199 protein-coding genes and 17 pseudogenes (1 of these 216 cut by a window edge) are annotated in these 230,686 nt (G+C 64.4%); 112 read left to right on the top strand and 104 right to left on the bottom strand.

Annotation, left to right across the window (positions count from 1 at the left end):
* The 7 genes from QFZ69_RS15945 to QFZ69_RS15975 form a co-directional block, all read right to left on the bottom strand.
* Window positions 1-44: the beginning of a hypothetical protein gene (locus QFZ69_RS15945; RefSeq protein ID WP_307000259.1), read on the bottom strand. It extends 871 nt beyond the left edge of the window; 44 of the gene's 915 nt are visible here — the first part of the coding sequence; it begins with the start codon at window positions 42-44; its stop codon lies beyond the left edge, outside the window.
* 1,104 nt (window positions 45-1,148) lie between these two features.
* Window positions 1,149-1,826 (bottom strand): hypothetical protein, encoded by a 678-nt coding sequence (locus QFZ69_RS15950; RefSeq protein ID WP_306912803.1) that lies wholly within the window; start codon window positions 1,824-1,826, stop codon window positions 1,149-1,151.
* A 251-nt stretch (window positions 1,827-2,077) separates the two neighbouring features.
* Window positions 2,078-4,219, bottom strand: a complete 2,142-nt coding sequence (locus tag QFZ69_RS15955; protein ID WP_306912804.1) for an AAA family ATPase — start codon at window positions 4,217-4,219, stop codon at window positions 2,078-2,080.
* Entirely contained in the window at window positions 4,206-4,772 is a 567-nt protein-coding gene (locus QFZ69_RS15960; RefSeq protein WP_306912805.1) for a hypothetical protein, read from the bottom strand. The genes QFZ69_RS15955 and QFZ69_RS15960 overlap by 14 nt, the downstream gene beginning before the upstream one ends.
* Window positions 4,769-6,106, bottom strand: coding sequence for an SIR2 family protein (locus QFZ69_RS15965; protein WP_306912806.1), 1,338 nt, complete (start codon window positions 6,104-6,106; stop codon window positions 4,769-4,771). The genes QFZ69_RS15960 and QFZ69_RS15965 overlap by 4 nt, the downstream gene beginning before the upstream one ends.
* 258 nt (window positions 6,107-6,364) lie before the next feature.
* Complete coding sequence (locus QFZ69_RS15970; protein WP_306912807.1) at window positions 6,365-7,666, bottom strand: hypothetical protein; 1,302 nt, start codon at window positions 7,664-7,666, stop codon at window positions 6,365-6,367.
* A 409-nt stretch (window positions 7,667-8,075) separates the two neighbouring features.
* Window positions 8,076-8,363, bottom strand: coding sequence for a hypothetical protein (locus QFZ69_RS15975; RefSeq protein WP_306912808.1), 288 nt, complete (start codon window positions 8,361-8,363; stop codon window positions 8,076-8,078).
* 278 nt (window positions 8,364-8,641) lie between these two features.
* Between QFZ69_RS15975 and QFZ69_RS15980 the strand changes: the two genes are divergently transcribed.
* From QFZ69_RS15980 to QFZ69_RS16005, 6 genes are all read left to right on the top strand, one after another.
* Window positions 8,642-9,595 carry a lipid kinase gene (locus QFZ69_RS15980; RefSeq protein WP_306912809.1) on the top strand — a complete coding sequence of 318 codons (954 nt, stop codon included), beginning with the start codon at window positions 8,642-8,644 and terminating at the stop codon, window positions 9,593-9,595.
* A 130-nt stretch (window positions 9,596-9,725) separates the two neighbouring features.
* Window positions 9,726-10,763, top strand: a complete 1,038-nt coding sequence (locus tag QFZ69_RS15985) for a LacI family DNA-binding transcriptional regulator (protein ID WP_306912810.1) — start codon at window positions 9,726-9,728, stop codon at window positions 10,761-10,763.
* A 119-nt stretch (window positions 10,764-10,882) separates the two neighbouring features.
* The gene (locus tag QFZ69_RS15990) at window positions 10,883-12,202 is read left to right on the top strand and encodes an ABC transporter substrate-binding protein (protein WP_307000262.1); all 1,320 of its coding nucleotides are present in this window, start codon (window positions 10,883-10,885) and stop codon (window positions 12,200-12,202) included.
* A gap of 93 nt (window positions 12,203-12,295) precedes the next feature.
* Window positions 12,296-13,327, top strand: a complete 1,032-nt coding sequence (locus tag QFZ69_RS15995; RefSeq protein WP_306912812.1) for a carbohydrate ABC transporter permease — start codon at window positions 12,296-12,298, stop codon at window positions 13,325-13,327.
* Complete coding sequence (locus tag QFZ69_RS16000) at window positions 13,324-14,250, top strand: carbohydrate ABC transporter permease (RefSeq protein ID WP_306912813.1); 927 nt, start codon at window positions 13,324-13,326, stop codon at window positions 14,248-14,250. The genes QFZ69_RS15995 and QFZ69_RS16000 overlap by 4 nt, the downstream gene beginning before the upstream one ends.
* A complete protein-coding gene (locus QFZ69_RS16005; RefSeq protein ID WP_306912814.1) occupies window positions 14,247-15,914 on the top strand; it encodes an alpha-amylase family glycosyl hydrolase in 1,668 nt (555 codons plus the stop codon). The genes QFZ69_RS16000 and QFZ69_RS16005 overlap by 4 nt, the downstream gene beginning before the upstream one ends.
* A gap of 553 nt (window positions 15,915-16,467) precedes the next feature.
* Here the strand turns inward: QFZ69_RS16005 and QFZ69_RS16010 are convergent.
* Complete coding sequence (locus QFZ69_RS16010; RefSeq protein ID WP_306912815.1) at window positions 16,468-17,880, bottom strand: amino acid permease; 1,413 nt, start codon at window positions 17,878-17,880, stop codon at window positions 16,468-16,470.
* Window positions 17,881-17,923: 43 nt separating this feature from the next.
* A pseudogene (hisC, locus tag QFZ69_RS16015) lies at window positions 17,924-19,034 on the bottom strand (histidinol-phosphate transaminase).
* A gap of 93 nt (window positions 19,035-19,127) precedes the next feature.
* Between hisC and QFZ69_RS16020 the strand changes: the two are divergent.
* Window positions 19,128-19,244 (top strand): annotated as a pseudogene (locus tag QFZ69_RS16020) (Lrp/AsnC family transcriptional regulator); the annotation flags it as partial.
* Window positions 19,245-19,300: 56 nt separating this feature from the next.
* Window positions 19,301-20,194: a thiamine pyrophosphate-dependent enzyme gene (locus tag QFZ69_RS16025; RefSeq protein WP_307000264.1), complete on the top strand. Its 894-nt coding sequence runs from the start codon at window positions 19,301-19,303 to the stop codon at window positions 20,192-20,194.
* A 169-nt stretch (window positions 20,195-20,363) separates the two neighbouring features.
* On the opposite strand, the gene QFZ69_RS16030 is transcribed toward QFZ69_RS16025, so the two are convergent.
* Window positions 20,364-22,184, bottom strand: a complete 1,821-nt coding sequence (locus QFZ69_RS16030) for a calcineurin-like phosphoesterase family protein (RefSeq protein WP_307000266.1) — start codon at window positions 22,182-22,184, stop codon at window positions 20,364-20,366.
* A gap of 306 nt (window positions 22,185-22,490) precedes the next feature.
* On the opposite strand from QFZ69_RS16030, the gene QFZ69_RS16035 reads away from it, so the two are divergent.
* Window positions 22,491-23,447 (top strand): lipid kinase, encoded by a 957-nt coding sequence (locus tag QFZ69_RS16035; protein WP_306912819.1) that lies wholly within the window; start codon window positions 22,491-22,493, stop codon window positions 23,445-23,447.
* A gap of 23 nt (window positions 23,448-23,470) precedes the next feature.
* Here the strand turns inward: QFZ69_RS16035 and QFZ69_RS16040 are convergent, their stop codons facing one another.
* The 4 genes from QFZ69_RS16040 to QFZ69_RS16055 form a co-directional block, all read right to left on the bottom strand.
* Entirely contained in the window at window positions 23,471-23,731 is a 261-nt protein-coding gene (locus tag QFZ69_RS16040; RefSeq protein WP_306912820.1) for a hypothetical protein, read from the bottom strand.
* 448 nt (window positions 23,732-24,179) lie between these two features.
* Window positions 24,180-24,959: a carbon-nitrogen hydrolase family protein gene (locus QFZ69_RS16045; protein WP_306912821.1), complete on the bottom strand. Its 780-nt coding sequence runs from the start codon at window positions 24,957-24,959 to the stop codon at window positions 24,180-24,182.
* A 51-nt stretch (window positions 24,960-25,010) separates the two neighbouring features.
* Window positions 25,011-26,363, bottom strand: a complete 1,353-nt coding sequence (locus tag QFZ69_RS16050) for an APC family permease (protein WP_306912822.1) — start codon at window positions 26,361-26,363, stop codon at window positions 25,011-25,013.
* Between the two features lie 10 nt (window positions 26,364-26,373).
* Window positions 26,374-27,252, bottom strand: a complete 879-nt coding sequence (locus QFZ69_RS16055) for a carbon-nitrogen hydrolase family protein (RefSeq protein ID WP_306912823.1) — start codon at window positions 27,250-27,252, stop codon at window positions 26,374-26,376.
* A 94-nt stretch (window positions 27,253-27,346) separates the two neighbouring features.
* Between QFZ69_RS16055 and QFZ69_RS16060 the strand changes: the two genes are divergently transcribed.
* The 3 genes from QFZ69_RS16060 to QFZ69_RS16070 all read left to right on the top strand — a co-directional run bounded on the left by QFZ69_RS16060 (window position 27,347) and on the right by QFZ69_RS16070 (window position 29,038).
* Entirely contained in the window at window positions 27,347-28,111 is a 765-nt protein-coding gene (locus QFZ69_RS16060; RefSeq protein ID WP_306912824.1) for a FadR/GntR family transcriptional regulator, read from the top strand.
* Between the two features lie 148 nt (window positions 28,112-28,259).
* Complete coding sequence (locus tag QFZ69_RS16065) at window positions 28,260-28,487, top strand: hypothetical protein (RefSeq protein ID WP_306912825.1); 228 nt, start codon at window positions 28,260-28,262, stop codon at window positions 28,485-28,487.
* 149 nt (window positions 28,488-28,636) lie between these two features.
* Window positions 28,637-29,038: a hypothetical protein gene (locus QFZ69_RS16070; protein WP_307000268.1), complete on the top strand. Its 402-nt coding sequence runs from the start codon at window positions 28,637-28,639 to the stop codon at window positions 29,036-29,038.
* A 103-nt stretch (window positions 29,039-29,141) separates the two neighbouring features.
* On the opposite strand, the gene QFZ69_RS16075 is transcribed toward QFZ69_RS16070, so the two are convergent.
* A complete protein-coding gene (locus QFZ69_RS16075; RefSeq protein ID WP_307000272.1) occupies window positions 29,142-30,221 on the bottom strand; it encodes a class I SAM-dependent methyltransferase in 1,080 nt (359 codons plus the stop codon).
* A 496-nt stretch (window positions 30,222-30,717) separates the two neighbouring features.
* Here QFZ69_RS16075 and QFZ69_RS16080 point away from each other — a divergent pair.
* From QFZ69_RS16080 to QFZ69_RS16130, 10 genes and pseudogenes are all read left to right on the top strand, one after another.
* Window positions 30,718-30,819 (top strand): annotated as a pseudogene (locus tag QFZ69_RS16080) (ArsR family transcriptional regulator); the annotation flags it as partial.
* Window positions 30,820-31,028: 209 nt separating this feature from the next.
* Window positions 31,029-31,922, top strand: coding sequence for a potassium channel family protein (locus QFZ69_RS16085; RefSeq protein ID WP_306912828.1), 894 nt, complete (start codon window positions 31,029-31,031; stop codon window positions 31,920-31,922).
* Window positions 31,923-31,988: 66 nt separating this feature from the next.
* Window positions 31,989-32,738 carry a metalloregulator ArsR/SmtB family transcription factor gene (locus tag QFZ69_RS16090; protein WP_306912829.1) on the top strand — a complete coding sequence of 250 codons (750 nt, stop codon included), beginning with the start codon at window positions 31,989-31,991 and terminating at the stop codon, window positions 32,736-32,738.
* Window positions 32,739-32,901: 163 nt separating this feature from the next.
* Window positions 32,902-33,759, top strand: a complete 858-nt coding sequence (locus tag QFZ69_RS16095; RefSeq protein ID WP_306912830.1) for a PhzF family phenazine biosynthesis protein — start codon at window positions 32,902-32,904, stop codon at window positions 33,757-33,759.
* A gap of 84 nt (window positions 33,760-33,843) precedes the next feature.
* Window positions 33,844-34,326, top strand: a pseudogene (locus QFZ69_RS16100) (hypothetical protein); the annotation flags it as partial.
* A 177-nt stretch (window positions 34,327-34,503) separates the two neighbouring features.
* The gene (locus QFZ69_RS16110; RefSeq protein ID WP_306912831.1) at window positions 34,504-35,043 is read left to right on the top strand and encodes a dihydrofolate reductase family protein; all 540 of its coding nucleotides are present in this window, start codon (window positions 34,504-34,506) and stop codon (window positions 35,041-35,043) included.
* Between the two features lie 628 nt (window positions 35,044-35,671).
* A complete protein-coding gene (locus QFZ69_RS16115; protein WP_306912832.1) occupies window positions 35,672-36,124 on the top strand; it encodes an SRPBCC domain-containing protein in 453 nt (150 codons plus the stop codon).
* A 115-nt stretch (window positions 36,125-36,239) separates the two neighbouring features.
* Window positions 36,240-36,467 (top strand): annotated as a pseudogene (locus QFZ69_RS16120) (alpha-amylase); the annotation flags it as partial.
* A gap of 173 nt (window positions 36,468-36,640) precedes the next feature.
* Window positions 36,641-36,697, top strand: a pseudogene (locus QFZ69_RS16125) (hypothetical protein); the annotation flags it as partial.
* A 197-nt stretch (window positions 36,698-36,894) separates the two neighbouring features.
* Window positions 36,895-37,224: a hypothetical protein gene (locus QFZ69_RS16130; RefSeq protein ID WP_306912833.1), complete on the top strand. Its 330-nt coding sequence runs from the start codon at window positions 36,895-36,897 to the stop codon at window positions 37,222-37,224.
* 491 nt (window positions 37,225-37,715) lie between these two features.
* On the opposite strand, the gene QFZ69_RS16135 is transcribed toward QFZ69_RS16130, so the two are convergent.
* The gene (locus QFZ69_RS16135) at window positions 37,716-38,027 is read right to left on the bottom strand and encodes a hypothetical protein (RefSeq protein ID WP_306912835.1); all 312 of its coding nucleotides are present in this window, start codon (window positions 38,025-38,027) and stop codon (window positions 37,716-37,718) included.
* Window positions 38,028-38,266: 239 nt separating this feature from the next.
* Here QFZ69_RS16135 and QFZ69_RS16140 point away from each other — a divergent pair.
* The 6 genes and pseudogenes from QFZ69_RS16140 to QFZ69_RS16165 all read left to right on the top strand — a co-directional run.
* Window positions 38,267-38,407, top strand: a pseudogene (locus QFZ69_RS16140) (histidine phosphatase family protein); the annotation flags it as partial.
* A gap of 249 nt (window positions 38,408-38,656) precedes the next feature.
* Complete coding sequence (locus QFZ69_RS16145) at window positions 38,657-40,042, top strand: MFS transporter (RefSeq protein WP_306912836.1); 1,386 nt, start codon at window positions 38,657-38,659, stop codon at window positions 40,040-40,042.
* 44 nt (window positions 40,043-40,086) lie between these two features.
* Window positions 40,087-40,788, top strand: a complete 702-nt coding sequence (locus QFZ69_RS16150) for a FadR/GntR family transcriptional regulator (protein ID WP_306912837.1) — start codon at window positions 40,087-40,089, stop codon at window positions 40,786-40,788.
* 57 nt (window positions 40,789-40,845) lie between these two features.
* The gene (locus tag QFZ69_RS16155; RefSeq protein ID WP_306912838.1) at window positions 40,846-42,006 is read left to right on the top strand and encodes an acetamidase/formamidase family protein; all 1,161 of its coding nucleotides are present in this window, start codon (window positions 40,846-40,848) and stop codon (window positions 42,004-42,006) included.
* On the top strand, window positions 42,003-43,256 hold the full coding sequence (locus QFZ69_RS16160) for an amidase (RefSeq protein WP_307000275.1): 1,254 nt from the start codon (window positions 42,003-42,005) through the stop codon (window positions 43,254-43,256). Before QFZ69_RS16155 ends, QFZ69_RS16160 begins: the two co-directional genes overlap by 4 nt.
* On the top strand, window positions 43,241-43,993 hold the full coding sequence (locus QFZ69_RS16165) for a YoaK family protein (protein WP_307000277.1): 753 nt from the start codon (window positions 43,241-43,243) through the stop codon (window positions 43,991-43,993). The genes QFZ69_RS16160 and QFZ69_RS16165 overlap by 16 nt, the downstream gene beginning before the upstream one ends.
* A 66-nt stretch (window positions 43,994-44,059) precedes the next feature.
* Here QFZ69_RS16165 and QFZ69_RS16170 read toward each other — a convergent pair whose 3' ends face one another.
* Genes QFZ69_RS16170 through QFZ69_RS16195 form a run of 6 tightly spaced genes read right to left on the bottom strand, consistent with a single transcriptional unit; the run spans window position 44,060 to window position 52,111 of the window.
* Window positions 44,060-44,776 carry a TetR/AcrR family transcriptional regulator gene (locus tag QFZ69_RS16170; protein WP_306912839.1) on the bottom strand — a complete coding sequence of 239 codons (717 nt, stop codon included), beginning with the start codon at window positions 44,774-44,776 and terminating at the stop codon, window positions 44,060-44,062.
* A complete protein-coding gene (locus QFZ69_RS16175) occupies window positions 44,733-46,760 on the bottom strand; it encodes a CocE/NonD family hydrolase (protein WP_306912840.1) in 2,028 nt (675 codons plus the stop codon). The genes QFZ69_RS16170 and QFZ69_RS16175 overlap by 44 nt, the downstream gene beginning before the upstream one ends.
* Window positions 46,754-48,691, bottom strand: a complete 1,938-nt coding sequence (locus QFZ69_RS16180) for an ABC transporter ATP-binding protein (RefSeq protein WP_306912841.1) — start codon at window positions 48,689-48,691, stop codon at window positions 46,754-46,756. Before QFZ69_RS16180 ends, QFZ69_RS16175 begins: the two co-directional genes overlap by 7 nt.
* Window positions 48,691-49,581, bottom strand: a complete 891-nt coding sequence (locus QFZ69_RS16185; protein WP_306912842.1) for an ABC transporter permease — start codon at window positions 49,579-49,581, stop codon at window positions 48,691-48,693. The genes QFZ69_RS16180 and QFZ69_RS16185 overlap by 1 nt, the downstream gene beginning before the upstream one ends.
* The gene (locus QFZ69_RS16190; protein WP_306912843.1) at window positions 49,578-50,534 is read right to left on the bottom strand and encodes an ABC transporter permease; all 957 of its coding nucleotides are present in this window, start codon (window positions 50,532-50,534) and stop codon (window positions 49,578-49,580) included. The genes QFZ69_RS16185 and QFZ69_RS16190 overlap by 4 nt, the downstream gene beginning before the upstream one ends.
* Window positions 50,534-52,111, bottom strand: coding sequence for an ABC transporter substrate-binding protein (locus tag QFZ69_RS16195; protein WP_306912844.1), 1,578 nt, complete (start codon window positions 52,109-52,111; stop codon window positions 50,534-50,536). Before QFZ69_RS16195 ends, QFZ69_RS16190 begins: the two co-directional genes overlap by 1 nt.
* A gap of 173 nt (window positions 52,112-52,284) precedes the next feature.
* On the opposite strand from QFZ69_RS16195, the gene QFZ69_RS16200 reads away from it, so the two are divergent.
* Complete coding sequence (locus QFZ69_RS16200; RefSeq protein ID WP_306912845.1) at window positions 52,285-53,145, top strand: DMT family transporter; 861 nt, start codon at window positions 52,285-52,287, stop codon at window positions 53,143-53,145.
* Complete coding sequence (locus QFZ69_RS16205; RefSeq protein WP_306912846.1) at window positions 53,142-53,687, top strand: hypothetical protein; 546 nt, start codon at window positions 53,142-53,144, stop codon at window positions 53,685-53,687. The genes QFZ69_RS16200 and QFZ69_RS16205 overlap by 4 nt, the downstream gene beginning before the upstream one ends.
* 125 nt (window positions 53,688-53,812) lie before the next feature.
* Here the strand turns inward: QFZ69_RS16205 and QFZ69_RS16210 are convergent, their stop codons facing one another.
* The 3 genes from QFZ69_RS16210 to pdxA form a co-directional block, all read right to left on the bottom strand.
* On the bottom strand, window positions 53,813-54,193 hold the full coding sequence (locus tag QFZ69_RS16210) for a VOC family protein (protein WP_306912847.1): 381 nt from the start codon (window positions 54,191-54,193) through the stop codon (window positions 53,813-53,815).
* Window positions 54,194-54,397: 204 nt separating this feature from the next.
* Window positions 54,398-55,345, bottom strand: coding sequence for a 2-hydroxyacid dehydrogenase (locus tag QFZ69_RS16215; protein WP_306912848.1), 948 nt, complete (start codon window positions 55,343-55,345; stop codon window positions 54,398-54,400).
* Window positions 55,346-55,451: 106 nt separating this feature from the next.
* Window positions 55,452-57,899 carry a 4-hydroxythreonine-4-phosphate dehydrogenase PdxA gene (gene pdxA, locus QFZ69_RS16220; protein WP_306912849.1) on the bottom strand — a complete coding sequence of 816 codons (2,448 nt, stop codon included), beginning with the start codon at window positions 57,897-57,899 and terminating at the stop codon, window positions 55,452-55,454.
* Window positions 57,900-58,125: 226 nt separating this feature from the next.
* Between pdxA and QFZ69_RS16225 the strand changes: the two genes are divergently transcribed.
* The 13 genes from QFZ69_RS16225 to QFZ69_RS16280 all read left to right on the top strand — a co-directional run bounded on the left by QFZ69_RS16225 (window position 58,126) and on the right by QFZ69_RS16280 (window position 70,620).
* Window positions 58,126-59,700, top strand: a complete 1,575-nt coding sequence (locus QFZ69_RS16225; protein ID WP_306912850.1) for an ABC transporter substrate-binding protein — start codon at window positions 58,126-58,128, stop codon at window positions 59,698-59,700.
* Window positions 59,701-59,703: 3 nt separating this feature from the next.
* Window positions 59,704-60,639, top strand: coding sequence for an ABC transporter permease (locus QFZ69_RS16230; RefSeq protein ID WP_306912851.1), 936 nt, complete (start codon window positions 59,704-59,706; stop codon window positions 60,637-60,639).
* On the top strand, window positions 60,636-61,574 hold the full coding sequence (locus QFZ69_RS16235; protein WP_306912852.1) for an ABC transporter permease: 939 nt from the start codon (window positions 60,636-60,638) through the stop codon (window positions 61,572-61,574). The genes QFZ69_RS16230 and QFZ69_RS16235 overlap by 4 nt, the downstream gene beginning before the upstream one ends.
* Window position 61,575: 1 nt before the next feature.
* Window positions 61,576-62,448, top strand: coding sequence for an ABC transporter ATP-binding protein (locus QFZ69_RS16240; protein ID WP_306912853.1), 873 nt, complete (start codon window positions 61,576-61,578; stop codon window positions 62,446-62,448).
* Window positions 62,441-63,265: an ATP-binding cassette domain-containing protein gene (locus QFZ69_RS16245; RefSeq protein WP_306912854.1), complete on the top strand. Its 825-nt coding sequence runs from the start codon at window positions 62,441-62,443 to the stop codon at window positions 63,263-63,265. The genes QFZ69_RS16240 and QFZ69_RS16245 overlap by 8 nt, the downstream gene beginning before the upstream one ends.
* A 55-nt stretch (window positions 63,266-63,320) precedes the next feature.
* Entirely contained in the window at window positions 63,321-64,310 is a 990-nt protein-coding gene (locus QFZ69_RS16250; protein WP_306912855.1) for an aldo/keto reductase, read from the top strand.
* 38 nt (window positions 64,311-64,348) lie between these two features.
* The gene (locus QFZ69_RS16255) at window positions 64,349-65,125 is read left to right on the top strand and encodes an HpcH/HpaI aldolase/citrate lyase family protein (protein WP_306912856.1); all 777 of its coding nucleotides are present in this window, start codon (window positions 64,349-64,351) and stop codon (window positions 65,123-65,125) included.
* Between the two features lie 3 nt (window positions 65,126-65,128).
* On the top strand, window positions 65,129-66,448 hold the full coding sequence (locus tag QFZ69_RS16260) for an exo-alpha-sialidase (RefSeq protein ID WP_306912857.1): 1,320 nt from the start codon (window positions 65,129-65,131) through the stop codon (window positions 66,446-66,448).
* Window positions 66,438-67,118: an SDR family NAD(P)-dependent oxidoreductase gene (locus QFZ69_RS16265; RefSeq protein ID WP_306912858.1), complete on the top strand. Its 681-nt coding sequence runs from the start codon at window positions 66,438-66,440 to the stop codon at window positions 67,116-67,118. The genes QFZ69_RS16260 and QFZ69_RS16265 overlap by 11 nt, the downstream gene beginning before the upstream one ends.
* A gap of 129 nt (window positions 67,119-67,247) precedes the next feature.
* Entirely contained in the window at window positions 67,248-68,033 is a 786-nt protein-coding gene (locus QFZ69_RS16270) for a DeoR/GlpR family DNA-binding transcription regulator (protein ID WP_306912859.1), read from the top strand.
* 222 nt (window positions 68,034-68,255) lie between these two features.
* Window positions 68,256-69,338 carry a glycerophosphodiester phosphodiesterase family protein gene (locus tag QFZ69_RS16275; protein WP_306912860.1) on the top strand — a complete coding sequence of 361 codons (1,083 nt, stop codon included), beginning with the start codon at window positions 68,256-68,258 and terminating at the stop codon, window positions 69,336-69,338.
* A 288-nt stretch (window positions 69,339-69,626) separates the two neighbouring features.
* Entirely contained in the window at window positions 69,627-70,301 is a 675-nt protein-coding gene (locus QFZ69_RS23375) for a sigma-70 family RNA polymerase sigma factor (RefSeq protein ID WP_373461908.1), read from the top strand.
* Window positions 70,243-70,620 (top strand): sigma factor-like helix-turn-helix DNA-binding protein, encoded by a 378-nt coding sequence (locus tag QFZ69_RS16280; RefSeq protein ID WP_306912861.1) that lies wholly within the window; start codon window positions 70,243-70,245, stop codon window positions 70,618-70,620. The genes QFZ69_RS23375 and QFZ69_RS16280 overlap by 59 nt, the downstream gene beginning before the upstream one ends.
* Before the next feature lie 356 nt (window positions 70,621-70,976).
* Here the strand turns inward: QFZ69_RS16280 and QFZ69_RS16285 are convergent, their stop codons facing one another.
* A complete protein-coding gene (locus QFZ69_RS16285) occupies window positions 70,977-72,008 on the bottom strand; it encodes a Gfo/Idh/MocA family protein (protein WP_306912862.1) in 1,032 nt (343 codons plus the stop codon).
* A 179-nt stretch (window positions 72,009-72,187) separates the two neighbouring features.
* On the opposite strand from QFZ69_RS16285, the pseudogene QFZ69_RS16290 reads away from it, so the two are divergent.
* A pseudogene (locus tag QFZ69_RS16290) lies at window positions 72,188-73,440 on the top strand (IS701 family transposase).
* Between the two features lie 264 nt (window positions 73,441-73,704).
* Here the strand turns inward: QFZ69_RS16290 and QFZ69_RS16295 are convergent.
* The 4 genes from QFZ69_RS16295 to QFZ69_RS16310 form a co-directional block, all read right to left on the bottom strand.
* Window positions 73,705-74,550: a carbohydrate ABC transporter permease gene (locus QFZ69_RS16295; protein ID WP_306912863.1), complete on the bottom strand. Its 846-nt coding sequence runs from the start codon at window positions 74,548-74,550 to the stop codon at window positions 73,705-73,707.
* Between the two features lie 2 nt (window positions 74,551-74,552).
* Window positions 74,553-75,500 carry a carbohydrate ABC transporter permease gene (locus QFZ69_RS16300; protein ID WP_307000279.1) on the bottom strand — a complete coding sequence of 316 codons (948 nt, stop codon included), beginning with the start codon at window positions 75,498-75,500 and terminating at the stop codon, window positions 74,553-74,555.
* A gap of 126 nt (window positions 75,501-75,626) precedes the next feature.
* On the bottom strand, window positions 75,627-76,892 hold the full coding sequence (locus QFZ69_RS16305; RefSeq protein ID WP_306912865.1) for an ABC transporter substrate-binding protein: 1,266 nt from the start codon (window positions 76,890-76,892) through the stop codon (window positions 75,627-75,629).
* A gap of 815 nt (window positions 76,893-77,707) precedes the next feature.
* Entirely contained in the window at window positions 77,708-78,991 is a 1,284-nt protein-coding gene (locus tag QFZ69_RS16310; protein ID WP_306912866.1) for an ROK family protein, read from the bottom strand.
* Window positions 78,992-79,110: 119 nt separating this feature from the next.
* Here QFZ69_RS16310 and QFZ69_RS16315 point away from each other — a divergent pair, with 119 nt between their 5' ends.
* Window positions 79,111-80,148 carry an SIS domain-containing protein gene (locus QFZ69_RS16315; RefSeq protein ID WP_306912867.1) on the top strand — a complete coding sequence of 346 codons (1,038 nt, stop codon included), beginning with the start codon at window positions 79,111-79,113 and terminating at the stop codon, window positions 80,146-80,148.
* 44 nt (window positions 80,149-80,192) lie between these two features.
* Window positions 80,193-81,092, top strand: a complete 900-nt coding sequence (locus QFZ69_RS16320; protein WP_306919478.1) for an N-acetylglucosamine kinase — start codon at window positions 80,193-80,195, stop codon at window positions 81,090-81,092.
* 646 nt (window positions 81,093-81,738) lie between these two features.
* On the opposite strand, the gene QFZ69_RS16325 is transcribed toward QFZ69_RS16320, so the two are convergent.
* Entirely contained in the window at window positions 81,739-84,234 is a 2,496-nt protein-coding gene (locus tag QFZ69_RS16325; protein WP_306912868.1) for an alpha-L-arabinofuranosidase C-terminal domain-containing protein, read from the bottom strand.
* Window positions 84,235-84,559: 325 nt separating this feature from the next.
* Between QFZ69_RS16325 and QFZ69_RS16330 the strand changes: the two genes are divergently transcribed.
* The 6 genes and pseudogenes from QFZ69_RS16330 to QFZ69_RS23380 form a co-directional block, all read left to right on the top strand.
* Window positions 84,560-85,543: an ABC transporter substrate-binding protein gene (locus QFZ69_RS16330; protein WP_306912869.1), complete on the top strand. Its 984-nt coding sequence runs from the start codon at window positions 84,560-84,562 to the stop codon at window positions 85,541-85,543.
* An 80-nt stretch (window positions 85,544-85,623) separates the two neighbouring features.
* Window positions 85,624-87,150, top strand: a complete 1,527-nt coding sequence (locus tag QFZ69_RS16335) for a sugar ABC transporter ATP-binding protein (RefSeq protein ID WP_306912870.1) — start codon at window positions 85,624-85,626, stop codon at window positions 87,148-87,150.
* A complete protein-coding gene (locus QFZ69_RS16340) occupies window positions 87,147-88,178 on the top strand; it encodes an ABC transporter permease (protein ID WP_306912871.1) in 1,032 nt (343 codons plus the stop codon). The genes QFZ69_RS16335 and QFZ69_RS16340 overlap by 4 nt, the downstream gene beginning before the upstream one ends.
* The gene (gene yjfF, locus QFZ69_RS16345) at window positions 88,178-89,194 is read left to right on the top strand and encodes a galactofuranose ABC transporter, permease protein YjfF (RefSeq protein ID WP_306912872.1); all 1,017 of its coding nucleotides are present in this window, start codon (window positions 88,178-88,180) and stop codon (window positions 89,192-89,194) included. The genes QFZ69_RS16340 and yjfF overlap by 1 nt, the downstream gene beginning before the upstream one ends.
* A 105-nt stretch (window positions 89,195-89,299) precedes the next feature.
* Complete coding sequence (locus QFZ69_RS16350) at window positions 89,300-90,751, top strand: family 43 glycosylhydrolase (RefSeq protein WP_373461709.1); 1,452 nt, start codon at window positions 89,300-89,302, stop codon at window positions 90,749-90,751.
* Window positions 90,752-90,872, top strand: a pseudogene (locus QFZ69_RS23380) (IS3 family transposase); the annotation flags it as partial.
* Window positions 90,873-90,914: 42 nt separating this feature from the next.
* Here the strand turns inward: QFZ69_RS23380 and QFZ69_RS16355 are convergent.
* Together QFZ69_RS16355 and QFZ69_RS16360 are read right to left on the bottom strand one after the other, a co-directional pair.
* The gene (locus QFZ69_RS16355; RefSeq protein WP_307000281.1) at window positions 90,915-91,058 is read right to left on the bottom strand and encodes a hypothetical protein; all 144 of its coding nucleotides are present in this window, start codon (window positions 91,056-91,058) and stop codon (window positions 90,915-90,917) included.
* Window positions 91,059-91,268: 210 nt separating this feature from the next.
* Entirely contained in the window at window positions 91,269-91,499 is a 231-nt protein-coding gene (locus QFZ69_RS16360) for a helix-turn-helix domain-containing protein (protein ID WP_306912874.1), read from the bottom strand.
* An 8-nt stretch (window positions 91,500-91,507) separates the two neighbouring features.
* Between QFZ69_RS16360 and QFZ69_RS16365 the strand changes: the two genes are divergently transcribed.
* Window positions 91,508-92,377, top strand: coding sequence for an ROK family protein (locus tag QFZ69_RS16365; RefSeq protein ID WP_306912875.1), 870 nt, complete (start codon window positions 91,508-91,510; stop codon window positions 92,375-92,377).
* Between the two features lie 655 nt (window positions 92,378-93,032).
* Here QFZ69_RS16365 and QFZ69_RS16370 read toward each other — a convergent pair.
* Window positions 93,033-94,514, bottom strand: a pseudogene (locus QFZ69_RS16370) (amidohydrolase).
* Between QFZ69_RS16370 and QFZ69_RS16375 the strand changes: the two are divergent.
* Window positions 94,500-94,733 carry a hypothetical protein gene (locus QFZ69_RS16375; protein ID WP_306919722.1) on the top strand — a complete coding sequence of 78 codons (234 nt, stop codon included), beginning with the start codon at window positions 94,500-94,502 and terminating at the stop codon, window positions 94,731-94,733. The pseudogene QFZ69_RS16370 and the gene QFZ69_RS16375 sit on opposite strands and share 15 nt — an antisense overlap.
* Here the strand turns inward: QFZ69_RS16375 and QFZ69_RS16380 are convergent.
* The 5 genes from QFZ69_RS16380 to QFZ69_RS16400 all read right to left on the bottom strand — a co-directional run bounded on the left by QFZ69_RS16380 (window position 94,685) and on the right by QFZ69_RS16400 (window position 100,970).
* Window positions 94,685-96,094: a cytosine permease gene (locus QFZ69_RS16380; RefSeq protein WP_306912876.1), complete on the bottom strand. Its 1,410-nt coding sequence runs from the start codon at window positions 96,092-96,094 to the stop codon at window positions 94,685-94,687. The two genes, QFZ69_RS16375 and QFZ69_RS16380, sit on opposite strands and share 49 nt — an antisense overlap.
* Window positions 96,095-96,629: 535 nt before the next feature.
* On the bottom strand, window positions 96,630-96,842 hold the full coding sequence (locus QFZ69_RS16385; RefSeq protein WP_306912877.1) for a hypothetical protein: 213 nt from the start codon (window positions 96,840-96,842) through the stop codon (window positions 96,630-96,632).
* A gap of 156 nt (window positions 96,843-96,998) precedes the next feature.
* Complete coding sequence (locus QFZ69_RS16390; RefSeq protein WP_306912878.1) at window positions 96,999-98,486, bottom strand: aldehyde dehydrogenase; 1,488 nt, start codon at window positions 98,484-98,486, stop codon at window positions 96,999-97,001.
* Window positions 98,487-98,724: 238 nt separating this feature from the next.
* Window positions 98,725-100,263, bottom strand: coding sequence for an APC family permease (locus tag QFZ69_RS16395; RefSeq protein ID WP_306912879.1), 1,539 nt, complete (start codon window positions 100,261-100,263; stop codon window positions 98,725-98,727).
* Between the two features lie 236 nt (window positions 100,264-100,499).
* Window positions 100,500-100,970, bottom strand: a complete 471-nt coding sequence (locus QFZ69_RS16400) for a hypothetical protein (RefSeq protein ID WP_306912880.1) — start codon at window positions 100,968-100,970, stop codon at window positions 100,500-100,502.
* Between the two features lie 120 nt (window positions 100,971-101,090).
* Between QFZ69_RS16400 and QFZ69_RS16405 the strand changes: the two genes are divergently transcribed.
* Complete coding sequence (locus QFZ69_RS16405; protein WP_306912881.1) at window positions 101,091-103,085, top strand: primary-amine oxidase; 1,995 nt, start codon at window positions 101,091-101,093, stop codon at window positions 103,083-103,085.
* A gap of 87 nt (window positions 103,086-103,172) precedes the next feature.
* Window positions 103,173-103,790 (top strand): TetR/AcrR family transcriptional regulator, encoded by a 618-nt coding sequence (locus QFZ69_RS16410; RefSeq protein ID WP_306912882.1) that lies wholly within the window; start codon window positions 103,173-103,175, stop codon window positions 103,788-103,790.
* Window positions 103,791-104,202: 412 nt separating this feature from the next.
* On the opposite strand, the gene QFZ69_RS16415 is transcribed toward QFZ69_RS16410, so the two are convergent.
* The 8 genes and pseudogenes from QFZ69_RS16415 to QFZ69_RS16450 all read right to left on the bottom strand — a co-directional run bounded on the left by QFZ69_RS16415 (window position 104,203) and on the right by QFZ69_RS16450 (window position 112,439).
* Window positions 104,203-105,387: a DDE-type integrase/transposase/recombinase gene (locus QFZ69_RS16415; RefSeq protein WP_306912883.1), complete on the bottom strand. Its 1,185-nt coding sequence runs from the start codon at window positions 105,385-105,387 to the stop codon at window positions 104,203-104,205.
* 490 nt (window positions 105,388-105,877) lie between these two features.
* Window positions 105,878-106,291: pseudogene (locus QFZ69_RS16420) on the bottom strand (RidA family protein).
* The gene (locus QFZ69_RS16425) at window positions 106,291-107,568 is read right to left on the bottom strand and encodes an NAD(P)/FAD-dependent oxidoreductase (protein WP_306912884.1); all 1,278 of its coding nucleotides are present in this window, start codon (window positions 107,566-107,568) and stop codon (window positions 106,291-106,293) included. Before QFZ69_RS16425 ends, QFZ69_RS16420 begins: the two are co-directional and overlap by 1 nt.
* A gap of 741 nt (window positions 107,569-108,309) precedes the next feature.
* Window positions 108,310-108,594: a hypothetical protein gene (locus QFZ69_RS16430; protein WP_306912885.1), complete on the bottom strand. Its 285-nt coding sequence runs from the start codon at window positions 108,592-108,594 to the stop codon at window positions 108,310-108,312.
* Window positions 108,595-108,734: 140 nt separating this feature from the next.
* Window positions 108,735-110,153: an aspartate ammonia-lyase gene (locus QFZ69_RS16435; protein ID WP_306912886.1), complete on the bottom strand. Its 1,419-nt coding sequence runs from the start codon at window positions 110,151-110,153 to the stop codon at window positions 108,735-108,737.
* A gap of 36 nt (window positions 110,154-110,189) precedes the next feature.
* A complete protein-coding gene (locus QFZ69_RS16440; protein WP_306912887.1) occupies window positions 110,190-111,356 on the bottom strand; it encodes a M20 family metallopeptidase in 1,167 nt (388 codons plus the stop codon).
* Window positions 111,346-112,017 carry a DUF1028 domain-containing protein gene (locus tag QFZ69_RS16445; RefSeq protein ID WP_306912888.1) on the bottom strand — a complete coding sequence of 224 codons (672 nt, stop codon included), beginning with the start codon at window positions 112,015-112,017 and terminating at the stop codon, window positions 111,346-111,348. Before QFZ69_RS16445 ends, QFZ69_RS16440 begins: the two co-directional genes overlap by 11 nt.
* Window positions 112,014-112,439, bottom strand: a complete 426-nt coding sequence (locus QFZ69_RS16450) for a RidA family protein (protein ID WP_306912889.1) — start codon at window positions 112,437-112,439, stop codon at window positions 112,014-112,016. The genes QFZ69_RS16445 and QFZ69_RS16450 overlap by 4 nt, the downstream gene beginning before the upstream one ends.
* Window positions 112,440-112,681: 242 nt before the next feature.
* Between QFZ69_RS16450 and QFZ69_RS16455 the strand changes: the two genes are divergently transcribed.
* From QFZ69_RS16455 to QFZ69_RS16465, 3 genes are all read left to right on the top strand, one after another.
* Entirely contained in the window at window positions 112,682-113,503 is an 822-nt protein-coding gene (locus QFZ69_RS16455; protein WP_307000283.1) for a LysR substrate-binding domain-containing protein, read from the top strand.
* 213 nt (window positions 113,504-113,716) lie between these two features.
* A complete protein-coding gene (locus QFZ69_RS16460; protein ID WP_306912891.1) occupies window positions 113,717-114,808 on the top strand; it encodes an FUSC family protein in 1,092 nt (363 codons plus the stop codon).
* Window positions 114,809-115,079: 271 nt separating this feature from the next.
* Window positions 115,080-116,333 (top strand): IS701 family transposase, encoded by a 1,254-nt coding sequence (locus tag QFZ69_RS16465; RefSeq protein WP_306912892.1) that lies wholly within the window; start codon window positions 115,080-115,082, stop codon window positions 116,331-116,333.
* 424 nt (window positions 116,334-116,757) lie between these two features.
* Here the strand turns inward: QFZ69_RS16465 and QFZ69_RS16470 are convergent.
* Window positions 116,758-117,344: pseudogene (locus QFZ69_RS16470) on the bottom strand (transposase); the annotation flags it as partial.
* 148 nt (window positions 117,345-117,492) lie between these two features.
* Here QFZ69_RS16470 and QFZ69_RS16475 point away from each other — a divergent pair.
* The 4 genes from QFZ69_RS16475 (at window position 117,493) to QFZ69_RS16490 (ending at window position 121,983) form a co-directional block, all read left to right on the top strand.
* Window positions 117,493-118,746: an IS701 family transposase gene (locus tag QFZ69_RS16475; protein ID WP_306912892.1), complete on the top strand. Its 1,254-nt coding sequence runs from the start codon at window positions 117,493-117,495 to the stop codon at window positions 118,744-118,746.
* A 674-nt stretch (window positions 118,747-119,420) separates the two neighbouring features.
* Complete coding sequence (locus QFZ69_RS16480; protein ID WP_306912893.1) at window positions 119,421-120,038, top strand: hypothetical protein; 618 nt, start codon at window positions 119,421-119,423, stop codon at window positions 120,036-120,038.
* Window positions 120,035-120,241, top strand: coding sequence for a hypothetical protein (locus QFZ69_RS16485; RefSeq protein WP_306912894.1), 207 nt, complete (start codon window positions 120,035-120,037; stop codon window positions 120,239-120,241). Before QFZ69_RS16480 ends, QFZ69_RS16485 begins: the two co-directional genes overlap by 4 nt.
* 155 nt (window positions 120,242-120,396) lie before the next feature.
* Window positions 120,397-121,983 (top strand): serine hydrolase, encoded by a 1,587-nt coding sequence (locus QFZ69_RS16490; protein ID WP_307000284.1) that lies wholly within the window; start codon window positions 120,397-120,399, stop codon window positions 121,981-121,983.
* Between the two features lie 80 nt (window positions 121,984-122,063).
* On the opposite strand, the gene QFZ69_RS16495 is transcribed toward QFZ69_RS16490, so the two are convergent.
* Entirely contained in the window at window positions 122,064-122,720 is a 657-nt protein-coding gene (locus QFZ69_RS16495; protein ID WP_306912897.1) for a TetR/AcrR family transcriptional regulator, read from the bottom strand.
* Between the two features lie 58 nt (window positions 122,721-122,778).
* Here QFZ69_RS16495 and QFZ69_RS16500 point away from each other — a divergent pair, with 58 nt between their 5' ends.
* From QFZ69_RS16500 to QFZ69_RS16510, 3 genes are read left to right on the top strand one after another with little or no spacing between them, the layout of a single operon-like run.
* Complete coding sequence (locus QFZ69_RS16500) at window positions 122,779-123,471, top strand: hypothetical protein (RefSeq protein WP_306912898.1); 693 nt, start codon at window positions 122,779-122,781, stop codon at window positions 123,469-123,471.
* A 14-nt stretch (window positions 123,472-123,485) separates the two neighbouring features.
* Window positions 123,486-124,472, top strand: coding sequence for an NINE protein (locus QFZ69_RS16505; RefSeq protein WP_306912899.1), 987 nt, complete (start codon window positions 123,486-123,488; stop codon window positions 124,470-124,472).
* A gap of 29 nt (window positions 124,473-124,501) precedes the next feature.
* Window positions 124,502-125,593, top strand: a complete 1,092-nt coding sequence (locus QFZ69_RS16510; RefSeq protein WP_306912900.1) for an IS630 family transposase — start codon at window positions 124,502-124,504, stop codon at window positions 125,591-125,593.
* 263 nt (window positions 125,594-125,856) lie between these two features.
* Here QFZ69_RS16510 and QFZ69_RS16515 read toward each other — a convergent pair whose 3' ends face one another.
* Complete coding sequence (locus tag QFZ69_RS16515) at window positions 125,857-126,588, bottom strand: TetR/AcrR family transcriptional regulator (RefSeq protein ID WP_306912901.1); 732 nt, start codon at window positions 126,586-126,588, stop codon at window positions 125,857-125,859.
* A gap of 118 nt (window positions 126,589-126,706) precedes the next feature.
* Here QFZ69_RS16515 and QFZ69_RS16520 point away from each other — a divergent pair, with 118 nt between their 5' ends.
* A complete protein-coding gene (locus tag QFZ69_RS16520) occupies window positions 126,707-127,438 on the top strand; it encodes a DUF4386 domain-containing protein (protein ID WP_306912902.1) in 732 nt (243 codons plus the stop codon).
* Window positions 127,435-128,508 carry an NAD(P)-dependent alcohol dehydrogenase gene (locus QFZ69_RS16525; RefSeq protein WP_306912903.1) on the top strand — a complete coding sequence of 358 codons (1,074 nt, stop codon included), beginning with the start codon at window positions 127,435-127,437 and terminating at the stop codon, window positions 128,506-128,508. Before QFZ69_RS16520 ends, QFZ69_RS16525 begins: the two co-directional genes overlap by 4 nt.
* Here QFZ69_RS16525 and QFZ69_RS16530 read toward each other — a convergent pair.
* Window positions 128,505-129,113: a hypothetical protein gene (locus QFZ69_RS16530; protein ID WP_306912904.1), complete on the bottom strand. Its 609-nt coding sequence runs from the start codon at window positions 129,111-129,113 to the stop codon at window positions 128,505-128,507. The two genes, QFZ69_RS16525 and QFZ69_RS16530, sit on opposite strands and share 4 nt — an antisense overlap.
* 184 nt (window positions 129,114-129,297) lie before the next feature.
* On the opposite strand from QFZ69_RS16530, the gene QFZ69_RS16535 reads away from it, so the two are divergent.
* Window positions 129,298-129,783 carry a hypothetical protein gene (locus QFZ69_RS16535; protein ID WP_306912905.1) on the top strand — a complete coding sequence of 162 codons (486 nt, stop codon included), beginning with the start codon at window positions 129,298-129,300 and terminating at the stop codon, window positions 129,781-129,783.
* A 46-nt stretch (window positions 129,784-129,829) separates the two neighbouring features.
* Window positions 129,830-130,420 carry a cupin domain-containing protein gene (locus QFZ69_RS16540; RefSeq protein ID WP_307000287.1) on the top strand — a complete coding sequence of 197 codons (591 nt, stop codon included), beginning with the start codon at window positions 129,830-129,832 and terminating at the stop codon, window positions 130,418-130,420.
* 217 nt (window positions 130,421-130,637) lie between these two features.
* On the opposite strand, the gene QFZ69_RS16545 is transcribed toward QFZ69_RS16540, so the two are convergent.
* A complete protein-coding gene (locus QFZ69_RS16545) occupies window positions 130,638-131,567 on the bottom strand; it encodes a helix-turn-helix transcriptional regulator (protein WP_306912907.1) in 930 nt (309 codons plus the stop codon).
* 126 nt (window positions 131,568-131,693) lie between these two features.
* Between QFZ69_RS16545 and QFZ69_RS16550 the strand changes: the two genes are divergently transcribed.
* Window positions 131,694-132,551 carry an SDR family oxidoreductase gene (locus QFZ69_RS16550; protein WP_306912908.1) on the top strand — a complete coding sequence of 286 codons (858 nt, stop codon included), beginning with the start codon at window positions 131,694-131,696 and terminating at the stop codon, window positions 132,549-132,551.
* 281 nt (window positions 132,552-132,832) lie between these two features.
* Window positions 132,833-133,218, top strand: a pseudogene (locus QFZ69_RS16555) (SDR family NAD(P)-dependent oxidoreductase); the annotation flags it as partial.
* 20 nt (window positions 133,219-133,238) lie between these two features.
* On the opposite strand, the gene QFZ69_RS16560 reads toward QFZ69_RS16555, so the two are convergent.
* Window positions 133,239-133,472: a hypothetical protein gene (locus tag QFZ69_RS16560; protein WP_307000498.1), complete on the bottom strand. Its 234-nt coding sequence runs from the start codon at window positions 133,470-133,472 to the stop codon at window positions 133,239-133,241.
* 233 nt (window positions 133,473-133,705) lie between these two features.
* Here QFZ69_RS16560 and QFZ69_RS16565 point away from each other — a divergent pair, with 233 nt between their 5' ends.
* The gene (locus QFZ69_RS16565) at window positions 133,706-134,731 is read left to right on the top strand and encodes an aldo/keto reductase (RefSeq protein ID WP_306912909.1); all 1,026 of its coding nucleotides are present in this window, start codon (window positions 133,706-133,708) and stop codon (window positions 134,729-134,731) included.
* 1,113 nt (window positions 134,732-135,844) lie between these two features.
* Here QFZ69_RS16565 and QFZ69_RS16570 read toward each other — a convergent pair.
* The 4 genes from QFZ69_RS16570 to QFZ69_RS16585 are packed head-to-tail and all read right to left on the bottom strand — an operon-like array spanning window position 135,845 to window position 140,557.
* Window positions 135,845-136,888 carry an alcohol dehydrogenase catalytic domain-containing protein gene (locus QFZ69_RS16570; RefSeq protein WP_306912910.1) on the bottom strand — a complete coding sequence of 348 codons (1,044 nt, stop codon included), beginning with the start codon at window positions 136,886-136,888 and terminating at the stop codon, window positions 135,845-135,847.
* A 55-nt stretch (window positions 136,889-136,943) separates the two neighbouring features.
* Window positions 136,944-138,242 (bottom strand): four-carbon acid sugar kinase family protein, encoded by a 1,299-nt coding sequence (locus QFZ69_RS16575; RefSeq protein WP_306912911.1) that lies wholly within the window; start codon window positions 138,240-138,242, stop codon window positions 136,944-136,946.
* A 1-nt stretch (window position 138,243) separates the two neighbouring features.
* Complete coding sequence (locus tag QFZ69_RS16580; protein WP_306919479.1) at window positions 138,244-139,509, bottom strand: RuBisCO large subunit C-terminal-like domain-containing protein; 1,266 nt, start codon at window positions 139,507-139,509, stop codon at window positions 138,244-138,246.
* 37 nt (window positions 139,510-139,546) lie between these two features.
* A complete protein-coding gene (locus QFZ69_RS16585; protein ID WP_306912912.1) occupies window positions 139,547-140,557 on the bottom strand; it encodes a 2-keto-3-deoxygluconate permease in 1,011 nt (336 codons plus the stop codon).
* A 152-nt stretch (window positions 140,558-140,709) separates the two neighbouring features.
* Here QFZ69_RS16585 and QFZ69_RS16590 point away from each other — a divergent pair, with 152 nt between their 5' ends.
* Complete coding sequence (locus QFZ69_RS16590) at window positions 140,710-141,570, top strand: GntR family transcriptional regulator (protein WP_306912913.1); 861 nt, start codon at window positions 140,710-140,712, stop codon at window positions 141,568-141,570.
* 102 nt (window positions 141,571-141,672) lie between these two features.
* Here the strand turns inward: QFZ69_RS16590 and QFZ69_RS16595 are convergent, their stop codons facing one another.
* From QFZ69_RS16595 to QFZ69_RS16630, 8 genes and pseudogenes are all read right to left on the bottom strand, one after another.
* Window positions 141,673-142,896 (bottom strand): IS110 family transposase, encoded by a 1,224-nt coding sequence (locus QFZ69_RS16595; protein WP_306912914.1) that lies wholly within the window; start codon window positions 142,894-142,896, stop codon window positions 141,673-141,675.
* A gap of 284 nt (window positions 142,897-143,180) precedes the next feature.
* Window positions 143,181-144,440, bottom strand: a complete 1,260-nt coding sequence (locus QFZ69_RS16600; RefSeq protein ID WP_306919480.1) for an IS256 family transposase — start codon at window positions 144,438-144,440, stop codon at window positions 143,181-143,183.
* A gap of 129 nt (window positions 144,441-144,569) precedes the next feature.
* Window positions 144,570-145,377: pseudogene (locus QFZ69_RS23385) on the bottom strand (AAA family ATPase).
* Window positions 145,374-145,889, bottom strand: a complete 516-nt coding sequence (locus QFZ69_RS16610) for a Mu transposase C-terminal domain-containing protein (protein WP_306912915.1) — start codon at window positions 145,887-145,889, stop codon at window positions 145,374-145,376. Before QFZ69_RS16610 ends, QFZ69_RS23385 begins: the two are co-directional and overlap by 4 nt.
* Before the next feature lie 38 nt (window positions 145,890-145,927).
* Entirely contained in the window at window positions 145,928-146,359 is a 432-nt protein-coding gene (locus QFZ69_RS16615; RefSeq protein WP_306919481.1) for a DDE-type integrase/transposase/recombinase, read from the bottom strand.
* Between the two features lie 386 nt (window positions 146,360-146,745).
* Window positions 146,746-147,288, bottom strand: coding sequence for a recombinase family protein (locus tag QFZ69_RS16620; RefSeq protein ID WP_306912916.1), 543 nt, complete (start codon window positions 147,286-147,288; stop codon window positions 146,746-146,748).
* An 85-nt stretch (window positions 147,289-147,373) separates the two neighbouring features.
* The gene (locus QFZ69_RS16625) at window positions 147,374-147,907 is read right to left on the bottom strand and encodes a GNAT family N-acetyltransferase (RefSeq protein ID WP_306912917.1); all 534 of its coding nucleotides are present in this window, start codon (window positions 147,905-147,907) and stop codon (window positions 147,374-147,376) included.
* 101 nt (window positions 147,908-148,008) lie between these two features.
* Complete coding sequence (locus QFZ69_RS16630) at window positions 148,009-148,485, bottom strand: helix-turn-helix domain-containing protein (protein WP_306912918.1); 477 nt, start codon at window positions 148,483-148,485, stop codon at window positions 148,009-148,011.
* A gap of 127 nt (window positions 148,486-148,612) precedes the next feature.
* Here QFZ69_RS16630 and QFZ69_RS16635 point away from each other — a divergent pair, with 127 nt between their 5' ends.
* The 4 genes from QFZ69_RS16635 (at window position 148,613) to QFZ69_RS16650 (ending at window position 151,778) form a co-directional block, all read left to right on the top strand.
* Complete coding sequence (locus QFZ69_RS16635) at window positions 148,613-149,329, top strand: SDR family oxidoreductase (RefSeq protein WP_306912919.1); 717 nt, start codon at window positions 148,613-148,615, stop codon at window positions 149,327-149,329.
* Between the two features lie 47 nt (window positions 149,330-149,376).
* Entirely contained in the window at window positions 149,377-149,901 is a 525-nt protein-coding gene (locus QFZ69_RS16640; protein ID WP_306912920.1) for a PaaI family thioesterase, read from the top strand.
* 74 nt (window positions 149,902-149,975) lie between these two features.
* A complete protein-coding gene (locus tag QFZ69_RS16645; protein ID WP_306912921.1) occupies window positions 149,976-150,896 on the top strand; it encodes a TDT family transporter in 921 nt (306 codons plus the stop codon).
* 285 nt (window positions 150,897-151,181) lie between these two features.
* Window positions 151,182-151,778 (top strand): recombinase family protein, encoded by a 597-nt coding sequence (locus tag QFZ69_RS16650; protein WP_306912922.1) that lies wholly within the window; start codon window positions 151,182-151,184, stop codon window positions 151,776-151,778.
* 262 nt (window positions 151,779-152,040) lie between these two features.
* On the opposite strand, the gene QFZ69_RS16655 is transcribed toward QFZ69_RS16650, so the two are convergent.
* Entirely contained in the window at window positions 152,041-153,354 is a 1,314-nt protein-coding gene (locus tag QFZ69_RS16655; protein ID WP_306912923.1) for an Nramp family divalent metal transporter, read from the bottom strand.
* Between the two features lie 115 nt (window positions 153,355-153,469).
* Window positions 153,470-154,405: a dihydrodipicolinate synthase family protein gene (locus QFZ69_RS16660; RefSeq protein WP_306912924.1), complete on the bottom strand. Its 936-nt coding sequence runs from the start codon at window positions 154,403-154,405 to the stop codon at window positions 153,470-153,472.
* A 163-nt stretch (window positions 154,406-154,568) separates the two neighbouring features.
* On the opposite strand from QFZ69_RS16660, the gene QFZ69_RS16665 reads away from it, so the two are divergent.
* A complete protein-coding gene (locus tag QFZ69_RS16665; protein ID WP_306912925.1) occupies window positions 154,569-155,606 on the top strand; it encodes a LacI family DNA-binding transcriptional regulator in 1,038 nt (345 codons plus the stop codon).
* 891 nt (window positions 155,607-156,497) lie between these two features.
* On the opposite strand, the gene QFZ69_RS16670 is transcribed toward QFZ69_RS16665, so the two are convergent.
* Both QFZ69_RS16670 and QFZ69_RS16675 read right to left on the bottom strand, forming a co-directional pair.
* Entirely contained in the window at window positions 156,498-156,911 is a 414-nt protein-coding gene (locus tag QFZ69_RS16670) for an ester cyclase (RefSeq protein WP_306912926.1), read from the bottom strand.
* A 231-nt stretch (window positions 156,912-157,142) separates the two neighbouring features.
* Complete coding sequence (locus tag QFZ69_RS16675; protein ID WP_306912927.1) at window positions 157,143-157,472, bottom strand: DUF1326 domain-containing protein; 330 nt, start codon at window positions 157,470-157,472, stop codon at window positions 157,143-157,145.
* Between the two features lie 318 nt (window positions 157,473-157,790).
* Here QFZ69_RS16675 and QFZ69_RS16680 point away from each other — a divergent pair, with 318 nt between their 5' ends.
* On the top strand, window positions 157,791-158,081 hold the full coding sequence (locus tag QFZ69_RS16680; protein ID WP_306912928.1) for an antibiotic biosynthesis monooxygenase: 291 nt from the start codon (window positions 157,791-157,793) through the stop codon (window positions 158,079-158,081).
* Window positions 158,082-158,126: 45 nt separating this feature from the next.
* Here QFZ69_RS16680 and QFZ69_RS16685 read toward each other — a convergent pair whose 3' ends face one another.
* The 5 genes from QFZ69_RS16685 to QFZ69_RS16705 all read right to left on the bottom strand — a co-directional run bounded on the left by QFZ69_RS16685 (window position 158,127) and on the right by QFZ69_RS16705 (window position 163,604).
* Window positions 158,127-159,488, bottom strand: coding sequence for an MFS transporter (locus tag QFZ69_RS16685; protein WP_306912929.1), 1,362 nt, complete (start codon window positions 159,486-159,488; stop codon window positions 158,127-158,129).
* A gap of 79 nt (window positions 159,489-159,567) precedes the next feature.
* Entirely contained in the window at window positions 159,568-160,320 is a 753-nt protein-coding gene (locus tag QFZ69_RS16690) for an amino acid ABC transporter ATP-binding protein (protein WP_373463162.1), read from the bottom strand.
* A gap of 11 nt (window positions 160,321-160,331) precedes the next feature.
* Complete coding sequence (locus QFZ69_RS16695; protein WP_306912931.1) at window positions 160,332-161,345, bottom strand: amino acid ABC transporter permease; 1,014 nt, start codon at window positions 161,343-161,345, stop codon at window positions 160,332-160,334.
* A 6-nt stretch (window positions 161,346-161,351) separates the two neighbouring features.
* Window positions 161,352-162,254 carry an ABC transporter substrate-binding protein gene (locus tag QFZ69_RS16700; RefSeq protein WP_306912932.1) on the bottom strand — a complete coding sequence of 301 codons (903 nt, stop codon included), beginning with the start codon at window positions 162,252-162,254 and terminating at the stop codon, window positions 161,352-161,354.
* A 78-nt stretch (window positions 162,255-162,332) separates the two neighbouring features.
* Entirely contained in the window at window positions 162,333-163,604 is a 1,272-nt protein-coding gene (locus QFZ69_RS16705; protein ID WP_306912933.1) for an alpha-hydroxy acid oxidase, read from the bottom strand.
* Between the two features lie 226 nt (window positions 163,605-163,830).
* Between QFZ69_RS16705 and QFZ69_RS16710 the strand changes: the two genes are divergently transcribed.
* Window positions 163,831-165,369 carry a CdaR family transcriptional regulator gene (locus QFZ69_RS16710; protein WP_306912934.1) on the top strand — a complete coding sequence of 513 codons (1,539 nt, stop codon included), beginning with the start codon at window positions 163,831-163,833 and terminating at the stop codon, window positions 165,367-165,369.
* Window positions 165,370-165,421: 52 nt separating this feature from the next.
* On the opposite strand, the gene QFZ69_RS16715 is transcribed toward QFZ69_RS16710, so the two are convergent.
* Window positions 165,422-165,757 carry a cupin domain-containing protein gene (locus QFZ69_RS16715; protein WP_306912935.1) on the bottom strand — a complete coding sequence of 112 codons (336 nt, stop codon included), beginning with the start codon at window positions 165,755-165,757 and terminating at the stop codon, window positions 165,422-165,424.
* A gap of 149 nt (window positions 165,758-165,906) precedes the next feature.
* On the opposite strand from QFZ69_RS16715, the gene QFZ69_RS16720 reads away from it, so the two are divergent.
* On the top strand, window positions 165,907-167,697 hold the full coding sequence (locus QFZ69_RS16720; protein WP_306912936.1) for an ATP-dependent DNA helicase RecQ: 1,791 nt from the start codon (window positions 165,907-165,909) through the stop codon (window positions 167,695-167,697).
* A 16-nt stretch (window positions 167,698-167,713) separates the two neighbouring features.
* Here QFZ69_RS16720 and QFZ69_RS16725 read toward each other — a convergent pair whose 3' ends face one another.
* A complete protein-coding gene (locus tag QFZ69_RS16725) occupies window positions 167,714-168,019 on the bottom strand; it encodes an acylphosphatase (protein ID WP_306912937.1) in 306 nt (101 codons plus the stop codon).
* A gap of 169 nt (window positions 168,020-168,188) precedes the next feature.
* Here QFZ69_RS16725 and QFZ69_RS16730 point away from each other — a divergent pair, with 169 nt between their 5' ends.
* The 5 genes from QFZ69_RS16730 to QFZ69_RS16750 all read left to right on the top strand — a co-directional run bounded on the left by QFZ69_RS16730 (window position 168,189) and on the right by QFZ69_RS16750 (window position 173,424).
* Complete coding sequence (locus tag QFZ69_RS16730) at window positions 168,189-168,452, top strand: YegP family protein (RefSeq protein WP_306912938.1); 264 nt, start codon at window positions 168,189-168,191, stop codon at window positions 168,450-168,452.
* 28 nt (window positions 168,453-168,480) lie between these two features.
* Window positions 168,481-169,449: an ABC transporter ATP-binding protein gene (locus QFZ69_RS16735; protein ID WP_306912939.1), complete on the top strand. Its 969-nt coding sequence runs from the start codon at window positions 168,481-168,483 to the stop codon at window positions 169,447-169,449.
* Between the two features lie 54 nt (window positions 169,450-169,503).
* The gene (locus QFZ69_RS16740; RefSeq protein ID WP_306912940.1) at window positions 169,504-170,715 is read left to right on the top strand and encodes an ABC transporter permease; all 1,212 of its coding nucleotides are present in this window, start codon (window positions 169,504-169,506) and stop codon (window positions 170,713-170,715) included.
* Between the two features lie 462 nt (window positions 170,716-171,177).
* Window positions 171,178-172,908, top strand: coding sequence for a triacylglycerol lipase (locus QFZ69_RS16745; RefSeq protein WP_306912941.1), 1,731 nt, complete (start codon window positions 171,178-171,180; stop codon window positions 172,906-172,908).
* Between the two features lie 63 nt (window positions 172,909-172,971).
* Window positions 172,972-173,424 carry a hypothetical protein gene (locus tag QFZ69_RS16750; protein WP_306912942.1) on the top strand — a complete coding sequence of 151 codons (453 nt, stop codon included), beginning with the start codon at window positions 172,972-172,974 and terminating at the stop codon, window positions 173,422-173,424.
* Window positions 173,425-173,631: 207 nt separating this feature from the next.
* Here QFZ69_RS16750 and QFZ69_RS16755 read toward each other — a convergent pair.
* Both QFZ69_RS16755 and QFZ69_RS16760 read right to left on the bottom strand, forming a co-directional pair.
* Window positions 173,632-175,220: pseudogene (locus QFZ69_RS16755) on the bottom strand (IS1634 family transposase).
* Window positions 175,221-175,318: 98 nt separating this feature from the next.
* Window positions 175,319-175,714 carry a hypothetical protein gene (locus QFZ69_RS16760; protein ID WP_306912944.1) on the bottom strand — a complete coding sequence of 132 codons (396 nt, stop codon included), beginning with the start codon at window positions 175,712-175,714 and terminating at the stop codon, window positions 175,319-175,321.
* Between the two features lie 144 nt (window positions 175,715-175,858).
* Here QFZ69_RS16760 and QFZ69_RS16765 point away from each other — a divergent pair, with 144 nt between their 5' ends.
* Window positions 175,859-176,440, top strand: a complete 582-nt coding sequence (locus QFZ69_RS16765; RefSeq protein WP_306912945.1) for a PadR family transcriptional regulator — start codon at window positions 175,859-175,861, stop codon at window positions 176,438-176,440.
* A gap of 13 nt (window positions 176,441-176,453) precedes the next feature.
* Here QFZ69_RS16765 and QFZ69_RS16770 read toward each other — a convergent pair whose 3' ends face one another.
* Window positions 176,454-176,837, bottom strand: coding sequence for a hypothetical protein (locus QFZ69_RS16770; RefSeq protein WP_307000289.1), 384 nt, complete (start codon window positions 176,835-176,837; stop codon window positions 176,454-176,456).
* 92 nt (window positions 176,838-176,929) lie between these two features.
* Complete coding sequence (locus tag QFZ69_RS16775; RefSeq protein ID WP_307000291.1) at window positions 176,930-177,346, bottom strand: ester cyclase; 417 nt, start codon at window positions 177,344-177,346, stop codon at window positions 176,930-176,932.
* A gap of 240 nt (window positions 177,347-177,586) precedes the next feature.
* Between QFZ69_RS16775 and QFZ69_RS16780 the strand changes: the two genes are divergently transcribed.
* The gene (locus QFZ69_RS16780; RefSeq protein ID WP_306912948.1) at window positions 177,587-177,727 is read left to right on the top strand and encodes a hypothetical protein; all 141 of its coding nucleotides are present in this window, start codon (window positions 177,587-177,589) and stop codon (window positions 177,725-177,727) included.
* Here QFZ69_RS16780 and QFZ69_RS16785 read toward each other — a convergent pair.
* Complete coding sequence (locus QFZ69_RS16785) at window positions 177,699-178,427, bottom strand: hypothetical protein (RefSeq protein ID WP_306912949.1); 729 nt, start codon at window positions 178,425-178,427, stop codon at window positions 177,699-177,701. The genes QFZ69_RS16780 and QFZ69_RS16785 overlap by 29 nt on opposite strands.
* A 52-nt stretch (window positions 178,428-178,479) precedes the next feature.
* Window positions 178,480-178,986: a hypothetical protein gene (locus QFZ69_RS16790; protein WP_306912950.1), complete on the bottom strand. Its 507-nt coding sequence runs from the start codon at window positions 178,984-178,986 to the stop codon at window positions 178,480-178,482.
* Window positions 178,987-179,407: 421 nt separating this feature from the next.
* Between QFZ69_RS16790 and QFZ69_RS16795 the strand changes: the two genes are divergently transcribed.
* Window positions 179,408-180,661, top strand: coding sequence for a mechanosensitive ion channel family protein (locus tag QFZ69_RS16795; RefSeq protein ID WP_306912951.1), 1,254 nt, complete (start codon window positions 179,408-179,410; stop codon window positions 180,659-180,661).
* Window positions 180,662-180,765: 104 nt separating this feature from the next.
* The gene (locus tag QFZ69_RS16800) at window positions 180,766-182,583 is read left to right on the top strand and encodes an alpha-glucosidase (RefSeq protein WP_306912952.1); all 1,818 of its coding nucleotides are present in this window, start codon (window positions 180,766-180,768) and stop codon (window positions 182,581-182,583) included.
* Between the two features lie 427 nt (window positions 182,584-183,010).
* Here the strand turns inward: QFZ69_RS16800 and QFZ69_RS16805 are convergent, their stop codons facing one another.
* Window positions 183,011-183,907, bottom strand: a complete 897-nt coding sequence (locus QFZ69_RS16805) for a glycosidase (RefSeq protein WP_306912953.1) — start codon at window positions 183,905-183,907, stop codon at window positions 183,011-183,013.
* Between the two features lie 16 nt (window positions 183,908-183,923).
* Window positions 183,924-184,283, bottom strand: a complete 360-nt coding sequence (locus tag QFZ69_RS16810) for a transporter associated domain-containing protein (protein ID WP_306912954.1) — start codon at window positions 184,281-184,283, stop codon at window positions 183,924-183,926.
* Between QFZ69_RS16810 and QFZ69_RS16815 the strand changes: the two genes are divergently transcribed.
* Complete coding sequence (locus tag QFZ69_RS16815; protein ID WP_306912955.1) at window positions 184,282-184,572, top strand: hypothetical protein; 291 nt, start codon at window positions 184,282-184,284, stop codon at window positions 184,570-184,572. The genes QFZ69_RS16810 and QFZ69_RS16815 overlap by 2 nt on opposite strands.
* Window positions 184,573-184,628: 56 nt before the next feature.
* On the opposite strand, the gene QFZ69_RS16820 is transcribed toward QFZ69_RS16815, so the two are convergent.
* Window positions 184,629-185,294 (bottom strand): metalloregulator ArsR/SmtB family transcription factor, encoded by a 666-nt coding sequence (locus tag QFZ69_RS16820; RefSeq protein ID WP_306912956.1) that lies wholly within the window; start codon window positions 185,292-185,294, stop codon window positions 184,629-184,631.
* 86 nt (window positions 185,295-185,380) lie between these two features.
* On the opposite strand from QFZ69_RS16820, the gene QFZ69_RS16825 reads away from it, so the two are divergent.
* From QFZ69_RS16825 to QFZ69_RS16840, 4 genes are read left to right on the top strand one after another with little or no spacing between them, the layout of a single operon-like run.
* Window positions 185,381-185,599 (top strand): hypothetical protein, encoded by a 219-nt coding sequence (locus tag QFZ69_RS16825; RefSeq protein ID WP_306912957.1) that lies wholly within the window; start codon window positions 185,381-185,383, stop codon window positions 185,597-185,599.
* Between the two features lies 1 nt (window position 185,600).
* Window positions 185,601-186,077 (top strand): hypothetical protein, encoded by a 477-nt coding sequence (locus tag QFZ69_RS16830; protein ID WP_306912958.1) that lies wholly within the window; start codon window positions 185,601-185,603, stop codon window positions 186,075-186,077.
* A complete protein-coding gene (locus tag QFZ69_RS16835) occupies window positions 186,074-187,957 on the top strand; it encodes a glycoside hydrolase family 15 protein (protein ID WP_306912959.1) in 1,884 nt (627 codons plus the stop codon). Before QFZ69_RS16830 ends, QFZ69_RS16835 begins: the two co-directional genes overlap by 4 nt.
* Before the next feature lie 3 nt (window positions 187,958-187,960).
* A complete protein-coding gene (locus tag QFZ69_RS16840) occupies window positions 187,961-188,428 on the top strand; it encodes a DUF488 domain-containing protein (RefSeq protein ID WP_306912960.1) in 468 nt (155 codons plus the stop codon).
* 115 nt (window positions 188,429-188,543) lie between these two features.
* Here the strand turns inward: QFZ69_RS16840 and QFZ69_RS16845 are convergent, their stop codons facing one another.
* Window positions 188,544-189,635 carry an adenosine deaminase gene (locus QFZ69_RS16845; RefSeq protein WP_306912961.1) on the bottom strand — a complete coding sequence of 364 codons (1,092 nt, stop codon included), beginning with the start codon at window positions 189,633-189,635 and terminating at the stop codon, window positions 188,544-188,546.
* A 402-nt stretch (window positions 189,636-190,037) separates the two neighbouring features.
* Here QFZ69_RS16845 and QFZ69_RS16850 point away from each other — a divergent pair, with 402 nt between their 5' ends.
* Window positions 190,038-190,712 (top strand): transglycosylase family protein, encoded by a 675-nt coding sequence (locus QFZ69_RS16850; RefSeq protein ID WP_307000293.1) that lies wholly within the window; start codon window positions 190,038-190,040, stop codon window positions 190,710-190,712.
* A gap of 195 nt (window positions 190,713-190,907) precedes the next feature.
* Here the strand turns inward: QFZ69_RS16850 and QFZ69_RS16855 are convergent, their stop codons facing one another.
* A complete protein-coding gene (locus QFZ69_RS16855) occupies window positions 190,908-191,480 on the bottom strand; it encodes a hypothetical protein (protein ID WP_306912963.1) in 573 nt (190 codons plus the stop codon).
* Between the two features lie 145 nt (window positions 191,481-191,625).
* On the opposite strand from QFZ69_RS16855, the pseudogene QFZ69_RS16860 reads away from it, so the two are divergent.
* The 12 genes and pseudogenes from QFZ69_RS16860 to QFZ69_RS16915 all read left to right on the top strand — a co-directional run bounded on the left by QFZ69_RS16860 (window position 191,626) and on the right by QFZ69_RS16915 (window position 204,272).
* Window positions 191,626-192,526: pseudogene (locus QFZ69_RS16860) on the top strand (MSMEG_6728 family protein).
* Window positions 192,527-192,614: 88 nt separating this feature from the next.
* Window positions 192,615-193,535 carry an NAD-dependent epimerase/dehydratase family protein gene (locus QFZ69_RS16865; RefSeq protein WP_306912965.1) on the top strand — a complete coding sequence of 307 codons (921 nt, stop codon included), beginning with the start codon at window positions 192,615-192,617 and terminating at the stop codon, window positions 193,533-193,535.
* Between the two features lie 38 nt (window positions 193,536-193,573).
* On the top strand, window positions 193,574-193,963 hold the full coding sequence (locus QFZ69_RS16870; protein ID WP_306912966.1) for a DUF1622 domain-containing protein: 390 nt from the start codon (window positions 193,574-193,576) through the stop codon (window positions 193,961-193,963).
* A gap of 41 nt (window positions 193,964-194,004) precedes the next feature.
* A complete protein-coding gene (locus tag QFZ69_RS16875; protein ID WP_306912967.1) occupies window positions 194,005-194,874 on the top strand; it encodes a YqjF family protein in 870 nt (289 codons plus the stop codon).
* A gap of 713 nt (window positions 194,875-195,587) precedes the next feature.
* Window positions 195,588-196,598, top strand: a complete 1,011-nt coding sequence (locus QFZ69_RS16880) for a LacI family DNA-binding transcriptional regulator (protein ID WP_306912968.1) — start codon at window positions 195,588-195,590, stop codon at window positions 196,596-196,598.
* Window positions 196,595-197,569 carry a sugar ABC transporter permease gene (locus QFZ69_RS16885; RefSeq protein WP_306912969.1) on the top strand — a complete coding sequence of 325 codons (975 nt, stop codon included), beginning with the start codon at window positions 196,595-196,597 and terminating at the stop codon, window positions 197,567-197,569. The genes QFZ69_RS16880 and QFZ69_RS16885 overlap by 4 nt, the downstream gene beginning before the upstream one ends.
* Window positions 197,570-197,576: 7 nt before the next feature.
* Window positions 197,577-198,536: a carbohydrate ABC transporter permease gene (locus QFZ69_RS16890; protein WP_306912970.1), complete on the top strand. Its 960-nt coding sequence runs from the start codon at window positions 197,577-197,579 to the stop codon at window positions 198,534-198,536.
* A 64-nt stretch (window positions 198,537-198,600) separates the two neighbouring features.
* Complete coding sequence (locus QFZ69_RS16895) at window positions 198,601-200,214, top strand: ABC transporter substrate-binding protein (protein WP_307000295.1); 1,614 nt, start codon at window positions 198,601-198,603, stop codon at window positions 200,212-200,214.
* Window positions 200,215-200,327: 113 nt separating this feature from the next.
* Complete coding sequence (locus QFZ69_RS16900; protein ID WP_307000297.1) at window positions 200,328-201,836, top strand: glycoside hydrolase family 32 protein; 1,509 nt, start codon at window positions 200,328-200,330, stop codon at window positions 201,834-201,836.
* Window positions 201,837-201,965: 129 nt separating this feature from the next.
* Window positions 201,966-202,901 carry a carbohydrate kinase gene (locus tag QFZ69_RS16905; protein WP_306912973.1) on the top strand — a complete coding sequence of 312 codons (936 nt, stop codon included), beginning with the start codon at window positions 201,966-201,968 and terminating at the stop codon, window positions 202,899-202,901.
* 191 nt (window positions 202,902-203,092) lie between these two features.
* Window positions 203,093-203,224: an aldo/keto reductase gene (locus QFZ69_RS16910; protein ID WP_306912974.1), complete on the top strand. Its 132-nt coding sequence runs from the start codon at window positions 203,093-203,095 to the stop codon at window positions 203,222-203,224.
* Between the two features lie 292 nt (window positions 203,225-203,516).
* Window positions 203,517-204,272 (top strand): SDR family NAD(P)-dependent oxidoreductase, encoded by a 756-nt coding sequence (locus QFZ69_RS16915; protein WP_306912976.1) that lies wholly within the window; start codon window positions 203,517-203,519, stop codon window positions 204,270-204,272.
* Between the two features lie 268 nt (window positions 204,273-204,540).
* On the opposite strand, the pseudogene QFZ69_RS16920 reads toward QFZ69_RS16915, so the two are convergent.
* Window positions 204,541-207,043: pseudogene (locus tag QFZ69_RS16920) on the bottom strand (Tex family protein).
* A gap of 157 nt (window positions 207,044-207,200) precedes the next feature.
* On the opposite strand from QFZ69_RS16920, the gene QFZ69_RS16925 reads away from it, so the two are divergent.
* Window positions 207,201-210,848, top strand: a complete 3,648-nt coding sequence (locus tag QFZ69_RS16925) for a bifunctional RecB family nuclease/DEAD/DEAH box helicase (protein WP_306912978.1) — start codon at window positions 207,201-207,203, stop codon at window positions 210,846-210,848.
* Between the two features lie 568 nt (window positions 210,849-211,416).
* On the opposite strand, the gene QFZ69_RS16930 is transcribed toward QFZ69_RS16925, so the two are convergent.
* From QFZ69_RS16930 to QFZ69_RS16995, 14 genes are all read right to left on the bottom strand, one after another.
* On the bottom strand, window positions 211,417-212,232 hold the full coding sequence (locus QFZ69_RS16930) for a triose-phosphate isomerase family protein (RefSeq protein ID WP_306912979.1): 816 nt from the start codon (window positions 212,230-212,232) through the stop codon (window positions 211,417-211,419).
* Window positions 212,233-212,278: 46 nt separating this feature from the next.
* Window positions 212,279-213,628: an MFS transporter gene (locus tag QFZ69_RS16935; protein ID WP_306912980.1), complete on the bottom strand. Its 1,350-nt coding sequence runs from the start codon at window positions 213,626-213,628 to the stop codon at window positions 212,279-212,281.
* A 119-nt stretch (window positions 213,629-213,747) separates the two neighbouring features.
* The gene (locus QFZ69_RS16940; RefSeq protein ID WP_306912981.1) at window positions 213,748-213,873 is read right to left on the bottom strand and encodes a hypothetical protein; all 126 of its coding nucleotides are present in this window, start codon (window positions 213,871-213,873) and stop codon (window positions 213,748-213,750) included.
* Between the two features lie 12 nt (window positions 213,874-213,885).
* Window positions 213,886-214,653, bottom strand: a complete 768-nt coding sequence (locus QFZ69_RS16945) for an SDR family NAD(P)-dependent oxidoreductase (protein WP_306912982.1) — start codon at window positions 214,651-214,653, stop codon at window positions 213,886-213,888.
* A gap of 38 nt (window positions 214,654-214,691) precedes the next feature.
* Window positions 214,692-215,678 (bottom strand): 3-hydroxyacyl-CoA dehydrogenase family protein, encoded by a 987-nt coding sequence (locus QFZ69_RS16950; protein ID WP_306912983.1) that lies wholly within the window; start codon window positions 215,676-215,678, stop codon window positions 214,692-214,694.
* 2 nt (window positions 215,679-215,680) lie between these two features.
* Window positions 215,681-216,163, bottom strand: coding sequence for a ribose-5-phosphate isomerase (locus QFZ69_RS16955; RefSeq protein WP_306912985.1), 483 nt, complete (start codon window positions 216,161-216,163; stop codon window positions 215,681-215,683).
* On the bottom strand, window positions 216,160-217,947 hold the full coding sequence (gene dhaL, locus QFZ69_RS16960; protein ID WP_307000299.1) for a dihydroxyacetone kinase subunit DhaL: 1,788 nt from the start codon (window positions 217,945-217,947) through the stop codon (window positions 216,160-216,162). The genes QFZ69_RS16955 and dhaL overlap by 4 nt, the downstream gene beginning before the upstream one ends.
* 123 nt (window positions 217,948-218,070) lie before the next feature.
* Window positions 218,071-219,075, bottom strand: coding sequence for a sugar phosphate isomerase/epimerase (locus QFZ69_RS16965; protein ID WP_306912986.1), 1,005 nt, complete (start codon window positions 219,073-219,075; stop codon window positions 218,071-218,073).
* A 5-nt stretch (window positions 219,076-219,080) separates the two neighbouring features.
* Window positions 219,081-220,241, bottom strand: a complete 1,161-nt coding sequence (locus tag QFZ69_RS16970; protein WP_306912988.1) for a 2-hydroxyacid dehydrogenase — start codon at window positions 220,239-220,241, stop codon at window positions 219,081-219,083.
* Entirely contained in the window at window positions 220,238-221,575 is a 1,338-nt protein-coding gene (locus tag QFZ69_RS16975; RefSeq protein ID WP_306912989.1) for an MFS transporter, read from the bottom strand. The genes QFZ69_RS16970 and QFZ69_RS16975 overlap by 4 nt, the downstream gene beginning before the upstream one ends.
* Window positions 221,576-221,714: 139 nt before the next feature.
* Entirely contained in the window at window positions 221,715-222,425 is a 711-nt protein-coding gene (locus QFZ69_RS16980) for a GntR family transcriptional regulator (protein ID WP_306912990.1), read from the bottom strand.
* A 236-nt stretch (window positions 222,426-222,661) separates the two neighbouring features.
* Window positions 222,662-223,732 (bottom strand): alkene reductase, encoded by a 1,071-nt coding sequence (locus tag QFZ69_RS16985; protein WP_306912993.1) that lies wholly within the window; start codon window positions 223,730-223,732, stop codon window positions 222,662-222,664.
* An 82-nt stretch (window positions 223,733-223,814) separates the two neighbouring features.
* Window positions 223,815-224,870, bottom strand: a complete 1,056-nt coding sequence (locus tag QFZ69_RS16990) for a 2,3-butanediol dehydrogenase (protein ID WP_306912995.1) — start codon at window positions 224,868-224,870, stop codon at window positions 223,815-223,817.
* A 132-nt stretch (window positions 224,871-225,002) separates the two neighbouring features.
* Window positions 225,003-226,793 carry an NAD(P)/FAD-dependent oxidoreductase gene (locus tag QFZ69_RS16995; protein ID WP_306912997.1) on the bottom strand — a complete coding sequence of 597 codons (1,791 nt, stop codon included), beginning with the start codon at window positions 226,791-226,793 and terminating at the stop codon, window positions 225,003-225,005.
* 205 nt (window positions 226,794-226,998) lie between these two features.
* Here QFZ69_RS16995 and QFZ69_RS17000 point away from each other — a divergent pair, with 205 nt between their 5' ends.
* Complete coding sequence (locus QFZ69_RS17000; RefSeq protein ID WP_373461909.1) at window positions 226,999-228,336, top strand: GAF domain-containing protein; 1,338 nt, start codon at window positions 226,999-227,001, stop codon at window positions 228,334-228,336.
* 28 nt (window positions 228,337-228,364) lie between these two features.
* On the opposite strand, the gene QFZ69_RS17005 is transcribed toward QFZ69_RS17000, so the two are convergent.
* Window positions 228,365-229,141 carry a hypothetical protein gene (locus tag QFZ69_RS17005; RefSeq protein ID WP_306913002.1) on the bottom strand — a complete coding sequence of 259 codons (777 nt, stop codon included), beginning with the start codon at window positions 229,139-229,141 and terminating at the stop codon, window positions 228,365-228,367.
* Window positions 229,142-229,308: 167 nt separating this feature from the next.
* Window positions 229,309-229,965, bottom strand: a complete 657-nt coding sequence (locus QFZ69_RS23390) for a DUF6318 family protein (protein WP_373461713.1) — start codon at window positions 229,963-229,965, stop codon at window positions 229,309-229,311.
* Between the two features lie 220 nt (window positions 229,966-230,185).
* Here QFZ69_RS23390 and QFZ69_RS17015 point away from each other — a divergent pair, with 220 nt between their 5' ends.
* On the top strand, window positions 230,186-230,626 hold the full coding sequence (locus QFZ69_RS17015; protein WP_306913005.1) for a very short patch repair endonuclease: 441 nt from the start codon (window positions 230,186-230,188) through the stop codon (window positions 230,624-230,626).
* Window positions 230,627-230,686: the final 60 nt, after the last annotated feature.

The raw sequence follows: 230,686 nt of genomic DNA on the forward strand, positions 1-230,686 counted from the left end.
CACCTGGCGAGATACTCAATGTTCTGTTCTTCACGTAAATCCATTTAGACGGCCCCAGCCTCGTTCGCCATATGACTTCGAACCGAAAGGATACCGCGAAATCCAAAGCACCAGACGCTGGATTCGATAGTGTCGCCAACGCGGCTTGGCAGCCGAACGCAGGGCGGTACTGGCCCCAATTCGTTCTCCAAGATATTGATGGCCCGTCGGTGCCCCACTGGTCTTGGATCCTCGCGGTGATGAGTCATTCCACCGGCGAGAAAACTGTCGATGAGGCCAACTTGGTGGAAGTAGCCAGTCGGGCCTGGCGCTGATCTTCGCCTACTGCCTGGCGCCGTTCTACTGGATGCTGGTCTCCAGCCTTCGCCGCACCGCCGACATCTTCGACATCTTCGACAACACCCTGCTGCCGGCGCCGTTCTCGCTGGAACTACGCCAAGGTGTTCGACGGCTCCACGATGTTCGGCCAGGCCCTGCTGAACTCCCTGATCGTCGCCGGCACCACCACCACGTTTCGCCGGCCAGCAGCCACTGCGTGGAGTCAATCTGCCAGCATCCGTTGGGTTCCGGATAGACGAATTTGTTAGGCGCTGCGGTGTTTTTTCCTCGGTTCCGGGACCACGACTCCGGCCCGGGTAAAGATCCGGGCCAAGGTGGCACGTGATGGAGGCGGGACCCCCCTGGCGTCGCAGTTTGGCCGCGACGCTCAGGGGTCCGTGGTCATAGCCGAGGCTCCTTAGCGACTCCCGGGTCGCGAGAGCCAGCTGCGCCAATGAGGCATCGATCTGTGCCGGGCTGGCCGCTGGCCTGATAGAGGCCGTTTCCATGGCTTTGACCGGCCCCACGGCGGCTGCTGCGGCCCGAAGCTTGTAAAACCAGGCCCGGGACACCTTATGACGCCGGCAGTGCTGTTTAACCGCACCCCTCTCGGCGTCGTCAGGCCATGTCGCCACCAAGTGCCGGATCTTGATATCGGGGTGCATTTTTGCTCATGAACCGAGCAAAACCGGTCCGAGTGTCCACGATGTCTTGAGACAGAAACGTCCATTAAGTCATGAGACTCCACAGCTACCAAAACCAGCTCAGAAGGACCAAAGGTGATAGCGCAACGGGACCACGTCGCCGCGACTTGAAACACATGCATTTTGTCAGGCCAGCAACTTGAGGGGAGGACGTCGCTCTGCGGAGAGCCCGGATCGTTCGGGCTCAGGCCAATGGGGGAAGTCGTCAGGTTCTCCCCCGAAGGCGAGGACGGTCTGAGCGGCAAGGTCGCAGCATGCCTGAATAAAGCCCTCAGCCCCCATGAGGCGCATCGAGTGCTTCCCGCTGACAAGAGGCCAAAGCGCGCCAGAGTCGTTCGACACCAACTGCGGGTCTCCGCCGTGGCTCAGGATGTTGCGGAGATTCTTCATGTCAGCGAGGTACACCTGCAGCTCCTGCGTCCCGCTATAGACCCTCCATCTGGACCGATTCCCAGCCGCGCCGGGAGTTCTCGTGCGAACGCCCCAATCCTTTGTGAAAAGCCGGACGCCTGCCTGCTGCCCCGCTTGCCGGAGTCTGTCTGGATTCAACGGCAAGTGCCTCGTCTGCGAAGGGTCAAACGAGAGCGAGTCATTGAAGAAAGCTTCGATGGCCGCATACGTCATCGTGAAAATTCCGAAACGAAGCGCGTACTGCTTCGATGAGCGTCCGAGCGGTTCCCCGTCCTTCCCCTTCAGCTTTTCGATGTCGCGGTGAAGGCTCACGAGCAGAGAAGGGTTGACGAGACCTTCCGCGAGAGAGTTCGCGGCTTGGATGACGGCCGGTAGGTGAGAATGTGCAGGCATGTGTCGGATCGTATGCATGTTTTGCCTGCAGGTGCACGATGTAAGCCGCGGCCCGCGATAGGCGTGTCTTCCGCATGAGACTGACAATGAGAGCAGGAACAGCTGTAAGCAAGCACGAAATTGCCGCCATGCCGCCCCAGGAAGTCGCGGCCAAATTAGGGGAAATTGTTGACGCAGACGTGCTGCCGCAAACGAAGGTGTACCGCGCATCTCTACCCCTCCGGGTAGCGGCGGCTGTCAGGATGCGCCCCTCAGATGGCTCGACGGAGCAACCGAACCGGGTCCTCAAGTATCTGTCCATCGACGTCGCGCTCATCGACGGTGGGGCCGCTGCGATCCCACCCCGTAAACCTGATGATCTTCGTTCGGGCTCCTTCGGCACGGGGCGCCAGCTTTCGTTCGAGTAACCCTGAAAGCCGCCGCTCATGTGTAGACACTATGAGCTGTCGGCGCACTCTGAGGTGCCGACACAGGTCAGCAAACCCGAGCACATTCACGTCATCCATCGACTGCACTGGGTCATCCAGCAGTAGGAATGGCAGTCCTGTGCCCTCCATCGACAGGCTCATCGCGATGAAGTACGACAGGGCGACAATGTTTGCTTGCGAGGTCGAAAAGATCAAGAGAGGGTCGGCCGAGATGCCCGCCACGTGATCAACGACCAGGGGACTCGTAGTCCCCCTGCGATAGTAAGTGTCCAGTTCGAACTCAACAGTCTTGAATGCAGGATGGGGGTCGAGACGGTGGAATATGTCCGCGACCAACGGTTGGATCGAACGCAGCCGTCTTTCAGTGACTTCCACTCGGGCCTCAAGCGTCTTTGCGGCGAGTACTCGGAGCCTCTTGGCACGAGCAGTTTCCGTGGCCAGCTGCGCCTCTGCAGTGGAAACCGCCGCCTCCAAACTCATGCGTTCTGCATCGGCACGCTCTCTTGCGCTTTGGTCGCTCTGACGATCGAAGGCCTCCAAGAAGTCAAGCAGGATCCGACGTGCGCCACGCAAATACTCCGCTACTGAAACAGCGACTGAACCAAAAGATTCCGCGGTGAATTGATCAAGCCTCACGAGAGAAATGTCCGAAGCGAGAGCGGCGACGGCGTTGGCAGCTGCCCTATCTGCGGCTCTGTATATCCGCCAGCGCTCCGCTTGCTGCTCCGTTTCGGTCAGCGCTTCCGAAGCCTCGGAGGCTGCAGTTGCTGCCTCCGAGAAGTCGTTGGCCCGCTCGACGAATTCGTTTTCCAACTCGAGCAGGGTTCCGCCTGAACGCGCCCGCAGAATCAGTTCACGTTCCACATGCTCACGGTCGATGCCCTGGCGACAGACTGGGCAGTTATCCGACAGCATCGGTACGGCAAGCGCTGCCAACTTAGCCACATCAGCAGCCGTCAGCCTCGCAGCGTTCAGCTGTGATTGCGCCGCCGCTCGTGAGGCTTCGGCCGCGGCTTTGGTCGCCTTCGCCTGTTCGACATCAGCACGGAGAGCATCGATCTCGTCAGTGCCAGGAGCCTCCCCCAAGCCTTCGCGCAGCTCAGACGCACGGCGAACGAGAGCGTAAGCAGCATCCACAAGTTCAACCGCACGGCCGAACGCCCTCGCTGTGACACTAACATCATTCGGCAGTTCTAGATTCAGGTCAGCCTCACTGAAGAGCACACCTTCGGGCGTTGCACGTAGCTTCTCAAGAACTTCGTTGCGCACGGCTTCTATTTGGGGGCGACTGGCCAACCGCGCTTGAGCTGTCTCGAGTCGGTCCTGAGATTGGTTCAGGGCAACGGAGAGCCGGGAGAGCTCACTCCGGACGAGCTCCACACGGTCGGAAGCTTGCGTCACGACATTCTTCGTCGCGTCCTCAAAGACCTCCAGGGCGCCAAGACCGAGCACTGTACTGAGCTGCCGGTACCGCTCAGTCGGCTTGGCTTCCAGCACGCTCCGCAGCACGTCTTGCTGCATCAGACCGGAAGTGGTTAGCGCCGAATGTAATGATAGTTCGTTACGGGGCAATAGGATTCGCCGCAGCTCCACCTCGGCTTCTTCGCCAAATAGCGAGGCTTCGCCCAGTCGGCTAAGTTCGAGGGTGCTTCCGCCTTGATCGCCCGTACGTCGCACGGTCGCGTGCCCTGTCGGCAGACTAAGGTCAATCTCGACCGAAGCCTTTCGCCCTATGCGATATTGATTGACGACATGCTCCACGTTGCGCCGCGAGCGAAGTGCTTCAAGTCGTTCGATTCTGCCGAGCAAAACCCACTGCAATGCGTCGAAGAAGCTAGTCTTGCCAGTGCCGTTCGGGCCGGTGACGACAACTGCTGATGCTGAGAGATCGAACTCTCGGGCATCACGAAAACCGCGAAACGCTTCAATTCGCAATCGGTCAATGCTGGGATTAAAGGACGTCATCAAGAGGTGCTCCCTGTCTGAAAGCGGTAACAGCACGCCCCGCAAGCTCCTCGGCAACACCGTTTGCGATGAGTGCGTGTAGAAGCAAATCGAGTGCGTCCACATGTGCGACCGGGGTTGTAGGGGTCATCGGCACAATGAAAGGCGCTAAAGCATGTCTCACCGCTTGTGGCGTCGGGTCGACCCCGGTGTGCGCTATGCGACGCACACGTGACGTGTCGTGATTTATGGCGTAGAGGTCACGAGTGACGGCGTCATCCTCAGCGGACTTCTCCTGCGTGAGCAAGACGAGGTACGTATCCCATTTTTTCGCCCCAAGTGAGACAGACTCGATGCGTTGTGAGAGAGCCTCGAGGACAACGGGCTCAGCCAGTACCAGGTTGCTTATGGTGTTCATTGCGACCACCGCAACAATTGAGTAGCGGTTCTCCGCAAGGATGAACTCAATATTTTCTGCCATAGTCTCAACCTGAAACCCCTGCTCGGACAACACAGTTTTGGTGAGACTGAGCAGTTCGTCGTCGGACCGCCAAGTCAATGGTGTGGTCTTCACGCCGCGATCACGTCATCGGCATGTGTAATGTCTGGCACCAACGCAAATGGCCCAGCTACGATGTCCAGCTCATCCGACTCACCCATGATGTTGTTGGGTAGGGAACGGAACTTCGAGATTGGCCCCACACCGCCAGCCACGACGAAACGCGGATGAGGTTCACCCCTATATGCATGGGCGTGCAATCGATATTCCGCGGTCTCGAGGAGATGCCGCGGCGACGCCGTCTGCGTCGCAACAAGTACCTCAATAGGGCCATCATCGGTTTCGAATACGAGATTCTGGCCGAGCCGCGCCGAGTTCCCCGCCAAACGCCCCAAAGCGATAAGAACCTTCGCGAGCTCGGGACTCTTGAGGACGGCTTCACCTGCCCGAGGATTTATGTCGACCTCACGCGCCCATTTGAGCACCGTCAACGAGTCAGACATATACAGCCCTTCCGTTGCCTTATCCAGGTCCGCCGTTAGCCCTTCGTCGGATGATAGGGCCGCAATATGCTCACTAAGTCGCCCCGTGATGTATGCCGAAGCCACCTGCTCCATAAACACATCGGCCGTCACCGGGATCTTATGATCATCTAGAAGATTCGGTGCGACGGACTTCCACTGGGAGTTCTCCCAGCCGGACTCGATGTCTGGCGTAACAACGCGAATATTTTCGACCGTGCCGACTTCGTAAACCGCTTCCTCGATGCGCTGCTTCACGTAGCCTGCGACGTCCCCGATGCCAACAAACACCACAACTGCGCTACCGAGCCGGGCGTGCGTCTGCTCGCGCACCCAAGGAGGAGGGTTTTTCAAATGATCGCTCGTCACGAGCAACGAATTCGGCTGTGAGGCGCAGCCGTGAATCTTTAGAACCGAGGGTGGAACGACATCACTAAGGTCACGCCTGCTGATGACGGTTTGCAGACGTTCCTCCCCAGCTCCCCGCTCGATGCAGTTATCCCAATTTGTCGTTAAGACATCAATCGCTCCTTCGAGCATCAGATGTGCCATGACGCGATGAGCGTATCCGGGTTTAGCAGACTTGAAGTTTGCAGCATTGGCAGATGTTTGACGCAAGGCGTTTTCGCCGTCGGGAAGAGCCGCTATCGCATCTGCAACGGCAACAAGGTCACCCGGGAGTACGCCGTCAAGAACTGGGAACGCAAGCTTGAGCTGTGTGTGGATTTTTTTTGCGAGAGCCGGTCCCGTCGGGAGATTGGTTGGCTGGGACAGGCTGATCCCTGCCCCGGCGTAAATGACGATCTTGCCACCTGACAAGGCTTTCGCGGCGAGCGCAACTGCATACGGCGGTAAAGTGGCTGAAACCGAAGACGGGGAATGTGGCATGCCCGCAAGTCTAATGGCAACGCCTAGCAGCAAACCGGGAGGTGCGCGCGCCTGCTCGCGTCTCTGCACTTACATGTCCAACTGACGCCTAGGATACGAACGAAACTATATGGCGAACGGACTGCCCATCTTCTGTTGACTCTCGCCAAAACGAGGCAGGGGCACCCGCCCAAGGTTTACGGCTACTTCTTGCCTTGGCCGGCAGACGTTATTCGTGACGGAACTCCACGCCGTTCCGCAGTTGACTAACCTCCGGGGTTACTTCTCGACCACTTCCTCGCTGCCGGTCCCAGACCCGCCCGCCGTCTGTTCGCCGCGCTTTTTCCGTTTGAACAGCCCTGCGACGCTCCCTCCGACCGAGCCCGCCGTACCGGCAATGGCGCCACCGACGCCCTTGACCGCGGTGAGGGCCTGGGGCTCATCCGGGATCCCGTCCCCGTCGATGTCCACGCTCCGGAACGCACGCGATACCGTGTCGGCTGCGGTTGCTACCCCGGCGCCCACTGCCACAGCGCTCGTTGCGACGCCGCCTCCGAGTGTGCCGGCAGTACCCGCGATCCAGTTTCCCGTCACCTTTGCTGCGTCCTCCATGGCAGCGAGAGCTCGGTTCTGGTCGACGTCGCGGTCTTCTGCGTCAGCCTCGACAGGAACGGCAAGATGTTCGGGGAACATGTCTGGGGCATCGGCGAACGCTGCCCGGGCTGCGATGACGACGTCGCGACCGAACACGAAGCGCGTGACTCCTCCCGCCAAGGCTCCAACTCCGTATTCAATCGTTGCCTGCTGCTTTCCACTCAAATTTTCGCGCACGGCGTCCAGCTGACCCGTCTCCATGGTCCGAACCAAACTCTGCGCGGCGCCTCCAGGGAGAGTGTCCGCGAGCGTGTTCGCCCAGTGCGACCAGTCTGTGCGACCAGCAGCGATCCTATTGCCAACACCGACGACGCCGTCAGCGCACGCACTCGATAGGTCCGTCGCCATCGTTGCGATTTGCTTCTGGCTCACGCGTTCGTTCGAGAGTCCGTAGACAAGGGCGAGAGCCTGGTCATTGTCGAGTTCCATTCCGTGAATATCGGCAACAGCGAGCGCGAAAACGGCGGTGATCTCGAACTGCAGCTGCTCATCGCCTGCGGGAAGGAGAGCAGCGGCTCGCTGTGCACCGTTTTTCGCAGTACCCAGCGCCATGTTCTTTGCGGCCTGTTTCGCAGCGCTCTTTGCGGCAAGTTTGACGGCTTCCTTGCCAGTCTTCTTGGCGGCCTGTTGTCCCGCACTCTTCATGCCGGCTGCTGCCGCCCCGACTCCAGGAATCATCGCGACACCAATATCAGCCGCGATCGCGCCGGCGCTGATGAGGGCACCAGCGGTGGTGATCGAGGTTCCGTAGTGACGCTCCAACATCTGGATCACCTCAGCGGGCGTTGCGCCCGGATGCCGCCGGCGGAGCCTCATGACGTACTTGCGGGCGATCAAGTGACGAGCGCTGACCGCCTTCGCAATGTCACGCGTAGCGTCCTCGCCGACGAGCTCCGCCTCCAGCGTGATGCTCTCGATATTGGTCATCGCTTACTCCTCTGTGGTTGCACCCCTCCGGGAGGTGTGAACGCGACTGATAGGTGAGAATCCGCCAGTGCCGCCCTGGATCTATGGCGATTGTATTCATGGATCCAGACCTGATGGGTCGCGGCGCGTTCAAACTCCTCGACTAAGTGACTCCCGCCTCCCAAACGAAGACCGGCCCTGACCCTAACAAAGTAGGCGGCCCGTCGTCTTGCGGCTGAGGTCTTCACCAATCCGCGCGGCACGTGGCCCTCAGTCCCGACAGGATCGATGCCGGCGCCAGGGGAACCTTCGTGGCCTACTGCGTGCTGCCCGGCTGGCGCGAAAAAGGAGGCCGACGACGACACCCAGTGTCGCCGTCGGCCTCCTTTTATGCCCCCGCGGTGGTGCTATCCCCGCAGGGCGCCGGACCCTAGGCCGCCGTCGGAAGCGTTACGTAGTTGCCCTCGATGGCGCCGGCGGCAACAACGGGGGTGCCGTCTACTGTGACATAGCTGCCACGGGTGACGGGGGTCAGATTTCGTGCGCCAGCGACGGTGACATAGCTGCCCTCGAGGCCGACGCGGACGAGGCCGGCGGGGAGAGTCACGTAGCTGCCGCCGCGCACTGCGGTGTCAGCGACACTGGTCCTGGTACCGGCCTTGAAGGTGGCTTCGGTGGTGGATGAGGAGGTTGCGGGGCGTTCGGTCAGCAAAGTCATGGGTTCTCCGTGGGGTTTCGGGATGAGGGACGTACAGGTCCTTGTGCCGCTCAAGCAGGAGGGCGGTTGCGCGTTGTGTCGCTTGCCCCGCTGGCCCGGGTGTCTTCACCGGTGCGGTACTCAAGGGCTACGTCGGCCTGCACCTAACTTTACCGGCTTATCGTGAGTTACTCATAATAAGGTGGGAAGGCTCACGTTTTACGCAAGGCATCTACGGACTACTCCGAATGGCGCCGGCGCCATAGAAACGCACAGGTCCGTCACCTAACATGGCCCAAATGAAGGCAGCCCGAGACGCCCGCTCTGCCGCCGTTGTGATCAACGCCGGATCACGCCGAGGGGCGGCACACGAACTTGCGGTGGACACGATGCGAAAGGCAGGCGTGCCGATCTCCTCCGTGCACCCCGTGCTGTCCGGGGGCGAGCTGGCCGGGACGCTTGATCGGGTGCTTGCGGACGGGCACGACCTGGTGGTTGTCGGCGGCGGCGACGGGACGGTGTCTTATGCTGCCGGCCGGGTTGCCGGCACCAACGTTGTGCTCGGTGTTCTTCCGCTGGGCACCGCCAACGACTTCGCCCGCACGCTGGAGATTCCGAACAATCTTCTGGACGCCTGCGCCGCCGTCGCGGAGGGGAAGGTGGTGGACATCGACCTCGGCCGGGCCAACGCTGAGCCATTCCTCAACGTCGCGTCCGTGGGCCTTTCCGTGGCTGTGACTGAGGCCCTCAGCCCCCGCCTGAAGCGGTACATCGGGCCATTGGCGTACAGCATCGCCACGCTTCTGGCTTATACCCGGCACAAGCCGTTCGGGGCCCGCCTCGAGTTCCCGGAGGGGGACCACGAGCCGCTGGAGCTCGAGGACCTGCTTCAGGTGGCGGTCGGCAACGGCCGCCACTACGGCGGCGGCAATACGGTCTCCCCCACCGCCGGGATCGATGACCACATCCTTGACATCTACGCCATCCTGGCCGGCCCGCTCCGGGAGCACGTGAGCATCGCACGGTTGCTCAAGGACGGAAGCTTCATCGAACACGACCGGGTGTACCACCTGACCAGCCGGCATGTGCGGCTGGTCACCGAGCCACCGCTGCCGGTGAACCTCGATGGCGAGATCGCGACCACCATGCCCACCGACTTCACCGTCCAGCGCAACGCCGTCCACGTGGTGGTGCCCCAGAGCAGCACCAGCGCATTGTTCGACGGACCGGGCGCCGCGACCTGGCCGTCCTGAGCGCGTTGTTTCCTAAACAGTCACGCCTCCGGCACGACTCCCCTTAGTGTTGGTGCAGCAGCTCACGAAACCGATTACGTAAACCGCTTGCGTAACACGGCCCGGCAGACACCCTCAGGGAGGAGGAACAGTGGTCACCATCCGCGATGTCGCCAAGCACGCCGGCGTCTCACCCGCCACCGTCTCCCGGGTTGTCAACGGGCTCGTGGGCTACTCCGACGAAACCCGCGAACGTGTCGAAACCGCGGTGAAAAGCCTCAGCTACGAGACGGACTACCTCGCCCGCGGCCTCAAGACCCGGCAAACGTCCGTGATCGGGCTCCTCGCCCCGATGGTCTCAGATGCCCTCGCCTCGCAGGTCATGCAGGGTGTGGAGGAGGAGGCCCAGGAACGTGGCTACGCTGTGATGCTCGGCCGCACCGGCGCCAAGTCCACCTACATCGCCGGCTACCTGCGGACCCTGCGCACTTACCGGGCCGCCGGCGTCATTCTCATCTCCTCGGTGATCACGCCCGAGACGCGGCAACTGCTGGGGCCCAACGTCCCGATCATCTCCGTCGCCATCAGCGACAAGTCCGGCTCCCCCAGCGTGGCCATCGACGACGAGCAGGCAGCCTACGACGCGACCCGTCACCTGCTGCGGCTCGGGCACCGGCGCATCGGTCTCCTGGCCGGTGATCCGGCGTCGATCTACGTCGCCCAGCCCCGGAAACGCGGCTACCTCCGCGCCATAAGCGAAGCCAACTGCACTCCCGTGACAGCGACCGGCAGCTTCTTCTACGAAAGCGGCGCCGCCGGCGTTGACGAACTGCTGCAGAAGGAACCCGGCCTCACCGCGATCTTCGCGATGAGCGATGAGATGGGCGCCGCCGTCGTCAATGAACTGCAGCGCCGCGGCCTCCGGGTGCCGGAAGACGTCTCCGTCCTGGGCTTCGACAACACTTCCACCTCGCTGCACGTGAACCCGCCGCTGAGCACCATGGCGCAGCCGCTCGAGGAAATGGGGCGGATGGCCGTTAAAAAACTGCTCCGCTCCCGCGACCTGGGGCCGAAGATCATGCCGCACCGGCTGATCGAGCGCGGCTCCACCGCGCCGCCCAGTTCAGCAGTGCCCAGTGCGGCGCCGGCGAACGCAGCCCAACCCGGAGATCCAGTCCTGGTCAGCTAGCCCCACAAACCACCCATTACCGGCGGCAGCCGGCACTCTCCCTGTGCCACAAACCGGCCAGCCGCCGAAGTTCCGCATGCACCAAACCACCCGCACCCCCCAAACACAAGGAGCAACACATGAGGCAGCGCCGCCGCACCTGGCAGACTCTACTCGCCACCACCGCATCCCTGACCGTCGCCGCCGTCGCCCTCACCGGCTGCGGCGGGACCGCCACGGAAGCGAAGAGCACTCCGAAGGCCGCCGCCGCGTCCTTCGAGGGCAAGGGCCCCATCAACTACGTCTCCAACCGCGACGCCTCAGGTGCCGCGAACAAGAGCATCGAGGAATGGAACGCCGCCCACCCGGAGGAGAAGGTCACGTTCATCGAACTGCCGGACTCCGCGGACCAGCAGCGCCAGCAGCTCATCCAGAACGCGCAGATCAAGTCGGACACCTTCAGCGTGCTGAACCTGGACGTCGTCTGGACCTCCGAGTTCGCCGCCAACAAGTGGATCCTGCCGCTGCCCGAGGACGCCGTCCCCACCGACAAGATGATTCCCGCTACGGTCAACGCCGCGACGTACCGGGACTCCCTGGTCGGCGCCCCGTACTACACCGACGGCGCCCTGTTCTACTTCCGCTCCGACCTGCTCAAGGCCGCCGGCATCGCCGCCCCACCGAAGACCTGGGACGAGATGAAGACCGCCTGCAAGGCCATCCTGGCCCTCCCGGAAGCGGCCGGCATGTCCTGCTACACCGGCCAGTTCGACAAGAACGAGGCCCTTACGGTCAACTTCTCCGAGGCCGTCGCCTCCGCCGGCGGCACCGTGGTGGACGCCGACGGCAAGCCCACCGTCGACACCGCCGAAGCGAAGAAGGGCCTGAACCTGCTGGTGGACGGCTTCAAGGAAGGCCTCTTCCCCTCCGACGCCATCACCTACCTCGAAGAGCAGGGCCGCCGCGCGTTCCAGGACGGCAAGCTGGTCTTCATGCGCAACTGGCCCTTCCTGCACGCCTCCCTGAGCGCCACGGACGGCTCCAGCAAGGTGGCCGGCAAGTTCGACATCACCTCCATCCCCGGCACCGACGGCCCCGGCGTCTCCACCCTCGGCGGCCGCAGCCTCGCCATCTCGCCGTTCACCCCGAACAAGGCCACGGCACTGGAGTTCGTCAAGTTCTTCACCAGCGAGGAGCAGGCCCAGAAGCGCCTCGCGCTCAGCTCCCGCGCCCCGGTGTACGCCACCCTGTTCGCAGACCCCGCCGTCGTCGCCAAGCGCCCGTTCTTCCCCACCCTGCTGACCTCGCTGAACAACGCCCAGCCGCGGCCCAAGGTGGTCCAGTACGGCGCCACCACCAAGGCCATCCAGGAAGAGGCCTACGCGGCCATCACCGGAACCAAGGACACGGACACGGCCCTGAACGACATGCAGGCCAAGCTCACCGAGCTGACCAAATAGTCCGGCAGTAATTCAGCAGTTCAGACCACACGCCTGGCCGGCCGGTCCACCCCGGCCGGCCAGGCACGCTGCAACTCCAGTTAGGTACCCAGCATGACGACGACCACCGCCCCGCCCGCCGGCGCGCAGACCGGCACGCCCCAACCGGGCAGCCCGCGCAGACGCGGCAAACGCTCCCCCGGCGAAGGCCGCATGGCCGCGATGCTGCTCTCCCCCACCATCCTGGTGCTGGCCCTGGTGATTGTGTACCCGCTGCTGTCCGCGGTGCACCAGTCCCTGTTCCGCGCCGAATCCGGCGTGGACGCGGACGGCTTCGTCTCCGACGTGGAATCCTTCGTGGGCCTGGCCAACTATGCCGACCTCTTCGTCGGCGAATCCGGCCGGCGCTTCCTCAACGCCTTCGCCAACACCACCTTCTTCACCGTCACCACGGTGTTCCTCGAGACCGTCCTGGGCCTCTGCCTGGCCCTCGCCATGAACCGCGCCTTCCGCGGCCGGTCCTTCCTGCGCGCCAGCATCCTGGTCCCGTGGGCCGTCCCCACCGCCGTCTCCGGCCTGCTGTGGCGCTGGATCTTCCAGTCCGACGGCATCGCCAACACCCTGCTCGGCAGCGAGATCCTCTGGACCGCCGAGGGCAACGCCTCCAAGGTCGCCGTCATCATCGCCGAAGTCTGGAAGACCGCGCCGTTCATCGGCCTGCTGGTCCTCGCCGGCATGCAGATCATCCCCGGCGAAGTCTACGAGGCCGCCAAAATCGACGGCGCCGGCTGGTGGCGCCAGCTCGGCTCCATCACCCTCCCGCTGGTCAAGCCCACCCTGCTGGTCGCCGTGCTGTTCCGCATGCTCGACGCGCTGCGCATGTTCGACCTGCCCTTCGTGCTGGTCGGCCCCGGCAAGGAATCCGTGGAGACCCTCTCCATGCTGGCCTGGGACGAATCCAACCAGCTCCGCTACGGCTCCGCCTCCGCGTTCGCCGTCATGCTCTTCCTGTACGTCGCCGTCGTCGCGATCGTGTTCGTGAAGGTCCTCGGCGCCGACGTCACCGGCGCCAAAGAACTGAAGCTGCTCTCAAAGAAGTCCCGCACCAAGGCAACCCGCACCCAGAAGGCCGAGGCCACCCGATGACCATCTCCGACCTCCGCAAGGCCGCCGCCGATTCCGGCGCAACCGAGGCGACGGCCGCCGTCGTCGACAGCTCCTCGAAAGCAGGCCGGCCCAAAGCCAAGCGCACCTGGCGGTCCTACGCGGTCTACGCCGGCCTGGCGCTGATCTTCGGCTACTGCCTGGCCCCGTTCTACTGGATGCTGGTCTCCAGCCTCCGCCGCACCGCCGACATCTTCGACAACACCCTGCTGCCGGCGCCGTTCTCGCTGGAGAACTACGCCAAGGTGTTCGACGGCTCCACCATGTTCGGCCAGGCGCTGCTGAACTCCCTGATCGTCGCCGGCACCACCACGGTGTTCGCCCTGGTCCTCGGTGTCTTCGCCGCCTACGCGATCTCCCGGCTGAACTTCCGCTTCAAGTCGGTGATCCTCGGCGTCATCATCGCGACGTCGATGTTCCCCGGCATCTCCGTCGTCGTGCCGCTGCTGCGCCTCTTCACGGACATCGGCTGGATCAACACCTACCAGGCCATGATCGTGCCGAACCTGTCCTTCGCGATCCCGCTCGCGGTCTGGAACCTCACCACCTTCATGAAGGCCCTGCCGTTCGACCTCGAAGAAGCCGCCATGATCGACGGCTGCACCAAATGGCAGGCGTTCCGGCGGGTCCTGCTTCCGCTCGCGGCGCCGGGAGTCTTCACCACCGCGATCCTGACCTTCATCCACAGCTGGAACGAATTCATCATCGCGCTGTCCATGATCAACGATCCGAAGATCCAGACCGCCACGGTCGCGATCTCCAAGTTCACCGGCGCCACCGAATTCCAGGCGCCCTTCGGCGAACAGATGGCCGCCGGCGTGCTCGTCACCGTACCGTTGGTCATTATGGTGCTGATCTTCCAGCGGCGGATCGTCGAAGGCCTCACCGCGGGCGCCAGCAAATGAGCGGGCACCCGCCCGTCAGCCTGGTCGAGGAAACCACCCTCACCCCCGCGGCGAACTGGTGGCAGTCCGCCGTCATCTACGAGGTCTACCCGCGCTCCTTCGCCGACGGCGACGGCGACGGCGTGGGCGACCTCGCCGGGCTGATCGCCCGGCTGCCGTACATCGCCGCCCTCGGCGTCGACGGCATCTGGATGACCCCATTCCAGCCCTCCCCGCAGCTGGACCAGGGCTACGACGTCACCGACTACTGCGGCGTCGACCCGCTGTTCGGCACCATCGAACAGTTCGATACTTTGCTGGAGCTGGCCCACTCCCTGGGCCTGCGGATCCTGCTCGACGTCGTCCCCAACCACTGCTCCTCCGAGCACCCCCTGTTCCAGGCGGCCCTCGCGGCCGGGCCGGGCTCGCCGGAGCGGGACATGTTCCACTTCGCTCCGGGCCGGGTTCCGGCGTCCGACGACGGCGGCTTGGTTGCCGCTGCTGCCGGCGGCGTTCCACCGAACAACTGGCAGAGCGTCTTCGGCGGCCGCGCCTGGAGCCGCGCCCACCCGGAGTCCGAGAAGGACTCGGACTGGTACCTGCACCTCTTCTCCGCCGGGCAGCCGGACTGGAACTGGCGCAATCCCGCCGTCGGCGACTACTTCGACGGCGTGCTGCGCTTCTGGTTCGACAAGGGCGTGGACGGGCTCCGGATCGACGTCGCGCATGCCCTGTTCAAGGCCGAGGGCCTGCCGGACTCGCCGTCCATGGGCGGGGTGGTGGACGGGCTGCGGTCCAACCCGCAGGTCTCGGACCAGGAGGAAGTCCATGAGGTCTACCGCCGCTGGCGCACCCTGGCCGAGAAGTACCAGCCGCACCGCCTGCTGGTGGGCGAGGTCAACCTGGAACCGGCCCGCGCCGCCCGGTACACCCGCGCCGATGAGATGCAGCAGGCCTTCGCGTTCGCCTTCGTGAAGCTCGGATGGGACCCCGCAGCCTGGGCCGCCGTCGGCAACGACCTCGAAACCGCCCGGCAGCTGCACGGCGCCACCCCCACCTGGGCGCTGGAAAACCACGACATCGTCCGCTCCGTCACCCGCTTCGGCGGCGGCTCGATTGGGAGCGCCCGCTCGCGGGCGGCACTCGTGGCGTTGCTGGGCCTGCCGGGACCGGCTTATATCTACCAGGGCCAGGAGCTCGGGCTGCCCGAGGTCGACGTCCCGCTCGAGGCCCGGGTGGATCCCATGTGGGCCCGCGGCGGTGTCTGCCGCGACGGCGCCCGGGTTCCGCTGCCCTGGACCGCGGACGACGCGCTGAACCACGGCTTCTCGCTGTCCGAGCCGGCTGCCGAACCATGGCTCCCGCAGCCCGCGGGCTGGGGCACGCACGCAATCGAGCTGCAGCAGCAGGACCCGGAGTCCACGCTGGCGTTGGCCACGTCGGCGCTGGAGTTGCGCCGGCTGCTCTGGAAGAACGAAGTCTTCGGCCCGAACGACGGCGGCACCTGGCGCGTCGAACCGGGCAATCTGCTGATTTGCGAACGGAGCGAGGACTTCTTCGTCGCCGTCGCGATGGGAACCGAGCCGGTGCAGCTGCCAGCCGGGACGGTGCTGCTCAGCGCCGCGTCCTTGACTCAGGACCGCAGGCTCCAACCGAACAACGCCGCGTGGGTGCTGCGCGACTGAGGCTCCCACCGCAGTGCCGTCCGCATCTCCTCGTGGACTCGATCTCCGACCGTAATCCAGCGGCTATCAAGGGCGTGACGCAGAGGCTTCCAGGAATGCCCGGACTGTAAACGTCGCGGCGACAGGCCATTCCGATCTGGCCCACATTTCAAGAGGGAATTAGTTTGAAACTCACCACAACTTTGGCCAGCGGCGCGCTACTGGGCTTGGCCCTTTCGAGCTGCGCGGGGTCACCGCAGGCAGTTCCCACCGTCACGCATACCGTGGCTGAGACGGCCACGGCAACAGTGACCGTGACGGCAACCGCTCGACGATGAGCTATCGGTTCTGGGCTTCAGAATGTCGTTTACAACTCTGACACTGGCAAGACCGTGTTATTGCTCAGCAACTGGACAGTCACAGGTATTGATAACGCCGGTGTGGAACAAGCCGTCGATAAGGCAGTCGTGGTTCACGTAACGAAGTAGGTTCTGCAGCGCGAAAGGCGCGCCCGGCCAGACCGGACGCGCCCTCAGTTCGCACGGACCCCACGAAAGGGTTCATGGCGATTGAGTCAGTCGATGAGCACCGGGAGCTTGGCGCGATCCGATGCGTCAACACGAACCGCAACCTTGCCGGAACGGTGGTGAAGCCAGTTCGCCACCGCCAAAAGCGCCACGAGTGCGAAGGTGCTCAGCAGCTGGGGGCGCGAATCCTCGCCGATGAAGCCCACCGTGAAGATCGCCGCGAGGATGAGCAGGCCAAAGCCCGTGAGCCACGGGAACCCGGCCATCCGCAGGGGAAGCTCCGTTCCCTCACGGTCGGCGCGGAGGCGCAGCGCGAGCTGGGCGAGGAGCGCGGACGTCCACACCAGCAGGCAGGTCGAGCCGACGATGTTGAGCAGGACGGGAAGGACCTTCTCGGGGAAGGCCAACTCCAGCACCACCGTGACAATGCCGAAGGCAACGCTGGCGAGGACTGCGACCACCGGGACCCGGGCCTTGGACACGGAAGCGAGCAGGCGCGGTGCTTCACCGCGCTCGGCGAGGGAGTAGGCCATCCGGGAGGCGCCATAGAGGTTGGCGTTGAGGGCGGAGAGCAGCGCTGCAACGGCCACCAGGGTGATGGCGGTGGCCGCGCCGGGCATGCCGGCGGCCTCCAACACCGCGGCGAACGGGCTCTTCAGCCCCGCCGAACCCACGGGAACCACCGCAGCGATAACGAAGATCGCACCGATGTAGAAGACCAGGATGCGCCACAGCACCGTCCGGACTGCTGTCCGCACACTGCGGGCCGGCTCCGCGGTCTCAGCTGCCGCCACGGACACGATCTCGGTGCCGCCGAACGCGAACGCCACCACGAACAGTGCCGTGGCGATCCCGGCGAAGCCGTCGGGCGCGAATCCGGCGCCGGTGAAGTTGGACAGGCCCGGCGACTGGACGCCCGGCAGCCAGCCGAAGAGCAGGGCAGCGCCCACAAGGAGGAACCCGACGATTGCTGCCACCTTGAGCAGGGCGAACCAGAACTCGAACTCGCCGAAGTTCTTCACACTGGTGAGGTTGACGGCGGTGAGCACCACGATGAACACGAAGGCCATCAGCCACACCGGCAGGGCCGGGAAGATGGTGGACAGCAGGCCTGCCGCACCGAGCGCTTCCGCGGCGATGACAACCACGAGCTGCAGCCACCACAGCCAGCCCACGGTGGCACCGGCCACCGGCCCGTAGGCCTTGGCGGTATAGACGGAGAAGGCGCCGCTGTCCGGGTTGGCGGCGGCCATCTCACCGAGGGCCCACATCACCAGGATGATGAGCGTGCCGGCCACGAGGTAGGAGATAAGCACGGCCGGGCCGGCAGCCTGGATGCCGGCGCCGGAGCCGATGAACAGGCCCGCGCCGATGGCGCTTCCGAGCCCCATCATCGTGAGCTGGCGGGGTTTGAGTGCCGCGCCCAGTGCGCGGCCAGACGTCTTTGTCTGTTGTTCCATGGGGAGTCCTCTGGTTGTTGGTGGAACGGATGGGGGTTTCAGGTCAGTCGATTGTCGAGGCCGCGTGGGCTTCCAAAATCCGGAGCACGCGATCGTTGGAGGCAGGGGCAGCAACGGTGATCCGCACTCCGTCCCCCTGGTACGCCCGGACCAGGATGCCTGCACGGTCAAACGCGTCCACCAGCCTCGCCTGGAGGCTGTCATCCGCACGGATCCACAGGAAATTGCCCTGGCTCGGCTGCAGTTTCCAGCCCTGGGCTTCCAGCTGCGCATCCATCCGAGCGCCCTCCTGTTTGACGGCGGCCACCCGCGCTTCCATCTCCTCCCCGGCGTCCAGCGACGCGATGGCCGCCGTTCTGGGCCAGCGCGCTCACGGAGAAGGGAAGGGCGGTCCGGCGCAGTCCCTCAGCGATGGCCGGCGCCGCCACGGCGTAGCCCACGCGCAGGCCGGCGAGTCCGTAGGCCTTCGAGAAGGTGCGCAGGATGCAGACATTCGGGTATTGGCGGTAGAGCGCCAGGGAATCGGGGCCGTTGCCCGCTTCGGCGTATTCCACGTAGGCCTCGTCGATCACCACCAGGATGTCGGAGCGGACGGACTGCAGGAAGGCCTCGATCCGTTCGTGGCTGATCGGCACGCCGGTGGGATTGTTGGGGGTGCAGAGCAGGATGACCTTCGTGCGGTCAGTGACGGCCGCGGCCATGGCATCGAGGTCGTGGCCCTCAGCGGCATCCAGCGGAATGCGGACCGGCCGGGCGCCTGCCAACTCAACCAGGATGGGGTAGGCCTCGAAGGATCGCCACGCGAAGATCACGTCATCCCCGGCGTTGCACAGGCCGGTGATGATCTGCTGGAGGACGCCGACGCTGCCGGGTCCCACCGCGACCTCTCCGGCCGTGACGCCGAGGTGGCGGGCAAGCCGTTCGCGGAGTTCGACGGCGGCACTGTCCGGGTAGCGGTTCATCGTACCGGCCGCCGCGGCCACAGCGGCGGCGGCAGCGGGCAGTGGCTCGTAGTGGCTTTCGTTGCTGGCGAGGGCCGCGATGTTCAGGCCGGCGCTGCGCCGGCCCGGGACGTAGGGCGGAAGTCCGGCCACCGCGCTACGAAGGGTGGGAAGCGCGGTGTCCGGTGCGGTCAGGATCTGATCACTGGTCATGAGGAACGATCATGATTGTGACCCGGCCCACAATGCAAGATACCCTCAACCCACTGGGACTTCTGCTCAACTTCTACTGTCTGTGGTGAAAATATGACCATCCCGAACCCCCGCACCCTCGATTCGCTCGACGGCAGGATCATCCTTGCCCTCGACAAGGATCCCGAAGCCAGCGCCCTGGCACTCTCGCGCACGCTCGGCGTCGCGCGGGCGAGGGGTACCTTGGCGTCGCCGGCGGCTTCGGCACGGACACCGCGGCCGGGCTCATGGGTGAGGCCGATGTGGTCCTCGTGGCCGGGGCCAGCCTGAGCCCCTTCACCATGCGGTTCGGGCACCTGCTCGGCCCGGACAGCACCGTCATCCAGATCGATGCCGCCCTGCAGCCAACGCACCCCCGGGTGGATACGTTCCTCAGCGCGGACGTGAAGTCTGCTGCGGGACAGATCCTCCGGATGCTGGATGGCGGAACTTCAGGGGAAGCCTGGCGCGCGGAAGCCCGCAAACGCCTGGCCGAAGGGCCCGCCCACCACGCAGGCTCCGTGGAGACCCCGGACGGCCGGCTGGACCCGCGCTCCCTTGCCACGGCACTGGATGCCATGCTGCCGGAGCGCCGCACGGTGGTCCAGGACGGAGGGCACTTCATGGGCTGGGCACCGATGTATTGGCGCATCCCGCGGCCCCAGGACCTGGTCATGGTGGGGACCGCGTACCAAACCATCGGGCTCGGCCTTGCCAGCGCCGTCGGGGCAGCCCGCGCAGTGGAGGACAGCCGCACCCTGGTGCTGGCCTCCGGGGACGGCGGCTTCCTGATGGGCCTGTCCGACCTCGAATCGCTCATCGCTGCGGCGAGCAGCGCCGTCGTCGTCATCTACAACGACGCCGCCTACGGAGCCGAAATCCATCAGTACGGTTCCCGGGGACTGACCGAAAAGCCGATGTTGATCCCCGAGGTGGACTTCAGCGGCGTCGCCCGGGCGCTCGGTGCCGAATCTGCGATTATCCGCTCGCTGGCGGACCTTGACGCGCTCACGGACTGGATCGACGCCGGCGCCAACGGAACCTTCGTGGCCGACTGCCGGATCACGTCGAGCGTCCGGGCCCCGTGGATGAGCGAGTGGATGCAGGCCTCGCAGGCCGCGAAGGCGGCGGTGGCAGGCTAATTACTCCGCCGGCGCGTTCGATCTGATCCTGCATCGCTGCGCCGATCGAATTTAAGCTGTCCGGCTTCTTCATCGTCGCTCCGGACGTGGGGAAGCCCCGGCATGTTCATCATGCCGGGGCTTCCATACCGCTTCCTGCCGGAACTACACGTGGGCCGTGATCCTATTGCTATCCGGCGACCTGGAAGGTCAGGGTCTGCGTGAAGGGGCGGCCGTAAACATCGGTGGAGGTGACCGTGGCGGTGTGCTCGCCGGCGGCCAGGTCGGCGGGCAGCTGCAGCCGCCACAGGTGCATCATGCGGTCGGCCAGGCTTCCGCCGTTGACCAACTGCTCCTGAACCGCCACCGGATCGGAGTATTCGGCGCCGACCAACTGGCCTTCGCCCTGCATCTGCTGGGTGCGGACAGCCTCAACTGCCTGGCCGCCGTCGATCTGCACCTTCACCGTGGACCCGGTGCTGCCCATCCAGAAGTTGGTGGTCAGCCAGGTGGTGTTGGCCAGGTCATCCCGGGAGACTGTCAGCGGGTCGGCAAATTCGGGGGCGCTGCCCTTGGTACCGAGGTTCTGGGCGTACCACTCGCGGTAGCGCGGCGTGTTCACTCCCAGGGACATCTGCAGTGAGTCTTCTTCGCCGCGGACGGTGAATCGCTCCTGGAACTCCGTGTTCTTGATGTCCAGGGTCAGCACGCCCGGCAGGCCGCCGTCGCGCTGGTAAGCGAGCGGGTAGCCTTCGGAGGTCTGGCGTCCGGAGTACCAGTCGCCGGAGATCGCGCCGGCGGTGATGTGGGTGAAGGGGAGGGCATCGATACCGAACAGCTCGGACCAGCCCTCCAGGGAGTCGCCTTCGCGGAGGTTCTCGATGCTGTGGGTGTGTCCGCCCAGAGCGACGACCTCGCGGCCTTCAAGGATCTTGTAGATCTCCTTGACCTGCTCCACCTGGTGCTTGCTGCTGCCTTGGTCGGCGTAGTCGAGCAGCGGGATGTGTGCTGCCAGGACGATCAGCTGGTTCTTCGGGACCTGGGCGATGTCATTGCGCAGCCATTCGAGCTGCTGCTCGTCCAGCGAACCGGTGTAGTCGCCCTTGGCGGCCGGAAGCTTGGTGGGGAATTCCACGGTGTTCAGGGCTACGACGTGCGCCTTGCCGGCATCGTAGGAGTAGTACTCCGGGCCAAGGTTGGCCTTGAAAGTGTCGAATGTGTGCTCGCTGCTGGTTGCATCGAAGTCAAGGTCGTGGTTGCCGGGGAGGAAGCGGGCCGGGCCGTTCAGCATGCCAGCCAGTTCCCGGGTCTGCGGGTACAGCGAGAGGTCATCTCCGACGACATCGCCGATGAACAAGGCGCCGCAGCCTGCATAATCCGTGCGTGCGGCCAAGTCAGCGAAGGCGCCGGTGCGGGCGTATTCCACTTCATCCTGGTCGTACGTCTGGACGTCTCCGCCGATAACGCAGTGCTGTTCAGGCGACTCGGTCAGGCTGCTCTTGGCCAGCGGGAAGTTCACCTGATCCGGCAGTGCGCCGGTCGGGTCGATGCCTCCGAACTTCAGTTCCGGGGAACCCTGGGGCAGGTGGTGGTAGAAGAACTGGGCCACGTTGTCCTCGTCCACCGGGACCTGGTAGCCGCGGGGCTGGGTCACGGACACGGTCATGTTGTCGAACGCCGGCAGCTCGTAGCGGCCCTGGCCGTCAGTCTTCGTAACGTCACGCCCGTTGGATACGGCCACCCCGGCCAGACCGCGCTCGTTTCCGTCCTGCACGGAGTCCTGGTCCTCGTCCACAAAGGCGATTCCGTCGATCAGCTGCTGGTCTTCGTCAGGTCCTTCGATCACGTTAACGCTTCCGCGGTAGGCCGAGGCAGCCCAGTCTGTGGACTCGGCGGCGTTGCCGGCAGAAGGGTTCAGAAGGGACGCGGCGGCAATGACGGCCAGGGTGCTGGCTGTCAAGGTCAAAGGCCGGGCGGGGTACAACTTGGACGGTTTGGCAATCAGATACACGAAGATCCTCCGGTCGAGTGAATGCTGCCGGCCATTTCAGCCGGTGCGTCCACCCTCACAGGAGCGGGTGAACGGTTACCCACGGGTAAACCACGGGAAGTGGACGTGCACGTAACCACTCGTCGGCACCCTGGCCGGCTCCTCCTGGGTCCTCGCGCTGCTGCCGGCCGAACTGCTGATGGAGCACCGGTTTGTCCTCGAGGAAGAAGCCGCTCTCGCGCGGCTGTTTCCGCAGGCCTGCCCGGACTACGCGGAACTGCACCGCGGCCTAGAGGAATTCACAGGTCCACCACCTAACATGTCCACATGAAGGCTGCCCGGGACGCCCGCTCTGCCGCCGTTGTGATCAACGCCGGATCACGCCGAGGGGCGGCACACGAACTTGCGGTTGACACGATGCAAAAGGCAGGCGTGCCGATCTCCGCCGTGCACCACGTGCTGTCGGGGGCAGACCTGGCCGCATCGCTTGACCGAGTGGTTGCGGACGGGCACGACCTGGTGGTTGTCGGCGGCGGTGACGGGACAGTGACCTACGCCGCCGGCCGGATTGCCGGCACCCACGTTATGCTCGGCGTTCTTCCACTGGGCACCGCCAACGACTTCGCCCGCACCCTGGAGATACCGAATAATCTTGCCGAGGCGTGTGCCACCGTCGCGGAAGGGAAGGTGGTGGACATCGACCTCGGCAGGGCCAACGGTCAGCCGTTCCTCAACGTCGCGTCCCTGGGCCTGTCAGTGGCTGTTACCGAAGCTCTCAACCCCCGCCTGAAGCGGCTTCTCGGGCCGCTGGCATACGGCATTGCCACCCTGCGCGCTTACGCCGGGCACAAGGCGTTCGGGGCCCGGCTCGAGTTCCCCGAGGGGGACCACGAGCCGATGGAGTTCGACAACCTGCTTCAGGTGGCCGTCGGCAATGGCCGGCATTACGGCGGCGGCAACACGGTCTCCCCGACCGCAGGGATCGACGATCACACTCTCGACATCTACGCCATCCTGGCGGGGCCGCTCCGGGAGCACGTGAGTATCGCCCGGCTGCTCAAGGACGGAAGCTTCATCGAACACGACCGGGTGTACCACCTAACCAGCCGACGCGTCCGGCTGGTCACCGATCACCCGCTGCCGGTGAACCTCGACGGCGAGATCGCGACCACCACGCCGGCCGACTTCACCGTCCAGCGCAACGCCGTCCATGTCGTAGTACCTCAGAGCAGCAACAGCGCATTGTTCGACGGACCGGGCGCCGCGAACTGGCCGCCGTCGTAATTCCCGACGGCGGAAGCTTGTGTCTATTGGGGAACAAGCCGCCACAGGGACGTGACCTCGGCCGCGCGCGCCTCGAACAAAGGATCGTCGCGGTCCGATGCCTTCGGATGCGTTGGCTTGGTGTCGAGCCGTTCCATCACCTTCAGCCCAGCCGCCTTGATGGCGGTCAGCAGATCCTCACGCGACCGCAGGCCAAGGTGCTCGGCCAGGTCGGAGAGGACAAGCCAGCCCTCACCGCCCGGCTCCAGATGGTCGGAGAGTTCGTTCAGGAAGCGGAACAGCATCCTGCTCCCGGGGTCGTAGACCGCGCTGTCCAGGGTGGAATGCGGCGTGGCCGGAATCCAGGGCGGGTTGCACACGACGAGCGGTGCCCGTCCGGGCGGGAACATGTCGGTCAGGACGGCCTCAGCACGGTCCTGGACACCGAGGTTCCGGAAATTCTCACCGGCGCAGGCGGCTTGCCCGTCAACGCCATCACAGACACGCTGAAGCGCAGCGGGACGGATCTTGCGGCCCTCACTTCAGCGTCCGACGTCGTGGTTGTCTGCTACACGCTCGTCCGGCTCGACTCCGATGCCTACGCCGCCCGACCACCAGCGGCATTTGCAGTGCGAACGGCAGAAGGTTCCGGGACCCGGGAGGACATGGACAAAAACCGCTTGGTGCCCTCGCAGTATCAGCACGCACCTTCGGGTCGTTCTGAATGTCCTTAGCTTGGGCGCCCAGTCAGCCCTACAGCCGGCGCTGCCGGAACATCGGGAACGCCTCCCGCACCCGAGCCACCGTCTCGAGTGAGACATCCACCGACCGCACGCCGGGTTCAAGACCAAGATCAGCTTCAATGACCCCCATGGGATCTACCAGGATGCTGCGGCCCACCGAGACCGGCGGCGCCTGGCACACCCCTGCTACATACACGCTGTTCTCGATGGCGCGCGCCGTATTGAGCGCCAGCCACTGCTCGGTCTTGTGGGTGCCCGGCACCCACGACGAGCAGACCAGCAGGACCTGTGCGCCGGCGTCGGCCAGTTGCCTGGCCAGCTCCGGGAACCGCAGGTCGTAGCAGGTCATCAGGCCGAAGCGCGCTCCCCCGGACTCGAACATCACCGGGCTGGTGGACGGACCCGGTTTGATGAACGTCGATTCCCCGAAGCCCTGGGCGTCGAAGAGGTGGATCTTCCGGTAGAAGGCCAGCCGGTTTCCGTCTGGCCCGAAAGCCACCAGGGTGTTGTAGGCCTTCCCCGGTTCCTCCGAGGTTTCCACTACGCCCGCCACCAGCGCGATTCGGTGGCGGCGGGCGGTGCGGGCGAGTTCCCGGCAGATGGGACCGTCCAGCGGCTCGGCCACCTCGGGGAACGAGGCGTCCACGGTCTTTTTCTCGTAGGTGGCGTATTCCGGGAAGGCGACCAGTGTGGCGCCGTCGAGCGCGGCCTCGGCGGCGAACCGGTCGATTGCGGCAAGGTTGGCCTGGATGTCGGTGCCTGACTCCAGCTGCCCGAGCGCTATCCTCACGGTTGTTCCTTCCTTGGGTCAGGCGGCGGTCCGGGTCAGGCGGCGTCCGGGTCAGGCGGCCGCTTCGACCGTCGCCTTCTCCGTGGCCGTCATTTCCGGCGGTGCCGCTTTGAAGCCGCGGGTGATCAGGGCCAGGACCACCACGCCCAGCACCAGCCAGGACACTCCCAGCGTAATGGCGTTGCCGTCCAGCTGGGAGAGCAGGTAGGCGCAGACGACGGCACCGACCACCGGCGCCACCACGTAGGACACGGGGTTCAGCAGGTTCCCGCTACGGCGCTGGCGCAGGTAGTGGAACACCACGGAGGCGTTGACCAGGGTGAAGGCGGTGAAGGCACCGAAGTTGATGAACGAGGTGGACGTGGCAACGTCGAGGAAGATCGCGATCAGGCCAACGATGCCCGTGATGACCAGGTTCACCACCGGGGTGTGGAACTTCGCGCTGAGCCCGCCGAAGACCGCCTTGGGCAGAACGGAGTCGCGGCCCATCGCGTACAGCAGGCGTGAGGCGCTGGCCTGTGCCGCGAGGCCGGACGCGAACTGCGCCACCACCAGGCCGGCCAGGAACACCGCGCCGAACAGCTGGCCGCCGATCTGCAGGGCGATGGAGCTGGCCGCGGAGGCCGAGTCCTCGAACACCCCGCCGGGGTGGACCAGCTGGGTCACGTAGGACACCGTCACGAAGATGCCGCCGCCGATCAGGGCGATGAGCATGATGGCGCGGGGCATGTTCTTGCGCGGTTCAATGGTCTCCTCGGTGAGCGTGGTGACGGCGTCGAACCCCAGGAACGAGTACGCGGCGATGGCGGCGCCGGCGGAGATGGTGGCGAAGCTGGAGGTGTCGTTGAAGAACGGCTGGGTGCTGGCCAGGCCGCCGGCGCCCGAGGTGGACACCACGTTGCCGATGGAGAGCGCCACGAAGAACACGATGACCAGCAGCTGGAACGCCATCAGCACGAAGTTGGCCTTGTCCGCCACCTTGATGCCCAGGATGTTCAGCAGCGTGGTGATGACGATGAAGCCCACGATCCAGAGCCCGATGGGGATAGCGGGGAACTGCGCGCTGAGGTAGGAGCCGCCGATGAGCCAGATGACCATGGGCAGGAAGAGGTAATCCAGCAGGATGGCCCAGCCCACCAGGAAGCCCACCCGGGAATCGATGGAGCGGCGCACGTACGTGTAGGCGGAACCGGCCACGGGGTAGGCGATGGCCATCCGGCCGTAGCTGTGCGCCGTGAACAGCATGGCGATCAGGGCCACCAGGTAGGCGGCCGGCGATGCCCCGCCGGTGGCTTCGGCGATGATGCCGAAGATCCCCAGGACGATCAGCGGTGTCAGGTACGCGAGGCCGAACAGGACCAGGGAGGGCAGCTTCAGCGTGCGGGTAAGGGTGGGTGTTGTCACGAGTGTTTCCTTAGGCGTTGAAGGACTGGGGAGCCCATGTGGCCGGGGTGATCCGGCCCTGGTAAACGGGCAGTTCGACGGCGTCTTCGCCGTCGCGGAACTGGGACCAGGGGCGGTTGAGGTTTTCGGTGCCGTGGGTGCGGACGTGCCCGACGGCGGCAAGGTCCAGTTCCGCGGTGAGCAGCACCGGGGCGTCGTCGGGGGCCTCGGCGAGGGTGTTGCCCTCCGGGTCCACGATGATGCTCTGGCCTTTGCCGGTGGGACCGGCGCAGTTGACGCTGACCACGAAGACCTGGTTCACGATCGCGTTGGCCTTGGCGAGCACCAGTTCCTGCCGGCGGTCCGGTGTCGTGGTTTTGACGACGTTGAGGATCACCTCGGCGCCCATCCAGGCGAGCTGGCGGGAGACCTCGGGGAACCACGCGTCGTAGCAGATGTTCAGGCCCACCCTGCCGACGCCGGCCAGGTCCACGGTGGTGAATCGGTCGCCGGGGTCGTAGGGCTCGAACGGGCGCCAGGGGAAGACCTTCCGGTAATAGCCGGCAAGCTCTCCCTCCGGGGACAGGACCAGCTGGGTGTTGAACAGCTGCCCTTCCGGACCGCGCTCGCAGACGCTGCCCGGGACCAGCCAGATGCCCAGGTCCGCGGCGAGCTGCCGGAGTTCCTTGACCCGGGGACCGTCCAGCGGTTCGGCGGAGGCCTGCAGCACTTCCGTGCGCTGCCGGTCGGGGTTGGAATCCCCGAACAGGTGCAGCTCCGGAAAGACCACCAGCCTGCTGTGGGGCTGGACGGCGAGGGCGGCCGTGACCTCGTCCGCGAAGCCGGAAACGGGTTCGCCGATGAGCCGGGGCCGGGCCTGGGCCGCGATAAGGGGAAGGGTGCGTTGCATCGTGTTCTCCACGTTGGGGATGTGATCTGCACTATATTAGATCAGAATGATCCAATTATGGGAAGGGGCGGGGTTGGGCCGTAAAGTAGCGGTTATGACCCGTCAGTTGGAGGACAGCGCCGACCCCTCGCCCATCGGCGCCGGCAGGCTGGCCGGAATCGACCGCCGAAGCGCGATCGACGCCGTCCGCCTGCGGATCGGGATGGCGATATCGCTGGGCCTGCTGAAACCCGGTGAACGTCTGCCCGACCAGGAGGACGTGGCCCTGGGCCTGTCGGTCAGCCCGATCACCGCCCGCCGCGCGCTGGCGAGCCTGGCGGACCAGGGCGTGGTGGTCCGCCGCCGCGGCCGGGGCGGCGGAACGTTCGTGGCCGACGAGCCCCCGCGGAGCGTGCTGGCCGAACTCTCGGCGTCGCCGGCCGAGTCCCGGGCCGTAAACCGGCTGGTGGACCGGAGGCTGCTCTTCGAATGCGCCGTGACGCACTACGCGGTGCTCAACGCCACGGCTGAACAGCTGGATGAGCTCGACCGGCTGACCCGGGACATGGCCGAATCCACGGACTGGTCCGACTACCATCAGGCGGACGAGCAGTTCCATCAGCTGGTGGGCACCGCGTCGGGGCTGGGTACTGCGGTGGCGGCGTACCACGAGGCGCTGGCCGAGCTCTATGCCTACTTCATCCCCTACCCGATCGAGCTGCTGCACAAATCCAACTGCGACCACGTCGCTCTGGTGGCAGCCCTGCGTGCCGGCGAGGGCAACGAAGCAGTGGAGATCTCCCGCAAGCACGTGGACGTCCTGCACCGGACGATGTTCATGGGCCTGGCGGACGGCGGAGCCGGTTCCTCGCCTGCTTAAAACACATCGGAAGATCCTGCGCCAGACTCGGTGCCCAAGCCAAGCGGCAGGCTCTACCCCCGCACCTTGCCGCACCCTCCAGGACCGGCCGCGCCGCCCACCACCGGTGCCCCAGGCTCAGACCCGCCACCGGGAACGGGGACACGCGATGTCTACACTCGCACACGGCCGGGAAGCCTACGCCGAACGGCGCTGGCCGGACACCGTAGGGCAGTACACCGCTGCCGACCACGACGCCGAACTGCCGGCCAGCGATCTGGAACCTGTCGTCCAAGACGTCCAGGGGGACGATGTGAACGTTTTGTTTGGCCCTCTGGGTGGAAGGCGCGGTGTGATGCCGGGCTCCGCGGATGGAGAGCGAGTCGGTCGCCGATAGGCACCGGGCCCAGTCTTCCGAACTGTCGGAAATGGGCACCGGAACGACGTCGACTCGAACGGTCTGCGGCCCTACGCTTGGAGCGTCACGTCAGTCGCCGTGGCATTCGTTCCGGTCCATGCACCGATCCAATTGGCAAGGAGATCATGATGCACGGAGAGCAAATCGGGGAACTCAAGGGACAAACCATCAGCACACGGGTTCTGGAAGACATTGGTCTCGGTCCGCGCACCGAAGTGACCGACCATCAGGTCGGCACGCTCTGTGGTGTCCAAGTTGACGTCACGGTCACCTACGTCGGCACGATTCGTCCCAGCGGCACGGTCGCCGGCCCCGGAAACGGTTTTGTAGTCACCGCAAGCGGGCAGACCGCGACCTTCACCGGCAAAGGCGTCGGTAGATTCACCGGTCCGGGCCAACTTGCCTGGCGGGGTGCGTTGTTCTACGAAACCACCTCGGACGAGTTGAGTAGCCTCAACGGGATCGCGGTCTTGTTCGAGTACCAGGTGGCCGACGGCAAGTCCGAAGGCCGCCTGTTCGAGTGGAAGTAGCGCTGCAAACTCGGAAATCGACGCAGATGAGGCCCGGATTCCAGCGGCGGAGCAGCTGGCCCGCCTGGGGACAGCGCCTCGGCGTTCCGACGGCGAAGAGCGGCTACTGCAGGGGAACAAGCCGCCACAGGGACGTGACCTCGGCCGCGCGCGCCTCGAACAAAGGATCGCCGCGGTCCGATGCCTTCGGATGCGTTGGCTTGGTGTCGAGCCGTTCCACCACCTTCAGCCCAGCCGCCTTGATGGCGGTCAGCAGATCCTCACGCGACCGCAGGCCAAGGTGCTCGGCCAGGTCGGAGAGGACAAGCCAGCCCTCACCGCCCGGCTCCAGATGGTCGGAGAGTTCGTTCAGGAAGCGGAACAGCATCCTGCTCCCGGGGTCGTAGACCGCGCTGTCCAGGGTGGAATGCGGCGTGGCCGGAATCCAGGGCGGGTTGCACACGACGAGCGGTGCCCGTCCGGGCGGGAACATGTCGGTCAGGACGGCCTCAGCACGGTCCTGGACACCGAGGTTCCGGAAATTCTCACCGGCGCAGGCGATTGCACGCGGTTCAATGTCCGTCGCTACCACGCGGTGGACGCCACGGCGCGCGAGGACCGCAGCGAGCACCCCGGTGCCGGTTCCGACGTCGAACGCCAGCGAGTCAGAGGGCAGTGCAGCGGCGGCCACGAGATCCACATACTCACTCCGGGTGGGGAAGAACGTGCCATAGTGCGGGTGGATGCGGCCCTGCAGGGCATCGACGTAGACGCCATTCCGTCGCCACTCATGGGCACCAATTGCCCCGACAAGCTCATGCAAGGACACAACGGAAGATTCGCCGATATCACCGTACGCCTCAGCGGCGGCCTCCCGGATATCCGGTGCGCGGCGCAGCGGCACCACCGGACCCGGATCAAGAGGAATCAGCAGCAGGCCGAGAATGCGTGCACGATGCGAGCGGGACTGGCGATGCCGATAGAACTCATCGGCCGGAGTTCCTGCAATCTTTTTCTTTCCGGCGCCTACCCGCCGGTCCAAGGCGTTGAGGATCTGCCGCGCGTTGTGGAAGTCACCGTGCCAGAGCATCGCGATCCCCTGTGACGCCATCCGGTTCGCATCATCGGCCGTGAGAGAGTCGGAGACCACTTCGACGCGCGTCGGCGCCGGCCTGCCGTTCGCCGACCGCCATCGCGCGGTCATGCTGCCGCCAGCCTCGACCCAGGTCACGACGGCGCGCTCATCCACCGAAGCTGTGCGCGAAGGCTTGGGGACCGATGTCGGGATTCCCACGTGAGCTGGCGTGTCGGTACTGATAAAGAGATCCATTCCAAGAGTCCGGGGGCCGATCAGAGACTGCCGATTGCGGCGGCGATTCACGACGTCCAAGGCTACGGCCCAAGATTCCGGACCGTCATCCGGCCGCGAACCGAGCTTGGTCAATGACCGCTGGAGCCATTCAACCCACATAGTCAGGATACAGGGGTGCCGTAGCCGCCACCCGCCGATATGGGCTTGCAAAACCTCCAGACCATCGCTGACCTGCCACGCCAAAAAACAGCATCGGCCCACCGGACCGGGCCGAAAGCGCAAGCCACCCCTTCCTGGTGGTCGCCCCTACCTCCGTGTTGCCCAACCGGGCCGCGGAAATCGGACCCTTCGCCCTCGGCTTGCCCGTCAACGCCATCACAGACACGCTGAGCAGCTCTACGGCGGCTGGCACATGATCCTTTCCGGGCTGAAGACTCGGCTGGAGACCGGCGAACTCCTCACCACGCCCGGCTCACTGATGTACACCTGACGCAACCAACGCACCCAACCCGGGCGCGCCGCCGTCGTACTCTCCTATGCCCGGCAACGGATGCGTTGTGTTCCGCCCCGCTTCGCCTGCTCCTCAGGATGCGGGGGGACGTTGCCCGTCGAATGGATCATCGGTGAAAGGGCATCGGCGTCAACCTGTCCCGTGATGTCCATCGCGGCTTCGAAACAGTGCCGCCCATAAGATGAGGCATGGACTTCGAGGGTATGCTCTGGACGGTTTTGGGTGCCGGGCTGGTTCTGCTGATGCTCGTTGACGTCTTTCGTACGCTCCTTTACCCGCACGGTTCTGGTCCTGTAGGCCGGGCGATCATGCGCGGATTCTGGCTGGTGTCGAGAAGACTGCGGGGCCGGGGCACCTTCATCGCAGCACCTTTGGCCATGGCTGCTGTCATTGGCACCTGGGCAGGCCTGGCGGCCATCGGCTGGGCCCTGCTCTATCTGCCCCATCTGCCGGCCGGTTTTGTTCACGGAGCCGGGGTTCCACAGCGAGGCGACTTTGCCGAAGCGCTCTACATCTCCCTTGTCACTCTTTCCACTGTGGGTTTCGGCGAAATCGTGCCGGCGCATCCGCTGCTCAGGCTGGTGGTGGCCCTCCAGGCCGTCACCGGTTTCGGGTTGCTGACGGCAACGGTCACTTGGATCCTGCAGACGTACCCGGCCCTGAACCGCCGCCGCGCCCTTGCCCACCAGCTGAACCTGTTCAGGGAAGCTGCAGGTCCGGCGGGCGTATTATCGCTGGACGCCAGGCATGCTGCCGGACTGTTGGAATCAATGGCCGGAAACGTGGCTTCGGTGAGCATAGATCTGCTTGCGTTCCACGAAACCTACTACTTCCGTGAAGTCGAGCAGCGCGGCTCCTTGCCGGCCACGGTGGCCTACGCCCAGGAGCTGGCATCCCAGGCCCAGCGCAGCGAGAGCCCTGAACTCCAGTTCGCCGGACGGATGCTCCACGCGGCGCTGGACGCACTCGCGGAGGTTCTTCGCGGCAAATTCGGCCACTCAGGGACCACTTCTTCCGATGTGTTCGACAGCTACGAGCTGCACCACCGACACCTGCGGCGGGGGGAACCGGACACGAACTAGCGTCACGGCGCATGCTCCCTGAGAAGCCCCTAGACATGTGACCAATTAGTCACCTATCCTAGAACCGTGGACGCCGTATTCAAGGCTCTGGCCGACCCCACCCGCCGCGATCTCCTGGATGAGCTCTTCCGGGAGGACGGGCAGACCCTGCACGCGCTCGAGGCCCGTTTCGACATGACCCGTTACGGCGTGATGAAGCACCTCAAGCAGCTGGAGGAAGCCGGCCTGGTGGTCACCCGCCGTCGGGGCCGCGAGAAGCTCCATTTCCTGAATCCGGTGCCCATCCGCCTGGTCCACGACCGCTGGGTGAGCAAATATGCCGAACCATGGGCCGCTGGCCTCAGCGACCTCAAAACCAGATTGGAAAGTTCCATGGAAAAGATCTTCGAAATCTATATCAAGACCACTCCTGAGCAGCTCTGGGAGGCCATCACAAACGGCGAAATCCGCAGCAAGTACCAGTTCGGGTCCATGGTCACCTCGGACTGGACGCCGGGGTCCCGGTTCGAGATGGCGCCCAAGGGCGGGGAACCCCTGGGCGAGGGCGAGAACCTGGAGGTGGACCCCCCCCGCCGGCTCGTCCAGAGCATGCGCGCGCTCTGGGGCGAGGACGTCAAGGCCGAAGGCACGTCCCGGGTTACCTGGGAGATCGAACCGGTGGGCGATTCCTGCCGCCTGACCGTCACCCACGACCAGCTCCGCGAAGGCGCCAACGAACAGCTCTACGGCGGCTGGCCGATGATCCTCTCCGGCCTGAAGACCTGGCTGGAAACCGGCGAGCTCCTCACTACGCCCGGCTCCTTCATGTACACCTAAGGCGGCCGGCAAGCGCAAGCCGGGCGCCGCCGTCGCACTCCCCCGCCCAGCCTGCTTCCTCCGGTCCACTACCTCTGGCGCCCACCGGGTGCCCGTCCAGGTGCCGGAGCAGGGCTTCGCATGGCGGCCTCCGCCATCTGGACCACTGTGCGACGATGTCGGAATGGAACCGACCTCGGAAGTACTGCGTTATGCCGCCTTTACCACCACCCCCGACGGGGGAAATCCGGCGGGGGTTGTCCTGGACGCAACCCGGCTCGACGACACCCGGATGCAGGCCATCGCGGCCGACGTCGGATATGCGGAAACGGTCTTTGTCACCGAGGCGGCGGTTGACCGGGACTCCCGCCGAAACCGTGTGCGGTACTTCTCCCCGATCGCCGAGGTGCCGTTTTGCGGCCATGCCACGATTGCTTTGGCCGTCGCGCTGTCAGGGCGTGATGGTACGGGGACTTTTATCTTCGACACGGCGGTAGGACCTGTCGTGATCGAGACCGCAGGACAGGGCGCAGCGGTGACGGCACGCTTCACGAGCGTGGAGCCGCGAGTGGCCGAGTTCCCCGACGGTGTTCTGAGCACCCTGCTCGGGTTGCTCGGCGTGGGCCGGGGCGAACTGCACCCTGCGTACCCTCCGATGATCGCTTTTGCCGGAAACTGGCACCCCATTCTTGTCTTCGCAGAACGGAGGACCTTTGACTCGTTCGTTTTCGACCCGGATCCCATGCGCAGCCTGATGGATGCCCAGAACTGGGCCGGCACCGTCACGACGCTCTGCGAGATTGGACCGGGCGAGTTCGACTCGCGCAACCTCTTCCCGGTGGGCACCATCACTGAAGATCCGGCGACAGGCTCGGCAGCCGCTGCCTTCGGCGGATACCTCCGCTTGCTTTCACTCGTGGAGCCGCCAAGCCGCGTGGTGGTGCACCAAGGCAGCCATGTCGGCCGCGCGAGCGTGCTCACTGTCGACATTCCTGCGTCCGGCGGGATTATCGTGAGCGGTGAAGCCGTCGAGATTACTTGAATCGTACGAGCCTTTTTTGCGTGCGGTGAGCCGACACTGCGAACTCTCTGCCAGGGTGCGGGAAGGGGCGAGCGACGCTAGGATTCCCGCATCGCGTTCATCTTCCTCGGCGCGGGCCTGATAAACAGCTTTGCCTGGGTGTTCTACATCTTCGGATTGATCCTGCTGATCACCGCCGGCCACCTGCTCACACCGGATTCCCACGATCACCGCCACGGCTTTCTCGCTCATGGGCCTGCGGCAGCTGTTCTTCGGCATCGACGGGCTGCTGGACCGTCTCGTCTACCTCTCCCGCGGCCTCGCCGCCAACCTTGGCTTCATCGACGTCAAGCTCTTCCTGCACGCCCTCCGCGAGAACACCTGCCGTTCATCAACGACGGCGAACACGTCAACGTCGTTGAGGTCAGCACCGCTCTCTCAGTTGGCGTGATCCTCGGCGTCCTGGCCGTCACCGTGCTGCGAACGAATCTTCGACAAAATGATCAGCGAAGAGGAGTAGCTGAGGAAGCTCCCGGAGAAATACAGCGGCTCATCCGCAAGGCACACGCCGAGCACTACGAAGACCTCCACCGTGAGGAGCAGCGCTAAGGGCCCCTGGGCACTGCTGACTGGGCACCCACCACGCCAAAATAGGTTATCCAAGGCCGTGTAGACCGCGCACAATGTCGTGAAGTACTGGATCGAGTCCCGCTCCGCACGTCGCAGCGCGGCAGACCAACCGTCACCAACCTGAGGGAGATCTTCATGGGCAAGCTCACCGTCACCGCTTTTACCACTCTGGACAACGTCGCCGAGGAGCCCCATCTCTGGTCGGGCGAGTTCTTCAGCGACGCCACCGGCGCGTTCAACGACGAAGTGCTGGCCGAGGCGGACTCGATGCTGCTCGGTCGGGTCACGTACGAGGGCTTCGCCGCTGCCTGGCCGTCGCGATCGGGCGACTTCACCTCCGACAAGTTCAACGCCATGCCCAAGTATGTTGTGTCAACGACCCTGGAACGCGCCGACTGGAACAACAGCACGATTATTGCCGACGACGTACCCGGCCGGGTCCGTGCCCTTCGCGAGCGGGAGAACGTGATTGTTTGGGGGAGCCCGACGCTCGTCAAAACGCTCATGGAGGAGAACCTCGTCGACGAGTACGTTCTGTTGGTCTCGCCCATCGTGCTCGGGCACGGCAAGAAGATGCTCCCGGAGGACCGAACCCAGCACACGCTGCGGATCGTCGAACCGCGGCTCCTCGAAGGCGGGATGCTGGCACTACGGATGACACCGGCGGTGGCCTGAGGAGCGCCTCTAATAGCCGTCGGCAGCGTCAGCAGTGGCCGACTCAGCGGTGGACGCGGTAGCGGATGTGTGTGGCCTCCGGGGTATCGATCACGCGAACAATCTCCAGCTCAACGCGACGGCTACAGCTCGAACAGCCGGCGGCCACCACTGAACAGCACCGGGATCTGGCGAATCTGTAGCCCGTCCAACACACCGGCCTCGAGCGCCCGCTGCGACGTGTACGCGGCAGGCACCAGCATGTTCCGGCACCCGGCACCCGGCGGCCTTCACCTGAACCATCGCGCTGTCGATCCCGACTTTCACCTACGTCACCAACGGATAGTTCGCCACCGAGGGATCCGGCGGACGGTGGCTGAGCATGAAAATCGGGACACCGCAGAGATCACCTTTCCAGTGATCGGCCTGCTCCGCGGTACGCCGACCCGCCAGCACCGCACCGGGCGCGAGCATCTCGTCGAACAACTCCCCTGGCCGACCCGGACGGCCGGAACTACTCCTCCGTCGTCCCACCGTACTCTCCCGCCAGGCTATGACTAAAAGCAAAGCTGCTGACGCTCGCGACGTGACAGACGGCTGCCAGCCCAATCCGCTTCCGTCAGCGTCCGCAGGATGACAGAGTTGAACGATGAACGAGGAAACTAACGGGCTGGTCCTAAACCTCGACTGCACGCTCGATGCTCCCCCGGAAGAAGTCTTCAGGATGCTGACGGAATCGACCGAACTGGTGAAGTGGTGGGGTCCGCACGGCTTCACCATCCCTGCAGCCGAACTGAACCTCACGGAAGGCGGCCGCTACGGATTCCGCATGACGCCACCGGACGGCGAACCGTTCCACCTCTCAGGGGAGTTCCTGGAGATCGATCCTCCATGGCGCCTGGTCTACACATTCCGCTGGGAGGAACCGACACCAGACGACCGGGAAACCGTCGTAGACCTCTCACTCGGGAGTACCGGCGAAGCCACGCGCCTGGTGCTCTCACAGGGACCGTTCCTGACGGAAGAGCGGCTGGCCCTGCACCGCAACGGGTGGACCGAGTCGTTAGAAAAATTGCAGACGGTATTAGATAGTCGCACCTGAAATCGCGCGGCCCGCGCGCCGATATCGTGTTGCGGGACATGTTCCACTTCGTGCCTGGCCGGGTTCTGGAGTCCGGACGACGGCGGACCTGCTGCGCTTCTGGTTCGACAAGGGCGTGGACGGCCTGCGGATCGACGTCGCGCATGCGCTGTTCAAGGCCGAGGGCCTGCCGGACGCGCCCTCGATGGGCGGGGTGGTGGACGGGCTGCGGTCCAACCCGCAGGTCTCGGACCAGGAGGAAGTCCACGAGGTCTACCGCCGCTGGCGCACCCTCGCCGAGAAGTACCAGCCGCACCGCCTGCTGGTGGGCGAGGTCAACCTGGAACCGGCCCGCGCCGCACGGTACACCAGGGTCGATGAGATGCAGCAGGCATTCGCGTTCGCTTTCGTGAAGCTTGGCTGGGACCCCGCGGGCTGGGCAGCGATCGGGAACGACCTCGAAACCGCGCGCATGCTCCACGGCGCCACCCCCACCTGGCACTGGAAAACCACGACATCGTCCGCTCCGTCACCCGCATCGGCGGCGGCGAACTCGGCAGCGCCCGGGCCCGGGCCGCGCTCGTGGTGTTGCTGGGCCTGCCCGGCCCGGCGTACATCTATCAGGGCCAGGAACTTGGACTGCCCGAGGTCGACGTCCCGCTCGAAGCCCGGGTGGATCCCATGTGGGCCCGCGGCGGCGTTTGCCGCGACGGCGCCCGCGTACCGCTGCCCTGGACCGAGGATCTGGCGATGAACTATGGCTTCTCGCTTGCTGAGCCGTCGGCCTCGCCGTGGCTGCCGCAGCCCGAGGACTGGGGCACGCACGCGATCGAGTTGCAGCAGCAGGACCCGGAGTCCACGCTGCGGCTGGTTACCGCGGCACTGGAGATGCGCCGTCTGCTTGGAAAAACGAGGTCTTCGGCCCCAACGACGGCGGCACCTGGCGGGTCGAGCCTGGCAACCTGCTGATCTGTGAGCGGGGCGCGGACTTCTTCGTCGCCGTTGCGATGGGAACGGAGCCGATGCAACTTCCGGTCGGATCGGTGCAGCTCAGCGCCCCACCGCTGGCCGAGGACGGCTGGCTGCAGCCGAACAACGCGGTGTGGGTGCTTCGGGACTAACGCCTATCCGTTTAGGGCCGCCCGCGTTCCAGACGAACCCCGTTGCGCTATCAGTTGTAGCTGCTCTCAGGTCCTGAGAACGACCAAAGGTGATAGCGCAACGGGAACGTGGACGCCCATTTTTGCGTTTCCGCCGTAGCTTCTTGCCGGGCGGCAACTGTGGCTCCAAGCGCTAGGGCAACCTACAGTCTCTCGGTGACGCAGGCAGAACACGACACCACAGGGGACATTCTGGAGAACTGCCCCGACACGGCCGTGCCGGCCAACCAGCCCGAGCCGCTGCCGGATCCGATTCCTGAGCCGGAGCCCACGCCACCGCCCGCACCCGTGGTGCCTGCGTCGGCCCCCGCTCCGGCTCCGCCCGCTCCGGGTTAGGCAAACTGCACCGCAATCCACCGCGACGGCGGCACCCGGCTAAACGGAGGATCGCTTGCGTGTACCGGTGACTAAGCGATCAGCCACGGCAGTTCCCTCTAAATGTCTCTGACGCCCTACAGCGGAGCGTCAGAGAAGAACAGGTCAACCGGGGCCGCGTTCCCTGCCCTGCAGACGATCACCGTCTGCCCACTGTCGTCAACTTCTCGCGCCAACCGAATCATGTCCGTCATCGGACGATTGCAGAACTCAGAGGCAATTTTCGCCGCAGATCCTATGGATTCGAGTGGGGCGTTCTTACCAAAACCGACATAGATGCGGCCGGGATCGCCACTGGGTGCCGCACTGGCCGGTGAGGCACTCACGGCGGGCAGCAACAGCGACGCTCCTAGTGCCGCCACCGCGCCGGTCTTCTTCCAGGTTTTCACATTCTCATTCCTTTCCGATGTGGGTGAATTGATGTACGGGAAATCTAGACCCACGTGCGCGGGTTATCAATGGTTGTTTTTCTCGCCCTCACAGTGCTCAGATTCCGTGTCTTCCGATGTGTTCCACAGCTACGAGCTGCACCACCGACATCTTCGGCGTCGGGAACCGGACACGGAATAGGATTCCTGCGCATGCGTGAAATGAAATCGCAAGACAGGCGACCAATCAGTCACCTATTCTGGGCCTGGGCCGCGCGATTGGCCGCACGCTGCAGAGCATCGACAACGCCGTGCTGAACCTTGCCCACCACCACGCGGTCGACGGCTGGCAGCTCGAATATCTCAACGGCGAACCCTTGACCGCGGCCACCGTCGGCTGACCGCGCACCGCCTAACCGGCCGCCAGCCTCCGACGTCACACGCGCGTTGCCCGCAACAAATCCGACTCAAAGTTGGTCCGAAAAGTCAGTCAAAAAACATCCATGTGAACAGCATATTAAAGCCCGTTTCGGGCCCGTAAAAGTCTCCTAACCAGCGGAAAATCAAGGGTTTTTCGCTCCAGTGGCCCCCTAGCTTGGTACCTGGTCCTACCAATGGACCAATCAGCCAAGAGCCTTCAGGAGCATCCCTTGAACGTTTCCACCGCAGCAAAACCGGCGAGCGCCGAGTCCCTGCCGCCCGGCATCGAACTGTCCGGCACCACCTCGTCCAGCACCGAAACGCCCGCCCTCCCGCCGGCGTCCCGCCGCCGCTTCCTCCCCGTCAGCGGAAAGCGCCCCGGGCCCGTCGCCGTCACCCTGCTGTTCTCCCTCGGCTGGGTCTTCATGTACGCGGACCGCAACATCCTCTCCCCGGTCATGAGCGTCATCCAGGAGCAGTGGGGCCTCAACAGGGGCCAGCTCGGACTGATGTCCACGGTCTTCTTCATCACCTACGCGCTCATGCAGATCCCCACCGGCTACCTCGCGGACAGGATCGGCCGGGTCAAGGTGGTGGTTGCCGGATACGTCGTGTTCGGCATCGGCACCATCCTCAGCGGCTTCGCCCCCGGCTTTATGATCTTCCTCCTGATGCGCGCCTTCACCGGAATCGGCGAGGGAACCTTCTACAGCCCGGTCTACGGCATTTCCTCCAGCTACATCTCCGACAAATGGCGCGGCGTCTCCGCGGCCCTGATCAACAGCGGCATGGCCGTCGGCATTTCCCTCGGCTTCATCGGCTCGAGCTACTTCACCTTCACGCTGGGCCTGGAATGGCACGTCACCTTCCTGATCTTCGGCGCCGCCACCCTGGTGGTGGCCTTCCTGATCAACTACTTCCTCGCCCCCATCGACGCCGAACACAAGGCCAAGGCGGCGGCCGACGCTGAAGCCCGGCTCGGGAGCGACGCCCCGGCGGTCAAGGAATCCAGCAAGGCGCTCTTCACGCGCAACCACATCCTGACCTACGTCCTGATCTTCTGCTCCCTCTACGGCTTCTTCTCGATGCTGACCTGGCTGCCCACCTACCTGCAGCAGGCCCGCGACGTTGCACCGTCCCAGACCGGCATCATCGCCTCGCTCGTCCCCTGGGCCTCCATCCCCGGCGCCATCCTGCTGAGCATGCTGGCCCGCCGGCTGCGCAACACCCGCCCGCTGATCGTCCTGCTCGCCGTGCTCGGCGGACTCTGCCAGGTCCTCGTCCCGCTGACCGGCGACTACTCCCTCATGATCGTGGGCCTGGTGGTCTACGGACTGGTCGGCAAGCTCGCCCTCGACCCCATCCTGATCGCCTTCCTGGCCGAGAACACGCCGCGCTCCATGTACTCCCGGGCCTACGGCTACTTCAACTTCGCCGGCATGCTCTCCTCCATCTTCGCCCCGTACATCACCGGGGCCCTGGCGGACGCCACCGGAGCCCTCGAAGCAGGCTTCTACCTCTCCGCGGTGCTGCTCCTGATCGGCGCCATCGCGTTCTGCTTCACGAAGCCGGCCGCCGTCGCCGCACCGGAACCGGCCCTCCGGCCCGTCGGCTAGCGTCCAGCAAGCACACCCTAGTTCCACCGCAGAAAGGCCCTCCAGTGACCCCGCATGCAGACCCGCGTTCCGCCCTCCGCTCCGCTGCGCCGATGAGCGCGGAGGTCGCCGCTTACATCGAGCGTGAAATCGCCTCCCGCGGCCTCCAGCCCGGCGACAAGCTCCCCACCGAGCGGGAGCTCGCCGCGCAACTGTCTGTATCGCGGGGCACTGTACGGGCCGCCCTGCAGGACCTCGCCGCCAAGCACCTGCTGGAACGGACCCCGGGCCGCGGCACCGTCGTGGCCGAGCCGCCGGCCGGGGTGAGCGAACTTTACGCCCGCCTCGCCGGCGTCGGCCAGGCCCAGCAGGACGTGGCCGAGCTCCGCGGCTCCATGGAACCGCTGGTGGCCGAGCTCGCCGCCCTGCGGTCCAGCGCCGCGGACCTCATCCAGCTCCAGGACGTGCTCAACGGCTCCAACGAGCACCTCTCCCCCGAGGAAGCGCTGCGCCTGGACATCCAGTTCCACACGCTCCTGGCCCAGGCCGCGCGGAACCAGCTCATGGCCACGGTGCTGACCATGACCAGCTCCTGGACCTCCGAGGTCCGGCTGCGCTCCCACGCCACCATCGAAGGGCGCCGGACGTCGATCGAGGGCCACCGCCACATCCTCGAAGCCATCCAGACCAGGGACGCCACCGGCGCCGGTATCGCCATGCGCGACCACCTCGCGGACGTCGCCCTCCTCATCAGCGGCCACCACTAACCGCAAAAACAGCCGAACCAAAGACGCCACACCGATCCCCCCGACCGGAGAACCACCGTGACCACCTCACTCATTTCGCCCCCGACGGCAGCCCACCCCGGCACAGCCACAGCCACAGCCACAGCCACCAAACAGGCCGCCGCCGCCCTGCAGCCGTGGCAGGGGGTCCAGGACGGAAAGCACTACCTGCCGTCGTCCGTCGAGAACGTCCTGTGGGGCGCACTCCCCTGCGCCGGCGACCGCCCCGTCCTCAGCATCGACTCCGGCACCGACGTCACCATCGACACCATCAGCCACGAAGGCATTTTGGAAGACCAGGGCCGGGACCCGCTCGCCTTCTTTGCCTCACACGGCGTCGAGGACCGGCAGGTCCTCGACGACGCCATCGCCCTTGCGGCGTCGGACGTCCAGCGTCTCCCCGGCGGCCTCGGCCCCCACGTGGTCACCGGCCCCATCGCGGTCCGGGGCGCCCGGCCCGGCGACCTCCTCAAGATCACCGTCCTGGAAACCACCCCGCGCGTGCCCTACGGCGTGATCTCTAGCCGGCACGGCCGGGGCGCGCTCAACGGGGAATTCCCGCTCGGCCCTGACACCTACAGCGCCTTCGCCACCGTCAAGGACACGGCGGACGGCAGGGCGTCGGGCTGGCTGCCGCTGCGACCCGGCGCGGAACCGTCCGTGCACTTCCCGCTCAACCCGTTCCTGGGCATCATGGGCGTCGCCGTGGACGGTGCACAGCGTCCGCATTCGGTCCCGCCTGGACGCCACGGCGGGAACATCGACATCAACCTCCTCACCGCCGGCAGCTCCCTGTACCTGCCCGTCCAGGTCGCGGACGCCCTCGCTTATGTGGGCGATCCGCACTTTGCGCAGGGCGACGGCGAAGTCTCCCTGACCGCGATGGAGGCCTCCCTCCGGGTGAAGCTGCGCTTCGACGTCGTGCCGCAGGACGAGGCGGTACGAAACTTCGGCGTCCTGGCCGGCCCGCTGGCCCAGACCCCGGAGTTCCTGGTTCCCACGGGGATGGACGAAGACCTCGACACGGCCGTGCAGAACTGCGTGCGCGCCGCCGTCGGCCTGTTGCAGGCCCGGTACGGGATGGATCCCAGCCTCGCCTACGCCTATCTCAGCGCCGCCACAGACTTCAACATCTCACAGGTGGTGGACCTCGTGAAGGGCGTGCACGCCCGCATCCGGGTCGAGGACTTCCTCCGGTGACGGCACCAGCAACCGCCCCCTCTCCCAGCATCCCGTCCGACGGGCGGGTCTGGCGCACCGCAGGCGACCCCCTGCTTCCTCCCGCCGGAACCGGACCGCTGATTGGCTTGTCCGTCGCGGTGAAGGACCTCTTCGCGGTGGAAGGGTTCGCGATCGGGGCCGGAAACCCGGAATGGCTCGCCGAGCGCTCCCCGGAAACGGCGACGGCGCCCGCCGTCGCCGCGCTGCTTGCGGCGGGTGCCTCGGTCGCCGGGATCGCCCGCACCGACGAATTCGCCTACAGCCTGGCCGGCACGAATGCGCACTACGGCACCCCGCCCAACCCCACGGCGCCCGGCCGGATCAGCGGCGGCTCCTCGTCCGGCTCGGCGAGCGCCGTCTCCCTGGGCCAGGCGTCAATTGGCCTGGGCACGGACACGGGCGGGTCCATCCGGGTGCCGTCGGCCTATCAGGGCCTCTACGGGATCCGCACCACCCACGGCGCAGTGGCCACTAAGGGACTCCTGCCCCTGGCGCCCTCGTTCGACACCGTCGGCTGGATGGCCCGCGACGCCGCAACACTGGCCGCCGTCGGACACGTCCTGGTGCCGCCGGCCGCCCCGGAGTGGCCGCCGGACGAAGCGGTGGTTTCGCCCGAGCTGATCGCGCTGGCCGAACCCGACGTAGGCCACGCCGTCCAGCAGTTCCTCGCAGACTGGGCCGGAACTCCGGAACTGCCGGCCCTGGAGTCCGCCGGCCTCAGGACGGCCGAGCTGCCCGGCTGGCTCGCGGCGTTCCAGACCGTGCAGGGCTACGAGGCCTGGCAGCAGCACGGCGGCTGGATCAGCCGGCACTGGGAATCCCTCGGCGCGGACGTCGCCGCCCGATTCCGCACGGCCTCGACCATAGAGCCGGGCCAGGCCGAGGGCGCCCGGGACGTGCTCCGGGCCGCCCGGCAGCACATTCGCTCCGTGGTTGGCGGCGGGATGCTGATCCTGCCGTCGGCGTCGTCCGTGGCGCCGCTCCTCCGCGAAGCAGCCCTCGGAGGGGACGCGATCGAACGCGTCCGCCGCGCCACCATGCAGCTGACCTGTGTGGCGGGGATCGCCGGGCTGCCGGCAGTCAACGTACCCCTCTCCACCGCCGACGGACTGCCCTGCGGCGTAAGCGTGATCGGCCCGGCGCACCGCGACGCCGACCTCCTCGCCTTCGCCGTGCGCCTCGGAACCTCCCTCCTGCACCGAAAGAACACACCATGCCCAACCGCCTGACCTCCGCCGATCCCGCCCGCCTGCACCTGATCCTGATGCTGGTCCTGACGTTTTCCACCGGGGTCATCGACGCGGTGGGTTACCTGGGGCTGGACCGCGTGTTCACCGGCAACATGACCGGCAACGTCGTCATCCTCGGGATGGCCCTCGTGGGCGCCGACCAACTGCCGGTCCTGGGACCGTCCATTGCCCTGGCCGGGTTCATCGTCGGCGCCGTTATCGCCGGCCGCGTCCTCAAGCCGGAAACGGCGGGCTGGAGCAAGCGGACCACGGCCCTGCTCAACGCCGTCGGGGTGGCGATGGCCGCCGTGGCAGCCGTGCTGTTCGTGCATGCCCCGCAGGCCGAAGACCCGGTCACGCTGGGCGTGACCGGCGCGATGGCGACGGCGATGGGCGTCCAGGCCGCCACTGCCCGGCACCTCAGCATCAAGGACGTCACCACGGTGGTGGTGACGTCGACCCTCACCGGACTCGCCGCCGACTCACGCCTCGGCGGCGGAACCGGCGTGCACTGGGGAAGGCGGCTCGGCGCCGTCCTCCTGATCCTGGCCGGCGCCGCCGCAGGCGCCGCACTCCTCCACGTTCACGCCGGCCTCGGCGTCCTGCTGACGGCCGTGCTCACCGTCGCGGTTGCGGTCACGGGCGGGGTGGCCCGGGCCCGAAGGCAGCGCAGGACCAACGCCGCCGCCGAGCCTGCGGCACCCGTGGATTCCCCGGCGTCGTTGGCCCGACGCTAGATGGTCACGGCATGGGTGCAAGCGGCCGGGAGGTCGGCCGCCTACTGTCATCATCCGCACCGCAGGTCAGGAAATCCGCAATTCCCGCTTGACGAACTTCACCAATAGCTCACGGGCCATATCCACGGGGATGACGGATCCGCGGGAGTAACACTGCACCGCCAGCCCGTCCACCATGGCGGCGGTTTCAATGGCAAAACCGCGGGGATCAGCGCAGTGAAACGACCCTTCGCTAACTCCGCGCTCGGTCACGTCCTGAAGGGCGTCACGCCAAGCCGTGTAGTGCGCGTTCATCCATTCGCCATACTGTTCGTCCCGGGCTGCCGCTGACCAGAAGTCGAGCCAAATCAGCCAGTGCCGACGGGAGTTGGCGTCAGACCCGAACATTCCTTCCAGGAAATACAGGAGCTCCTTCCCGGGGTCGCCGGAGCCCTTGGCGCTTTGCTGCAATGGAACGTAGAAATCGGCTGTTTCCGCCTTCACCACTTCCATGAGCACTTCGTCCAACCCCTTGAAGTGATAGGAAATTGTGCCGGGGGAAACGCCGCAGGCCTTGGAGATATCCCGGATCAGCACATTGAACAATCCCTTGTCCGCTATGAGGTCGCGGGCGGCGTCCACCACCAGTTGCCGGCGGACCTCGGTGGGGTGACGCTGACGCTCCCCCGCTGTCTTGGCGCGCGGACGATCGAGGTGATCCTGTGCGGCGGCCATCTCGTTGTGCTCGCTCTCCCCTAATTTACGCAGACGTCCGGTCAATGTGTTTCTCAAAGGTTCTTTCAAAGAATAGGTCCTCGCCCTTAAAGGTACGCACCGTATTGCGCAGCACATAGTGCTCCGACGAGGCCGTGACGGTCGCATGGGTTTCTATCCGAACAGCCCAGTCATCCTTGTGCAAGCTGATTTTCCATTGCGATTCAGCTTTGGCGCTCAACGGGTCGTTGCCCGAAATAAAATAGGATTCCAGGGCGTCTTCACCGAAATGCAGTCCATCCGGATAGATCCGGTTCCCGCCGTAATTCGGATCCACCGTGAGGGTCCAGCTTTCCGACTGCGGCTCGTATCGGACTTCACGTTCGGGCCGGGCCGGCAGCGGCGGCCCGGCATCGATCCGCAGCGCGGGCGCTTGTTCCGCCTCCTCAAAGCGGATGTCAGCCGCTCCGATTGCCGACGGATCAAGTTCATCCAGGGTCAATTCGCTGGCAGCAGCATCTATGGTCACAGCGCCCTGATCCCCGTGCGGCCAGATCCAGGGCCAGTAGGTGGTGGACAGCGCGAGCCGCAGCTTGTGCCCCGCCGGTACCTGCCATGACATGGCGACAAGCTGGATCTCCGCATCCACGAACTCGCCGGGCACCAGCGCGTCCGCCCGGTCCATCCCGTGGCGGCGGGCGAGGTTGATGGCTCCGCGGGTAATCAGGGTAGAGGACCCGTCCGGAGCGACATCGCAGAGCCGCGCGATGACGTTTCCCCGCGCTGTGGTGCTGGCAACACGCAATCGCAGGCGCGCGAAGCCGAGCAGGTTGATGTCCTTGCCCAGGACGCCCGTCTCGAAGACCACCGATCGTCCGTCTTCCGAGCGCTGGTCCGGCGGGAGATCGGAAGCATTGCCGAACGGGAACCACCGGGCGGCGTCCACGCCGTTGTGCTGGGGGGTGTCCACCACCGCGTGCTGATGGTGGTCCATTGCAAGGCTGCGCATGTCGGTGGCCAGGTTAAAGGTGGAGCGTCCGACGGCGGCCGAGGGCCAGCCTTCGAGGCCCACCCAGGAGCCGGGGCGTTCCGGGTAGTTTGTGGCCGGCCGGACTGACTCCTGGTGATAGGCACGCAGGGCAGGTTCATCCATGATCTTGGTGTCGATGCCCTTGAGCCAGTAATCCCACCAGCGCAGCGTTTCCTGCAGGAAGCCGATGGTGGGCCCGGGCGTGCGGGCGATGTCGGGATACTGGTGCGACCATGGCCCAATCAGTCCCTGCACGGGCGATCCGAGGTTTTCCAGGAGCCGGAACACCGTGTTCCGGTAGGGATCCGCCCAGCCTCCTACGGCCATCACCGCCGCGGTGATTTTGGAGTAGTCCTCGTTGACAGAGCCGTGACGCCAGTAATCGTCCCGTTCCTGATGGTCCATCCAGATTTCGGAGAACGGTTGGAGGGCTTCCAGCCTCTCCTTCCACATGACCTCCCAGTTCTCCCCGACCCGCCACGGCGCGGGCGGCCGGCACTGGAAGGCCAGCATCGTGCCCGCCCACGAGGTCATGTCGATGCCGAGCATGGCACCGCCGAAGTAGTGGACGTCGTCCGCGTACCGGTCGTCGCTGGAACAGACAGTGACAATCGCCTTCAGCGCTTCAGGCTGCTCGGCAGCCAGCTGGAGTGAATTGAAGCCGCCCCAGGAGATGCCGAACATTCCGACCTTCCCGGTGCACCACGGCTGGGCAGCCAGCCACTCGATGACCTCGACGCCGTCGGCCTGTTCCTGTTCGTGGTATTCATCGAGCATCACTCCTTCCGAGTCGCCGCATCCGCGCATGTCGACGCGCACCGACGCGTAACCGTGGCCGGCGTACCAAGGGTGCCGCTGGGCGTCGCGGGGCGCCGTCCAGTCGCCTCTGCGGTACGGAAGGTATTCCAGCAGCGCCGGCACCGGCTCCGCCGCGGCGTTGTCCGGCAACCAGATGGTCGCGGCCAGTCTGGTGCCGTCTTTCATGGGGATGACAACGTTCTCCATCACGCTGACGGTGTGGGGAAAGTCGGTGCGAATCAGCATGTCCGGTGTCCTTCCAGTGTTGGTGCAGCTGCGCCAGCGAGTTCGGCCACGTCGGCGTGGCATTGGATATTGTGGCTGGCACTGACGGCGATGGTGGGCGGGGCGACGGTGTGGCAAACGTCCCGGACCAGGGGGCAGCGGCTGGCGAAGGGACAGCCGTGCTCGGGCGGGGCGGCGGGAATCTCGTCTTTCACGGCCTTCGTCTTGGCCTCGTGGTCATCCCCGAGCTCAATGACGGAGTCCAGCAGCAGCCTGGTGTAGGGATGGGAAACGGCCGCGAAAATCTCCTCCACCGTCCCTTCCTCCACAACCCGGCCCAGGTAGAGCACCACGACCCGATCGGCGATTGCGCGCACGACAGCCAGGTCGTGGGTGATGAACAGAAAGCCGAGGGACTTCTCCCGGCTTAAGTCATCCATCAGCCGCAGGATCGAGGACTGCACCGAGACGTCAAGCGCGGAGACCACCTCATCCGCCAGCACCAGCGCAGGCGCTGCCGCCACGGCCCGGGCTATGCCCACCCGCTGGCGCTGTCCGCCAGAGAGCTGGCCGGGAAGGCGCTGCGCAAAACTGTCCGGCAGCTCCACGTCCGCCAGGGATTGCTGAACGCTGGCGTTCTTCACGCCGAACAGATTGATGGGCCGCTGGATAGCGGTCCGGACAGTCTGGCGCGGGTTCAGGGACGTATCGGCGTTCTGGAAAATCAGCTGGATTGCCTGCCTGAGGTCCTTGGGCCGGCCGGACACCGTCTTGGCCAGATCGCCGCCACTTGCACCACCACCTGCAAGAGTGATCCGGCCTCCGGCGGTTTTCTGCAGCCCGGCGATCGCATTGGCGATGGATGATTTGCCCGAGCCGGATTCGCCCACCAAGGCGACCACTTCGCCGGCATTGACAGTGAAACTGACGTCTTTCACGGTGGCCCCGGTGCCGGGCACGTGCTTGCGGCGGTAGTCGATGCTCAATGACTCCACTGTCAGCACGGGCTGCGCCGTCTGGGGCGCGGTCCGCCGGTACACCTCCTGGCCCTGTACCGGGTCCAGGCCGGCGTCGATCGCGTCCTGGTCCATGCTCGGCGGGATGCCAGGGACGTCTATCCGCGGCACGCTTGCCAGGAGCCCGCGGGTGTAGGGGTGCCGGGGATTTGCCAGCACCTCCCGGGTGGCACCGGCTTCCACGATTTCGCCGCGCCGCAAGACGGCAACGTCGGTGCACATTTTGTCGATGACACCCAGGTCGTGACTGACCAGCACCATGGACATGCCCAGTGAAACCTGCAACTCCGCGAGCAGGTCCAGGATGGCCGCCTGCGTCACGACGTCCAAGCCGGTGGTGGGCTCGTCCAGCACCAGGAGGGTGGGGTCGGCTGCCAGCGCGACGGCGATCCCGATGCGCTGCTGCTGTCCGCCGGAAAACTGGTGGGGGTAGCGGCCAAGGGCCTGGGCGGGATCGGGCAGGCGTACCAGGCGCAGTAGTTCTTCGGCCCGGTGGCGCTGGGCGGCCTTGTTCCCTTTAAGCGAATGCAGCGACTCCGCGATTTGCTCCTGGATTTTCATGGTCGGCGTCAGCGCGCTGCCCGCGTTTTGCGGGACCAGCGCCACTTCGCTGATCCGGAACCGGCGCAGTTCCTTCGGCCGGAGGGCGAAAACGTCCTGACCGGAAACGCTGGCGGTTCCGGTGGCAACGAAAGAGCCGACGCGCAGGGATCCCAGCAGGGCGCCGGCGAGCGTGGACTTTCCGGAGCCGGATTCACCCACCAGGCCCAGGACACGTCCCCGGCCCAGCGCGAGGTTAATGTCCTTGAGGACGGAAACCTCGCGGTTGCCGGTCCGGTAGGAAATGCCGAGGTTTTGGATCTGCACCACGTGGTTCGCATCGACGCTTTGGGCGGATCCGCTCCGGGTCTCGGAGGTTATGGTCTCTGGTGTCATCAGCCCAGCACTTCTTTCATACGGTCAACACCGAGGCTCTTGGCGAGCCCGTCGGCTGCGAGGTTGAGGCCGACGATCAAGGTGGCCAGCGCCACGATCGGGGACAGGGTGGCGAGCGGCACGACGGACATCAGGTTTCGGTTTTCCGCCACCATCAGGCCCCAGTCAGGCGTGGGCGGACTGGCTCCGAAGCCCAAAAAGGACAGCGAGCTGATCAGCAGCACCACCCAGGAAGCGCGCATGGCGAACTCCACCAGAATGATGTCCAGTACATTCGGGAAAACCTCGCGGGCAAGGACGGAGAACATCCCCTCGCCGCGGGCTTTGGCGGCGGTGATGTAATCCTTCGGGAGCACATCCATGACCGCTGCCCGGACTATGCGTGTCACGCCGCCGGTGTAGACGACCACCACCGCCAGGATGATCACCCATGGACCGGTCCCGAAGATGGTCACCACCACGAGCATGGACAAGATGGCCGGGACGGCCAGCACGGAGTCCAGCACCCGGGTGATGACGTCGTCCACGATGCCGCCGCGGTAGGCGGCGATGCCCGCGATGACGGATCCCAGCAGCACCGTCAGGGCGGTGGCCGAGAAACTGATGGCCAGCGCGTACTGGCCACCGAACAGCGTCCGTGTGAGCGTGTCCCTGCCGAGTGCATCCGTGCCAAGCAGGTGCGCGCCCGAACTCTCCTGAAGCGCGCCCATCGCGTCCGTGGCTATGGGGTCGTATGACGTCAGCAGCGGTGCGAACAGCGCAAGCAGGATGTTCAGGATCACCAGCGCGAAGCCGAAGGTTGCAGAGCGTGACTTCAGGATGGACCGGACCACCCGGGAAAGGTTTCCGGGCGCCGTAAAGGCGGGGGCCGCCGTCGTCGTGGCACTCATCTGGCGCTCCTCGGGTAACGCAGTCGTGGATTGAGCAGGAACGCCGCAAGGTCCGCCAGCAGATTGCACACCACATAGGTCAGTGCGCTCATTACCGTGATCAACAGGATGGCGGGGAGATCGCGCGTCTGGACGGAGCGGATCATCAAGGTGCCGATGCCCGGGTAATTAAAGATGCTCTCCACCACCACGACGCCGCCCACCAACCAGGCGACGTTCATTGCGATGACGTTCAGCGTGGGGAGCATCGCACTGGGAAGGATGTGCCGGAACACAATCCGCGGCGTGGAGTTCCCCTTCAGGATGGCGGCGCGGACGAACTCGCTGTCCATCACATCAATCACGGAGGTCCGCATCATGCGGATGATGTAGGCCGCCAGGACGCAGATCAGCGCGGCCGCGGGCAGCCACACGGACGGCAGGATCTCGGCAAGCGAGGCATTCTGACCGGCTATCACGACAGCTGGAAAGATCGGGATGTAGATGGAGAACAGCAAAACGAGCACCGTCGCCACCACAAACTCCGGGACGCTCATCCCGACGAGCGCCAACGTGGAAATCGAGATGTCGGGCCAGCGGTCGCGGGTCAGTCCGGCCACCAGTCCCAAGACCAGGGAAAGCAGGATGCCGATCACGATGGTGATGCCGGCCAGTACCGATGTGTTCACAAGCGCGGAGCCTACTTCTGCCCCCACACTGCCGCCACTTACCAGGGACGTCCCGAAGTTGCCCTGCAGTGCGTTGCCCAGCCAGCTGAGGAACCGTGAAACGGGAGGCTCGTCGAGCCCCAGCTGCTGGCGCATCGTGGCAACTGCCGCGGGTGTGGCGTTCTGCCCCAGCAGCTGGCTGGCCGCGTCTCCCGGCAAAGACTGGATGGCGCTGAAGACCAGCACCGTCGCCAGTAGCACCGTGAAGACGGACCAGCCGATCCGCTTTGCGAAAAACGTCAGCATTAGGCCTGCAGCCCGATGTTGATGTAGTCGAACTCGAAGCCGTGCTCGCTGTAGTTGACTACCTTTTTGCTCAGCCCGGTGATCCGGTCGGAGAAGAACGGAGTCAGCGACCCGCCGTCGTCGATCAGGATCTTCTGGGCATCCTGGTAGAGCGTCTTGCGCTTGCCGGCGTCAACCGTAGCGCGGGCTGCGTCCAGGGTCTGGTCGAACAGTGCGTTGGAGTACGCCGTCTCGTTGTAGGAGGAGCCGGTGCGGAAGATCTGGTTCAGCAGCTGGTCGATCGGACGGCCCGTGTACCAGTAGGTGGTCATCAGCGGCTTCTTCATCCAGACATCCGTGAAGTAGGAATCCGCGGGTGAGTTGGTCACCGTCAGGTTGATATTGGCGGACTTCATGGAACTCTGCAGGGCCAGCGCGAGCGGGGACAGGACCGGATCGTAGCTGGACGTGTAGACGGGAACCTCAAAGGTGTCGAACCCTTTGGCCTTGAGCAGGGACTTCGACCTGTCCGGGTCATAGCCCAGGCCGTAGTCGAGGTAGTACGCCTCGCTGGGCGGCACGGGGTTGTTGTGCGCGATGGTTCCGTTGCCCTGCACCGCCAGCTTGAAGACCTCTTCAGGGTTGTAGGCGTGGGCGAAGGCACGACGGATGTCCGCGTCCTTGAATTGCTCGCTGGTGTTCAGCATGGGAACCGGGTACCACTGGGCGTTTTTGACGCTGGACACCGTGGCCACGGACGAGGCGGAAACCGTCTTGGCGGTGGCGAAGTCCAGGTTCGTCTGGGCGATGAGGTCCACCTGTCCGGCCAGCAGGGCGTTCACCCGCGCCTGCGTATCAGCAATGCTGGAGAACTCGATGGCGTCCAGCTTGGGCTTGTCGCCGAAGTAGTTCTCGTTTCGCACAACCGAACCGGGTCCTGCCGCCGTGAAGCTCTTCAGCTTGAACGGCCCGGTGCCGATGCCGCTGGCGCCGATGCTGGCGGCGGAGCCGGCGGGGATGATGTAGCAGTTGTAGCCGGTCAGGAGGCTGGCGAATTCCGCGTTCGGGGACTTCAGCGCAAAGACCACCGTGTTGGCGTCCGGGGCGGTGATGGAATTGCCGTCAACGAAGGGCGACAGCACTCCTGCCTGGGGCGACTTGGTGGCCGGATCCAGAATGTGCTGGATGGAGTAGATGACGTCCTGGGCAGTGAACGGCTTACCGTCATGCCAGGTCACACCCTTCCGCAGCACGAACGTCCAGCTCAGCGCATCCGCCGAAAGGCTCCACGAATCCGCCAGATCCTTGACGATCTCGCCGGTGGGCGACAGTTTGACCAGGCGGCTGTAGAGGGCGCCCAGGTATTCGTAGGCGGACAGGGAGCTGGCCGGGTCCAGCGTTTCGGCCTTCGACGCCGGCGGCCGGGCAACGCGCAGCGTCCCGCCCTGGCGGGCCGTTCCGGTCGCTGCACCGGCGGCCGACGGCGACGGGCTGACCCCGCAGGCGGCGAGCACTGCGGGGGCCAACAGAAGGGCCGAACCGGCGAGAAGGGTGCGCCGGGAAAGCTGCCCCGAGGATGCTTTGATCCTTGAATCCATTGTGCTGAATCCTTTACATTTTTGCTTTCGTGAACGAGCTAATTCATGTACTGTACGAATAAATCGTCATGGAGAGCAATAGTTCGGCGATAAATTAACAGCCCAGAAACAAAGGGCGATTCCGACCGAAAGGCCCTGCATTGACGGGTTGGTACCGAAGACCAGATGTGCTGATGGTCGTTACGTCCGCGCCCACCTATGTGGCGACGCGGGAAGCTCTCAAGGTACTTTCTCCCCAGGACCTGACTCCGGTCCGATTCCTGGTGTCCGCCGGCATAGTGGGCGCGTTCCTGCTGATGCGGGGGCAGCGGTTGGCACTGACGCGCGCCGACGTGCCCCGCATGCTGCTCACCGGGATCCTTGGCTATGCCGGCTACGGCTTCCTGCTCAATCTGGGCCAGGCCACCGTGCCTGCCGGCACCACGAGTTTGCTCTTGAACATATCTCCGGTTTTCGCATTTCTGCTCAGCTACCTGGTGCTTAGGGAACGGACCACACGGCTTGGCTACGTTGGCATCGTGATAGCTGTGCTGGGCGTTGCCATGATTACCCTCGGGGACAGCAACGCTGTCGGATTCAACCCTGACGCGATGTACATTGTGGCCGCCGCTTTGGTGCTGTCCGTCTTCCTCATAGTCCAGCAACCGCTGTTCAAACGCATACCCCCAGTGGAGGTGGTGTTCTGGGGCAGCGTCATCGGCGGTGCGGCGACCTTGCCTACCGCAACATTCACGGCTGATCCGGAGGCTTTCACCCCGATGTTCTGGACCGCTCTCGTCGTCCTGGCCGGAATAAGCACGGCCGTGGCCTACGCCTTCTGGAACGTCGCATTGGCCCGCACCAGCGTCGCGGAAGGAGGCGCACTGCTATACGTCGTGCCTGTGCTTTCCTTGCTTCTGGGCTGGGGCTTGCTCGCGGAAGTGCCCACTGCCGCCTCGCTCGTGGGTGGGGCCGCGGCACTCACGGGCGTAGTGCTGCTCTCCCGGGCGACTCCCCCAGCATCCCAAATGAAAGAACTGAGGTCGGTCCCATGACGCCGGAACAGAAGAAGCCTGCGTCCGGAGAGCGCACTCACCACACCGCTTTAGAACCTGTTTCCGAGAGCATCATCGAGTTCACCGTTCCCCGGCAGGCGGCCCTGGCCATGGAGTCCGTGGCCAACACGGCACTACGCCTGGTTGGTGGGCGGCTCGTCACCGTCTCGATGTGGCGCCCAGCCAGGCAAGATCTCGTACGCGTTTACTCCAACATGCCCCGGATCTACCGGCCGGGCGGCGTTTCAACAGTGTTGGGGGCAGAGTGGACACGACGGTGCGTAGGACAACTGGAATCCTTCCTTGCGGAAGATGAGCATGCCATCAATTCCGACGCCTTCGAACACCAGGACACCTTAGGCGCGCTTCAGTTGGGGGCCGCAGTAAATGCCGTCGTAGCCAAAGATGGCGCTTTCCTCGGGTGCCTGAACCTGCTGGGGAGCCGCGGCTCGTACACCGAGCAGAGCGTTCGCGACGCCGACACCCTGACCGTCCAGTTGGCCGAGGTACTGGCGCAGCTCGGAAGTTCCACGACTGGCTAGGACGTCCGGCCGTACGGTATCCATTCTGTAACCGGCTCCCGCTGTAAAGGCGGGGGCCGGTTCCCTTCGGCTTCGTTGCCGGCGGAAGCGATGCTTTGCGTCGCTGATCGGTGCCGGCATCCGGCCTACGCGCGCTGGGAGATGTTGAGAATGTTGCCCTCGCTGTCCAGGAACCAGGCAGCCTTCCCCCAATCATTGGTGGCAACGCCATTCTCAGTCTTCAGGCCGGGAAAATCGTACTCTTCAAAGACGACGCCGCGGCCTCGCAGTTCCTCCATCTCGCGTTCGAGGTTGTCAGTTTCCCAGCCCATCTGGGTATTCTTCGCTGTCCCTGCGTTCTCTGTCTGGTAAACGAGAAAGCCCGTTCCGTTGCCGCAGCGGTACAGCAGGCTGTCTTCCTCCAGCGAATCAGAGGATTCGATTCCCAGCTTGTCCCGGTAGTAATCCTTCGCCCTATTGATGTCCTTTGCCGGGAGGACAGCCAGAATGTTTAGATCCTTGAGCATTTTGGGTTCCTTCTGCGCGTTGATGTGTCACAGCGACGCACGGTGCTCCCCCCTGTTTCGGTTCCCGGATATGTCCTCGTCCGGGGCCGTGACCGCCCGTTGCGCCGAGTGCCGGGCAGCCACCTGGAACACTTCAACGCCGTGCCAGCCATCGCCGGCGTGAGGGTCCCCGAAGCTTATGTGGCCATTATGGCCCTTTTCGCACTAAGGTCCAGCGACTCCGCCCAGCACCACGTTCATGGGTTCCTGCCCGGACTGCAGCAACCGGATTTGCTTCCGGATGAGCCGCGCCATCCGCGGCAGCATGGCCGAGCTCGCCCCGCCTACGTGCGGCGTGATCAGGACGCCCGGCACGGTCCACAGGGGGTGGTCGCGCGGCAGCGGCTCCGGGTCCGTCACGTCCAGAGCGGCCCGGAGCCTGCCGGTTGAGGTCTCGCGCAGCAGCGCCTCGGTATCGGCCACGGGCCCGCGGGCCACGTTCACCAGCAACGCCCCGTCCGGCATCGCCGCGAGGAACCGGTCATCCACGAGCTGCCGGGTCTGCTCGCTCAGGGGAACACTGACCACAACAATGTCATGCAGGGGCAGCTGGTCGAACAGGGAATCAATGCCGTAAATCCTGCCCTGCCCGTCTTCGCGGGCGCGGCTGGCCAGCCGCGTTACCTCAGTCTCGAACGGCAGCAGCCTGGCCTCAACCGCCTTCCCCACTCCCCCGTACCCCACCAGGAGCACGCGCCGGTCGGCCAGGCTGGGACGCTGCTTGCTATCCCAGGCCCCGGTCGCCTGGTTCCGCACAAAATCCGGGATCCCCCGCTGGCTGGCGATCATCATGCCCACCGCAAGTTCCGCCGTCGACGTTTCATGGACGCCGGCCGCGTTGGCAAACAGGCAACTCGGGGGCAGTACCGCCGCCACGCCGTCGTACCCGATCGATTGGCTCTGAACCAGCCCGACGTCCACAGAATGCAGCGCCGTCAGCGCCGCCGGCGTGCCCATGTAGGGCGGCACCACAAGATCAAACTGCCCGGCCGGCGCCGGACCCGTAAAGTCCCAGAGGAGAACCTCGACGCCGTCGGACGGCTCAAGTGCCTCCATCAGCCTCTGGTCAGGCAGGCTGACTCGTAGTTTTCGTGACGGGGCTGAACCGGGCATGCGCGCATCCTTCTCTCGATTCCACTGTCGCACCACCAGTCTGGCCTATCTGCCTCTGACGGCCTCAATATGATTGCGGAGACTCGGAAAAGGGACCGTCGGCTCTCTACTTCTGCAGCGCCGGGCTCGGCGACATCTCGGCGGCTTGGCGCAGTGCTTCGATCATGCTGCGCACGTCCACGATGCCCTTGCCCGCGATGTCGAAGGCCGTGCCGTGGTCCACGGAGGTGCGGATCACGGGCAGGCCCACGGTGATGTTGACGCCGGCTTCGATGCCCAGGACCTTGACCGGGCCGTGGCCCTGGTCGTGGTACATCGCCACGATCAGGTCGTAGTCGCCGCGGCCGGCCAGGAAGAAGGCGGTGTCGGCCGGGAGCGGGCCGATGGCGTTGATCCCGTCGGCCTGCAGCTTCTCGATGGCCGGGGTGATCTTTTCCGCTTCCTCGCCGTAGCCGAACAGGCCGTTCTCCCCCGCATGAGGGTTGATCGCGCAAACGCCGATCTTGGGGTTGGCGATGCCGGCACGCTGCATCGCGCTGTGGCCGCGGCGGACGGTGCGCTCCACCAGGCCGGGCTCGATCTTGTTGACCGCGTCGATCAGCCCGATATGCGTGGTGACATGGATGACCTTGACCTTGGGCGTGGACAGCATCATCGACACTTCCTCGATCCCCATGAAGTGCGCCAGCAGCTCGGTGTGGCCCGGGTAGATGTGCCCGGCCTTGTGCAGCGCGGCCTTGTTCAGCGGGGCCGTGCAGATCCCCTGCACCTGGCCGCTCATGCCGAGCTCGCAGGCGATGCGGATGTAGTGGTATGCGGCGTTGCCCGCCACCGCGGACTCCACACCCCAGGGCAGGTCATGCGGCAGCAGCTTCGGATCAATGACATTGATCCGAACCGGTTCGAAGACGGCCTCGGCAACGTCCTGGATCTCCACAATCTCGGCCTTCACGCCGAGAGCCTTCGCACCCAGTTCCAGCCGATACAGGTCCCCGATGACCACCGGGCGGCAGTCCCGGTAGGCGTTCTCGGCCAGCAGCGCGCCCACAGTCACTTCGGGGCCGACGCCGGCGCCGTCGCCCATGGTGACCGCGATGAAGGGTCGGGTGTCCTGTTGGGTCGCGTTCAACGCTGAATTCATAGCTTCTCCAGATGGATCGGAAGGGTCGAGTGGTTTTTGTTTGGTCAGGCCGGCCGGATCGGTCGTCCGGCGGCCCTGGATGGAGGAATAGAGCTGCAGCAGGGCCTGGTCATCGCCGAAGCTGCCGGGCTTGGTGCCGACCAGCCTGCCGTCGTCGGCGAGGCTGGTCACGGCCCCGTGCTGGACGGCTTCCAGCGGCTCCAGGGTCCGGATGCCGAGGGTGTCCAGGACCTCGCGGGCGGTCTCGCCGCCCGTCAGGATGAGGTCGGGAAGAATCGGTGTGCCGGACGTCGCGGGTTCCAGCGCCTCAGAGACGAAGCGCGCCAGGTTCCGGACGATCTCGCCGGCTTGGCGGGGATCCACTTGCTCGGCGGTGACCGTCAGGGCCACCGGATCGCCGGCGGCCAACGCCTCCCGCACGGCGTGGAGTTTCGAGTCCGCCGTGTGCCGACGCAGCTCATCCGGGGTGAGCCCGACCAGCCGGAAGCCTCCGGCCTGGAGCTCCCGCAGTTGCCTTCGGGCAGCCGCAGAGGCGGAGCCGACGACGGCGAGCGCCGGCCGCGCGCCCCCGCTTCCACTGAAGCTTGAGGTGCTCGGGTCCGGCACGGGGGCCTGCGTGTTGTGCGCAGGCTCGACGGTTTCGGTATCCCCCGCGGACCCTACTCCAGACCGCACCGACCGGGCGAGGACATCGGCGATGCCGCCCGTCCCCACCAGGACAATCCGCCGGCCGCCGGCGGCAAAGACCAACCGGGCGAGGGCTTCGACAACGGCTTCCAGGTCCGCCTCGGTTTCGCCGTCCGCTATCACCGTGGTGGGGACGCCACGGGAGAACAGTTGGCTGAGCCTGGCGGCCAGGTCGTCGGATCGTACCGCGGCCAGATCCAGCGTTTGCAACCCGGCTGGGGCGGCATCGCCGACAGCACCGCCGGCAGCCAACTCGCCGCCCGAGAGGCCCAGCGCCGACAGGTGCGACGGCGGCGTATCCGCCTCCGCTTTCCAGAGCGCAGTTTCGGCCAGAGGAACCCCATCCGCATAGGGCCGTCCGTCCACTACGGTGCGGCGCAACTGGGGCAGTGCGCCCGCAACCAGGACGTGGTAGCCGAGGCCTGCCAGGGCACCGACTTCGGCGCCGACGTTGCCCCGCCAGAGCGAGTCGATCTTCTTGAACAGCACCTGCGAGCCGGCCACTGCCTGACCAGCAAACGCCCGCGCCACCGCGGTAGCGGCGTCCTCCGGGGCAGATGAGCGCGAGTGGGTATCAACGACAACTACGTCGGAGACGGGGGAAATCCCAGCTTCCACGAAAGAAGGTTCCAGCAGGATCCGCGTGCTGAGCCCGTGCTGGGCGAAGCACTGCGCCACTTCGGCGGCACCGGAAAAATCGTCGGCCTGTATGAGGACTGCTGCCATGTCTGCCTCCTCCCTGGTTGTGTCGCTAGATGAGCTGATAAGTGAGCTGGTAACGCCAGCCGCCAACGAGCCGATATCCGGGCCGATGGTGTTCCCATGATGACACAACTGCGCGGATCGCGCTAGAGCTATTGCGCAAAACGCGCAATCATGGCAAAGTGATCCAGGTAACACGGCGCAAGGCCATCCGGCCGCCAGCCGTCCCTTTCTACCCGAGAGGTCAACGATGACCGTTCTTCCTCAAGGAAGTGAGATTTCCCGCCGCCGCCTCCTGCAGTTCGGCGCACTGGGCGGGTTTCTCCTGGGCACAGGCAGTGTCGCCGGATGTGCCGGCCCCACCGGCCTGCCGGGCCCCAGCACCCTGACCCTGGCACTGAACAGGTCCCTGGTCAGCCTGGACAACAAACTCAACCAGTTCGACGCCGCCGTTACCGTGCAGCGCGCCGTCCGGCAGGGCCTTACCGCGATCGGCCCTGAAACGAAGCCCATCCTGGTCCTGGCCGAGAGCTTCGAGATGACCTCGCCCACGCAGTGGACGGTGCGGCTCCGCGAAGGCGTCAAGTACTCCGACGGCACGCCGCTCCAGATCGAGGACGTCGCCACGGCCCTCAAGATGTACCAGCAGGTCCAGGGCTCCTTCGTGGCCGGTTTCTTCCCCGAGTTCCCGACCGTGGTGCCCGTTGATGACCGCACGTTCCGGATGGAATCCAAGAACCCCATCCCCATCCTGGACTCGCTCATGAGCATGATCCTGATCAGCCCGGCCGCCAAGAACAAGCCGGAAGAGCTGCAGGAAGGCGTGGGCACCGGCCCGTACGTCGTCACCAGGTTCAACCGCGGCGCCGGCACGTACAGCCTGCAGCGCAACGAGAACTACTGGGGCGAGGCTCCCAAGGTGGACCAGGTCGAGGTTCGGTTCCTCCCCGAAGAGTCCAGCCGCGTCATCGCACTGCGCAGCGGCGAGGTGGACGTCATTGACTCCATCACGCCCGACTCGCGCGAACAGCTCGCCGGACTGCCCGGCGTCGTACTAAAAGAGGCGTCCAGCCTCCGGCTGAACCAGATCTTCTACAACTTCCGCAAGCCGGCCGGCCATCCGCTGGCCGACCCCCGGGTCCGTGAAGCCCTCAGCTGGGCCGTCAACGGCGAGGCCCTGGTCCGGGACGTACTGGTGGACTCGGTCAGTGAGGCCGAGGGCGTGGTGCCCTCCAGCCTGACCGGTTTCGCCAAGACCGGCGCCTACAACTACGACCCGGAGAAGGCCAAGGCAACCCTGCAGAGCCTCGGCGCCACCAACCTGAACCTGAAGATCATCTGGGAAACCGGCGAATTCGCGTCCGACACCTCCGTCATGGAGGCCCTCGCGGAGATGTTCGGCAACATCGGCGTCAAGACCCAGCTCCAGCAGTTCGAACCCGGCGGCAACATCCTCGCCTGGCGCCAGGGCAAGGAAGGCGACTGGGACCTGCTGGGCAACGGCTTCAGCAGCCCCACCGGCCTGGCCATCACCATGATGCAGGGCATGTACGCCGGCACCGCGGAGAAGGAAAAGACCCGCGACACCTACCAGGGCTACGTGGTCCCCGACGTGCAGGCGAAGGTCCAGGCGGCCTCCTCCGAAGTGGATCCGGTGCGCCGGCAGGAACTCCTCGCCGTCGCGCAGAAGGCCATCTGGGACACCTGGCCCTGTGCCTGGGCCTTCGTCCCCAAGTCCGTGCTGGCGCACCGGGACCGGGTCGGCAGCCTGGACCTGGCACCCACGAACTCCTACCCGCTTGTTGACGTCCGGCTGGAGGCCTGAGTCATGACCAACTACATTCTCAAACGGCTGGGCCAAGGCCTGCTAACGGTGTTCCTCACCGTTTCCACCGTCTTCATCCTGATCCGGCTGGCCCCGGGCGACCCGGCCGTGTCCTTCGCCGGGCCGCTGGCCACCACCGAACAGCTCGCCAGGGTCCGGGAGCAGTTCGGCCTGGACCGCCCGGTGCTGGAGCAGTACTGGATCTTCCTGCAGCAGCTCTTCACCGGAAACCTCGGCAGCTCGTACTCCTTCCAGGCCCCGGCGCTGCAGGTGGTGGCGGAACGCATGCCGTACACCCTCACCCTGGCCGCCGCCTCGATCCTGCTCACCGCCGTGGTGGCCATCCCGCTCGGCGTCTGGATGTCACGGCGCGCGGACACCCGGCGGGAATTCGGCGTCAACGTCCTGACCATCGCCGGGCAGTCCATGCCGGACTTCTGGACCGGCATCATGCTGCTCACCGCGTTCGCCGTGCTGGTGCCGATCTTCCCCGCCTCCGGCTTTGCAACCTGGGGCGGCCTGGTCCTGCCCACGCTCACCATCGCCATCCTCCAGATCGCCCTGATCTCGCGGATGGTGCGGCGGGAAATGACCACCAACTTCGCGGCGCCCTACCTGACCGTGGCCCGGTCCCGGGGCGTCCGGAACTCCGTCCTTACCTGGCGCTACGCCATGGGCAACTCCGCGATCCCGGTCTTCACCGCCCTCGGAACCCGCTTCGCCGCCATGCTCAACGGCGTAGTGGTGGTGGAAGTGGTGTTCGCCTGGCCCGGCGTCGGCTCGCTGATCGTCCGTGCCCTCGAAACCCGCGACTACCCCCTGATCCAGGCCACGGTCCTCCTCACCGCACTGCTCGCCGTCGGGGTCCAGCTGCTGATCGACCTCGCCTACCCGCTTCTTGATCCCCGAGTTCGTCTTGGAAAGGCGGCAACATCATGAGCCTCGACACCGCAACCCCCGCCGCCGATCTGCCCGAGGGCGGGGCGTCCGAGCGGAAGCCCTCGCCCAGTGCCGTCACCCGGGAACTGATCGCCAAAGCCGGCGCCACCCGCCGCCGTAATTCAGCCAAATGGAAAATGCGCATCGGCGCGGTCTGCACCCTGCTGGTCATCATCCCCATCCTGCTCGCGCAGCTGCTGCCGCTGCCGGACGCCAACACCCAGGACCTCTCCGCCCGCCGGCTTCCGCCGCTGACGGACGGGCACCTGTTCGGCACCGACCAGCTGGGCCGCGACCTGCTCTCCCGGGTGCTGCACGGCGGCCAGGTTTCGCTGACCATCGGCATCCTGGCCGTGGTGGTCTCCGGCGCGATCGGGATTATCCTCGGCGCCGCCGCCGGCTACTTCGGCGGCTGGGTGGACACGGTGGTCTCCCGGGTCCTGGAAGCCCAGATGTCCCTCCCGCTGCTGATGATGCTGCTGCTGGTGGTGGCCCTGTTCGGCCCCTCGATCCCCGTCATCACCTTCGTGATCGCCATCGCCCAATGGCCCGAAGTGGCCAGGCTCACCCGGTCCATGGTGCTGGTGGAACGCGAGAAGCCCTACGTCGCGGCGGCCCGGATCCTGGGCCTGCACCGCGTCCAGATCCTGATCCAGCACATCATCCCCAACGTCATCAAGCAGGCCACGCTGGTAGTGCTGCTCCTCCTGGCCCAGGCTGTGCTGCTGGAAAGCGCGCTCAGCTTCCTCGGCGCCGGCCCGCAGCGGCCGTTCGCTACCTGGGGCCGCATCATCTCCGACGGCCAGGACTACATCACCACCTCCTGGTGGATGGTGACCCTGCCCGGCCTGGTGATCGTCCTCATGGTGGTAGGCGTCAACCTGCTGGGCGACGGCCTCCGCGACCGTCCCCGCCGCAAGAAGAAGGGTGCCTGACATGAAGGCAGCACATGCAGAACAGCCGCTCCTGGACGTCCGCGACTTCCAGGTGGAGCTGATCACCGACGGCGGCATCATCCGCGCCGTGGATTCGGTCAGCTTCAGCATCTACCGGGGCGAGACCGTCACCATCATCGGTGAGTCCGGTTCCGGCAAATCAACGACGGCGATGGGCCTGCTGCGCCTGCTGCCGGACGACCTCGCCGTGATCTCCGGTACGGTCCTGATCGACGGCATGGACGTCACCGAGGACGCCAAGGCGATCGAGAAGGTCCGCGGCAAGACGCTCGCCCTGATCCCGCAGGATCCGATGACCGCCCTCAGCCCGGTCCACTCGATTGGCAGCCAGCTGTTCGAGGCCATCCGGATTGCCGGGGCCGCCTCCAGCAAGGACACGGACGCCGTCCGCAAACGCGCCATCCGGCTGCTGGAACAGGTCCACATCCCCACTCCGGACGCACAGCTCAAGAAGTACCCGCACCAGCTCTCCGGCGGCATGCTCCAGCGCGTCCTGATCGCCATCGCCCTCGCCAGCGAACCGCAGCTGCTGGTTGCGGACGAGCCCACCTCGGCCCTGGACGTCACCGTGCAGGCCGGCATCCTGGACCTGCTGCTCGAGCTGCAGGAACAACGCGGCATCGGCATCCTGATGATCACGCACGACCTCGGCGTGGCCCGGCTGATCTCGGACCGGATCCACGTCATGAAGGACGGCGCGTTCGTCGAATCCGGCGCCGTCCAGCAGATCGTGGAACACCCCGCCACCGAGTACACCCGCAGCCTGCTGGCCGCCGTGCCGGTCCTGGGCCCGTGGGACGAAACCCCGGCGGCAGACACCGCCCTGACCAGCACCGGAGCCAACCATGACTAAGCCGTTCCTGTCCGTCGAGAACCTCGTGGTGGACTACCACGTCCCCGGCGGGACCTTCCGGGCCGTGGACGATGTGTCCTTCTCGGTCGAGAAGGGCAAGACCGTCGCCGTCGTCGGCGAATCCGGCTGCGGCAAGTCCACCATCGCCAAGGCGCTGATGCGGCTGGTCAAGCCGGCCAGCGGCCGGATCGAACTGGACGGAACCGACCTGGCGCCGCTCAGCGAAGCCAAGCTGCGGCCCTTGCGCTCCAAGTTCCAGATGGTCTTCCAGGACCCCTACGGTTCACTCGACCCGCACCTCACGGCCCAGGAAATCGTGGCGGAGCCGCTGAAGCTCCAAGGCGTCCGGTCACGGGCCGAGCGGGAGAAGGCCGCGGCGAAGCTGATCGATCAGGTGGGCCTGCCGCTAAATTCCCTGGACAAGCACCCGGCGGAATTCTCCGGCGGCCAGCGGCAGCGGATCGGGATCGCCCGGGCGCTGGCGTCCAAGCCGGAACTGCTGGTCTGCGACGAGGCCACCAGCGCCCTCGACGTCTCGGTGCAGGCCCAGGTGCTCCGCCTGCTGAAGTCCATCCAGGACGAAACCGGCATCACCTACGTCTTTATCTCGCACAACCTTGGCGTGGTGCAGGAGATCAGCGATACCGTCATGGTGATGCGCAGCGGCAAGCTCGTGGAGGCCGGAACCACGGCCTCGGTCCTGACCACGCCGAAGGAGGACTACACCCGCAAGCTCCGCCGGGCAGCCCTGGATCCGGCCTCGATGCGCGGGCTCAAGCCGCGGCACCTGGTCTCGTCGCTGGCGCTGAAGTCCTGAGCCCGCTCCCCGCACTTTCGCTATTATCCGCAACCTAACCTCGAGGAATCAACGCATGAGCAAGCAGCCCGAAGGCACACCAGTGGACGGCCTGAAGCTTCCGATCTCCCGACTCGTCCTGGGCACCATGACGTTCGGCGACACCGCCGATGAAGCCACCGCCGGACGCATGGTGGACGAGGCGCTGGCCGCCGGCATCACCACCATCGACACCGCCAACGCCTACGTCGGCGGCGCGACCGAGGAGATGCTGTCCCGCGTCCTCAAGGACCGCCGGGCCGACGTCGTCCTCGCCTCCAAGGCCGGCATGCCGCATGCAGACCACGGCCAGCATGCACCGCTGTCCCGGGAAGGCCTGCGCAACAGTGTGGAGGGCAGCCTCCGCCGGCTGGGCGTGGACAGCATCGACCTGTTCTACCTGCACCAGCCGGACCGGGTCACACCCTTGGAGGAGACCCTGAGCACGGTGGCCGAGCTCGCGGCCGAGGGGAAGATCGGCGCCCTCGGCGTGTCCAACTTCGCGGCCTGGCAGATCGCCGACGTGATCCACGTGGCCCGCGAGGTCGGCGCCCCGCGGCCGGTGGTGGCGCAGCAGCTCTACAACCTGGTGGCCCGCCGGGTGGAGGAGGAATACCTCGAATTCGCCGCCACGCACCAGGTCCACACCATGGTCTACAACCCGCTCGGCGGCGGGCTGCTGACCGGCAAGCACAGCTTCGAGGACAAGCCTTCCGAGGGCCGTTTCGGCGATTCCAAACTCGCCGCCATGTACACCCAGCGGTACTGGGACAAGCAGCTCTTCGAGGCCGTGACCGACCTCGCCGAGATCGCCGCCGAGGCCGGGATCACCCTCGCGGAGCTCTCCCTGCGCTGGCTGGCCTACCGCGACGGCGTCGGCTCCATGCTCCTCGGCGGGTCCAAGGTGGAGCAGCTGCAGGCCAACATCGCGGCCGTGGCCAAGGGCCCGCTGCCGGCCGACGTCACTGCGGCCTGCGACGCCGTCGGCGCCGGGCTCCGCGGCCCGATGCCCGCCTACAACCGCTGACCACGACACCCCTCCCGAACTGAAGGCAGAGAAACAACATGACATCGGAACTCGCTACCGAATTCGCCCGCAAAGTCCGCGCCCGTGAACAGGCCGTCGGCTACTGGGCCGTCCTGGACGCGCCCGTCGCCACCGAACGCATCAGCCGGCTCGGTTACGACTACGTGGCACTGGACGCGCAGCACGGACTGCTCGGCTACTCCGGCGTGCTGAACGGGCTGATGGCCATCGACGCCGGGCACACCGCCGTCGGCATGGTGCGGGTGGAGGACAACAACCTCACCGCCATCGGCAAAGCGCTCGACGCCGGCGCCGTCGGCGTGATTGTGCCGCTGGTCAACACCGCCGAGGACGCCGCCAAAGCCGTCGCGGCGGCCAAGTACCCGCCGATGGGCGGCCGGTCCTACGGACCGATGCGCTCGGCCCTGCGGATCGGCCCCATTCCGGCCGACGCCAACGCCGCCACCCTGGTGTTCGCCATGATCGAAACCCCGGACGGGCTCGCCAACGTGAAGGAAATCTGTGCGACGCCGGGACTGGACGGCATTTACGTCGGGCCGTCCGACCTGGCTCTGGCCGTCGGCGCCGCCTTCCCCGGCGATCCCGCGATCGAAGCGGAGTTCAACGCCGCGCTGGAATCCGTCGCGGAAGCGGCCGCGTCCGCAGGCATCGCCGCCGGCATCCACACGGCCGCCGGCGACATCGCCGCCCTCCGGCTGCGGCAGGGCTACACCTTCACCACCATCGCGTCCGACCTGACCCACCTGGAGCTGGCCGCCAAGGCCCACCTGGCCGCCGCAACCAAAAAGGACTGAACCGTGCCCGGAACCCACAACACTGACTCCCTCAGCAGCGCCGCCGGCTCGAGCGCGGACTACAGCACCATCACGCCCGACGGCGAGGTCAAGGAAGCAGGCGGCAGCCTCTACGCGTACCTGCCCGCCCCCACCGTGCAGAGCCACGCCGCGAACCTCCTGACCCTCCCGGACGGCCGGCTCGGCTGCGTCTGGTTCGGCGGCACGCAGGAAGGCGTGCCGGACATCTCGATCTGGTTCTCCACCCTGGAACCTGGCAGTCACCGTTGGTCGCCCGCGGAACAGCTCACCGACGACTCCACCCGCTCGGAACAGAACCCCATCCTCTTCACCACCCCGGGCAACGAACTCTGGCTGCTGTACACCGCCCAGAAAGCGGGCAACCAGGACACCGCCGAGGTCCGCCGCCGCATCTCCCGGGACAGCGGAAAAACCTGGGGCCCGGTGGAGACCCTGTTCCCCGCCAACGACACCGGCGGCGTGTTCGTCCGGCAACTGCCCGTCGTGCTGCGGTCCGGCCGCTGGATCATCCCGATCTTCCGCTGCATCACCACGCCCGGCGAGAAGTGGGTCGGCAACAGCGACGACAGCGCCGTGATGATCTCGGACGACGGCGGCGCCAGCTGGACGGAGCATGTCCTCCCGGGCAGCCTGGGCTGCGTGCACATGAACATCCAGCCGGTGGCCGACGGCTCCCTGCTGGCCCTGTTCCGGAGCCGCTGGGCCGACTCGATCTACGAATCCCGCTCCACCGACGACGGCAGCACCTGGAGCGAACCCGTTCCGACCGAACTGCCGAACAACAACTCCTCGATCCAGTTCACCGCGCTCGCGGACGGCCGGCTGGCCCTGGTCTACAACCACAGCCGCGCCGAGGCGTCGACCGAGCGGCGGCTCTCGCTCTACGACGAGATCGACGACGACGGCCTCGCCGCCGAACAGGGACAGCTTCCGGAGCCGGCGGCTGAGCCGGCGTCTGGCGGGTCTGGCGGGTCTGGCGAAAGCCGGGGTGCCTTCTGGGGCACGCCGCGGTCCCCCATGACGCTGGCGATCTCCGAGGACTCGGGCCGCAGCTGGCCGATCCGGCGGAACCTCGACGTGGGCGACGGCTACTGCCTGTCCAACAACTCCCGCGACGGCTTGAACCGCGAATACTCCTACCCGTCCATCCACCAGGGCCCGGACGGTGCGCTGAACATCGCGTACACCTACTTCCGCCAGGCCATCAAGTACGTCCGCGTGGATCCCCAATGGGCCTACGAAGGCAGCAGCACGCCGGGTGAAGCCCAGGCCGGAACCGACAGAGCCGGCAGTGACCGCTGAACCGCATGCCCTCGTCACCGGCTGCAGCTCGGGAATCGGGAAGTCCATTACGGCCCGGCTGCTGGCCGACGGCTGGCAGGTGACCGGCCTCAGCCGTACTGAGCCCTCCTTCGGGGCGGGCTTCCGGTGGCGGCACGCGGACCTCTCGGACCCGGAGTCCCTGGCGTCCAGCGTCGAGGACCTGGACCCGGTGAACGCGTTCGTCCACGCTGCCGGGTTCCAGCGGACCGCCATGCTGGGCGAGATGGAGGCTGACGCCCTGGCCGGCATGTTCACCGTTCACGTGGCGGCCGCCAGTAACCTGGCGAACGCGTTGGTTCCCCGGATGCCCGACGGCGGCCGCGTGCTCCTAGTCGGCAGCCGCACGTCCACCGGCTCCCCCGGCAAGAGCCAGTACGCGGCGACCAAGGCGGCGTTGCTTGGCCTGGGCCGCAGCTGGGCCCAGGAGCTGGCGCCACGCGGCATCACGGTGAACGTGCTCTCGCCCGGGCCGACGGACACGCCGATGCTGGCCGACCCCGGCAGGTCCGCCACACCGCCGAAGCTGCCCGCCCTTGGCCAGCTCGTGGACCCTGAGGATGTGGCTGCGCTCGCCGGGTTCCTGCTGGGACGCCACGGGAAGTCCATCACCGGGCAGAATTACGTCATCTGCGGCGGCGCGTCGCTGTGAACGGATCATCACTAGGAGCGGACCGCGCCCGTGAACCGGATTCGCGGTGAGGCCGAATAGCATGAGGACAGCCACCAACCGCTGGGTAGCGCCACGGGTGCAGCAGCAGCCGCCGAAGGAGAGCCAACCATGACCACCGCCAAAGCCCGGCGCGAAGAGATCTACCACCTCGCCGTGACCACAGGTCTGGCGTCCGTGGAGGAACTGTCGCGGCACTTCCGGGTGACGGCCTCCACGATCCGTCGGGACCTCGCGCAGCTCAACGAACAGGGGAAGCTCGCCCGGACCTACGGTGGCGCGGTGGCGTTGGGGGCACATCCGGAACCGTCGCTGCGCCAGCGCACCGGCGAGGCGTTTGAGCAGAAACAGGCTATCGCTGCCTGGGCGGCGTCCGAGGTGCAGGAGGGCGAGAACATCCTGCTCGACGGCGGTTCAACGGTGGGTGCCATGGCGCACGCCCTGCGCGGCCGGGAGAACCTCTCCGTCACCACTCCGGGCATCAACACGCTCCAGGAACTCGCTGACTCTCCGGGCATCCAGGTCGACTGCCTGGGCGGACGGCTCCGCGGCGTCAGCCAGACTTTTGTTGGGCCGCTCGCCGAGGCGTCCCTGGAGCGAATGAGTTTCGACCGGGTGTTCCTGGGCGCGGACGCGGTCACGGTGGAGGACGGCCTGTGCGAGGCCGACCAGGTCCAGACCCGGCTGAAAGAGCTGATGGCGCGGCGAGGCAACACGGTGTACGTCCTCGCGGATTCCACCAAGCTCGGCAAGCGGCCGTTCCACGCCTGGGTTCAGCTTCCCGCCCCCTGGATCCTCGTCACCGACGACCAGGCGGATCCGGAACAGGTGGAACTGTTTCGAAACGCCGGCGTCACGGTTCAGCTCGTGGACGCCACTCCCGCGCGGGCCGCCTGACGTACTGCTGATCTGTCTCAGGTTCTGACGGGCTCATCCGGCTGATAGCAAAAGGGCTCTTCCCCGGGAGGAAGGGCGCCTCGCTTGATCGTCCCCCGGGCGAGGTTTCCTTGTGTTAACCCGAGGTCCAGCTCCCCGAACACGGCAGTCCACCTGGCCTCCCTACGGTGGTCGAGTCGCCGGCGCAGCGCCGGTAACCGTCATCCAGGAGGAACCATTCCCATGCGCACACCCCTGACTGCCGCGGCCGCCGCCGTGCTCATCGCCGTTTTGGCGAGTCCCGCCGTCGCCGCTTCCAACCCTGAAGCTGGCCCCGCTCCGTCGTCGAACGCTTCCGCAACTGCTGCCGTAGAGGCAACAGCCAGCATCAAGACCAACGAGAGCAACGGCTCCTTTGACCTGCAGTCCCACCGCGGCGGCCGCGGCGAATGGACCGAGGAATCCCTGGCCGCCTTCGCCCATTCGCTGAAGCTTGGGGTGACCACGTTGGAGCTGGACACCCACCTGACGTCCGACGGCAAGGTCATCGTCTGGCACGACGACACGATCCAGGCGGACAAGTGCCGCGACACCGCGCCGGCGGTTCCCGGCGACCCCGGCTTCCCGTATGTCGGTGACCGGGTCGCCGAGCTGTCGCTCGCGCAGATCAAGACGCTGGACTGCGGGTTCACCCAGCTAAGCGGGTACCCGGAGCAGGACGTGATCGAGGGCAACCGGATCGCCGAGCTCAAGGACGTCTTCCAGCTGGTGCACGACGCCGATGCCAAGAAGGTCCGCTTCAACATCGAGACCAAGGTGGAAAACGGCCGGTCCGGCGGCGAGGGCATGGTCGCGCTGACCAAGGCCGTGGTCACGGAAATCTACACCGCCGGTATGGCCGGGCGCAGCACCGTGCAGTCGTTCGACTGGTCCTCGCTGAACCTGACCAAGACGATCGCGCCTGAACTTCCCCTCGCCGCCCTCTCCAGCGGCGACGCGTGGCTCGAGGTCGGCAAGCCCGGCGCGAGCCCCAACCTCGGCGGCATCGACATCGACACCTACGGCGGATCCCTCGCCAAGGCCGCGGCAGCCCAGGGTTACGACATCATCTCCCCCGCCTTCCGCTCCGTCACCCCCGGCATGATCACCGACGCCCACGCGCTCGGCCTGCCGGTCATCCCCTGGACCGTCAACACCACGGGGGACATGGAGCTGCTGATGGACCTCGGCGTGGACGGCATCATCACCGACTACCCCACCCGCCTGCACACCTTAATGGAAGAGCGCGGACTGAAGCTCCCCAAGGCCTACCCGTCTAAGGGCTAGAAGCACGACGACGGGGGCGGCCACTCAGTTGCCGCCCCCGTTTGCGTGGAAGCGGATCCCAGGCTGATCGGAATATCGTGGGACCTCCCGCGTCCGTTCCTGGCGCAGGGGATCTCCGGATATTGTCGCACCGGCCCAGTAGTCTGCGTTCACGAGCTTGACGAGTCCAGCGGGGGCTGAAATGACGGACCTGATCCACGAAGCAAACGACAGGACGGCCCCGGGCCTGCGGCGGCTTCCTCGGTCCCTGAATCGTTCGAGCGGGACGACGCCGACCGGCCGGAACTACTGGCAGATAGCGAGGGGGTCACCGACGACGCTGTCGCTGACTACCTGCGCCGGCTGCGCCAATACGACTTGCTCACGGCGGAGCAGGAAGTAGAGCTGGCGCAAGAGATCGAGGCAGGACTTTTCGCGGAACAACTACTGACGGACGGAACATCGCGGCCCGGACGGGACGTAAGGGAGCTTCAAACCATCGTTCTTCTGGGCAAGAGGGCCGCCGACGCGCTGCTCCACGCCAACCTTCGGTTAGTAGTGTGGATTGCCATGCACTACACCCACAGGGGCCTCGACTTTCTGGACTTGGTCCAGGAAGGGAACCTGGTCCTGTACACGGCCGTCTTCAAGTTCGACTTCACCAGGGGTTTCAAATTCTCCACCTACGCCACGGACTGCATTCGGCGCGGCCTCATCCGGGCGCTGGCTGATCAAGCCCGTCTTATCCGACTGCCGGTAAACGTCGTCGAGCAGGTCCAGAAACTCCGGTCAGCACAACGGAGGGCCACGATGGCGGGGGCCGTTTGCAGCAAGGAAGATCTTGGTCGGCTGACGGACAAGTCGATCGAAAAGGTTGAATATCTACTGACGTTGGACCAGCCGATTTATTCGTTGGACAGCCAAAGTGCCCGACGGCAACGGCGGAACCGCAGCGCTGGCCGAACAACTGTTGGACCCTGCTGATCTCGACGCGGCTGATCCGCTCTTCCTTCAACAGCTGAAGGAGCGGGTACATGCCGTAATCGACACGCTCGACGAGCAGGAGGCAGCGGTCATTGCGATGCGCTTCGGGATGACGGGCGAGGAAAAAACCCTGGAAGCGGTCGGGAAAGCGTACGGCATGACCCGCGAACACATCCGCCAGATCGAGGTCACGGCCATGACGAAGCTCAAACACCCGTCCCGGTCCGACCGCCTGCGGCAGTATCGGTTTGACGGCGCTAACTCGTCCGGCGAGGACGGCTGGCTGCCGAACAACGCCGCCTGCGTGCTGCGCGACTAAGACTCCGCAGACAAGAGGGCTGTCCGCGTTTGTCCCCCGACCTCGCCCGCGCGGACCGGGAACACGCCGCGCTGGCCGGAGCGCCGGTGACCGTCGCCGTCGGACCGGCGGCCGGGGCCTCACCGATGCCGACCAGGACGGGCTGGCATTGTTGGAGGTGAACGGCGCCAGTTGCTGTGCAACGACGGCGCGGATGCGCTGGGCCTCCCGTGTGCGGCCGGCCTGCTCGTGCATCTCGTACACGGCGAAGCTGGGCTGTCCGGGTCAACTCAGCAGCGGTGGCCACACCTTCTTGTCGATGCCGGCAATAGCACCGTATTCCATCGTGTTCGCCCGCACAGCGAGGGGTTCGCCGCTCACGGTCGGGATGAAGCGTCTTCTCTTTCGAAGGAGTAGCGCAGGCCAATCTGGTCCCGCCACTGATCGAGCACGCGAAGATTAGCTAGGGAGTCGGCCATGTTCATCCGGTCCACCTGGCCGTCACCGGCGATGGCAATAGCGAGGGCGTCGGCTTCGGCCGCATACGCTGCCCCTGCGCCACACACGATCGTCTCAGAAGGCTCGCCTGCCTTCGATACCGTGATCGTCGGGTGGTCTTCCGGCTCTACGACCCACGGCGTGTGCAACTGGATGCTTCCGCGAGCACCATATATAAGGAGACGTTCTTCATTACCTAGAACAATGCCTGCCCGCACGTTCGCGGTTATTCCAGACTCGAAGCACAGGCTGGCGGTCGACCATTCGTCGACGTTACCCGCAATGTGGCCTTGAGCTGTCACCGAAACTGGTTCACTTGGTTTGTTGAGCGCGGCCGACACGATAAGGCGAGCCATGGAGACGGGGTATCCACCGACGTCGAGTATGCCGCCGCCGGCTCTCGCCTCGTCAAACAGCCAACTATCCCTATTCTTGCCCACGAACGCGAAGCTGGCATCGATATGTTGTATTGCGCCTATCGCACCGCTGCTCAGAAGCTCAAGGAGCGTGTCAATTTGCGGGTGGAAACGGTACATGTAGCCCTCAAGCATGACTACGCCGTTGCGCAGTGCAGCCTCGGCGACGGCCATGGCAGAGCCGTGATTGACGGCTATGGGCTTTTCGCACAGCACGTGTTTTCCCGCATTCGCCGCCTTGATGGCCAGTTCGGCGTGCAGGGTGTGTGGCGTGGCGATGTATACGGCTTCGACAGTCGAGTCCGCGAGAAGTTCCTCGAAGCTCGAGTGGGCACGACTGGCGCCAAATTCTTCCGCGAAGGCGGCGGCCCTCCCTATATCTCGCCCGGCGACGGCGGTCAGGACGCCGGTGCTGCTGAGCGGAAGTTGTGCTGCGAAGCGGCGGGCGATCTTACCTGGACCGAGAATTCCCCAGTTGATTTTGCTCGTACTCATTCGGTTCCTCCGTAGATTCTTCATCGTTACGTTTCTCTATGAAGTAGTCATTGCCCTGTCCGGTACGGCACCTGTCACATCACTTTGAATAAGTTCGCCGGGTCCTAGTAGTACTTTGTTAGGTCTTCGGTGAGGGGCTTTTAATCGCTGGCCTGAGCTGTTAATTTCGTTTCGTGGGCATGGAAGAGGCAGGACTGCGGGTCGAGCTGGAGGATTACGTCGGGCAGGTGTTCGCGTCGTTGGGCCGGAAGGACCAGCGGGCGAAGGGCCGGCTGTATCTGCAGGGGTTGATGCTGGAGGGGCGGCGCAAGTCGATGCAGCCGATGGCGGAGCGCCTGGATGTGGACCACCAGCAGCTGCAGCAGTTCGTTACGTCCTCGCCGTGGGAGGTGGAGCCGGTCCGCCGCCGCCTGGCAGCCCTGGCCGATGAGGCTATCGTGCCGGAGGCGTGGGTGATTGACGATACCGGGTTCAAGAAGGACGGGGCCGCCTCGGCGTGCGTGGCGCGCCAGTACTCGGGCACGCTGGGCAAGATCGGCAACTGCCAGGTTGCCTCCACCGTGCACATGGTCACCGACCATGCCTCGGCCCCGTGAACTGGCGCCTGTTCGTGCCCGAGGCCTGGGATGACGCCTGTGCGGACACCAACGAGCACGCCGAAGCCGTCGCCGCCCGCCGGATCAAGGCGAAGATCCCCGAATACGTACGGCACCGGCCCAAGTGGGAACTCGCGCTGGAGATGATCGATGAACTCGCCCATTGGGGGCGCAGATGCCCGGTCGCGGTTGCCGACGCCGGGTACGGGGACAACGCGCTGTTCCGGCTTGAGCTGACCCGGCGGTCCATTCCGTGGGTGATGGCGGTCAAGGCATCCACCAGCGCCTACCCGGCCAATGCCGTTCCCGAACTCGCCGAACGCTCCGGCCCCAGGGGCAGGCCCAGTGTGCCCCGCTACCGACAGGACCCGGCCAGCCTGGCCGAACTCGCGGTGGCCGCCGGAAGGGGACAACTACGCAGGATCACCTGGCGGCACGGCACCAAGAACACCGGCACCAACAGGACCGCGGCCATGAAATCCCGCTTCCTGGCCCTGCGCGTCAGACCTGCCAGCCGGCACATCGCCCCCGGCGAAGACGGATCGTTGCCCGAGGCCTGGCTGATCGCCGAATGGCCACCCGGCGCCAAGGAGCCCACCGACTACTGGCTCTCCGACCTGCCCGCCGACACACCAACCAGGACCTTGGTCAGGCTGGCGAAAATCCGGTGGCGCATTGAACACGACTACCGCGAACTGAAAACCGGCCTCGGCCTTTCCCACTTCGAAGGACGATCCTTCCCGGGCTTCCACCACCACGTCACCCTCGTGTCCGCAGCACACCTGTTCATCACCAAAAAACGCCTTGCCACCCCAAAAGCAGCAGGGGCAGCCTGAGCCTGTACGGGGTCCTCAAGGAACTCCAACGGATCCTCATCCGACAGCTCAGACGCTGCCCCTACTGCCAACACGCCCCACCAACCTAACAAAGTACTACTAGATCAGTTCGAACAGTGCCTGGCTGGGTCAGGACCAGGGCCACGATGGCAATAAGGATCATAACCGCGAACACACCGGCCCTGCGGGGCCCCGATCTAAAGCCAGCGGCGCCAACCCTCCCTAGGGCCGGCGCCGCCGTACTGCGATGTTTTTGGTCTTGAATTAGCCCTTTACGCCGGACATGGCTACTCCCTTGATGACGTGGCGCTGGAAGAGGATGTAGACCAGCAGCGGGGGGATCATCGCGATGAGCATGGCTGCAAAACGCACGCGTGGATCTACGTAGAAGTTCGGGTTGAACATGTTCGCAATCGCGACGCTCAACGCCTGCACGTCCTGGCCCGTTACCAGCGAGGGCCACAGGAACGCACCCCACACGCTTAGGGCGAGCAGAACAGTGGCTGTGATCAGACCGTTCCTCAGCATCGGGACGACGATAAGGAAGAAGATACGGAAGTGACCGGCCCCGTCGACCTGTGCCGCTTCGATGAATGATCGTGGTAGATCTTCCATGAACTGCATGAGGATGAATACCGAAAGCGGGGACACCATGAGAGGTAGGGCTACGCCAAGATATGAGTCGGCCAGCCCCATATTGAAAACCTGTCGATAGAGCGGCACGACGTACAGAACGAGCGGAAGCATCATTGAGCCCATGAGGATGGCGAACAGGAACTTTTTGCCGGGGAACTCAAAGAAGGTGAATTCGTAGGCCGCCAGGGAACTGGTGAGGGCCATTCCCGCGATTGCGATCAGTGTGAAGATCAGCGTATCGCGCAGGGTGGTGCCCAGGTCGAGTGCTGTGAACGCCTCGACTACCTTGGACCACCCGTTGTTGAGGTCGTCAGGTACGAGCACGGTGCTCATGTTCGTCGAATCTGAGGAGAACGTGGCGCTAAGGATCATCCACAGCGGGTAGAGGCTGGCCAGTAGCCAGATGAGCGCAAGTCCGGCCATGAGGATGACGCTTGCACGCGATCTCTTCTTGCCAACAACACGTGATCGCATGATCACACCTTCTTCCGGCGCAGCTTGAACATTATGAAGGTCACAGCGACGATGATCACCATAAGGATCACGCCTTCGGCGGCCGCCCGGCCAAGGGCGGCTTCGCCGCCTATTCGCACGTTACGGACCATCTCCATGACGGGGAACAGCATGACCTGGTTTGGACCACCGACCGAGTTTGGATCGGAACCGCTGGTCAGAATTTGCGGGATGTCGTATACCTGCAGGGCGCTGATAAGCGAGTAAGTGATGACGAAGAAAATGATGGGCTCCATCATCGGGATGGTGATGTGCTTCATCTTCTGGAACACGTTCGCGCCGTCCAGGTCCGCAGCCTCGTAAAGGTCCTCCGAAATCTCCTGCATGCCAGTGCTGAAAATGACGAAGTTGAATCCGACTGAGTGCCACACGTCGATGAAGATGATCAGTGCGATCGCCCATCCGGCTGTGTTGACCCAGTTGACATCCACTCCGATTCCCAGCTTGGCGAGGCTGGATGCCACCAGCCCGTTGTCCGAGTCCATCAACCACAGCCAAATGCCCACGCAGAGGAACAAGGGAATCGCGGTGGGCACGAAGAACCCGCTGCGCAGAAACGACTGGAACCGCCTGGGCAGGTTGTGAACGATGAGTGCCAAACCCAGTGAGACGGCAAGGCCAATGGCAACGGTGATGGGCACGTAGATAGCCAGGTTGAGGAGTGACTTGAGGAATCGGGTTGACCCCAGCCCTTCACCGCTCAGGATGTAAATGTAGTTTTCCAGGCCCACGAAATGGACGGTGCTCCGGCTCGACACGGACCAGTCCGTGAAGCTCATGGCCAGGCCGTAGACCATGGGTGCGCCAACGAAGACGATGAGCAGGAGGAAGAACGGAGCGAGTCCTATGTAAATGGGGAGGCTCCGGGCAATGCGGGTTTTCAAAGGGAGACGACGATTAGGTGTCGGCACATTGCGACTCCTCTGCGTCGCCCGATCTATAGTCGGCTTCAACTCCGTACTCACGGGAGCACCTTTCTTTCCTGCAGTCGTGGAACCTGTGCCCGGAGTCGCCTCCGGGCACAGGTTCCGTCGGGGTTACTCGCCGGCCTCAGCGTAAAGGCTATTAATTCCCTTGATGAATTCCTCGGCGGTCTGCTTGGGCGTGAGCGTTCCGGCACCCAGCTGCGCCACAGAGTCGGTCATGGCGCTGGGCCAAAACACGCCCGAGTTCATGAAGTCCATCTGCGGCATGCCGCCTTTGAGGCCCTCGGAGGACACTTTCGCCATCGCTGAGGAGCCGACAACGGCCGGATCGTCCATGACGTCCTGCCGCAGCGTGGGGCGCCCGGTCTTGAGAGTCCATTGCTTCTGTACGTCGTACGACCCGAGCTTCTTCAGCCATTCCGCAACCAGTTCGTTGCGGGCTTCGTCCTTACTCTCGACGCCGTAGAAGAAGTCCCATCCCTGGAGCCCGCCGGTCCTGCCGCCGGCCTCATGGGGAGGCGTGAGGACGAAGTCGTACTCGGCGCCACTCTGCTTTATAGCTGGTTCACTCCAGGGACCACCAATCATGTACCCGAGCTTGTTCGACTTGAAAGCTTCCATGGTGCTGTCGGCCTTGTAGATCATCGACTGGTTGCCGAACTGGTTTATGGCATTGACGCTCTCGAAAGTGCGCTCCAGCTCCTCGGGCTTGATGGTCGTCTTCCCGTCCTTGACGCCCTCAGTGATGTTGTCGGCATCGGCGGCCATGATCGCTCCCGGCCCGAAGTAGTCGTCTTTCGTCCAGGAATGCGTAGCTGCCACTCCTGATGCCTGCACCTTTGCAAGCTGGTCGAGGAACGCCTGCTGGGTCGGGATACCCTCCGCAGGGTCTACGCCGGCATTCTTGAGCACGGTGAGGTTTCGGTAGATGACTGGGGTGTAGCTGATGAACGGAACCGCCCAGACGCCGTCGTCCTGGGAAACGGCATCCAATGCCTTCGGGTAAAAGCCCTTCGCGTAGTTCTCGTCAAAGACCGGCTTTAGATCGAGAAGTCCAACGGCATCACGGTACTTCCTACCATCACGGGCGCTGGCACTGAAAGCATCGGGCAGCCCGACGCCGGACATCAGGCCCGAAAGAAGGTCTGCGTCGTTCTTCGGCACCAGCGTGACGGAACCGACGTTGGCGTGTTCCTGCTTGAACTCGTCAACAAATTTGTTCATGAGAGCACCGGCTTCACCTTGGGTGAAATCCGAGTACACCCAGAAGGTGAGATCTTGTTTCTTACTGGCATCGGATGTCTCGCTAGAGCCGCATCCCGTCAGAAGTCCAGCCGCGACGGCCAACGCCGCCACCGCGCCGAGTACTTTCCTCATCAAAGCTCCTTATTTTTTGAACTGCGGTCCCAGTTCGTGGGTTCTGGTTCTCCAACCGGGGGATTCACGTCGAAAGCGCTCGGTGTGAGGGCAGTCACTGCCGGTCGGTGTTAGTTAACCAGATAACCTTACTAATGGCCCAGCGTCAACCCCGTGGAGCGAAAACACTATGCCTGGTCCCCGGGTTCGTAACTGATACGGTCCGCCGGATCCGCGGGAGGCATGCCCCGGCCCGATCCTTACGGCGTTTTCCTGAACAGCGCGGGGACCCGGCCGAGCCCATCCGCTCGGCCCAACACGGTCGTCGGTGCCGTGGGTTCTCCTTCAGCAGGGTCCTGATCGCCAGCGCCACCTTCTTGATCCCGGAATCCTGCGGCGAACGCACGTAGTGGGCGGGCCTCGGCACTGGCCGCTTTCGCGACGATGTTCCGGGAAATGCCCAGCCGCGCCGATATCGACGCAAGCAGCCCACTTGGTTCCAGGTCGAGGTGGATGAATAAACCTGGAACAGGTGGCTCGGTTTTCAACCGTCCCCGAGACAATCAGACCGTGACCAGCTGATACGGCCGCCAGGCCAAAGCAGAAGGTGGCGCAAAAATGCGTCACCTTGAGACCGGCAACCTCAATCTTGAGCTCCGGAAGTGTCTGCGTCTCTTCCTTCACGGCATGACCTGAGCCTGGAGTGCAGGGCGGCCTCTCCTCACGGGGTGTCAGTGCATGGCCGGGCACCTTGACGACGTAACGTGCTCCTACTCCCCCAATGGCTGATTTCTGTTCCCCTTCCGGAGGGCATAAGCAAGCTCACCGCCGCTTATCTAGACTGCAGTCAGTCCCCGTGCCTTGGGTGACTCGGCGACGGCCGTTGCTGCGCTAGAAGATGCGTGTTGGGCAAAAATCACGGTTGTCCGGTTATCGAGGCGTCGTTTGTAGTTGGGTCCCAAGAGTTTTGAAAGAGCATGGTCAAGTGTGAGCACGACCGCGCCTTCGACTGTGGCATCCTCCCCCAACGCCCCGGCAGTAACCTGCACCTCAGGTTTGACCTTCTGAACCACCGCTCGGACTCCTTCCAGGAGGTGCGGGTTTTGCCCGACCCCGCCTCCCAAAACGATGAGGGCTGGATCGAGTACGGCGGTCAGGGCCAGAGCCAGTTGGCCAATGTCCCGTGAGTGCTGAGCCAAGGCTGCTGTGGCAGCGGGCACGCCTTTGGTTGCGTACGCGAACAGATCGGCCACCGTAGCTGGCGCCGGCCCATATTTGCTGTCCCAAGTAGAGGTCCACCGGTGGAGAAACTGGTTCGCGCCAAGGTAGTGCTCGAGTGCAAAGCGATCCGCGGTTTCCGGTTTCGCGGGCCATCCGGTCGGAAGAGCTGAAACCTCCCCCGCTCCCCCTCGTGCTCCGCGAACGACCCTGCGGTCCGCAACGATTCCCGAACCTATTCGAACCCCTACCTGAAGGAACACGAAATCATCGACAGCTTGAGCACTCCCGAGCTCCATTTCTGCAAGGGCTGCACAGTTAACGTTGTTCTCGAGCAGCACCGGGACGCCCTCACCCAAATGGAGGGCTGCAAGGATTTCTGCCAGCGCGGGCCTGCCGACGGTCCCGCTTTCGGAGTCCTCATTGAGGTATTGAGGAATGACCCGGGGCAAGGCGGCCCCTACGGCACGCAGGGGACCGGCCACCGGAGTTAACTCTTGAATCGTTTCGGTCACCAAGCTGCTGACCAAGTCCAGGATCTGTTTGTTGCGGTTGCCCGACGCGCCGTCGAAACTCTCGCTCATGCTCTTCAATTGCCGGCCGTCCAGGCCTCTTGCAAGCACTTTGACCCGGGTAGAGCCTATGTCAAGGCCGAGCAGCCATCCCGCCGTTGCTGCGACCGCATAGACCGTTGCAGAACGACCCAGCGAGCCCTGTCGTGCCCGGACTGGAGCTATCAGCCCAGCTTCCTCCAGGGCGCTAACGGCCAGGCTTACCGTCGGTTTGGACACGTCCAGGGAAGCACTGATATCAGGACGTGTGCACTCCCCCTTGGCGTGGACAACCGATAGCACGTTGCGTTCGGTGTCAGTGAGGTCAATCTCGATGGGCGAAGCGGTCATACGAGCTCCTATGGTTTCTTTTTATTAATTTACCTTCCAAAATACTCCTCGGGGTTGACCAGCACGAGTTAGTAAGGTTATCTGGTTAACTAATCGTCCCGCTCAAGAAAGAAGATCACGTGACAACCACTACCCGACCATGGCTCAAGTTCGACGAGGGCATCGCCGCACAATCGGCAGGACTCACAGAGTCCGTTCGGCAAGTTCGCGAGTGGCTGGCTACAGGCGCAGCTGAACCGATGAAGGGAAAAAGCCTTCTTTTCGCCGGTATCGGGGCAAGTTATGCGGCCGCCGCAACCCCTGTGTACTTCCTGCGCCAAGCCGGCATTGCTGCCTTTCGCTCAGCATGCGCCGACGTCCCCGATGAGGGCACTTCCCTCGCAGATATCTACGTGGGGATTTCGCAGGGCGGCCGCAGCAGGGAAACCATTCAAGCACTGCTGACCGTGCCGCGGGAACGCCGCATGGCTGTAGTAAACAACTCGGACTCCCCCCTGGCAAGTGAGGCCGGGATGGTTCTTGGTGTCGGAGACTTGCTTGACAGCCGCATGTCCTCGATTGGCTTTACGGCGACCGTTGCTGCGCTGGGCCTGGTGGCCGAGTGGATCACGACCGGAACGACGGACGCGGGATGGGACAATATTGGGCCATTGACGGACAAGGTCATGGCCGACAACGATGAGGTCCTTCGGCTCTTTGCCGCCGAAATTGCAGACCGGGGAACTGTGGATGTCGTTGCCGCAGCCCCAAACCTTACCTCGGCCGAACAAGGAGCGCTCTTGTTCCGCGAGGGCCCCTTCGTTCCCTCTATGGCCATGGATACCAGATCGTATCTGCACGGACCGATGGACTGCGCCGGGCCCCAGACGGCGCATGTACTGATCGGCCGCGCCAGGGAAGGTCTGCTGGCTGACCAGCTTTCGGAAAAGATGGTACCGATCCTGCTGATCACCGACGAGGACGTGGCAGCCTCCGCGACCATTATCCGCATTCCGCAGCTCAGTGCCGTGCAGCGCGCTGTTCTGGAAGTGGCGTTGATGCAACGCCTCGTTCAGCACACCGCTGACGCCTTCGGGCGGAACATCGAAGACCGGGCGTTCACGCGATACGACACAAAGGTGGACAGCGTGCGACAGGTCATTGACGGGACGTTGTGACCACCTCTGTTGTAGGAATCGATGTCGGTGGCTCAAAGACGGCGGTGCGAGTCGCCGACGCCGGTTCCGGAATTCTTTCAGCTGACGTAACGGTGCCGACGCAGTCGTGGAGAGGTGAAAGCTTCGCGACGAAAGCACGCGTGCTTCTGAACCTGGTGGACCGACACGTTCACAGTGATGACATTGCGGCCCTCGCTGTCGGAGCCCATGGATGCGACACCCAGGAACAGTGCGATGCCCTCCAAAAGGCCATTGCCGAGACGGTGTCCTATCCGGTCCGCGTCGTTAACGATGCACATCTGCTTTCCTATGCAGCGGGCCACCCGGAGGCTATTGGAGTTATTTCCGGTACAGGATCTATAGCAGTAGGCACTACCTCTGACGGGCAAGGAATCTCAGCCGGCGGATGGGGCTGGCTGGTGGGCGACGACGGTGGTGCGACCGGCCTGGTCAGAGAAGCAGTCCGCGCAGCTCTCATCGCATCAGACTGCGGCCACCGGGACCCTATATTGGAATCCGCGCTGACAGCTGCAGCCGGAGTTACCCGCATCGGAGAAGTCAGCATGAAGCTCATGCTTGAACGACCCGAACAATGGGCGCTCCTCGCACCTGCTGTATTTGCCGCCTCAGCTACAGGTTCGTCCGTTGCCAGATGGGTGATCAACGCAGCCGCGGGCTCCCTGAGTGACCTCGTAGCTTCCGTCGCAAACCGCGGCGCAGCCGCGGACCAGATCGTCCTCGGCGGTTCCGTCATCGCTTCCCAACCGGAATTCGCCGCCAAAGTCCGCTCACTGCTGGCCACCTCCCAGCCGCACGCCGCGACAGTCGTGTTGGATCAACCTCCGGTTGCCGGGGCCCTGGTGATCGCCCGTACGCTTCACAAGGACGGAGAGAATGAAACCGGGATTGCCGCGGCGGAGCGGACATCGGGCAGATTGGTGTAGTTGAGGCAGCCGACCGGTTCGGCGGCGTGGATCCATCAGCACCACGCCGCCGAAGCTACAACGGCCCGTGCCATCCACCGCCTACTCACCGCTCAGCAGCTTCTTGAGGATTAGGGGCTGATTCAGCGTTGGTCCCAACGATCGCTTTTCCTAGTCAACGTCATGGGAGACGGCAGGACCGGCCCTCCTGCCACAATCCAATGAGATCAACCGATAGCGCACGTCAGTGCGTCCTCTTCGGCCCGCAGGCTGAGGGAGCAGTGCCACACTGCAGGCGAGTCTAGCTGTCCGGCTGACCGTCACCGGCGGTTTGGGGCAGCATCAGTAGGTCGCAGAGCTTCGAATGCGTGCTCGTCGGGCAGAGCCCCCTCATCCTCCGGGAGCGGCTCGAGCGCGGTGAGCGCCGCGCCGATCTAAGATCCCATCAGCATGGTTCCGGCAGTCTCGGCGGTCACCTCGTCGAAGATCGGGAGCCAGACGCGCGGGCCACAAGAAGCAGCTTCCAGAGCATGGGGCCCAAAGGTCTGTTCTCGCAAAATGATCGGAAAGGTCAGTTTCCGTCCGGGGGCTGGAGTTCACCGCAGTGACGGAAGACGCCCGGCTGATGGATTCAGCCGAGCCTCCCGTGGTGTGTGATTAGAGTCTTCTACTTTCTGGTGTCCGCCAGTCGGATGAAGGTCACCGATTGTGGCTCAAATGCGTAGGTGAATCCGGCTCCCGCGCCGCTGAAGGTACTCGACGCCGGAGCCATGTTCTGCCCGTCGGCGGTCTGGGTCAGGGTAGTGACCGCCGCGGTGCCGCGGATGTTTCCTGCTCCGGTCACGTTGATGTCCACCAGAGTCTTTTGGGCCGAGGTGTTGACCACCTTCACGATGGTGTCACCGGATGCTTCGTCCTTGGTGGCCACCGAGTAGACGGGGTCGGCCTGCCTATCGTCAACCGTGCCCCACAGAACGTTGTCCAGGTAAAGGTTGGCGGTGCGACCACTGACCTCGACACGGATGTCGTATTCCCGGCCCGTCTCGATCACGGTGTTCTTCTCGATCATGGTCGATTTGCCGCCGTTGACCGCCTTCTCCACAACGGACTTTGAGTTGTTCCAGCCGCCCAGGTTCCACCAGAAGTAATTTCCGGTGTCCTTGACCCCAAAGGAGACCAGGAACCCTTCCGATCCGGCCAGCTTGGTGGCCTTGGTGCTGAGCGTGTAGTTGCTCCAGTCGGTGCTGCCGGCGGTCACCATCGTGTCCTGGGCGGTGGTGCTGGACTGCACGTAGCCGCCGTCCTGGATTGACCACGAGCCGGTGCCGTTCCCGGTCCAGGCTGCCGCCGTTCCGGAGAAGTCGTCGCTGAAGAGTGCGGTGCCGTCCGCACCGGTGACCTTCACGTCGTCGTAGCGGGCGGACGTGGCCCAGGTGGACAGTCCGATCTTCCCGGAAATCGGCACCACGGTAGAGGTCGGATTGTCCTGCGTGCTGGGAACCACCCGGCTACCAACGTTGTTCATGAACAGCTTCTGGACCTCGTAGTTGGGGGTGGTCCGGACGGAGGTGCCGTTGAAGAACATCATGTCCGGGCTCCACTGGGTGTTGGCATCGTTGGCAATCAGCGGTGCGTAGGAGGCCATCTTGACCACGTCGGCGTTCCGCTCCAGGCCGGTCATGTAGGAGGCTTCCGCCAGTGCGTTCTCGGGCTTGTTCCCGCGGGAGGCGTACTCGCCCAGGAAAACCTTGTAGCTGTTGCGGTCATAGGAGTCGTAGCGGTGGTTGTTGTTGAGGAACCAGGAGGGATCGTTGTAATAGTGCTCATCAACGAAGTCCACGCCCGTCTCCGCGTTGAACCTGGAGAGTTCCTCAAATTCCGGGCCCTGGCTGAACGGGCCGGTGTTGCCGATGATCTGGATCTCCGGATGCTTCGCACGGACGGCGTTGTAGAACTGGGTGAAGTATTCCTTGAACTCCGGCTTGTACTCCTCATTGCCCAGGCCAATCCGGTCCAGGTTATAGGGTTCCGGGTGGCCGTATGCGATGCGTTTGGCACCCCACTCCGTGCCGGCGTCGCCGTTTGCGAACTCGATCAGGTCCAGGGTGTCCTGGATGTAGCGGTCCAGGGTTGCCTGGTCCGGCGCCCGTTTGGTGTCGCCGCAGCCGGTCACGCCCACCGGCACCACGGGCACGGGGACGGCGCCCAGGTCCTCGGCCCACTGGAAGTACTCCATGTAGCCAAGGCCGTAGGTCTGGTTGTAGCCCCAGAAGTTCCGGTTGGCGGGGCGCTGCTCCACCGGCCCTATGGTCTCCTTCCACTGATAGGTGCGCGAACGCGTGTAGTTCGGGGCCGAGTAGGTGTCGTAACTTCCCGTGTTGACGATGCAGCCGCCGGGGAACCGCAGGAAGCCTGGGTTCAGGTCATCAATCTTCTCTGCCAGATCCTTGCGGAGACCGTTCTGCCTGCCATTCCAGGTATCCTTCGGAAACAGCGACACCATGTCCAGACGGACAGTTCCGGTGCCCTGGACCAGGGTGGCGAGCCGGCCTGCACCGGTGGAGGACTTGGGCGACAGGGTCACCTGGTACTTGGTCCACTGATCGCCCTTGACCTTGATGGTGGCGAGGTCCAGCCTGGTTCCTTCCGGCGTCTCCAGCGTCACGGCAAGGGTTGAGCCGGAGGGGTTCGAAGTACGTGCCCACACGGAGTAGTTGTATTTCTTGTGGGCTTCGAGCTTCTGCCCGGCGTTCCAGCCGCTGTTGCGCACCCCAACGCCCGCACCGCTTCCGGAGCCGGCAGCCGTCGCGTCAATTTGGAGGTAGTTCCGGTTGTTCTCGTTCAGCCGGTTGCCGTCATCGGCCACCGCAACCGTTCCGTCGCTGCCCCGCTTCAGCGTTTCCCACGCCGTCATGGGAGTGAAGGCTGCGTTGTCCCCGGAGTTGAATTCAAAGGACCGGTTCTGGACAAGCTCAGCGTAGATGCCACCGTCGGCACCCTGGTTGATGTCCTCGTAGAAGGCGCCATACATGGTGGAGTCGATCGCCGGCCCGGACGCGCCGGCGTCGATGGTGATGGTCCGGTTCGCATCGGGTTCGGCGTAGGCACCGGCCACCGGGGACAGGGACAGCAGCGCGGCGGCGAGGGACCCGGCCAGCAGCATGCAGCAGGTCCGTCTAACGGGGATTGTCGGTTTTGAGGGCATGGAAGGAACGGCCTTTCTCCATTGAACGGTTAGCGGGCCAACAGATGTTAACGCTAACAAAAAGTCGACCGTGCTCGAGTATTGGCCATCTTCCCGCTTCTGTAAAGAGCAACCGCAAACATCCTCAGGATCCCTGCCGATCCCAAAAGAATGTGACCGCAGACGCTTGACGGCAGAATTGTTAGCGTTCACAATAAGCAGCAGAGAGCATCAGCTCACTTGCAGCAATGGCGGTGTTTGCAGTCTCCCGCCTGCCTGTAACTAAAGCTTCCGGGAGGATGTTGTGTTTAAGAAATCCCTGATTGCGGTGGCCGCCGCGTCACTGCTTGCCCTCACTGCCTGCGGAGGGACCGCTGGTGCCGGCAGTACAGTCAGCGGCTCCGGCAGCGACAAGATCACCATGGGCTTCGCCCAGGTCGGCGCCGAAAGCGGATGGCGCACTGCCAACACCAAATCGATCCAGGACTCCGCCAAAGCTGCCGGAGTCGATCTGAAATTCTCCGACGCCCAGCAGAAGCAGGAGAACCAGATCAAGGCCATCCGCTCCTATATCCAGCAGAAGGTGGACGTCATCGCATTCTCCCCCGTGGTGGAGTCCGGCTGGGACACGGTGCTGAAGGAAGCCAAGAATGCCAACATTCCGGTCATCCTGACCGACCGTGCGGTGGATTCCCCGGACAAGACGCTGTACAAGACCTTCCTCGGATCCGACTTCGTTGAGGAGGGCAAGAAGGCCGGAGAGTGGCTGGTGGAGGACTCCAAGTCCGCGACCGACACTGTCAACATCGTCGAGATCCAGGGCACCACCGGCTCCGCGCCGGCGAACGACCGCAAGGAAGGGTTCGCGGAAGCCATCAAGACTGACCCCAAGCTGAAAGTCATCGCCTCCCAGAGCGGCGACTTCACCCGCAGCGGCGGCAAGCAGGTCATGGAGGCCTTCCTCAAGAACAACGCCGACATCGACGTCGTCTTCGCCCACAACGACGACGAGGGCCTGGGTGCCATCGAGGCCATCGAAGCCGCCGGAAAGGTCCCGGGCAAGGACATCAAGATCATCACGATCGACGCCGTGAAGGACGGCATGACCGCGCTCAGCAACGGCAAGATCAACTACATCGTTGAGTGCAGCCCCATGCTGGGCGACCAGCTGATGGACCTGGCTAAGAAGGTCCTGGCCGGCGAGAGCGTGCCCGAGCGCGTCGTCACCGAGGAGACCACCTTCACGCAGGAGCAGGCCAAGCAGGTTCTGGCCAGCCGCCCCTACTGACGCAGCGGCGCCCCTGAACGTCCGTGCGGCGGCGGATGACCGCCGCCGCACGGGACACCAAGAACAGAAAAGACACAAGGATGAACGAGATTGTTCCGGTCGTCGAGATGACCGGCATAGCTATTGGGTTCCCTGGAGTTAAGGCCCTCGACGGCGTCGATTTCCGCCTCTTCCAGGGCGAAGTCCACGCCCTGATGGGCGAGAACGGTGCCGGTAAATCAACGCTCATCAAGGCCCTGACCGGCGTCTACACCATCGATTCGGGCACCATCACCGTGCTCGGCGCAACGAAACGATTCGCATCCCCGGGAGAGTCCCAGGCAGCCGGCATCAGCACCGTCTACCAGGAAGTCAATCTCTGCCCCAATCTCACCGTCGAGGAAAACGTCCTGCTGGGCCGTGAGCCACGCCGCCGCGGATCCATCGACTGGAAGCGCGTACGCACCCGGACCCGGGAGGTGCTGGCCGAGCTGCAGCTGGAGCACATTGATCCTGGCTCCTTGCTGTCCACACACTCGATCGCGGTCCAGCAGCTGATCGCCATCGCCCGCTCGGTGGAGATCAACGCCAAGGTCCTGATCCTGGACGAACCGACGTCGAGCCTGGACGCAGACGAGGTCAGCCAGCTTTTCCGCGTCATCAGGGATCTCCGCAACCGCGGCGTCGCCATCCTGTTCGTCTCACACTTCCTGGAGCAGGTCTACGAGATCTCCGACCGCATGACGGTCCTGCGCAACGGCAAACTCGTGGGCGAGTACCTGACCCGGGACCTGTCCCGGATGAACCTCATCTCCAAGATGATCGGCAAGGACCTGGAAGCCCTCGCCGAACTCGACCAGTCACCGACCCGGACGGCTACCAACGCCCACGACGGCGGGACGCCGTTCCTTGAAGCCCGTGGCCTGGGGCGGAAAGGCTCCGTTTCCAACGTGGACCTGTCCATCCAGCCCGGCGAGGTGGTTGGCCTGGCGGGCCTGCTCGGAGCCGGCCGGACCGAGATTGCCCGGCTCTTCTTCGGAGCAGACAAAGCCGACTCAGGCTCCATCAAAATCAAGGGTGCGCTCCAGAGAATCCGGTCACCCCGCACGGCGATCGACAAGCGCATCGGATTCTGTTCAGAGGACCGCAAAGAGGAAGGCCTGATCGGCGACCTCACCGTCCGCGACAACCTGGTGCTGGCCATGCAGGCCACCAAGGGCTGGGTCCGCCGGATTCCCCGGAAGGTCCAGGACGAGCTGGTGGACGAGTACATCAAGGCCCTGGACATCCGGCCCGCCAACCCCGACGCCCTCATCCGGAACCTCAGCGGCGGGAACCAGCAAAAAGTCCTCCTGGCCCGCTGGCTGGTAACCCGCCCCGAACTCCTGATCCTCGACGAGCCCACCCGCGGCATCGACATCGGAGCCAAAACCCAGATCCAGAAACTGGTCAGCCAACTGGCCGCCGACGGCATGTCCATCCTCTTCATCTCCTCCGAGCTGGAGGAAGTCCTACGGGTGAGCGACCGCATCGCCGTCATCAAGGACAGGGCGATGCTCGCCGAAATCACTAACGACGGCGTCTCCGTGGAAGACGTCATGACGGTCATCGCCGGAGGTACCAAGTGAAAGACCTTTTCAAACACCGCCTGGCATGGCCGGTGATGGCCCTGGCCGCACTTCTGCTGCTCAACCAGGTGTTCCGGCCCGACTTCCTGAGCCTGCGCATGCAGGACGGCCACCTCTACGGCAGCCTGATCGACATCATGCGCAACGGCGCCCCCACCATCCTCATTGCCCTTGGCATGACCCTGGTCATCGCCACCCGCGGCATCGACCTGTCGGTCGGAGCCGTAGTGGCGATCGCCGGCGCCGCCTCGTGCGCCTACATCGCGGCTTCCCCGGACCCCGGCTCCCCGGTAACGGCCGCCGTCGCCATGCTGATCGCCGTCTTCGCCGGACTGGCGCTGGGCGCCTGGAACGGTTTCCTGGTATCCACCATCGGAGTGCAGCCGATCATCGCCACCCTGGTACTGATGACTGCCGGCCGCGGCATCGCCCAGCTGATCACCGGCGGCCAGATCGTCTCCGTATCCAACGACCACTACAAGGCCATCGGCGCCGGCTACTTCTTCACCCTTCCGATCTCCATCCTGATCACCGCTGCCGTGTTTGTCCTCGCCGCGGTCCTCACCCGGCGCACGGCGTTGGGAACACTGATCGAAGCCGTAGGCATCAACCCCGTCGCCAGCCGCCTGGCCGGGCTGCGCTCACGGAACATCATCTGGACCGTCTACATCTTCAGCGCCGTGTGCGCCGCCGTCGCGGGCCTCATGATCAGCTCCAACGTCACCGCGGCCGACGCCAATAATGCCGGGCTCTACATCGAAATGGACGCGATCCTCGCCGTGGTAATCGGCGGCACCTCGCTGGCAGGCGGGCGGTACACCCTGGTGGGAACCGTCGTCGGCGCCTTCATCATCCAGACGCTGACCACCACCGTCTACACGCTGGGGATCCCTCCCGAAGTGACCCTGGTGTTCAAAGCGCTGGTGGTCCTCACCGTGTGCCTGCTGCAGGCGCCGAAGGCACGGAACCTGCTCCGCAGCCTCAAGGCAGCACCCAAGCCCGCCGCAAAGGAAAAGGTGGCCGTCTGATGTCCACGCTGTCTACGCTGTCGCAACCATCCGTCAAGAAGCCGAAGCCGGCGCGCAACCGCCTGCGCGGAGGCGCCCGCTACGCACCAACCCTGTCCACGGTGGGACTGTTCCTCGCCATGTTCGCCGTGGGTGCCGCGATGTACCCGAGCTTCCTCTCCGGCCAGGTCTTCCTGAACCTCTTTATCGACAATACGTTCCTGATAGTGCTGGCTGTGGGCATGACTTTTGTAATCCTCACCGGCGGCATCGATCTGTCCGTGGGGGCCGTCGTCGCGCTGTCCATGATGGTGAGCGCCACGCTCCTGCAGCAAGGCTGGAACGCAGGGGCCGTCATTGTCCTGGTCCTGATGATCGGCGGAGGGCTGGGGCTCCTGATGGGGCTGATCATCCAGTACTTCGACATCCAGCCGTTCATCGTGACACTGGCCGGCATGTTCCTGGCCCGCGGGCTCTGCTACGTCATCAGCCTCGATTCCATTCCGGTCACCGAGGGGTTCTTCACCGGCATGGCGCAAGCGCAGATACCGCTCCCCGGAGACCTTTTTGTCTCCCCGGGCGTGCTCCTGGCCCTCGCAATCGTCGCCATCGCGTTCTTCGTCCTGCACCACACCCGCTTTGGCCGGACCGTCTACGCCATCGGCGGCAACGAACACTCGGCCATGCTGATGGGCCTGGCGGTAACCCGCACCAAGGTCCTGGTCTACGCACTGAGCGGCCTCTGCTCCGCCATCGCGGGCATCCTGTTCTCCTTCTACAGCCTTTCCGGCTACAGCCTGGCGGCACAGGGCATGGAACTGGACGCCATCGCTGCTGTGGTCATCGGCGGCACCCTGCTTACCGGCGGCACAGGCTACGTCCTGGGATCCGTCGTCGGCGTTCTGGTGCTGGGGATTGTCCAGACGTTCATCGCCTACGACGGCACCCTCAGCTCGTGGTGGACCAAGATCGTCATTGGCGGCCTGCTCCTTGTCTTCATCCTCCTGCAGCGGCTCTTCGCGAGGAAGACCGGCTGACTGTTCCGCCTTGCCCGTTCCGCCTTTTCCGCCCGTTCCACCCCTCCCCCCTTCCGCACGCCCGCACACCCGCACACCCGCACACGTCAAAAGGACCTTGCCAGCATGAATGATTCCGTCAACTGCCAGTTGTCCCGCCGGTCCTTCCTCGGCTCCGGAACCGCAGCGGCCGCTGCCCTGGCCGTCGGGGCCGCCGGAGGCGGAGCCCTGCTTGGGGCGCCCGCTGCCGCCGCCGCCAACACGGTGCCCCTCATCAATCCGGTGGTCCCGCAGCGGGCAGACCCATGGCTGATGAAACACACGGACGGCAGGTACTACTTCACCGCCTCCGTACCCGAGTACAACCGCCTCATTGTGCGCTCTTCCCCCACGATTGCGGGACTGGGCAGCGCGCCTGAATCGGTCGTCTGGACGCGGCCCGCCACCGGAACCATGGGCGGGCACATCTGGGCTCCTGAACTGCACCACTTCGACGGCCAATGGCACATTTACTTCGCCGCCGGAGACAGCGTGGACGTCTTCCGGGTGCGGATCTACGTGATCTCCACCGAGGACGCCGATCCTACTACAGCGGTCTGGGGACCGCCGATCCGGGTGTACACCCATGCGGACACCTTTGCCCTGGATGCCACCACTTTCGAGCACTCGGGCACGCGTTACCTGCTGTGGGCCCAAGGCGACGCCGGCGTGAACTCCAGCCTCTTCATCGCGTCCATGTCGTCACCGTCAACGCTTTCCAGCACCCCGGTCCGCATTGCGGTTCCCACGCTGGAGTGGGAGACCCGGGGGTACAAGGTGAACGAAGGTCCCGCTGTGATCAAGCGGAACGGCCGGATTTTTGTCACCTTCTCCGCCAGCGCCACTGACGCCAACTACTGCATGGGCCTGCTGGCGGCCGATGCCACCGCGGATCTGCTGAGCCCGGATTCCTGGGTGAAGACCCCCACGCCCGTGTTTGTCACCAACGAAGGCTCGAAGCAATATGGGCCCGGCCACAACTCCTTCACCGTGGACGAGGCCGGCAACGACATGCTGGTTTACCACGCCAGGTCCTACCGGGAAATCGCCGGCGATCCGCTCTACGATCCCAACCGCCACGCTCGGGTCCAGCGGATGTACTGGAACCCAGACGGAACACCGGACTTCGGCGTTCCGGTAGGCGACGGCGAGCTCCCCGTACGCCTGGAGCCCGCCTCAGCCACCGGCAGCTTCCTGGCCCACGACGGAACGGTGATCACCGCTGCCACCTCTCCCGCCCTCGGCGCATCCCAGTTCCGCATCGCATCCGGATACGCCAAGAAGAACTCCGTGGTCATCGAGCCCGTCCTGGCCAAAGACCACTACCTCCGGGCGCAGGGGTCCACGGTGAACATCGCGGCCACGGAAGGGTCCTCCTCTGCCTTCCTCAAACGGAGCGGCCTCTCGGACGCTGCCGGAGCCTCCTTCGAGTCAGTCGACCAGCCAGGCTCCTACCTGGTGCTCCGCCACGGCGTACTCGCTTTGGCCAAGGTTGCCAAGGGCGAACGGCCAGCGGCCACGTTCTTCCTGGGTTCCTGAACGGGACAGACCCTTCATGAGGTCTGCCGTCATCTCGAGATCGCCGGCTCGACGTGGCATCGCTGGCCCGCCCAGTACGGCCGGATGAAGCTCCAACGCGAGACGGTTGAAGGGGCTCGACCACGGAGAACGCCCGGCGGTTTTGGTGCGCTGTCAGCAGCGTTCAGTCACTTGATTCCGTTGTCGTGTTGATGCTGGCCGTGGCGGGGGCCGCCTCGGCCAGCGGATAGCCGAGAGCAGCGCTGAGCGCATTGGCAACGTGCACGGCCGGGTCCTCGCAGGGGCCGTCGGTGCGTCCATCGGCCACGGTCGCCGCGTCGGCGGGACATTCGCCTAACTTGATGTCGCTGTTGAAAGAGCGGGTTCCACGCCCAGGCATTGGATTCTTCGACCTCGGCACCTACCATGTCTGCGGCTACCTTCCCGTCGTGCCCGGCGGCGGTTTCGGGGTGGCCAGTGATGGCGGACGGGCTTTACACAGCAATCCGAATCACGTCCACTCAAGTCCCGCGGAGACCTAATGGTCCTGATCTGCCAATTGAACTTTTGATAGAGCTCTGCTGACGCTCATCCGTCCAACCCCCAAGGCTTGGGCAATTTCTGTGATGGGTGCGTTGTCCGCGTACATGGTGCGGGCAGCCTTGATCTTGGCTTCGGTCATTGTGGCGGGGTCGTCCACCGACGCGGCCGCGTGCCCTTGCTGCATCGAGGCCAGCACGGGTCCGTTCGAGCATTCTGCTTCGTTCATGCTCAGCGATGGGCACCGGCAACGAGATAGTGGACCGACGCACGGTGCCCACCCCAGAAACATCCGTTGAGGGTTCCGCCGCCGAATTTCTCGCCGCCCACATTGCCCAGGTAACCCGGGGGCGCGAAATCGCGGCCACCGGAATTTGTGCCAGCGGCCCGGTGGACCCGGACGGAGTTATCCGCAACCCTGATACGCTGCCGGCATTCACCGGACTGCCCATTGTCGCCGACCTTCTTGATGCTTTCGGTGTACCGGTCGTCACCGACAATGACGCCGTATGTGCTGCTCTCGCCGAGCAGCGCATTGGCGCCGCCCAAGGGGCATCCAGCCTGCTGCACATCACACTCGGCACCGGAATCGGCGCCTGCCTCCTGACACATGGGATGCCGCTGCGCGGCGGCGACGGCATGCACCCCGAAAGCGGACACATCTCCGTCCGCATCCCCACCCCGCCCTGCTATTGCGGACGCGAAGCTTGTTGGGAACAAGCCGCTTCGCGGCAGGCACTTCAGCGGACGGCAGCGTCACTGCTCGGAAAGGACCCGACAGACCAGGCCGCCATTGCCGAACTGGCAGCACTCGCCGATAACGGAGAGGCGCCAGCAGCCGGAGTCTTCCATGACTTCGGCCTCGCCGTCGCCGACGGCCTCAGCACGCTACTTGCCGTCTACAGGCCGCAAGCCGTGGTCCTGGGCGGCAGCGGCGCCGACCACTTCCGCATCTACAAGGCCACCGTTACCCAGGCACTCAGTCGGCTCGGGGACTGGATACCAAAAGACACTCTCGCGAAAACGAAGCTCGACGACTACGGCGGAGCAACCGGAGCAGCGTTTCTCGCCCTGACTGCTGTCGATCCCCGCAAGGACGGATCCTGAAAACCAAGGAAGGAAAAAGCACTACGCGGAACAGACGCTGAACGTGGGAGCCCGCAGCAGGTATCGACAATGGTGCTCTCCTTCACGTAGGAGGGATCTGTGCTTGGGACTTCGGCGCCATAATTTCCTCGAGGTGTTATACCCGATCACGGCGCGTCCTGCGGAACCCCTCCTGAGCGCTTGCTCCGCAAGGGGCTGCTGGACGACGCCGGCCCGCTCGTCCTGGCTGCCCGGGCCTTCGCGGCGGCAAGCTGATCGGTGGCTTCTGAGCAACTGACCGCGGTCACGGCCGCTGGAAGAGTCTGGCGCGTTATGAGTACGACTTCGGCGACAGCTGGCTCACCTTCTCGAGCTGGTTTTCCGCCGGCCCTCGGACTCGGCAGATCCGACCGCGCGGCAGATCGAAGGCGCCGGCGCGCTCCACTGGAAGATTCCGGAGGCTTCACTGGGTTCCAGGAGATTCTGGAAGCCCAGGCCGACCCGTCCCGCCCTGATCACCCCGACACGCCACGTGGGTGGCCGCGATGACCGGCACGAACGAGCCTTTTGACCCTGTGCGGAGTCGCCAGCGACCACCGCATGAAGCGCACAATGGTACTGCTCCAAGATCAGATCGAAAGGCCTGGGCATTGGTACCCAGAACTTGCAAGCGTTACTAGACCCGCGCTGCTATCTCGGAGCTCGCGTAAACCGTCTCCCCACCGAGTAGGGTCCGTGCCACCCGCACCCGATCAAAGCTTTCGGAACCCTCGATCGGCCCTGTGAGAATCACTAGGTCCGCCAGCTTTCCAACTTGAAGACTCCCGATCTCGTTCGCGATGCCCGAGGCCTCGGCCGACCCGAGCGTGTACGCACGGATACCGTCGTCGATACTCAGCCGCTCCTCCGGCTGCGCGGGTGTGCGCGATTCAGCGTTCAGCGCGTGCAGGTCCGCGGTTGGGGCTGTGCGCGTACAAGCCGTGTGCAGTCCCCACAGAGGGTCCGGACTGGTTACTGGCCAATCGCTGCCCATCGCGAGGTGTGCTCCGGCGTTGCGGAGGGACCCGAAGGGAAAGTGATGGCGCGCTCGGCCTTCCCCAATAAGCGGGAACTTCCGCTCGAGAATTTATTGGTCATTCCTTGCCCACAGCGGTTGCAGATTGGCCGTAACGTCCAACTCGGCAAATCGACCGAAGTCGGCAGGGTTGACGACGTCGAGGTGAGCTATCTGGTGCCCTTGACCTGGGCCGTTCCGGCGCCGGGCGTGGGCGACCGCATCTAGGCACTCGCGTACAGCACGATCTCCGACGCCATGGAAGTGGATGCTTAGTCCGGCCGCATCGAGCTCCGCTGTGATACCCGCGAGATGCTCAGGGCTGATGACTGAATCGCCTCGGGCTTCGGGGTGCACTCCTGTGTAGGGCTCGATGAGTGCGGCGGTGCAGTTCTCGCAGATGCCGTCCTGCATGATCTTCACGCTGCGAATCTCGAAGCCGGCCTCAGCGGCGGCCCGAATCTTTTCGAGCATCTCGGGGATGTAATCGGATCCCGCCGCCGGAGGCCACCACATGGAACCCGTCACCCTAGCCCGCAGCGAATCGTCTGCGATGGTCTCGATATACGCCGGAAGGGAGTCCGGCAGGGTCAGGTAGGCGCCGAGGATCGCGTCATGCCACGCCGTGATGCCAAGGGAGAACAGGTGCTGCTGGGCCGTCAGCAGCCCTCGGCGGAGATCCTCGGGGCGGTGCGGAGGGACGAGCCGGGACACGAGCTCACCGGCGGCGTCCATGAGGACGCCAGTTGCCTCGCCATGCTCGTCACGGACGATTCGGCCTGCAGTCGGATCAGGTGTTTCCCTGGTGATGCCGGCTAGGCGGAGAGCCTCCGTGTTGGCCCAAACTCCGTGCGCGTCGTGGCTTGTGAAGACAGCAGGCCTGTCAGGCACAAGCTCATCGAGTAACTGCCGTGTGGGTAGACCGCCCGTGAATACGTCACCGAACCAACCGGACCCCACAACCCATTCTTCGTCGTTCACCAAGGCAAAATCCCGAATGATCCCGGCGTATCCCTCGAGAGAATGTGCAGCGTCCAGGTTGCAACCGAGAAGCGCTAGTCCACCCGCTTGAGCGTGAATGTGTCCGTCATGGAAACCGGGCAATACGGCGGCGCCCGCAACCTCTATGTGTTCGGTCTCCGCAACCGCAAGCGCGAGGATCTCCTCATCGTTGCCGACGGCGGCGATTACCCCGTTCGCGAGGGCCAGCGCTGTGGCGCGACTGCGGTCAGGAGACCACAGTTGAGCACCCGTGATGATCACGTTTGGAGCGCTCATGGCATCAGAACCTTGGCAATCGCGGAGCGCTTCCACAAGCCGTAAACTATCGCCGGCACCACGAACCCAACCATCCATGCGACGTCGACGAAGGCAAGCGGTTCCGCGAGAGGCCCTGTGTACATTGTGGTCACCATAAACGGGATCTGGACGAGGATACCTACGAGGTAGCTCACCAATCCGATCCGATCCCAGCGCCCGTAGATTCCGCCGTCGCGGCGGAACATGTCGTCCACTGCGTAGTGGCCCTTGCGCAGGATGAAGTAATCAACCAGGTTTATCGCCGACCAGGGGATAAGGACGTACAGCAGGATGGTGACGAAGTTACCGAAGATGACGAGGAAGTCGTCTTTACCTAGCAGTGCTCCGAGCATGGCGAGAAGAGCGTAAATGACGGTCATGACGACCCGCTTGACTGTGTCAACACGGATCTTCGACGAGAGAGTCTCGAAGACGGTAAGTGAGCACATGACGCCGGAGTAGATGTTGGACGAGTTCATCACTGCTGAGGCGATTCCAAATGCGAAGAGCACGACTGGACCAAATCCACCCAGTAGCCCTCCGAGCGCCGCCATGGCGTCACCGTCAGTGGTGGTGAGGCCTACTAAGGCGCCCAGGACCATGACGAGTACGGTCCCGATGACAAGGCCGAGGTAGGTCGCCCAGAACGCTTGCTTTGCACCGCCCTCACGCGGCATGTACCGCGAGTAGTCGGAGACGTACGGCGCGTAGGCGAGCTGCCAGGTGACGCCGATGGCGAGCATGCCAAAGAAGCCGGCCCCGCTGAAGCCGAGGTCACTGTGTCCTGCAAAAGTCGAGGGGTTTGATGCTGCGACGAAGATGGAGATCGCGACGAGTACACCGACAACGATCGAGAACACACCCATGAGCTTGCGTACGAGATCGTAGCCAAAGATCGCAACCCCGAGCGCGATTACTGCGCAGATGATGATGCCGGGGTTGATTGAGTCGCTTTGGAAGGCGGCTGAGAAGCTCTGAGCGGCAACGACGAGGTTTGAAGCGAAGAAGCCGAGAAACATGATGAGCGCTATGAGTGCGAGTATGCTCCCGCCAAAGTAGCCAAACTGCCCGCGGGCCTGCAGCATCTGGGGAATTCCGAGCTGTGGTCCTTGGGCAGCGTGCAAGGCGGCCCCGAATCCACCGATGACATTACCGATCACTACTGCAGTAATGGTCCAGCCGAGTGATAGGCCGAACAGTGTAGGTCCCAGTGCGCCGGTGACAACCGTGAGCGGCAGCATATTGATTCCGAGCCATACGAAGAAGAGCCCACGAGTGGTGCCGTGGCGTTCATTTAGCGGAATTGGGCGGATATGGCGGCGTTCGAACGTGATCAACTTCGTGCTTCTGTTCGAATCTTTAGCGTTTTCGGTTGTGTCTAGCATGGGGCACTCCTAGGTGCGGTGAGTAGCGGATGGTGAAGTTGTCGGATCCGCCAAGAGCTGCGACCGGACGGCAACGCAGACTCCTCTATTTTTTGTGGCACGGGGCTACATTCGAAAGCGTATGCTCGGGACTTACATCACGTAAACCATTGAATAATGATCCGCATCATCGTAAAAGCAGATGACCAGAGGGTGCCGGCTCTGTGAACGTAGATTCGAACACCAATGTTCACCCACTAGCTGCTCACATACTTAATGGGAATCCAGTGGCGGCCTCCGGCTTAGGCTCTCAACGCATACTTGAGGTAATTACCGAAGTACCGTGACCATTCGTGGATGAGGAGGTTGCGTGAAATTTAGGCAGGAACGAGTGCTCACGCCACGATCACGCAGCCGGAGGCGCCATGACAGCAGGCCTCCATCCCTGGCGCCGCAACGCCATCCTCAGCGTCCTGGGAGGAACAACACTCCACGTCACGCTGGCTTCCACCCCGCGGTCCTGACATGAATACCCAGTAGCACAAGCTACTTCGGGTTACCTTCTGTTGGCCAGGTCCCGTTCGCGTGTGAATCCGAACGGCACGTCTGCTGAAAGAACGACGGAGAAGTGGCTGAATTCGTGACGGGTCACGAGAAGACCGCGGGTCCCGTCTGCCAATGCCTGGCTGCGAGCTGCTGTAATTGCGATATCCAGCTTTTCGTCCATTTCTGCTTTGTTCCGCACATGGACATCTGCGATGACGTGCATTGTTCCTTTGTATCCTTTCGAAACTACTGGGGTCGGGCAGACGGGACAAGAGGCACCTGCTACTGCAGTGACCCCTGATCATTTATTAGTTCTGCTCTTGGGTTGGCATGAGCCCCCGGAGATCCTCCTGAATCTCCTTGGGCTTTGATTCCGCAACTAACCGTGCTGGAACCATGTGGTTTTCAGAGCGGAGTAGTTATCAAGGGCGTGGGCGGACAGGTCGCGACCGAACCCGGACTGGCGGAAGCCTCCGAAGGGGGTTGTCAGGCCAAGCGCATCGACTGTGTTGACGGAAACCGTGCCGGCCACAAGGCGGGCTGCCACGCGATGTGCCCGACCAAAATCACTAGTCCAGAGCGATGCCGCCAAGCCGTATTCAGTGTTGTTCGCCAGCGCGACCGCTTCATCCTCAGCGTCAAACGGAGTCACAGTAACTACCGGGCCGAATACTTCGGTGCGGTGAAGGTGGTGGTCCGCAGGAAGGTCCGTCACGATGGTCGGCTCGATGTAGGAGTCTGAACCCTCAATTGTCAGGCGTGAACCTCCCGCGTAGATCGTTCCAGCCTGAGAGGCTTCCTCGATAGCCTGCATCACGGAGTCCGCGTGTTTGGTATCCACCAGGGCACCGGATCCTTGATGCTGGGGGTCGAGCGGGTTGCCAGGGGTGTAGTCCTTGCTGGCTCTGGCCAGCAGTTCGATGAACTCTTTATAGACGGGGCGTTCCACCAAGATGCGGGAGTTGGCCGAGCATACTTCTCCTTGGTTATAGAACGCGCCGAATGCTGCCTTCTGCGCGGCGGTTGGCAGATCAGCATCGGCGAAGATCAGATTTGAGCTTTTGCCGCCGGCTTCGAGTGTGAGCCGTTTCATATTGGATTCTCCGGCGCAGATCTGCAGGTGCTTTGCCACGGCAGTGGACCCCGTGAAGGTGAGGGCATCGACGTCATTGTGCCGTGCCAGTGCTTCACCAACGATGGCGCCAGACCCAGTGACTACGTTGAGTACACCGGCCGGGAGGCCTGCCTCGGCAGCCAGGTCCGCTAGACGCAGAGCCGTAAGCGACGACTGCGTTGCAGGCTTGAGGACAACGCTGTTGCCCATTGCCAGTGCCGGGGCCAGTTTCCATGCCGCAATTTCCAGAGGATAGTTCCAGGGCGTGATGGCTACTACTACCCCTAGCGCCTCGCGCGTTACCAACGCCGTTGAGCCTGGCGGCGTCGACGGAACCTCATCGGAGATCTTGTCGATCAGCTCCGCATACCAGCGGAATGTGGCAGCAGTGCCAGGAATGTCAATGGAGGAGGATTGCGCGAGCGGCTTTCCCATGTCCAACGTTTCCAACAGGGACAACTCGTCCGCGTTGGTTTCGATGAGTTCGGCCAAGTTCAGAAGGCATGCCTTGCGGTGGTCGGTCGAGGAGCGGCTCCATTCGCCGGACTCGAATGAGCGACGGGCAGCCTTCACTGCCCTTTCGACGTCTTCGGCGGTACAGGCGGCGACTTCCGCGACCGTCCTGCCGTCAACAGGGCTGATGCTGGCGAACGTCTGACCGGTCGCTCCGTCAGTGCGGCCTTCAATGTAGGCTCTCCCGTCAACTTTAGGCAAGGTAGGTGCGGGATGAGCGTCGAGGGCGTTCGTGATCACGAGGTGCTCCTAATATCGGCGTGCGTGGGGGCAGTGGTATGTTTTTGCGTCCCTCCGGAGCGGCGGGCGAGCAGGTAGTGGAACGGGCTGTCGAAGAAGACTGCGACGGGCCACGAGATGGCTTTGATGGGTTGTCCTGTGCTTCCTGCGGATCAAGCGTCGTACATAAGCTCATAGAGACAAGTGATTTATTCGATGTGATTCAACACGAGAACGCTTGCAGGTTCTCCCAGCGGAGTCAGCTCCGGGGAAGGAGCGCACCACTATCTTCGGAGCCTGCATCGTGGGCGTCCTCGCTGCTGTGTGCGACGGCGTTACGGACCCTCTTACCGCGGGCATAGCCCACGAATCCCAGGACCAGGATGCAGCCGAGGGTGCCCAGTGCGAAGGCTTCAAAGGTGAATTGCGAAACGCCCCAAATGGCTTCGAAGTCGTATTCCAGGCCGAAGAGAACATCCAACGTTCCCGGGAATATTGCGACCCACGAGCCGAGCAGGATCCATACGAAGCAGATGGCACCCAAGGCGCGGAAACCGGCGTCTGATACGGGAACCTTGAAGGGACGCTCAACATGCGGGTACTTGCTGCGCAGTTTGACGGCAGCGGGGATTGCCAGAAGGTAGCTAAGCAGGAATGTGGAGATGGCAATGGTTAGAACAACGCCGAAGAGCGCACTGCTGGTACCGCTTACCTGCATGGCCGCGAGCATGAACAGCGTGGCCACTACTCCCGAAAGCGTGTTGACACGGATCGGGGTGCCGAGCTTGGGATGGAAGCGGCCAAAGAACCCTCCGAAGAACGAGCCGTCTGCGGCGGCCATGGCCTGCATGCGGTCGCTGATGATCATCCAGGCTGCACCCTGGGAAACCAGGACGAAGCAGAAAATGACCGCTGAAATGGCGAGCATGGCTTCAGCAGCCGGGCCGAAGACTGCGTAAACGGTGGCCACGGCCCCGAAAAGGCCGCCGATGCCGGTGATCTGGTCCAACGGCACTACCAGCAGGATGGCCAGGATCGGAAGGAGGTAGCTCGCAGCGGCGATCATGGATGAGCGTGCAATGGAGATGGGAACGTCCTTGGCCGGGTTTTTCATCTCTCCTGCGGCGCTGTTGCCGGACTCAAAGCCAAGGAAGGAAAACAGCAGCAGCGGAGTGACGCCCAGGAAACCCGCAAGCGTGGGAGAGAAAAAGCCGAGGTCCAAGCCGTTGAAACCGTGCTGCAGCCCGTAAACCAGGGTGACGATGATGAAGAAGGTCAGGAACACGACCTTGAGAATGGCGCCAAGGGAGGGCAGCCATTTACCGTGCTTCAAGCTGACGATGGCCGAGGTCACCGTGATCCAGATGAACACAATCTTGAATATGTAGTCCCCTACGCTGCCGGCTTCCACGTGGCCTACATATTCGGACCACGTCTCTACCGCCACGAATGCCATGGCGCCGCCCACCCACACGGGCTGTGTCACCCAAGTCAGCAGGGACGCGATGGCGGCAACCACCCGCCCGAAAGCCATTTTCGTCCAGACATACACGCCTCCTTCTTCGGTAAACGCCCCGCCCGTTTCTGCGAAAATCAGTCCGTAAGGGATCAGGAACGTGATGGCCAGGATGAGGGTCCACGTAAAAGTTTCACCGCCAAAACCCGAGACCTGGCCCAGAACCTCCACGGAGATGACGGCCGCGACCACCAGCAACAAAATGTCCATGCGGCCGAGTGACTTCTGCAGATGCTTGCTTTGCTCCTGGGCAAGGCGCGTTGACGCTATTGGCTGATCCATAATCGATCCTTTGCTGCTGCTTAAGTTTGCTGATTCGTGAATGTGGGTGGAGCGCCGTCATGTTTCGCAGACGGGGTCCCGGGGATTGGAAGCCTCTTTGCTCCCGGACCTGCTTAGTACACCCACAGTAACCAGTGAGGTGTATCACGTAAATAATTGAATAGTGATGCAGGGCATCGGTTTTTTAGATACACAGTTCGATTGGGTCACATGAGGCCGCGCGTTGATGAGCGTGGTTAATGTTCAACAGCCGCGCGAATAGCGGAACCCACACTTCCCAAGGCCTTGGCGCGGGCCAGGCGGAGGGCAGCTGAAGCACCCATAAGGCACAGCAGTTCGACGGCGATGAGGGTGAGCATGGCCCCCTCGTGGCCAGGGAGGGCGGCCATTCCGGTAGTTGTGGCATGGCTATGGCGACCTCCGGTGCCCGGGGCAGTAAGCAGGACCAGGTGGAGCAGGATCATGGCGGCATTCATTGCCAGCAGGCGCCCGGCGCCATGCCCGGCACATAGCCGCCCAGCCATCATCGGGGCAGCGCTGGCCAGGCAGACTGCTGCCATGGCGGCCATCCACCAGGCCATAACTCCAGCAGGGCTGGTAGCTGCCGCGATGACGTGGGCGGCGGTGCTGACTGCCGACACAGCGGTGACAATGCCAGCCGGGGCGCCTGGTGAGTGCCCGGAGCGCGGGCGGGAGCGCTGGTACATAATCCTCCTGGCCGCCCGGCACCCCCCGACTTTGGGGACTTTACGCCAGGCTGTGAGATGAGTAACATGAAAGCGTTGGTTGAACAGTTGTACCATCAAAACTCGACTTCAGGAAGTGCCATGACCCTTCAGACCACTGACTTTGCTGCATTGGCGCAGCACCCTCTTGAGCAGCTCTCGGCCCAGGAAATTCAGGAGGCCCGCCGAATCCTTTCCGATGCGGATCTTGTGCCCGACACGACCCGTTTCGCCTACCTCGGCCTGGTTGACCCACCCAAAGCAGTCCTCCGAGGAGACGCCGCAGGCGCCGACCGTGTAGTCCGCGCCATGCTCTGGGATGCGGCCAAGTCCCGATCCCTTGACGTCCGCCTTTCCCTGACCACCGGCCTCGTCATTGATCGGCGCGAGTTGGACCCCTCCGTTGACGGCCAACTTCCCGTCCTCCTTGAGGAATTCGGGATCATCGAGGACATTCTCGCCAACGATCCGCAGTGGAATGCTTCTCTCGCCTCGCGAGGCCTCACCCCGGAGCAGGTCCGTGTGGCACCGCTGTCAGCAGGGGTGTTCGAATACGAAAATGAGACGGGCAAGCGACTCCTGCGTGGCCTAGGTTTCCGGCAGGACCATCCAGGTGACCACGCTTGGGCGCACCCCATCGACGGTCTGGTGGCGTTCGTGGACGTGGAAAACCGCCAGGTGGACCACCTGATCGACGACGGCCCAGTGCCCGTTCCGGAGGTTAACGGCAACTACACCGAGCCGGCAATCCACGGCGAACTCCGCACAGACCTGAAGCCGATCGAGATCACGCAGCCGGAGGGCCCCAGCTTCGCACTGGAAGGCAACCATCTGTCCTGGGCCGGCTGGGACCTCCGCATAGGCTTTGACGCACGTGAAGGACTGGTGCTCCACCAACTCCACCACACGCACAACGGAAAGCGGCGCCCGGTGGTCCACCGCGCGTCGATCTCCGAAATGGTGGTCCCCTACGGTGATCCATCCCCGTATAGGAGCTGGCAGAACTACTTTGACTCCGGCGAATACCTGGTGGGAAGGGATGCGAACTCGCTCAAGCTTGGCTGTGACTGCCTGGGCGACATCACGTATATGTCCCCCGTGGTTGCCGACGATTTCGGCAACCCGCGCACCATCGAAAACGGCATTTGCATCCATGAGGAGGACGCAGGGATCCTGTGGAAGCACACAGATGAGTGGGCCGGATCCAACGAAGTGCGCCGCAACCGCCGGCTGGTGGTGTCCTTCTTCACCACCGTTGGCAACTACGACTACGGCTTCTACTGGTACCTGTACCTGGACGGCACCATCGGGTTTGAGGCCAAAGCCACAGGCATCGTTTTCACTGCCGCGCTGCCGGACAAGAAGTATCCCTACGCCTCCGAAATAGCCCCAGGCCTTGGCGCCCCATATCACCAGCACCTCTTCAGCGCCCGGCTGGACATGATGATTGACGGCGAAACGAACCGCGTGGAGGAACTGGACCTTGTGCGCCTGCGCAAGGGCCCCGGAAACCCACACGGAAACGCATTCACCCAGAAACGCACACTGCTGGCCCGCGAGTCGGAAGCTGTGCGGGATGCCGACCGCGCCCAGGGCCGCGTATGGCACATCAGCAACCCGGAATCTCTGAACCAGCTCGGCCACCCGGTAGGCTACACGCTCTTTCCGGAGGGTAACCCCACGTTGGCCATGGCGGATGATTCCTCCATCGCTTCCCGGGCCGCTTTCGCCCGGCACCACCTGTGGGTCACCCGGCATGCGGAAGAGGAGCTCTACGCCGCCGGTGACTTCGTCAACCAGCACCCGGGTGGTTCCGGCCTTCCCACCTACGTGGCACAGGACCGCGATATCGACGGCCAAGACCTGGTGGTGTGGCATTCCTTCGGCCTGACACACTTCCCGCGCCCGGAGGATTGGCCGATCATGCCGGTGGACACCACCGGTTTCACCTTGAAGCCGCATGGCTTCTTCGATGCGAACCCCACTTTGAACGTTCCGCCATCCACGGCCGGCCACTGTGTTTCCGGGAGCCAATCGGCCGAGACCGCCCACGACGGCACCGCCGCCGGTCACGGGACCGGCATCTGCGGACACTGACCCGGTCCACCGCGGGAGCGCGCCGGCTCCCGCGGTGGTAGGGTGCACACGATCCCGTCCCTGAACACCCGCACAATAAGGAGCAGCATGCCCCGCTTGGTAGACCACCAGGAACGGCGCAGGTCGATCATCGAGACCACATGGCGGCTGATCGCGGACCAGGGCATCGAGAACGCCAGCATGCGGGACATAGCCCGGGAATGCGGATACGCAGCCCCCGGCGTGCTCGCCTATTACTTCCCCAACAAGGACGCCCTGCTACTGGCCTCCTACGAACTGATCTGTGAACGGACCAACGAACGGATCGCCGCCGGTACCTATAGGCGCCGCGGCCTTGCGGCACTGCGCCGCCTCTGCCTGGAAATCATTCCAGCGGAGCCGCTCACTATCGTCGAAGCCCGCGTGGCCGTTTCCTTCTGGGAGCGTGCGCAGACCGAAGATGCCCTGCGCGCCGTAGGTCGGGACGCACTGCTGCACTGGCGGGGTTTGGTGATGGGATTCCTGGCCGAAGCAGAGCACGACGGCGAATGCGCGCCTTTGGCTGATCCCGATGCCGTCGCTGATGAGCTGCTGAGCGTCATGATGGGTCTGCACGTGACCTCCATGCTTGATCCACATGGCATCACCGGCTCCCGGCAACGCCAACTGGTGGAACGTGCATTAGCGCGGCTCGCCGTAGTAAACACCGACGCCCGCCTCGGCTAAGAGTCCTTCCTTGGCCTGACTGCATTCCGGTTCGGCGTTCACGCCGATCTTCAGCGCACAAACCCCTCCGGGACTCTCGGCGCCCGACGATGTACGGGCCAGCGCCGATCGGAGTAACCACTCCCCCGGTCCAGCACTCCCGCCCTCCTTATAATCGGTGCCCTCACCGGTCAGGCCGTCGTGCTCGGCGAGTCCCCGCGGCCAACCTGGGCACCAAGTGCAGGCGCATGCAAAGCAAGGAAGTCAGCACCATCACCGACGACGTCAAGGAGGCCGCGCTCAACCCTCGCCATCGGCATCCAAGCCGGTCCCTGTTGCCTCATTGCAATACCTCCGGGAAAGGTGATTCGTTGCCTCATTTGAAATCCTCCGGTTGACCCCTTCGTTGCCTCATTGAAAAACCTCCGGATTTTCAGTTGTTCCAGGCCCTGTTGACGGGTTTGACCGCGCCCGGCTGTTTGGCTCGGGCCAGTGTTTCGAGCTGCGCTGTGAGTGCCAGGATCTGGCGTGAGAGTGCGCCGGGTTTGATCTGCCTGAAGGCGGCGTTCATCCGAATGACCGGGCGCTTGCGCATCTTTTCGTGCCGGATGGCGCGCTGGTGGGGCGTGGCAGGTGCGTCGTGTTTCTTGGTCACTTTCGCGCCGTGCCGGTGTTTCTCGAGGAGCTTTTGCTGGGGCAGCAGGTAGTTGGTGAAGATCCGGTCCAGTTCCCAGATCTCGTTGAGTTTCTCGCGTTCCGCGGCGGTGTCGTAGCGGAGGTAGCCGACGAGTTCCCGGACCCTGGCCCAGTTCTTCTGCTCCACGTGCGCGCCGTCGTTCTTGTTCCCGGGACGGGAGCGGGTGAACGTGATCTGGTGGGCGTGGCAGTAGGCGAGCAGGTGCTCGTTGATGAACTCCGAGCCGTTGTCCGAATCGATCCCGATGATGGGAAACGGGAACACAGCGGTGACGTGTTCGAGGGCCTCAAAGACCCATTTGGCCGCCTTGTTCCGCACGGACCGATTCACCGTCCAGCCGGTGGAAATGTCGGTCACTGTCAGGGTAAAGCAGAATTCCCCGAAGCTGTTGCCGCCCTCGTGGCCGACCAGATCGATCTCCACGAATCCCGGGACGGCGTCGTCCCACTCGGCCCAGGTCCGGATCGGGATCTGGGATTTCAGGAGGGTGCCGGGCTTGGTGTGTGACCGGCCCCGCGGGAAAAGTTTCGCCCGTTCACCGACGAGTTTCCGGTCGATGGTCGCCGCGCTCATGCGCATCAGCAAAGCAGCCTGATCATCCGTGATCGCAAGCTCCTTGTCCCGCCGCAATAGCGGCACCAGAACCGGCAGCATCGGGGCCAGCAGCCTGCCGGCAGGAGCCCGCAGCACCGCCCAGCACCTGATCAGCGGCGGGAGCAGATCAGGGCCGTAGACCGGCGTCCTGCCCGGTCTGGGCTTGACGATTTTCAGGACCAGGGCCTCCCGCAAGGCGACCCTGGCATAGTCGCGGTGCCAACCGGTCAGTTCGACCAGCTCGTTCAGGATCCGGGATTTCCCTGCACGATCGGCGCTCTTATAGGCGAGGGCTTTCTTCTTTGTCACAGCTTGCCGCTGGTCCATCGTTAGCTCCATGAAAACGGGCATAACCCCCATCCGCCGCCCCGGCCGGAAACCACGCCGCTACGCGGAGGTTTTCAATTGAGGCAACGTATCCGGCTACGCGGAGGTTTTCTACGAGTCAACGCGCGGTCTGGGAAAGGCCGCCATTGTGAATTAAAATCCACACGTAGTCTCGTTAGAGGGATGTGGGTCCCCGTTCAAGCTGCGGTTCTTCCGGGCCAGGGAGACTCAAATGGGTTGACGTTCCCAGGGCGCCGTGACAGCGTCTCCGGTCACGCGAACAGGGAAGGCTAAACGGGCTGGGTGACCTGGCCGGCACCACAGGGCTTTCGGTCCCGGCGGGGGAGAGCCCCACGTTGTCAAAATTTTGATGAAACAAGCACTGGTTTTTCTGTCATTGGAAGCGTAGCGACTGAGAGACCATGTCGTCGTGACATGGTCTCTCAGATTCAACGCCGTATCAGGGGTGTCCTCCTGGGTTTTCGGCCCGCTACCTATCAGTGATGACGGCAGTTGCGTCTATCTCCACGAGCCATCCGGGCCGTGCGAGTGCTGACACGACGAGGCCGGTCGATACGGGGAAGACGCCCTTCAACCACTTCCCGACCACGCGGTAGACCGGCTCACGGTGCCTCGGTCTGTGAGGTAGATGACGACCTTGACGATGTCTTCGAGGCTGCTGCCCGCCCGTCGAGAAGGAGCTTGATGTTCGCCACCGCCTTCTCGGCCTGGGCCTTCACGTCGCCGATGCCTACCGAATCCCTGGTGTCGAGGTCCTGGCCGATCTGGCCCCGAAGGTAAACGAAGTTGTTGGCCACGACGGCCTGGCACAGATGATTGTCGAGATTCTGTTCCAGGTAGGTGTCCCTTGTGTTGAAGACCGGATGCGGGTGTGGGTCGGCATCAGACTGCCCCGCTGGGCACTAGCGCGTCCTGATCGTTGTGGGCGAGGTAGCTCCGCTGAATAGAGATTTGGTCAGCAACATACTTGGCGTCATGCCAGACGCCCCAAATGAAGCTCGATCCACGGCGTGATTGCCAGGGCAGGCCCAGGAAGTAGACGCCGGGCTCGGAAGAAACCCCACGTTGATGCTGCGGCCTGCCATTGGCGTCGAAGGCGTCGACCTGCAGCCAGCTGAAGTCCTGCACAAAGCCGGTTGCCCAGACAATCGAAGTGACACCGGTTGCGGCGAGGTTGAGCTCGCGGAGTGGGTTGATAAGACTTTCGGAGTCCGCGCGCAGCGTGCGGGCCTCCGGTTCCTCGGGAAGATCGAGGCCGTTTTGTTCAATGTACGCGTCGGCCTGATCGAGCAGCTGCAGATAGTGAGCGTCGCCGTTCGCGATGTTTTGGCGAAGGTCCTGGGCAAAGCGCATGGTTCCGTTCTCGAAGACTTCGGTCCGGCCGACGAGCTTGATGCCGTCTTCGGCAATGGCCCGGAAGTCGACGGTGTGGCCGCCGTCCGCCCCGCTCACCGCGATGGTTACGTGCTCCGCGCCCCGGGGAGGAGTGGCAGCGTCCCACATGCCGAGCACTCCGAGCCACCAGCAGAAGTCCCTTCCGCGGTAACTGCGCGGGGGGCGGTCATGCGGTCCGACGGAGAGGTAGACCTGACGACCCGACCTCTGGATTTCGGCTGCGATCTGCACGCCGGAGGATCCGGCGCCGACAACGAGGACGGCGCCTTCAGGCAACTGGCCGGGGTTGCGGTAGGAGCTGGAGTGCATTTGTACGATGCCGGCGGCCTCGGGAACGACGGCCGGGATGACGGGCTTCTGGAACGGGCCTGTGGCAGCCACGACATAGCGGGCCTTGAAGTCCCCGTCCGAGGTCTGCACTTCGAAGCCGGGTGCGCCCACGTTTCTGCGCACGGATTTCACCTCGACTCCGCAACGGACTGGTGCGTTGATTTTCTCTGCGTAGGCGACGAGGTAGTCTGCGACCTGTTCCTTCGAGGCGAATGCACCCGGTTCGTGCTCGGTGAACTCCAGGCCCGGGAAGCGGTCATGCCAAACCGGCCCGTTCGCGACAAGAGAGTCCCACCGCATCGAGCGCCAACGCTCGGCGATGCGATCGCGTTCCAATACGACGTGCGCGAAACCGCGTTCACTCAGGTGCTCGCTCATCGCGATGCCGGCCTGACCGGCCCCTACGACAAGGACCTCAACCTCTTGGCTGGACATGTCAATCTCCTATTATTCGGGCGAATTGCCACAGTGGTACTTCACGCGACACGACACCGAAGGGTCATGTTTTCCGTGGGTTCCTTCTATGCGAACCTCGACTGGAATGTTTTCGTAGCGGACACTGCGGCCTCTACTGTCAATTCTGACGGGGTTATCTGCATCTGCATAGCGAATAAATTCGCTCAACTAAATCAAAAATATAGATTCAGTTCCGTCCAAAAGCTCTCTGCAGGCAGGCCGGACGGGCGTGGGGGTATGAAGCGCGTGCCCGATTGACGACGTTTGTTTGCCAGCAACACCGTAAATTTCCCCGGGGATGCTAATGCCAGGGATCGGGCCATTGCAAGCAGCCCCGGCTTGGAAGTCGGGTCACCCTCTGCGCGTGCTACTGAGCCTTTTCACGTGTAGGGGCGGGTGCCTGCCGCGTAGCACGTGCAGTTTGCCGCTTCAGGGCTTCGAGGTCCCGCGACACGGCCGCTTTCGCGGCAGTACGGCTCTGCAACGACGTTTGCCGTATGTGGTCGTTTCGCCCTGAATCAGGAGAGCGATGAATAGCCTCTCGCTGGACAAATACGGGCCGCACCACAACGTTGTGCGTAGCCAACGGGTCATGGAAGAGAACCGCCATTGACGGCGCCGTGTACTGGGTTTCGGAATAGCTGCCATGGTTGGCTGGCTGTTGTATCTTCATATCTTCAGAATCAAAGTCTCATCGAGGGGTCAGCTGGCAGTGAGGTGTTACATCGGAGAAATGACGACGCCTTCCCTATAGTCGAAAGCCCTGCGCCGGCGGCCGTGGCCAGCAATGATCCAGAGGACGTGGTGTTCTTCGGTCATAGCGTCTATGTGCCCGGAATAGGGCTCATGTATCGGTTCGGCGACAAAGACCGATTGTCCCGGCTGTAGCGCGGTCCAGTTCTGCGGAACGGTCGTTTCGGTATCTTTCGGCATTGCCTTCATTCTCCTGCTCTGCATCGCCAGCTTCCTGGCGCTTTTAAACGCCGGGACCAGGAAGCGGCTCACGGCGCCTGGGTCACCGTAGGTATTAGTTCTCAGTCAGTATTTGTCTCGGGCTGGTCGTTCCCGTGGCCTATCCCAGAAAACGTCTGATCGTGGTGCCACCTGAGGCGGTTCTTTGCTGCTGTGTAGAGGGCCTTGGGCGTTTAGCCGAGCCCCGCCATTGACGCGGCAGAAAGGGCCTTTTCCATCTTCTGCCTGTCCAGCAATCCACGTTCAGTCACCAGGTCTGCGATGCCCCGGTTGCTGGCGAGTGCTTCTTTAGCCAGCTCGGCCGCCACGGCGTAGCCGATCAAGGGGGCCAGGCCAGTGACGACGCTTATCGATTCGAGCATGCGCTGCTGCAGGACCTGGGTGTTCGCTTTGATGCCGTCGACGCAGTGGGTGCGGAGTTGCCGGCAGGCGACTGTAAGCCAGGCAATTGACTCGAGGAGGGCGTCAGCTATGACGGGTTCGAAGGCGTTGAGCTGCAACTGGCCGGCCTCCACAGCCATGGTCACCGTCGCGTCAGCGCCGACGACGCGGAAGGCGACCTGGTTAACCATTTCGGGGATGACCGGGTTGACCTTTCCGGGCATGATGGAGGACCCGGCCTGTACCGCGGGCAGGAAAATCTCCGCGAACCCGGTCTGGGGGCCAGAGGAGAGCAAACGAAGATCGTTGCAGATTTTTGAGAGTTTTACCGCCGCCCTCTTCAGGACCCCGGAGACGAGCATGAAGACGCCGGTGTCGCCGGTGGCCTCCACCAGGTTGGTCGCCGAGACGAGCTGCAGGCCCGTGACTGCGTTGAGCTCAACTATGACGGCTTCCCGGTATCCGGGCGGAGCGGTGATGCCGGTGCCGATGGCTGTGGCGCCAAGGTTGGATTCGCGCAGGTGCGGTAAGAGTTCCAGGAGCCGGTTCCTGTCCTCGCGCAAGGTTTCGGCGAAAGCCCCGAATTCCTGGCCCATGGACATCGGTACTGCATCCTGGAGTTGGGTTCGCCCTACCTTGATGATGCCTGCGAACTCTACCGCCTTGGCATCAAAGGCTTCGCTGAGCCTGGTGTGCTCGGAACAGAACTCTGTAAGTTCGCGCTGCAATGCGATCTTGATGGCGGTGGGGTAAACGTCGTTGGTGGACTGACTCCGGTTCACGTGGTCAATAGGGTGCAGCACGGTGTAGTCGCCTTTTCCGTGGCCCATCAGTTCCAGGGCGCGATTGGCGATTACTTCGTTGGCGTTCATGTTGGTACTGGTTCCCGCGCCGCCTTGGATGGTATCCACGACGAACTGGTCGTCCAAGAGCCCCTCCATGACCTCCCGGGACGCCCTTTGTATAGCGTCGGATTTGACGGGTTCCAGGAGGCCGAGGCTTTCGTTGGCACGCGCTGCGGCATACTTCACAGCTCCCAGTCCCCACAGCAGGGAACGTAGGCTGCCGATGGGCCGTCCGCTGACGGGGAAGTTTTCCACGGCCCGCATGGTGCTGATGCCCCAGTAGGCCTCGGCGGGGACGTCCCGGTCCCCTAGGCTGTCGTGCTCCCGCCGGGCGCCGGTGTCGGTCGACGAAAATTGATCTGTCATGGTCCTGTTCCTAGAAAATCGGAAGAAATCCCCTGGCTACTCTGCCAGGAAGTCCAATGCGGTCAGCGCCAAAGCTGCAGCACCGTCATGGATTGCACGGTTGGCTGCTTCGCCAACACAGTGCGCAGCGAACTCCGGCTGGTGATTGGCTGCAGGGAAGCAGCCCAGACCGATATAAGGATGAATTGCCGGAACCACTTGGGAGATGTTGCCCATGTCGGTGGAGGCCCGGTTCATGGTCGCTTGCTGGGCAGGTACGTCAAAGTCCCTGCCAAGGGACTCTGCATGCCTGACATACAGTTCCAGCGCCCGCAGATCTGTTCGGAACTCAGAGTAAGGTTCTGATTCCGGGGTGACTGACAGCTCGCAACCGGACGCCAGGGCACCGGCTTCAAAGCAACGGTGGACGCGCTCTTCCAGGTTTTCCAGCTGGGCGAGCGACTCGGCACGGACGTACCAGCGGCCCTCTGTCTTCTCCGGGATGGCGTTCGGGGCTTCCCCGCCGCGGGTTTGGATGCCATGCACGCGGGTGCCGGCGGGCAGTTGCTGGCGAAGAAGACCCAGAGCTACCTGGGCGACGATGAAGGCGTCATTGGCGTTGACGCCCTGGTCCGGGTAGGCGGCGGCGTGGGCCGACTTGCCCCGGTACTCCACATGGTTATGGGCCACCGCGTAGGGGCGGGCCTCTGCCGCGTCGACCGGGCTAGGGTGCGCCATCATGGCAAGGTCAAGACCGTGGAAGGCGCCCTTCTTGAGCAGTTCGATCTTCCCTCCCCCACCTTCTTCGGCGGGGGTTCCGTAAAGTACCACCGTCAGGTCCCGTTCGGCCGCGAACTCTGACAGTGCCACTGCTGTGCCGCAGGAGATGGCGGTGATGATGTTATGGCCGCAGGCGTGCCCGAGGCCCGGCAGGGCGTCGTACTCGGCCATGATGCCGATCCGGCGGGTACCGTTTCCGAAGACCGCCCGTAGGGCAGTGGGAAAACCCAGATACCCTTTTTCGACGTCAAAGCCGTGCTGTTCCAGGTAGTCGGCCGTCCACCCGGCTGCGCGGTGTTCCTGCCAGCCGAGCTCCGGGTTGGCGTGGAGCGTCTCGGAGAGCCGGGTCAGGTCCGCTTGCTGTCCGGCCACGGCTTCCAGCACCCGGGTACGTTGTCCACGCTGAACCGCAGGGTTCAGTGTGGTTGCCGGTTCAGCGTTCATCGCCTGGAACCCCATAGCTAATGGAAGATGCGGGATCCAGTCCACGGACCACGTAATCCTGGCGCTGTGGAAGCCACACTTCCAGCAGCCGCTCAAGCTCCGCAATGGGGTCTTCGTGCCAGTCCACGCGCAGATCAGTGTCCCTCCAGCCGTGACCGGAGACGACAGAGATACCTGCGGACATCACGGGACCTGCTTCCCCGCCGGCGGCCTCAGCAGCCTTCAGCGCAGCCAACAGCCGCTCCTCCAATTCGCCGGTGGCAGCTTCGAAACCGTTGCACAGCGCCTGGGCGACGGCTGGGCTCGCCAGCATGTTCCCGGCAGCCACGCTGTTCTTGCCCCGGCCGTCGCCGAAGACACCAAGCGTGTGTGCACCGCTGAAGACAGCGGAAGCGCCCGTGGAATCCAAAACCAGCAACTGGCGGTAATCGACCCCGGGAGCTTCGCGGACAACCCCGTCCAAGGCCTCCTGCGCGGAGTCTCCGGCCTGCAGGCGGTCCAGCAGGGCACCGCCGAGCCGGGGATCGGTAATGTTTTGGGAGCTTACGGCGCCCACACCGTCCCGCAGGTGGGCACAGCGCGCGGCGACAGCGGGGGAAGAAGATGACACGGCAATGCCAAACCGGCCCCGCCCGTCCGTGGCTGCGATGCTGAAGGTCACGGCGTTGCCCCCAAGGTCGAGAGCACAGCGGTAGCGTCGATCTCCACCAGCCACTCGGGCCGCGCCAGCGCCTGCACGACGATCCCCGTGGACACCGGGAAGACACCCTTGAGCCAGCGGCCCATCACCCGGTAAACCGTCTCGCGGTAGCGCGGATCAATGATGTACACCGTGACTTTGACGATGTCTTCGAGGCTGCTGCCCGCTTCCTTAAGGAGCATGTCGACATTGGCCATGGCCTTTTCCGTCTGGACTTCGATGTCACCAATACCCACCGATTCCCGGGTGTCCAGGTCCTGCCCGATCTGCCCCCGAAGATAGACCACCCCATTAGCCACCACTGCCTGGCAGAGGTCGTTGTCCAGATTCTGCTCCGGGTAAGTGTCCTTGGTGTTGAATGTACGGATGCGCTGGTGTTTCACTTCGCGGCTACCTTTCGTTCTACTGGCTCTCGACAGCTCAAAAACTTCTTGCCCCCAGCTTCCGCCCACGGTGCGAATCTGTCCAACAGTCCTTTCAGAACAGTTGCATCTGAAAATCAGATGAATGGCGTACATTTATACAATGGACGTCACACTTACGCAATTGCGCTATTTCACTGAAGCGGCCGCGCAGCTCTCGATGACGGGCGCCGCCCCTCCGCTTGAACGTTGCGCAGTCCGCCGTGTCGGCAGCGATCGCGCAACTGGAGCGCAACATCGGTACCCAGTTCTTCATCAGGCAGCGCTCGAAGGGGCTGGTACTGACTCCTGCCGGAGAGCTGTTTTTGCGCGACGCCCAGGCCATTCTGGCCCACGTGGAGGAAAGCCTTGACCACGCACGAGGCGAGCAGCAGAGCGTTAAGGGCCGCGTCCGTATGGCCTGCTTCAGCACCCTCGCGCCGTTCCTGCTTCCCGGCGTACTGACCAGGCTGCGGGAGGAACACCCGGCCCTGGAAGTCGAGGTACTCGAGACGGACATCTCAGGGTGCGTCAGCGCGCTGATCAACGGCCAGGCAGATCTGGCCTTGTGTTACGACCTTAACCTGCCGGAGGGAATCGCTGGTTCCGTGGTGCATACGGCCAGACCCTATCTGGCGCTTCCACCCAATCATGAGCTTGCAGGTTCGGACAGTGTCCCGTTGTCCGCGCTCAAAGATGAGTCCTTCGTGCTGCTGGATCTGCCCCACACCCGTGACCTCATGCTTTCCATCGCACGATTGAGCGGCGGGGAGCCGGACATCAGATTCCGTTCGGCCAGCTACGAGACTGTGCGTACTTTTGTAGCCCGGGGTCTTGGATACTCCATCCTTCACCAGCGCCCTCAACACAAACTGACCTACGACGGGGGGCAGATAGCAACTGTGGAGATCCGGGACGACGTACCGGAGCTGAGAACGGTACTGGCTCATTTGCAGTCGCAGCGCCCGACTGCACGGGTGCGGGCAGTCGCGCAGGCGGTCCGCCACCAGATTGTTGCTGCGAAGGCAGCGTCCCCTAAGAAATAGACGCCGGGAGGACCGCCAGGAAGCGGGGATAGCCTCCCGACGGCGGCCGAAGCACGTCTGATAGCCCATGCTTCAAAGGCCCTGGACGGCTAGCCGGTGCCGATGTCCTTGTGTGTCGGCCGCGGCCGCAGGATATGACTCCGCCCCGGTCTCGCGGCAATAATTTCAGGTAAGGCCTGTGTGGCCGGAACAGGACAGCAGGGATGGTTGAGGATGAGGCGCGTGGTGGAGCAGGTGCGCGCACTCCATCGGCTTGAACCTGCCAACAACGACCACCTCTCCGCGTTGAGGGTCGCAGTCAGCGTCGCACTCCCTTCGCTATTGCTTCTGATTGCCGGCCGGACAGATCTTGTCATTTACGCCGTATTCGGCGCACTGACTGGCATGTACGGCCGTTCTGAGCAGCATCAGCTGCGGCTCCGGCACCAAGCCCAGGCAGCAATGGTGCTCTTAACCGGAGTAGCTGTGGGCATGTTCCTATCCGTCAACCACCTCCACTCCTGGTGGCTGGTGGCCGTTGAAGCGGTGCTGGCCGGTGTGGGCTCGGTGTATTCCGACCGGGTGCGGCTCAAGCCCAACGGCCCGTTCTTCGGCATCCTCGCCTTGGGAGCCTGCGCATCCGTTCCCACGGCCGTTCCCTGGCACGTTGCCATGCTTATTGCCACGGGGTCAGCCGCTTTCTCCTTGGCCGTGGGCTTCAGCGGTTGGGTTCGCCGCCGTTCCTGGCAGCGCGCCGCCGTAAGGAATCGGCCGGGCGCTGGCGGGCACCAGGAAGTGTTGGTTCATGCAGCCAGGTATGTGCTGGCGGTAGGAGCCGCGGGCACCCTGGGCGTCCTCAGCGGCAGTGGACACCCCCACTGGGCGATGGCCGCGGCTGCCGTCCCCCTGGCAGGGGCAGACCTCCCGAGTAGCGTCCGCCGCGGCATCCACCGCATCGTGGGAACGCTGTTGGGATTGGCCGTCACCGCTGTCGTCATTCTTCCCGGTCCGTGGTGGTTGGCTGCGACGTTCCCCGGGCGGCAAACCATGTTGCTTGCGCTCCTGGTCATCTTCTTCCAATTCACTACAGAGCTCTTTATGACCCGTCACTACGGCCTGGCGATGGTTTCGTTCACGCCCGTCATCCTGCTGATGACCCAACTCGCCGCTCCTATCGACCCGGCCGTCCTGATCCTGGAGCGCGCCGTGGAAACGCTGGTGGGTGCGCTGGTGGGAATCTTGGTGGTGGTGGCCGTGCAGCGGTCAGGCTCCCGAACCCCGGGCGCCCTACTTGGGCCTACGTCCCGCCCCCTCCACTTTTCGTGATGCGTCCCTGAATCTCTGTAACTCTGTCACTCCGCGAGTTGGCGCGATGCGCTGTGGGCTTAGCGCGTTTCCTCATCAGCTTCGGCCCACTCCAACGCTGCAACTATGTGTCCTTCGGTGGGGAGTGCTTGTTGTTCGGCGGGTGGGAGTTTGTCGTAGGTGTAGGCGGCGACGGCCATGGGTGAGGTGGAGCGTCCTAGTAGTACTTTGTTAGGTCTTCGGTGAGGGGCTTTTAATCGCTGGCCTGAGCTGTTAATTTCGTTTCGTGGGCATGGAAGAGGCAGGACTGCGGGTCGAGCTGGAGGATTACGTCGGGCAGGTGTTCGCGTCGTTGGGCCGGAAGGACCAGCGGGCGAAGGGCCGGCTGTATCTGCAGGGGTTGATGCTGGAGGGGCGGCGCAAGTCGATGCAGCCGATGGCGGAGCGCCTGGATGTGGACCACCAGCAGCTGCAGCAGTTCGTTACGTCCTCGCCGTGGGAGGTGGAGCCGGTCCGCCGCCGCCTGGCAGCCCTGGCCGATGAGGCTATCGTGCCGGAGGCGTGGGTGATTGACGATACCGGGTTCAAGAAGGACGGGGCCGCCTCGGCGTGCGTGGCGCGCCAGTACTCGGGCACGCTGGGCAAGATCGGCAACTGCCAGGTTGCCTCCACCGTGCACATGGTCACCGACCATGCCTCGGCCCCGGTGAACTGGCGCCTGTTCGTGCCCGAGGCCTGGGATGACGCCTGTGCGGACACCAACGAGCACGCCGAAGCCGTCGCCGCCCGCCGGATCAAGGCGAAGATCCCCGAATACGTACGGCACCGGCCCAAGTGGGAACTCGCGCTGGAGATGATCGATGAACTCGCCCATTGGGGGCGCAGGTGCCCGGTCGCGGTTGCCGACGCCGGGTACGGGGACAACGCGCTGTTCCGGCTTGAGCTGACCCGGCGGTCCATTCCGTGGGTGATGGCGGTCAAGGCATCCACCAGCGCCTACCCGGCCAATGCCGTTCCCGAACTCGCCGAACGCTCCGGCCCCAGGGGCAGGCCCAGTGTGCCCCGCTACCGACAGGACCCGGCCAGCCTGGCCGAACTCGCGGTGGCCGCCGGAAGGGGACAACTACGCAGGATCACCTGGCGGCACGGCACCAAGAACACCGGCACCAACAGGACCGCGGCCATGAAATCCCGCTTCCTGGCCCTGCGCGTCAGACCTGCCAGCCGGCACATCGCCCCCGGCGAAGACGGATCGTTGCCCGAGGCCTGGCTGATCGCCGAATGGCCACCCGGCGCCAAGGAGCCCACCGACTACTGGCTCTCCGACCTGCCCGCCGACACACCAACCAGGACCTTGGTCAGGCTGGCGAAAATCCGGTGGCGCATTGAACACGACTACCGCGAACTGAAAACCGGCCTCGGCCTTTCCCACTTCGAAGGACGATCCTTCCCGGGCTTCCACCACCACGTCACCCTCGTGTCCGCAGCACACCTGTTCATCACCAAAAAACGCCTTGCCACCCCAAAAGCAGCAGGGGCAGCCTGAGCCTGTACGGGGTCCTCAAGGAACTCCAACGGATCCTCATCCGACAGCTCAGACGCTGCCCCTACTGCCAACACGCCCCACCAACCTAACAAAGTACTACTAGGAGGCTGCTGAATTAGTGGGCTTTGGTGGTTGTTTGGTCGTCGGTCCCGTCGTGTAGCGGCGGGTGGAGTGTCTGGTCTGGCGGATCTTACGGACTCACTCGTTGATGTTTGGGTGATCTGTGAGGGCTGTGTCAGGGCTCGGACGTGGGCTCCCGTCGCCTTCGTGGGGCTGCCCTTCAGGGCAGGGCCCAGGTTCCGTTGTTATCTGTGAGGCCGAGGTTGAGGAGTCTGCGCAGGTTCAGGCCCGCGGTTCTCAGGTTCAGCCAGGCATTATTCCGGCTGATGCCGCGGTGGGGAACGCGGCGGTTGCCGCGGGTGAGCCAGGCGATGGACCGGGTGTAGTCATAACCGGTCGCTTGGGCGGCCACCAGCTCCTGGCCGCCGGGAATTTCACGGCCGAAACGGCGGACACCTGCGATCAGCTGGGTCACGGTGTCCTGCCTGGCGACCGCGGCATCCAGGACCGTTGAATCACTGCCCGCCGGCGCTTACCCTTCAGGACCCCGGTCTCCGCGACGACCTCGGCAATCGCCTCCATGATCCGGTGCGGATTCTTCGACCCGGCCAAACGGTTCCGCCAATACGTCAGCGTGCTCGGGTGGAACGCCATGTCGGTCAGCCCGTACCCGCACGCGGCCTTCCAGCGCAGAACGTGCGTCAAAGCCTCCGCGGTTTCCCGGTCCGAGAGCCCTTGCAGCGCCTGTAACACCAGCACCGACCCGATCACCGGCGCCGGAATAAAAGGCCGGCCGCGTCCCGACGGAAAGAGGTCCTCCATCAGCGAATCCGGAAACAACCGCACCCGATGCGCGGCCAGAAAAGCGAAGACGCTGCCCGGGGCCAACAACTCCCCGGCCAGCGCCTCCACATCCAAATACCCTCGTTGACCGTCCTCACGTCCCTGCATGAAACCAGTCTTAAATCACCGGTCCCAAAATTTAGCAGGCACGCCAGAGACCCGCCGATTATTCAGCGTGCTCCTAGTAGTACTTTGTTAGGTCTTCGGTGAGGGGCTTTTAATCGCTGGCCTGAGCTGTTAATTTCGTTTCGTGGGCATGGAAGAGGCAGGACTGCGGGTCGAGCTGGAGGATTACGTCGGGCAGGTGTTCGCGTCGTTGGGCCGGAAGGACCAGCGGGCGAAGGGCCGGCTGTATCTGCAGGGGTTGATGCTGGAGGGGCGGCGCAAGTCGATGCAGCCGATGGCGGAGCGCCTGGATGTGGACCACCAGCAGCTGCAGCAGTTCGTTACGTCCTCGCCGTGGGAGGTGGAGCCGGTCCGCCGCCGCCTGGCAGCCCTGGCCGATGAGGCTATCGTGCCGGAGGCGTGGGTGATTGACGATACCGGGTTCAAGAAGGACGGGGCCGCCTCGGCGTGCGTGGCGCGCCAGTACTCGGGCACGCTGGGCAAGATCGGCAACTGCCAGGTTGCCTCCACCGTGCACATGGTCACCGACCATGCCTCGGCCCCGGTGAACTGGCGCCTGTTCGTGCCCGAGGCCTGGGATGACGCCTGTGCGGACACCAACGAGCACGCCGAAGCCGTCGCCGCCCGCCGGATCAAGGCGAAGATCCCCGAATACGTACGGCACCGGCCCAAGTGGGAACTCGCGCTGGAGATGATCGATGAACTCGCCCATTGGGGGCGCAGGTGCCCGGTCGCGGTTGCCGACGCCGGGTACGGGGACAACGCGCTGTTCCGGCTTGAGCTGACCCGGCGGTCCATTCCGTGGGTGATGGCGGTCAAGGCATCCACCAGCGCCTACCCGGCCAATGCCGTTCCCGAACTCGCCGAACGCTCCGGCCCCAGGGGCAGGCCCAGTGTGCCCCGCTACCGACAGGACCCGGCCAGCCTGGCCGAACTCGCGGTGGCCGCCGGAAGGGGACAACTACGCAGGATCACCTGGCGGCACGGCACCAAGAACACCGGCACCAACAGGACCGCGGCCATGAAATCCCGCTTCCTGGCCCTGCGCGTCAGACCTGCCAGCCGGCACATCGCCCCCGGCGAAGACGGATCGTTGCCCGAGGCCTGGCTGATCGCCGAATGGCCACCCGGCGCCAAGGAGCCCACCGACTACTGGCTCTCCGACCTGCCCGCCGACACACCAACCAGGACCTTGGTCAGGCTGGCGAAAATCCGGTGGCGCATTGAACACGACTACCGCGAACTGAAAACCGGCCTCGGCCTTTCCCACTTCGAAGGACGATCCTTCCCGGGCTTCCACCACCACGTCACCCTCGTGTCCGCAGCACACCTGTTCATCACCAAAAAACGCCTTGCCACCCCAAAAGCAGCAGGGGCAGCCTGAGCCTGTACGGGGTCCTCAAGGAACTCCAACGGATCCTCATCCGACAGCTCAGACGCTGCCCCTACTGCCAACACGCCCCACCAACCTAACAAAGTACTACTAGTGCAGTCGGCGTCTACAACCAGACAGCCATCCTGCGGGCAGGCGGCCCGCATAGGGACGCGGCCAACTCGTTACAAGTCCTCACCACACAGCTGGGCATCGCCGTCGGTGCCCTCTACGGAGGGTTTGCCCTGACTTTGGGAGGAGGGCTGCTGCTGCCCTGGGCAGCCGCGGTACCGCCATCCTCATCATATTCTTCGGCCGCGCTGCCTCATATCCGCCAGGACCTGGAGAACGAAAGGCTTTACGGGTCGCCTCCCCAGCGGAACGCGAGTGAAGACGGGATCTTGTGCGGGTGCCGGGATTGCTAATGAAATGCCCGTCAGATTAGGCACCTGACCGATGGGCGAGGATGTCCCGGAGAGACATAGGACACGTGTACATGGGCTGCAAGACCCGGAGGCGTCCACCGGCTGAGGGAACGAAGAGGGCGTGCAAGCCGGAGGATCTTGTCCCAATGCCGGGTGAGGGCTGTCCCCGTTTTGTCCCCCGACCTCGCCCGCGCGGACCGGGAACACGCCGCGCTGGCCGGAGCGCCGGTGACCGTCCGAGCCGCGGCTTAGGCTGGTCGCATGCCACCGACTCCGTCACCGACACCGATCGAGGTCTTCGTGCACACCGGCCCCGGCGAGTGGTGGCAGATTCTTGCCGCCCTGGGGCCGCTGGCGGTGCTCCTCGGCGCCGTCGTCGCCGCGTACGTCGGCTGGCGGACCCTGAAGCAGAAAGCCGAAGCGGACAACCGGGCCGAATGGTGGAAGCGGACCCAGTGGGCCCTGGACGCCGTCTACTCCGGGGACAAGAAGCGCGGCACGATCGGGCTGAAAGTCCTCAAAGTCCTGGGCGAAAGCGAATTGGCCGGCGACGGAGAGCTCGCCGTCCTGGAAGCCGCATCGGAGAAGCCTCTCGACCGGGCGGCCCAAGCTCGTGCGGCCCAAGCCCGTACGGCCCACGCAACGGCCGAAGCGCACTCACCACACGTCTCCACGGGAGATGTCTCCGCAGACAATCCGGAAGTGAGCATCCCGGTCCTCGGTGCCAGCATCTACCCTGGCCAAGGGCCGGCCGAGGGCTCCTCGTTGGTGGCTCGGGCGCGCCCCAGACAGCCGGGTGCCGGGGTGGACGGCGAACCTGCACCGCGTGACAATGGAGAAGACCACAAACCCGGCGAAGCTGAAGGAGGAGCACGATGAGCACTGCAGCCCACCCGGCCAAGCCCGGCGCACACGCCGCACCCCCACAGGTCGAACCGGAAGAAGACTTCGACGAAGATGACCGCGCCATGCAGATCGCGGCGGCCCAGCTCCGGGAAGTCACGGACCGCCGGCTTGGCAAAGTCACCCCTGAATGGGTCACGGCACTCGCCCAGGAACAGCCCCCCAGCCACACTGCCTGAGCGCTGCAGGCCGAGCGACTCCAGGCTGCTAAGGCGACCGGCGCACTAAGCCGCGCCGCCGCCGTCGTACTCCCTACGCCCGGCATCGGCGCATTGTTTTCCCTCTGACAAGGCCATACCGTGAAGAGACGGTCAGCCGAAGTGCAGGTGCGGGCATGCGAACTATTTCCTGGTTATCGCGCTGCATCCTGTTGTGCGTCATGGCTGTGGGGATCGTCGGCGGCGTCAGCACGCCGGCAGCAGCCATTGCCGGTACATCGCCCCCAGGAGCCTCGAACCCCGAGCAGGCCTATGCGGAGTTGGACGCCTTCCTGCGGGAGCAGTTGGACGTCCTCGGAATTCCGGGCGCCGCCATCGCCGTCGTCCGGGACGGCGTCCAGGTGCACTCCGCCGCCTTTGGCCGCGCTGATGACCCCGGGCGGCCGATGACCGCCCGGACGCCGGTGCTGCTGGCCTCAACCAGCAAGTCCCTGACAGCGATCGCCGTGATGCAGCAGGTGGAGGCCGGCCGGCTGCGGCTCGATGAGCCGGTGCAGACCTACCTGCCCTGGTTCAGGTTGAACGACAGCCGTTCTTCGGCCATCACAGTCCGCCACCTGCTCCACCAGGCCAGCGGCATGGCCTCCGGGGACACGGCCTTCGAAGCCTCCGACGCGCAGGGCCCGGAGGCCATCGAGGAAGGCGTCCGCGCCCTCTCCAGTTCTCCGCTGGCCGGCGAACCGGGCGAAGCCTTCCGGTATGCCAGTGCCAACTTCAACATCCTGGGCCTACTGGTTCAGACTGTGTCCGGCCAGCCGTTCGGGGACTACCTGGAGCAGCACGTCTTCGGGCCCCTGGACATGGCCCACAGTCATCCGACGCGGGCTGCTGCACACGCGGACAATGCGGCCGCCGGCTATTCCCTGTGGTTCGGCTCGTTCTGGCGCCAGACCGACGTGCCCGCACCCACCACCGGCATGCCGTCGTCCACCATGTACGCCTCGGCCGAAGACCTGGGCCATGAGCTGATCGCGCTGCTGGCCGGGGGACGGTACGGCGAGGCCCGGATCCTCCGGCCCGAGAGCGTGAAGGAGATGTTCGAGGCCCGCGTGCAGGTGGACGGGTCCAAGGGGTACGCCATGGGGTGGTTCACCCGGCCGCTCGTGGAGTCCGTCGATCCCGCGGCACAGCCCGGCCCGGGCGGGGCGTTGCCGCTGCTGCTGGAGCATCAGGGTGAATGGGGCAACAGCCACACCTACCTGGCCATGGTTCCGGAGTCCGGCCTTGGCGTCGCCCTGGTCATCAACGGCAATGACACCGCTGCCCCGTCGCGACTCAAGGCCATTGACACCAACCTCCTGCGGATTCTCCACGGGCAGCCCCCGGTGCCCGCCGTGGTGCAGGAGGACTGGCTGCAGCGCTACAGCTGGGCGGTTTCGCTCGGACTGCTGCTGGCGGAATTGCTGAGCCTGTGGGTGGCGCTCCGGTTTCTGCTCCGGCCGCGCGCCACGTCCCGGAAGCGGCTGGTTTCCCTGGCCTGGGCCGTTGCTGCCCTCGCCCTCGACGGGTTTGCCCTGTGGCTGTGCCTCATCTACGCCCCCGCCCGGTTCGACACCCACCTGTTCGTCATCGTCCGCCAGTTTCCCGACGTCGGCGCCACCCTGGTGCCGGTGCTCGCTTTGGCCCTCATCTGGCCGATCCCGCGGACGGTTTGGCTGTGCGCCCGTTTGTGGACAGGTGCAGACAGCCCTTCAGCAAAATAGACCGTGGCCTCGCCGGGGTTCTGGTGTTCGCTGACCTAACCGAGGGCCGTTCGTCCCATTGATGCGCGACGATCAGGCGATCATTTCCCATCAGAATCCGGGTGGGCCAAGAGCATGCCAGGCAGAACGTCGCAGAGCCACGCCATGATCTGCTCATGGGTCCAGCCGCGCTCGGCCGCCAGCTGGTTGTACATACTGTCGCCGTAAAAAGTCATGAACGCGTCGGTCAGCTCGTCGAATGACCGGTCATCCCGCAGCGGCCCCTTGCCCGCCAGCATTTCCAGCACCTGGCCGAACCCGTCCCGGCGGAGGGTCTCGTGGTACTGATACGTCCGGCGCACTTCGCTGTCGGTGAGGGCAGCGGCGCGGAGTACTTCGGAAATGGCTGCGGCGCGCGCAAAGACATCACCGGCGCCACGGATGAAGATCCGCAGGGCTTCCGCGGCGCCGGGCTCCGCCACCATTTCCGTCCACCATGCCTGGGCCTGCGGGGGGCGAGGATCCTCCTCACCCAGGACCGCCGCATCGATCACGGCGCTGATCAGTTCGGGTTTGGTGTGGAAAACGAAGTACACCGTCTGAGACGCCACCCCCGCGCGGCTGGCGATTCCCGCCATGGTTGCTCCATGGAATCCCCGCTCAATGAATTCCTGGTGCGCAGCCTGGATGATCTTGCCTCTGGTGGCTTCCGCTTTCTTCCGGCGAACGCTATTGACCGGTGGTGTCCGCGGGTCCATATTTAGAGTCTCTCACTAGAGCGGTACTCTATTGGAATTCATAGACAAGGAACCTGTCATGAAAACCCGGAACAGTCACCCCTTCCTCACCATCCGTGCTGCCGGCCTGCTCTGCTTTTGGACCGCGGTGCTCGGTGCCGCCTCGGGTGTCCTTTTAGCCTTCGTTGAGCCCGCGGTCCCTGAAAATCAATGGAGCTACCCCCTGAACGTCACGGCCTTCACCGCCATCCAGGTGTGGTTTGCCGTGCAGCATCTGGGCCTCCTGCTTGGCCTGCTTGCTCTCCGATGGACCGGTGCGGTAGGCCAAAGCACGCTGGGACGCATCGGACATTTCGTCGCCGTCGCCGCCATGCTCGGATTCGCAGCAACTGAGCTCGCGGCCATCTCCGCCGCCCACGACACCACAGACTCCGCCCGCGTCGGTGCCCTGGGCGCAGCCTATGGCGTCTTCAGCATCGTGCTTGGCGCTGCCCTGGTGTTGGAGGGCATCGCGGTGGTGCGGGCAGGAGCCTGGCAGGGCTGGCGGCGTTGGATTCCGCTCGCACTGGGTGTGTGGGTCTTCGTGCCGATGCTCCCGGCCCTGGCACTGTCCTTCATCGGCGCCAGGTTCGCCATCGCCGGCTGGATGCTTCTCTTCGCGGCCCTGGGCTGGGCCTTGGTAAGGCCCTCCGAGGGCCCAGTGGTAACAAACCCCGACGCCGGACAGCAGGTAAGGAGCCAGCATCCCTCCCTGCCCAAGCTGGCTCCTTAGGTAATGGGAACCCCGTGAACATCCACTCCCCCGGAGCCCGGCATGCGGCGCTCATAGCGATCGGCACGACCTGCGGGATTGCCTGGGCCGCGGGTTTCCGTGCCTACATGGTGGAGCTTGCGGGCCCTGCATCCACGTTCGGCTGGTGGGGGACGTTCGGCGCGCTCGTCCTGCCTGGAGCCGTTGTGGGCGGATTGCTGGGCTGGGCGGAAGCACTCCGGCGCGACGGCGGTCGGCGGGGGTGGCGCTGGCTCGCGCTTGCACCGCTCGTGGTCGCCATCGCCCCGCTGCTCATGCCCGGTGCGATCATCACCCTTCTCACGGAAGGCCTCGGCGGTGGGGCGATCGCCGTCGCCCTGATTGCGGTCGGCGGGGGCTACGGCCTGTCCCGCCGGGGCCCGTGTTGGGCCAGGCTGCTCTGCGGCCTGGCCAGCGCAGCCCTCCTCGCCGCACTCGCCATGGCCGGGCCCGGAATCGCTGGCCCTCGGCTCGCCCTTACGGAACCGCGCGGCGCCTGGGTGGCCCTCTTGCTCACGTCGTTCCTCGTTGTGCTTGCCCTCGCCTCGTCGATCCCCCACCGGCCATCCCTGCAGCCACAAAACCAGTGTAGGGACGAGGCCGGATCGGTGACTGTGACAGGTTTGGATGGCCGGCAACGCCGCCTCCGTACCAGCCGGCAGCACCTGCCCAGTACGTCCCCGCCAGATCCGCCGCAGTACCAGACTCCGGTCCAGTACCAGCAGAACCCCGGCCAGCCGCAAGCGTCACAGCACTCGTATCAGGGCCAGCAGGACCAGGCTTACCCGCCCGCTCCCCAGCAGCAGTACCAGCAGACCCCGATGGCGACTCCGGCCTACGGCTACCAGCAACCGAAGTCCAGGCTTGTCGCCGGGCTCTTGGGTATCTTCCTGGGTGGCCTCGGCATCCACCGCTTCTACCTGGGGTATACCACCATGGGCATTGTCCAGATTCTCCTCACGGTCCTAGTGTCCTGCGCCTGAAATTCGCTTCGTAATTATAAAATCAGGATATGGCGAATGTCGGGCGGCCGAAGGCCTTGCTGGATCTGTCGGCTGAAGAACGCGGGACGCTGGAGCGGTGGGCCCGGAGACGGAACTCATCCCAGGCGTTGGCGACACGGTCGAGGATCGTGCTGGCCAGCGCCGAGGGTCTGACGAACGTGGCTGTCGCAGCCCGGTGCGGTGTCGAGCCGCATACTGTGGCGAAGTGGCGGCGCCGGTTCCTGGAGCACCGGCTGGACGGACTGGTCGACGATCCCAGGCCCGGACGGCCGGCCTCGATCACCGCCGACCAGGTCGAGGACGTGGTCGTTGCGACGCTCGAATCCACGCCGGCGAACGCCACGCACTGGTCGAGGGCGAAGATGGCCGAACGCTCCGGGCTCTCGAAGTCCACGATCGGACGGATCTGGCGGACCTTCGAACTCAAGCCCCACCGCGCCGACGGCTTCAAGCTCTCCAACGATCCCTTGTTCGTCGAGAAGGTCTACGACGTGGTCGGTCTCTATCTGAATCCCCCGGAATCGGCGGTCGTGCTCAGTGTGGACGAGAAGTCCCAGGTCCAGGCGCTGGCCCGGTCCCAGCCTGCGTTCCCCATGATGCCCGGCATGCCGGAGAAGCGGACCCACGACTATGTCCGGCACGGGACCACCACCCTGTTCGCCGCCCTGAACACCGCGGACGGGTCAGTGATCTCCAGCCTGCACCGCAGGCACCGGGCCGCCGAGTTCAGGAAGTTCCTGGCCAAGATCGACACCCAGGTCCCCGAGGGCCTGGACGTCCATCTCATCTGCGACAACTACCAGACCCACAAGACCCCGACCGTGAAGACATGGCTTGAGAATCACCCGCGTTTCCACATGCATTTCACCCCGACCTACTCCTCCTGGCTCAACCAGGTCGAGCGGTTCTTCGGATTCGTCACCGAGGACCTGCTGCGCCGCAGTGACCACCGCAGCGTCCAGGCCCTCGAAGCGGACATCCGCAAATGGGTCAGCGAATGGAACACCAACCCCATACCCTTCACCTGGACAAAGACCGCGGAACAGATCCTCGAATCCCTCGGGCGACTTCTGAAGCGAATTTCAGGCGCAGGACACTAGTGGGGATCTTCACGTTCGGCCTCGTCGCTTTGTGGGGCTTCGTCGAAGGCATCATGATTTTCGCAGGCGCGTCCTATTTCCGGACTGATGCCAAGGGAATCCCGCTGCGCGACTGACCGCAGTCGGGATTTCCACCGACGTTCACCCACAGGGCACAACAGCCCAAACGCAAACCAGCCCCGGAGCCGTCGGTTCCGGAGCTGTTTTGTGAGAAGCCTCAGCCTTTGCCGTGATCTCTACGGCCCCACCTCAGGCAGCGCGGCCTATCCCCGCTCCAGCCTCGCGTGCTTCGACGTCCAGGCCTGCCGGTGGAGTCGCTCGAAGCCGTCCAGGAGCAGGTCGAGGGCGAACTCGAACTCAAACTGGTCATCACAGCCATGCCCCACCACCGAGTCATCCTCGTGCCTGGCGGCCGTGGCAATCTGCGCGATGTTCGGATATCGCACGGACATCTCGCGGAACATGGCTTCCTGAACATCCGGCGGCACCTCAGCCTGTGCTTCAGCGTTCGGACCGGCTGTCGATTCGAAGAGTTCCTGGGTGAAGCCCCACATCCGGCTCCCGATGGCGTGCATGACGTGGTGCGTGAGATCGACCGAGAAGCCGCCGGCCAGGAACATGCCGGTGAACGAGTCCATGTACTCAAGTACGGCAGGGGTCTGGTTGGTGCGGGATTCCAGGACCCGACGGGCCCATTTGTGCCGCTGGAGCACGCGCCTCGCCGAGAGCACCCGAAGCCGGACTGCGCTCTTCCAGTCTGTACCACCGACTGCCGGATCGATCTCGCCGACGATGACTTCAACCATGCCATCGAGAAGTTCTTCCTTGTTGGCTACGTGCTTGTATAGCGCCATCGGTACCACATCGAGTTCCTGGGCGAGCCTGCGCATGCTGAGCGGCCCGACGCCCACCTCGTCGGCGAGCGAGACGGCTGCCCGCAGCACCCGGTCCCGGTTCAGGCGCACCCGCCGTTCCACTTCAATCTGCTGAGCCAATTTCCCCACTTCCTGTCGGCTCCAATCTACGCCCATTGACAGGTGTACGTCATACACCTTAGTGTCCTATTCATCAGGTGTACCCCGTACACCTTAGGTATGAACTAAGGAGTTTCCCATGAATGCAACACGGCGAGCCGCCGTCGTCACCGGCGTGTTCTTCCTTCTCACCGAGATCAGCGCAATCGGCGGCATGATCCTCTACGGCCCCCTGCTGGCAGGGACGGACTACATCGTCAGCACGGGCACCGACACCAACGTATTGCTCGGTGCCATGTTCGAAATTGTCCTGGTGATTTCCAACGTCGGGACCGCGATTGCCGTGTACCCGATCGTCAGGCGGCACAGTGAATCCCTCGCGCTGGGCTACCTGGGCGCCCGCCTGCTTGAGTCCGCCATCATCGTGGTCGGCATCATCAGCCTCCTCACGGTCGTGACCCTGAAACAGGATCTGGCCGGCACGTCCGACGCCGATCCGGCCACGCTCGTCACCGTCGGCAGGTCACTTCTGGCCATCCATGAATGGACTTTCCTGTTCGGGCCGAACTTCGCCCTTGGAACCGCCACGCTGCTGCTGGCGTCCCTGATGTTTACGTCCCGCCTCGTGCCGCGCGCCATCGCCGTGCTTGGCCTGGCCGGTGGCGCGCTGGTCTCCGGATCGGCAGTCGCCGTGATGTTCGGAGCCTACGAACAGCTCTCGATGGTCGGGTTCCTGGTGGCGCTTCCGGTGTTCGCCTGGGAGGTCTCCCTCGCCGTCTGGCTCATTCTGAAAGGGTTCTCCCCCTCGGCTCTCGCCGCGATCAATGCCCCGCGGGCCGGTACCGCCGTCGTCGCAGGTGTTTCACGATGAGGGCCGCCGCCTACCGGCAGTTCGGCCCACCGGAGGTCGTCCGCATCGAGGAGACCCCCAAGCCCGCACCGCGCCCCGGTGAAGTGCTGATCAAAGTCCATGCCAGCACGCTCAGCGCCGCGGACCGCCGCGCCCGCAGCCGCAGCGTTCCCAGGGGACTTGAGGCGATGGCCGCACTGGCCCTCGGCATCTTCAGGCCCCGGACCCGTGTCCTCGGGATGGATGTTGCCGGCGTAGTGGAGGCCGTGGGCCCGGACGTGAGCGCATTCACGCCAGGCGATGAGGTGATCGCGATGCTCGGCGCCAGGTTCGGCGGCCACGCCGAGTACGTGTCGGTTCCGCAGCACGGGGCCATCACGGCCAAACCCCGCAACATGAGCTTCGAGCAGGCCGTGACCCTGGTTTTCGGCGGACTCACGGCACACGGTTTCCTGACCAGAGCGGCCATCGGGCCCGGCGGCACCGTCCTGATCAACGGAGCCTCCGGTGCCGTGGGAACGGCTGCGGTACAGCTCGCCAAACAGCTGGGCGCGCGCGTCACCGCTGTGTGCAGCGACGCCAACAGGGACCTGGTCATCGCCCTGGGCGCAGACCGGGCGATCGACTACGCCACCGAGGACTTCACCGCCGGGGCCCAGACCTACGACGTGATCATGGACTGTGTCGGCAACGCCACTTTCGAGAGGGCCGAAACGTCCATCAACCCGGGCGGGGCCCTGCTGCTCGTCATCGCCGACCTCAAGGCGATCCTTCTCGCGTCCGGCCGGAGCCGGCAAGGCGGAAAACTGGTCAGCGCGGGCAACATCAAGTACACCGCTGAAGACCTGGCATTCCTCGTCAGCCTCGCTGAAGCGGGCCGGTATCAGGCTGTCATCGACCGGACCTACGACCTCTCCGACATCGTCCAGGCCCATCGCTTTGTCGACGCGGGACGCAAGAGGGGCAACGTCGTCGTGCGGGTTGCAGACGACGCAGCGGAGAGCCCGGCGCCAAAGCCTGAGACATGCACCGTTCAGGACAGAACCAGACGCCGGCCCGGGACGCCACACCGTTCCCGGACGAATCGTTAGGCGTGAAGTGTTCTGACAGCGGCGGCTGCCACCTGGATGCTTCGCCATCCCTGCCGACCGGCAGCGGCAGTTGCGGCCTCCAGAACTACGCCTTGGTTTTGCAGGATCGCGACGAGGGTCGCATCGACGATGTCTTCACGGAGTTCGTTCAACCAGGCGCCGCGGATGTTTGGCATCACCGGAACGCGTGCCCGGACAGTCAGAAAATGTCCGGCGATGAGCGCGGCCGCGAAGCAGCCAGCGCCGGTGGCAGCGAGTTTCAGCAATCCGGTACTAATGGCCAGGACATAGGCCGGCAGAGCGATCATCAGCCCCAGCCGCAGCAGCAGGATTTCCCTCGCCCTCCCTGCAGCCCGACGCCGGTCCGTGGTCGAAGCCAGGTGCTTGTCGCGCACGGCCTGCGCCTTCAGCCGCCATTGCCGCTGGGAGCCGAGGTGCAACCTGACAATGGACCGGGCGGCCGTCAGTTCTTCAGGGTGGGCTTTCCTCATCGCCGCTATCAGCGGGTTCGCCTTGTCGGCCCATGCCCCGGTCAGCCTGCGGTCGACAGCGGCGGCTAGGTCGTCCAGCCCGAGGCGGGCTGCCGCTTCCGCGGTCTCTTCCACCCTGCCCCTGGCGCCCGTGATGCCGGTGCGGGCGTGTAAGTTTCGGAACGGAATCCGTAACGCGGCGACCCGTCGGCCAGTTGATATCCATGGCTCATGGCTTCCCCCATACATGGTCCGGCTGGGGGTCTTTCGGTTGCTGCACGCCGGGCTGGAGCGGCGACGTCGGCCGGTCCGGACCCCATTGTGCACTCTTTCCGGCCCGCTATGTTCAGCTGCCGGCTACATTACGGAAACCACCCGGAACGCCGGAACCATTGGGCCGCACGTCAGAGGAGGATTCCATGAACCAGCAAAGATCCTTGGGACGGCGATCTCCACGATCTGTCACGGCCTCGCGCAGCTGAACGATCAGGGCAAGCTCGCCGGGCGTACGGTGGCGTTGGGTGCACACCCGTCCCTGGGCCAGCGCGCCGGCGAGGCGATCGAACAGAAACAGGCCATCGCTTCCTGGGCGGCGGCCGAGGTGGAGGAGGGCAAGAACATCCTGCTCGACGGCGGTTCAACGGTAGGGGCCATGGCGTTCGCCCTGCGCCACCGGGAGAACCGCTCCGTCACCACTCCGGGCATCAACGCTTTCCTGCCGTGGTCACGAATTCGGACGCGGATTGTGGCTCGGCCGCGATTTTTCCCTTCTATAGTGGTGATCCCGGAACCTCACATTGGATAGTTGCCGGTATCGGTGAGGACGTCCCACCGTGTCCGACGCGGCGAGGATGAGCGCATCTGCCACCATTGATTACGGAAATGAGCGGGCGTATCGTCGCGTCATGAACACGAAATTCGGACCGGTCGGCGATGAGGTCGGCACCGTCGTTCGGTTCGGCGATGCCTTCACCGCCCGAACCCTTCTGGATGCAGTCACAACGGGGGAAAGGTTCTCCCTTGTCGAGCATTTGCTGGCCTTGCGCGAACTCGGAGCTCCCCTCCATATGCACAGCCGCGAGGACGAATTCACGATCATCACCAAGGGTCGGGTCGGCTTTCTTCTCGGGGATGAGGTGTTTTACGCGGGCCCGGGGGAATTGGTACTAAAGCCCCGGGATCAATGGCACACCTTTTGGAACGCCGGCAATGAGCAGGCACGAATGCTTGAGATTATTTCTCCGGCAGGATTCGAAAAGTACTTCGAGGAGATCGAGCCCTTCTTTCCAGAAGGAGCCCCACCAGACCTTGACGCGATGGCCGAAGCTAATGCTAGGTACGGCCTTCAGATGGACTTCGAATCCCTGCCGCAACTGATCGACCGCTTCGATTTGACCGCTCCATTGGAGATGGGCGCGCCCCCACCTGTCCAGGGCACATGATGAATCGCCCATTGCAAGGTGAGGAACTGGCACTGCATAAATTCGCAGGGTGCGCCCTAGTGGCACCTAATCCGGTTGACGTCTCGATCGCTATCGCGGTGGCAATCCTTGGAATGAAGCGTGCTTTTGGTAAAACGCTGAGGTGAGTCGCAATTTTTAACCCGTTTCTTCGGCGCCCTTTGGCGTGCTCGTTTTCTGCGGGCCGTTAGAGGGTTGTTCAGCTTCGTTCGGTGTTGTCGGCGGCTGTGGTTGTTGTGCTGGCCTCGGGTGTTTGGTGCTGGGTTGTTTGGTTGTTGGTGGCGGCCCAGTGGGCGAGTAGTTGGAGGCTGTCGTGGGAGGTGGAGCCAGGCTCGGCGGTGTAGGCGAGGATGGACAGGCCTTTGTCGGTGGCTACTTCCATTCCTTCGAAGGTCAGGTCAAGGTCCCCGACGACCGGGTGGTGAACTTGTTTTGATCCGGAGTGGTGGAGCCGTACGTCGTGGGCTGCCCAGAGGGTGCGGAAGTCGTCGCTGCGGGTGGCCAGCTCTCCGATGAGGTCGCTGAGGATCCGGTCGTAGGGTGCCCGGCCTGCGGCGCTGCGCAGGAGCGCAACTGTTTGCCGGGCGGCGTCGTCCCAGTTCCGGTAGAAACCCCTGGAGCGGGGGTCGAGGAAGAGGAAGCGCCCGAAGTTCGCTGGTCTTTGCGGCTGGACGTACATCTCGGAGTAGAACGCCCTCCCGAGTTGGTTCGAGGCGAGGATGTCCAGCCGTTCGTTCTGCACGATGGTGGGCAGGGCGGTCATCGCGTCGATCATCCTCTGCACGCCGGGCCGTACCTGCTGCGCCCGAGCGGGACCGCGTCGGCGCTGCGGCTGCGCGCCTTCGTTGGCAGCACGCACCAGGTCGTAGAGGTGGGCCCGCTCGGCGTCGTCAAGGTGCAACGCCTGGCTGATGCCCTCCAGGACTGATTCCGAGACGCCTTTGGCGTTGCCCCGCTCGAGTCGGATGTAGTACTCGGTGCTCATCCCCGCCAGCAGGGCAACCTCTTCGCGGCGCAGGCCATTCACGCGACGGCGGCGGTGACCGAAGACGGGCAGGCCTGCCTGTTCCGGTGTGATCCTGGCCCGCCGGGTAATCAGGAATTCGCGGATCTCGTTGGCGCTGTTCATCCTTCGACGCTACGCCCAAACGCCGACGTTAGGGGGTCACTGGCATTAACCGGATCAGCGGGGACTCCCTTGCCCCTTGCAGACGATATTGACTGAAGACAGTCACCTACACGAAAAGGAAACACCATGACTGATCAGGAAGTTTGGTTCATCACCGGCGCTGCCCGCGGAATGGGCATCGATATCGCCCGCGCCGCCCTGAACGCCGGCCATGCCGTCGTCGGCACCGCCCGCGACGCACAACGCGTTACTGAGGCTCTGGGCGAGCACGAGAACCTGCTCGCCGTATCCCTGGACATCACCGATGAAACCGCGGCAAGGACAGCCGTCGATGCGGCCGTGGAACGGTTCGGCCGTATCGACAGGCTCGTGAACAACGCCGGGAACTTCTACGCCGGGTTCTTCGAAGTCATCAGCCCTGAGCAGTTCCGGCAGCAGATGGAAACGAACTTCTTCGGGCCCCTGAACGTCACCCGGGCTGTGCTGCCGATCATGCGCGCCCAGCGCAGCGGCCATGTCATCACCTTCAGCTCCACGGCCGGGCTCACCGGCCAGGAGTTCGTCGCCGCGTACTGCGCCTCAAAGTTCGCAACCGAGGGCTGGATGGAATCCCTGCGCTTCGATCTGGAGCCCTACGGCATCAACACCACCATCGTCGAACCGGGCTTCTTCCGCACCGAACTGCTCGTCGAAGGCGCCTCCACGATCTGGCCCGAACTCTCCATCGATGACTACGACCAGCGCACCCAGGGCACCATCGAGGCCTGGAAGGGCATGAACGGCAAGCAGGGTGGGGACCCGGCAAAGCTCGCAGCCGCGCTCATCACGATCACCGCCCAGGACCAGCCGCCGCTGCGCTTCCTCGCCGGCGCCGACGCCGTCCAGACCGCAGAAGACAAGGCACACCTGCTCCTCGAGCAGGCTAACGCCTACCGCAAACTGTCCTCCTCCCTGGCCCACGACGACGTCCTGACCGGCCAGTAATTCCCCTGCCCGGACAGCAGGGAACCGAGACGTGGCTTAGAACCTCACGAAGCAGTACGAGGAAAGACACACAACAACGCCCCCTTGGATACGCGAGGCACCGAACCCTGTCGCGCGTGCCCAGGCGCTCGGCCGACGGGCCATCTCCTGGCTAGCGAGGGGCGAGAACGCCGCGGCCGCCCAACAGCTACTCCTCGATCAAACTCCCGCGTCAACCCCTACTGAATTCGTTCTGAATCAGTGCCAGGCCCGTATCGGCCTCTGTATGAAAGGACACTGCTATGACTTCCAGACTCACCGGAACCGTCGCGATCATCACCGGCGCCAGCAGCGGCATCGGCCACGCCACCGCCCTTGAACTCGCAGGACAGGGCGCCTCCGTCGCTCTTGTCGCCCGCCGTCAGGACCGCCTGGATGAACTCGTCGCAGAAATTGCGAAAGCCGGCGGAACAGCGCTGGCGATACCGACCGACATCTCCAAGCGCACCCAGGCAGAAGCCGCCGTCACCAAGACCATCGAGGCATTCGGCAACGGATGATCGCCATCAACCAGCAAGGGCTGCTGTACATGACGAAGGCGGCCCTGCCCTACCTGCAGAAGGCAGCGGGCGAAGACCTCCGTCAGGTGGCCGACATCGTCAACATCTCCTCCATCGCAGGGCGCACTGCTTTTCCGATCATGGGCGTCTACAACATGACGAAATTCGGGCGAACGGGTTCAGTGAAGCCCTTCGTCAGGAACTGGCCCAAACCCACGTCCGCGTTGGTGTCCTCGAACCGGGCAAGGTCGCGACCGAGCTCGACTCCCACAACACCGACGAAGTACTCGCCGACATCGAAGCCAACTTCGGCGGGTTCCGTGTCCTGGACCCACAGGACATCGCCGACGGCATTGCCTACATGGTCACCCGCCATTGGCACGCCGCGATCGGTGAACTCTGGATCATGCCCACCGAACAGGGCTGACACCCTTGCCAGAACAAGTTTTCTTTCGACAGGACACACGAACAATGACCATTAACCGCCGTAGTTTACTGGGCGCCGGCCTTGGAGTAGCCGCAGCATCTTTGCTGCCTCTTTCCGCCGCCCAAGCGCAGATGGGAACAACTGGATCTTCCGCGACGGGCTCGCGGCCGTTGAGCACGGATCGCCGCATGCTCGGCTCACTGGAAGTCTCCGCCCTAGGGATGGGCTGCCAGAACTTCGCCGGGATGTATGGCCCGCCGACGGACTTTCAGGAGGCGGTCCGAATAATCCGCGCGGCCTATGACCGGGGCGTCACGTTCTTCGATGTCGCCGAAGTCTATGGGCCGTTCCTTGGCGAGGAGATAGTCGGCAAGGCGCTGGCGCCGATGCGCGACCAGGTGGTTATCGCCACCAAGTTCGGGTTCGACATCACGAAGAAGGGTGAGGTTCAGGGACTCAACAGCGAGCCGGAAAATATCAAGCGGGTAACCGAAGAATCGCTCCGGCGCCTGAAGACTGATTACATCGATCTCCAGTATCAACATCGTGTTGATCCCACGGTGCCCATCGAGGAGGTGGCCGGAGCGGTGCAGGAGTTGATCCGCGAGGGCAAAGTCCGCCACTTCGGCCTGTCTGCCGCGGGCGGCGCGACCATTCGCCGTGCGCATAGCGTGCAGCCGGTTACGGCGGTGCAGAACGAATACTCCATCTGGACACGCGATCCGGAGCTGGAAGCTCTCCCGACCTGTGAAGAACTGGGCATCGGTTTCGTGCCGTGGAGTCCGCTCGGGATGGGTTATCTAACCGGCACCGTAACCCCGATGGTGGTGCATGGCACCGCAGATCTGAGGGCTACGCTGCCCCGCTTCACCCCGGAGGCCCGCCGCGCAAATTGGCCCGTCGTCGAACTGCTGCTGCACGTTGGCGCACGCCATCAAGCGGCTCCTGGCCAAATCGCGCTTGCCTGGCTGCTCGCCCGTAAGCCGTGGATCGTGCCCATTCCAGGGCCGACCACGCAGGACCACATGGAGCAAAACATGGACTCGCTTCAGGTCCAGCTGACCGCTGCCGACATCGAAGAGATTGAGAACGGCTTCGCTCAAATTCAAGTCCAGGGTGCGCGATTAAGCGAGCCGATGCTTGCCATGATCGACACCGGGGCCAAGCTGGGGACGAGCTCAAACGGCGGCCACGGCATCTCGCCCCTGCCGTGACAGCAAAGCCGAACCGTGGAAGCCACAAGTCAGCGGGTAGCTCCAACTAATCCGGATCAGCCCTTCCCCAAGGTTGAACCCCGGACAGCGCCCATAAGCCCGCCGATGGAAGGGCGGACCCTCCTCGAAATTCTCGCCCAGGTGAGGCTGATGCCGATGCCCATATGCCCTGCCCGATTTATCGCCGGGCGAAGGTCCCCCAACTGCAACCTCCAACCGTCTCACAACCCTAGCGTTTCGAGACGGCAAGGTTTTGAGACACCGAGTTAGATGAGGATCCCTCTTGGGGACTTCTACAGGCCTGGGTGGACTCTGTGAGGCATCGCCCTAGTCGGGGTGTATCTGACATTGGTTCTGGCTTTAGGAAATGCCCAGCTCGAAACGAACTTGGCATTCTCCCGTTGGCGTTTAGGGGTGACTCTTCAGCTGGTACGGCTGCCCGTTCTGATCGTAGGTGGACCCTTCTCATCAACCACGAAATCCTCGATGACCTTGCCGGAGGCGGCATCGATGATGACTATCGAGTTTGCTGGCCAGCTAGGGTCAGGGACAACGTCGAAGTGCACGTCTGAAGGCAGAGCAGGCTGTTAGAGGCATCAACCATCTTGCCCAACGATTTCTGTTCTACAGGCCCTGTTGTCCGTGCAACGTTCGGCGAGAACTTTGTGAATTACTGTTCCGTCACCATGAAAGATCAGGATTCGGTTTTTGGCCGTCAACCGAGACCCAGAAGTATGACGTCCTCGCTAACGTTGTCCACAGTGCCGTGCTCTGGTTCGAGACCGCTCCGTTTGACAATAACTCGGTCGTCCGGGTTTAGGTGGACCCAATTGTGATCGTCAAGCGGGCGGGTTGGGGTCGCAAGCGTCACGAGGCTAGCCGCCTGAGTGTCCCGGTGCATATCGTTCCTTCCAATTTAAAGCTTTTCAGCAGTCCCTGTGATCGCTTGAGCGGTGCTGGCCGGATTGCCAAAAGAGTTGGCCGTTACATGCGGCATTTGGATTTGGAGAGAAAAGCGGGGGTGTGCGTTACGTATGCACACCCCCGCTTGGTCACCTTGGTACTGCCTTAGGTGCGCAATTCTGACGAGACCGTTCGGCAGATGGGCTCCGATCAGCCGAGGCCCGGGATCAGCAGGACTTTGCAGGCGTCTCCGGTGAGCAGCTCTACAGCTTCGTCGATTTGGCTGAGTTTCATGCGGTGCGTGATGAGCCAGTCGAGGTCCAGCCGGCCGGAGTCCAGCAGCAGCAGGCTTTGTTCCCAGGTTTCCCAGAGGCGGCGCCCGAAGATTCCGCGCAGGGTGATGCCCTTTTTGTTGATGTATGCCGCGATGTCGACCTCGGCTGGGCGGCTGGGGTGGCCGACGGTGATGACGGTGGCTTCGCGGCGGACGGCTTCGAAGAGTGTTCTCAGGGTTCCCGGGGCTCCGGAGCATTCGAAGGCGACGTCGAAACCGCCGCGCCGGCCGGTTAGTTCGCGGCATCGCTCAACGATGCCGTCGTTCGGGTGCAGTGCGGTCGCGCCAAGCTTTTCGGCTTGGGCGCGCCGGTAGGGGTTGGGGTCGACGGCGATGACATGGCTGGCGCCCATGAGCAGCGCCAGGTTCACGACCACCAGGCCGACCGGTCCTGCGCCGCTGACCAGCACGGCGCGTCCTGCAACCGAGTAGTTGGCGCGCTGGATGGCGTGGACGGCGACGCCGGCTGCTTCGAGCAGGGCGCCGGATTCAAGGGACAGGCCGGTGGGGAGCTTGACGCAGATGTCCTGCGGTACGGCGGCGTACTCAGCGAAGACACCGTCGATGTGCATGCCCAGAATCCCTGTGCGTTCGCAGGTGTGGGCATCTCCGGTGCGGCAGGGGAAGCATTGACCGCAGGTCAGGTGGCTTTCAAGTGCTACCTGGTCGCCAACGTTCAGTCCGGTGACGCCGGGACCGACCTCGACTACGGTGCCTGCGCCTTCGTGGCCCAGGATTACCGGGAGGTTGAGGTTGAAGGCCTGCGCGGAGGGGGTCCATTCATAGAGTTCCCGGTCCGTACCGCACAGGGACGCAGCCCCTACCTGGATGACGACTGAGCCTTCTGTTGCTTTGGGGTCTCCGGCGTCGGTGACGTACTTAACGCCTCGCTCGGCCGCGTCTTTCACTACTGCCCGCATGAGGGCCGCCTTTCGTTGGTTCTGGTGATGCTTGGAGGAATTGCCTGGGTGGGTATTAGCCGGCGAGTTGGCCGGCGAAGCGGCGCAGGATGTTGGTGGGACCGACCTGTCCGCCCTTGAGCAGCAGGCGGCATCCGGCGACGGCGGAGCCGCCGTCGGCTTGCAGGATGGGGCCCGCGGTGACGAACTGGTCCGAGACGCGCAGTTCGCGCACACCCATGGCGATGAGTGCATGGCTGGAGGTGTCCCCGCCGCACACGGCGATGTCCCGGGTGAGCCCGGCTGTGGCCATGCGGGCGGCGATGCCGCCGATCAGTGCGCCGACATAGCCGGCGTCCACCGGTTTGCTGGCTCCGTAGCGTGGGTCCGCCGCGCCGCGGGTGGTGTGGACGATGACGTTGCGGCCCGAACGAAGGGCCGCCGAGACGCGCTCATCCAGGGCTGCCACAGCCGTCGTGTCATGGTGCTGCAGCAGCTCGGCAGGCACGGGAACGTCCTCCCAGCCATGGGAGAGGGCGTCGTTGATCTGCTCTGCTGTGGTGCTGGACGCTGAGGCGCTCACGGCCAGCACAGGTCCCGACGGCCGCTGCGGTCCGGGGGTGCGCGGAGCGTGGCCGGAGACAGACCGCGCCAGTGCTGCCATGATGCCGCCGGATCCAACGACGATGGAGGGCCCGTGCCCGTGTTCCTCCCGCGTGAGTGCCTCGGCGACGGCGTCCATGTGGCGTTCGTCCACGGCATCGACCACAAAGGCCTGCACCCCGGGGTCCCGCCGCCGGTCCGCCCACTCGTCCTTGAATGTGCCGTCGTCATAGGCGGGCAGATGGATCGCCCCCGGTACCTGGCCGCCGCCGAGCTGGCCGGCCAGGACCTGGCGCAGGTCGGCCTCAGCCATGGGGGTGGAAGGATGCCGGGACATGACCGGGTGGCGGTCTAGCCGGTAGATCTTGCCGGCATGGGTCGCGTAGTGGTTGCTGAAAGCGGTGTAGCGACCGAAACCTGGCTGGGCCGGCACCACGGGGATTGGACCGTGCAGGGCGAACTGCTCATGCAGCAGCTGGATTCCGCGACCAATGCTGCCGACCGTGGAGGAGCTGTCGAACGTGGAGCAGACCTTGTACAGCAGCACCTCCAGGTTGAGAGCGGCGATGCCGGCCAGATCCCTGCTGACCAGGTTGTCGAACGCTGCCCCGGACAGGGAGCGTGCCGGCCCGGCATATCCGACGACGTCGGTGTCGGTGGGCAGCGGCGCATCCCCGATGACCAGGGCTGCTTCCAGTCCGTAGCGGTGGGACTGGGCAAGGACGTCGGCGGCTCCGGTGAGATCATCTGCGACGAAACCGAATGCGGGCATTTCAGGCACCTTTCGCGAAAGTTTGGACTGCGTGCAGGAGTGCATCGTCCCCGGCCCGGGACCGCTTGTCCGCTGCCGCCTGCAGCGGTACGCCGTTCACGGCCGCTTCCCAGGCCTGGCGCAGGCTTTGCACTCCGGCCCCGGGACCGTCCGGGTGGGCGGCGACGCCGCCGCCGGCGAGCATCATCAGGTCTGTGGATCCAACCGCGTCGAAGGTCGGTCCGGGGGTGGTGACGTTCTGCCCGGAGGACAGGACGGGCAGCGGTGCAATGGTCTGTCCGAGGGGTTCGAGCAGGCTGCGGATGTTCGCGGCGACCTCTTCGTCCAGTTCGTAGAACTTGCTGCCGAGTCCGCTGGCGTGCAGGTGATCGGCGCCGGCGAGGCGGGCCATCTGCTGCCAGACCCGGTAGTCCATGCCCAGGGCCTTGGACCGCATCGAGGCCGCGAGGCCTGCCCGGTGGCCGTGGATCGGTACTTCGGCGAAGCTGCGCAGCAGGGCCAGGGCGGGCAGACCCATGACCGGGATGTTCAGCATCACGCACCGGCCGCCGGCTTCAACGACCAAGTCGTGGCGTTTCTGCAGTCCGGCGAGGTCACCGGTGATGTTGAAGGCGTACATGGTGGAGTGGCCGGTGACCTGCTCGGCGGCGCGGATTTCTTCTGTGGCGACCGCGACCCTGCGCTCCAAGGGCAGGTACGCGGGGTCGGTCATCAGTTCGTCGTCCTTGATCAGGTCGATGGAGGCCATCGCCAGGTCCCGGACGACCAGCCGGAATTCCTCTTCCGAGAGTCCGACGTTGGGCTTGACGATGGTGCCGACCATGACGCCCTGAACGTCGCTGATGAGTTTGCGGGTTCCCTCGATGCCGAATGCAGGGCCGGGGTGGGCGGCGACGAAGTCCTCGGGCAGGGCTATGTCCTGCAGCCGGCAGGCGTAAAGGTCGCCCAGTTCGAAGAGGTTGCCGGCAATGGCGGTCTGCAGGGTGGCCAGGTCGGTGCCGACGTTCTCCATTGGGAAATCGACGGTGACAAGGGCTGCCCGGACCTTTTCGGGAGTCGTCCGGGAGGGCAGGGAGGGCCGGCAAAAGCCCAACTCCTGAACGTCCGAGATGCGCGCGGCGTGCCGCTCCCGGATGCGGGCGGATTCGCCGGGTACCGGCAGGAACGTGCCGCTGGACTGCTCGCCCGCCATGATGGCTGCGGCCTTTTGAGGGTCAATCTCGGACTCTAGGTAGTAGGTGCAACGCACCGAGCGCGGGTCGCGCATGGTTTCTCCGTCCATGAAGGGGATGTACAAGGCTGGTTCAGATTGAGCTGGGGACCGGATCGGCCGGCTGCAGGCCTCCGGCCCGCTTCAGGGCCCAGGAAGCGACGATCGGGGCGAGTAGCGCTGTCACGAGGACCGCTGTGGCGGCCTGGGCTGAGGCGGAGGCGACAAAGGGTTCGAAGCGCGGGTCGGCTACGGCTACTACAGCGGGTACGGCTACGGCGTTGCCGGCTGTGGTGCCGGCGGCGAACCCGATGCCGCTCTTGAAGCCGCGCTTGAGGATGAACCGGTATCCGAGATAGGTCAGGCCTCCGGTGAAGATGACTACTATCAGGCCGAGGAAGATGCCGGCGAATCCGCCGGTGAGCACGGTCTTCAGATTGATGCCGGTGCCAACAGCGAAGGACATGAACGGGATGACGATGTTCGGTACGTGGTCCAGGGCCTTCGTCCACTCCCGGTCGACTGCGCCGATGATGAGGCCGATGATGAACGGGATCAGTGCCGCAGCGAAGGCGAGCAGGGGGATGTCGCCCAGCCCTGATGCGCCCAGGAAGATCAGTGCCAGGAATGGTCCGTCATCAAAGGCGCTGGCGACATAGGCGCCTGTGTCCCGCTCGTCGCCGTACTGGCCGGCGAACGCCAGCCAGAGGGCGCCGTTGCTGTTCCCGAAGATTGCCAGCATCGCCAGGATCGATACCCCTGCGATGCCTTCGATACCCACCACCAGGCCCAGGATCACCGCAATCGTGGCAGGGATCAGGGTCTTGCAGACCAGTACAACGGTAGTGGTGGAGGCGGCGGCCTTGCCGCTGTGGCTTCCGGTGATCTGGGCGCCGGTAGCCAGAATCAGCACCGCGATCAGTGTCAGGGCGCCCTCCTTGAAGAGCGCCGTGGTGAAGCCGCCGATTTTTAGGGCCTCGGGCGCGAAGGTGTTCATCAGCACCCCCAGCATCAGCGGGATAAGCATCATGCCTGCCGGGACCTTTTGGAGGAAGGCAAACATTGGCACGCGTGAGCGTCCAGTCCTCAAGTGCAGCTGCGTCATTTACTCGACCTTTCTACGTCATTGTATGTTCCAGTCGTCGGATCAAGTCCGTACAATTAGTACGTACATTACCTGTGGCTTGGATCACCCGTCAAGGCGGGAGATGCAGCAACCGCGGGCTATGATGTGCTCGAGCGGCAAAAGGAGTCAGTGTGAGTGTGCAACCAGCCGGGACAGAGCCCCGGGAGCGGGCTAACGGCCTGAACCGGGAGGAGGGGCCGCCCCTTCATGCGCAGATCCGGGACATCCTGCACCGGCAGATACTGGAACGGCCGTTGCTCCCCGGCTCTCCCCTTCCGACCGAAGAGGAACTCCAGAAACAGTTCGGTGTCTCCCGCAGCGTGGTACGCCAAGCGTTGTCTGGACTGTCCGACCTCGGGCTGATCCGTCGTCAGCGCGGCCGTGGCAGCGTGGTGGCCGCAACACCGGTCCTCCGCCGGCATATCCAGCGCGCCGGCGGGCTTGACGAACAGGCCGCCGCGCACGGCCAGCGGCTGCGTACCCATGTCATCGCCGTTGAACATGCACCCCCGCCCGAGTCGGCGGTAGAGGCGCTGAACACCACTAACACGTGGAAGATTGAACGGATCCGCTACCTGGAAGAGGTCCCGGTAGCCTTCATGAGGACCTGGGTTCCCCGCGACCTCTTCCCGCACTTCGCCAAGGAACTGCTGGAAAACGCTTCACTGCTCGGCCTCATGCGAGAACACGGGTATCACCCGGCAGGCGGTCCCAGGCAGGTCCAGGCCGTGGCAGCAGATCATGACCTGGCACAAATACTCAACTCCAACATTCGCGAACCCCTGCTCCTGCTGCAAGGCGTAACGCGCGACGCTCTCGGCCACGGTCTGGAGTGGTTCAACGTCTGGCACAGCCCCAACACTGTCTTCGACGTTGACGCGCAGGTGACGTCGCAACCCGGACGCGTATCCGAAGAACACATCCGCCGTCTGCGGAACCTGACACAGCAACTTGAATCCGAACTAGCCGATCTTGAACGAGGCGCACGCTAAAGGAAACGCCCCAGCAGTGGGATGACTACTGGCACTTTGTGCACCTGGCTCCTGAAGCGGTGTACAGACAACCCTCGTTGGGTCTGATGCTCCTATCGTGTGTCAAGCGGTGGCGAGCCAGTTTCTGTAGCGATCGGCGAGTTCGGGCAGCGGCCGGGCTTTGCGCTCGATATCGGAGATCCGGGCGGGCCACGTGCTTAAGGCTACGGCCACTTGACTGAGGGTGATGTTCTTTTTCGTGCGAATGGCGCGGAGGTCGGCTTGGACCGTCCTTACTGCTGGGCTGGTAAGGATGCGGTAGATCTCTCGGACGATGGCCCTTTTGAGGCAGCGGATGATTTCCTTCTTGCTCTTGCCATCCTGTGTGCGGCGCTCGACGTAGGCGCGGGTTTTGGGGTCGTGGCGCATTCGGACGAGTGCGATGCGGTGGAGGGCGGCGTTACCCTGTCTGTCGCCGCCACGGTTGAGCCGGTGGCGGGTGGTGCGCCCGGAGGACGCCGGGATTGGCGCGGCGCCGCAGAGCGCGGCGAACGACGCTTCGTTGCGGATCCGCTCTGGGTTGCCGCCCGCGGTCACGACGAGTTGCGCGGCGACCAGGGTCCCGACGCCGTAGACATCCAGCAATGCTGGGTGGTGCGCCTGGACGAGTTCATGCAATTGCGTCTCGATGCCGGCGACGCGGTCTGAGAGCTCCTGGTGGGCGCAAGCCATCGTCTTCAGGGCCAGCCCGGCGGCGTCTTCAGGGCCGGCCAGATCGGATCCAGGACGACTACTGGCCAGACGGCGCAGCAGCGCGTCCGTGTCCAGGTCCCGGTATCTGGCGCGGACCGGTTCTGGAGCGGTGATCAGCAGCCCTTTAATGGCGTTGGAGATCGAGGTCATGGAGGAGACGAACCGTTTCCGCGCGCCGAGCAGGAATCGGATGGATTCAGCGGCGGTGTTGGTGTCTTTCGGGATGGAGATGCCACGGCCGGAAAGCACCGTACGGGCAGCTTCGACTGCGTCGACAGGATCTGATTTCCCATTCATCCGGCGCACCTGCCGGGTAGGGCGCAGGACTTCCAGCACGGTGTGTCCGGCGGACTGAAGGGCCCGGGTCAGGCCGGCGCCGTAGGAGTTGGTGCCCTCGACACCGATCCCCCGGACGGGGCCGGCTGAGGCTACGGCATCGATGAGCGCGGCATAGCCACGGCTGTCCGCCGTGAACGTCGCGGTGGAGACCACCGCGCCGTTCTCGGTGAGAATGGCAAGGGTGTGAGTGTCGGTGTGGGTGTCGACCCCGGCGACGCGTCCGGCCGCGTCGACATCCGCTCTCGCGTGTGGCATATGGTGTCCTTCCAAGCAACGGTTCGGGTTGTCACCGTTGGCCCTGTCGGCCGCAGACAGGACGCTGAAGGGACGCGCACCATGGCAGGGCCAACTGGTCATGGGATCGGTCATGCTCCTATGAGGTCATGAACCGGCAGAGCCCACGGCTGGTCCCGGGAACGCAGGACAAATCAGGTCAAGGACAGGTCCCCCGAAGGGGGCCGCCAGTCAAGTATCGGGTCACTGCATTCCCGGACCCTTCCAGTATCAGCGTCAAGTTTTCGGTGTAACTGGTTTTGATTTTATTTCTTGCCGGCGGACAGGCGTCCGTCGAAGGTGACTTCGAAGGCATTGAGCGCAGCCTTCCAGCGGTTGGACCAGCGTTGTCGGCCCGTCCCGGTGGGGTCCAGACTCATGACCGCCAGATAGACGCATTTGAGCGCGGCCTGCTCCGTGGGGAAGTGTCCGCGGGCATTCACGGCTCGCCGGATGCGCGCGTTGATGCTCTCTATGGCGTTGGTCGTGCAGATGATCGTGCGGATCTCGCGGTCGAACTGCAGGAAGGGCACGAACTCGGCCCAGGCGTTGGTCCACAGCCGGATGATCGCCGGGTAGCGCTTCTCCCACTTCTCGCTGAACTCCACGAACCGGTCCAGGGCATCGGATTCCGACGCCGCCGTGTAGACGGGCTTGAGGTCCTTCGCGATCGCGGACCAGTCCTTCTTCGACGCGTAGCGGAACGAGTTGCGCAAAAGGTGAACAATGCAGGTCTGGGTGATCGTCTGCGGCCAGACGGTGGCGATGGCCTCGGGCAGGCCCTTGAGCCCGTCACAGACCACAATCAGGCAGTCCTGGGTGCCGCGGTTCTTGATCTCGGACAGGACCCGCAGCCAGTACTTCGCCCCCTCCCCGTCACCGTGCTCGCCGGCCCAGAGCCCAAGAATGTCACGGGTGCCCTCGCAGGTCACCGCCAGCGCCACGTAGATCGGCCGGTTCGTGACCTGCCCGTCGCGGATCTTCACGATCACCGCGTCGATGAAGATCACCGGATAGACCGGATCCAGCGGCCGGCTCTGCCAGGCCGCCAAACCCTCCAAGACCTTCTCCGTGATGGTGGAGATCGTCTGCTTGGAGACCTCCGCGCCGTAGACCTCGGCCAGGTGGGCGCAGATCTCCCCGTACGTGAGTCCCTTGGCGGACAGCGAAATGACCAGGTCATCGAGCCCGGACAGGCGGCGCTGCCGCTTCCTGACCAGCTCCGGGGTGAACGAGCCGTCCCGATCCCGCGGCACCGCGATCTGCACCGGACCGGCCTCGGTCAACAGCTCCTTGGACCGGGTGCCGTTCCGCGAGTTCCCGCCGTCCCTGCCAGCCGGATCGTGCCGGGCGTAGCCCAGATGGTCCTCCATCTCGCCCTCCAGCGCCGATTCCACGACCATCTTCGTCAGCCGGGACAGCAGCCCGCCCTCACCGGTCAGCCGCAGGCCTTCCGCACGCGCCCGCTCACTCAGCTGCTGCACCAACTGCTCATCCAGCGCGTCCGCCGGAGCCGGCGCAACCATGCTCGTCGCAGCAGTCACATCACTAATCACATCAGTCACGGCAACCTCCTAATTCTCTGGAGTTACACCGTTTAAATTACAGTCCCCCCTCGTTCACCGCCCTGCTTTTTCGCAGCTCGGTTTGGCGGTTTAGCTGATTCCGATGACGAGGGTTGAGCGTGCGGCTTCAATGACGTCGTCGGTGATGGTGCTGAGTTCATTGATTTTCATGACTCGTTCGACTTGGGTGAATAGCCGGTCGATGAGGCGGAAGTTGCCTCGGGTAATCCGGGCGACGGCTGCGATGGCCTGGGCATCGGTGAAATCTTCCGGGTCCAGGGTCTGACCGAGTTTGTGCCATCGGCGCTCCAAAACGAAATTCAGTTCTTCCTGGGCGAGTGGACGGTATTTGTGGGCGAAGCCGACCCTGCTGTAGAGCTGCGCGTAGCGGCTGAACCATTTTTCAATCCCGGGCATGCCGATGAGGATCAGGGCTATGCTGTCCCGGTCGTAGCGGTCACGCAGGAGCTCAAGCGCCGTGGCGTTGAGCCGCTCGGATTCGTCAATGATGAGCAGCTCCACATGCTTGCCGGTGCGGGTGGGTGGTCCTGTCTTCTTGCCGATCTTTTCCAGATGCTGGTCAACGCAGATACGCGGGTGCTGATGTGCTCGAGTTCGGGATGGATCTGTTTGGGCGAGGTGAGCACAGCGGGGGTGTAGAAGACGCTGCGTGCCCGGGCCAGGGCCGCATAGATCTGATAGTCAGAGTCGTCCCGGGGACCCCACTGTTCCAGGAGGTTCTCTGCCTTGTGCCAGTTTGCCTAGCGCCTGGCGGAGAGGGTCTTGCCGATTGCGGCCTGGCCGTAGCAGATACCGATGGTGTGCTGGCGGCGCACCGTGTCCGCGAACTCAGCGAACCGGCGGGCTCTTTCGTTGCGATGAAGCTCTGTGCAGTCATTGGCCGTCCTCCAGGTAGGTGCGTAGCTTTGGGCGCTTCTTGGGTGGATCAACAGCGTCCGGGGCGGGAGTTGGTTTAGCTGATGCCAGGTCCGGCAGGTGCCGGGCCACGACTGAGATGCGCTGGTTGATTTGTCCGCGCAGTTCCCGGCGGCGGGCCGATCGCGCCCCCTGGATGTCTTTCAAAGTGAGAGTGGAGGTTTCGTGGTCAGGGTCCACGGCCCTGCAGATGAACTGGTTCTTGTGGAAGACGCGGATCTCAGTGATGTCCCGCGGGTCGCAGCGGACAATGACCGGTTCTCGGACGTAGGCGGCCAGGAGTGGCGAGACGTATCTGAGCCCCTGGAAGTGCACGCCGTCGCGGTGGACGATCCGGGGTTTGGCCACGGTCAGCAGCAATAGATTCAGTTCGTCCATGGTTGCCGGGAGCCTGGGCAGCCAGCCGTCGCCTACCCAGGCATGATGCGGGGTGGCCCTGATCTCGGGGTGCTCGCGTTGGTGATAGTCCTCCATGATGAAACGGCAGATTGCCGTGTCTAGCTCTTTGAGGGTCAGCACCGGTGCCGGAGGCGGGTGTCGCGGGTCAGGCGTCCGGGCAGTTCGGTCAACAGCTCGGTATTAACGCTGCCGAAGAACCGTTCAATCTTGCCCCGCCCTTGGGGTCTGGCAACTGTTGAGTAGGTGATTTCGAAGTGCAGGTCCTTCGCCGTCTGGGCCAGGTGGTTGCTGGTGAAATCCGACCCGTGGTCGACGCAGAGGGTGTCGGGGATCCCGCACATGGGCCACTCTGCTCGGGCCTTGGGCCAGATGGCCTGTCGCAGTGCCAGTGCGGTGTTCATAGCTGACGGTGCTCCGAGGAAGAGCATGTAGCCGCAGACTGCGCGGGAGTAGTCGTCCAGGATCGTGGTGAGCCACGGGCGCCCGGGCTTCAGGTTCGCGTCCAGGACGAGGATGTCCAGTTCGGTGTGGTCTGCCTGCCAGATGGCGTTGGGGCGCTTGGCTCGGTGGTGTGCTGTATGAGAGCGGCGGCCAGTCGTGGTCGGCGGCGACGCGGTTGGCCTTGCGGGCGATGGTGGCCACGGGCAGGCGCGGTTTCAGCAGGGCCAGACCTTCGACAAGTGCGACCAGCTCGGGAGTGCTCCTGCGTTGGGAGGTCCCGCGGTTTGCTGTGGCGAGTCCGGCGATGCCGCTGCGTTTGTGGGCGGCGTGCCAGCGCTGCAGTGTCCGGAGTCCGATGCCTTCGAGTGCGGCGAGGGTCGTCAGTGGCACGCCGTCTTCGACGTGCCGGCACAGGATCTGCCAGCGCATCAACGCCGCCTGCTCAGGTGTGGAGGCAGCATCCCCCGTCGGGTACTGCTGCCTCCGGCCGTCACCGGACAGATTTCTGTGTGGCGGTTGACCGCCGCAGCCGCGGCGCAGCAGGTGCCGGTTCGCGCCGGAGTGCCCGATACACGGTGGCGCGGCTGACGCCGAGGACCTCACCGATCTTCTCAACCGTCATCTCCTGCTGCTCGTAAAGCCGTCGTGCAGTCCGGAGTTTGTCCTTGGTCAGCAGTGCGGGCCTGCCGCCGGAGCGCCCGCGTGCCCGTGCCGCCTGGAGGCCTGCGTTGGTCCGTTCACGGATCAGATCCCGTTCGAACTCTGCCAGTGCGGCGAATACATGGAAGACGAGACGCCCACCTGAAGACGTGGTATCGATCGCTTCCTGCAGGGAGCGGAATCCGATGCCGCGTTCCTGCAGGCCACCCAGCTGATCAATCAAGTGCCGGATGGATCGGCCGAGGCGATCCAGCCTCCATACGACCAGCGTGTCCCCGGGCCGGAGTTGGTCCAGGATTTTCGTCAGTTCCGGGCGGGATTCCAGAGAGCCGGACGCCGTGTCCGTGAAGATACGGTAGCAGCCGGCTGCCATGCTTACGGAAGGCCCACTATCGGGGTTCGAGCGAGACTAATAGCTCAAGTTAGAGATGGACCTTTTCTGCCCCACGGCCGGACCTCTATTCCTGGCCGAGAATGGACGGGAGTCGGTCCTCCATAGGCTGAAGCTCTTTTGCAAAGCAGATCGACGACGGGATGGAGTGCTCGTAGGGAGGATAAGTGGGTATCTGCCTGTATCCGAGTTTTCGATAAACAGCTTCAGCTTCCGGCTGCTTACCCCCGGTTTGCAGGATAACGCGGCGGGCGCCGGCACTGGCGGCAATCCTTTCGAGTTCAGCCATGAGTACGGTCGCAGCGCCCATACCTCGGGCCGCAGGGTCTGTAATGACCCGTTTGACCTCCCATTCCCCATTCAACCGGCGGAGAGCGCCGTGCCCTATGGCTTCACCTACGGTATTAAGTACCAGGACGTTGGCGATGAAATCTTGCGGTGGTACGGAGAGCGCTTTCTGCGCTGCTTCGGAAAGATGAGGTTCTTCTTCGGTAGCGTATCGGGCGAGAAGCTCGTCTGTTAACAGATCCCGCAGACGGGCTGCTCTGGGGTCTTCAAAGTCAACTACCTCCAGTGTCACTGCTGCCGGATTGCCGGACATTTATCTCCTCTTGATGTATGTCTTATTGAAATTCCTTGGTTCGTGCGGCCGCTACAGCGGACGACCGCGGGATGTCCCGTCGTCGCCCTTCAGGTTTGTCGTTACTGGTCTACCGGGATGGCGTCGGCCGTTGACACCAGCGGTCCCAGCATCAGACTGCCCACTCTGAATTCCTCGCCGCATTCCGCGCACGTCAGCACCGGTTTCAGGTCGGCCCCGCAACTGTGCCGGTAGGAGGCGCGGGGTGTCGTGTCGCGCATCCAGGTACTGCTCCACGCCGCGAGCGAGATGAGAATGGGAGCAACTTCGGCCCCGGAAGTTGTGAGGTGGTACTCATGGCGCTGGGGGCGCTCGGAATATTGGACGCGCTCAATAACGCCATGGCTTTCCAGTGTCCGCAGCCGACCTGTCAGGATGTCGCGGGACGCACCTGTATTGCGGGCTATCTGGTCGAACCGATGTACACCCAGGGACATCTCCCGAAGCGCCAGCAGCGCCCACCGCTCGCCCAGCACCTCGAGCCCTGCTGCGATGAAACACGCCCTGGGCGCATCTGTGGCTGTATCGGATGGTTTCATCGCTTACCTGCTTTCAGTGCTTTCTGTAAGTATACAAGTTAGTTGGAAAATCCAACCGACTCGGCTAACCTGACTTTCGAAGGCAGCGATAACTACGTCGCCGCCCTGTCTGAGATCAGGAGAATTCATGCCACAGCTGTCTAGCGCCGTCGTCCTTGTCACCGGCGCGAACGGAGGACTGGGCCGCGAGTTCGTGGAACAGGCCCTCGCCAGGGGCGCGGCCAAGGTGTATGCGACAGCCCGCCGTCCCCAGGAGTGGAACGATGCCCGCATCGTCCCGCTCGCGCTCGATGTCACCGACCCTGCCTCGATCCGGGCCGCCGTCGCGCAGGCTCCGGACGTCACGGTCCTCATTAACAACGCCGGCATTGCCGTGGAATCGGACACACTCCTTGCACTGCCCGACGAGGAAATCCGAAACGTGATGGAGACCAATTTCTTCGGACCGGTCGCCCTGACCCGGGCATTCGCGCCGGTGCTCGCGGCAAGCGGGACGTCAGCGGTCCTCAACATCCACTCGGCGCTCAGCTGGATCGCGCTCACCGGCGCCTACAGCGCATCAAAGGCGGCGCTGTGGTCGGCGACCAACTCCTTCCGGACGGAACTGGCCCCCCAAGGCACGCACGTCACGGGCGTGCACGTCGGCTACATCGACACCGCCATGGCGAAGGGCGTCGATGCCCCAAAAATTTCCCCGGAGGAAGTCGTGCGGAAGTCGTTCGATGCGCTCGAGCAGGGAGATTACGAGGTCATCGTGGACGACATCGCTGCCGGCGTGAAGCTCGGACTGTCAGGGCCGATCCTGGATTTGTACCCTGCCTTGGCAGCCGATGCCTCTGCATGACCCCGGCAAAGCCTGAAGACCTCGTAAGAACTCAGAGAGATACATTCATGACAAGCAACACCTCCGCAGAGCGCTCGGAGACCTTCACCTGGATGGATCCGGCAGTAGCTCTCCAACAGCTGCCACTACTGTCGGGTCTGGACTACTTTTCAGGCCTCCGCGACGGCAGCATAGCGCCGCCGCCGATCGCGTCCCTGATGAAATTCGATCTCGTCGAAGCTACACATGGACACGTCGAATTCGAGTGCCGGCCGGGAGAAGCCCACTACAACCCCCTTGGAATGGTGCACGGCGGCCTAACATGCACACTCCTTGACACGGCCCTCGGCTGCGCAGCACACACCACCTTGGCAGCAGGGCTCGGCTACACCTCCATCGACCTGGCGGTGAAGTACCTGCGGCCCGTCACGCTCCGGAAGGGCGCCCTTCGCGCAGAGGGGTCAGTGGTGAAAGCTGGTTCGCGGCTCATCTTCACAGAAGGCCGCCTCAGCGCCGCCGACGGTGAACTCCTCGCCACCGCCACAAGCACACTCCTCGTCTTTCCCCACAAACCGGATGCGCTGGCACCATGACACCTAGTGCCACCACTGTTGCCCAGGCGCCTGTGGCTCAGGAACCTGTTCTGCTTCCGCACGCCGAGCCAGGGATGCATGAGTTGAGCCGGTTCGGCGTACCGCTGGGGCTTGCCGGTTTGGGCGGCGGCTGGTCCGCTGCCAGGGGGGCTCTCGGATCCCCGGTGTGGCCGGAGGAAATTCTCTACGGAACAGCCACCGCCCTGTGGCTGGTCCTGACCGTCACGTACGTGTTCCGCGGCCTGCGGCGGAAAGGAACATTCCGTTCTGACCTCAAGCACGAGGTGGCAGGGCCTTTCGCATCCTTTATTCCACTCATCGGGATCCTGCTTTCCTCCCACTACAGCCAGTACCTGCCGCCCTGGGGTGCCTGGCTGTGTGGCGCGTTCATCGCCGCGCTGGCCATTGTCGCCGCACAACTCCTCGCCCACTGGGTCACCGGCGGGGTATCGATGCAGTCCATCCACCCTGGCTACCTGCTGCCTGTCGTAGCCGGATCCTTCGTCGCCAGCATCGGATTCTCAAGCATCCACGCCCATGATGCCGCCATAGCCACATTTGGCGCCGGCATGTTCTTTTGGCTTGTCGTTGGAACTGTCGTCACCGTCCGGCTCATGACCGGAGGTGCGCTGGCACCGTCAGCCAAGACCGGACTGTCCGCATACCTGGCTGCGCCTGCAACGGCAAACATCGCTTGGATGGTGTCACACCCCGGTCCAATGGCGGCCGCGCAGCTCGGGCTCACTGGTGTGCTGGCAATCATGGCGCTAATGCAGGTCATGCTCCTCCCTGAGTACCGTAAGCTTCCCTTTACGCAATTATTTTGGGTGTTTACCTTTCCCGTGGGCGCAACCACTAACTACGCCATCCGCTGGCTTGCCACAACTAGCCTCCCCGGCTGGGAAATTTACGCCTGGACGGTACTCGGGCTCGCAACAGCCTTCACCCTCGCCATTGCCGCCCGCACCGCGACGACGGGAATGGCCCGCGCATAGCCAGACGAGCCGGACGAGGTGAATGAAGGCGACTGAGCGTCGATTAAGGTCGCAGGGCAATGATGCGCCAGCCACGGAGCGAGGGCATGATCTCGTCCCCCAGTCTCGTATCCATTGGGATACGAGACGTCTCACAGGCTCGGTCGCTATGACAATTGCAGCATCTTATTTTTCGCGAGATTGTCCGAGTTTCTTCACCATCGGCGGTTCTCGTAACTATGTCTCGAAACCTTCTGGTTGAATCACTGTATCCACCATTAGTTATGAGACACATCGGAGCAGTCCATGGCCAAACTGATTGGCTATGCACGCGTTTCCACGCGGCAGCAATCCACCGACCGGCAACAGTCAGACCTTCTTGCCGCCGGTGTCCGGCGCGATGACCTCTACATCGATCACGGCGTTTCCGGGGCGCGAACTTCACGACCACAGTTCGATCGGGCCCTCGACGCGCTGATCGATGGCGACACCCTCGTCATCACCACGCTGGACAGGCTCGGACGTTCGACACAGAACATGCTCGCCTTCGCCGACGAACTCCGCAGTCGAGGAGCCGGCTTGCGCGTTCTAAACCTCGGTGGAGGCGATGTCGACACTGCGACATCAATGGGGTCCATGCTGTTCACGATCATGGCCGCTCTCGCGCAGATGGAACACGAGATCAAACGCGAACGCGTCACCGATTCCATCGCCAAACGCCGAGAAGCTGGAAGGGACCTTGGTGGCCGGCCTCGCCGGGTCACTGACAGCCAGATTCGAAGCGCTGTCCGCCTGGTCGAAGGCGGCGAGCCCGCTGCTCAGGTCGCACGTGATCTCGGAATGTCTCGAGCAACCTTTTATAGGCGGTCGCGAGCACTCCCGAACCAGCAGGCCGCCATTTAGCGACGCAAAAAGACCGCCATTTATCGCTGAAAGTCACAAATCTTTTGAACGCGCTTGGTGGTTTGTAGCGGAAACGGTCGTATTTGAGATGCCTTCCCGACCTGAGCCCGCTTGTCTGTCTTGTAAAACTGTTGTATTCGAAGACGGCGGCATCTGCATTCGTGCCGCTGTCTTATTGTCGGTCGTTCAGGACGCAAGCAGGAGCGCCCCCGGCGTGTGCAGGGGGCGCTCCTTATGGGTTGGGACTCGGTGCGGGTGCTGTTTAGCCGAGCAGGGTGGTGATGAGTCTGATGGAGGAGGCGATGATGGCGATGAGGCCGATGGCGCCGAAGAGGTTGTGCCACCATCTGTTGCGGAGCTCTCCCATGATGGAGGACCTGTTGGCCATGATGACGATGAGGACGCCGAGCATGGGGGCGATGAGTACGGTGAGGGATTGGGCGATGACGATCAGTGTCACGGGTGAGGACTGGAACGAAAGGGTGATGATCAGGCCGAAGGCAAGGATCATGCCGGTGATGATGCGGGCGGTAGGCGATCCTGCTTTGGCGCCGCGGCCCAGGGCGTCGGAGAACATGGTGCCGCCGGCGGTGGCGTTGGCGATCATGGATGAGAAGGCGGCTCCTGAGAGGCCGAGAGCGAAGAGCTTGGCTCCGACGGGGCCGGCGAGGGGTGCGAAGACGGAGGCGAGGGCGTTGATGGTTCCGGCTTCGGCGCCGGTCTTGCCGAGTACGGCGGCCGCGACCATGATGACGAGGGCTGTCATGATGCCGGGGGCGACGATGCCGGGGATGGTGTCCACGAGGGTGATGTCGCGGTAGTCGGCGCGGGTGCGGCGGTGTTCCTTGATGCCGTAGGAGGTGTAGAACGCGGCGTTGATGGAGAAGTTGGTGCCGACCAGGGCCACGATGAGGATTTCACTTCCCGGCGGCAGGCTTGGAACCATGCCTTCCATGGACCGGTACCAGTCGGGCTGGGCGACGATGGTGCTGGCGATGAAGGCCAGGCCCATGAGGACAACGATGACCAGCAGGGCTTTTTCCACGATGCCGTAGACGTTGCGGAAGGCCAGAACGAAGCCGACGGCGGCAGTGCAGATCACGGTCCAGAGGACCGGGGAGCCGCCGAAGACCAGGGACAGGCCCAGGCCTGAGCCGACGGCGTTGCCGACGGAGAACATCAGGGTGATGCCAAAGACGCCGAATCCGGCCAGGACGCCCACCCATTTGCCCAGGTGGTCCTTGATGGAGGTGATCAGGGAGGTGGGTGTGGCGATGCCGAGTCTGACGCTCATGTCGGTGAAGAAGATCATCAGGATCGTGGAGACGGCGATGACCCAGACGAGGCTGTAGTCGAAGCGGCTGCCGGCCTGGACGGCGGTGGTGAGGTTGCCGGGGCCGAACTGCCACGCGCCGACGACGAAGGCCGGGCCCATGAGTGCAAGGTAGCCCAGGAAGGTCCGGCGCTTCGGAGCATCAGTTGTAAGTGAATCGGATGCAGGCGAAGCTTGTTCGTTGCTGACCGTATGCCCCGGCTGGACCTTTACTGCGTGGGCGGTCCTGTTGTGCTCGCGCATTGGCGAGTCCTCCTTCTCCAGCTGCATCGCTGGGGTCTTCGTTGACCGGTGGGAGAGTGAAGTTTAGGGGAGGGGTGGCGGGCCGTTGTCGGCCCGCCACCCCTGAACTGCGATGTTACGCAGGGACGGTGACGTTGCCCAGGTTGGCGGACTTCAGGGCCTTCGCGATCTCCTCGCCGGCTCCCTCGGCCAGGGGAAGCAGCGGGGGCCGGACGGTGGCGTGCTCGAGGATGCCGCGGGCGATGAGGCCTTCCTTGAGGGCGACGGTGCCTTCCATGTGGGATCCGCGGTGGTAGACGTTCTTGGTCACCGGCAGCAGGCGGTCGTGGATGGCGCGGGCGGCGGCGTAATCCTTGGCCTTGCCTGCGGCGATGAGTTCGACCAGCGGCTCGGGGGCGAGCCCGCCGTAGCCGACCAGTGCGCCGTCGACATCGAACATGGTGTGCAGCAGGTACTCGTCGTGGCAGGTGAGGATCTGCAGATCAGGGTAGGTTTCGCGCAGGACCGGGATTTCGGTGTCCCAGCGCTTCATGTTCCGAACGCCGTTCTTGGTGGCGAACACGCCTTCCTGGCCGGCGATCTCCAGCTGGGTCTCCAGATCGTAGGTTGCCTTGGTGGCATCCGGGTACTGGAAGAGGATGAGCGGCAGGCCGGAAGTTTCGTAGATCTCCTTGTAACGGGTCTGCGGGGCGCCCTTCTGGTAGCCGAAGCGGAGCCAGCCGTGGGACGGGTAGACAAGACCGGCCTCGGCACCTGCCTCAACGGCACGCTGGGCTTCCAGCGCAGCGACTGTGTTTCCTTCGGCGGTGATGCCGGCGATGATCGGGATTTCGCCGTTGACGGCGTTCTTGAATTCACGAATGACGAGAGCGTGCTCGTCCTGGGTCAGGAAGGTGCCTTCGCCTGCGTGGCCCAGGACCACAAGGCCCTTGACGCCCTCGACGCTGGCCAGCCAGCCGCCCAGACGGTGGATCGCGTCGACGTCGACGCTGCCGTCGCGGTTGAACGGCGTCACGGGTGCGGGAACGAGTCCGCGGAGATCGATGGTCATTTGAGCTTCCTCTGTCTTGTTGATCGATATCCCGCTAGGCTGTGAGAACGATTGCGGGAACGTTTTCATTCTGCAACGTGTTCCAGCTCACTGTCAAGGGCCAAGTTCGGAACAAGGAGGAAATAGAGTGTCTACTAAGACCATCCCGAACAGGAGAACGCCCATGGAACCGGCTGTCCCAGGCACGACCGTCACCCTCAGGGATGTTGCGGCGGCCAGCGGAGTGAGTCTTTCGACCGCCAGCCGCGCTCTGGACGAACGAGGCACCGCCTCCCGGTCCGCGGCAGCTGTCCACGTCCGGAAGGTCGCCGAGGAACTCGGATACCGCAGGAACTCCTTCGCCTCCAACCTGCGCCGGGGTGAAACCCGGACCCTCGGGGTGCTCGTTCCGCGTCTGAGCGACACCGTGATGGCCCTGATGTTCGAGGAACTCGAGCGGGCGGCGTCGGACCGCGGATACTTCGCTATGGTCGCCACCAGCGGGGACGATCCCGACGACGAACGCCGCGCCGCCGAAACACTCCTGGACCGCAATGTCGACGGGTTGATCCTCGCCACGGCCCGGCTTGACGACGAACTGCCCCGGCATCTGCGCGAACGGGGTGTGGTGCACGCGCTGGTACTGCGCACCGACGGGGTCAGTCCCTCCGCACTCGGCGACGATGAGGTGGGCGGATACCTGGCAGTCCGCCACCTCATCGATCTCGGGCACCGCCACATCGCCGTCATCACCGGCCCGTCCTTCACCTCCACCGGAATAGCCCGTCTCGCCGGCGCCCGCAAAGCCCTGGAACAAGCAGGCATTGACCCCCGGGAAGACTGGCTGGTCGCCGCCGGCTATGGCATTGAAAGCGGCTTCTCCGCCGCGGAATCCCTGCTGGGCAGCGACAAAGGAAAACGTCCCAGCGCGGTCTTCGCCGCCAACGACAACCTGGCCATGGGGGTCATCGCGGCCGCCCACCGACTCGATATCACCGTCGGGGAAGACCTCGCCCTGGTCGGCTACAACGACATACCCCTCTCCTCCCGCCTTTCAACCCCGCTCTCGTCCGTGCGGGTGCCTCTGGACCAGATCGCCGGCAATGCGATCGACCTCATCGTGAACCCCGGCAAGGAACCCAGGATCCGGAAATCCATGCCCACGCTCATGCCCCGCCAATCGAGCGGTTCACCCAGACACTCCGCACCATACGTTCCCTAGGAGGCTGGAGCGGCACCAGCGCACACTGCCCGGACCGGCGGCTCGAGGACCTGCCGTCCGGAAGACACCTTTGAGGACCGCCACCGAACAGGTGGTGGTCCTCCCCGTCACCATGCTCTCCGCTGCCGCATCCGAGTAAGGATGTCTAAACGACAGAGCAGATGCCCGACGCGTCCGAAAACGCGGACTGACTCTCCCCAGATGCCACCCGATTTCCACGGCACCGTCCAGCTCATAGTCAGGAAGTGGCACCAACGTCGCAGGTCCCTCCCAAAGCCGGTTGCACTCGCCAGGACACCATGCAGCAGCAGCGTCCCTACGCGTTCCCTAAAGGACACCCGCCATTCACCGCTGACAAAACAACGTCAAATACCGTTGCGATTCACACATCTGTCTGATGCAACACGGGGGCTTGGAGCGGAAACGGAAGTTTGCGGCACGAACGGATGCCTGCACCGGGCGGGACCGGGCCCGTGGCCTGGGCCGCCTGGCCTCAGCTGAAACCGCCATTCGAACGGTGAAAAAACCGCCATTCTGAACGGACAGTCACATCGATTGCAACTGGCGATTCTCGTAACTATGTCTCGCAACCTTCTGGTCGAATCGGCGTGTTCGCCGTTAGTTGCGAGACACATGAGATCTGGGAATGTCACGCGCAACGTCTTATAGACGGTCGCGAGCACTTAACGGCTAGCCGTTCGTCTCGTGTTCCCGGAAGGTGACACCAAGCGATCACAGAATGCCGCCAAAGAGCGATCAAATTCACCACGGACGCCGTGACGGTGGAGGATGGCCTGTGCCAGGCAGACCAGACCCAGACTCGCCTGAAGATGAGGAATTTCGGCGCGTGGAAAGAGCTCTTCCCGGTAGGAAGAGGCCTTTTCTGTGGCGTTACTTCGGTAGGGCGCCGATCTGCTGCATGAGAGTAAAGGTGTCCGTGGCTCCCCAGTGCTCAACGACTTTTCCGTCATCGACACGAATAATGTCTATGCCGCTGAATTCGACACTGCGACCGGTGGGCGCGACGCCCATCAGTTCCCCCTGATGCGTTCCGGTCAACACCACGTAGCGCGCCTCCAGATTTCCCTCCGTCAGCGCCGGCTCGGTGGTCGTGGCCCTGAGGTCCGGGAAGGCGGCCCGCATCGTGTTGACGAAGAATCTAAGCCCGTCCTTGGTGGGCGGTTGTCCGGGTAGGGGATCGTGAGCGACAAAGTCATCACTCACCAGTTCATCGATGAGGGTCAGGTCTCCGCCCTCGAGCACCTCCGTGTAAAACCGCTTGATCAATCCATTCCCGTCAGGCATTTCCGACTCCTTAAGAGGATGAGACCGCAACACAAGTTTCCCACCCCGCCTATGGCACATCAACGGCTCGCGCTACCGCAGCCGGACCGCCCCTAACCTGGAAGGTTCGTGCATTTTCGTGCCGGTGAATTCCGGCGGTCTCTTCACTATCTCGGCATCGCCTCGCGGAATACCGGTAAAGCCCAAATCGTCAGGTACTCCTACGGAAATCTTGCATATTGGGAGAAAGAATCATTTGAAAAGCAACGCGCCGCGACGGCATCTGACCATTGTGGCGGCCGTGCCCGCCACCGCGGCGCAACTGGGTGCGGCGTTACCGGCAACAGCAGCCGAACGGCCCATCCCCGCAACAGCAAATGTCCGCTCCGGAGTAGTGCAGACAGTGGAGAACGCGCTCACTGTTTCCCCGGCGGCGGTGACGTTTCCACTGGCAATATGGAACACATTGACACTGCGGCACTCGCCCTTCGGGCCGGTGGGAACGCCGTCGATAGGACACGGACAAATCAGCAGGCAACTGCAGTTGCCCACATACTTTCCGGACATTTCCCAAGTGGACATTAGAACTCTCCTTGCTGGCGTCACCAAGCTAAGCAGCCCGGACTGAGCGCCGACATTACGTTGAAAAACGGTGAGAAACGGGCAAAAAGCCTCGTTAAGGCCGACAGCATTCCGGCCCGTCGGGCGTGTCAATATGCCGCGTTGACCTCTCCACTGGACCTTGCGCCTGCGCGTTATCGGGTCCTTACTGGTGGTAGGAGCCCCAACCCATCCAGCGGGTTGTCCCGCGGCACCATGTCTCCCGCCATACAGGTCACGCACTCAGCCCGGGACTGAAACGGTAAGAAGGCTCCAACCAAGGCTAATGGAGGAAGATCGATGTTCGCCCGAGTCAGCACATACAAAACCGGCCCCGAAACTACTTCGGGTGCGCCTACGGAAGAAACCCTCAAGCAGGTGCTTGAAATCCCCGGATGCCTTGGCATCTATTTCCTGAACGGAAAGGAATCCGACAAAGCACTGTCGATTACCCTGTGGGACACCGAGGAAGCTCTGACTTCGAGTCAGCAGGCCGCAAATAGCATCCGCGCGGCTACCGCCAAGGAGCAACACATCCAGATTCTTGAAGTGGAAGCATTCGAAGTCACGGCCAGCAAACTGAAAGACTGAACGTTGGGTCCGGCCTGCCCGACCCTGCCCCAACCGGGGCGGGCGCTAGGCCTGCCGCTCCCGCCACAGCAGCGACACCGCGAACACCACCGCGCCGAGTCCCAGCATGACGACGACCAGAAGTCCCCAGTTGGCTTGGTTCACTCCGGTGCCATAGAAGATGCCGATCAGCACCGTCGCGAAGATCGCGCCGAGGTAGCGGCAGGTCTGATAGATCCCGGCGGCCACGCCGCGTTCCTCCGGCCGGCTGGAAAGGTACATGCCCTGGCTGGAGGCGATGCTGACCACCCCGTACGGGACCCCCAGCAGGGCGGTCAGGGCAATGACCAGCGGGACGGCGAACGACGCCGTCAGCAGCCACATCGTCCCGGACGCAACGATCAGCAGCACGACGCCGGCGATCAGCACCCGCTTCACGCCGACGCGGTCCATCGCGCGGACCGCGGGCGGCGTGACCACCACCGACATTGCGGCCAGCGGCAGCATCAGCAGACCGACGATGCCGGGATCGTAACCGCCGGCTTCCTGCAGCAGCTGCGGCAGGCCGAAGAACGCGAAGTAATAGACGCCGCTGAACAGCGCGAAGCCCAAATAGACCAGCAGCAGCGGCCGGTTCCGGCCCAGCAGCCGCAGGTCCAGGAACGGCGGCGCGAACCGCAGCTCACGCCAGACAAACAGAACGGCCAGCAGGGTCCCGCCGCCCAACAGCCACCAGCGGTATCCCGGGAGCACATCCAGCAGCGCCATCATCACGAGCACCATGACCCCCAGGAAGGCCACGATGCCCGGAATGTCCGAGTCCCGCAGTAGCTCAGAGACGCGGCCGCGTTCCCGTCCCTCATCAGCCGGGGCGAACCGCCGGACCAGAATGATGGCCGCGAGCGCGAGCGGAACGTTGATCAGGAACAGGGCCTGCCACCCGACCAGGCTCACCAACAGTCCGCCGACTACCGGCCCGACGGCGGCCGCGGAAGTGTTGGCCATCTGGATCCGTCCCAGCGGCCGGCTGGACTCCGTCTGGGCCTGCCGGGCCAGCGCCCCGACCAGAACGACGGCGCTCGGGTAGGCTGTCGCGGTGCCGAGGGCCATGAACGCCCGCGCCACGCACAGCAGGGCGAAGTTCGGCGCGAAGGGCGCCACGGCGCAGGTCGCCGCCACCACGGACATCCCCAGCACGAACAGGCGGCGCGGGCCGAACCGGTCCGCCAGCCGGCCCATCACCGGCTGGCCCGCCGCGGAGGTGAGGTAGAACGCCGTGATCACCCAGGTGACCGTGGCGACGTCGAGCCCGAAGTCCGCGCGCAGCACCACGAGGGCGACGGCGATCATGGACGAGTTCAGCGGGTTCAGCGCCGTGCCGAGGCTGAGTCCAGCAACGGCGAGGCCGGTCCGGGGAGAGTTGCTCACGGCAACAGTCTGTCCCACGGCTGCTGCCGATCAGAACACCGTGACGCCCTCCGCCCGGCGTCCGCGGAAGAGCACCTCGTCAAAGGACCTTGGAAAGGAACGCCTTGGTCCGGTCATGCTGCGGGTCGCTTAGGACCTGCCGGGGCGGTCCGGCTTCCACCACCACGCCCTCATCCATGAAGACCAGCGTGTCCGCCACTTCCCGGGCGAAACCCATCTCGTGGGTGACCACGATCATGGTCATGCCGGTCCGGGCCAGCTCCTTCATGACGTCAAGCACCTCACCCACCAGTTCCGGATCCAGCGCACTCGTCGGTTCATCGAAGAGCATCAGCTTCGGATCCATGGCCAGGGCACGGGCAATCGCCACCCGCTGCTGCTGACCGCCCGACAAATGCGCCGGGTAGTGGTCGCCCTTATCCCCCAGGCCCACCCGCTCCAGCAGTTCCTTGGCCCGGACGGTGGCGGCGGCCCTGGACAGCCGTTTCACCCGCATGGGAGCCAGGATGATGTTCTCAACCGCCGTCAGGTGCGGAAACAGGTTGAAGCGCTGGAACACCATCCCGATATCCTGGCGTTGCAGGGCCGCTTCCTTCAGCTTCAGCTCGTAGAGTTTGTCCCCCTTCTGGCGGTAGCCAACCAGCTGCCCGTCGACCGAGAGCCGGCCGGCATCCACCCGTTCCAGGTGGTTGATGCACCGCAGGAACGTGGATTTCCCCGAACCGCTGGGGCCCACGATGCAGAGCACCTCACCCGGGTTGACCTCCAGGCTGATGCCGCGCAGCACCCTGTTGGCGCCGAAGTTCTTCGACACCCGGTCTGCAAGGACCATTGGCATGCCCGTCATCCCTTTCCTCCAAAGTCTGTGCCCAGCGGCCCGCCCGGGACGGTGCCCTGAACCGCCGTCGGCGCCGGGTCCGGCGACGCCGGTCCCTTGCCGGCCTTAAGCCGTGAGGTTCCCCGGGAGAATCGCTTTTCAATGAAGTGCTGGCCCACCATTAGGACGGACGTGAAGAGCAGATACCAGAGGGACGCCACAATCAGCAGCGGCACCGGCGTGAACGTCACGGCGGAGATACCCCGGGACACGCCATAGAGGTCAACGCTCAAGGGAATCGCGGCCACCAGGGAGGTGGTCTTGAGCATCGAAATCACCTCATTGCCGGTGGGCGGAATGATGATCTTCATGGCCTGCGGAACCACGACATACCGCATGGTCTGCCCCCAGGACATTGCCAGTGCCGTCGAGGCTTCCTCCTGGCCCTGGTCCACGGACAGCAGCCCCGCGCGCACGATCTCGGACATGTAGGCGGCTTCATTAAGCGCCAGCCCGATCACAGCGGTGATGAACAGGTTGGTGAAGATCTCGTTCGGGATCGTGACCCACGGCGTCATGAACGGGATGCCCAGGGTGAACACCGGATAGATCAAGGCCACAATGCCCCAGAAGACAAGCTGCACGTAAACCGGGGTTCCACGGAAGACCCAGATGTACAACCACGCCACGCTCCTCAGCACCGGGTTCGGTGAGAGCCGCATGACTGCCAGCAGCAGGCCCAGGACAATCGCGCCAACCATGGCGTAGATCGTCAACGACAGTGTCACCCAGGCTGCCTGGCTGATCCGGCGGTCGAAGATGTACTTCCCGACCTCGGGCCAGCCGTAGTCCGGGCGTTGGGCGGCGTCCAGCACGAAGACCGCCAGCATCAGGACCAGGACCACAGCCACCAGGATCCGCCACGGGTGGCGCAGCGGGACGGCGACGATCGGCGTCGGCTCCTCGGCTGTCCCGCCGCCCGCCCGGGACGTGCTGCCAGGCCCGGCCCCGGTTATCCTGTCCGTTGTAGGTTCGCTCATCGCTGGTTAGCCTTTGGCTGCCACGTTGAGCGCAGCTGTCTTGACCCCGCCGGATTCCACTCCCCACTTCGCGAGAATCTTGTTGTACGTGCCATCATCGATCAGTGCCTGGAGCGCCTTCTGGAGGACCGGGGTGAATTCGCTGTCCTTGGCCACGGGCATCCCGTACGGCGCAACCTCGAATGCGTCGCCCGCCGTCTGCAGCTTGTCCTTGGTCTTGGAGATCGCGTAGAGGGTCACCGGCGAATCGGCGCTCATGGCGTCGACCTGCCCCACTGCCAGGGCGTTGGTCGCCTGGTCCTGTGCGTCGTACTTGAAGATGTTGATGGCCGGCTTGCCGGCGTCGGTGCAGGCCTTGGACTTCGCGGGCACCTCGTGCGTGTCCTGGTAGGTGGTGGCCTGGACGGCGACCTTGAGCCCGCAGGCGTTGTCGGGGTCGACGGTCTTGCCCTTCGGGGCGGCCCACTGGATTCCGGCGGAGTAGTAGTTCACGAAATCGACCTGCTTTTCGCGTTCCAGGGTGTCGGTGAAGGAGGACACGCCCATGTCGTCCTTTCCGGCCTTCACCGACGGGAGGATGTTGTCAAAAGTGCCGATGTCGAAGTTGACCTTCAGGCCCAGGACTTCGCCCAGGGCCTTGGTCAGGTCCACAGCCCAGCCGGCCGGCGCACCGTTTTCGTCCTTGAACTCGTTGGGCGGGTAGTTGTTCGCCATGCCGACGTTGAGGACACCGGCGGACTTGATCTTCTCGGGGAGCGACGCCGCTATGGAATCGTTCTTTTTCACCGCGACGGCGTCGGCCGTTCCGGAGGCAGCCGCGGTGGCAGCCGGTTCGCTGTTATTCACGCAGCCTGAAAGCGACATGGCCGTGACTACGGTGAGAACGGGAAGTAGGAAGCGAGTGCGCATGGTTTCCTTAGCTGTTCGGGGATTCTTGGGGCTCCCGCAACGCTGCGGGAAGGCACGGTGTGCCGAATTCGGAATTGATTACTGCTGGGAGCCGGAGGCTGTCGTTTCGAGGACTTCGGGGGAATGACGGATGTCGCGAAGAATTTCCCCGCCCCGCGCCTTCAATTCGGGAATGCTGGAAACGCCCACTAGCGTCATCGTACGCCGGAGTTCATCCGCGAAGATCTCGATGATGCGCCCGACACCCGGCGATCCGGCCGCCACCAAGCCGTAGAGGTAGGCCCTGCCGATCGAACAGGCGTCGGCTCCGAGCGCCAGGGCCTTGAGGATGTCGCTTCCGCGGCGGATGCCGGAGTCCACGTAGATCTCTAGCGAATCGCCCACTCGCTGCCGGGATTCCTGCAGGACATCCATCGGGCTCAACATGTGATCCAGTTGGCGGCCGCCATGATTACTCAACTGGACGGCGTCCAGACCAATACCAGCGGCCTTCGCGACGTCCGCCGGGTTGACGCAGCCCTTGAGCACGATCTTCCCGGGCCAGGCCTGCCGCAGGGCTTCCAGTTCGGCCCATCCGCTGGTCGCATCCGAGTGGCCCAGAATGTGCTGCCACATGGACGGGGTGACCACGGAGGAAGCGGCGGCACTGTGCGGATCCAGGTTAGGGAAACTGATGCCGTCCGACATCAGGAAATTCACCCACCAGCTTGGACGCCGGGCAATGTCCGCGATAGTCGAAAGCGTCAGCGCCGGAGGAGCGGTAAATCCATTGTGGAGGTCCCTTTCCCTCGAACCCAATGCCCGTGTATCGACTCCGACTATCAGGGTGTTGAATCCGGCCGCCTCGCAGCGCGTCAGTTTCGCCTTCAGCGCTTTTGCGTCCGAGGTGAGGCCGAAGTTGAACCAGCGGTCAAGGGACGGGTGGCGCTCCGCGATGGTCTCCATCGGTACGGTGCTCAGTCCGGCCAGGCCGTACGGGATGCGGGCCCGGTCCGCGGCGGCCGCGACGGCCAACTCGCCCTCGGGATGGAACAGCCGGGTAGCCCCTGTCGGGGTCAGGGTGAGCGGCAGGGCACTGATTTTTCCAAGCAGGGTTGTCCCGGTATCCGGTCCGGACACCGGGCCCCAGCTGGGCATGAGCGCCCAGGAGTCGAAGACTGCTCGATTGCGGCGGAGCGTCACCTCGTCTTCGGATCCGCCGTCCAGGTAATCAAAGATCCCCGCCGGCAATACTTTCCGTGCCGATTGCCGGTACTCCTCCACGTTGAAAGCGTTGGCGAGCACTCGCCGTCGTCGCGATAACACGGGGGCCTTGACCTGAATGAGCTGTTTGGCTTCGCTAATTTTCAATGAGGGCCTTCCGTTTGCTGTCCTGCGTTATGGTTCAGCGTAGGAAGTGAAACTCCGTGCCACTATGGAGATGGCGACAAATTGAGGGGCGCACAATTAGTAGCAACTACCAAACACTTTTTTCGGCAGGTTCATGACGGCCGCTCCGCCGGCGGCGAGGCATGCTTTGCCCACCTTGGCGGATGTCGCCCGCTCGGCCGGTTCGGAAATTTTCAGCCTCATTGAAATGCCGGCCGATAACCAGAAGCTTGTCGCGGGCTCGGTTCTCTACGACTCGACGGCCCGGCCCGCCAGGTTCCCGGGCGCCGTGGCCCTGGCCATCGGCTTGTCGCTGTCCGGCAAGCGTCTGGGCGCGAAGATCCGGGAGCTCAGCGAGGCGGGCTACGTGGCAGTCGTCTACAAAACCAACGGCACCTTGGATGAAGCACTCCGGGCGGCCGCTCGGGAAACGGGGATGGCCCTCTTCCGGGCGTCAGACTCTGTTCCGTGGCACCAGCTCGCGGAGATCATGGACGCCGCCGTCATCCCGCACCGGCAGTCAGGCCGCACCCTGGTGGACATCCGGCCCGGCGACCTGTTCGATCTGGCCAATACAGTTGCGGCCCAGGCCGGCGGTGCCATCGCGATCGCCGATCCCGACCAGACCATTCTGGCGTACTCGACACTGCCCGACCAGCCCATTGATGAGACCCGCAGGAGTTCCATCCTGCGTCTGCATGTGCCGCATTCCGTTGAAACGGACAGGGACTACCGGCGTGTCCACGCCTCCAGCGACCCTTTGAACGTCGCGACCGAGGATCCCCTGCTCCGTCGGACGGCTATCGCCATCCGGGCCGGCGACTCCGTTCTGGGCTCGCTCTGGCTCCTCGAACTCACGGAGCACTCCAACGAGGACGCGGACCGGATCCTGCGTGAGGCAGCCAACGTTGCGGCGCTCCACATTCTGCATAAGCGAACGACTTATGTCTCAAACCTGACCCGCCAGATAGATCTGGTCCAGCCGCTGCTGTTCGAGCCGGAACGCGCCGAGCTTGCCGCCATCAGGCTGGGGATCTCCGCGGAGTCCATCCGCGTTGCGGCCCTGGGCATTTGGCCCGCCGACGCGATAGCGGCCGAGACCCTGCAATCCCGACTCCGGCTCTTCGACACCATCCGGACCGCCTGCGCCATCCGGCTGCCCTCGGCAGTCTGTGGGCTCTCGGACAACATCGTTTACATCGTCCTTCCGCAGACCACCGAATCTTCACGGCAATTCCAACGCGATGCGATCCTGAAAATAGTGCAAAATGCGCGGCGACTTCTCTCACTCCCGGTCCTGGCGGCACTGGGTGGGGCAGCTCCGATCGACCGCCTCGAGGAGTCCCGAGTCAACGCGGAGCTGGTTCTGTCCGAGTTGGTGCGAAACGTCACCGAAGGCCGTATCTCCGCCGACTCGGATGACATCGTCGCCGACGACGACTCTCTGGGCTCCCGCCTGCAGCTTCGCCGGATGGTCTCGTCCTTGACGACTGCCGGCCAACTGCCCGGTGCCCTCGCGCTCAGGATCGCCGAATACGACGAACAGCATAAGAAGGCTTTCGAGGAGACAATCCACGCGTACCTGAGTTGTGGCGGAAACGCGATCGACGCCGCAAAGTCCCTGGACGTCCACGTCAACACAGTCCGATACCGCTTGTCGCGAGTGGAACCCCTCTTCGGGATCGACCTGGACGACGCCGAGACGCGCCTGCTCGTATGGCTGCAGTTGTGGGCAAGACACAATTAAGCGCATGCAGGCGTCGGCCTGCACCCGCGTTGGTCGCGGGGCGTTGGCCTGCTCAGTCGTGGACTTTCGCGACCGTCATCAGGATCGCAGAGTCCTCCTCCGCTTCCAGGCTATGAAGCCCGTCCGGCACGATCAGGAGATCCCCCGCCTTCCCCTGCCATGACTCCTTGCCTGCCTGCAGGCGGACGCAGCCCCGGAGCACGAACACGGTGGCTTCACCGGGGTTCAGGTGCTCGCTGAGCTGGGTGCCCGCCCGGAACGCCATGACGGTTTGTCGAAGGACTTTTTCATGGCCGCCGAACACCGTGTCGGCAGCCCGCCCGCTCGGTGCCGCAACAGCTGCCGCGATCTGCTGGCGGGCCAGCGCATCGATCGATATTTTCTGCATGGGCCTACCGTACCCAGAATCGCCCGTCGTGCCGAGGACCTTCGGCCCCGATCCGGTGCACTCGTCCCTGACACTGCCGAACGGAACGCGTTAGGCTGGTGGAACGGCTGAAGCCAACGGCCAACGGAACGTCCCACCGGAGCGCCGCTATGACCAAGGCCATTGAAGACCCTGCCGTCGACTCACCTGCGACCGCCCCTCCGCCCGCAGACGCACAGGCGCAGGAACCATCCGCCGGACTGCGCCGGCTTGCCGCCGAAACCTTTGGCCTGCCGCACCTCCGCGAGGGACAGCTGACGGGTATGGCCGCGCTCGCCGCGGGCCGTGATGTCCTTGCAGTCATGCCCACCGGCTACGGCAAGTCCGCCGTCTACCAGGTCGCGGCGTTGGCGATCCGCCAGCGGGAGCGCACCAGTGACCGGCCGGGCCTCGCCGTCGTGGTCTCCCCCTTGATCGCCCTGCAGGAAGACCAGCTCGACGGCCTGAACACCTCCCTTGGCCCGCAGACCGCCGTAGCCATCAATTCCCACCACAGCGACGCCGAGCTGGAGGAGGCCTGGCAGGCCGCGGAGACCGGCGAGGCTGCCTTCCTCTTTCTCGCCCCGGAGCAACTGGCCAAGCACGCCACCGTGGACCGGCTCGCGGCCCTCAACATCTCGCTGTTCGTCGTGGACGAGGCGCACTGCGTGTCCTCCTGGGGGCACGACTTCAGGCCTGACTACCTCGGGCTGGGCGCGGTCCGCGGCAGGCTTGGCAATCCGCCGGTGGCTGCGCTTACCGCGACTGCGGCCCGGCCGGTCCGCGAGGAGATCCGTAAGCGGTTGCAGATGAAGGACCCGCTGGTACTGGTCCATGGCTTCGACCGGCCCAATATCCGGCTCGAGGTCATCCGCCACCAGGAGGACAGGGCGAAGCGCCGCGCCGTCGTCGAGCAGGCCACGGCGCTGGTGACCGGCTCCGTCCCCGGCCTCGCCGGGCCCGGTCTCATCTACGCGGCCAAACGCAAGGACACCGAGAAGTACGCGGAGAAGCTGGTCAAGCGGGGATTGCGCGCCGAGGCGTACCACGCGGGGCGAAGCAAACAGGACCGCGAGCGCGTCTTCGAGCTCTTCATGGACGACCAGCTGGACGTGGTGGTCGCGACCACGGCCTTCGGCATGGGCATTGACAAGCCCAACGTCCGCTTTGTGGTCCACGCCGACATTACCGAGTCGCTGGACAGCTACTACCAGGAAATCGGTCGCGCCGGCCGCGACGGCGAACCTGCCCTCGCCGAGCTGCACTACCGGTCCGAGGACCTCGGCCTGCGCCGGTTCTTCGGCACCCACATCCCGGACGAAGACTCCCTGCTGAGTGTCCTTTCCACCCTCCGCAGCTCCGACGATCCGGTGACCACAGCCGCACTGGCGGAGGCCACCGGCTTTTCTCCCCGCCGGCTGACCGGGTTGCTGAACCAGCTCCAGGAGACGCGAGCGGTCAAGGTGGGAAAGCGCGGGGTGAGGCTCGACGCCGGCGCGCAGCTGCCTGAGGTGGTGGCCACCGCCGTGGAACACGCCGAAGCCCGGCAGCGGATGGACCGCTCTCGGATCGAGATGGTGCGGGGCTACGCCGAGACCGACAGCTGCCGCCGCCAATACCTGCTGGGCTACTTCGGCGAGGACCTCCCCGGGGGCTGTGGCAACTGCGACAGCTGCACGGACGCCGCCGCTTCTTCCGCCGGTGTGGACGACGGCGACGTCGTCGCCTCGGCTGCCGACTCCGACGACGGCTCCGCCCTGTTTCCGCTGCAGTCCGGCGTGGTCCACAAGGAGTGGGGTCCGGGCCTGGTGATGCGGCATGAGGACGATGTCATCACCGTATTGTTCGAGCAAGAGGGGTACAAGACCCTGTCCCGGACCGCCGTGGTGGAGCAGGGCTTGCTCGTCCGCGCACGGGACTGAGCCCTGGCTGACGGGCCTAATACACCACGTCGAAGTCCGTGAACTCCCCGGTGGCGGGCGAGACCTGTTCCTCCACGTCGGCCACGCGTCCCGGCGCTGCCGGCGAGCGCAGCCACCGCCGGAACTCAAGTACCGCCGTCTGCGGTCCCTCCGCCACGATGCCGACCGAACCGTCGTCGTTGTTCCGGACGGTGCCCGTCAGCCCCAGCTCCGCCGCCTTACGCACCGTCCAGTATCGGAAGCCGACAGCCTGCACCGTGCCGTCCGCCCGTGCCGTCAGCCGCACCCGCTCCGCGGAATCGTCTTCCTGAAACTCAGTCATGCTCCCAATGTATCGCCCCTCCGAGGCGGAACATGGGGACTTTCGCCCCTTACCCGGCCCTTACCCGCAAGGCAGGCTTGTCAGAGCACCGCGGGACCTGTCGAGCAAACGGCATCAGCACAGAGACGTGCCTAACCCGCCCGCGGCGGTTGCCCGGAGGGACAGAACAATGGCTGGACAATTCGAAATTTTCACCGACGCGGAGTCGAATGTCCGGTTCCGCCTGCTCGGGCCGGACGGAACGGTATTGGCCATTTCCAAGGCCTTCGCGGACAAGCGCGCGGCCGCGGACGGCATCATGGCCGTGCGCGAGTGTGCCGGCACCGGCCTCATCAGGGAGGCCCGCTCCAACGCCTGGGGCGGCACCGGCAGGAACAGGCCAGGCCTCCCCACCCCCGCGCACCGACGCCACCCGCACTTCCCCGCCGTCTGAGCAGGGAGTCCTGCCAGGCGGGAGCAGCATGGACGAACCACGGGTCCACATCAGCGGCTTCCGGATGGACTTCGGGTACACCACCGTGATCCGGGACCTGACCTTCGACGTTCACGCCGGCGAGACCTTCGGCTTCCTGGGCAGCAACGGCTCCGGGAAGACGACGATCCGCGCCCTGCTGGGGATCTACGAGCCCACCGCTGGCATCCTGCACATCAACGGACGTGAGTTCAAGCCCGAGCACGGGGACAGGCTGGGCTACCTCCCGGAGGAACGCGGCCTGTACAAGAAGGAAACGGTCATCGACATCATGACCTACTTCGGCCGGTTCAAGGGCGTGGAGAAGCGCGCGGCCCGGCGGTGGTCCGTGGAGTACCTCGAGCGGGTGGCCCTGGCGGACAAGGCCGGTTCGCTGCTGGACAAGCTCTCCAGCGGCCAGCAGCAGAAGGTCCAGCTCGGTGTCACCATCATGAACCGCCCCGAACTGCTCATCCTGGACGAACCGACCAAGGGGTTCGACCCCGTCAACCGGCGGCTGCTGATCGAGATCATCGCCGAGCAAAAACAAGCCGGCGCCACGGTGGTGCTGGTGACCCACCAGATGGAAGAGGTGGAGCGCCTGTGCGACCGCGTCATCCTGCTCAAGGACGGCACCGCCGAGGCCTACGGGACCCTCGATGAGGTGCAAAACAAGTACGGCGGCAGGATCATTCGAATCAAGTACAGCGGCACCATCCCACGCTCGCCCCACTACGACGTCGTGCTCGGGGAAACCAACTACGCCGAGCTGAGCATCACCGACAGCACCGACAGCACCGATGAGGCGGCCATCCTCAAGAACCTCATCGACGCCGGCGTGCGGGTGCTCAGTTTCACCACCACCAAGGTCTCCCTCGAGGACATCTTCATCCGCGTCTACGGCGACCAGAACACCCCCGGCTCCTCGCCCGCAGCAGCACCGCCGGCCGCCACCGCCCTGGTCGGGGAAGAGGTGTAGGGCCTACCCCCGCACAATCTCGGAACCGTCATCGGCTTCGAGTTCGTCCGCACCGTGACCAAGCGGCGGTTCTGGATCGGCACCCTGTCCGTCCCCGTCATCATGGCGGTGGTGTTCGGGTTGATCTTCCTGAGCAACACCACGACCGACACCGCGTCGCAGGCCCAGAGTTCCGCAGAATTCACGCTCGCCTACACCGACGCCTCCGGCCTGATCACGCCCGAGGACGCCGCTCTCTTCGGCGCCCGCCCGGCCGAGTCCGCCGGCGCCGACATCCAGGCCGTGCAGGCCGGGACGCTGGAGGCCTACTTCGACTTTCCCGCCCGCCCGGGCACGGAGGTGGTGCGCGTCTACGGCGCGGACAAGGGGATCTTTGAGAACGGGAAGTACGCCGCCGTCGCCCAGGCCATGCTGACCCGTGCCGTCGAACAGAAGGTCGGTTCAGCCGAGCTGTCCACCCTGGCCACCGGCAAGGCCCGGATCGAAACCGTCACCTACGACGGGACGCAGGAATCCGGCGGGCTGGGCTCCGTCATTCCGCCGCTGGTTTTCCTCGTCATCTTCTACGGGCTGATCGTGCTCCTGGCCGGGCAGATGCTCAATTCCACGCTGGAGGAGAAGGAAAACCGCGTGACCGAGATGATCCTGACCACGCTCAAACCGACCACCCTGATTGCGGGCAAGGTCCTGGCGCTGTTCGCGATCGGGCTGGTCCAGATGATCGTGTTCCTCTCCCCCATCCTCATCGCCCGGCTGATCCTCCCCGACCAGCTGAACCCCGCTGCCCCGGACCTGCCACCGCTGATCTTCGACCCGGTCCGGATGACCATCGGCTTCCTGATCCTGATCGGCGGCTTCGCACTGTTCACCACGACACTGGAGGCCATCGGCGCGGTGATGCCGACCGCCAAGGAAGCCGGGAATGTCCTCGGCGTCATGATGGCACTGATCTTCGTGCCGTTCTACGCCGTGGCCCTGGTGATCTCCGACCCGCACTCCGTGATTGTGCAGATCTTCACGTATTTCCCCTTCTCTGCCCCGGTCACCGCGCTGCTGCGCAACGGCTTCGGATCGTTGAACCCCCTCGAAGCCGCAATCGTGATCGGAATCCTCTTCGTGGGGGCCACCGTCATGCTCCGCCTGGCCGTGCGGCTCTTCCAGTACGGCTCGATCTCCTACACGTCGAAGGTCAGCATCCGCACCGCGCTCCGGGCTGGTTCGCGGCACGGCCCCGCGGAAGCGGCCCCGACGACGCCGGGCCGCTGAAGGCGGGGCAGCGAGCTGGGGCACGATTCAGCGAGGAACTCCACCAACTCTGTGGGAACTGACAACACCGGGGGCGAATTCCTCCTTGCCTTCAGCTGACTGCCCACTTGCCGATCCTGCGCATCGGTCGGCCTGCTGCATCCTTGGACCGGATGGACGGCGTCCGTCCAGGGAGCCTTTGCATCCAGGGCAGAAGGATGACGCAGCGGCGTCATCGAATACAGTCGGATCGTCGGGGTAAAGCGTTCTGCCACCTCTCCTCCGGCCGGCAAGAAATTTGGCGAAAATGCCTTGGGCCAGTAAGACAGCTCGCCCATATTGCTCTCGATCCCAGCCGATGCACCGACCTGCCCGGACTTAGGGCAAACCTCTAAATTGACGGCCGGCAAAGGGTTGCCTTCTCCTGAGGCGAAGTGAATACTGGCCCTCAATACGATGGCACTATTCAATTCGGAGGCGGCCATGTCGGACGAAAACAGCGGAGAAACAACGGACGCTGGACTGCTGGTCTATGTCCCCAGCCTGAACTGGGACCCTGCCACAACCGAGGATCTGCTCACCCGTCTTGAGAAGGATGGGGATTTCGCCGACTGGAAAATTGAAATTTTTGATCACAAAGTCCGCACTTTCAGTCGCCTGAAAATGGAGGATGTTGTCCTAAACCTCGCCGCTCAGATCCGAAGCTGGTCGGGAGAAGACGGAGATGTTGCCTGGCCGCACCAGATCATCCTGGTGGGCCACAGTCTCGGCGGCATCTTGATTCGTGAGGCACTACTGTTGGACAGTCAGCCAAACGCTCCACGCCTCAGGGACCCCCAGGTCCCGCAATGGACGGAGCGGGTGACCAGAGTCGTCCTGATAGCCAGTCCCAACGGCGGCTACGAACTGCAAAACCTGGCGAGGCACGAGCGAGCTTTTATCGCAGCGTTCAGCCTATTTGGGATTTTCTTGCTTGAGCACCTTCAAGAGGGAAGTGAATATATAACCCACCTACGTCTGCGGTGGTTTCAGTTCATGAAGAGCCGTGGGGGAAATACTGCAACGAAGCCGGACATTCAGGTAGTCCAAGTCGTGGGATGGGATGACAAGCTCGTCTCGAGAGAAAAAGCCTTGGACGCGGACTACATCCCAAATGCGACTATCGTGGACATTCGCGATGCGGGCCACCTTGACATTGTGGACCTGCGTCAGGCCCCCGACCCGGAGATGCGGTTCAGTCACCTTCGGGCGGCCATTAGAGACAACCTCCCTACGTTCAACGATGTCACACCCGAAAACCCTCATCCGGTGGTCTTTATTCTCCACGGAATCCGGTCGTCAAAAAGCGAAGGATGGATTGGCGCCCTAGCGTCAATTATTCAAGAGCCAGGCACGGATGCCCCGGAAGGCTCCGCGGACTGGACTGAAGCCATACCCGTTACTCCCACGTACGGCCATTTTGGCTCGCTCCACTTTGCTAACCCATGGATCCGCAAGAAGAATGCACGACGACTCCTGCAGTGGTACGGTGAGCACTTTATTCGTTACAGTCCAGACAATTTCTACTTTGTAGGACATAGTAACGGAACCTATATGCTTGGCAAGTGCCTCACAAACGTTCCAAGCATGCGATTTCGCCGAATATTCTTGGCCGCATCAGTCCTTCCCAAAGAGTTTAAGTGGCGGCGCATCATTGACCGAGGTCAGCTCGGCCACCATGACGAAAATGGCTGGCATGTCGGAGCCATCCACAGTGACAAGGGCCGACGGGATGTACCGGTAGGCTGGCTCTGCTCAATACTCCACGGACTGGAGATCTCGCTCCCCCGAAAAGTTCGCATGGCCGATATCGGGACGGGGGGATTCGACGGATTTGACGACCTGAACAGAGTCCTCATGGAGCACCGCTACGCCGGTGGCCATGGAAATATGCTGGTTCCGGTCGGACCCAAGTCTGAACGGACTGTCAGAATGAATGCCCGACTCCGGGAGATCGCCGACTTTATCAAGTTCGAAGCGCCTCACATAGCACCGGAGACTGGGGATGCTCCGTTCTTCGCGTGGGTGAGTAGGATCTTGGGTACCGCCACCAGATTCACGCTCGTAATCCTTCTCGGCGCCGTAGTAGCTGCGCTGGCTTTCGGAGCACCCTGGTACTTCGTCCTGGGCGGCGCGTTGATTTACCTTTTGGTCGTATTTGTTAATCAATTCTGATTATGTTGTGGAAAAGAACGTCAGCGTCTTGCTGCCCACTCAATCGATACTTACACTGGGGCCATGGCAGGCGAAATTATCATCCCAAATATTCCTGAACCATTGGCCAGAGTCAAAGAGATCTGGGAATGGGGGGCGTGGGCCATAAGTGCTTTCGGCGCTATCGTCGCCCTGATTCAAAGCGCAGGAGGAGTCGTAGGGTTCCTCACCCAGGTCGCGCTCTTCGGGTTCTCCTGCTATATCGCCGCGATTCCGGTAGGTTTTGTCGCTGTTGCGGTCTTCAGTTCCTTGGACAAAGCAGCCGGGCGCCAGACCCACGACAAGGTTGTCATCGGTTTCCTCGTACTTGCAATAATCGGCGGTGGATTCCTCGTTCGCAGTATGTTTTACGACGGCATCGGCAGGCCCGGAGACCTAGACACCATCGGAACAGTCTTCAGCGCCTTGGTCGGGACTGTAATCCTGTTGACTCCCCTCTACTTCGCGTGGCATCGGTACGGCAGCAAGAAGGCCTGACCGCTTCGCCGCCGGACTTGCCTTTGCTGGGCGACGAGGAGTGGTGGGCCTTTCCGTGTCTAACGTGTAAGCGACTTCGTGGAACTTGAACGGTGCCAGAACGTCGGTTTCGACGCAATCACTTCGCTCCTCGCTGCTTTCCAGAGCAGGAGGCCAAGCGCGACAGTCACCGGGGTCCAGATCATCCCCTGACTCGTGCCAACTGGCTTAGTGACCTTCGCGGCCGAGTTCTGCGAGGAGGTTTTGGGCTTCCAACGGTATGTCGGGGTCGAGGGTCGGGCGTTGTCCGTTGAGTTCGATGGTCGCTGATCGGACTGCGCGTAGGGTCTGGACGATGCGCTTGATGGATGCCCCGGTGGCCTCCTGCAGATGGCGTGCGATGGCGAGGGCTGCGAACACGACGGTGAGGTGGGCTTCGATGGCCTCCCGCTGACGGTGGAACACGGGCCGGGCGCGTAGGTCGGATTTGGTCATGCGGAAGGAGGCCTCGACCTGCCAGAGGTCGTGGTAGGCGCTGATCACCGCGGTGCCGGGCATCTTGGTCTCGGGGAGGTTGGTGACGTAGCCCTTGAGGCCGGCGAGCTGGCGGGCGCGGTCGATGGTGGGCTGGTCGAGAGCCTTCTGGGCGCCGGTGACCTTGAGGAATCTGGCCTTCTTCAGCGGGGCCTTCCCGTCGGCGATGCGTTCGGCTTTGTCGATCATGAGGTTGATATTGCGGTTGTCCCGTTTGGCGCGCTTGAAGGAGTACTGGTAGACGATCCGGCGCTCCCGCGCGTTCTTGCCGGTGCCCATCACGCGCCTGGATTCGAGGATCTGCCCGTTTTCGAAGTAGTCCCCGCGGCGTTCGAAGTGCTCGGCGAGGTCGTAGGGGGCTTTGGTCAGGCGGGAGCCGACGATGAAGGAGAACCCGGCATCCTCGAGCGCGTTCAGGTTCCCCGCCGAGAGCATGCCCGCATCGGCCACCACGACCATGTCCGTCACGCCGTGGCGTTCTTGGAAGGCTTCCAGAACGGGGACGAGAGTGGTCGTCTCGGCCTTGTTGCCCTCGAACAGGTGCATCTCCAGCGGGAACCCGGCCGGGTCCACGAGAAGCCCGACCTGGACCTGCGGGTCGACGCGGTGCTCCTTGCTCATCCCGACCTTGCGCAGAGCGTCCTCGTCCTCGTTCTCGAAGTGGAGCGTGGTGACGTCGTAGAGCACCATGGCCGAGGTCCCGGTTGTTCGGACCGAGTGGGCCAGGCACGCCTTGGCCAGAGTGCCGCGGTAGTCCTGCTTGTTGCAGCGCTGCAGGCACCGGAAGACTGTACGCAGGGAGGGGGCAACCGCGCCGATCTCTTCCAGGACCCGGATGGTATCGGCCTTGGAGGTAGGCTCGACGATCCGGGCGAGTACCAGAGATCTGAACACGTCGTCTCCGACTGTGTCGAATCCCAGACGGGAGTACGCCTCGGTCAGGACGTTCCAGAGCAGCAGCGAAGCGGTCGCGACCACGCGCCCGCCTCCGGCCACGAGCCGTCGGCGGCCACCAGGGCTGGAGACCGGCATGGGCCCGGCCGTGGTCCAGTCGGCGACATCCTCGGTACTGGCCTGGATCGGGGCAGCGGGCCCAGATCCAACATCCCCTGGCCAGGATGTAGCCTCTCTCGCGCTAACTCCAGCAGCAGTTCCAACTCGGCGTCGGTGTGGGCCGAGCCCACATGGTCGATCTCAACGACCTGGCCACGATCCTCCGCCACGACCTGGACCGCGACGGCGCCCGAGGCCGTCCTAATCTTGCGCACGAACTGTGAAACCATCCTCCGAGGCTACTTCCCAGAGGTTCTTAGTAACCAAAAATGCCCTACCGGCAGCGAGAAACAGCAGGTCAGGGGCCTATTGACCCAAATTTGCGGTCCTAGTGGCACGAGTCAGGCCAGAGCAGGAGGCCAAGCGCGACAGTCACCGGGGTCCAGATCATCCGTTCAACCAAGGACGGGGACGCCAGGTTCATCAGGGCCCCCACCGCCATGAGCCCGGCCGTCCCGTACAGCACAGGCCGGCGCAGGGCCGTCGGGAGCAGGGATGTTCCGGCAGCCGCCGCCAGCAACAGGTATACCCCTGACGCCCCCGCGCTCGCGGTGCGGAAGGAATCCGGGAGCACCCCGGGGTTCCCTCCGCCGTAGGCCGCTGATCCCCACGGCGCCCCGAGGGCCAGAGCCGCCTGGAATCCGGCGACGCCAAGAAGGAGTACTGCTGCCGTCTTCCCGGCCGGGCCGGCCAGGCCCCTGCGTGCTGACTGAGAAGCTGCCACCGTGTTCATTTCCATTCCAGATCCCCTGTCTGCTGAGCGTGCCGCTACCGGCGGCCGAACGTGTATCTTCCAGATATAAACTATCTGGAAGATACACTAGTCTCGATGGACCATCTTGGCTAACACTTCTACGAAGGAGTACCGATGGCGCGCTCGGACCAGACCCAGACAGCTGTTCTGGGCGCCCTGAGCATTATGCCGATGTCCGGCTACGCGCTCCGGGAAGAAATCAAGAACACCCTGGGACATTTTTGGAGCGAGAGCTTCGGCCAGATCTATCCCGCTCTGGCGGAACTCCAGCGCGCCGGGCTCGTCGAACGCCGGGACGACGCCGCAGGCCGTTCCTCGAGCTATGACATCACCCCGGCCGGCACGGCCCGGCTTCGGGAACTGCTTGCCGAACCGCCGCAGCCGAACAAGCCCCGAAACGGTGTGCTCCTGCGTCTCTTCTTCGGCCGGCAGCTCGGTCCGGATGCCTGCCGTCGGCTTGTGCTCGAAGCGCAGGCCCAGGCCGAAACGCAACTAGCGGCCATGCGGGAGGCCCGGACCGAGCTGGCGGGAGGCAAGCTTGGGGACAACAATCCCTATGCCCTGATCACCGTTTCGGCGGGCGAACGCTCCGCCCGGGCCACGATCGACTGGGCCAGGGACGCCCTGGCCATCCTCGACGCCCTCGACGTTCTCGACGAGGAGCCTGTTACTTCCCCGCCGGCCACTGGGACGTGATCAGCTTCTCTAGCTAGGGGCCGGTCAGGAAGTTCCAGATCGCCTCGGCGATCGGCTTGGCCTGGGTCCAACGCAGGTAGTCACCGCCCGCCAGTGGGACAATCTCGTGGCGTTGGACGTTTGTCAGCAGCTCCTCAAGGGCGGCAGCCTTGGCCGGCTCCCCCGGTCGTCCGGCGCCAGGCGCCAGGCGCCAGGCCAGCACCGGCAGCCCGTCGGGATAGCAGGCCCCTCCGAGAGCCGCGGCATTGTTCCCGATTCGGGCGGTCTCGTCAGCGACGGCCTGATTGCCCAGGTTCCAGCTCGTCATCAGGCGCATGCGTTCCCGTTCGTCGGCCGTGAACGCGTTCCCGACGGGTTCCACGAGCCCAGGGGGCCCTGCCACAACTGTGCGGCCCACACTCGTAACTGGCTATGCGGGCAGGCCCAGTACCGAACGGCACCACGAGCTGGGAATCGCCGACGGGCAGGGACAAGGCCTGCGCCTCAGGTTCAGGGCTTGGACAGGGATTCAGGGAGCAGGCCGAGTTGTCCCAGGAACTCCATCTGGTCAAAGTAGAAGTTGTGAGTTGTGATCAGGCCCCCTTCGACGTGGGCGATGTCGCAACTTCTCACCCTGATGCTTTTGCCCGTGGGAGGTAGGCTTTCCCCGGATGGCAGGGGCAGCGGTCCGGTGTTCGTTCCAACGACAAAGCCCTCATCGATCGCCACATTTCCGGCCTCATACTTCTGCGCATACTCATAGCTGATATCCGGGAACGATTCCCCGAATTGCGACAGGTAGTTGCTGATTGCTTCCGGCCCGACAAGCTCGCCCTCTTCAGGGGTGAAAGCCACCGCATCAGCCGCGTAGCAGGCTGCCTGTGTCTCTTTGTCTCTCGCCATCACTGCAGTGGTTAAGCGGTCCATTACTTCGCGCGCCTGTCCCATTTTTCGACCTCCGTCTATTGGCGGCCTCACGGAAAGGTCAGGCCGCTCCATGGCTTGGCTTCTGTTCAAACAGAAGCGGGTTCAAGTACACGCCGGGCAGGGAGGAGTGTCAATGGCTCCAGCATGGGCACGAAGTGTCCCCTGACATGGAGCACTTCGCTGGCGTTAGCTAGCGTTACAGCGAGTTAGTGGGCCTTGAACGGTGCCAGAATCTAGGCTGTGGCGCAATCCCTTTCGGCCGACGAACGCTCCGCCCGGGCCACGATCGGCTGGGCCAGGGACGCCCTGGCCGTCCTCGACGCCCTCGACGACGTTCTCGACGAGGAGCCCCTTACTTCCCCGCCGGCCGCAGGGACGTGATCATCTTCCGGATGTCCTGGTACTCGGGCGTCGCAGCGTAGAGCCTCGCCTTTTTTAGGTACGGCAGGGACGGGTCGCCCGGCGTCGTGTTGTTCTCCGGGTTGTAGGCCGCCCCGAACAAGGCGCCGCTTGGCGACCAGAGGAACAGGTGGAACATGGGGCAGGCCGTGCTGCCGGTTTCTTCCGGCACCAGGGTGATTCCGTAACCGGCGATGGTGGGCGGTGCCGCCACCGGAGCCGTGCCATCTCCCCGAGCTTCGAAGACGAAGCGGGGTACCGGGGCGTCGGCGGCACCGTCCTCGGCCAGCGCCTGCAGCGGTTCCGAATCGAACACCACGAACGGGTACCGCTCCGTGCACTGCGCCCCGGTGACGATGTTGGTCCGCAGGCTGGCCATCGGCTTACCGGCCTCGTTGACCACATCCACGAACTCCCCTTCGAGGGGCATCTCCCCGGCGGGGTCCCGGACACTCCAGCGAGCGGGAAAATCGAAGGACAGCCCGCCGTCCGACGTCGTGAAGGTCTTCAAGCCCGACGACGGCGTAGCCGCCGCGGTGCCCGACCCCGACGACGACGCGGTGGAGGGCGCCTTGGTATCGGGCGCCGCCGACGAGGCCGGCGGCAGCGGGACCGGCTCGACCGGCGAACTGCAGGACAACAGCATCAGCGCGAGGCCCAGGGCGGCGGATACCGCGGCCACTGGCCTACTTGCCCCCATCATTGCGCCTGCCGTCCGGCCGGCAGCCGCTCGGCTACTTTCCCGCCGGCCGGAGCGAGGTGATCATCTTCCGGATGTCCTTGTACTCGTCTGTCTCGGTATAGGCCTCCGGGGTGTCCACGTTCGGCGGGTTTCCGGGCGTTGTGTCGAACGGATCGTAGACGCCGCCGAACATCGCCCCACTCGGCGGCCAGGTGAAGAAGTGGAAGATGGGGCAGGCTGTGGGCCCGGAGGGTTCGGGGGCGGAGGTGATCCCGTAGGCCAGGGGGTTCGACTCCGCAGCGTCCGTGGAGGTGGGATTGGCGCGGCCTTCGAATACATAGCGGGGCGTCTGGCCCGCCTGCTCCAGAGCCGGCAGGTCCTCGGAATCAATGAGCGAATACGGATACTTCTCGAGGCATTCGGATCCGGTGACCATGTTGGTCCGCAAGGTAGCGATCGACTTCCCGGTTTCACCCAGGACCTCCACGAAGACGCCGCCCGGGGCGGCTTCTGCTGCGCGGTCCTTGATCGACCACTCGGCCGGGTAGTCGAACGTCAACTGGCTGTCCGGCGTCGTGAAGTTCTTCCAGTCCGACGACGCGGGATCCGACGAAGGCGCCGACGCCGCAGTGCCGGAAGGGGTGGACGTAGCCGGCGCAGAGCTTGCTGTGGCCGGCGGCGCGGGCGGCGAAGTGGTAGCCGGAGCTGTACCGGGAGGAGCGCACGCCGCGAGCAAGACGGCTGTACAGAACGCAACAGACACAGCCCGGCGGGATGATCCAATTCGGCGCATATGGCCCTCCCCCTGGGATGCAAGTGGTTCGACAATTCTCGTTTCTTCAGGTGTGAAAAATAGGGTCTTTAGACCCCGTGCGGGAGACCGTTCGAGTTCAGCATGCCGGGCATGCCCGGCGTGACGCTTCCCACGCTGGCACGGCATCGATTTCAGTTGCCACCGGAAGCTTGCTAGAGCTTAAGTAATGCAAGAGTTCCTGACCCCCGCGATCCCGTTCCTGGCCATGGCCTTCGCCGTGATTGCCGGACTCGTCCTGTCCTGGCTGGTACGCCGGGTTGTGCTCCGGCTCAACCGCGGGAAGCCCGAGCTGCGGGAGACCTCCCGCGTGGCACGGCTGCCGTTGCGCTTTGCGCTCTGCCTGATCGGCGTTCGGATTGCCCTGGCCACGACCACCGAGGATGTCGAGTGGCGCCGCAACGTGGACCATCTGCTCGTCATCGCCCTGATCGCCTCGGTGGCTTGGCTGTCCATCGCCCTGCTGCTCATCATCGAGATGATGGTGCTGACCCGCTACCGGGTGGATGTGGCGGACAACCGGCGCGCCCGGCGGCTCCGCACCCAGGTGATCCTTGCCCGGCGGATCGGTGTCGCCCTGATCGCCGTGGTGGCTCTGGGCAGCATGATGCTGACGTTCCCGGCGATCCAAGCCCTCGGCGCCGGGCTGCTGGCCTCCGCGGGGGTTCTCTCGATTGTGGCCGGCCTCGCCGCGCAAACCTCCCTGGTCAACGTCTTCGCCGGAATCCAACTCGCCTTCACGGACGCCATCCGGGTGGACGACGTCGTGGTGGTGCAGAAGGAATGGGGCCGCATCGAAGAGATCACCCTGACCTACGTGGTGGTCCATATCTGGGACGACCGTCGACTGATCCTGCCCTCGACGTACTTCACCACAACGCCGTTCGAGAACTGGACCCGTCGCCAATCCGAGGTCATGGGCACCGTGGAGTTCGACCTCGACTGGCGTGCCCCCGTCGAAGCGATGCGCGCCGAGCTGAAGAAGGTCCTGGCGGGCACGGAACTGTGGGACGAACGCGTGGGCATCCTGCAGATCACGGACGCCACGTCCGGCTTTGTCCGGGTCCGGATCCTGGTCAGCGCCGCGGACAGCGCCTCGCTTTTTGACCTGCGCTGCCTCATCCGGGAAGAACTCGTGCTGTTCCTGCAGCAGGACCACCCCACCGCGCTCCCGCATGTACGCCTCGAATCGCTGCCCTCCCCCGCCGCCACGCCGGGCATGCCGGACGCCTCCGGAGCTCCCGCCGGGTCCAGGCGCCCGGGCAAGGCGTCCGCCGCCGAGCACACCCGGCACCCGGCGGACCCGCACGATTCGCAGCTGTTCACCGGATCCATCGAGGCAGTCCAGCGTTCCCGGGCCTTCTCCGGCCCCGGTGACGACGTTTTCGAAGACCGCGACAAAACCATCGCCGCGCAGAACTAAGAAGGGGTCTTCCCAGCCTGCGCCAACTGTTCGATAATCAGACGTTGGCGAGGCGGCCGCGGCGCTGCCCGCGACAGCCTGCCGGTCCAGCTGAGGAGCCCCACATGACGGTCCACCAAGCACCTGCCGAGGTGCACGAGGCAGCCGGCCGCGACTGGTTCCAGAGCGCCGTCGTCTACCAGATCTATCCGCGCAGCTTTGCCGATTCCGACGGCGACGGCGTCGGCGACCTGCGCGGCATCATCAGCAAGCTGGACTACCTTCACCGGCTCAGCGTCGACGTCGTCTGGCTCTCGCCGGTCTACACCTCACCGCAGGATGACAACGGCTACGACATCAGTGACTACCGCAACGTGGATCCGCTCTTCGGGACCCTCGAGGACCTGCAGGAACTCACCGACGGCCTCCACGTGCGGGGCATGAAGCTGGTCATGGACCTCGTGGTCAACCACACCTCCGACGAGCACCCCTGGTTCATGGAATCCCGCTCCTCAAAGGACAACCCGAAGCGGGACTGGTATTGGTGGCGGCAACCCCGGGAAATTTCTGCCCGGTCCTCCCAGCGAGGCGAAGGCGCGGAACCGAACAACTGGGGCTCGGCGTTTTCCGGACCTGCCTGGGAGTTCGACCAGGCCACCGGCGAGTACTACCTGCACATCTTCTCGAAGAAGCAGCCGGACCTGAACTGGGAAAACCCCGAGGTCCGGACCGCGGTCTACGACATGATGAACTGGTGGCTGGACCGCGGCATTGACGGGTTCCGGATGGACGTCATCAACTTCATCTCCAAGGACATCGCCCTCCCGGACGGGCCCATCGCCGATGGCAAGCTCTACGGCGACGGCACCCCCTTCTACATCAATGGCCCCCGCATCCACGAGTTCCTGCAGGAGATGCACCGCGAGGTCTTCGCCGGCCGCAGCGGCCAGTTGCTGGCGGTCGGCGAAATGCCCGGCGTGACGGTGGAGGAAGCCATCCTGTTCACGGATCCCGCGCGCGCCGAGGTGGACATGGTGTTCCAGTTCGAGCATGTGGCCCTGGACCAGGAAGACGGCAACAAGTGGCGGCCGAAGAAGCTCAAACTCACCGAGCTGAAGCGCACCCTGGGCCGCTGGCAGGAGGGCCTGGCCGAGCGGGGCTGGAACAGCCTGTACTGGGGCAACCATGACCAGGCCCGCGCCGTGTCGCGCTTCGGCCATGACGGCCACTACCGCGAACTCTCCGCCAAGATGCTCGCCGGCATCCTGCACCTGCACCGGGGCACGCCCTACGTCTACCAGGGCGAGGAACTCGGCATGACCAACATGACGTTCGGCGCGATCAGCGACTACCGCGACATCGAGGTCCTCAACCACCACCGCGAAGCGACCACCCACCTCGGCCACACCGACGCCGAAGTGCTCGCCGCGCTCGCGCCGCTAAACCGGGACAACGCCCGGACCCCGGTCCAGTGGGATGCCTCGCGCCATGCCGGGTTCACCACCGGCGCGCCGTGGATCGCCGTCAACCCGAACGCCAACCACATCAACGCCGCCGCCCAGGTGGACGACCCCGACTCGGTCTACAGCTTCTACCGCACGGTGATTGAACTGCGGCACGCTGAGCGTGCGGTCTCGCATGGGAATTTCACCATGCTGCTGCCCGACGACGAGCACGTCTACGCGTTCACACGGTCGCTCAGGAGTCCCGCAGAGACCAGGGAGCTGCTGGTGCTGGGCAACTTCTCCGGGGAGGAACACGCCGCGGAGCTCAGTGATGAAAGTTGGGGCGGAGCCGAACTGATACTCGGGAATTACCCGCCCGACGGCGGCGCTTCCGCGGCCGCTTCCGGTGCTGCTTCCGGTGCTGCTTCCTACGGCGGCCGGCTGCGCCTGCGGCCCTGGGAACTCAAGGTTCTGCGCCGCAGAACCGAAGCGCAATGACAGACCCCACTGGTCAGCGCCTGATCCACTGACCCGGACCGCAAAATAAGAGGGAGCCCAGCATGACCATTCCACCGCCACGCGAACCTGAACCGTTCCCGCCGGATCCCGGACCCACGACGCCGCAGCCCGAGCCGGGGGACCCTTTTCCCCCGGAGCCGGGCCCGCCCACACCACCGCCGCCGATTCCGGAGCCGGGGCCGTCACCGGCGCCGGGGCCGTTCCCGGCGCCCGGGCCGCTTCCGATTCCGGACCCCGGGCCGGTGCCGCCTGGCCCTGACCCGACACGGTTCTAGGGGAGCTCAGCCAGCAGCGGGCAGGTTCACGACGCAAATTGCGGCCCGCGACGCGCAAATGACCCCTCGACGCCGGAATTCCGTTGTCGAGGGGTCATTGGCGCGTCGCCAGGACGATATGGTGTCGGTGCCTACGGCAGGATGATGTCGCGGGTCCGGTGATCGTAGTGGATGACTAGGACGCCGCCGCCGTGATGCACCTCGTGGTTGGGCCCGTCGAATTCCCCGTACGCGCCGTAGTTTTCATCCCAGGAGCGGTTCAAGGCGATCTTGAACCTGTAGAAGCCGGCCGGAAGATCCGCCGCGATCTTCCACAGCTGGTCCACCTCGTCCAGTTCCATCTGCGATTCGTCGTACTGCGGAGCCCAGTTGGCGGGTGCACCCAGCAGGATGTTGAAGTCACCGGCAACGGCAACGGCCTCCGGCTGCTCGATGGTTTCGGTGCTGAGTGCGGGAGCCTCGGGGGCGGCGGCGGTGGCAGCGGACGGAGCAGGAGCTTCAGCGGCGCCGGGCTTCTTCTCAGCTGTCTTGCGCTTCCGCACGGCCTTCGTGACCGGGGCGACGGCGTCTTCGATCAGCTTGGCGGCCTTGCCGGCCACCTTCGCGGCCTTCGACGGCGGCTCCTCCGCGGAAGCGGCCTTCACCGCAGGCTTGCCGGCGGGAGCAGCCGGCAGGGGCGTGCCGGCTGGAACCGGAGTGCCGGCGTCGAGCGCTGCGGCGAAAGCAGCCGGCTCGGCGAAGGCGACCGTGGCCCGCTGGCCATCCTCGGTGATCGACCAGCCGGACCGGCCCTTGACCAGCCAGCCGGCCTTGACCAGCTTTGCGGTGGCGGTGGTCAGCGTCTTGTGGCCGCGGGGAATGCCGCCGCTTAGCAGTTCACGTTCATGGTCATTGAGCGGCACCTGCTCGATCGCTTCGCCCAATACGGCTCCGGCGTTGAGTTTTTCACCCGTCCACACCCCCTCTGCCAAGACATCCAGCACGGCTTTGAGCCGAAGGTTGGTGTTTTCCGCGGTGTTCGCGCCCATGGGTCTCCTTTAGAAGCTATTGATCCACCTGCATCTTGCCAAGAATGTGGGCGTTTTCGCGAGTGGAATCGGTTAACTTTGTGTGTCGTGACCCACTATGACGGAACCATGTCGTCGCCGTTGGCTTCCATGCCGGACCGATTGCCGTCAGCACCTGGCCAGATATCTTCACTCTGTCACCGGTTTCGGACAGGCAACCCAACCGGTCGATGACGAAGCCGGCCACCGTCGCGTAATGACCATCTGGCAACTGCGTGCCCGCCACCGACTCGAATTCCTGCAGGATCAGGCCGCCGTCGACGTCGACCGATCCATTGGTGACTCTGAGGCAATCCTCGTGGTCGGCGCCGGCGTCTTGGGCGTACGCTTCTGACATGGAAGCTCAGTTTGAGGTTGAGGCGTTAATCGAGCACGAGTATCTGGTGCGTACCCAGGCCGAGGGGGAAGTGATCGAGTCCAGGTTCAGAGTCGATCCCGGCGTGCTTGAACAACTGGAGCTGGAGGGCGCCGACGAGCGGCAGGTGGTCAGGCAGACGGCGGTGTTTCTGGCCACCCATCAACCGATCATCGATTTCCCGCCCATGCTGGATCTGGCCGACGTCATCGCAAGCTACGACGACTACCCCGAGCGGCTGCGGCGGCAGTTGGCAGCGGAATCTGGGTAAACTCCCGGCACCTCTGTATCGCAGTTCTGCCCCTGCGCCTTAAGCTGCGGTGCCGCTCATTCCGTCACGGCGGTTAGCCGGGCGCAGCAGGCTGAACTCTCGGGCGCTGGCTCGATCCGGTGTTGAGTGTCGTTGCATCCGTCCAGCGTTCCCTGCAGGAGGGCGGCATTGAGACCGCAGACGACCTGAGTATGGTCCCTGGAGAGACGGTGGAAGGGGCAGTTGCCTAAAGCCAGTCCCTGTCCGTCGGTCTCGGGTTCAAACCCGTTGTCGGACAGGGCTTGCTCGATGTTTCCTGCGCGGAGTCCTAGTCTTTGGCCTTCGTTGTAGGCAACCGCGCGAAGGGCTTCCTCGACAGGTTCTCCGGTCGCGACGGATGCTTCTATCGCGGAGGCGAGCAAACGGGCTGCGAGTTCGTATTCGCGCGCGGGAATGGAAACGCTGACCTCATCAAGTGCGGGTTTGTACAGCTTGGTCGGCCTTCCGGATCCCGGACCCGTCCGCGTGCCCAACTTTCTGCTTTCCGTTTCCAGCAACCCCTCACGGACCATCCTCTCCAGGTGAAAGGATGCGGTGCTCGGAGCGAGGTTCAGTGTCCGCACCAGCTGATCCCGGGAGAGTGGAACCGTGCTGCGTATCAGCGCCCGGTAAAGAGAGCGCCTTACAGGATCCGCCAGCGTGGCGACGTCGGGGCTGTGCGGTGAAATCGACGAAGAATCCATGGGCAAATTCAACCACCTCCAAGAGGACTTGACGCAACCAAGTATACGTTCTAAATTCAAGATACCCAACTTTAGAATAGGGCATCATGTTATCCCCTCAGTATCAGGACCGGCAGCGCCAGTACACCGACCCAACTGATGAACTGGACCAGCTTGACCTTAAGCGCGGCGCGCCTGCAGGCATCGATGTTGACGGGGCGCAGGCGGCCATCGCAGGTTTGCTGGTCGCTCACCACCCGTTGCCGTTCCGGGGCGTGGCGCGTATCGATTACCTGCGTTTGGCGAAAGCACCCTCGGGCAGTTGAGATGGACTGGCAAGGCTGGGCTCTCTTTGGTCTTCTGGCCACCGGCGCGCTGACTGCCGTGATGATTGCAGCACAAATGGCCGGTTGGACACGCCTTGACCTGCCGTTGGTGCTTGGCACCCTGCTGACCCCGGACCCGGACCGGGCACGAATCGCGGGTTTCTTTATCCACCTTGCCGCCGGCCAGGTATTCGCCCTGGGATACGCCGCAACATTTGCCCTCCTGGACCAGGCAACCTGGTGGATCGGGGCATTGCTTGGGCTGCTCCACGTCGCCGTCGCGCTGACGGTCATCCTTCCCCTGCTGCCCGGCGCCCACCCCCGCATGGCCTCGACCAGGGCAGGGCCCGCCAACAGAGCTGTGCTGGAACCCCCTGGCCTGCTGGGCCTGAACTACGGCATTCAGACACCCGCGGTCGCCATCGTCGCCCACCTGGTCTATGGCACAGTTCTCGGAATGCTCCTGAGGGCGTCATGAGAACACACCGCAGAACACACGAAACCGAAAGCGGCGAAAAGGTTTCCGCCGCCGCCCGGGGCTGGGAGCCCTCGCCCATCGCGGACTATGGGTTGCTGGGCGACACCCGCACCGCGGCCCTGATCTCCGCCGCCGGCGCCGTGGACTGGCTCTGCGCCCCCACGTTCGACGGCGAGCCTGTTTTCGGTGCGCTCCTGGGCGGCGCCGAAGCAGGGACCTTTGTGGCCGGGCCGGCCCTTCCTGCACGAATGCTATCCCGCCGCTACCGCCCCCACAGCGCAACCCTGGAAACAATCTGGTCATCCGGCGAAGGCCGGCTCATCCTCACCGAAGCCATGGTCGCTGAAGTCGCCGGCCAGCTGCTTCCGACGACAGTTCTGATCCGACGCCTCTCGGCAGAAGGTTCATCCGTGCGGGCCGTCATCGACTTTGACCCCAGGCTGGGCGAACAGCACCGCCGGCCGCGAGTCCGCCGCGGGCGGGACCTGGTCTACGAATGGGGCCCGCTGGCCCTGTCCCTGGGCTGCAGCCCGGCCTTGGCACTGCAGCCGGGCCAGCAGCTATTCGTGACCGTATTGCCCGGCCAGCCTGTGACGCTCGTACTGGCGGTGGCGTACGGGGAACCGCTCATTCACCTCGATCCGGAATCAGCCTGGGACCTGGCCGAGGCCGACGAGGCCCGCTGGCGCGAATGGACAGCGGAGGTTGATCAACGAATTCCGTTCCGCGAACCGGTCCTCCGGAGCCTGCTCACACTGCGGCTGCTGACCTATTCGCCCTCGGGCGCACCGGTGGCGGCACCCACCACCTCCCTGCCCGAGCATGTGGGCGGTATACGCAACTGGGATTACAGATACGCCTGGCCGCGGGACGCCAGTATCGGCGTCGGGTCCTTCCTGGGTGCCGGCAAATCCGCTGAAGCGCGCAAATTCCTCGGCTGGCTGTTGCACGCCAGCAGGCTTGAGCGGCCCCGCCTGCCGGCCCTGTTGACCCTGACCGGAGGACATGTTCCCCGGGAACGTACGCTCCACGGCTGGCCAGGGTATGCGAACAGCACGCCGGTCCGGACCGGTAACGGCGCCGCCCATCAACACCAGCTTGACGGCTACGGCTGGGTCCTGGACGCGGCCTGGGTGCTGGTGAACGACGGACACCGGCTCTATTCAGAGACCTGGCGGGCCATGCGCGGCTTCACTGACCTGGTGGCCCGGCGATGGCAGGAGCCCGATGCCGGGATATGGGAGATCCGTGCCGACGCCGCCCAGCATGTGCACTCCAAAATGATGGGCTGGCTCACCTTGGACAGGGCGCTCCGGATCGGCCAGACCCATCACCTTCGCCCACGGCAGCAACGGCGATGGCAGACAGCCAGGGACAATATCGCCGACGAGATCAAGACCAAGGGCTTCGACCCGGTCAGGAACACCTACACCCGCATCTACGGATCCTCCGACCTGGACGCCGCACTGCTCGTCCTGCCCATCATCGGCCTCGAAGAGGCCGGCTCGGAACGCGTCAAAGGAACCGTAGACGTCATCCGCGAGGAGCTGTCCGCCGGCTTTCCACTCCTCTACCGGTATCCGCCAGGGAAGGACGGGCTGCCCGGAGTTGAAGGGGCATTTTTGCCCTGCTCGTTCTGGCTGGTTCAGGCCCTCGCACACACCGGCCGGCACTCCGAAGCCAGCGAACTCTTCGAAGCGCTCCTGGACAAGGCCAACCAGCTGGGCCTCTACAGCGAAGAAATCGATCCGGCTACCGGCGCCCTTCTGGGCAACTTCCCACAAGCCCTGACTCATGCCGCACTCGTCCAGGCAGCGCTTGCCCTCCGCGACACTCGGACCATGGGCGGTGAAGATGCCACAGGCCGTGCACAACCGTGAACCATGTCCGACAAGGAACTCGCAGCGGACGGCCACCACCACGCCGTCCGCGAAAGGAGAGACACCCTAATGGCCACCCGACATGAAGTGAAAGTACGGCGCATCTATGAAGACCCCTTGGAAACGGACGGCACGCGTATCCTCGTGGACCGCCTCTGGCCGCGTGGCCTAAGCAAGGAAAAGGCGCACTTCGACGAATGGTGCAAAGCGGTAGCCCCATCAGCTGAGCTGCGCAAGTGGTACGGCCACGACCCTGGCCTCTTCGAAGATTTCAGCCGGCGCTATCGCAGAGAGCTCAAAGAACCTGAGCCTGCAGCCGCCCTTTCCCGGCTCCGAAGCCTGGCCGGTCAGGGTCCATTGACGCTGCTAACGGCCACAAGGGAACCCGCCATCAGTGAGGCGGCAGTACTGTGCGCACTGATCCGAGAGAGCCTCCAGCGGCCGGTTTCCGGACATGGCCCTTCTCGCTAAGGAACCAACCAGGACCAGACACAGACCGGCCTGCATTTCAGCGCGACCAGCGCTATAGAGGCGCTAGAGCGCCGGCCTGCCACCCTACGGGATCCCGATCGGTGTGGTGCGGAGCTCATTGCCCGGACGCCGCCAGTTCCGCCAGCAGCTCGGTTTTTCGCTCCTCGCTTGCGAAGGAGGAACGGATCGAGTTCGCCGCCAGGCGCACGCAATCGAACTCGGACAGGCCGATCACCGACTTCAGCTTTTCGAAGTTGTCGTCCACGTACCCGCCGAAATAGGCCGGATCGTCCGAGTTCACGCTCACGTTCAGCCCGGCCGCGAGCATCGCCGGCAGCGGATGGTCCGCCAGCATGTTCACGGCCCGGAGCCGGACGTTCGACAGCGGGCACACGGTCAGCGGGATGAGATCATTCACCAGCCGCTCCACCAGCTCGGGATCCTCCATGCAGCGGATGCCGTGGTCGATCCGTTCCACCTCCAGGATCTCCAGCGCCTCGATGATGTACGACGGCGGTCCCTCCTCGCCGGCGTGCGCGATCCGGTGCAGCCCGGCTTCCTTGGCGCGGGCATAGAGCCGCTCGAACTTCGCCGGCGGGTTGCCCACTTCCGCGGAATCGAGGCCGATTCCGGCGATCGGGGCGTTCAGGGCGAGCAGCTGCTCCAGTACATCGAGGGCGGATTCCTCGGGGAGGTCTCGTAGGAAGGCCGCAATCAGCAAGGTGGAAATGCCGAACTCCTCCAGGGAACCTTTCAGCACGGACGCGACCCCGTTGATGCAGGTCTCCAGTGACACCCCGCGGGACACGTGGGCCTGCGGGTCCAACATGATCTCTGCATGCCGGACCCCGGCGAGCGCCGCGCGGGCCAGGTACGCCCGGGTCATGTCGGCGAAGTCCTGCTCGGTCTGCAGCACCGCCATGTTGGCGTAGTACAGGTCGAGGAAGGACTGGAGGTCCGTGAACTCATAGCGCGAGCGAAGCTCCGCCAGGTTGGCATACGGCAGCTGGATTCCGTTGCGTTCCGCGAGCGCGAAAATCAGCTCCGGTTCCAGCGTTCCCTCAATGTGCAGGTGCAGCTCCGCAACCGGCAGCGCGCCATCAACTCCCCCGGGCGTTTCAGCCGGTGCCGGCGCGGCGCCGCTGTCCGGGTCGGTGGCTGCCGCGTCTGTTCCGGGGGCGTCAGCGCCGCCGTCGTAAGTGTCCATCCGGTAAGGATATGCCCGCCCCCGGTCAGGACCGATAGACCGGGGATGCCGCCGTCGCGTTTCAACAGCGCGGCGGCACGCCGAGTTCGGGCTCCACGGTCGGAATGCTCCGGAAACCGGACCGTGCCCGCGCTGCGGCGTCAGCGGCCCCCAAGCCCGAGGCCGCCGGCGGCTCCATTGTCGGGCAGAAATCAGGAAAGATCACGTCTTGATAACGGAACGGCCCTCCCTTAGCCTAGGGTCCATGCCCGATTCCGGGTATTGAATGCCCGGTGCCGCCACCACCAGATACTGCCCGACCGGCGGACACCGCAATGACCTCTATTGTCATGGGGCGGGCAGTGGTGCGACAACGTCCGGGGACGGACCGAGCAGCGGTGGCCCTCAGGAGCATCTGTCACCATGAAGAAATCAACCCACAGCACTGTCGCGCGCCGCGGCATCACTTTTGCGGCGGTCTCGATCGCCGGTGTAGCGCTTTCCGCCACATCGGCCAACGCGGCGGTCCCTGGCTCCACCGCTACCAACGTCTGGGATTCCCTTGCCCAATGCGAAAGCAGCGGCAACTGGGCCATCAACACGGGCAACGGCTATGCGGGAGGGCTGCAATTCAGCCCCAGCACGTGGGCGGCCTATGGCGGCACGGGTTCGGCGGCAAACGCCAGCCGCGAGCAGCAGATCGCCGTCGCTGAGAGGGTGCAGGCGGGCCAGGGCTGGGGCGCGTGGCCCGCGTGCGCCGCCAAGCTTGGCTTGTCCGGGGGCGCTGAAGCGCCGAAAAGCGTATCAGTAGCGCGGTCGCCCGCAGCGGCCCCGCCCGCGGCCAAGGCGACTGGCCGGAATGCGCCCAAAGCCGCCGCCCCGGCAGCGCGTCACGTTGCCGCTGTACCGCTGAGCGGCGAGACCTATACCGTCCAGAGCGGCGAGACCTATACCGTCCAGAGCGGCGACACGTTGAGCAAGATCGCTGCCAAGCTCAGCATCGCCGGAGGGTGGCAACGGCTAGCCGACGCCAACACCGCGACCATCAGCAACCCGCAGCTGGTGTTCGCCGGCCAGATATTGCGGCTTCCCGCATAATCCGCGCGCGCGTAATCCGCGCGCGGAAGGGGTGTTTAAACCATGACGCCGGAGCGGTCCCCCCAAGGGGAAAGCTCCGGCGTCGTGCTGTTCTTTCGTCATGCTGTTTTTGGTCGTGCTGTTCTTGGTCATGCTGTTCTTGGTCGCGCGGTTGGCATGCGCCGTCCAGGCCTTGCCGGCCGGCGCCGGGGGACTTCAGGCTGCCCGCGGTATTTCGCGGACGATCCGTACCTTCCACGCGCCATCGTCGCTCGTGTCCAGCAGGGCAACGGTGCCCATCGCGAGGTGGAGGGCCACCCGCTTGCCCGCAAGAAGCTCAAGGTAAAGGGTTTCATTCATCCGGGCCGGCGCATCAATGACGTACTTCACGGCGTCTCGGACCTTGCGGTAATTGGCACTCTGCTCCCGGTGCAGGTGCAGTTCGAGCATCCGGCGCTGCTTGATTCGTGGTTCGTGCCGGTTCAGCCATGACACTGCGGCGTGGACCGCCACCACCAATGCCAGCGAGATGACGTAGATCTCCCAGCCGCTGGAGAGCAGGAACAACGGCAGGTTGGCGATGGCCACCACTGCGATGAACAGACGCAGCGCGAGCAGTCGCCGCATCGTGAGCGCGAGGGATGCCATGGCTGCCCGGAAACCGTGTTGTTCCTTGCGGGCCGCCTCCGGGTCGATGGTGAATTCTTCCAGCACCAGGATGCCGTTCGCTTCGGGGCTGAGCATTTGTCCGTACTTGGGCGCGAAGGGCGCCGAAACTGCAGTATTCATGGCGTGTCTTCCGGGGCGGCGGGAATGGTTCATGCTATTTTATCCGCTCCCCGACACCACTGTCTCCCCTGTCCCGAAATGTGAACGCGCTCACCACGACGGCCCTGCAATTGGCGCATTTGCTCCGGGGCCCCAAACTGGAGAGATGCAGACCTTCCTCCCCTTCCCCGATTTCCAGCAGAGCGCCGCGGCCCTGGACCGCGTGCGGCTCGGCAAGCAGCGCGTTGAAGCGCTGCAGATCCTGCGTGCGCTGGTGATTCCGGAGTACGGCTGGCAGTCTCACCCCGCCGTCCGGATGTGGATGGGGTACGTTCCCGCGCTGACCCTGTACGGCCTGGCCATGGTGGATGAGTGGACGTCCCGGGGCGGCGAGGACACCACGCGCGAAAAGATCATGGAGTTCGCGCCCCAGGCGGCGCACCCCGACTACGCCGCCAAGATCCCGATGCCGCCATGGCTCGGCGACCCCGATTTCCACCTGAGCCACCGCTCCCGGCTGATCGCCAAGGACCCGCGCTTCTACGCCCCGTTGTTCCCGGATACCGAAGCGGACCTGGAGTACGTCTGGCCCGAACCCCGGCTCGAGCTGTTGCCCGAGGATCCCGCCGGTGAGCGCATGTGGGTACTCCGACTTCCGCTCGGAGACACCGAGCCGGAGCAGCTGAAGACCGTCACGCCTGCCGCCGGTCGGACGCGCGAAGGCCGCTGCCGCGGACGACGACTACCAATTCGTCTATGCCGATTCCGGCGCGCGCCGCCCGGCCAAGCAGCGCAAGCTTCCGCCGAAGCAGCTCGTCAAGAAGCCCACCCGGAAACGCCAGCAGCAGGAAGAGGCGTTCACCACCCTTCCGGGCAACTCGATAGTCGCCATCCCGGTCGACGGCGGACGCTCCTTCGCCGTGGGCAAGGTCCTGGGCCGTCCGATCACCGTCGACGGCCAGTTCGCGCGCAACTTCCAGGTGGACGAGATCGTGGACCGCTCGGCCTTCGATTACCCCGCGCTGCTGCAGGACCCGCGGGCCTTCTTCCCGGTGCCCGCACGGTAGCCGTAAGCCGTCCAACGTCGGGCTGCGCGTCCATCAGATATCCGTTTCGGGGAGCCGGTCGTCTCCTTAACACTGGCAGACTGGCTCCATGACTGTACTGCTAGCCGGTTGTGGCGACCTGGGCACCGAGGCCGGGCTGCGCTTTGCCGCGGCCGGGCACCGCGTGCTGGGCTGGCGGCGTTCGCCGGAGAAGCTCCCGGCCGAGATCGAAGGGGCCGCGGCTGACCTGAGTTCCGGCGAACTGCCGCCCATCCCGGCGGACACGTCCGCCGTCGTCGTCGCCGTTGCGGCGGACTCCCCCACGGAGAAGGCCTACCGGGCCGCCTATGTTGACGGGCTGTCCAAGGTGCTGGATGCGGTGCTGGCGTCCGACGCCGGCATCGGCCGGGTCCTCTTCGTCTCCTCCACGGCCGTCTACGGGGACGCCGGCGGCGGCTGGATTGATGAAAGCACGACGCCGGAACCCGGCGGGTTCTCGGGCCGCATCATCCGCGAGGCGGAGGAGCTGCTCTTCGACCGCCTGCGGGGCACCGGCATCATCCCCGTGGCCCTGCGGCTCGGCGGCATCTACGGCCCGGGCAGGACCCGCCTGATTGACCAGGTGCGCGGCGGAACAGCCGTACTCCCGGCCGAACCGCGCTTCACCAATCGCATCCACCGCGACGACGCCGCTGCCGCAATCGTCCGGCTGTGCACCATGGAGGCGGTTCCTGGGCCCGTATATCTGGGAGTCGACAATGATCCTGCTGAGCTGGGCGAGGTGCTGAGCTTCCTGGCGGCCGAACTGGGACTCCCCCGGCCGCCGTCGTCCGGCAGTTCCGTCTCGAATGCCGGCGGCGGCCCTTCCAGGGCGGGCGGCACTTCCAAGGCGGGCGGCGAGCCGGCGCGGGGCGGCAACAAGCGCTGCAGCAATGCGCTGCTTCGAAGCACCGGCTTTGAGTTCCGATATCCGAGCTTCCGCGAAGGTTACCGCGACATTCTGGCCGGCGTCGGCGTCCGTCATCCCTAGTCTGCTTTCACTTCACTGCCCGTATTCGAAGGGGAACCATGGACTTTCAGCACATTATTGAGACTGTCGGCCGCTATATGGACTTCGCTGGCGTGGCCGTGATGGTGGTCGGCGCCGTCGTATCCATCCCGCTGGCGTTGCGGGGATTCCGGCCGCGGCGCCTGCCGGCCGGATCCGAACCGCTCTCCGCTTACCGTTCCTACCGCCGACTGCTGGGTCGATCCATCCTGCTGGGCCTGGAACTGTTGGTCGCGGCGGACATTATCCGGACCGTCGCCGTCGCTCCCACCTACGAGAGCGTCGGCGTGCTGGCCATTATCGTGCTCATCCGGACGTTCCTGAGCTTCTCGCTCGAGCTGGAGATCACCGGGCGCTGGCCCTGGCAGAAGGAGCCCGAAAGCTCTCGTACTGCTTCAGCTGCGGGCTGAGGACCCTTTCGGGCGTCGCGGGCTCACGCTAGGCTCGGGCAATGAGAGGGCTGATCCGTAGAGGCCACGATCCTTGGCCGGATGCCCCGAAGCTGCCGTCCCCGACCATTTTGAAGCAGCGATGGACAGATGCAGTCTTTCTGCATTGGCGCATCCCTGAGGCGGTCGCGGCAGCGTTCATGCCTCCCGGTGTCTACCCGGACGTGTTCGACGGATCCGCCTGGGTGGGGCTGATCGGATTCCGTGTGCAGGGCGCCGGTCTGGGGCGCGGGCCGGGTATCCCGTACTTTGGGAGCTTCGACGAGATCAATGTTCGCCTTTACTCCCGGGAGCCGGATGGCACGCGGGGTGTGGTCTTCCTGAGCCTGGATGCTTCGCGGCTGGCGGCGGTGCTGGCGGCGCGGGCGGCTGGGATGCGGTATGTGTGGTCGCGTACGAGTTTCCTCGGTGCGGGGTCTGCGGAAGCGGGGTCTGCGGAAGCGGCGCGGCCGGTGGAGGCCGTGGGTTCAGGGGATTCTCACGAGCTGTTGGGTCCGACCGCCGGTCCTGCTGGAGGCGGGCCGTCGAGACATGCGATGCGCCGGTCGGTGGGGTATGACGTGCGCCGGTTCCGGGGTGGCAGCCGGAGTGTCTTCGCAGTGGTCCCGGAGCTCGACGCCGGCGCCACTGATTTGCTCTCCATCCACCTCACCGCGCGGTTCGGTCTGCATACCCGCTTCAGAGGCCGAACCCTGTATGTCCCCAACTCGCATAGCCCGTGGCCGTTGTATCGGGCGCAACTGGCCCGGCTTGAAGATCAGCTGGTCGCCGCTGCTGGCATCAGCGTGGCGGGACCGCCGGAATCCGTGTTGTTCTCGCCCGGTGTTCACACCCAGTTCGGCCGGCCGCGGGTCGTGGATCGCGGCCACTGAAGGCCTGAGGAGGCCGTGGCCCACGGAATGCTGGAATGCCAGTACTTCACTTCGGGTTCCATGATCCCGATTTCTGTACCTCGTGGTCCGGGCGAGCTCTGGTGATTACGCCATAATCTCAAGCCCCTCGGCGGCAAGAGCAATGTCGTGATCGTCCGCAGCATCTCCGGCCTCTCGACCGACGAGAACGGTTACGCAGGTCGAGCTGGGCAGCTGCGGGCGGCCCTACGCCACTCCATGCGAGCACGAACACGCCTGCATCCGCTGCCCGATGCTCTAATTCGACCCTGTGATGATCGACCGCCTCGACGAGATCAATGAGGACCTCATCACCCTGCACTGGTCGGAACAAAGGGGTGGCTCGGCGAACTCGAAGGCATTGACCTCACCCTCCGCTTCCTCCAGGAAAGCGCGCGGACGCAAACGACTCGCCCGGCTCGGCCCAACCAACCTCGGAATGCCAGGAGTCCCGCGTCAAAGCTGATAATTGGACCGCCGGATGCACGGTTGAGCGGGCAGGCCTGGATTTCCGGCCCGAAGATCAGCCCGTTGAGTCTGGCTGTCTGTCGGCCCTGCCCGCGGGCGCCTATCCGCCATGTTGACGGTCGATGTGATGCAGGCTACAGTTGACCCAGTTATACGAATAACCCGATCTTCAAACGCTGACCCAAGGAGGTGTCATGGCTGGTTTACGGCCAAAGTCAGGACCGACGATGCATGACGTTGCCGCTGCCGCCGGAGTTTCTCAGGCCACAGTTTCCCTGGTTCTCAATTCGGCTTCAGGGTCCCGTTTCTCGGAGGATACGCGCAAGCGGGTCCGGGATGCTGTGAACCGGCTGGGTTACCGTACCAACGCCCATGCGAAGACGCTCCGCGACGGCGTGGCCGGGATGATCGGCTTTATTGGCGATTCGGTGGCTACCTCTCCCTTTGCCGGCGCGATCATCGAAGGCGCCCAGCAGCGGGCGTGGGAGGACGGGCTCCTCCTGCTCACGGTCAACACCGGGGGCGATAAGGAGCTGGAAGCCGCCTCTCTGGACACCATGCTCTCCTACAAGGTAGCGGGCGTCGTCTACGGCGCCATGTACCACCGCAAACTGGAAGTACCCGAGGCCCTGGCCGGCGTCCGATCCGTCGTACTAAACTCCCAGGACCGAGCCGGGAACCTCCCCAGTGTCGCCCCCAATGAAGTGAAAGGCGGCTACACGGCTACGCGTAGGCTGCTGGATGCGGGGCACCGCCGGATAGCCCTCATTAACATTGAGAGCCTTGAAAGCGAACTGCCGGCAGCCGTCGGACGTCACGAGGGCTACCGGAAAGCTCTTGAAGAAGCCGACCTGGAGTCCGATCCGGACCTGGTCCGCTTCGGCAAAGGCGGTGAGGAAGACGGCTACAAATACGCAACGGAGCTGCTGACATCCAGCCAGCCGCCCACAGCCATCTTCTGCGCAAACGACCGAGGCGCCTGGGGCGCCTACCAGGCGATATCGGACCTGCGCCTTTCCGTCCCTAATGACGTATCGATCGTGGGATTCGATAACCAGGCCATCCTGGCCCCGCATCTGCGCCCGGGACTGACCACCCTGGAATTGCCGTTCGTCGCCATGGGCCGGCGCGCGGTTGAACTGATCCTCCAAGGCGCCGAACCCGATGGCCGGGTCGAGCTCATGGACTGCCCCCTGATCGAACGGAACTCAGTGACCCATCCCAAGGAGATGCCATGAGCCGCACCATCCCGGCCCGACGCGGGCGTCCTGCTGCGGCACCGTTGCTGCAGCGAAAAGATTCTTTTTCGCTCCGCCTCAAGAGAATTTCCCGCGCCTGGCAGTTATACGTATTACTAGCGCCGGCCGTCGTCTATATTCTGGTCTTCAAGTACTGGCCGATGTATGGCGTGCAGATCGCTTTCAAGAACTACAACCCGGTGGACGGGTTCACCGACAGCCCCTGGGTAGGCCTGACGCACTTCATCCGGTTCGTGAACTCTTATCAGTTCGGCCAGGTCGTCGGCAACACCCTGTGGATTGCCGTCCTCGGCCTGTTGATTGCCTTCCCCATCCCGATCATCCTGGCGCTGCTGGTCAACCAGCTCCAAAGTGAGAAGTTCAAGAAGTTCACCCAAACCGTGCTGTATTCGCCGGCCTTCATCTCCACCGTTGTGGTCGTGGGCATCATGTTCGTCATCCTCTCCCCCAGATCCGGTCTGGTGAACAATGCCATCCAGCTGGCGGGCGGGGAGCCGATCTTCTTTATGGGTTCGGCGGAATGGTTCCGTCCCATCTACGTGATCTCGGATGTCTGGCAGAACGCCGGCTTCTCGATGATCGTGTACCTTGCAGCTCTCGCGGCCATTGATCCGGCCCTGCATGACGCGGCCAAGGTCGACGGCGCCTCGAAGCTGCAGCGCATCCGGCACATTGACCTGCCCGGCATCATGCCTGTCGTGACGATCCTGTTCATCCTTGCTATCGGCAACCTGCTGAACGTTGGCTTTGAGAAGGCGCTGCTGATGCAGACGCCGCTGAACATCTCCTCTTCGGAGATCATTCAGACCTACGTCTACCACGCGGGCCTTCAGCAGGCGCAGTTCAGCTACTCGGCCGCCATCGGCCTGTTCAACTCCCTCCTCAACCTGGCGTTGCTGCTCGTCTTCAACACGATTGCACGCCGGGCCAACCAAGCGACCCTGTGGTGATGCCGACATGTCTTTGACAACCAACCCCCGCGCAACTGAAACCCCGGCCCGGACGATCAATAAGGTCCGCCCCAAACAATCGCTGCGGGACAAATACGGCGACCGCGCATTCAACATCGGCGCCACCGCTGTCCTGCTGCTGTCCATCCTGGCCGTGGTGTACCCGCTGTACTTCATTGTCATCGCCTCCATCAGCGACCCGAACGCCGTCTACGAAGGCAAAGTCTGGCTCTTCCCCTCGGGCATCACCACCGAAGGCTACGAGCGGATCTTCGCCGACAGCCGTATCTGGAACGGCTTGGGCAACACCGTCATCTACACCGTGCTCGGCACCGCCATCAGCGTCACCACCATCCTCTGCGGCGCCTACGCCTTGTCCCGCAAGGACATGCCCGGCCGGAAAATCCTGATGCTCCTGTTCGTGATCACCATGTTCTTCGACGGCGGACTCATCACCAAGTACCTGGTGGTCCGTGACCTGGGCATGCTGGACACCGTCTGGGCCGTGGTCCTGCCCGGCGCAGTCGGCGTGTGGAACCTGATTATCGCCAGGTCCTTCTTTGAACACACCATCCCGAACGAACTGCGCGAAGCCGCCCAGATGGACGGGGCAACCGACTTCAAATTCTTTTTCAAAATGGTGCTTCCACTGTCCAAACCACTGATCATGCTCATGATCATGGTCCACATCGTGGCGCACTGGAACTCGTTCTTCGATGCCCTGATCTTCCTCAACGACGACTCCAAGTACCCGCTGCAGCTCGTGCTGCGCAACATCCTCATCCAGTCCGACGTCTCATCCACCGGAACCACGGGCGGAGACATCGAATCCTATGCCGCCGCGCAAAGGATCGCAGAGCTCACCAAGTACGCCATGATCGTCGTCTCGAGCCTGCCACTCATGATTGCCCTGCCATTCATGCAGAAGCACTTCACCAAGGGCGCCATGATCGGCGCCGTCAAATAGCACCTCAGAACCGTCACCCGGCATTCACCCGGACGACACCCAGCAACCCCACCTAAGAATAGGAATGACCATGGCATTCAGCCGCAAATACGCTGCCCTCGGCGCCGTCTTGGCCGGAACATTGACGTTCACCGCCTGCTCCGGCGGCGGCTCCGGCGCCACGGAGATCAAAGACGCCTCCGCCGACTTCGGTTTCCAGGAGACCGGCTTCCCGATCGTCAGTAAGCAACTGGACCTAAAGTTCTCCGGCACCAAGGCCGCCCTGGCGCCGGACTACAACACCATGACCGTGGTGCAGGAGTGGGAAAAGGCCACCAACATCCACATCAACTGGGAGAACCTGCCCGAGACGGTTTTCCAGGAAAAGAAGAACCTCATCCTCGCCAGCGGTGACCTCCCGGACGCGTTCTTCAACAGCGGATTGACCGACGCCGAGATCGCAACCTATTCGGCAAGCGGCACCCTCATCCCGCTCGAGGGTCTGATCGAGAAGAACGCCCCCAATCTCTCCAAACTGCTCGCCGAACGGCCCGACATCAAAGCCGCCATCACCTCCTCGGACGGGCACATCTACTCCCTGCCCTCCGTCGAGGAACTCGGCCTGGTCCAGTTCCCCCACGCAATGGCCATCAACACATCATGGCTGAAAAAGCTCAACATCCCGATGCCCAAGACCATTGATGAGTTCCATGACGCGCTTCTGGCCTTCAAGAACCAGGACGCCTCCGGGACCGGCAAGACCATCCCGCTGAGCTTCATTCCCGGCTCCTGGTGCGGAGACATTGTTGACCTGATCGCCGCCCTGGGCGGGGTACCGGACAACATGGACCACCGCATCGTCCAGGACGACAAGGTCATCTTCACCGCCACCCAGGACGGCTACAAAAAGGCCATCCAGACCCTCCACGAGTGGTACCAGGAAGGCCTGATCGACCCCGAATCCTTCTCCCAGGACGACAAGGCCTACCTGGCCAAGGGCAAAGCCGCGACCGAAAACCTCGGTTCCTTCGTCTGGTGGGAAATCCCCGAAATGGTCGGCGCGGACCGCGCCAACAACTACGCCCTCGTCCCGGTCCTTGAAGGCGTGGACGGCAAGCGGATCGCCAGCCAGTCCAACAACCAGGAAATCGCCCGCGGCGCCTTCGCCATCACCCGGGCAAACAAATACTCCGCAGCGACCATGCGCTGGGCCGACAACCTCTACGACCCCATCCAGTCGGCCCAAGCCAACTGGGGACCCATCGGTGAAACCCTGCAGAAGGACGCGAACGGCCTGCTGACCCAGATCCCTGCCCCCGCAGGCACCAGCGAAGGCGAACGCCGCCAGAAGGTCGCTCCTGGCGGACCGAAGGCCAACACCGCAGAGAACTTCACAACCGTCGTCGCGCCCGAACCCCGCGCCGCCGAACGCCAGAAAACCGTCAACGAACTCTACAAGCCCTTCGCCGGCAGTGAGGGATACCCCCCGGTGGCTCTGTCCAACGAGGAACTTCAGCAGATCACCACCATCCAGACCGACGTCACCTCCCTGGTGAAGCAGAACACCGCCAAGTGGATCGTCTCCGGAGGTATCGAGCAGGAATGGGACGGTTACGTCTCCCAGCTCAAAAACGTCGGCGTCGACAAAATGATCGAGGTTTACCAGCAGGCCTACGACCGCTACAAAAAGAACTCCTAGCTCCAACCAACGGGGTGGGCCGGCTCGAGGCCGACCCACCCCACCGCCAGGGAACCCGTAGACGCGGATTCTCCACACAACCTGAACCTGCACAGAAACGAGACACAGCCTTCATGACTGCCGCGACCGCCACGACAGCCGAGACATTCCGGCCGGCCCTGCACTACGCCGCACGGAACACCTGGCTCAATGACCCCAACGGCCTGATTTTCCATGAAGGCGTCTACCACCTCTACTACCAGAACAACCCCTTGGGCAGCGTCTGGGGAAACATGTCCTGGGGACACGCCACATCACCTGACCTGCTGACCTGGACCGAACACCCCGTCGCCATCAGCTGTGACGAGGACGAGGACATATTCTCCGGCAGCATCGTCTATGACCGCGACAACACCAGCGGCTTCGGCACCGCGTCCGCCGCCCCGCTGGTCGCCATCTACACCAGCGCCTTCAAACCCGGCTCCGCCCACGAGGGCATCCAAGCCCAGTCCCTGGCCTACAGCCTGGACGGCGGTTACACCTGGACCAAACACCGCGCCAACCCCGTACTCAGCCGCGGATCCGCCGAGTTCCGCGACCCCAAGGTCATCCGCTACGACGGCGGCGCCGGCAGCTACTGGGTCATGGTCGCCGTCGAGGCCAAAGACTTCCAAGTGGTGCTCTACAAGTCGCACGACCTTAAGGACTGGCAGCCCTTGAGCAGCTTCGGCCCCGCAAACGCCACCGGCGGCGTCTGGGAATGCCCGGACCTCTTCCCCCTCCCGGTCAACGGCGACCCGGAAAACCTCAAATGGGTCCTGACAGTAAACCTCAACCCTGGCGGGCCCAACAACGGCTCAGCCGGGCAGTACTTCGTCGGACACTTCGATGGAACCACGTTCACCTCAGCCACCACGATCACCGAAGGCCTCCAGGACCCGGACAGGTTGGGCGAATACCAGTGGCTCGACTGGGGCCGTGACTACTACGCGGCCGTCTCCTTCAGCGACGCCCCAGACAACCGCCGCCTCATGATCGCCTGGATGAACAACTGGGAATACGCCAACGAGATCCCCACCTCCCCGTGGCGCAGCCCCATGTCCCTGGTCCGGGAAGTGTCCCTTCAGTCCATGGATGGGAGCTGGCGGCTGGTGCAGCAGGCCGCAGGGGATCTGGCCCCACGCGCTGAGCAGACCCCCTCATTCAGCCTCGCGAGAGTCGAAATATCCGACGGCCAGCACCTCCTGGACGGCGCAGCGGGCAGCGTCCAACGCATTGAGCTCACCGTTACACCGGGAACAGCCGAGGAATGCGGACTGATTGTCCGTGGCGATGGAGCGCAGGGAACCCGCATCGGCATCCGGCCTAGTGAAGGACTCATCGTCATCGACCGCCGGGAATCCGGGCAAACAGACTTCCACGAATCCTTCGCGTCCATCGACACCGCCCCGATCCGGACGACAGACGGTTCCTACGAGCTAACCATCTATGTGGACCGCTGCTCCGTCGAGGTTTTCGCCCAGGGAGGCCAGGTCACCTTGACCGAATTGATCTTCCCTGCCGCCACCAGCGCCGAGGTCTCGCTTTACGCCATCGGTGGCACAGCAATCATCAATAGCCTGAGTGTCACCCAGTACGCTTAACGGTCCCGAGCTTCCCGTCCAAGCGGCAGCGGCCGCCCGATGACCCCGTGGCCTGATCACTTCCCGCAGCATGACGCCGCATCCTCCACCGCGAGCAGGGGCAGCACACCACCTGAAGAAGGACATGACATGCAGTATCTCGAGTCCACTGGACCGTCCCGGCAGTTCCTGGACGTCGTCGTTGTCGGCGAAGCGCTCATCGACGTCGTCACCTCGCCCCGGGGTACTAGTGAATACCCCGGCGGGTCACCCGCAAACGTCGCCTATGGGCTTGGCCGGCTCGGCGTCAACACCGGGCTGTTGACCGCCATTGGCGACGACGAGCGCGGCGCGGCCATCGAGCGGCACCTGCACAGTGCCGGCGTGACGCTCCTGCCCGGCTCACACTCCCTGGGAAGGACCGCGTCTGCGACGGCGACGCTCGCTCCGGACGGGTCTGCCAGCTACGACTTCGACATTTCATGGGCACTGGAACCGGTCGCTACCGCCTACGTCCCTAAGGTCCTTCACACCGGTTCGATCGCCACTTTTCTTGCACCGGGCGCGGACGCGGTCAAATCCCTCCTGCAGCAATGCCGCCACGAATGTACGGTCACCTATGACCCCAATATCAGACCCGCCCTACTGGGCAGCCACGCCCAAGCCAAGTCCATTTTCGAAGATCTGGTTCACCTGACCGACGTCGTCAAACTCAGCGAAGAGGACGCACAGTGGCTCTACCCCAGGAAGCACTTAGATGACACCGCCGCGCACCTCCTGGGGCTGGGCGCCGACCTGGCAGTCATCACCAAAGGCTCACAGGGTTCACTGCTCGCCGCAGCTGCGACACGGCTGAACATCCCATCAGTAGAATCCGGGGTCGCTGACACGATCGGCGCCGGCGACTCGTACATGGCAGCCCTGATATTGGGACTCCTCACCCATGGGGCTGATGGCCTCGCGCCTGCTGTTCTGGAACAGCTGGGGCGCACGGCTGCCATGGCGGCCGCCATCACCGTGCGGCGCCCGGGCGCAAATCCTCCGACTTTAGAGGAACTCCGGGCCCATCTGCAGCCCGCGTCATAGCCCTGGGGCAAGACCATCCTTCTGACAATTCAGAATCCCCTCGCTGCTTCCAATCCGGAGGCCGCCGGCAGGATCTGACTCGGAAAGGCACTACGAGAATGGAATACCGCAAGCTTGGTTCATCCGGTATGTACGTCAGCTAGCTCGCCTACGGAAACTGGGTTACCCACGGTGAGTAGATCGACCAGGACATGGCCACGGCCTGCATCCGGCAGGCCGTGGATCTGGGCATTACCACCTTCGACACCGCCGACGCCTACGCGAGCACCCGCGCAGAGCAAATCCTGGGTTGGAGCGTTAAGCCCACCGCTACGACTACGTGACGATCACGTCGGGTCAGGGCTAGATTGATTCTGTGGAGCAGGACCTTGTAATCAGGCGGGTCTGGGCGGCGCGGCAGGGACGCGCGGCGATTTCGCCGTCTGAAGCGTCCGAGGCCTTCACCCAGGACTACTGGCAGGCCGCTGAAGTCATTGCAGCGCCGGAACCGGATCGGTTCTTTAGCCTCCTGTGGGCAGGGGAAGAGGCTGTTCGAGTGCACGTCCTGGACCCCGCCGAGCACGTGGCTTCAGGCTGCACGGTTGACGGAATTGCCGCTCCGGAGAGGGCCGGCGCATGAGCGAGTTGCAGGGCCTGGTGGCCATCGTGACGGGAGGGTCATCCGGCATTGGCGACGCGATCGTCGGCAGGTTCCAGGCCTTGGGCGCTGACGTCGCGGTGCTGGACCGTCATCCGACCAGATCAACGCGGGGCGCCTTCCCCGCGGTCTGCGACGTGAGCGATGACGGCTCCGTCCGTGCCGCCGTCGGCTCCGTCTTGGCGCAGTTCGGCCGGCTGGACATAGTGGTGAACAACGCAGGCATCGGTGCCCAGGGCACCGTAGCGGACAACCCCGACGACGAATGGCACCGGGTGTGGGACGTCAACGTCGTGGGCATGGTGCGCGTCAGCCGGGCTGCGCTTCCGGCGCTGCGGGAGTCGCCATCGGCCGCCATCGTGAACATGTGCTCGGTTGCCGCTACGGCCGGTCTCCCGCAACGGGCTCTGTACTCAGCCACCAAAGGTGCGGTGCTGTCGCTGACCCAAGCCATGGCGGCGGACCACCTCCGTGAAGGCATCAGGGTGAACTGCGTCAATCCCGGGACGACTGACACTCCATGGGTCTCCCGCCTGTTGGAGGCGGCCCCAGACGCGGCTGCGGAACGCGCCGCCCTTGAAGCCCGCCAGCCTCATGGCCGGCTGGTTTCCGCGGACGAGGTGGCGGGCGCCGTTGTCTACCTCGTAAGCCCCCTCTCCGGGTCCACGACCGGCGCGTCCATATCCGTCGACGGCGGTATGCAGGCGGTGCGCCTACGCCCGGCACCGCGGTGAACCGGTCCGAAAACAACGCGATCGGACGAGCCACGGGCATGGCCATCATGGGATTCGGCGGTGGCGCCCTGATCGCCGGCCCGGTGTCCACGGCCCTGCCCCATGATTGTTCCCCTTGCTCGTTAACGACAGCGGTCTCCAGGACACAGGCAAGGGCTCAACCCGGGCCGTTGCCTCCGGCAATCATGGTGCAGATACTAAGCAAACGTCCTAATTCTGCGCCGGACGGTAGCGCTGAAGCGACGAGCGGTACGAGACCTGAGGGGCGCTACTTTTTCAGGCCCGCCCGACGGAGTGCTTCGGCCATGGCGGTGTTCGCGGGCGGCGGCGTGGTCCGCGGTTGAGCGGGCGTCCGGTGGGGCTGGGACTGCCTTCCGGCCGCCTTCTCGGCGTTGGGCTGCCGCGGCTGTGGCTGCGAAACCCGCGGTTGGGGAGCCTGCCGCCCCGGTTGGGGAGCCTGGGCGGGCCGGGCACCGGCGCGGTCGCCGGAAGACGACGCGCCGCCTCCGGAACCTGCCGGTTCGTCGTCGAGCCTCAGGGTCAGCGAGATGCGCTTGCGTTCCGGATCCGCTTCCAGCACCTTCACGCGGACGACCTGCCCGGATTTCACCACCTCGCGGGGGTCCGAGACGAAGCGGTTGGCCAGCGCGGACACGTGCACCAGTCCGTCCTGGTGCACGCCGACGTCGACAAACGCGCCGAACGCCGCCACGTTAGTCACCGTTCCCTCCAGCACCATGCCTGGCCTGAGGTCGGAGATCTTCTCAATCCCTTCCGAGAACGTCGCCGCTGCGAAGGCCGGACGGGGGTCCCGGCCAGGCTTCTCGAGTTCGGCGATGATGTCCTGCACCGTGGGCAGGCCGAAGGTGCCGTCCACGAAGTCCTGCGGGTTCAGCGCAGAGAGGGTCCCTCCCTCCGGGCTGATCTTCGCCGCGGCTCTGATTTTCCGTGCCACCGGGTAGGCCTCCGGGTGCACGCTGGAGGCGTCCAACGGCTCCGCTCCCCCGGTGATCCGCAGGAAGCCGGCACACTGCTCGAACGCCTTGGCGCCCAGCCGCGGGACCTTTTTCAGCTCGCTGCGCTTGGCGAAGGGGCCGTGTTCGTTCCGGTAGGCCACGATATTCTCGCTCAGCAACGGCCCGACGCCGGCCACCCGGCTCAGCAGCGCGGGCGAGGCCGTGTTGACGTCCACGCCCACCGCGTTCACGCAATCCTCGACAACCGCGTCGAGGCTGCGGTCCAGCTTGGCGGCCGTGACATCGTGCTGATACTGCCCGACGCCGATCGACTTCGGTTCGATCTTTACGAGCTCGGCGAGGGGGTCCTGCAGCCGCCGTGCGATCGAGACCGCGCCGCGCAGCGAGACATCCATGCCCGGCAATTCCGCCGAGGCGAGCGCCGAGGCCGAATACACCGAGGCGCCGGCTTCGGACACGACGATTTTCTGGGGTTTGGTGTCCGACCCGGTGGCGAGCTGCTTGAGCAGTTCGGCGGCGAGCTTGTCCGTCTCGCGTGACGCCGTCCCGTTGCCGATCGCCACGAGTTCGACGCCGTGCTTCCTGGCCAGGCCCACGAGCGTGCGCAGCGCTTCGTCCCATTTCCGGGCCGGGGCGTGTGGGTAGATGGTGTCCGTCGCGACGACCTTGCCCGTGCCGTCCACGACGGCGACCTTCACGCCGGTCCGCAGTCCCGGGTCCAAGCCCAGGGTGGCGCGGTTTCCGGCCGGCGCCGCGAGCAGCACGTCCCGCAGATTGGCCGCGAACACGCGCACGGCCTCGTCTTCGGCGGCGGCGAACATCCGGCTGCGCAGATCCCCGGTCAGCCGGGCCAGCACCCGTGAACGCCACGCCAGCTGCGCGGTCTGCAGCAGCCACGCGTCGGCGCGGCCGGCCGCGGTCGGCCACCCCGAGGAACCTGGCCACGGCGGCTTCGTACCGGCCGCGGGCGGCGGTGAGGGCGGCGTCGTCGTTCGGTTCAGCCTCGGCGAGATCCAGCTCCAGCACGCCGTCCTTCTCGCCACGCAACAGCGCCAGGACGCGGTGCGAGGGCATCCCGGACGGTTGCTGGGAGAACTCGAAGTAGTCCTTGAACTTCTGGCCCTCGGCTTCCTTGCCATTCTTGACGCGCGACACCATCCGGCCCTGCGTCCAGAGCCGCTCCCGCAGCGTCGCGGCCAGATCCGCATCCTGCGCGGCCCGTTCCACCAGGATCGAGCGGGCACCGGCGAGCGCCGTGGCTCCGTCCCCGATGGCGTGCTCCGCGTTGAGGTACTTGGCCGCTTCGCGCTCCGGATCCAGCTCCGGACGTTTGAGCAACGCATCCGCGAGCGGCTCCAGGCCGGCCTCGCGGGCAATCTGGGCCTTCGTGCGCCGCTTGGTCTTGAATGGCAGGTAGATGTCCTCAAGCCGGGACTTCGTGTCGGCACCGACGACGGCGGCCTGCAGTTCCGGGGTCAGCTGGCCCTGCGCGGCGATCGCTTCCAGAACGGTGCGCCGGCGGTCTTCGAGCTCGCGGAGATAGCGCAGCCGCTCCTCAAGGTCGCGGAGCTGGGTGTCGTCCAGCGTGCCGGTGGCTTCCTTGCGGTAACGGGCAATGAACGGGACCGTGGATCCGGCGTCGAGCAAGTCCACGGCAGCCTTGACCTGCCACGCCTGGACGCCGAGTTCGTCGGCGATCTGCGCGGCGATGCCGGTTTCCTGGGTCTGCGGCGTGGAGGCCTTCGGCGAAGGGGTGGAGGCGGGTGTGGCGGGGGGCTGCGGGAGTTGGGTCACCCTGCTATTTTGCCTTACGGCGAGGATCCGGGGTCCGGACAAGTTGACCGAGCCTAATTGTCGGGGGGCTTTGGTAGCTTGGCAGGAAGACATCACCGGCAGAGGACATCACCGGCGATGGGGCCACACCAGACAGAGCCACAGCAACGGGGGCGCAGTGTTTTTTCTTGAACCGGAGGTGCCGGGCTCCGGACCGGATCTGGTCTTTTCCGCGAGCGACCTGGTGATCGCGGCCAGCTGCGAGTACCAGCTGCTCCGGAAACTCGACGAGCGGCTGGGCCGCTCCCCCAGACCGGATTTCGGCGTCGACGAGATGCTTGAGCACGCGGCCAGGCTGGGCGACGTCCACGAGCGCAAAGTCCTGGACGCTTTCGTCAAGGAGTTCGGGCTGTGGGATCCCTTGTCCCGGCGGGGCGTGTACGACGTCGTCCCGGCCCAGCGCATGGACCGCGCCACCCTGCTGGCGAAGCACCATGAGTCCATTGAAGCGCTGCGGTCAGGAGCGGACGTCGTGTTCCAGGCGGCCTTCTTTGACGGCCGGTTCCATGGGCGCTCCGACTTCCTGGTGCGACAGGCTGATGGAAGCTATGCCGTGTTCGACACCAAGCTGGCCCGCCACGCGAAGGTGACGGCCCTGCTCCAGCTGGCCGCCTACGGTGACCAGCTCCTCCAGGCCGGGATCACCCCCGACCCTGCCGTGACACTGGTCCTCGGAGCCACCGTTCCACTGCCGGGCGGCGGTTTCGACTACGTCCGCAGCCACCACAAACTCGCCGAAATCCTGCCGGTGTTCCGCGAACGCCGGGAGCGCTTCCTCGCCCTGACCTCCGCGCACGTCGCGCAGCCCGGCACCGTCCGCTGGGGCGAAGCGGGCATCACCGCCTGCGGCCGCTGCGACTACTGCCAGGAGATGGTCAAGGCCACGGACGATCTGCTCCTGGTGGCCCGGATGAACTCCGCGCAACGCAAGGCCCTCCGCGCATCAGGCATCTCCACCGTTCAGGAACTGGCTCAGGCCGCTCTCCCGGATGCGAGCGCCGCCCTCCGGCGCCTGCAGGAGCAGGCCCGGATGCAGAGCGGGCTCGGCGGCGCCGACGGCGGCGTGCGGTACGTCAAGGACGGCGAGGAGCATTCGCTCAGGTACGCGGTCATCCCCGAAAACAGCCTGGCCGAGCTCCCTGTCCCCAGCGAAGGCGACATCTTCTTCGACTTCGAGGGCGACCCGCTGTGGCAGGAAAGCGCCACCGGCGTCTGGGGCCTGGAGTACCTGTTCGGTGTCATCGAAGCGCCTACCAAAGCCGGTGCCCACGGCGTATTCAAGCCGTTCTGGGCGCATAGCCGGGAAGCGGAGAAGCAGGCCTTCCTGGACTTCCTCGCCTATGTGGAGAAGCGCCGGCAGGAGTACCCCGACATGCACGTCTACCACTACGCCGCGTATGAGAAGACTGCCTTGCGCAAGCTGTCCGTGATGCACGTGGCGGGCGAGGACACCGTGGACCAGTGGCTCCGCGACGGGCTTCTGGTGGACCTGTACCAGACCGTCCGGAACAGCATCCGCATCTCCGAGAATTCCTACAGCATCAAGAAACTTGAGCCGCTCTACATGGGGCAGAACCTCCGTTCCGGGGAGGTAAAAGACGCCGGCGCCTCCGTGGTTGCCTATGCCCACTACTGCGAGGCGCGCGACAACGGTCGTCCCGCGGAGGCGGACAAAATCCTTGCCGGGATCTCGGACTACAACGAGTACGACTGCCTGTCCACGCTCGAGCTCCGGAACTGGCTCCTGGGCCTGGCGCAGGACCGCGGGATCTCGGCCGGCGGTCAGGGCGGCCGCGCCGGGGCCGGCGGTCAGGTCGGCCGCGCGGGGGCCGACGTCTCCCCGAGCGCCGGGACTTCGACCGGATCTGACCACGAAGACCGGGGAACCGACGTTGCCCTGAGCCCGGCCGAACTCGCACTGACGGAGTTCGCCGCGCCGGGGACCGGTCTGCCGGAGGACGACCGGAAGGCTGTAGCAATGCTAGCGGCGGCCGTGAGTTATCACCGCCGGGAGCGCAAGGCGTTTTGGTGGGCGCACTTCGACCGCTGCGAGCAGGGCCCCGATACCCATGTCCGGGACAGAAACGTCTTCCTCGTCGAATCCGCCGAGATACTGGACGGCTGGCGGCAGGAAGGCACTAAACTCCCCGAACGTCGGGTCAAACTGACTGGCACCGTGAGCCCGGGCTCCGATCTGCGCGTCGGCAGCAAATGGTTCCGGATGTACGACCGCCCGCTTCCTGCCGGGCTGGAGGGAACCGGGAAGGACGGAACCGGACGCAACGGTTGGTTCGGGACGGAAGTCCTGGAGCTGGGACACGAGGACGGCAGTGACACCGTCATCATCCGAGACCGGCTGCACCGGAAGGTGTCACCCCACAATGATCTCCCCATCGCCTTGACGGAGGACCAGCCGCTCGCGACCAAGAGCCTCGAGGACTCGTTGGCTTCTCTGGCTGACAAAGTGGCGGCTGGCCTGGGATCCTCGGTGATTCCCCGTCATCCCGCGCTGGATCTCGTCCGACGCCTGCCGCCACGGCTGGTTACCGGACACTCGTTGCCGCAGCCCGGTGCGGGGCCGGACCGTTTCATAGATGTCATTACCGAGGCTGTCCTGCACCTGGATCACTCGTACCTGGCGGTGCAGGGACCTCCCGGCACCGGCAAGACCCATGTGGGTTCCCACGTCATCGCACGGCTGGTTGCCCGCGGCTGGAAGGTCGGCGTCGTGGGCCAGTCCCACGCTGTCGTAGAGAATCTGCTCAAGACTGCGGTGACCAGCGCCGGAATTGATCCGTCCATCGTCGCCAAGGAAGTGAAACACGCGGACCCCATCCCCTGGGAGCAACGCACAGCGAAGGACGTTGCCCGGCTCCTCGGCTCGCCGGGCGGGGCGCTCGTTGGTGGCACTGCGTGGACCATGACGGGAGCCAATGTCCCCGCCGGATCACTGGACCTGCTGGTGATCGACGAGGCCGGCCAATTCTCCCTGGCCAATACCCTGGCGGTGGCGCAGGCCAGCAGCCGCCTGCTGCTGCTGGGCGATCCCCAGCAGTTGCCGCAGGTCAGCCAAGGCTCGCATCCCGAGCCTGTGGACGAGTCTGCTCTCGGCTGGATATCCGCCGGCCACGCCACGCTGCCGCCGGAATTGGGCTATTTCCTGGCCGACTCGTGGCGAATGACCTCCGCGCTGTGCCGGGCCGTGTCCGAACTGTCCTACGAGGGGCAGCTCCGGTCTGCACCCGCCGCCGAACTCCGGCGGCTTGACGGTGTTTCGGCCGGGATCGAAACAGTACTCGTCGAACACAGCGGCAATATCACGTCCTCGCCCGAGGAGGCCTCGGAAGTCGTTCGCCAAGTGCGGCGGCATCTGGGGTTGCAGTGGCACACCGAACAGGGCTCGCGACCCCTGGGTGCCGACGACATCCTGGTGGTGGCCGCCTATAACGCCCAGGTCAACGTGATCCGCGACGCGCTGGAGGTTGCCGCCCTGTCAGGGGTCCGGGTAGGGACGGTGGACAAGTTCCAGGGCCAGGAAGCGGCGGTGGTGATCGTGTCGATGGCCTGTTCGGCCGTGGCCGAGGCGCCGCGCGGGATGGAGTTCCTGCTCTCGCGCAACCGGATCAACGTGGCGGTCTCCCGCGGGCAGTGGCGGGCCGTGATCGTCCGCGCCACGGAACTGACGAACTACCTGCCAGCGCACCCGGAGGGCATGGAACAGCTGGGCGGCTTCATCGGCCTGTGCCAGCGCTCAGTGGCTTCCTGACACCTTGGCTTCGGGGACATGCCCATTTCGTGGTCCCTCCGCGGGACATGCTCATTCCTTGGCCTGCGACCGAGGGACATGCCCATTTCGTGGTCCCTCTGCGGGACATGCTCATTCCTTGGCCTGCGACCGAGGGACATGCTTAATCCTCGGCCTGCGACCGAGGGACATGCTCATTCCTGAATGCGAACAGTGGGCAGAATGCCATTGTGCCCATCGTTCTTTGCCGCGGCGGGACATGCCCAGTCCTTGACCCAGCGACCGAGGGACATGCTCATGCCAAAATGCGAACAATGGGCAGAATGCCATGGTGCCCATCGTTCATGGCCGCGGCGGGACATGTCCAGCAGTCGCCGTGGCCGCGGCGGGACATGTCCAGCAGTCGCCGTGGCCGCGGCGGGACATGCCCAGCGGTGACCGTGGTCGCGGCTGGACATGCCCAGTCCTTGGCCCCGCAACCGAGGGACATGCTCATTCCTGAATGCGAACAGTGGGCAGAATGCCATTGTGCCCACTGTTCGCGGCCGGGGCGGGACATGTCCAGCGGTGATGATTCTTGTGGCTGGCCCTAATCCCGGTGGACGGCGTCCGCCGAGGGGAAACCGTCCGCCAGCAGGAGTGCCTCATCCAGCACCGTGCCGAAGTTCACCGGATCGTGCGCAAACCGACCCAGGAACAGGCCTGAGACACCCTCGAGCGTGGGCAGCAGTCCGGGCTTGGCGGAGCCGCCGTAGATGACCGGCAGCTCCGGCACCCCGGCCGCGGCGAGCCGTCCGCGGAGCCGTTGGACGACGTCGGACACGTACGCCGCGGCGGCGGGCTCCGCCGCGCCGATGGCCCAGACGGGTTCGTACGCGATGGTGAGCCGGCCCGCGAGGTTCCAGTCGCCGTCGACGGCGGACCTGATCTGGCGGTACACAAAGTCCGCGGCGGGCGCCGGCTGGCCGGCGTCGCGCTCCCCCACGCACAGCAGCGGCGTGAGCCCGGCGTCATCCGCTGCCCGGACCTTGCGGGCCACCATGGCATCGTCTTCGCCGAAGTGCTGGCGGCGTTCGGCGTGGCCGATTTCCACGAGCCGGACCCCGAGTTCCGCGAGCATGGACGGTGCCACCTCCCCGGTCCACGGGCCGTCCGCCCAGCCGCAGTTCTGGGCGCCGAGCAGCAGCGGTGAATCTGCCAGCAGCCCTGCTGCCGCGGGCAGGACGGGGAAGGACGGAATGACGAACGGGACAACCCGCCCGGCCGCGAGAGCCGGACGAGTATCCACTTCGTGCCGCAGCCGCTCCAGCCAGTCCAGGCTGTCCCGGTATCCCAGGTACATCTTGGTGCTGACCCCCACCAGGATGCGGGCGCTGGAGGTCTGGCTGCCGGGGCTCTGCTGCATGTGTTGGTGCTTTCTGCTGGATCCAGTTGATGGGTGCTGGAGGAGCTTACTCCTCCAGCAGCTCGTCGGCCTTGTTCTTGAACCGCTTGGTTGCGAACATCATGGCCGCGGCCAGGAACGGCAGCACGCCCAGGGCGTAGACCCCCATGGTTCCGGTGTCCGAGGCGGTGATCTGGTTGACCGAGGTCCGCAGGATCGGAGCGACGAAGCCGCCCAGGTTGCCGAGCGAGTTGATCAGGCCGATACCCGCGGCCGCAGCCGTTCCGGTGAGGAACGCCGTCGGGTAGGACCAGGCGATGGGGCCGATGGAGAGGAAGCTGCAGACGGCGAGGGTGATGAAGATGATGCCGAGTGCCGGGATGTGGTTCGCGCCGGCCCACGCGGAGCCGAAGATGCAGAGTCCGGTGGAGATGAACAGCCCGGTGCCCCAGATCCGGCGGCGGATCACGGTGTTGGCGGCCCTGCCGATGAAGTAGCAGGCGAAGATGCCGAAGAACCACGGGATGGCGGCCATCAGGCCGACGGCGAGGCCCACCTTCTGGCCGGTCAGCTGGGCCACCTGCTGCGGCAGGTAGAACGTCACGCCGTAGACGGCGATCTGCAGGCAGAAGTAGATGACGGTGAAGTACCAGACCTTGCGGTTCTTCATGGCGGCGAGGACGCCGCGCGGGCCGGACTCTTCCTTGACGGTGTCCTCCAGCGCCATGACTTCCAGGAGCGCGTTCTTCTCCTCCTTGGTCAGGAACTTGGCGTCCTGCGGGCTGTTGATCAGGAAGAAGTACGCGGCGATACCGGCGACGACTGCAAGCATGCCTTCGACGAAGAACATGACCTGCCAGCCGGCAACACCGGGAACCTGGTCGCCGATGTTGATCAGCCAGCCGGACAGCGGGGCGCCCATCATCTGGGAGAACGGCTGGGCCAGGTAGAAGATGGCGAACATCTTGACGCGGACCTTGTTGGGGAACCACGCCGCGAGGAACATGATGACGCCCGGGAACAGCCCGGCCTCGGTGACACCCAGCAGGAACCGCAGGATGATGAACGAGGTCTCGCCCTGGACGAACGCGAAGCAGGCGGAGACGATGCCCCAGGTGATGGCGATGCGGGCCAGCCAGACCTTGGCGCCATACTTGGTCAGGAGCAGGTTGCTGGGGATTTCGAACAGGGCGTAGCCGATGAAGAAGATCCCGGCGCCCAATGCGTAGGCGCCTGCGGTGATGCCCTTGTCCACGCCCAGGGCGGCCTCGGCGAAGCCCACGTTGGTGCGGTCCAGGAAGGCCACGACATAAAGGATCACCAGCATGGGCATGAGCCTGCGGGACGCCTTGGAGATGGCCGATTTCAGTACCGGCGTCTCCAGGAGATCCCTGGTGGACGTTGTTGTTAACGTCATCAAAACTCCTCTTTGAGTAAATCAGTTGAGTGAATCAATGGAGCGAATCAGGAGGGTAGATCAGGTCAGCGAGGTTCCCTAGCGTGAATCTGGTGGGAAGATCAGGTCAGTGAAGTTCCCTAGCGTGAAAACGCGATGATCATGATCCCGGCCAGGCAGGCCAGGATCCCGACGGCGAGGTAGATCTTCCGTCCCTTGCTCCAGGATGCGAATCCGGTGGCGGGGGGTTGGCTGTGTTGTGCCATGATGCTTGTTCCTTAGTGCATGTAGAGTCCGCCATCCACATTCAGCGTCTGGCCGGAGATGTACCCGGCGTCCTCGCTGATGAGGAAGGCGATGGCTGCTGCGATGTCCCGGGTGGAGCCAACGCGGTTGACCACGAGGTCTTTGGTGAGTTCGTCCTTGCGTTCCGCACTGAGGGTGCCGCCCATGATGTCGGTGTCGATGGGGCCCGGGGAGATGGCGTTGACCGTGATGTCGTACTCGCCGAGTTCACGGGCCGTTGCACGGGTCAGGCCGATCACGCCCGCCTTCGCCACCGAGTACGGCGTCTTGGAGAACGTGCCGCCGCCGCGCTGCGCGGAGACCGAGGAGATGTTCACGATGCGCCCGATCCTGTTCTTCGCCATGGACTCTGCGACGCGGCGCGTGGCGTAGTGGACGCCGTTGAGGTTGATGTTCAGCACCCGGTCCCATTCGGCGGCGTCGAGCTCCAGGTAGGGAACCGGTGAGCTGACGCCGGCCACATTGGCGAGCGCCACGATCTGCGGCAGTTCCGCCTCGATGGCGTCGATTGCTGCCCGCACCGAGCTCTCGTCGGAAACGTTGGCGCCGGCGCCGAAGGCCTTGACGCCGTGCTCGGCGGCGAGTTCCTTGGCCGCAGCCTTGCAGCGTGCGTCGTCGAGATCGATGATGCCGATGTTCCAGCCCTGTGCCGCCAGGTAGCTCGCGGTGGCGCGGCCGATGCCTCGCTCGGACACGGCACCGGTGATGATCGCGGTGCGTTCTGGGGGGAAAGTGCTCATGGGTGTGCTCCTGAAAGTGTGGAAGTGAACGTTGGAGTTCAGTTGATGGGTGCGGGGCCGAGCTCGTCGATGAGCTTCTGCATGGCCACGTACGCCTTGTTCCGGTACGCGATCAGTTCGGGGGTGCGCTCCGCCGGGACGTTGAGGAAGCCTGCTCCGGTCTTGGTGCCCAGCTTGCCGGCCTCCACGAGGTCGGTGAGGATCTTCGGGGTGGCGAAGCGTTCCGGGAAGTCCGTCTGCAGGGACTTGTAGCAGAAGTTGTAGACATCCAGGCCTGCCATGTCGGCGATCGCGAAGGGCCCGAAGAACGGCAGCCGGAAGCCGAACGTGGTGCGGACCAGGGTGTCGACGTCTTCCGCCGTCGCGATCTCCTGCTCCACCAGCTGGGCGGCCTCGTGGAAGAGCGCGTACTGGAGCCGGTTGAGCACGAAGCCGGTGACGTCCTTGACGACGGCGGTCTGCTTGTTGGCGGCGTGGACCAGGTCGCGGACGGCGCCGACCGTGGCCGCCGAGGTCCCGGCGTGAGGGATGATTTCCACGCCCGGGATGAAGGGCGAGGGGTTGGAGAAGTGCACGCCCAGGAAGCGTTCCGGGTTGGCGACGGGCTCGGAGAGGTCCGCGATGGAGATCGTCGAGGTGTTGGACCCGATGATGGCGTCGGGACGGGCGGCCGCGCTGATGCGGGCGAGCGTCTGGTGCTTGATCCCGATGACCTCGGGCACGGCCTCTTCGATGAAGTCGGCGTCAGCCACGGCCTCCTCGATGTCCTGGGCGGCCCAGAGGTTTTCCTTCAGGATGGCGGTGGCGCCTTCCGGGAAGAGCCCCGCGGCCACGAATTCGTCGGATTCCGCCAGGAGCCGCTCGTAGTTCTTCTGGGCCACTTCCGCGGACACATCCGCCAGCGCAACCCGGGCGCCGCCGAGGGCCAGGACCTGGGCGATGCCCCCGCCCATGTAGCCGGAGCCGACGACGGCGATCTTCCGGGCGGCGTTGATGGCGGCTGCGGTTTCTGTTGATTCGGTCATGTTCAGACTGCCTTCGTGTATTCGGGTTCGTACGAGCAGATGGCGTCCACCTTGGCGGCGGAGGAGGAGTTTTCATCGAAGCGGTGGCTGAGCCATTCGCCGACGAGCTTCTTGGCCAGTTCCAGGCCGATCACGCGCTGGCCCATGGTGAGGACCTGGGCGTTGTTGCTCAGGACCGAGCGTTCCACCGAGTAGCTGTCGTGCGCGGTGACGGCCCGGATGCCGGGGACCTTGTTGGCCGCGATGGCCACGCCGAGGCCCGTTCCGCAGATCAGGAGTGCCCGGTCGGCTTCGCCTTCGGCCACCTTCCGGGCGGCGTCAACGGCCACGTGGGGGTAGGCGGTGGAGTCGTTGGCGCCGACCCCGATGTCCAGCACGGAGGCCACGCGGGGATCCGCTTCCAGCAGTGCTTTCAGGGCGTCTTTGTATTCGACGCCGGCCTCGTCGTTGCCGACGACGACACGCCAGCCTGTTGTGGTGCTCATGCTTTTGCTCCTTGCTTCGCCGGCTCGGGGTGAGCGAGCCTGGCGTCGGTGTGTGCAGTGCCTGCGTGTGCAGTGTTGATGTGTGATGAGATCCGGGCCGCGATGAGGGCGAACGAAACCGCGCCGGGGTCCGGGTGTCCAAGGCTTTTTTCAGCGAGTGGACGGGCGCGGCCCTTGAGCGGCCGGAGGTCCGCCGTCCGGTCGGCGGCTGTCTGCGCGGCGGCAGCAGCCGCGCCGAGCGAGGCGCCCACTGAGGCGCCGCCGTCGAGCGCGCCGAGGAAGGCGTCCCGGAACGGCAGCAGCGCGTCCACCATGGTCTTGTCCCCCGGCTCCGCCTTGCCGAGCTCGGTGATGGCATCAACGAAGGCGCTGACAGCCGCGGCCGCGTCCTCACCGGAGTAGCTCTCCCGGTTGCCCAAAGCGAGTCCGGCCGCGATGATCGCCGACCCCCACAGCGCACCGGAGGTTCCGCCGGCACGCTCGCTCCAGGCCTCCCCCGCGGCGGTCAGGACCCGCGACGGCGACGCGCCGCCGTCGTTCGCCGCCGCCTGCTGGGCGGCGGAGACGGCCGCGTCCACGCCTCGGCGCATCCCGATGCCGTGGTCGCCGTCGCCGGCAATCGCATCCAGGCGTCCCAATTCCTCTTCGTGTTCGACGACGACGTCCCGCACCTGGGCGAGCACGCCCGCTGCCTGCCGGCCGATGGCCGCTGCCGCCGTCGTGGCGTGCTCGATGTCGGAGACCATCTCGGCCTCCGGACCCGCGAGCTCGCGGCGGGCGCGGGGTGCCAGGTTGCCCTTGCGGTACGCCGGAGTGTCCGCCGGGGCTGCCCAGTACTGCTCGAGTTCGTCGTCCAGCCAGAGCAGGGTCAGGGAGAGCCCGGACATGTCCAGGCTGGTGACCAGCTCGCCGCACTCGGGTTCCACCACGGTCAGTCCCGCGGCGTCGAGGAGCTTTTCGATCTTGCCGAAGAGCAGGAACAGCTCGTCGTACTTGACGGTGCCCAGTCCGTTGACGATCGCCACCACACGGGTGCCCGCGTCCTCGGGCTTGTCCTCGAGAAGCCTTCCGACCAGCAGTGCGGCGAGTTCAGAGGCGGTCGGCATCGGGTGCTCGGAAATGCCCGGCTCGCCGTGGATGCCCAGGCCCAGCGACATCTGGCCTTCCGGAACCGAGAACAGCGGCGACTCCGCTCCCGGGAGGGTGCAACCGCCGAACGCCACGCCGAGCGAACGGGTGCGGTAGTTGGTCCTGATGGCCAGCCGTTCCACGTCAGCCAGGCTCAGGCCCGCCTCGGCCGCGGCGCCGGCGATCTTGAAGACCGTCAGGTCCCCGGCGATGCCGCGGCGCTTCCCGATCTGGTCCAGCGGGGCGCTGGCGATGTCGTCGGTGACGAGGACGGTGCGGGTCTCGATGCCTTCCGCGTTGAGGCGCAGTTGGGCCTGGCCGAAGTGCAGCACGTCCCCGGCGTAGTTGCCGTAGCTCAGCAGCACGCCGCCGCCGGCGTTCGCGGCCTTCGCCACCCGGTAGACCTGCCCGGCCGCGGGCGAAGCGAACATGTTGCCGCACGCCGATCCCGTGGCCAGGCCCGGCCCCACCAGCCCGGCAAAGGCAGGATAGTGTCCGGAGCCGCCGCCCACGACCAGGGCCACCTGCCCGGCGGGGACCTCGGTGGAACGGACGACGCCGCCGTCCACCCGGGCCACGTAGCCGCGGTTGGCGGCCACGAAGCCGTCCAGTGCCTCATCCGCAAAGTCAGCGGGGTTGTCGAAGATCTGGGTCATTATTCCTCATCGAATCCGTATTGGAGAAGTGATGCTGGGTGGAGCTGTGCTCGGCCGCCGGCCGGATGGCGGGGCGGCCGAGCCGGCCGGTTCAGACGCTGGCGGATTTAGACGCCGGCGGCGTCAGACGCTGGCGAGTTCCGCCGTCGCGGGCTGCTGCCGGCCCTGTGCCACCTGGCTCTGCCCCAGGGCATAGCCGTCCGTCTTCGGCAGAATCTGGCGGCGCAGGTAGTCCTGGTTGCGGGCCGTGACGGACAGGCCGTCGCCGCCGTAGTGCTCGGTGCAGAGGATCCCCTGGAAGCCGACCGACAGGGCGACCTTGAACGCCTCGCGGTAGTTGATGAGACCGGATTCCATCGGGGCGGGCATCGCAACGTAGCTGTCACGGGCCACGTCTTCATCACGGATGTAGTTCTTCATGTGCCAGTAGTTCGAGTACGGCAGGGTCTTGGCCACCATCTCGCGCCAGTCCTCGATGGGGCGGTGCAGCCGGATCAGGTTGCCGATATCCGGGTTCAGGCCGACGTTGTCCAGTCCGATGTCCTGAACCAGCTGCACAGACATATCCGCGGTGCCGAGGTAGGTGTCCTCGTACATTTCCAGCGAAAGCAGGACGCCCGCGTCCGCCGCGTGCCGGCCGAGTTCGCGGAGGCGCGTGACGGCCTTGCCCCAGGTTTCCTTGTCGCCCACCGGGTCCTTGTGGCCTTCGACGGTCCAGAACCACAGCTGCTTCTGCTGCTCCGGCGTGAGCGCCTGGTGCAGCCCGAAGGAGACCACCTCGCAGCCCAGTTCGGCCGCGGCGTCGATGGTGCGGTGGCTGTAGGCCAGGTTGGCTTCCCAGTTGCCTTCCTCGATCACGCTGCGGCGGATGGCGGAGATGACGGGAATGCCGATTCCCACGTTGTCCGCGGTCCGCTTGAACTCTGCGAGCCGGGCTGAGCTCAGATCGCCGGGCCGGACCCAGCTGTCCGTGAGGTCGGCGTCGGCAAAGCCGGCTTCCTTGACCTCGGCGAAGACCTTGGCCCAGGTGGAGGCGTCGGCGTCGTTGACGTGGTTGCCCTGCGCATCCGTGCCCGGGAACTGCAGCAGCGCTGCGGTGATGGGCCAGTTCTCAGCTGTATAAGCCATGGGGTTCACTCCTTCGTGGAATCCTGTTTCCTATAGGATCTACTATTTGAAAGGATGTTGTCAAGGTCACATGCCGGGTTACCCTGCTTCGCGGCGAAGGCCGCGGTTGCAAAGACTTCCGGATTCAGGACGTCGGCGGGACGCTCCCCCGCCGCCACCGCCAGGATCGACGCGATGGCGCTGGCCGCCACATCCCGGGTGAAGTCCTCGGTCCAGCACAGCGAATGCGGGGAAAGCACCACGTTGTCGAAGGTCAGCAGCTCGTCGTCGGGAAGCAGGGGTTCCGGCTCAAAGACGTCGAGCCCCGCACCGGCGATCCGGCCGTCCCGCAGGGCGTCCCGGAGGGCATCCGTGTCCACGAGCTTTCCGCGGCCGATGTTGATCAGATAGGCGCCTGACTTCATCCGGGCCAGTGCCGCGGCGTCGATCAGCTTTTCGGTCGCCGGTGTGAGCGCGGCGCAGAGCACAACGTAGTCGGAGACCTCCAGCAGCTCGTCCAGGCCCAGCAACTCGACCCCGAGTTCCGCGGCCTCCGCGTGGCGGCCGCTGCGGTTGTTGCCCACCACCTTCATCCCGAGCGGAGCCAGCAACCGGGCGAGCTCGGCGCCCACGCTGCCGAAGCCCACGATCCCGACCGTCCGTCCCACCAGCGGCGCGCCCCGGTAGTGCTCACGCTGCGCCCAGTCAGAGGTCCGCGTCAGCCGGTCCTTGGCCAGGAGCTTGTGCGAGAGCGACAGGAGAAGGGTCAGCCCCGCCACTGCCAGCGGCCGGCGAATGGCGTCCGGGGTGTTGGTGACGACGACGCCGGCGCGGGTGCAGGCATCCAGGTCGATGGTTTCGTACCCTGCCCCGAACCGGGCGATCAGCCTCAGGTCCGGGGCGTGGTCCACGGTGCGCGAATCGAAGGCGATGTGTCCGAGCGCCAGAACGGCCTGGACTCCGGCAAGATCGGCCAGCGGAACCGGGTCCGTGTAGCTGGGCAGGACGCCCCAGCTGATGCCATTCTCGCTGAGCCGCTGCAGTCCCAGGTCCCCGTGGATGGAGCTGCCGTCAGGCCGGGCAGCGTCGGCCGTGACCGCCACGGTGAATGGCGGGCGGGTGGTGCCCGCCAGGGCGACCGACTTGCTGGCGGCCGCCGTCGTCAATTCATTTGTTGCTGTGCTCATGCGTCGGCGCTCTCCGTCTGGGTTGCCGCGGTCTTGTCCCTGATGGGTTCGCGGACCAGCACGGTGTAGGCCACGGCGGCGAGGGCTGCGATGATGCCGCCGATGACGAACGACGGCGCGTAGGAGCCGGTTGCGTCGGCGATCACGCCGGTCAGCAGCGGGGCAAAGGCGCCGCCGAAGTAGCCGCCGAAGTTCTGGATGGCACCGACGGATGCGACCTGGGAGTTGTCCACGATGTCACCGGGCATGGCCCAGGCCGCCGCCTGCATGGTGGCGACGAAGCCCAGTGCCACGGTCATCACGGCGAGGGCGAGCGGGAGGGAATCCACAAACGGGATCAGGCAGATCAGGATGCCGGCGATGACCGCGGCCACGGACATCACGTGGCGCTTGGCCAGAAGGGGATCGCGGCCTGCCTTCTTGGAGTAGCGGGTCATGACCCAGCCGCCGGTGATGCCCAGAATAGCCGCACCCAGGTACGGTACTGCAGCCAGCCAGCCAGAGTTTGCGATACTGACGCCGCGCTCTTCCTGCAAGTACAGCGGAAGGAAGACGATGAATATGTTCCAGATCCAGATGACGCAGAAGAAGCCTGCCATCATTCCCCAGATCTGGCGGTGCTTGAAGAGGCCCAGCCAGGAGACCTTCTTGGCGGTCAGGACCTGCGTCGTGCGCTGGCTTTCGATGTAGTCCAATTCCTTCGCGCTGATGCTCTTGTGCTCTTCGGGGGCGCGGTAGTACATGAAGAAGGCAAGGGCCAGCACCAGGCCAGCGACGCCGAGGAACAGGAAGATGGCCTGCCAGCCGAAGGTGAGCATGATGGCAGTCAGGACGGGCGGTGCAATGGCGGGTCCCCATTTGGAACCACTGTCCCAGATCGCGGTGGCCTGTCCGCGCTCGGCACGGGGGAACCAGTCAGCTGTGAGCCTGGCCGAGGCCGGTCCGTTCGGTGCTTCGGTGACGCCGAGCAGGAAGCGGAAGGTGATGAAGTGCCACATCTTGCCGCCGATGGCCATCAACGCGGTAGCGATGCTCCAGCCTGCGATGGCGAGGAAGTACATTTTGCGGGCGCCGAGCTTATCCACGAGCCAGCCGGCGGGCAGCTGGGCAAAAGCGTAGGTCCAGGAAAACACGGTGCCTAGGAGGCCAATGTCCGTCCGGGTCATGCCGAATTCTTTGATCAGTTGTGGCGCGGCGATGGAGATCGCGCTGCGATCCATGTAGTTGATGATGCCGGCGGCTAGCGCCCAGCCGAGGATCCACCATCGCAGATTCTTGATGGTGCGGCGTGTTGCTGATTCCTTAGGCCCTGCGGCCAAAGCTTCTGTGTGCACTGTTCACTCCCTCGTGACTCCGATGCCGGCACCATAGCCGCCACAATCGAAGATCCTATAGGGTCTTCGATCCGTTTGTGAAGAGGCTCACAGAAAGATGCTGCGGGAGCTTATTGCGGCCCGTTTGGGGAAAGGAGGCTTACTCGGCGGGGGCGTCCGCGATGGCCCGGCCGCGCACCTTCTTTACATGCTCTGCCATGGCTGCCGCGGCCCTGTCCGGGTCGCCCGAGGAAAGCGCGTCCAGAACCGCTTGGTGCTCGGCGATCGCTTGGTCCGCGTCCGTGATGCCCACCCCGCCAAACAGGCGGAAGCGCTGGACCTGCCCGCCGAGGGCGGCATAGGCGGCGACCATGAACTGGTTGCCGGTATGTTCCGCGATCAGCCGGTGGAACCGCTCGTCGGCTTCGAGATAGTCACGGAATTCGGAAAACGATGGGCCGCGGGGCGCCTTCTTGAGGTCCGCGACAGCGGTGGCCAGCTCGGCATGGTGCGCCGGCGTCAGCCGGGCGCACGCCAGGCGGGCGTTGACGGGCTCGATCGCCAGCCGCGCTTCCATGAGCTCGGCGAAGTCCTCCTGGGTGAACATCGGCGCAACCCGGTAGCCCTTGAGTGCGACGCGGCGAACCATTCCGGTGTGCTCGAGCCGGGCAAGGGCTTCGCGCACCGGCGTGGGGGAAACATCGAGCTCCCTGGCGGTTCCATCGATGCTCACCGCGGCCCCGGGTTCGAGCCGCCCGTCCATCAGCGACGCCAGGAGCTCTTCATAGACGTGGTCAGCGAGGACCTGGCGGCTGACGGTCCGGCCAGTGGGGCCGCCCTCGGAGCGACTCCCGGAGGAAGCTAGTTGCATGTTCAGATCCTATAGGACAGGGACATGCCCACTCCTGTGTCCCGCGACCGAGGGACATGCCCATTCCTGGATCCCGCGTCCCAGGGACATGCCCTCACTCCTGTGTCCCGCGACCGAGGGACATGCTCATTCCTGGATGCGAACAGTGGGCAGAATGGCATTCTGCCCACTGTTCGTGGCTGCGGCAGGGCATGTCCCGCGGCGGGGTGTGCTGCTGCTGTTTGACGCTGCGGGCCTTAGTTCTGGTACGCCGGGTAGTCGGTGTAGCCCACGGCGCCCTCGGTGTAGAACGTGGACGGGTCCGGGTCGTTGACCGGCAGGCCTTCACGCCAGCGGCGGACCAGGTCCGGGTTGGCGATGGCAGGGCGTCCGACGACCACGGCGTCAGCGTGGCCTTCTGCGACCAGGGCCTTAGCTTCCTCGCGGGTAGTGACAACGCCAAAGCCTGTGTTCAGCAGGAAGGTTCCACCAAACCGTGCGCGCAGGTCCTGGACCAGCTCGGCGGCGGGGTCCTTGTGCAGGATGCTGAGGTAGGCCAGCTTCAGCGGAGCCAAGGCGTCGACGAGGTGGGCGTAGGTGGCCCGGACGTCCGCCACGTCGAGTTCGAGGGCACCCTGGACATTGTGCTCCGGGGAAATGCGGATGCCGACACGGTCCGCGCCGACGGCGTCCACCACGGCCCGGGCAACTTCAATCACGAAGCGCGCGCGGTTCTCCGGGGAGCCGCCGTAGACGTCGTCGCGCTGGTTGGCTGCCGGGGTAAGGAACTCGTGCAGAAGGTAACCGTTAGCGGAGTGCAACTCCACGCCGTCGAATCCGGCATCGATGGCCTTGCGGGACGCCAGGACAAACTCCTGGACGATGGCCGGGAGTTCTTCGGACGTCAGGGCGCGGGGAACGGGGAACGGCTTCTTTCCCTCGTACGTGCGGGTCTCTCCGTCTATGGCGATGGCGCTGGGTGCAACGACCTCGTAGCCGCCTGTGGTGTCCGCGTGGGTTACCCGGCCGGCGTGCATCACCTGGGCGAAGATCCTGCCGCCCTCGGCGTGCACGGCAGACGTGACGTTGGCCCAGCCCTTGAGCTGCTCGTCGGTCACGAGCCCGGGCTGGCCCGGGAAGCCTCGGCCGGCGTGGCTGGGGTACGTTCCCTCGCTGACGATCAGGCCGAGCGAAGCGCGCTGGCGGTAATGCTCGACGACCAGCGGGCCGGGGATTCCTGCTTTGCCGGAGCGGACGCGGGTGAGGGGCGCCATCACGAGTCGGTTGGGCAGTTCCAGCTCGCCGAGGGTCAGGGGGGAAAACAGCATGCGCAGTTCCTTTCACAGTGGAATGGGTTCACTGGCGGCAACTGCAAGGCGCCTGCAACTATTCCTCGTGAGACTCGGATCACTACGGGTGGACGATGATTTTCACTGCGGTGTCGTTGTGGTTGATCAGCGTATCGAAGCCCTTGTCCACCAGGTCGTCCAAGGCGATTCTCCCGGTGATGAAGGGTTTCAGGTCGACTTTTCCTTCCTGGACCAGCTTGATGGCGGCGGCATGATCGCCGCAGTAAGCGATGGTGCCGCGCAGATCGATTTCCTTCAGCACGACTTTTTGCATATCCACTGTGGCCGGGTGTCCCCAGATCGAAACGTTGACGACGACGCCCGCCGGCTTCACGACGTCGAGCATCGTGTCCAGCACGGCATTCACGCCGGCACATTCAAAGGCCCCGTTTGCACCCGCACCTGCGGTCAGTTCCAGCACGCGCGCCTTGACGTCGTCGGAGCTCGGATCGAGAAGATGATCCGCGACCCCGGACGACACCGCCTTGTCCTTGCGGGCTGCCGACAGCTCAGTGACAATCGTGGTGATACCGAGGCCTTTCAGGACCGCTGCGGTGAGCAGTCCGATAGGTCCGGCGCCCCCGACGACGGCGGTGTCGCCGGCTTTGAGGCCGCTCCTGCCGACGGCGTGGTACGCCACCGCGAGAGGTTCGATGAGCGCGGCTTCGTCCAGCGGGATGTCGCCGACGGAGTGCACCCACCGGGCGTCGACCACAATCTTCTCGCTCAAGCCTCCACCGCCGCCCGCCAAGCCGATGAAGCCCATCTTTGTGCAGAGGTTGTAGTGCCCGCTGAGGCAGGGTCCGCATTCATTGCAGACGAAGTACGGCTCCACTACAACGTTGTCTCCGACGGTAAGACCGCTGACGCCCTCCGCAACTTCCTCGACGATGCCGGAGAACTCATGGCCCAGAGTGACAGGGGCGTCCTCGTGGGTAAGCCCATGGGGATTCCCTGGCGGCGGGGTGAAGATGGGCCCTTCCATGAATTCATGGAGGTCGGTGCCGCAGATGCCGCACCAGGCCACCGCGATCTTTACCGCCCCGGGACGCAGATCGGGCTCTTGGACATCTTCGATCCGGAGATCCTTGCGGGCGTGGAATCGTGCTGCTTTCATGGTGTTTCGCCTTCGCGTTCCAGGCCGTGGATGCGCCCGGTCAGGCGCATCCACGGAGTGTCGTTGGAGTCTCACAGCAGGGGCGGTACCCCAGTCTGGTTGCCGTGCTGTGCTTGTCACGGCCTGCCCCGATCAGCGGGTGTGGTGCGTGGGCTGCAGCTCGAAAACCGGCGTCGGCAGTCCTTCCATCCTTGCCTTGAGCTGCAGAGCCAGGTAGTTGGAGTAGTGGCGGCTCTGGTGCAGATTGCCGCCGTGGATCCACAGGTTCTCCACATTGGTGGGCTTCCACATATTGCGGAGTTCCCCCTCCCACGGCCCCGGATCTTTGGGCGTGTCCGATCCGAATCCCCAGCACTTGCCGACGGCGTCGGCCACCTCGGGCGAGACCAGATCCGCCAACCAGCCGTTCATCGACCCGTAGCCGGTGGCGTAGATGATGACGTCTGCGTCCAGTTCGGTTCCGTTGGCCATCACGACGGAGTTGCCGGTGATCTTGCTGACCTCGCCATTGGCGAGCTTGACCCGGCCGTCGATGATCAGCTGCGAGGCACCGACGTCGATGTAGTAGCCGGAACCGCGTCTCAGGTACTTCAGGAACAGACCGGAGCCGTCAACGCCGAAGTCCAGGTCAAAGCCGGCGGCCTCCAGCTGCGAGTAGAACCCGGCGTCCCGCTTGGCCATCTCCGCATAGACAGGGATCTGGGCTTCGGGCAGGATCCGGTAGGGCAAGGAGGCAAACAGCAGATCGGCTTTCTCCGTAGTGACGCCGTTGGCCAGTGCCTTTTCGGAGTACAGATCGCCCAGCGCAAGGTCCATGAGGGATTCGCTGCGGGCAATGTGGGTGGAGGACCGCTGGACCATGGTGACATCGGCGCCATGCTCCCAGAGGTCGGCGCAGATATCGTGGGCCGAATTGTTGGAGCCGATGACCACGGCCTTCTTGCCGGTCCAGTCTCCGCCGCCGGGGTGCTTGGACGAGTGGTACTGCTCCCCCAGGAAGGATTCGGCGCCGTCGAACGCGGGGACGCTCGGGTATCCCGAAACACCCAGGGCGAAGACGAGCTGCTGCGGGCGCAAGGTGACCGGTTCGCCGTCGCGCACCACCTCCACCACCCACTCCTGGGACGCTTCGTCGAAGCTGGCGTTGGTGCACTCGGTCTTGGACCAGTAGTTCAGCTCCATGATCCGTGTGTAGTTCTCCAGCCAGTCGCCGATCTTGTCCTTGGCCGCGAAAACCGGCCAGTCGTCGGGGAACTTCATGTAGGGCAGGTGGTCGTACCAGACCGGATCGTGCAGGTGGAGGGACTGGTAGCGGTTGCGCCAAGAGTCACCCGGACGCTCATTCTTTTCGATGATGATGGTGGGCACGCCGAGTCTGCGCAGCCGCGCCCCCAGCCCGATCCCGCCCTGGCCGCCGCCGATGATGACGGTGTAGGGCTGGTCTTCGTAGCCGAGCCGCGCTTCCTGCTCTTCCTTCAGTTCCAGCCAGGATTTGCGGCCCTTGGTGATCTCATGGGCGACTCCCTTGTCCCGGTTGGGGCCCTTCCTTTCCTCAAAGCCCTTGAGTTCCTGCATGGTGGTGAGCAGGGTCCAGCATTTGCCGTTGCGGAGGCGGAGGTGGGCGTAGCCCCGGGCCTGGGCGGTCTCGAAATTCACCCAGGCCTCGGTGTTGACGGCGTCACCGGTGGCGTCCTCGGCGAGGGTCCAGTTGCTTGGCTGCACCTCGTCCAGGGTCGCCTCGAGCATGCGGGCGATGGCTGCTTTGCCCTCAAGCGTCTTGAGGTTCCAGGTGAAGGAAACGAAGTCGCGCCAGTACGAATCGTCGTCGAAAAGATCCAGTGCGGCGTCCGTGTTGTGGCTGCGCAGTGCCTCATCGAACTGCGCCAACCACGCCCCGACCACGCCGTTTGCTGTCTCAGGCATGATTCCTCTTTCCATTGCTGACAGTGGGTCACTCCCGTTGCGTGACGTCTTGACCACGCAGTGACCCGCATCACAAGTAAAAGTCGCAGGGGGTTACAATCGGGTTACACGGAGCTCTCAAGCTGTTGGCCGGCGCGTACGGGCAGCCGGCGGCGGCAGGGATCAGCGGGGTGCGACGATTCGAGGGCGAGTTGGGAGAATGAGCATGCGGCAGGGCAACGGCTCCATCACGCATCCCTCAGACCTCAGGTTTTCCGCACCGGCGGAGTACGCCCGAACCCTCCGGGCAGCGCACGAGGCCACCATTTCCGGCAATCCGGATCCGCACTTGTCGCCGTCGCTCATCAAGTCCTGGCAGCGTTCCCTCGCCTTGGGCATCAATCCGGACCAGCACCGGCCGCTCCACCGGCATGAAGTCTCCGAGGCGCGCTTACTCAGTGCTGGGCATCGGCTGGCTGCGGTCATGCCCGCGCTGTCGCAGCTGCTGGCCGATGAGACGGTGACGGGACGCCATTTGCTGATCGTGACCGACCACCAGGGCGAAGTCCTGTGGCGCCTTGGCAGCAGGCAGGCGTTGCGGCTCGCGGACTCCCTGGAGTTTGTGGAGGGTGCCGACTGGTCCGAGTCCGGGGTCGGCACCAACGCCATCAGCGAGGCTTTAGTGACCGGAGCCCCGGCGCAGCTCTTCTCGGCCGAGCACCTCGTGCGGACGCATCATGATTGGGCTTGCACTGCGTCTCCCATCCGCGACCCCTTGACGGGAGAAATCGTCGGCGTCCTGGATGTCTCCGGCCCGTTCGAGTCGGTCACGCCGGACAGCCTGCGGCTGGTGCGTTGTGGGGTGCGGCTTGCGGAGGAGCTGCTGAAATCGGCAGCGGGTCCCGATGGCGGTAGCGGGGGCTTTGGACAGCCGCTACGACGTGACGAGCAGACACCGCGCGACGGCGACGCCCAGTCGCAGCTGTTGCTGCGGTTGTTGGGCGACGTCCCGTCGGCGGTGATCGACGGCGGCATCCGGCGCCCGCTGACGTTGCGCCGTGCCGAGATCCTGGCACTGCTGGCCTCGCGTGACCAGGGCTGGAGCGCCGATGAACTGGCTTACGAGATCCATGGCGACGCTGGCACCGGCGCCGCGATCCGGACCGAGATGCACCGGATACGCAATATCCTGGGCGGTGTCCTGGACGCGAACCCCTATCGGTTCTCTTCAACAGTCAAGGTCGTGACGGATGCCTCGGTTGTGGCCGGCCATCTGCGGGACGGGCAGGTTGCCGAGGCTTTGGCGGCCTACCCGGCAAAACTCCTCAACCGGTCGGTCAATCTGGCGGTCGGGTTCATGCGCGACGAGCTCAACGTCGCCGTGGGAGCGTCCGTACGCTCCAGCGGTGATGCCCGGCTGATACTGCAGTGGTGCACAACCGACATGGGATCTTCCGATACCGCGGCTGCGGCAGCCGCGGCGGCACTGATCGGACCGGCGGATCCTCGGTGCCAGCTGGTGAGCGCCCGGATGGAACGGGTGGACCGGGAGCTGCGAGCCTAGCCACGGGCTCAACCCCAGGGGCTCGACACTAGGGAGACGGCTGGGCGACGCCTGGGCAGCCTTGGCCTTGGGGATTCTGGAGACAATCGTCAGCGTAGTTCCTGGTGATCGAGCGCCACACACTCACAGGCTGCGGCGGCGAGCTAAAGGAGCCCTGCCCCGGGATGGGCAGGGGCGGGCCGCCATTCACGGAATAGGTGCCTTGGAAATGGGTGGTCAGCACGACGGCGAAGTCCCCAGTCTGGGTGTAGACATGGCTGGTGGGGGTCTTTTCCCCCCAGTGCTCCTGCGGCAAAGGACCGCCAGCTGCCGTTTGGGGACCGAGTGCAGCTCCGTCACCGTAGTTCCACGTGTATTCCACGGGCTTTGCCACCACATGCACCCTCTGGGCCAGGATCGTGATGTCGAATTGTTGTTCTGCCGCATTCCCGAAGAAGTTGGTTTCCGCACCGCGCAGGGTATGCGGGCTCGGTTGGGCCGCCACGGTTCCTGCCGAGACCGGAAGTCGCTGGAACTCGGTTTGGATCAGGGCGGCGATCCGGGGCAGCAGGTCCTCTGGCCTGGGATCAAAAAGACATGTCGGCCCGGAGTGATAGGTCCACGAGGGGTTCGCGATCCCTGCTGGTGCCTTAAGCCAAACGACCGGGATACCTTCTTTGCCGCCTGGCCCGTTCTTACAGTCGACGAGGACCGCGAGACAATCCGTGTCGAAGTCACCTCCGCCCAAGTGACATTGAAGCTCGTATTTGTACTGAAATGGATCGGCGGAGGGGGCTCCCGGCTGAGTCCGAACGAAGTCATTCAATGCTGGATCCCAAGCCCACCCTCCTACGTGCGCGTCCTTGGGCCCCCAGCCCCCGGAAATAGACGGGTCCGCCGCTGCTCCGTCCGCTATGGCTGGGGGAGCCGATGCAAACATTAAAAGGAACAGCATTGCGCGCCCAAGCGCTTGAGATCGAAGGGTCCCCATTTCTAGCCGACAATGCTTCCGACATCATCAACGTGCCAAGTGTTATTGCGGAAGGCAACGAGGAGGAGGTTGCCAGTATCGTCTTTTTGCTCGCCCTTCTGGGCGACGCTCCCGTCAGCCCTGACATAGGTAAGTGGGACTTGATGAACCTGGACAGCAACCTTGTAAATGCCGTCGGCTCCAGCTGAAAATGTCGTTTCCACAGCAGGGGTCGTGATCTGACCGCCTATGAGCCACCGACCTTCTTGATGCCAAGGGATGATGTCGCTTTTGGCCGTTCCGCATGGAGAGCATGCCGGCGAGGTCACGCTTTCCAAGGGCCCCGTATCGCCGGTCTCGTACCCGTAACTCAGCAGCTGGAACCAGTACCGTGCAAATGCCTCCAGCCCTTCCTTCGTCTCCGACTTCGCGACCTCGGGCAGCACCGGGACGGGGACGTTCTGGGCCCTCCCTGAGGCGTCGGCCGGCTTGTAGCTTGGGGTTGGGGTCGGCGTGGCACTCGGAGTCGACGCGGCAGAGGGGCTTTGCGATTCAGCCGGCGGGGACGCGGCGGGCTGCACGCCTCCCCCGTTACAGGCGCTGGCAGATATGAGGAGTGCGACAACAAGAGCAGCCGACCGAAAGCATTTGCTAGTGGAGCTCGAAGTGCGAGATGTCATGGTCAGCTACTCCCCGATAGAAATCACGACGCCTGAAGCCAAACAGTGGCTTAAGGGTAACCGACGTCGCATTCGGGCCGTCAAAGTTTTCCACAGCCAGGCCATCCCGCTCTCCACCTGAAAGTGGGCAGCCGCGGAAACTGCCCCGAGCTACAGCGGAAGAGATGCCGGCACAGGAGTCCCGAGTCCCGCCATCCCAGCCGCCGCCTAGACTTAAATCATGGCGGACAAGCTGACACCGGAGCGGCGCAGCTGGAACATGTCCCGCATCAGGGGCAAGAACACCAAACCTGAACTACTCGTGAGAAAGCTGCTGCATTCAAAGGGCTACCGCTACCGATTGCATGGCACGGCCCGCGGCGGCAAGCTCCCGGGCAGCCCTGACCTGGTCTTCGCCAGCCGCCACAAAGTCATCTTTGTCAACGGCTGTTTCTGGCATTTCCACGACTGCCGTGTGGGGCAGCACGCTCCCAAAGCGAATGCAGAGTTCTGGGAAACCAAGCGGACCCGCACACGGAACCGCGATGCTGAACAGCTTCACCAGCTGGAAACCTCAGGCTGGAAAGTGCTGACCGTCTGGGAGTGCCAACTCAAGGACCCGGCAATGCTGGAACAGCACCTGGACTCGTTCCTCCGAAACACCGAGCAGTCGCCGCACTAAGCGGCCGGCCACACCCGCCCACCACACCCGCCGACCACAGCGGCGAACCATAGCGGCCGA

Source organism: Arthrobacter sp. V1I7, from assembly GCF_030817015.1.
GTDB lineage: Bacteria > Actinomycetota > Actinomycetes > Actinomycetales > Micrococcaceae > Arthrobacter.

Bases quoted from the DNA above. Each gene is read 5' to 3' on its own strand.
- QFZ69_RS16720 (WP_306912936.1), top strand. From the start codon at position 165,907: ATGACCAAGGCCATTGAAGACCCTGCCGTCGACTCACCTGCGACCGCC.
- QFZ69_RS16110 (WP_306912831.1), top strand. From the start codon at position 34,504: ATGGGCAAGCTCACCGTCACCGCTTTTACCACTCTGGACAACGTCGCC.
- QFZ69_RS16275 (WP_306912860.1), top strand. From the start codon at position 68,256: ATGCGCACACCCCTGACTGCCGCGGCCGCCGCCGTGCTCATCGCCGTT.
- QFZ69_RS16730 (WP_306912938.1), top strand. From the start codon at position 168,189: ATGGCTGGACAATTCGAAATTTTCACCGACGCGGAGTCGAATGTCCGG.
- QFZ69_RS16495 (WP_306912897.1), bottom strand. From the start codon at position 122,720: ATGGACCCGCGGACACCACCGGTCAATAGCGTTCGCCGGAAGAAAGCG.
- QFZ69_RS16205 (WP_306912846.1), top strand. From the start codon at position 53,142: ATGACGCCGGAACAGAAGAAGCCTGCGTCCGGAGAGCGCACTCACCAC.
- QFZ69_RS16665 (WP_306912925.1), top strand. From the start codon at position 154,569: ATGGAACCGGCTGTCCCAGGCACGACCGTCACCCTCAGGGATGTTGCG.
- QFZ69_RS16630 (WP_306912918.1), bottom strand. From the start codon at position 148,485: ATGAAACCATCCGATACAGCCACAGATGCGCCCAGGGCGTGTTTCATC.
- QFZ69_RS16395 (WP_306912879.1), bottom strand. From the start codon at position 100,263: ATGGATCAGCCAATAGCGTCAACGCGCCTTGCCCAGGAGCAAAGCAAG.
- QFZ69_RS16185 (WP_306912842.1), bottom strand. From the start codon at position 49,581: ATGAGTGCCACGACGACGGCGGCCCCCGCCTTTACGGCGCCCGGAAAC.
- QFZ69_RS16620 (WP_306912916.1), bottom strand. From the start codon at position 147,288: ATGGCAGCCGGCTGCTACCGTATCTTCACGGACACGGCGTCCGGCTCT.
- QFZ69_RS16385 (WP_306912877.1), bottom strand. From the start codon at position 96,842: ATGCACGTCATCGCAGATGTCCATGTGCGGAACAAAGCAGAAATGGAC.
- QFZ69_RS16930 (WP_306912979.1), bottom strand. From the start codon at position 212,232: ATGCAGCAGAGCCCCGGCAGCCAGACCTCCAGCGCCCGCATCCTGGTG.
- QFZ69_RS16565 (WP_306912909.1), top strand. From the start codon at position 133,706: ATGCTCGGCTCACTGGAAGTCTCCGCCCTAGGGATGGGCTGCCAGAAC.
- QFZ69_RS16255 (WP_306912856.1), top strand. From the start codon at position 64,349: ATGACATCGGAACTCGCTACCGAATTCGCCCGCAAAGTCCGCGCCCGT.
- QFZ69_RS16795 (WP_306912951.1), top strand. From the start codon at position 179,408: ATGCAAGAGTTCCTGACCCCCGCGATCCCGTTCCTGGCCATGGCCTTC.
- QFZ69_RS16005 (WP_306912814.1), top strand. From the start codon at position 14,247: ATGAGCGGGCACCCGCCCGTCAGCCTGGTCGAGGAAACCACCCTCACC.
- QFZ69_RS16830 (WP_306912958.1), top strand. From the start codon at position 185,601: ATGGACTGGCAAGGCTGGGCTCTCTTTGGTCTTCTGGCCACCGGCGCG.
- QFZ69_RS16095 (WP_306912830.1), top strand. From the start codon at position 32,902: ATGGAACCGACCTCGGAAGTACTGCGTTATGCCGCCTTTACCACCACC.
- QFZ69_RS16995 (WP_306912997.1), bottom strand. From the start codon at position 226,793: ATGCCTGAGACAGCAAACGGCGTGGTCGGGGCGTGGTTGGCGCAGTTC.
- QFZ69_RS16435 (WP_306912886.1), bottom strand. From the start codon at position 110,153: ATGACAGATCAATTTTCGTCGACCGACACCGGCGCCCGGCGGGAGCAC.
- QFZ69_RS16325 (WP_306912868.1), bottom strand. From the start codon at position 84,234: ATGCTGCTGGCCGGGTCCCTCGCCGCCGCGCTGCTGTCCCTGTCCCCG.
- QFZ69_RS16655 (WP_306912923.1), bottom strand. From the start codon at position 153,354: ATGCGCGAGCACAACAGGACCGCCCACGCAGTAAAGGTCCAGCCGGGG.
- QFZ69_RS16800 (WP_306912952.1), top strand. From the start codon at position 180,766: ATGACGGTCCACCAAGCACCTGCCGAGGTGCACGAGGCAGCCGGCCGC.
- QFZ69_RS16035 (WP_306912819.1), top strand. From the start codon at position 22,491: ATGAAGGCTGCCCGGGACGCCCGCTCTGCCGCCGTTGTGATCAACGCC.
- QFZ69_RS15950 (WP_306912803.1), bottom strand. From the start codon at position 1,826: ATGCCTGCACATTCTCACCTACCGGCCGTCATCCAAGCCGCGAACTCT.
- QFZ69_RS16115 (WP_306912832.1), top strand. From the start codon at position 35,672: ATGAACGAGGAAACTAACGGGCTGGTCCTAAACCTCGACTGCACGCTC.
- pdxA (WP_306912849.1), bottom strand. From the start codon at position 57,899: ATGGCAGCAGTCCTCATACAGGCCGACGATTTTTCCGGTGCCGCCGAA.
- QFZ69_RS16575 (WP_306912911.1), bottom strand. From the start codon at position 138,242: ATGCCCGCATTCGGTTTCGTCGCAGATGATCTCACCGGAGCCGCCGAC.
- QFZ69_RS16475 (WP_306912892.1), top strand. From the start codon at position 117,493: ATGGAAGAGGCAGGACTGCGGGTCGAGCTGGAGGATTACGTCGGGCAG.
- QFZ69_RS16065 (WP_306912825.1), top strand. From the start codon at position 28,260: ATGTCTACACTCGCACACGGCCGGGAAGCCTACGCCGAACGGCGCTGG.
- QFZ69_RS16845 (WP_306912961.1), bottom strand. From the start codon at position 189,635: ATGGACACTTACGACGGCGGCGCTGACGCCCCCGGAACAGACGCGGCA.
- QFZ69_RS16060 (WP_306912824.1), top strand. From the start codon at position 27,347: ATGACCCGTCAGTTGGAGGACAGCGCCGACCCCTCGCCCATCGGCGCC.
- QFZ69_RS15975 (WP_306912808.1), bottom strand. From the start codon at position 8,363: ATGACTTTGCTGACCGAACGCCCCGCAACCTCCTCATCCACCACCGAA.
- QFZ69_RS16520 (WP_306912902.1), top strand. From the start codon at position 126,707: ATGAATGCAACACGGCGAGCCGCCGTCGTCACCGGCGTGTTCTTCCTT.
- QFZ69_RS16700 (WP_306912932.1), bottom strand. From the start codon at position 162,254: ATGCGCACTCGCTTCCTACTTCCCGTTCTCACCGTAGTCACGGCCATG.
- QFZ69_RS15990 (WP_307000262.1), top strand. From the start codon at position 10,883: ATGAGGCAGCGCCGCCGCACCTGGCAGACTCTACTCGCCACCACCGCA.
- QFZ69_RS16570 (WP_306912910.1), bottom strand. From the start codon at position 136,888: ATGCGGGCAGTAGTGAAAGACGCGGCCGAGCGAGGCGTTAAGTACGTC.
- QFZ69_RS16985 (WP_306912993.1), bottom strand. From the start codon at position 223,732: ATGCTGTTTTCCCCCCTGACCCTCGGCGAGCTGGAACTGCCCAACCGA.
- QFZ69_RS16040 (WP_306912820.1), bottom strand. From the start codon at position 23,731: ATGCTGTTCCGCTTCCTGAACGAACTCTCCGACCATCTGGAGCCGGGC.
- QFZ69_RS16500 (WP_306912898.1), top strand. From the start codon at position 122,779: ATGAAAACCCGGAACAGTCACCCCTTCCTCACCATCCGTGCTGCCGGC.
- QFZ69_RS16415 (WP_306912883.1), bottom strand. From the start codon at position 105,387: ATGGACCAGCGGCAAGCTGTGACAAAGAAGAAAGCCCTCGCCTATAAG.
- QFZ69_RS16595 (WP_306912914.1), bottom strand. From the start codon at position 142,896: ATGCCACACGCGAGAGCGGATGTCGACGCGGCCGGACGCGTCGCCGGG.
- QFZ69_RS16465 (WP_306912892.1), top strand. From the start codon at position 115,080: ATGGAAGAGGCAGGACTGCGGGTCGAGCTGGAGGATTACGTCGGGCAG.
- QFZ69_RS16715 (WP_306912935.1), bottom strand. From the start codon at position 165,757: ATGCAGAAAATATCGATCGATGCGCTGGCCCGCCAGCAGATCGCGGCA.
- QFZ69_RS16405 (WP_306912881.1), top strand. From the start codon at position 101,091: ATGACCCTTCAGACCACTGACTTTGCTGCATTGGCGCAGCACCCTCTT.
- QFZ69_RS16890 (WP_306912970.1), top strand. From the start codon at position 197,577: ATGTCTTTGACAACCAACCCCCGCGCAACTGAAACCCCGGCCCGGACG.
- QFZ69_RS16195 (WP_306912844.1), bottom strand. From the start codon at position 52,111: ATGGATTCAAGGATCAAAGCATCCTCGGGGCAGCTTTCCCGGCGCACC.
- QFZ69_RS16200 (WP_306912845.1), top strand. From the start codon at position 52,285: ATGGTCGTTACGTCCGCGCCCACCTATGTGGCGACGCGGGAAGCTCTC.
- QFZ69_RS15970 (WP_306912807.1), bottom strand. From the start codon at position 7,666: ATGACCAATATCGAGAGCATCACGCTGGAGGCGGAGCTCGTCGGCGAG.
- QFZ69_RS15965 (WP_306912806.1), bottom strand. From the start codon at position 6,106: ATGCCACATTCCCCGTCTTCGGTTTCAGCCACTTTACCGCCGTATGCA.
- QFZ69_RS15980 (WP_306912809.1), top strand. From the start codon at position 8,642: ATGAAGGCAGCCCGAGACGCCCGCTCTGCCGCCGTTGTGATCAACGCC.
- QFZ69_RS16640 (WP_306912920.1), top strand. From the start codon at position 149,377: ATGACAAGCAACACCTCCGCAGAGCGCTCGGAGACCTTCACCTGGATG.
- QFZ69_RS16510 (WP_306912900.1), top strand. From the start codon at position 124,502: ATGGCGAATGTCGGGCGGCCGAAGGCCTTGCTGGATCTGTCGGCTGAA.
- QFZ69_RS16965 (WP_306912986.1), bottom strand. From the start codon at position 219,075: ATGGCTTATACAGCTGAGAACTGGCCCATCACCGCAGCGCTGCTGCAG.
- QFZ69_RS16550 (WP_306912908.1), top strand. From the start codon at position 131,694: ATGACTGATCAGGAAGTTTGGTTCATCACCGGCGCTGCCCGCGGAATG.
- QFZ69_RS16460 (WP_306912891.1), top strand. From the start codon at position 113,717: ATGAGGCGCGTGGTGGAGCAGGTGCGCGCACTCCATCGGCTTGAACCT.
- QFZ69_RS15995 (WP_306912812.1), top strand. From the start codon at position 12,296: ATGACGACGACCACCGCCCCGCCCGCCGGCGCGCAGACCGGCACGCCC.
- QFZ69_RS16270 (WP_306912859.1), top strand. From the start codon at position 67,248: ATGACCACCGCCAAAGCCCGGCGCGAAGAGATCTACCACCTCGCCGTG.
- QFZ69_RS16380 (WP_306912876.1), bottom strand. From the start codon at position 96,094: ATGCTAGACACAACCGAAAACGCTAAAGATTCGAACAGAAGCACGAAG.
- QFZ69_RS16990 (WP_306912995.1), bottom strand. From the start codon at position 224,870: ATGAAAGCAGCACGATTCCACGCCCGCAAGGATCTCCGGATCGAAGAT.
- QFZ69_RS16085 (WP_306912828.1), top strand. From the start codon at position 31,029: ATGGACTTCGAGGGTATGCTCTGGACGGTTTTGGGTGCCGGGCTGGTT.
- QFZ69_RS16335 (WP_306912870.1), top strand. From the start codon at position 85,624: ATGAACGAGATTGTTCCGGTCGTCGAGATGACCGGCATAGCTATTGGG.
- QFZ69_RS16375 (WP_306919722.1), top strand. From the start codon at position 94,500: ATGGAAACCGGGCAATACGGCGGCGCCCGCAACCTCTATGTGTTCGGT.
- QFZ69_RS16775 (WP_307000291.1), bottom strand. From the start codon at position 177,346: ATGGACCGCTTAACCACTGCAGTGATGGCGAGAGACAAAGAGACACAG.
- QFZ69_RS16025 (WP_307000264.1), top strand. From the start codon at position 19,301: ATGGGTGAGGCCGATGTGGTCCTCGTGGCCGGGGCCAGCCTGAGCCCC.
- QFZ69_RS16440 (WP_306912887.1), bottom strand. From the start codon at position 111,356: ATGAACGCTGAACCGGCAACCACACTGAACCCTGCGGTTCAGCGTGGA.
- QFZ69_RS16650 (WP_306912922.1), top strand. From the start codon at position 151,182: ATGGCCAAACTGATTGGCTATGCACGCGTTTCCACGCGGCAGCAATCC.
- QFZ69_RS16955 (WP_306912985.1), bottom strand. From the start codon at position 216,163: ATGAGCACCACAACAGGCTGGCGTGTCGTCGTCGGCAACGACGAGGCC.
- QFZ69_RS16485 (WP_306912894.1), top strand. From the start codon at position 120,035: ATGAGCACTGCAGCCCACCCGGCCAAGCCCGGCGCACACGCCGCACCC.
- QFZ69_RS16055 (WP_306912823.1), bottom strand. From the start codon at position 27,252: ATGCAACGCACCCTTCCCCTTATCGCGGCCCAGGCCCGGCCCCGGCTC.
- QFZ69_RS16900 (WP_307000297.1), top strand. From the start codon at position 200,328: ATGACTGCCGCGACCGCCACGACAGCCGAGACATTCCGGCCGGCCCTG.
- QFZ69_RS16075 (WP_307000272.1), bottom strand. From the start codon at position 30,221: ATGACCGCGCGATGGCGGTCGGCGAACGGCAGGCCGGCGCCGACGCGC.
- QFZ69_RS16165 (WP_307000277.1), top strand. From the start codon at position 43,241: ATGCCCAACCGCCTGACCTCCGCCGATCCCGCCCGCCTGCACCTGATC.
- QFZ69_RS16670 (WP_306912926.1), bottom strand. From the start codon at position 156,911: ATGCCTGACGGGAATGGATTGATCAAGCGGTTTTACACGGAGGTGCTC.
- QFZ69_RS16680 (WP_306912928.1), top strand. From the start codon at position 157,791: ATGTTCGCCCGAGTCAGCACATACAAAACCGGCCCCGAAACTACTTCG.
- QFZ69_RS16945 (WP_306912982.1), bottom strand. From the start codon at position 214,653: ATGAGCACTTTCCCCCCAGAACGCACCGCGATCATCACCGGTGCCGTG.
- QFZ69_RS16820 (WP_306912956.1), bottom strand. From the start codon at position 185,294: ATGGATTCTTCGTCGATTTCACCGCACAGCCCCGACGTCGCCACGCTG.
- QFZ69_RS16850 (WP_307000293.1), top strand. From the start codon at position 190,038: ATGAAGAAATCAACCCACAGCACTGTCGCGCGCCGCGGCATCACTTTT.
- QFZ69_RS16745 (WP_306912941.1), top strand. From the start codon at position 171,178: ATGTCGGACGAAAACAGCGGAGAAACAACGGACGCTGGACTGCTGGTC.
- QFZ69_RS16285 (WP_306912862.1), bottom strand. From the start codon at position 72,008: ATGAGTACGAGCAAAATCAACTGGGGAATTCTCGGTCCAGGTAAGATC.
- QFZ69_RS16295 (WP_306912863.1), bottom strand. From the start codon at position 74,550: ATGCGATCACGTGTTGTTGGCAAGAAGAGATCGCGTGCAAGCGTCATC.
- QFZ69_RS16000 (WP_306912813.1), top strand. From the start codon at position 13,324: ATGACCATCTCCGACCTCCGCAAGGCCGCCGCCGATTCCGGCGCAACC.
- QFZ69_RS16425 (WP_306912884.1), bottom strand. From the start codon at position 107,568: ATGTCCAGCCAAGAGGTTGAGGTCCTTGTCGTAGGGGCCGGTCAGGCC.
- QFZ69_RS16190 (WP_306912843.1), bottom strand. From the start codon at position 50,534: ATGCTGACGTTTTTCGCAAAGCGGATCGGCTGGTCCGTCTTCACGGTG.
- QFZ69_RS17015 (WP_306913005.1), top strand. From the start codon at position 230,186: ATGGCGGACAAGCTGACACCGGAGCGGCGCAGCTGGAACATGTCCCGC.
- QFZ69_RS16970 (WP_306912988.1), bottom strand. From the start codon at position 220,241: ATGAGCACAGCAACAAATGAATTGACGACGGCGGCCGCCAGCAAGTCG.
- QFZ69_RS16645 (WP_306912921.1), top strand. From the start codon at position 149,976: ATGCATGAGTTGAGCCGGTTCGGCGTACCGCTGGGGCTTGCCGGTTTG.
- QFZ69_RS16825 (WP_306912957.1), top strand. From the start codon at position 185,381: ATGTTATCCCCTCAGTATCAGGACCGGCAGCGCCAGTACACCGACCCA.
- dhaL (WP_307000299.1), bottom strand. From the start codon at position 217,947: ATGACCCAGATCTTCGACAACCCCGCTGACTTTGCGGATGAGGCACTG.
- QFZ69_RS16545 (WP_306912907.1), bottom strand. From the start codon at position 131,567: ATGAACAGCGCCAACGAGATCCGCGAATTCCTGATTACCCGGCGGGCC.
- QFZ69_RS23390 (WP_373461713.1), bottom strand. From the start codon at position 229,965: ATGACATCTCGCACTTCGAGCTCCACTAGCAAATGCTTTCGGTCGGCT.
- QFZ69_RS16070 (WP_307000268.1), top strand. From the start codon at position 28,637: ATGCACGGAGAGCAAATCGGGGAACTCAAGGGACAAACCATCAGCACA.
- yjfF (WP_306912872.1), top strand. From the start codon at position 88,178: ATGTCCACGCTGTCTACGCTGTCGCAACCATCCGTCAAGAAGCCGAAG.
- QFZ69_RS16360 (WP_306912874.1), bottom strand. From the start codon at position 91,499: ATGAACGAAGCAGAATGCTCGAACGGACCCGTGCTGGCCTCGATGCAG.
- QFZ69_RS16765 (WP_306912945.1), top strand. From the start codon at position 175,859: ATGGCGCGCTCGGACCAGACCCAGACAGCTGTTCTGGGCGCCCTGAGC.
- QFZ69_RS16250 (WP_306912855.1), top strand. From the start codon at position 63,321: ATGAGCAAGCAGCCCGAAGGCACACCAGTGGACGGCCTGAAGCTTCCG.
- QFZ69_RS16710 (WP_306912934.1), top strand. From the start codon at position 163,831: ATGCCGGCCGATAACCAGAAGCTTGTCGCGGGCTCGGTTCTCTACGAC.
- QFZ69_RS16840 (WP_306912960.1), top strand. From the start codon at position 187,961: ATGTCCGACAAGGAACTCGCAGCGGACGGCCACCACCACGCCGTCCGC.
- QFZ69_RS16735 (WP_306912939.1), top strand. From the start codon at position 168,481: ATGGACGAACCACGGGTCCACATCAGCGGCTTCCGGATGGACTTCGGG.
- QFZ69_RS16910 (WP_306912974.1), top strand. From the start codon at position 203,093: ATGGCCACGGCCTGCATCCGGCAGGCCGTGGATCTGGGCATTACCACC.
- QFZ69_RS16610 (WP_306912915.1), bottom strand. From the start codon at position 145,889: ATGGAGGACTATCACCAACGCGAGCACCCCGAGATCAGGGCCACCCCG.
- QFZ69_RS16695 (WP_306912931.1), bottom strand. From the start codon at position 161,345: ATGAGCGAACCTACAACGGACAGGATAACCGGGGCCGGGCCTGGCAGC.
- QFZ69_RS16690 (WP_373463162.1), bottom strand. From the start codon at position 160,320: ATGGTCCTTGCAGACCGGGTGTCGAAGAACTTCGGCGCCAACAGGGTG.
- QFZ69_RS16245 (WP_306912854.1), top strand. From the start codon at position 62,441: ATGACTAAGCCGTTCCTGTCCGTCGAGAACCTCGTGGTGGACTACCAC.
- QFZ69_RS16230 (WP_306912851.1), top strand. From the start codon at position 59,704: ATGACCAACTACATTCTCAAACGGCTGGGCCAAGGCCTGCTAACGGTG.
- QFZ69_RS16835 (WP_306912959.1), top strand. From the start codon at position 186,074: ATGAGAACACACCGCAGAACACACGAAACCGAAAGCGGCGAAAAGGTT.
- QFZ69_RS16410 (WP_306912882.1), top strand. From the start codon at position 103,173: ATGCCCCGCTTGGTAGACCACCAGGAACGGCGCAGGTCGATCATCGAG.
- QFZ69_RS16600 (WP_306919480.1), bottom strand. From the start codon at position 144,440: ATGGTTGCGCCGGCTCCGGCGGACGCGCTGGATGAGCAGTTGGTGCAG.
- QFZ69_RS16915 (WP_306912976.1), top strand. From the start codon at position 203,517: ATGAGCGAGTTGCAGGGCCTGGTGGCCATCGTGACGGGAGGGTCATCC.
- QFZ69_RS16855 (WP_306912963.1), bottom strand. From the start codon at position 191,480: ATGAATACTGCAGTTTCGGCGCCCTTCGCGCCCAAGTACGGACAAATG.
- QFZ69_RS16905 (WP_306912973.1), top strand. From the start codon at position 201,966: ATGCAGTATCTCGAGTCCACTGGACCGTCCCGGCAGTTCCTGGACGTC.
- QFZ69_RS16950 (WP_306912983.1), bottom strand. From the start codon at position 215,678: ATGACCGAATCAACAGAAACCGCAGCCGCCATCAACGCCGCCCGGAAG.
- QFZ69_RS16305 (WP_306912865.1), bottom strand. From the start codon at position 76,892: ATGAGGAAAGTACTCGGCGCGGTGGCGGCGTTGGCCGTCGCGGCTGGA.
- QFZ69_RS16175 (WP_306912840.1), bottom strand. From the start codon at position 46,760: ATGCTGATTCGCACCGACTTTCCCCACACCGTCAGCGTGATGGAGAAC.
- QFZ69_RS16010 (WP_306912815.1), bottom strand. From the start codon at position 17,880: ATGGAACAACAGACAAAGACGTCTGGCCGCGCACTGGGCGCGGCACTC.
- QFZ69_RS16935 (WP_306912980.1), bottom strand. From the start codon at position 213,628: ATGACGTTAACAACAACGTCCACCAGGGATCTCCTGGAGACGCCGGTA.
- QFZ69_RS16940 (WP_306912981.1), bottom strand. From the start codon at position 213,873: ATGGCACAACACAGCCAACCCCCCGCCACCGGATTCGCATCCTGGAGC.
- QFZ69_RS16725 (WP_306912937.1), bottom strand. From the start codon at position 168,019: ATGACTGAGTTTCAGGAAGACGATTCCGCGGAGCGGGTGCGGCTGACG.
- QFZ69_RS16660 (WP_306912924.1), bottom strand. From the start codon at position 154,405: ATGACCATCGATCTCCGCGGACTCGTTCCCGCACCCGTGACGCCGTTC.
- QFZ69_RS15955 (WP_306912804.1), bottom strand. From the start codon at position 4,219: ATGACGTCCTTTAATCCCAGCATTGACCGATTGCGAATTGAAGCGTTT.
- QFZ69_RS16865 (WP_306912965.1), top strand. From the start codon at position 192,615: ATGACTGTACTGCTAGCCGGTTGTGGCGACCTGGGCACCGAGGCCGGG.
- QFZ69_RS16810 (WP_306912954.1), bottom strand. From the start codon at position 184,283: ATGTCAGAAGCGTACGCCCAAGACGCCGGCGCCGACCACGAGGATTGC.
- QFZ69_RS16540 (WP_307000287.1), top strand. From the start codon at position 129,830: ATGAGCGCATCTGCCACCATTGATTACGGAAATGAGCGGGCGTATCGT.
- QFZ69_RS16585 (WP_306912912.1), bottom strand. From the start codon at position 140,557: ATGACGCAGCTGCACTTGAGGACTGGACGCTCACGCGTGCCAATGTTT.
- QFZ69_RS17000 (WP_373461909.1), top strand. From the start codon at position 226,999: ATGCGGCAGGGCAACGGCTCCATCACGCATCCCTCAGACCTCAGGTTT.
- QFZ69_RS16240 (WP_306912853.1), top strand. From the start codon at position 61,576: ATGAAGGCAGCACATGCAGAACAGCCGCTCCTGGACGTCCGCGACTTC.
- QFZ69_RS16490 (WP_307000284.1), top strand. From the start codon at position 120,397: ATGCGAACTATTTCCTGGTTATCGCGCTGCATCCTGTTGTGCGTCATG.
- QFZ69_RS16215 (WP_306912848.1), bottom strand. From the start codon at position 55,345: ATGCCCGGTTCAGCCCCGTCACGAAAACTACGAGTCAGCCTGCCTGAC.
- QFZ69_RS16400 (WP_306912880.1), bottom strand. From the start codon at position 100,970: ATGTACCAGCGCTCCCGCCCGCGCTCCGGGCACTCACCAGGCGCCCCG.
- QFZ69_RS16480 (WP_306912893.1), top strand. From the start codon at position 119,421: ATGCCACCGACTCCGTCACCGACACCGATCGAGGTCTTCGTGCACACC.
- QFZ69_RS16625 (WP_306912917.1), bottom strand. From the start codon at position 147,907: ATGTCCGGCAATCCGGCAGCAGTGACACTGGAGGTAGTTGACTTTGAA.
- QFZ69_RS16875 (WP_306912967.1), top strand. From the start codon at position 194,005: ATGAGAGGGCTGATCCGTAGAGGCCACGATCCTTGGCCGGATGCCCCG.
- QFZ69_RS16365 (WP_306912875.1), top strand. From the start codon at position 91,508: ATGGGCACCGGCAACGAGATAGTGGACCGACGCACGGTGCCCACCCCA.
- QFZ69_RS16895 (WP_307000295.1), top strand. From the start codon at position 198,601: ATGACCATGGCATTCAGCCGCAAATACGCTGCCCTCGGCGCCGTCTTG.
- QFZ69_RS16210 (WP_306912847.1), bottom strand. From the start codon at position 54,193: ATGCTCAAGGATCTAAACATTCTGGCTGTCCTCCCGGCAAAGGACATC.
- QFZ69_RS16675 (WP_306912927.1), bottom strand. From the start codon at position 157,472: ATGTCCACTTGGGAAATGTCCGGAAAGTATGTGGGCAACTGCAGTTGC.
- QFZ69_RS16525 (WP_306912903.1), top strand. From the start codon at position 127,435: ATGAGGGCCGCCGCCTACCGGCAGTTCGGCCCACCGGAGGTCGTCCGC.
- QFZ69_RS16750 (WP_306912942.1), top strand. From the start codon at position 172,972: ATGGCAGGCGAAATTATCATCCCAAATATTCCTGAACCATTGGCCAGA.
- QFZ69_RS16225 (WP_306912850.1), top strand. From the start codon at position 58,126: ATGACCGTTCTTCCTCAAGGAAGTGAGATTTCCCGCCGCCGCCTCCTG.
- QFZ69_RS16310 (WP_306912866.1), bottom strand. From the start codon at position 78,991: ATGACCGCTTCGCCCATCGAGATTGACCTCACTGACACCGAACGCAAC.
- QFZ69_RS16880 (WP_306912968.1), top strand. From the start codon at position 195,588: ATGCATGACGTTGCCGCTGCCGCCGGAGTTTCTCAGGCCACAGTTTCC.
- QFZ69_RS16885 (WP_306912969.1), top strand. From the start codon at position 196,595: ATGAGCCGCACCATCCCGGCCCGACGCGGGCGTCCTGCTGCGGCACCG.
- QFZ69_RS16350 (WP_373461709.1), top strand. From the start codon at position 89,300: ATGAATGATTCCGTCAACTGCCAGTTGTCCCGCCGGTCCTTCCTCGGC.
- QFZ69_RS16980 (WP_306912990.1), bottom strand. From the start codon at position 222,425: ATGCAACTAGCTTCCTCCGGGAGTCGCTCCGAGGGCGGCCCCACTGGC.
- QFZ69_RS16180 (WP_306912841.1), bottom strand. From the start codon at position 48,691: ATGACACCAGAGACCATAACCTCCGAGACCCGGAGCGGATCCGCCCAA.
- QFZ69_RS16580 (WP_306919479.1), bottom strand. From the start codon at position 139,509: ATGCGCGACCCGCGCTCGGTGCGTTGCACCTACTACCTAGAGTCCGAG.
- QFZ69_RS16815 (WP_306912955.1), top strand. From the start codon at position 184,282: ATGGAAGCTCAGTTTGAGGTTGAGGCGTTAATCGAGCACGAGTATCTG.
- QFZ69_RS16870 (WP_306912966.1), top strand. From the start codon at position 193,574: ATGGACTTTCAGCACATTATTGAGACTGTCGGCCGCTATATGGACTTC.
- QFZ69_RS16235 (WP_306912852.1), top strand. From the start codon at position 60,636: ATGAGCCTCGACACCGCAACCCCCGCCGCCGATCTGCCCGAGGGCGGG.
- QFZ69_RS16805 (WP_306912953.1), bottom strand. From the start codon at position 183,907: ATGGGCGCGAACACCGCGGAAAACACCAACCTTCGGCTCAAAGCCGTG.
- QFZ69_RS16635 (WP_306912919.1), top strand. From the start codon at position 148,613: ATGCCACAGCTGTCTAGCGCCGTCGTCCTTGTCACCGGCGCGAACGGA.